A 230,686-nucleotide genomic window follows, 5' to 3' on the forward strand; every position below is an offset into this window, starting at 1 on the left:
GAGCGTAGCGAGGTGGGCACATGAGCGAGCGAAGCGAGTTCATCAATCAGAAGGCGGCGCTGGACGAAGGCCCCGCCGAGCGTAGCGAGGTGGGCACATGAGCGAGCGAAGCGAGTTCATCAATCAGAAGGCGGCGCTGGACGAAGGCCCCGCCGAGCGTAGCGAGGTGGGCGCATGAGTCCGGTATTCGCACACGGTCGCCTTCGTCTTTACCTGCTCAAGCTGTTGGACGAGGCGCCGCGACACGGCTACGAGGTGATCCGCCTGCTGGAGGAGCGCTTCAACGGGCTCTACGCCCCCTCGGCCGGCACGGTCTACCCGCGCCTCGCCAAACTGGAGCAGGAGGGCCTGGTCGCCCACACCGTCGAGGGCGGCCGCAAGGTCTACCGCATCACCGACGCCGGCCGGACCGAGCTCGCGTCCCGCGCTCCGGAGATCGACGCCCTGGAGGCCGAGATCCGCGACTCCGTCGCCCAGCTCGCGGACCAGATCCGCGAGGACGTCCGCGACTCCGCGCACGACCTGCGTGAGGAGATGCGGCTGGCTGCGAAGGAGTCCCGGCGCCAGAGCAAGGGCACCGCGAAGGGCTGGGGTCCCGACCCGGTGTGGGGCGGCGACGGCCCGTGGCCCGGCATGGACAAGGAGACCTGGCAGCGCACCAAGGAGGAGTGGCGGCAGGCCAAGGAGCAGGCGCGAGAGCAGGCCCGGCTGGCCAAGGAGCAGGCCCGCACCGCACGCGAGGAGGCCCGCGCCACCCGCGAGCAGACCAAGGCCGTGCGCGACCAGGTCCGTGCCGAGGCGCACCGCGTGGGCGAGCAGATTCGCGCCCACGCCAAGAACGGCGACTGGCCGACCGGCCTGGCCGAGGGACTCTCCGAGCTGACCCGCACCCTCACCGGCCTCGCCGACCCCTCGCGCTGGGGCGCCCCGCCCGCGGGCACCGCGACCCGGCCGGCCGGCGAGCGGGTGGACCTCGACAAGGACGCCGGCGAACCGGTCGAGGACTCCGCCCCGACCGACTCCGCCCCGACCGACCTGCCCCCGTGGACGGTCACCGACCCGGACGGCGAGCCCGTGCCGGAGTTCACCCACCTGCTCGACCGGTTCCGCGACGAGGTCCGCGACGCGGCCAGGGACGGCGGCTTCGACGCCGGCGACCTCGCCCGCGCCCGCGCCGTCCTCGCCGAGGCGGCCCGCCGCCTGCGGGGCTGACGCCCACTCACGCCCAGCGCCCTCCCAGTCCCCGTACCCCTGCCGGGGTGGCGGGGACCGCGGCGTGTGCGGGGGATACGACGGCGTGCGGCGCAGGCTACGGCGTCAGCACGACCTTGCCGAAGAGGTCGCCCTTGGCCATCCTGGCGAAGCCCTCTCGGGCGTCGGCCAGCGGCAGGACGGTGTCGATGACCGGTCGGACTCCGCTGGTCGCACACAGCGAGAGCAGCCCGGCCAGTTCCTCCTTGGTCCCCATCGTCGAACCGACGACCTTGAGCTCCAGGAAGAAGATGCGGGTGAGCTCGGCCGGTGGGTTGGGGCCGCTGGTAGCGCCGGAGATGACGATCGTCCCACCCGGACGCAGCGACTTGACCGAGTGTGACCAGGTGGCCGCGCCGACCGTCTCCATCACCGCGTCCACCCGCTGCGGCAGCCGCGCGCCGCTCGCGAACACCGCGTCCGCGCCCAGCTCGAGCGCCCGCGCGCCCTTGGACTCATCCCGGCTGGTGGCCCACATCCGCAGGCCCGCCGCCTTGCCGAGGACGATCAGCGCCGTGGCCACGCCGCCGCCCGCGCCCTGGACCAGGACGGTGTCGCCGGGCTTGACGCCCGCGTTGGTGAACAGCATTCGATAGGCCGTCAGCCACGCCGTGGGCAGGCAGGCCGCCTCCTCGAAGGACAGCTCGGCCGGCTTGGGCAACAGGTTCCAGGTCGGAACGGCGACCTGCTGGGCGAAGGCGCCCTGGTAGCGCTCCGTCAGGATCGAGCGCGGCTCGTCGGCTCCGACGCCGTGACCGCTCTGGCCGATGACGGAGTGCAGGACGACCTCGTTGCCGTGCTCGTCGACGCCGGCCGCGTCACAGCCGAGGATCATCGGCAGCTTCTCGGCCGGCAGGCCGACGCCGCGCAGCGACCAGAGGTCGTGGTGGTTGAGGCTGGCGGCTTTCACCGTGACGACGCTCCAGCCGGGGCGTGCCTCCGGCTCGGGGCGCTCGCCCAGTTCCAGCCCGCTCAGCGGGTCGTCGGCGTCGATTCGGGCAGCGTAGGCAGCGAACATGACACGACCCTAGGACGGTCGCGCGGTCCCGGGGAACCACGGCGCGGTGTGACATACGTCCGCTGGCGTCATGTCATCTGCGGGTGCTGCGGCTTGCGTCGGTGCTTCGGATGCCGGTGCCGGGGTCCAGGGCGTACCGCCTGGACCCCGGCATCCGCTCGCCATCGCGGCTAGAGCCGGGCGACGCCCTCCGCGCGGGCGGCGGCGGCGACGGCCTTGGTGACCGCCGGGGCCACCCGCGGGTCGAACGGGCTCGGGATGACCTGAGCCGCGGTCAGGTCGTCGCCGACCAGACCGGCCAGCGCGTCCGCCGCCGCGATCTTCATGCCCTCGGTGATCCTGGAGGCCCGGACCTGCAGCGCGCCGGCGAAGATCCCGGGGAAGGCCAGCACGTTGTTGATCTGGTTGGGGAAGTCGCTGCGCCCGGTGGCGACCACGGCCGCGTACTTGTGCGCGACGTCCGGGTGCACCTCGGGCGTGGGGTTGGCCATGGCGAAGATGAAGCAGTCCTTCGCCATGCGCGAGACCGCCTCCTCGGGAACGGTGCCGCCGGAGACTCCGATGAACACGTCCGCGCCAGCGAGCACGTCCGCCAGCGAACCCGACAGGCCGCCCCGGTTGGTCAGCTCGGCGATCTCGCGCTTCACGTCGGTCAGGTCGGTGCGTCCCACGTGGACCGCGCCCTGGCGGTCGCACAGCACGACGTCGCCGATGCCCGCACCGACCAGGATCTTGGCGATGGCGATGCCCGCCGCGCCCGCTCCGGAGATGACCGCGCGCAGGTCGGCCAGCGTACGGTTGGTCAGCCGGGCGGCGTTGCGCAGCGCGGCGAGGGTCACCACGGCGGTGCCGTGCTGGTCGTCGTGGAAGATCGGGATGTCCAACGCGTCCTGCAGCCGCCGCTCGATCTCGAAGCAGCGCGGCGCGGAGATGTCCTCCAGGTTGACGCCGCCGAAGGACGGCGCGAGGCGGATGACCGTCTCGATGATCTCCTCGGTGTCCTTGGTGGCCAGCGCGATCGGCACCGCGTCCACGCCGCCGAACTGCTTGAACAGGATCGCCTTGCCCTCCATCACCGGCAGCGACGCCTCGGGGCCGATGTCGCCCAGGCCCAGCACGGCCGTGCCGTCGGTGACCACCGCGACGACGTTGGACTTCCAGGTGTAGTCGTACACCAGCTCGGGCTGCTGGGCGATGGCGGTGCAGACCCGGGCCACGCCGGGGGTGTAGGCGAGGGACAGGTCGTCCGCGTCACGCACCGGCACAGTCGCAGTGATCTCCATCTTGCCGCCGCGATGCAGCGCGAAAGCGGGGTCGATGGGATCCTGCTCGTCCAGCGAGCGGGGGCTGATGATCTCGGCTGCCACGATGACCTCTTCGTCGTCGTTTCGGAGGGCGGTCGCCGCCAAGGAGCGACCCCGGCCTCCTGTTGAGGGGTGGTTGAGCTGCGGTGCGTCCGGTCGGTGCCGATCTCGACACTAGCCGGGGCGCCGCTGCGGCACCTTCGTCTTTTCGTCCGCGTAACGGCGACTTCATACGCCTCGACGTCGTTCGATCCGCCCGCACAGACGGTGTATAGGTGTACTCGAACGAGGGATGGCAAGGGTGTGGACAAGGGTGCTGCTGGCCCAGCAGAACTGGAGCGGGCCGTGCCGACGAGGCGCTTCGGCTCCGGAGCCTGCGTCGTCGGCTTCCGGTCCTGCACACCTCCCGAATCGGTCCCGATCCGGTGGCCTACTCATGCGACGGGGGTCACCCGTTATGGGATTTTGACACAGATAGACGCGGCATTGGGAGCCGGGGGTGGCAAGATTCGATCTCATTCACCGGTCGTGCCGCCGCATAAAGGTGTGCAGCACGCTGTGACAACTGCTCAGCCTGCCCCCACAGGAGGAACCCCCCATGGCACGTTCCATCGCCCAGCGCATCATCGCGACCGGCGCAGCCGTCGCAGCAGGGTCTTTGCTGCTCACTGCGTGTGGCAGTTCCAGCACCTCTGGTAGCTCGAGTGCTCCCAACGCTTCGCAGTCGGTCAACGCGGTGGGTGCGGACGCGGCGCTGGTGGCGCTGGTGCCGGCCGCACTGAAGAGCGCGGGTACGGCCAACATCGCCACGGACGCCTCCTACGCCCCGATGGAGTTCAAGGACGCCAGCGGGAACATCGTCGGCATGGACGTCGAGCTCGGCACCGCCATCATGAAGAAGCTCGGCCTGAAGGCGAACTTCGCGAACGCGAGCTTCGACAGCATCCTGGGCGGCATCGCGGCCAAGAAGTACGACCTGAGCCTGTCCTCCTTCACCGCCACCCAGAAGCGCGAGCAGGCCGTGGACATGGTCACCTACTTCAACGCGGGCGAGGCCGTCGCGGTCCTGGCCGGCAACCCGGACAAGATCGACCAGAAGAACCTGTGCGGCGTCAAGATCGCCGTGCAGAGCGGGACCACCGAGGCCGACGAGATCAAGAACACCATCAACCCGGCCTGCACCAAGGCCGGCAAGCCGGTCGCCACCGCCAGCGAGTTCACCCTGCAGACCGACGCCACCAGCGCCCTGGTCGCCAAGCGCGACCAGGCCATGATGGCCGACTCCCCGGTCGTGGACTACGCCGTCCAGCAGAGCGGCGGCACACTGCAGAAGATCGGCCAGGACTACAACACCGCCCCCTACGGCATCGTCCTGCCCAAGGGCGACGGCCAGCTGGCCCAGGCCGTCCAGGGCGCCATCAAGGACCTGATCAAGGACGGCACCTACAACCAGATCCTCACCAAGTGGGGCGTGCAGTCCGGCGCGCTCCCCGACACGCAGGTCGTCGTCAACGGCGCCACCAGCTGATCCGGGAAGTAACCAGTCGTGAACGCTCCCCAAGACCAGGCACCACCGACCCGGGCACGGCCCGAAGAGATCCGGGCCATCCCGGTGCGCCACCCCGGACGCTGGGTCGGCATCGCCGTCATCGCGGTACTCGCGGCCATGTTCGCCCACGCCATGCTGACGAACAAGCAACTGCACTGGAACACCGTCGGCCAGATCCTGCACGACCCCACCATCCTGCGCGGGCTCGGCACCACCCTGGAACTCACCGCCCTGTCGATGGTCATCGGCATCGCCGGCGGCATCGTCCTGGCGGTGCTGCGCCTGTCCCACAACCCCGTGCTCTCCTCGGTGGCCTGGCTCTACATCTGGGTCTTCCGTGGCACCCCGGTGCTGGTCCAGCTGCTGGTGTGGAACTTCCTGGGCGCGATCTTCCCCAAGGTCTCCATCGGAATCCCGTTCGGACCCACCTTCCACTCCTGGAACTACAACGACCTGGTCCCGCTGTTCACCGCCGCACTGCTCGGCCTGGGACTCAACGAGGCCGCCTATATGGCCGAGATCGTGCGCGCCGGCATCCAGTCGGTCGACGAGGGTCAGGCCGAAGCAGCCTCTTCGCTGGGACTGACCCACACTCAGACCCTGCGCAGAATCGTGCTCCCGCAGGCGATGCGCGTGATCATCCCACCGGCCGGCAACGAGACCATCTCGATGCTCAAGACCACGTCACTGGTCGTGGTGATCGCGCTCACCGATCTGACCAAAGCAGGCCAGGACATCGGCTCGCGCACGTTCCAGAACATCCCTGAACTCATCGCCGTCAGCATCTGGTACCTGTTCGTCACTTCCGTGCTGACCGTCGGCCAGTACTACGTGGAACGCCACTACTCCCGCGGCAGCAACCGGCAACTGCCCCCCACACCCTGGCAGCGGCTGCGGACCACACTGTTCTCCCTGCGGCGCCAGCCCGCACCGGCCACCGGAGGTGCCCAGTGACCGTGGTACCCATGGTTCGTGCCGAGCAGGTGCACAAGTCGTTCGGCCCGGTCGAGGTTCTGCGCGGCATCGACCTGGAGGTCAAGGCCCGCGAGGTGTTCTGCATCGTGGGCCCCTCCGGCTCCGGCAAGTCCACCTTCCTGCGCTGCATCAACCACCTGGAGAAGATCAACGCCGGACGCCTCTCGGTCGACGGCGAACTGGTCGGCTATCGCGAGAAGAGCGGAAAGCTCTACGAGCTCAAGGACCGCGAGGTCGCCCTCAAGCGCCGCGACATCGGCATGGTCTTCCAGCGCTTCAATCTCTTCCCCCACCTGACCGCGCTGGAGAACGTCATGGAGGCGCCGGTCCAGGTCAAGGGCCAGTCCAAAGCCGAAGCCCGCGAACGCGCCCAGGCCCTGCTGGCCCGCGTCGGCCTGGGCGACAAGGCCCGCAACTACCCCTCCCAACTCTCCGGCGGCCAGCAGCAACGCGTGGCCATCGCCCGCGCCCTGGCGATGGACCCCAAGCTCATGCTCTTCGACGAGCCCACCTCCGCGCTTGACCCCGAACTGGTCGGCGACGTCCTGGACGTCATGCGCGGCCTCGCCGACGACGGCATGACCATGATCGTGGTCACCCACGAAATGGGCTTCGCCCGCGAAGTCGGCGATGCCCTGGTCTTCATGGACGAAGGGGTCGTCGTCGAGTCCGGCCACCCCCGCGAGGTCCTCACCAACCCCCAGCACGAACGTACCCGCGCCTTCCTCTCCAAAGTCCTCTAGCCTCTCCACAATCCTCTGCCCCCAGCGGAACCCGTCGTGGCCCGGGCCTCTCCACAGTGGAGGCCGGGGCCACGACGTTCTGTCCTGATGACGTAACAGCGTCAACCGGACGGACTGTCAGTGCCGTCCGGTCGGATGAGGGTGCACCGTCGTGCCCTCTTCGACCAGGGGGGCCACCTTCCATGCAGAACCACCGTCACACCGTCCTCGCCACGTTGGCGGGCGTCGCCCTCGCCGGGCTCGCCGTCGGCTGCGATCCCACCCACACCGGTGCTTCCGCCGCCGCGACGCCGAGCGCCTCGGCCCCGCAGTCGGACAGCGCCTCGCCGTCCGCGGCACCGTCCGCGACGCAGCTCAGCTCGGCCCCGATCGCGGTCACCCACACCACCGCGCCCGCGGGCGGGCACTCGTCCGGGCCCTCGGCCACGTCCTCCCCCAAGACGACGTTCGCCCCCTGCTACATCCAGCCCGGCTTCCAGAAGTTCGCCCACCTGGACTCGGCCAGGGCCCACCTGGACTCGGCCGGCAGCGGCGCCACCACGGTCACCCTCACCTTCGAAACCTGCCGCTACAACACCGCCTTCGAGGAGGAGGTCCGCTACACCCCCACCGGTCCGGCCGCCACCCTCACCCTCGCACCCGGCGCGGTCGTCGAGGTCGTCAACGACAGCGCCAGTCCCGTACCGATACCGGTGCACCAGCTCCCCGGCTACAAGGACGTCAACAGCGGCTACTTCTACGTCCACCTCGACGCACAGGGGCAGGTAGCCGCCCTCACCGAGATCTTCCACCCCTGAGAGCTACGACGTAATACCCTTGTCTCCAGGTCGTCTGTTACCGCTGACGGGCATCGCCCAGCAACGAGGAGCAATCGTGGAGCTCACCACCTACGCGGACCTGGCCGTGCGGCTGGTGAACACGGAGGAGCCCGGTCGCGGCAAGGACGGGCTCACCACCGTGGAGGCCGTGCGCAAGCTGTTCAGCAGCGGCAGCCGGGGCATACGGCTCGCCGACGAGTCCGACCTGCCGCGGCTGCGGTCGGTCCGGGTACGGCTGCGCGCGGTCTTCGAGTCGGCCGACGAGGGGGACGAGAGCCGCGCCGTGAATCTGCTGAACGAGTTGCTGACCGAGTACCCGGTGAGTCCGGTCGTGTCCGGGCACGGCTTCCTCGGCGACAACGGCCGCCCGCAGTGGCACATGCACCTGGCCGAGAACGCGAGTACGGCCACCGCCCTCTACGCGGCGGGCGCGAGCATGGGCCTCGCCGTGCACCTCACCCAGCACGGCGTGGACCGGCTCGGCATCTGCCAGGCCGCCCCCTGCCGCAACGCCTACCTGGACACCTCGACCAACCGCTCCCGCCGCTACTGCTCCGACCGGTGCGCCACCCGGGCGAACGTCGCCGCGTACCGTGCCCGCAAGCGCGAGGAGAACCGCGTCACAGCTCCGGGCTGAACCTGCGGAACGCCCCGAGCCGGCGTGCGAAACCGTACGGCGCCCGGCTCAACAACCGCTCCAGCCAACCGGTCGGGGCCAGCCAGGCCGGCCGGGGCCGGATCCGGCAGAGCACCCGGCCGAGCACCAGCTCGTCCGGGACCGCACCGTAGTCGCGGCTGTCGCTCTCGACCTGGCTGTTGTCGGACAGCAGCCACCAGCCCCCGGCGCGGCGCTCGACCGCGCGCTTGACCACGAACAGTTCCTGCCGCAGCGGATGGCGGGCGACCACGATCGCACCGGGTCGCACCCTCGCCCCGTACTGGCAGAGCACGACGTCACCGTGGGTGAGCATGGGGACCATCGACGGCCCCTCAACGTTGAGCAACCCGAAGCGCCCGGGGGTGAGTCCACCCTCCGGCGGCTCCTGCGGCAGGTCGCCAGCGCCTGGATCGTGTGTCTGCTCCGCCATGCCGTTCATCCTCGCCTGCCGTGCCTGCTGTACCTGCCGCCGTGCGTATCACACCCTCGCCTCCATCTTGACCCACGCCGCCGGGAAGTCCACGGTCCGTACAGCTTTTGCCCTAGGACCGCGGGCTGGACGCGATTCGGCAGCGGATCCGGAGTAATCTCGTGCCGGGAAGACGATCACAGGAAAGGGACTTTCATGTTCTCTCGGCTGTTTGCACCGCGGATCACTGTCCACGCCCACTGCGACCTGCCCTGCGGTGTCTACGACCCCGCGCAGGCCCGGATCGAGGCGGAGTCGGTCAAGGCCACCCAGGAGAAGTACCAGGCCAACGACGACCCGCACTTCCGCGCGCGGGCCATCGTCATCAAGGAGGAGCGCGCCGAGCTGGCGAAGCACCACGTGTCGGTGCTCTGGTCCGACTACTTCAAGGCCCCGCACTTCGAGAAGTACCCGCAGCTGCACCAGCTGGTCAACGACACCCTGAAGGCGCTCAGTGCCGCCAAGGCGTCGACCGACCCGGCGACCGGCCAGAAGGCCCTCGACCTGATCGCCGAGATCGACAAGATCTTCTGGGAGACCAAGCAGGCCTGATCCAGCTCGCGCCCGTCAGCACAGACGGGCCGAACGCGAAGAACCACCAGCGGTGTCGACCGACAGCCTCGATCAGTCTCGGTCCGAGGAGTCGTCGCTGGTGGTTCTTCGCGTTCGGCTGAGATGCCAGTCCGGTGTGGACGCCAGTCCGGTGTGGACGCCAGTCCGGTGTGGACGCCAGTCCGGTGTGGACGCCAGTCCGGCGTGACAGTGGCGCGACGTAGGCTGCAGGCATGATTCGTCCAGCCGTCGCCACTGACATTCCCAGCATCCACGCCATGGTCCGCGAGCTCGGCGACTTCGAGAAGTCCCTGCACGAGGTGAAGTCCACCGAGGAGCAGCTGCACGCCGCCCTCTTCGGCCCGCACCCGGCGGCCTTCGCCCACGTCGCCCTGGACGAGGTCACCGGTGAGACCGTGGGCTTCGCGCTGTGGTTCCTGAATTTCTCGACCTGGACCGGCCTCCACGGCCTCTATCTGGAGGACCTCTACGTGCGCCCCTCGGCGCGTGGCGGCGGCCACGGCAGGGCGCTGCTGGCGGCACTGGCCCGAATCTGCGTGGAGAGCGGCTACGGCCGGTTCGAATGGTCGGTGCTGGACTGGAACGAGCCCGCGATCGGTTTCTACAAGGCCCTGGGCGCGGTGCCCATGGACGAGTGGACGGTGTTCCGGATGAGCGGCGAGCCGCTGACCGCTCTCGGAGCGGCTCCCGAAGCCGGTTGAGCGCCGTCTCGGCGGCCCCGCGGGAGATATCCTCACCTCCATTGCCACGCTCAGCTCCTGACGACTTACCATGGGTCACCCGCAAGGCATGCGGGCGGCACCCTGACGCCAGTCGGGCGACATCGCGTCGTGGATCGCGATAGCGTCACCTCCCAGGCAGACCCGACCCCCAGCAGAGGCGGGCCTCGTCCGGCAGGGCCTGACAGCACTGCGCCCCAGAGCACTGTGAGAGAACCGCTGCACGGGCATCGTCCCTCCGCAGCGGCGCAACACCAACGGAGGTGAGGGTGTCCCAGATCGACGGCGAGCCCGACGCGAAGGACTTCGTCGAAGTCCGGCTGCCCGCGGCGGGTGCCTACCTCTCGGTCCTGCGAACCGCGACAGCGGGCCTCGCAGCCCGACTCGACTTCACCCTGGACGAGATCGAGGACCTGCGGATCGCGGTCGACGAAGCCTGCGCCATCCTGCTCCAGCAGGCGGTTCCGGGCAGCGTCCTCACCTGCGTGTTCCGCCTGGTCGGCGACTCGCTGCGGGTGACCGTGTCAGCTCCGACCACGGACGGTCGCGCCCCCGAGCGCGACACCTTCGCCTGGACGGTGCTCTCGGCGCTGGCCGGCGAGGTCGAGTCCACGGTGGCCGAGGACCGAACGGTCACCATCAGCCTGCACAAGAAGCGCGGCGCCGGACCAGGGCAGCCGTGAGCAGGCAGCGTCAACGGTGACGGTGCAAACAAGTTGATCCCGGAACGGAACGGAACGGGGGATCGCCGTGAGTGATCACGACCGCACAAACGGTGCCGGGCTGCAGGCCGCCGCACCCAGGTCCGGCGCGGAGAAACCCGTCCTGCCCGCGCAGTCGGGTGTGGCAGGCGTTGCCGGCAAGGCGTCATCCCCGGAGTCCGTGCACACCGGGGCCGAACAGGCGGAGGACAGGGTGTTCGCAGACGATCCCGACCGTCCCGACCAGGCGGTGCCGATGGCGGTCGGGGAGACGGACGGACTCGACAAGGTCGAGGACGCCCCACCGGACGGCGCGGCGCAGAGCGTCGCCGAGGACGTCACGGACGCCGAGCCCGACGTCGACCCCGACCTCGTGCCTGGCGCCGCGGCCGGGCAGGACCCCGAGCACGCCCCCGCGCCCGAGCCGCACGTCTGGGGCGGCGGCCGGCCCGCTCCGCAGCGCCACGGCGCCCCCGACCGGGAGGCCGCCCGCGCCCTGTTCGTCCAGCTCGCCGCGCTGCCCAGGGAGGCCCCGGAGCGGGTCGAGCTGCGCAACCAGCTGGTCCGGATGCACATCCCGCTGGTCGAACACCTGGCCCGGCGCTTCCGCAACCGCGGCGAGCCGTTGGACGACCTGACCCAGGTCGCCACGATCGGCCTGATCAAGTCCGTGGACCGGTTCGACGTCGACCGCGGGGTGGAGTTCTCCACCTACGCCACCCCCACCATCGTCGGGGAGATCAAGCGGCACTTCCGCGACAAGGGCTGGGCCGTCCGCGTCCCGCGCCGTCTCCAGGAGCTGCGGCTGTCGCTCACCACCGCCACCGGTGAGCTCTCCCAGCAGCACGGCCGCTCCCCCACGGTTCACGAGCTGGCCGAGCGCCTCGGCATCTCCGAAGAGGAGGTGCTGGAGGGACTGGAGTCCGCGAACGCCTACAGCACGCTCTCGCTGGACGTCCCCGACACCGACGACGAGTCGCCGGCGGTCGCGGACACCCTGGGGGCGGAGGACGACGCCTTGGAGGGCGTGGAGTACCGCGAGTCGCTGAAGCCGCTGCTGGCCCAACTGCCGCAGCGCGAACAGCGGATCCTGGTGCTTCGCTTCTTCCGGAACATGACCCAGTCCCAGATCGCCGCCGAGGTCGGCATCTCCCAGATGCACGTCTCCCGGCTGCTCGCCCGAACCCTCGCCCAACTCCGCGACAAGCTGCTGCTGGAGGAGTAGCGCGCTCCGTCGTGCTACCCCGTGTCGTGCTAGTTCGTCGTGTCCGCGCCCGTGGGCCACAGCGCGGCTGTCGTCCTCGGGTGCAGCAGCAGCACGGCCCCGGCGATGCCGGCGATGCCGACCACGACGCCGACCGCGATCTGCGCGCCGCCGTTCTGGAAGGTGAAGTAGGTGACAGCCAGGCACAGCGTGTCGACCATCACCGCCGGGCTGCGCCCCCAACGCTTCAGCCGCAGCAGGCCCCGCCCGGCGAGCAGCGGCAGCAGGCCGAGCAGCAGCACGATGAACCCGCCGAACTCGGTGAGCCCGAGGCCGGTCCTGGTGTGCGAGACCAGACCGGCGACGAGCATGTAGACGCCGTAGGCGGCGATGAGGCCGCCCTGGAGCACGGCGATGGCCGCCCCGGCGGTCAGCGTCCAGGGACGGCCCGTCCCGGCGGCAGGGGCAGCGGCGGCGGAGGAAGGCAGCGAGGCGTCAGCAGTCACGCACCCAGGCTAGCCGCCGTCTCCGGCTCCGTTCCCATGCCCTGCCCCTCCCGGGCCGCATACCTGCCGGTAGGTAAGCTGACCGTATGCGTGCCCTCCTGGTCGTCAATCCGAAGGCGACCACCACCAGCGGCAGGACCAAGGACGTTCTCGCCCATGCGCTGGCCAGCGACCTGAAGTTGGAGGTCGTCGGGACCGAGTACCGGGGCCACGCGCGCGATCTGGCCCGCGAGGCCGCGGCCTCGGGCAGTGTCGACCTCGTGGTCGCCCTCGGCGGCGACGGCACCGTGAACGAGGTCGTCAACGGGCTGCTCGCGGAGGGCCCTTCCGAACACCTGCCCCGGCTGGCCGTGGTCCCCGGCGGTAGCACCAATGTCTTCGCGCGCGCCCTCGGCCTCCCCAACGACCCGGTCGAGGCGACCGGCGCGCTGCTCGACGCGCTGGCGGCGGGCCGGGAGCGGACCGTCGGTCTGGGCCGGGCCGCCACCGAGGGACTGCCGGAACGCTGGTTCACGTTCACCGCCGGATTCGGATTCGACGCCGGAGTCGTCGGCCGGGTCGAGCAGCACCGCCGCAGCGGCCGTCGCTCCACCCACGCTCTGTACCTGAACCAGGCGGTGCGCCACTACTTCGGCGAGCGGGAACACCGCAGGGCGGGTCCGATCACGCTGCGTCTCCCCGGCGCCGATCCGGTCGAGGGCCTCGTCGTCTCGATAGTCGCCAACACCTCGCCGTGGACCTTCCTGGGCAACCGCCCGGTCTACGCCTCGCCCGAGGCGACCTTCGACACGGACCTGGACCTGTTCGGGCTCACCCGGATGTCACTCATTCAGACGCTGCGTACCATTCCGCAGCTCCTGGACGCCTCAGGAGCAGGTCCGAGGGGCAAACACGTGGTCGCTTACCACGATCTCCAGGAATTCACCTTGCATTCCCAGGAAACGTTGCCATTTCAGGTCGATGGAGACCACCTTGGAGAGCGGAACCAAGTCAGCTTCTCAGGCGTTCGCCGCGCACTGCGTGTGATTGTGTGATCAGAAGGGTCGAAAGTCCTTCTTCTCGAACGCGCGAACCCCTTCACTCCATAGAAGTACAGGGTGTGACCTAGGCGACACCAAGGAATCAAAATTTCCTCCTCGAAGGGGGTTGTATCCGGAGTCGAGGTTTGCGAACCTTTACGTGGCGATCGGGACAGTCCGTTACCGGGCACCCGCCTGAGTCGCCCGAATCCACACTGCAATGCCGCAGGCATCCTCGCGTCGACCCACCCGTCGGCCCCGCGCCTGCCCCAGGGTTCGTGAAAGCGTTCACATTCACAAGCTACCGATGCGCCTGCGGGACAACCCCGTTGGCGGGAGGAGTTGGATCACCATGGACTGGCGCCACCGCGCTGTCTGCCGGGAAGAAGACCCCGAGCTGTTCTTCCCCATCGGCAACACGGGGCCCGCCCTGCTGCAGATCGAGGAAGCGAAGGCCGTCTGCCGTCGCTGCCCGGTCATGGAGAGCTGCCTGCAGTGGGCCCTGGAGACCGGTCAGGACGCCGGCGTCTGGGGCGGGATGAGCGAGGACGAGCGTCGTGCGATGAAGCGCCGCGCCGCCCGCAACCGCGCGCGCACCGCCTGACACGTCGCCACCCGGGGGACCGGGGGTCGAACCCCGGTACCAGCACGACCGCACCACTTCTGATCAGCCCTTGATCGAGTGCCCCGATCCGTTCCGCGCCCTTTCCGGGCCTCCGGGCGGAGCACCCGAGGCACTTCCCGAGGCAACGCACACCACTCGCGATGCCCACGGAGCCGACAGTTTGGTACCGTCGGAACCGAGGGCAACCGCCCGTGCGATGCACGTGGGCGCAGCCCGCACCCAGAGCCCCTGCTCCGGCCGACTCCCCCCGACGGCCGGAGCAGGTTTGAGAGGCCCTGTCGACCCTCCCCCCCGGTCGACAGGGCCTCGTTCTGTTCCCGGTCAGTCCCCGCCCGCACTCGCCGTCCCGCTCACGGCGCGGGGCCTCAACTCCAGTCCGCCACCGGGTTTCCCAGCCAGCGGGTACCGGCCGGCAACGCCTCGCCGCGCATCACCAGCGACGCCGGGCCGACCACGGCCCCGTCCCCCACCACCGCCCCGAGCAGCACGATGGAGTGCGGCCCCACGGTCGCCCCGGCCCCCACCTCGATGCCGTCCATCCGCATCAGCCGGTCGTGGAACAGGTGCGTCTGCACCACCACGCCCCGGTTGACGGAGCTTCCCTCCCCCAGCCGGACCAGGTCCGTCTCCGGCAGCCAGTGGGTCTCGCACCACACCCCGCGCCCGATCGTCGCCCCCAGGCTGCGCAGCCAGACATTGAGGAAGGGCGTGCCCAGCAGGCTGTTCCCCAGCCAGGGCATGGCCAGCTCCTCGACAAAGGTGTCGAAGAGTTCGTTACGCCAGACGAAGGAACTCCACAGCGGCTGCTGCCCCGGCCGGAACCGCCCGAGGAGGAGCCATTTGGCCGCAGTCGTGAGCAGGCAGGCCGCGATGCCGCAGAGCAGCAGCAACACCCCGGCCGCGAGCACACACACCGTCAGCCCGCAGCGGTCCAGCAGTTCCTGGAGCCCGGCGACGGCGAGGTCCCCGAGCAGCACCGTCAGGACCACCGGGCCGAACCGGCACAGCTCGACCGCCGCCCTGGCCCACACCAGCCGCCGGGGCGGGTGGTAGGTGCGGGCGGTGTCGCCGCTCTCGGCGACACGCTGCAGGGCGAAGCCGGGGCGGCCCAGCCAGGAGCTTCCCCGCCGGGCCTGCGGCGGGGCGTCGGACAGTACGCCCACCAGGGAGTCGGCGGGCAGGGTCCGGCCGGGACCGACGATCCCGGAGTTGCCGACGAACGAGCGGCGTCCGATCCGGGCCCGCCCGAGCCTGAGCCAGCCGTCGCACACCTCGAAGGGGGCGATGAGCGTGTCGTCGGCGAGGAAGGCGTAGTCGTCCACGCTCATCAGCCCGGGGAGCGCCAGCACGGTGGACGCCTCCACCCGCCGACCGACCCTGGCACCGAGCAGCCGCAGCCAGACCGGCGTGAACAGCGAGGCGTAGAACGGGAAGAGCACGGACCTGGCGCCCGCCATCAGCTGGTGGACCACCCAGACGCTCCAGCCGACCCGTCCGTGTGCGGGGTGCAGACCGGGCCTGACGGATCGTGAGAGCAATCGGACCAGCACGGTCAGCAGGACGGCGTAGACGACGATGGTGAGCAGTGCCAGCGGCAGCGAGGACGCGAGCAGCCGGTCGAACACACCGCCGTAGGAGGGATCGTGTCCGGCCAGGCCGTAGAGCACCAGCATGGCCGGGACCAGCGCGAGCGGCGGCAGGGCCTGCAGCAGGGGCAGCGCCAGCGCGTACGCGACGTCCCAGGCGCGCTCGTTGGCGCGGGAGGAGGCGGGGCGGAACGTCGGCCAGCGGGTGTCGGCCGCCCGGTCCTGGCGCGCGGGTGAACCGTGCCAGTGCTGGCGGGCGGGGACGGAGCCGGTGACGCAGCTGCCGGGCGCGATCTCGGCGCCGGCGCCGATCCTGGCGCCCGGCATGAGCACGGCCCTGGTGCCGATCCGGGCGCCGGGGCCGATGTGCACGCCGCCGAGGTGCAGCAGGTCGCCGTCGAGCCACCAGCCTGCCGCGTCGACGTCGGGTTCGAGCGAGCAGCCCTCACCGAACACGGCCAGTCCGGTGATCGGCGGCATGGTGTGCAGGTGCACGTCGCGACCCACCCGGCAGCCCAGCAGGCGGGCGTAGCGGCGGGCCAGCGGGGTGCCGATGACCGAGCTCACGTTGAACGCCGCGACCACCCGCTCCGCCGTCCACAGTCTCAGATGGGCCGGACCGCCTCTGGGGTAGGTGCCGGGGCGCAGCCCTCTGGTGAGCAGCCGGGCGGCCGTCGCCCCGACCAGTGCGCGGCCCAGCGCGCTGGAGAGCAGCAGCCAGCCGCCGCCGATGAGCCACCAGGAAGTGGGGGGAGTCCAGGGCAGCGGCCGGAGCAGGTTGTCCAGGGCGGCGACGGCGAGGAGCCAGCGCAGCCCGGTCACGGTGTGCAGCAGCAGGAGCACGGCAGCCTGGTAGACGCCGGCCCGGCGCGGCGTGGGGCGCACGGTGCGACCGGCCGGCCGGGTGGCTGCTGCCGGTTCGGCGGGGCGCGCCGAGGCGGGCTTGTCGAGGTGGGCCTTCGGGCGGGGGCCGAGGTCCAGGTGGGCGGCGAGGTCCCCGAGCCGGGGCTGCTGGTAGAGGTCGACGACGGAGAGTCCGGGGTGACGCTCGCGCAGCAGGGAGACCAGCCGGGCGGCGGCCAGGCTGGTGCCGCCCAGGGCGAAGAAGTCGCTGTCGGCGTCGGCGGTGACGCCCAGCAGGTCGCGCCACTGCTCGGCGAGCCAGGCGGCCGTCCCGTGCAGCTCGGCACCCGGCCCGCGCCGGGTACTCCGGCCCGCCTCGGCCGCCGGAAGCGGCCAGGGCAGCGCCTTGCGGTCCACCTTTCCCGAGGTACGGGTCGGCAATTCGGCCACTACGGCCAGCGACGGCACCAGCGCGGCCGGCAGCCGCTCCAGCAGCTGCACCCGCAGCGCGGGCAGGTCCAGGCCGGCCGCAGTCGGCGCTCCGGCCGCCGTCCGCTCGGGGACGAGGTAGCCGACCAGCACCTGGCCGCCCGCCGCCGTCTCCCGCACCGCCGCCGCGGCGGCCCGGACGCCCGGCAGGGCGGCGAGGGCGGCGTCGACCTCTCCGAGTTCGACCCGCCGCCCGCCGAGCTTGACCTGCTCGTCGGCGCGGCCGACGAAGACCAGCCCCTCGGGGTCGGCCCGGACCAGGTCTCCGCTGCGGTAGACCCGGTCGACCGGCAGAGCGGGATGGGCCCGGAACTTCGCCCGGTCCGTGGCCGGGTCAAGGTAGCGCGCGGTGCCCACTCCCCCGATCAGAAGTTCGCCCGTCTCGCCCCAGCCGACGGGCTTCCCCTCCTCGTCCACAACGGCGAGTCGCCAGCCGTCGAGCGGTTCGCCGACGCGCACGGGCCGCCCGGCGCGCATCAGCGCGGCGCAGGCGACCACGGTGGTCTCGGTCGGCCCGTAGGTGTTCCAGAACTCCCGCCCGGGTACGTCGAGCCGCTGGACCAGCTCGGCCGGGCACGCCTCGCCGCCGACGATCAGCAGACGGACCGCGTCCAGCGCCTCGGCCGGCCACAGCGCCGCCAGGGTGGGCACCGTGGAGACCACGGTGATGCCGCGCCGCACCAGCCAGGGCCCCAGGTCGGCGCCGGCCCGGACGAGCGAGCGGGGTGCGGGAACCAGGCACGCGCCGTGCCGCCAGGCGAGCCACATCTCCTCGCAGGAGGCGTCGAAGCCCACCGAGAGGCCGGCGAGAACCCGGTCGCCGCGGCCGAGGGGCGCGTCGCGCAGGAAGAGCCGGGCCTCGGCGTCGACGAAGGCCGCCGCCGAGCGGTGGGTGACGGCGACGCCCTTCGGGCGTCCCGTGGTGCCCGAGGTGAAGATGACCCAGGCGTCGTCCCGCAGGTCCGGCCGACCGCCGCAGCGGCCACCGGAGCGACCGCCGGGCCGCGCGGACAGCGAACAGCCCTCACCGAGGACCCCGCACACCCCCGCGTCCTGCCAGATCAGCTCCGCGCGCTCGTCGGGGTCGTCCACGTCGACCGGGACGTAGGCGGCCCCGGCGCAGAGCACCCCTAGGATCGCCACATACAGGTCGGCCGTGCCGGAGGGAACCCGCACACCCACCCGGTCGCCCGGCCCGATCCCCAGCCCGGCCAGCCTCGCGGCGAGGGCCGTGGCCGCAGCACGCAGGCCCCGGTAGTCGAGGACCACGCCGTCCGCGTCCAGCGCGGGAGCCCCCGGGGAGAGCCGCACCGCGGCGTCGAGGATGTCCACCAGTGTGCGGGCGGGTGCGGCCGGCCGGCCGGGCCACACCGCCCCGGCGGACGACCAGCCCGGGAGGTCCTGCGGGGGCGGCAGCGTCGCCGCGAGGTAGGTCTCAGGTTTCACGTGCCGCGCTCTCGTCAGGTGCCGGGCTCATAGGGACTGACGAGTGAACAGGGCTCAGGGTAAGGAAGAATCACGCAAAAAGACGGTAAATCCTGAGTAACCATCATCTGTGCGAATTTCCGGACAAACTGAGTAGATCAGCGGTTGCTCTCCACCGGAATCTCCAGCACCACCCTGGTCCCTCCGGCCGGACCGGCCGCGACCATGTCGAAGCTGCCGCCGAGCTCGCCGACCACCAGCGTCCTGACGATCTGCAGCCCGAGGTTGCCCGCCTTCTGCGGGTCGAAGCCCTCCGGCAGCCCGCGCCCGTCGTCGGTGATGGTGATCAGGAGCTGCTCGTCGCCGCGACTGGCGCCGTTCCCCCAGCCTGACGGCCAGCCGGCGGCACTGTCGGGAACCCGCGCCCGCACGGCGGAGACCACGACCGCGCCCCCGGCCTTCGGGCCGTACGCGTGCTCGAGCGCGTTCTGCAGGACCTCCGTGAGCACCATCGCCAGCGGAGTGGCCACATCCGCGGAGAGGATGCCGAAGCTGCCGCTGCGCCGCGCGGTGACCAGGCCGTCCTGCGACAGCTCCATCACCATCGCCAGGACGCGGTCGGCGATCTCGTCGAAGGCGACGTGCTCGTCCAGGTTCTGCGACAGCGTCTCGTGCACGATCGCGATGGAGCCGACCCGGCGCACGGCCTCGTCCAGCGCGCAGCGCGCAGCGTCGTTCTCCATCCGGCGGGACTGGAGCCGCAGCAGCGCGGCGACGGTCTGCAGGTTGTTCTTCACCCGGTGGTGGATCTCCCGGATGGTGGCGTCCTTGGTCATCAGCTCGCGCTCGCGCCGCCGCAGCTCGGTGACGTCGCGCAGCAGCACCAGTGAGCCGATGTGGACGCCCTTGGGTTTCAGCGGGATCGCGCGCAGCTGCACCACCCCGTCGCCGGACTCGACCTCGGTCTGGCGCGGGGCCCAGCCGCTGGCGAGCTTCACCAGCGCCTCGTCCACCGGGCCGCGCGACGGCGGTGCCAGCTCGGCGGTGGTCTTGCCGAGGTGCAGCCCGACCATGTCGGTGGCCAGACCGAGGCGGTGGTAGGCGGAGAGGGCGTTGGGACTGGCGTAGGTGACCACGCCGTCCGCGTCCAGGCGGATCAGACCGTCCCCCGCACGCGGCGAGGCGTCCATGTCGACCTGCTCGCCGGGGAAGGGGAAGGTTCCCGCGGCGATCATCTGCGCCAGGTCGGAGGCGCTCTGCAGATAGGTCAGCTCCAGCCGGCTCGGCGTGCGCACCGTCAGCAGGTTGGTGTTCCGGGCGATCACCCCCAGCACCCGACCCTCGCGCCGCACCGGGATCGACTCGACCCGCACCGGCACGTCCTCGCGCCACTCCGGGTCGCCCTCGCGGACGATCCGCCCCTCGTCCAGCGCCACGTCCAGCATGGGGCGGCGGCCCCTGGGCACCAGGTGGCCGACCATGTCGTCCTGGTAGGAGGTCGGCCCGGTGTTCGGCCGCATCTGCGCCAGCGAGACGTAGCGGCTGCCGTCCCGGGTGGGCACCCACAGCACCAGGTCGGCGAAGGAGAGGTCGGAGAGCAGCTGCCACTCGGACACCAGCAGGTGGATCCACTCCACGTCGGCGCTGTCCAGGTTGGTGTGGTGGCGCACCAGCTCATTGAGGGAAGGCATCTGTCGAGCGTATCCGGCGGCGGGCCCGGGCTCACTCCCGACAGCGGTCGTCGGACGGAAGGGCTCGTCGGACGGAAGGGCTCGTCGGACGGCGTCCAAAGACATCCCGTAGTGGTCTGGACAATGGCAATTGGTCTAGTCCACAATGGGAACTGCACCAAGGGAAGCCCCACCGCGCTATCTGCCCTGACCGCGCGGCGGACCTTCCCGCTTGATGGAGTCGGCCTGACCGTCTCGCGCCTTCCGGGCCCGCACACCCGCCGCGCGTACGCCGGACGCCGACCATGCCTCGGGCCGCGGTGCCGGACAGGTTGAGGGTCCTGTCCCGGCGCCACGGCCCGTTGTGCATTCCACGCTGCGCGTGGGGGGTGCCGCGCAGGTGGGAGCCGGGGCTGCGCCCCGAGCCCCACTCCTCAGGCTCGGCCTCGTCGACGACGCCGCGGGTCCGGGGCACAGCCTCCGAGCGCGCAGCGGGCCGGTGGTACCCCGCGGAAATCGGTGCCGCGCGGGTGGGAGCCGGGGCTGCGCCCCGGGGCCCACGCCTCAGGCTCGGCCTCGCCGACGACACCGGGGGTCCGGGGCGCAGCCCCCGAGCGCGCCGGGGGCTAGTGCGTCTCGGTGACCTTGGCCAGCGCCCTCGGGGCGTCCGGGTCCTGACCGCGGGCGACGGTGACCTCGTAGGCCAGCCGCTGCAGCGGCAGGATCTCCAGGATCGGCTGCACCTCCTCGGCGACCCCGCCCGGCAGCGCGAATCCTGTGGACGCCGCATCCACCTGCTCCTGCCGCCCGATCACGACCAGGTCCGCGCCGCGCCCGCGCAGGCGGTCCAGCACCGGCTGCAGCGCCTCGCCACCGCGCCCGTCCGGGACGATGGCGATGACCGGCGAGACGTTGTCCACCATCGCCAGCGGGCCGTGCAGCAGGTCCGCGCCGGAGAACGGCGAGGCCGGGATGTAGGTGGTCTCCATCAGCTTCAGCGCCGCCTCCCGGGCGGTCGGGTAGCCGTAGCCGCGCGAGGTGATGACCAGCCGCTGCGCGAAGCGGTAGCGCTCGGCGAGCTGCTTCACCTCCGCCTGCCGCTCCAGGATCGACTGCGCCAGTCCCGGCAGCGCCTTCGCCGCCGCTCCGTCGCCCCCGCGCAGACCTTCGACGAAGAGGTACAGGGCGAGCAGCTCGGCCGTGTAGGTCTTGGTCGCCGGCAGCGCCTTCTCCGGCCCGGCCAGCACGTCGACGTGGAACTCGGAGACCTCGGCGAGCGGCGATGCCGCGTTGTTGCTGACCGCCAGGGTCACCGCCCCGGCCTCGCGCGCGGCTCTGGTGGAGGCGACCAGGTCCGGCGAGCCGCCGGACTGGCTCACCGTGACCACCAGACAGTCCGTCAGGTCCGGCTTCGCGTTGTAGGCCGTCGTGGTGGACATCGAGGTGAGCCCGGCCGGCTTGCCGAGCAGCACCTCGATCAGGTACTTGGCGTAGAGCGCCGCGTTGTCGCTGGTGCCACGGGCGGTCAGCAGGACGAAGCGTGGATTGCGGGCCGCGATCTCCGCGGCGATCTCGCGGATCACCGGGGCGCCTTCGTCGAGGATGCGCTGCAGAACGGCCGGCTGCTGGGCCATCTCCCCGGCCATGATGTGGCCCGGCGCGCGGAGCCCGGTAGCGGGAAATCCCGAGGAGGCCGAGGGAGAGGGGGACGGCGTTGCGGACATCGGTGAAGCCTCCAGAGAGAGTCGGCACACCCCGGACACGGCCTGCTGCCCGCCGGGGCCCGCTATTCCTCCCCGCTCGACGTGATCAGCGTCCGGGCAGGCAGCGCGGCGACAGCCGGTCCGCACCCGGGCCGCCGAGACCGATCGTACGGTCCGCGGCGGCCCCGGGCACCTCCGTCCCGAGCGCTGATGCTCCCCAGGTCGTCAGGCTCACTGCTCGTTCAGGCGACTGGTCAGCTTGTCGTCCGCCGCCTGGGCCGCCGCCGCCGGGTCCGCGCCCTGGAGGATCGGGGTGAGGAACAGGCTGACGATCGGGTTGGGCGGGTTCTCCACGTTCCCCCACCGGGCGACGGAGGGGGTGAACCCGGCATTGGCGGCCGCCAGCTGCGCCGCCGCGGCATAGGCGTTACCGGCGAGGGCCGGATAGAGGGCGGCCTTGTTCGGCAGGAAGCCGGACTCCTTGGCGAAGGCGGTCTCGTTGGCGTCGTTCAGCGCGATCTGCAGGAAGCCGAGGGCAAGCTCGCGGTTCGCGGAGTTCTGCGACACGGCCAGGTTGGAGCCGCCCAGGAAGGTCCGCGCCGGAGACTTGGGCTTCGCCCCGGGGATGGGGAACCAGCCGATGTCCTTCGCCATCGCCGGGTTGGCCTGCAGGACCGCCGCCTGCTCATATCCCATGGCGATCATCGACGCGACGTCGCCCTTGGCGAACACGGTGGCCTGGGCGGGATGCGACTCGTCCTTGTCCTTCGGCGCGTCTCCGTAGGACTGCAGCTTCTTGAACAGCGCGGCCGCCTGGAGCGCCGCGGGGGCGTCGAGATTGCCCACCCACTGGTTGTTCCGCTGGGTGAGGATGTTCGCACCCGCGTCCAGCAGGAAGCCGTCGAAGGCGTACCAGTTCTGGCCCGGCAGGTAGAGCGCGGAGGAGACGCCAGGGGTGTTCTTGAGTACGTCCAGGTCGGACTGCCACTCGGCCATGGTGCTGGGCGGGCTGAGCTTGGCCCTGTCCCAGAGCCGCTTGTTGTACATGACCACCCGGCTTCCTGCGAACCAGGGCGCCGCGTACTGCTTGCCGCCGACGATCGCCGAACTGTTCATGGAGGGCGTCCAGTTCGCGCCGCCGAGCCGCCCGCGGTAGGGGTCGAGGTCCAGCAGGCCGCCGGTCGCGACGTAGTACGAGGTCTGGGTGTTGCCGATGTCGATGACGTCGGGCGGCGTCAGGTCCGCGAGCGCCGCGGTCACCTTCTGCTGGATGCCGGTCCAGTCCTGCTGCTTGAAGACCACCTTGGCACCGGGGTAGGTCAACTCGAACTGAGCCTTCACCGCCGCCGACCAGTCGACCGGGTCGTCGCCCGCCATCAGCCAGACGGTGAGGGTCTTCCCCTCGAACGAGGTGGGCGAGCTGGTCGTGCTCGGCCCCCCTGAACTGCACGCGGCGACTCCGGCCAAAAGCGCAGCCGTGCCCACCGCGGCGACATGTCGCCAACGGTCCACAACATCCTCCCCGGATGACCCCTCTGGCACTGGCTCAAACCCTTTGGTTCAGACCAGTTGCCGGAGTGTGGTCGCCTGCCGCGGGTCCAGTCAAGGAATGGAAACCCCGCCCCGAAAGCTGTTACCGGACCGACACCTGGGCGGCGACTCGCCCCAACTGTCCATAATTGCGCGGTATCTGGCAGCCTGGTTGGTCCAGTCCTGGACTTCCGGCGCATCCGGGAGGTCTCCGCTTGTCAAGCGTTGGTAACGGCTTGGCACAGCCCGCCGAGAACCCTTGACGCTCCACATTGGTCCATGCCAATCTCCGTTCACTGGTCTACACCAATCAGGTAGCTGCGTCGGAGCGACTGCCGCGGAATCACAGATTCCGTGCGGGCTCGGTACCGGTGCGGAAGCCACAGCCCCATCTGCCCCACCGGTACCACCAGTACCAAGAAGACTGCAAGGCCCTCATTGAGCACCCCCTTCCAGGCACGGTCAAGCTCAGGAACTCCTCCGAGACCCAACCGGTGCCGTACCACGCTCATCCTCAGGAGGATGTTTTGAAGCGCAAGATCGCAGCTGCCGCGGCACTCGCCACCGTACTCACGGCCGCCGCCTGTTCCTCCTCGGCCACGACGACGAACACCGGTAGCCAGGGCGCCCTCAGCATTGACGGCAAGGGCAAGACCGTCACCGTGTGGATCATGCAGGACGCGCAGAAGGGCTGGCCGGACGTCGTCGCCGCGGCCAAGGCCCAGTTCGAGAAGGAGACCGGCGCCACCCTCAAGATCGAGTGGCAGAACTGGACCAACTACAGCACCAAGCTCGACACCGCGCTGCTCTCCGGCAACGCCCCCGACGCGCTGGAGCTGGGCAACACCCAGACCGCCAAGTACATCGCGGCGAACTCCTTCGTCGACCTGACCAGCGTCAAGACCAAGTTCGACAACTCGTCGACCTGGCTGGACTCGCTGGCCGCCTCCGGCCAGAGCGCCGACCACTCCAAGACCTACGCCGTTCCGTACTACGCCGGCGCCCGCGTCCTGATCTACCGCAAGGACCTGTTCGCCGCGGCCGGCGTCACCGCCGCGCCGACCACCCTGGACGAGCTGACCGCCGACCTGGACAAGGTCAAGGCCAAGAACGCCAGCGTCCCGAACTTCTCGGCCCTCTACCTCCCGGGCAAGAACTGGTACACCGCCGTCTCCTTCGGCGCGGGCAGCTTCGGCGTCGACGGCGTCATCGCCAAGAGCGACGGCACCAAGTTCACCGGCACGCTGACCGACCCGAACTTCATCAAGGGCATCCAGACCTGGGCCGACCTGCAGAAGAAGTACTCCGTGGGCGGCACCACCGTCGACGAGTCCAACCAGGACGCGCTGATGGCCAAGGGCAACATCGCCGGCATCGTCGGCAACGGCTGGGAGGTCGGCTCGGTCACCGACCCGAAGACCGGCGACCCGTCGCTCGCGCCCAAGCTCGCCACCATCGCCCTCCCGGGCGCCACGGCCGGCGCGCCGACCCCTGCCTTCCTCGGCGGCTCCGACCTGGCCGTCCCGACCCACGCCGCCAACCCCGGCCTGGGCGCGGAGTTCCTGCGCATCTTCACCAACACCGCGCAGCAGACCACACTGACCAAGTACGCCATCCCGAACAACAAGACCCTGGTCCCGGCCTTCCAGGCCGCCTCGCCGGCCAACAAGGCCGCCGGTGACGCCGCCAACGGCAAGACCTGGTTCATCCCGAACTCGCCGTTCTGGAGCCAGACGTCGGACGAGGTCGCCCTGCAGACCGCGTTCAGCAACATCGCCACCGGCAAGGACGCCACCACCGAGCTCACCACTGCGCAGACCGCCATCCTGGCGGACCTGAACGGCGGCTGACCCACCTGATCGAGTGTCCGGCCCGCCGGTGGACGGCGGGCCGGACCTTCGGCCACTGAGCGCATCTCGGGCAGCCGGTGGGAGCGTCTACCGGCTGCCCGCCCCATGTGTCCTCATGTGGTGTCCTCAGGTGGCCAGACTCTCCACCAGTTCCGCAGGCTTCGGGGAAGGACCCTGATGAGTGTGATCGATTCCGACCGCCCCAAGGCGAGCGCAGGTCGGCAGGGGACGCCCCCGAACCCGTCCAGGCGCCGTTTCGGCGGGATATCCGGCAACTACATCCCATTTGTGCTGATCATCCCCGCGGCCGCGGTGATGCTGGGCGTGCTCGGCTATCCACTGGTGCGGCTGTTCCAGCTGGCCTTCCAGAACGTCAACGACTACCTGCACCTGTCCGCGCCCGCGCTGGACAAGTACATCGGTCTGGACGGCTTCACCAAGGTCCTCTCGGACCCGGTGTTCTGGCAGGTCGTCCGGCGCAGCATCCTGCTGACGGTCGAGGTCGTGGTCCTCTCCGTGGTCCTGGGCCTCGGCTTCGCGGTACTGCTCAACCGGGTCTCCAACTGGGCCAAGGTCACCGTCGTGACGGTGCTGATGTTCGTCTGGGCCATCCCCGCGATCGTCACCGGCACGGTCTTCCGCTGGCTGTTCGCCGGCACCGGCGGCGTCGTGGACTACATCTGCTACCTCCTCGGCGGCAAGGGGATGCTGAACCACGACTGGTTCGCCAACCCCACCCAGGGCCTCTACCTGGTGGTCGCCGCGGCGATCGTCTGGGGCGCGCTGCCCTTCCTGGTCATCGGCTTCAACGCGGCGATGACCCAGGTGCCGAAGGAACTGGTCGAAGCCTCCAAGATCGACGGCGCCGGCCCCTGGCAGAGCTTCCGGCATGTGGTGCTGCCGGTGATCCGCCCGTTCCTGATCCTGGCGACCTCGCTCAGCTTCATCTGGGACTTCCAGGTCTTCGCCCAGATCTGGTCGCTGCGGCAGAACTCCCCTGAACCGGGCTACCAGACCATCGGCATCTACCTCTACGTGCGGGGCATCGGCAGCTCCCACTACAGCCAGAGCGCGGTGATCTCCATCGCGATGATCGTCCTGATGCTCGCGGTGCTGGTCTTCTACATCCGCCAGGTCGTCAAGATCGGAGAGCAGGACTGATGGCTGTCGACGTCCCCAAGGCGAACCCGGTCCGGCTCCCCCGGAGGAAGTCCTCCGCGGACCGCCCCGCGCACCAGAACCCCTGGATGACCCGGGTCTGGAACACCGTGGCGATCGGCTTCGCCGTCGTCATGGGCTTCCCGATCTACTGGATGATCCTGACCACGATCAAGTCCAACAAGGACCTGCTCTCGCAGGACCCGACCTTCTGGCCATCGCACTTCGACTTCGCCAGCTACACCACGATCTTCGCCGACCCCAACTTCCTGCCGGACCTGGGGAACACCGCCCTGATCACGCTGGGCGCGGTGGCCGCCGGCCTGGTGGTCGGCCTCCTGGCCGCCATCGGCGTCGCCCGCTTCCGCTTCCGCGGGCGCAACTTCTTCATCGTCTCCATGCTGGTCGTGCAGATGGTGCCGCTGCTGGCGCTGGTCATCCCGATGTACCTGATCCTCAACGCCGCCGGACTGTACAACCAGCTCTTCGGCGTGATCCTGGCCTACCTGGTGTTCACCATCCCCTACGTGGTGTGGACGCTGCGCTCCTTCATCGTCAACATCCCGATGGAGCTGGACGAGGCGGCGATGGTGGACGGCTGCACCCGCTGGGGCGCGTTCTTCCGGGTCGTGCTGCCGCTGACCGTGCCGGGTCTGATCACCACCGGCGTGTACTGCTGGATCCAGGCGTGGAACGAATTCATCATCGCCAACACCATGCTGTCCAGCAACAACAAGCAGACCTCGATGGTGTGGCTGACCTCGTACGCCGCCTCTCCCACCCACGGCGCCGACTACGGCTCGCAGATGGCCGGCGCGCTGCTGGTCTCGCTGCCCGTGATCATCCTCTTCGTCATCTTCCAGAAGCGCGTGGCCTCCGGCCTGACCGCCGGCGCGGTCAAGGGCTGACCCGCCGTCAGCCCACGCTCCTGTACGCACCTGAGACACGCAAGGAAGGAACCATGACGAATCCCGGCCAGGACACCGTCCAACTCCTCGCAGACGCCGGAGCGGTGCTCCAGCCGGGCTTCACCGGCCTCACTCCCCCGGACTGGGTGCGTCGTCGCCTGGACTCGGGCGAGCTCGGCGGCGTCGCCCTGTACGGACGCAACATCGCGAGCCGCGACCAGGTCGCCGCGCTCACCTCGGCGATGTACGCGCTCAACCCGGACCTGCTGATCGCCACCGACGAGGAGGGCGGCGACGTCACCCGGCTCGAAGTGATGACCGGCTCCTCGTACCCCGGCAACCTCGCCCTGGGCGCGGTCGACGACACGGCGCTCACCGAGGACGTCGCCCGGTCCATCGGCATCGACCTGGCCGCAGCGGGGATCAACCTCAACTACGCGCCGGACGCGGACGTCAACTCCAACCCGGACAACCCGGTCATCGGCGTCCGCTCCTTCGGCGGCGACGGCGAGCTGGCGGCCCGGCACACCGCCGCGTACGTCCGGGGGCTCCAGTCGGCGGGCGTCGCGGCCTGCGCCAAGCACTTCCCCGGCCACGGCGACACCGCCGCGGACTCCCATCTGGGCCTGCCCCGGATCGATCTGCCGCTGGACGTGTTCGGGGCGCATCTCGCGCCGTTCCGGGCCGCCGTCGCCGCGGGCGCCAAGTCGATCATGACCGCGCACATCCTCTTTCCCGCCTACGACCCCGACATGCCCGCCACCATGTCCCGGGCCATTCTCAGCGACCTGCTGCGCAAGGACCTCGGTTACGACGGCCTGATCGTCACCGACGGCATCGAGATGGGCGCCATCTCGGGCACCCACGGCATCGCCGAGGGCACGGTCAAGGCCATCGCGGTGGGCGCGGACACGATCTGCGTCGGCGGTGGCCTCGAGGACGAAGCCACCTTCCTCTACCTGCGCGACGCCCTGCTCTGGGCCGTGCGCGAGGGGCGGATCACCGAGCACAGGCTGCACGAGGCCGCCGAGCGCAACCGGTCCGTGGCCCGCTGGTCCGCGGAGATCCGGGCCCAGGCCGCGGCGACGGTCGAGCCGGGCATCGGCCTCACCGCCGCCCGCCGGGCGCTGCGGGTCCAGGGCGAGCTGCGCCCGCTGCGCGGCATCCCCCATGTGGTGGAATTCTCCCCGGCCGCCAACTTCGCGGTCGGCGACGAGACCGCCTGGGGCCTGTCCGGGCCGCTGGCCGAGCTCGTCCCCGGCACCACCCTCACTCGCGTCGGCGCGCCCAGTCGCCAGACCCAGAGCATGGGTCTGCTCAGCACCGCCGTGGACGACGGCGGCGGCCATGTCGACACCACACCGCTGCTGGGCGCCGCGGTGGGCCGCCCGCTCGTGATCGTCGTCCGTGACCTGCACCGTTTCGCCTGGATGAAGCGTGCGGCACTGGAACTCACGGCCGCCCGTCCCGACGCGGTGGTGGTCGAGATCGGCACCGCCTACGGCGTGGAGGAGACCTTCGCCGGACGCGGAGTGACGGTACTGACGACCTACGGCGGTGCCCGCGTCTGCGGCATCGCCGCCGCCGAGGCCCTCGCGGGAGCGGCCGCGGGTGCGGTCCGGGTCGCCTGAGAATCGTCGGAAGCAGCCCTCTGCAGGGATCATGAAGAGAGACACCAGGTGGGTCCGGTAGTGGTGGCCGGTGGCGCTCGGCGGCTGTCGCAGCCGCCGTCGCCGGATCGACACCTCGCCGAGGGCTCACCCGGGACAGACCCGGCGTGCCACCATGAGTGCCGCAGGAGTACGGAGATGCCGGTGAGGGCCACGGAACAGGGAGTAGGAGCGGCGATGACGACCGAAGGGGGTCCAGGCGTGGAGCCGTCCGTTGAGGGCGCCGTCACCGCACGCGTGCCCAAGTACTACCGGCTCAAGCGGCACCTGCTGCAGATCACGCAAACCCAGGCGCCCGGCACGCCGGTGCCGCCCGAGCGCACCCTCGCGCTGGAGTTCGAGACCTCGCGCACCACCGTGCGCCAGGCGCTGCAGGAACTCGTCGTCGAGGGCCGGCTGGAGCGGATCCAGGGCAAGGGCACCTTCGTCGCCAAACCCAAGGTCTCCCAGGCGCTCCAACTCACCTCGTACACCGAGGATATGCGGGCCCAGGGCCTGGAGCCCACCTCGCGGCTGCTGGAGGTCGGCTACGTCACCGCCGACGACCGGCTCGCCGGGCTGCTCGACATCCGTCCCGGCGGCCGGGTGCTCCGGGTGGAGCGGCTCCGGCTGGCCAACGGCGATCCGATGGCGATCGAGGCGGCGCACCTCTCCGCGAAGCGCTTCCCGGCACTGCGGCGCAACCTGGTGAAGTACAACTCCCTCTACTCGGCCCTCAACGAGGTGTACGGCGTCCACGTCGCCGAGGCCGAGGAGACCATCGAGACCTCGCTGGCCACCCCGGCCGAGGCCGGACAGCTGGGCACGGACGTCGGCCTGCCCATGCTGCTGCTCTCCCGCCACTCCTTCGACGCGGACGGCGAACCGGTCGAGTGGGTGCGCTCGGTCTACCGGGGCGACCGGTACAAGTTCACCGCGCGACTGCGGCGACCGGACTGACTCCGCGTCGGCCGCGGCTGTGCGCCGAGAGGGCACTGCCCCGCTCGCCGGCCCGTTCGTGCCCCGCCCGCTGCCCGCGGTCGGGGCACGTCCGTTTGGATGCGATGCGTCCCTGCGCACGCCCCGCGCCCGCTCCCGGATGCCGAGATTTCCTGTATCCACCCGTGACGTGAGCCCGTCATTGGCCTAGATTCCGGGAGTCACCTGTCCTTCGCCGGTGGCGTCCCCGGGGAGGGCCGTCCCGCGCGCGCCGTCGGCCAGCCTTCGGAGCCGCATCCATGGCCGAGTCAGCGCCGCCCCCAGGACCCTCGTCGACCCCTCTGCCCGTGATCACCCCCACCAGGATCGTCTGCGCGATCCTGCTGGCGGCCCCGTTCGTTGCCCTGCTCTGGGTCAACTCCTACGCCGCCCTGACCCCGGCATTCATCGGCATCCCCTTCTTCTACTGGTACCAGCTGATGTGGGTGGTCCTCTCCGCCGTCCTCACCGGAATCAGCTACCTGCTGATCCGGCGCGAGGAAGCCGCGCGCAAGGCACAGTCCGCCGAGCTGACGGGAGACGCGCGATGATCCAGGCAGCAGGCACGCACACCGACGCCGTCTCGCTGACGGTCTTCGTCGTCTTCTTCCTCGCCGTCACCGTGATCGGCTTCTTCGCCGCCCGGTGGCGCCGCGCCGACGACGCCCTGCACCTGGACGAGTGGGGCCTGGGCGGACGCGGCTTCGGCACGGTCGTCAGCTGGTTCCTGCTCGGCGGCGACCTCTACACCGCGTACACCTTCATCGCCGTCCCCGCGCTGGTGTACGGCGTCGGCGCGGCCGGCTTCTACGCCGTGCCGTACACGATCATCGCCTGGCCACTGGTGTTCCTGTTCCTGCCCCGGCTGTGGTCGGTGGCACGCAGCAAGGGCTATGTGACGCTGGCCGACTTCGCCCGGGGCCGCTACGGGTCGCGCTACCTGGCCCTGGCCGTGGCGCTGACCGGCATCCTCGCCACCATGCCGTACATCGCGCTGCAACTCGTCGGCATCCAGGCGGTGCTGGACACCATGGGCGTCGGCGGCTCCAGCGGCTTCGCCAAGGACCTGCCGCTGCTGATCGCCTTCGCCGTGCTGGCCGCGTACACCTACTCGTCGGGGCTGCGCGCCCCCGCGTTGATCGCCTTCGTCAAGGACACGCTGGTCTACATCGTCGTCATCGTCGCGGTCATCTACATCCCGATCCGGCTGGGCGGCTACGGCCACATCTTCCACGACGCGGCGACCGCGCTGGCGCAGAAGAACCCGGCGACCGGCAAGGCGCGCGGCTCACTGGTCTCCGGGCCGAAGGCGCAGTGGGCCTACGCGACCCTGGCGCTGGGGTCGGCGATGGCGCTGTTCATGTACCCGCACTCGGCGACGGGTGTGCTGGCGTCCAAGGACCGGAACACGGTGCGCCGCAACCTGGCGATCATGCCCGCCTACTCGCTGATGCTGGGACTGCTGTCGCTGCTCGGCTTCATGGCGCTGTCCGCGGGCATCGGCAAGGGCGTGAAGGGCTACAACGCGCAGCTCGCCGTGCCCCAGCTGTTCCAGCAGATGTTCCCCTCCTGGTTCGCGGGGGTGGCCTTCGCGGCCATCGGCATCGGGGCGCTGGTCCCCGCCGCCATCATGTCCATCGCGGCGGCGAACCTGTTCACCCGCAACGTGTACCGGGAGTTCGTCAGGCCCGCCGCGACCCCGGCGCAGGAGACCAGGGTCGCCAAGATCGTGTCGCTGGTGGTGAAGCTCGGCGCGCTCGGCTTCGTCCTCGGCATCGACAAGCAGTTCTCGATCAACCTCCAACTGCTGGGCGGGATCTGGATCCTGCAGACCTTCCCCGCCATCGTGGGGGGTCTGTTCGGTTGGGGCAAGCACAGTAGCAGGTGGTTCCACCGCTGGGCGCTGCTCGCGGGCTGGGCGGCCGGCATGGCGTACGGCACGTACATGGCCTACGGGGTGACCGCCGCAGGCAAGCCGCACTCGCACTTCGGCGGCAGCGCGGCGAACATCCCGGTCATCGGCCAGATCGGCTACATCGGGGTGACCGCCTTCGTGTTGAACCTGGCCGTCGCGGTCGTCCTCACCCTGGTGCTCCGCCTGGCGAAGACCCCGGACACGCCGGACGAGACCACCCCGGCCGACTACCTGCTCGAGGACACGCCACTCGCGGCCCCGCGCACCCCCGAGGTCGCCGCACTGCCCTGACGACCCCACTCCCCCCGAAACTCCGCCCCCCGAGCCACGCAAGCCCCCTACGCACCCCTTTTGCGCCCCCCGCCCGGGCCGCCGCTCCCGCACACTGGGACCGGCGGCCCGTTCGCATCCCCGCGCCCGGGCTCGGTCGACCCGCAGGGGGAATCCGTGGAGCTCACCGACCACCACCACCGCAGCCAACCCGAAGCCGCGCTCGAACCGCCCGCCGTCCCGGCCCTCCCACGCCCGCTCTCGCTGACCGTGACCCGCCACGGCCAGAGCACCGCCAACGCGGCCTTCGCCGCCGCCGAGGCCGTCGGCGCGCTGGACACCGGCATCACTTGCCGCGACGCGGACCTGTCGCTGACGACCCTGGGCCGGACCCAGGCGACCGCCCTGGGACGCTGGCTGGCCTCCCGCGCCGACGGCCCGCTGCCGCACAGCCTGTACGTGTCCCCGTACCTGCGGACCCAGGAGACGGCGGAGCTGGTCCTCGCCGAGATCGACCGCGCCGGGCTGCCGCTGCCCGACGTCCGAATCGACGAGCGGCTCCGCGACCGCGAGCTGGGCATCCTGGAGATGGTCACCAAGGCCGCGATCGAGCTGCACCACCCGGCCGAGGCCGCCCGCCGCCGCCTGCTCGGCGAGCTGCGCTGGCGACCCCCGGGGGGAGAGTCGCTGGCGGACGTGGCGCTGCGGCTGCGCAGCCTGCTCCGCGACCTGTACGAGACCGAGGCGTCGCGCCGGGTGCTGCTGGTCGGGCACGACGCGGTGGTGCTGATGCTCCGCCACATCATCGACGAGCTGGACGAGGCGTCACTGATCGCCGTCGACCGCGAGGGCGCGGTCGCCAACGCCTCGATCACCCGCTGGTCCCGTACCTCGTCCGGCCAGCTCAAACTCGACTGCTACAACACCACGGCGCATCTGCGGTGAGCGCTGGACCGACCGGTCCTACAGCCTGGGGGCGATAGGGCTCGGGTCAGCGCACGCCGTCGCAGTGACAATGTGCGGCTCCGTCGGGTAGCGACAATGTGCGGCTCCGCCGCGTGGCTTCGATGGCAGGGCGCCCGGGGCGCCCTTGTAGCGGAGCTACTGGGGCCCCGCCGCGCCGGCCGCTGATGTCAGAGCGGCAACGCGGCAAGCGCAGGTGCCGGGCGGCGGGCGCCCGAGCCCTGTCGCTCCCCCGGCCGTTACTTCTCGTGCATCGGGGGGCGGCGGCGCGCGCAGGCGACCAGCGCCACGCCGCCGCCCAGGGCCAGCGCCGACCCGCCCGCGGCCAGCGGGACCAGCCCGGAACCGCCGGTCTCCGCGAGCTGGGGGGCGTCGTGCCGTCGCTCCGTGGCCCGCACCACGCGGAAGTAGTGCGGGTCGGAGATCCCGACCGGCAGCGGCACGGTCTGGCCGGCCAGCGTGACCGGCTCGAAGCCCACCGCCATGGTCAGCCACTGCCCCGGCGGCGCGCCCGGCGCCAGGCGCATCCGCAACGGCAGGGCGGTCCTGCTCCGCGCCGGCAGGGTCAGCCCCTGCCCCGGCCCGACCTGGCCCACCAGCGAGCCCTGAGCCGCGACCATCGACACCCTGTGCCAGCCGGATCCCTGCCGCCACTGGAGCCGGACGTCACCGCGGCGCAGGGTCCGGTTCCTCGCGCCGAAGACGACGACCGGACGGACTCCCGCACAGCTCTGCCCGGCACGGGTCCGCACCGTGAGCCGGAACCGGGACCACTGGCCCCCGGCCCGGTAGACGCCGTGCAGCCCCTTGAACCTCAGCGTCAGCGGCGTCTGGCTCAGTGCGTCGAAGTCCACACCGCAGACCGCCGTCCCCGCCGTCCCCGCTGTCCCCGCTGACACGGGCGTCGCCGCGGAGGCCGCCGACGCGGTCCCGGCCGTCCCCAGCAGCAGCGCCGGCCCGGCGACCAACCCGGCCGCGCCGAGACCTATCCCGAGACCTATCCCGCGGCCGAACCCGTGCCGCACCGTCCGACGCAGCCTCATGGTGACCCTCGCTCCCGCTGACGCGCGAAGGCCCGACGCCACCGCGAACACCCTCCGAATCTGACACAGCACCAGGGGTCATGCCCGGTGGCAGCGGCCGCCCTGCCGCCATCCCGGTGACGCCCCTCCCCCGCACATCTCCTGCCTGCTCAGGCAGACTTTCCCCATGGACCTCATCATCCGCCCCGCCCTCGACTCCGAGCTCGACGACGCAGGCCACCTCACCGCCGAGTCCTTCATCGCCGACGGCCACACGCCTCGCGGCGGCGACTACGAGCCCCGGCTGCGCGACGGGCGCGACCGGGCGCGGCACGCGGAACTGCTGGTCGCGGCCGATCCGGAGACGGGCGCGCTGCTGGGCTCAGTGACCTTCGCCCCACCCGGCTCGCCCTACGCGGACCTGGCCCGGGGCCAGGAGGGCGAGTTCCGGATGCTCGCCGTCAGGCCCGAGGCCCGGGGCCGCGGCGCGGGCGAGGCGCTGGTGCGGGCCTGCCTGGACCGGGCCCGGGAACTTGGGCTCACCCGCGTGGTGATGTCCACTCAGGAGTCCATGGTGCACGCGCACCGGATCTACGAGCGGCTGGGCTTCGTCCGCACGCCCGAACGCGACTGGTCACCCGTGCCGGGCATCGATCTGCTGACCTACGCGATCGAACTGCAGGTCGAGGCGGGGAGTGACTCCGCTCACTGAAGACACTACATGTAGGGGTGCATTTCTGATGCACCCCTACATGTATGCTCACTCTCGCTGTCGACGCAGGGGAACCCGGTGCGATTCCGGGACTGCCCCGCAGCGGTGAGCGGCTGTGCCCCTGTGCCTGCCCGCGAGTCCGAGTACCTGCCGACGGTGCGTCCCGCTGACCCGGGACGTCGTACGTCCGGGCCTCGCGGGTGGGCCGGGGACGCGCCCCGTGCTGCCCTCGCGCGCACCGACGCGCTCCTCGACCTGCCGCTGCGGCCCACCGCCGACCGGCCGCCGACGAGGAGCGCACCGCAGTGAACAGAGCATCAGCCACCCTGCCGCAGCAGCAAGCCGCAAGCCCCGACGCCCCCGGCACCGCCCTGCTGCGCTCCCTCACCGAGCGCTCCGCCGACCTTCCCGAGGTGGATCCCGGCCGGGTCGCCGCCGCAGCCCTGCGCGGACGCAGCACCGGCGCCGGCTACGCCGAGCTCCGCAGCCTCGCCATCGAGGGCGCGGCCTCCCTCATCGCCGAGGACCCGCAGTACTCCCGGCTCGCCGCCCGGCTGCTCGCCGAGGAGATCCGCGAGGAGGCCGGCGGCCAGGGCGCGACCTGCTTCGCCGCCTCCATCGCCGTGGGCCATCGCGAGGGCCTGATCGGCCACCCGACGGCGGACTTCGTCGCCGCCCACGCCGAAGCGCTGGACGCGGTGGTCGACCCGACCGCCGACGACCGCTTCGAGTACTTCGGGCTGCGCACGGTCTACTCCCGCTACCTGCTGCGCCACCCGATCACCCGTCAGGTCATCGAGACCCCGCAGCACTTCCTGCTGCGCGTCGCCTGCGGGCTGCAATCGGGAGGTGTGGCGCGAAGCACCTCGGACAAGGGTGGCGGCGGGCGACGGGAGGGCGGAGACACTGGGCCGGTCGCCGAGGTCGCGGAGCTGTACCGGCTGATGAGCCGCCTGGAGTACCTGCCCTCCTCGCCGACGCTGTTCAACTCGGGTACCCGCCACCCGCAGATGTCCTCCTGCTACCTGCTCGACTCCCCCCTCGACGAGCTGGACTCGATCTACTCCCGCTACGCCCAGATCGCCCGGCTCAGCAAGCACGCCGGCGGCATCGGCCTCTCCTACAGCCGGATCCGCTCGCGCGGCAGCCTGATCCGGGGCACCAACGGCCAGTCCAACGGAATCGTCCCGTTCCTGCGCACGCTGGACTCCTCCGTGGCGGCGGTCAACCAGGGCGGCCGCCGCAAGGGCGCGGCCTGCGTCTACCTGGAGACCTGGCACGCGGACATCGAGGAGTTCCTCGAACTGCGCGACAGCACCGGCGAGGAGGCTCGCCGCACCCACAACCTCAACCTGGCGCACTGGATCCCCGACGAGTTCATGCGCCGCGTCGACGCCGACACCGAGTGGTCGCTGTTCTCCCCCGGCGACGTGCCGGAGCTGGTGGACCTCTGGGGCGCCGAGTTCGACGCCGCCTACGCAAAGGCCGAAGCGGCCGGTCTCGCGGTCCGCAGCCTGCCGGCGCGGGCGCTGTACGCGCGGATGATGCGCACCCTCGCGCAGACCGGCAACGGCTGGATGACGTTCAAGGACGCCTCCAACCGCGCCGCCAACCAGACCGCGCTGCCCGGTCGCACGGTGCACTCCTCGAATCTCTGCACCGAGATCCTCGAGGTCACCGACGACGGCGAGACCGCCGTCTGCAACCTCGGCTCGATCAACCTCGGGGCGCATCTGCTGCCGTCCGGCGAGATGGACTGGACCCGGCTCGACAGCACCGTCCGCACCGCCGTGACCTTCCTCGACCGGGTGGTGGACATCAACTTCTACCCGACGCCCGAGGCCGCCGCCTCCAACTCCCGCTGGCGGCCGGTCGGTCTGGGCGTGATGGGCCTGCAGGACGTCTTCTTCAAGCTCCGCCTGGAGTTCGACTCCGCCGAGGCCGAGCGCCTGTCCACGCGGATCGCCGAGCGGATCATGCTCGTCGCCTACGAGACCAGCTGCGACCTGGCCGAGCGCCTCGGCCGGCATGTCGCGTACGAGGAGACCCGCGCCGCCCGCGGCCAACTGCACATCGACCACTTCGAGGTGCGGACGGAGTGGGCCGACCGCTGGACGGCGCTGCGCGAGCGCGTCGCGGTGACGGGTCTGCGCAACTCGCTGCTGCTCGCCATCGCGCCCACGGCCACCATCGCGTCCATCGCCGGCGTCTACGAGTGCATCGAGCCGCAGGTGTCCAACCTCTTCAAGCGGGAGACGCTCAGCGGTGAGTTCCTGCAGGTCAACCCGTACCTGGTGGCGGACCTCAAGGCCCGCGGCCTGTGGAACGCGGCGACCCGGGAGTCGCTGCGCGAGTCCAACGGCTCGGCACTCGACATCCCCGGCCTGCCCGCCGACCTGGCCTCCCTCTACCGCACCGCCTGGGAACTGCCCCAGCGCGCGCTGATCGACCTGGCGGCGGCCCGGATGCCGTACCTCGACCAGAGCCAGTCGCTGAACCTGTTCCTGGCCTCGCCCACCATCGGCAAGCTCAGCTCGATGTACGCGTACGCCTGGAAGGTCGGTCTGAAGACCACCTACTACCTGCGCTCCCGCCCGGCCACCCGGATCGCCCGCGCGGCGGCCGCCGCCCCGGCCGCCCCTGTCGTCCCCGTCGTCCCCGTCGTCGAGGAAGAGGCGATCATCGCCTGCTCCCTCGAGAACCCCGAGTCCTGCGAGGCCTGCCAGTAATGTCCGACACTCCGGCCGCTGAGAAGAACCTGCTCGACCCGGGCTTCGAACTGACCCTCCGTCCGATGCGCTACCCGGACTTCTACGAGCACTACCGCAACGCCATCAAGAACACCTGGACCGTGGAGGAGGTGGACCTGCACTCGGACGTGGCCGATCTCGCCAAGCTCAGCGCGGAGGAGCGCCACCTGCTGGGCCGCCTGGTCGCCTTCTTCGCGACCGGCGACTCCATCGTGTCCAACAACCTGGTGCTCACCCTCTACAAGCACATCAACTCACCGGAGGCGCGGCTCTACCTCTCCCGCCAGCTGTTCGAGGAGGCGGTGCACGTCCAGTTCTATCTGACCCTGCTGGATACGTACCTCCCCGACCCGGAGGACCGCAACGCGGCCTTCGCCGCCGTGGAGAGCATCCCCTCCATCCGCGAGAAGGCCCAGTTCTGCTTCCGCTGGATGGACCAGGTAGAAAAGCTGGACTCGCTGCAGACCAAGGCCGACCGGCGCCGCTTCCTGCTCAACCTGATCTGCTTCGCGGCCTGCATCGAGGGCCTGTTCTTCTACGGCGCCTTCGCCTACGTCTACTGGTTCCGCTCGCGCGGCCTGCTGCACGGACTCGCCACCGGCACCAACTGGGTGTTCCGCGACGAGTCCATGCACATGGACTTCGCGTTCCAGGTCGTCGACACCGTCCGGGCCGAGGAGCCCGACCTCTGGGACGACGAACTCGGCGCGCAGGTCACCGCGATGCTGGAGGAGGCCGTCGAGGCCGAGCTCCAGTTCGCCCGCGACCTCTGCGGCGAGGGGCTGCCGGGCATGAACACCGAGTCCATGCGCGAGTACCTGCAGTGCGTCGCCGACCAGCGCCTCGCCCGGCTGGGACTCCCGGTCCGCTACGGCTCGGAGAACCCGTTCGGCTTCATGGAGCTCCAGGGCGTCCAGGAGCTCACCAACTTCTTCGAACGCCGGGTCTCCGCCTACCAGGTCGCGGTCGAGGGCTCCGTGTCCTTCGACGACGACTTCTAGAGCGACGACTGGAGCGACCACCACTGGAGCGACGACCCTAGAGCAGGGTCCGCCAGTAGTCCCAGAAGCGGATCAGGACCATGCCGCCGACCACCAGGTACCAGAGGAGGGGACCGAACCAGTGCAGGGCGACGACGGTGTCCAGACCGTCGCGCCCGCGCTCGGGGAAGGGGATCACCCGGCGCCGGAGGTTGTGCAGGGTGACGTACCAGAACATCGGGAAGATGATCACCCAGACGACCATGCAGTAGGGGCAGAGCGCCCCGATGCCGTAGAGCGACTGGGTGATCAGCCAGCAGATCAGGACCAGCCCGAGCGTCACCCCCGTCTGGAGGCCGAGCCAGAACCAGCGGCGGTAGCGCGCGCCGGCGAGCAGCCCCGCCGCCAGGGTCAGCACCACGGCGAAACCGGCGATGCCGATCAGCGGGTTGGGGAAGCCGAAGACGGCCGCCTGCCACCGGGTCATCACATTGCCGCAGCTGATGATCGGGTTGATGCTGCAGCTCGGGGTGTAGCCCGGAGTGGTGAACAGCTTGAAGCGCTCATAGGTGAGCGTGAACGAGGCCGCGAAGCCCAGTGCCGACGTGATCACCAGGAACCAGGTCATCGCCCGGCCTGCGCCGGTACCCCCGTGGTCGAGATCCTGGTCGGCAGCGTCCATGCCTTCCAGGATCACCCACCTCCGTGCCGCCTGCAGGTGAGGCGGGCAGCGGCTCAGACCGACCGGTCTCAGTCGTTGGGGACGACCTCGTAGCGCGGGGTCAGCTCGGCCATCTGCCGCAGCGCGTCCTTGCGGTCCCGCTTGGACAGCCGGTCGATGTAGAGGTAGCCGTTGAGGTGGTCGGTCTCGTGCTGCAGGCAGCGGGCGAAGAACCCGCTGCCCTCGACCACGACGTCCTTGCCGTGCCGGTCCTGCCCGCGGACGACCGCGAAGTCGGGGCGGGCGAGGTCCGCGTACGCGCCGGGGACGGAGAGACAGCCCTCGGCGGACTCGTCCAGGACGCGCTGGGCCGGGTCGAGCTCGTCCAGTACCGGGTTCACCACGACGCCGATGTGGCGCACGCCGTCGTCGTCCGGGCAGTCGTAGACGAAGACCCGCTGGTCCACACCGATCTGGTTCGCGGCCAGGCCCACGCCCTCGGCCGCGTACATGGTCACGAACATGTCGTCGACCAGCGCCGACAGTTCCTCGCCGAACTCGGTGACCGCCACGCACGGGTGCTGCAGCACCGGGTTGCCGACGACCGTGATCGGACGGAAGGAGCCCCTGGACGTGTCCGGCTCCTCGCCGACCACGCGCATCGGAGCCCGCTCCGCGACCTGCTCCTCGACCTGCTGTTCCGACATGCCGCTGCCACTCGCCTTCAGTCCGTACCGGGGTAAGCCACCAGGGTACGGGGCCCAAGGGGTGTGGCGCGCAGCGCTTGGATCGAGGTGGTGGTCGGCTGCGGGGCCGGGGCGCAGAGGGCCGGGCCGCAGAGACTCAGCAGACCTCTTCCAGGTCCCGGTAGGCCCGCTCGGCGGGATTCCCGACGACCCAGCGGTCCAGCAGCAGCCGCACCAGGTCGGCCGGTGCGGCCAGGCCGCACTCCCGTTCGGGGATCCACAGCGCGCCCGCGCTGCGGTGGCTCAGGTGGCCGAGCTGACCGTCGTCGTGGGGGTCGTGGTGCTCACTGTGGCCGTCGTCGGCGGGCATCCGGCTCTCCGAGCAGTCACGGCACAGCAGCCGTACCGACGAGGTCCAGTCCTCGGCCGCGTATCCGGCCTCGGAGACCAGCCGCTCCAGCGCGTCCCGGTCGCCCTCCGTGTCCGCCTGCAGCAGCACCACGAAGGTCGGCACCGGCGACGGGGCCCACAGCTCGATCTCGTCGAACACCGGGTACGGCACACCGTCCGCGACCCGCTCGCCGTGCGGGCTGCCGTCGTGCAGCACCACCTCGCCCCAGCGGCGGCCCGAGGACGGCAGCGGGATCGACAGCACCTCCACCCGCGCCGGGTCCAGTCTGCGACCCCAGACGACCTCGGACTCGCCCTCCGGGGAGAGCCGGACCGGCGTCGTGCCGAAGTCCAGGCTGACCGGGCCCGCGCCGGGTGCCAGCCGCAGCCCGTACGCCTGCCAGGAGCGCCGGGCCAGGGCCCAGTCCTGCAGCGCGGTCGCGGCGATGCCCAGGTTCCACCAGTCGGGCGCGCCCGGGTTGCGGTCGAGCAGCGCGACGGCACGCAGTCCGGCCGCGCGCGCCTGCTCCCAGTCCCGACGGAACTTGTGCAGCAGCGCGAGGTTGAACCACGAGTCGGACAGCCAGGGCTCCAGATCGGCGGCCCGAACCAGCAACGCGCCGGCGTCGTCGAACCGCCCGTTCCCGATGAGCGTGAAGGCCCGGTCGGTCGTCTGCCGCCAGCTGGCGGACGGCCTCTGCCGTGCCCGATTGAAGATCTTCACCTCGGCCTGCCACTCGTCCGATTCCACCCGGCGGTCCGGGCTGGTTCCTCCGGTGCTGTGTGCGGTGCTGTCTGCGGTGCTGCTGTGCGCGGTGCGCGCGTGGTTCACGGTGTGCTGCCCCCGGGTGCACGCTACGTCCCCGCGCGCCCCGACGCCATGCGCAGCCGCGTCCCCGCCCCAGTTCCCGTCACTGTCCGTCCCGGTCGCTTTCCGGGGCCGGACCCGCTTCCGACTCATGCCCGCTGAGCCGCCCACCACACGCCCCGCGCCTGCCCCTTCTCCTGCATCCAACCATGACCGGGCGTCCGACCATGCCCTACCTGTCGGTTCACCTCTGCTGCAACCGCTCGCACACCCGGGTGAGGGCCGCGACCGCGGCGGGCTCGTACTGCTCGGCGGAGTCCCTCCGCAGCTGGTCCAGCGCTTCCATCCGCCGGGCCAGACCATTGTCGTCGCAGGCCAGGTCGTCGAAGGCGTTGGCGACCCGGATGATCGAGGAGGCCCGGGGCAGGCTCGGATCACGGCTGCCGTCCTCGCGCCGGTAGGGCTCGGCGATCCGCGCCACGATGTCGGCGACCTGCGGCGGGACCCCGGTCTGCCGGATGACCTCGCTGCCGAGCCGCCCGATCCGGCGCTGCTCGGCGACCGGCAGCAGCGCGGTCGCCCCGCCCGGCACCGGGTCGACCAGCGAGAGCTGGCCGATGTCGTGCATCAGCGCCGCATACTCCAGCAGCTCCAGTTCCTGGCCAGGGAGCGCGAGTTCGGCTCCGATCCGGAGCGAGAGGTCGGCGACCCGGCGGGCGTGGCCGGGGAGGGTGTAGCCGGCGACTTCGGTGGCCCGGGACAGCGAGGCCACGGTCTGCCGCTGGGTGGCGCGGATCGCCCGGTAGCGGCGGAAGGCCACCTGGCTGAGCAGCAGCGGCACCGAGAACAGCGGCAGCGCCCACGGTCCCACCTCGGCCACGGCAAGGCCGACGCAGAGCACCGCGGCTGCGGCGTGGACCAGCCGGACGGCCCTCAGCCCCACCGGGCGGCGGCGCGCCCACCGGCTGGTGCTCACCGGGACTCCGGTCGGCCCGGAGGCCCGGACCCGGCGGTCGAGCGCGCTGCGCTGGGCGCCGGCACCCGCCGGAGCGGTTCGCGTACGCCGAGCGGGATGTCCGGGGCGTGCTCGTCGTCCCGCCCGACCGGGACCGGCTGCCACCCGTACCGGTCCAGCGCGCGGGCCAGCGCCGCGACCATGGCCGGGTCGAACTGGCTGCCCGCGCAGCGCTCCAGCTCGGCGACGGCCTCGGGCAGCGGGCGTCCGCGCCGGTAGGACCGGGTCGAGGTCATCGAGTCGAAGGCGTCCGCAACAGCGATCACCCGGGCGAACTCGGGGATGGCCTCCCCGGCGAGGCCGTGCGGGTAGCCGCGCCCGTCCATCCGCTCGTGGTGGTGCAGGATCCCGGCGCGGGCCTCCCCGAGGAAGCCGATGCCGCGGACCAGTTCGTGGCCGTACTCGGGGTGCAACACGACCAGCCGGTACTCCTCGTCGGTGAGCGGGCCGTTCTTCCGCAGCAGCCTCGTGGGGACGCCCAGTTTGCCGACGTCGTGCAGGGTTCCGGCGACCCGCAGCGAGGCCACCCGGTGCTCTGCCATCCGGAGCTCACGAGCCATCAGCACGGCGGCCCGGCCCACCCTTTCGCTGTGGCCCCTGGTGTACTCGTCCTTGATCTCGACGGCTTGGACCAGGGCCCGCACGGTCGCCTGGTGCGCCGCCTGCTCGCGCTGGTACTGGGCGGACACCCAGCTGGACACTCCCAGCGGCAGCAGCGCGGGTACGGCGGCGAACACGCCGTAGGGCCCGTCCCAGAGGATCGCCATCATCAGCCCGATCAGCCCGTGGCCGAACGCGGGCGCCGGGCAGCGCCACAGGACGCCGCGCCAGATCCTGCCGCCGGTGGCGGGCTCGGCGGTGGCCAGCATCCCGCCCACCAGCAGGGCGTTGACCACGCAGAAGGTCAGCGCGGCGAGGCCGGAGGGGAGCAGCACGGCGGGCAGGCGGCCCTCGGCGAGCAGCCGGGTGCCCGCGAGCAGCCGGAAGACGCAGCCCGCGGCGAAGGCGGCGAGGCCGAGCTGCGCGGCGTTCCAGGCCCTGCGGATCGCCCGGGGCGCGGCCGCCGGGGCCAGCAGCGCGCCGGGCAAGGGGATGAGGGCGGCTGCGGCCGGGGGGAGCAGCACGACGCCCGCGAGCAGCACCGGGAAGTGGACGGCCCACGGCGCCCGGGACTGGTCGCCGGCTCCCGCGCCCACGCCCGCGCCCGTCCCAGAGCCTGGGCCTGAGCCAGCGCCCGTTCCAGAGCCCGAGCCCGCCGACCAGCCCCGCGCCAGCAGGTCGCAGCCGACGTACAGCACGGCGAGAACGCCGACCCGGGACCACTCGCCGAAGCCGTGCCGAGGCCCCGCGCCCAGCAGCGCGCCGCCGGGCACCGCCGCGCGTACGGCGGGGAACAGGGGCAGCAGGCAGGCGAGCGCGACGGCGAGGACGGTCGCGGCGTAGACGCGGGCGGCGAGGGGGAGCGCGCGGCGGGGCGCATCCGCTGCTGCTGTAGAGATCTCGGCCTCCGCGCTCGTCCTGTACCCGTCACGGAGGATATGTCGCCGAATCCGCCCAAACCCGCTGATCACGACGTTGCCGCGGCCGGCGGTAGCGGAGTCCCACGATCAGGTGACAGATCTGTGATTCGTCCCCCAACACCCCTCAATACCCGTGGCCCCGGGGCTTGATGCCCCGGGGCCACGACTTCCTTCAGGATTACTCGGAGTGACGGAACGTCAGTCCTTGGCGGTTGCCTCCGCCGCGACCGGCAGCTCGCCCTCGACCGGCAGTCCGGCGCGGATCCGGTCGATCCGGGCCAGCACCTTGCCGCGCAGGTCGGACGGCGCGGTGTCGCAGCCGCAGGACCGCTTCACCAGAGCCTTGATGGCCTGCTCCAGGCCGTACTTCTCCAGGCAGGGCGAGCACTCGTCGAAGTGCTCACGCAGCTTGGCGCAGTCGCCCTCGCCCATCTCGTTGTCGAGGTACTCGTAGAGATGGTCGAGCACCTCGCTGCACTCGGTGTCGTGGTGGTTGCCGCAGCTCATGAGCCCGAGCCTTTCGCCTGGTCCTGCGAGACACCGGTCCCGGCACCGCTGCCGGCCGGAACCAGCCCACGGTCGCGGGCGTAGTCCTCCAGCAGCTCGCGCAGCTGGCGCCGACCGCGGTGGAGGCGGGACATCACCGTACCGATGGGTGTCCCCATGATGTCGGCAATCTCCTTGTAGGCGAAGCCCTCGACGTCGGCGAGATACACCGCGATCCGGAACTCCTCCGGGATCGACTGCAGTGCGTCCTTGACGTCGCTGTCCGGGAGATGGTCGAGCGCCACCGCCTCGGCGGAGCGCAGCCCGGTCGACATGTGCGACTCGGCCCGCGCGAGCTGCCAGTCCTCGATCTCCTCCGCGCCGGTGCGCTGCGGCTCGCGCTGCTTCTTCCGGTACGAGTTGATGAACGTGTTGGTGAGGATGCGGTACAGCCAGGCCTTGAGGTTGGTGCCCTCGCGGAACTGGTGGAAGGAAGCGAACGCCTTGGCGAAGGTCTCCTGCAGCAGATCCTCGGCGTCGGCCGGGTTGCGGGTCATCCGCAGCGCGGCGGAGTACATCTGGTCCAGGTAGCCCAAGGCGTCACGCTCGAAGCGCGCCGAACGCTCGGACTCGGACTCCTCGGCGGCTGCCCTGAAGGTGTCGCCATCGAAGTCCTCGTCGCGCAGCTTCTCGCTCGCGGCGCCCGTTTCGTCCTCGGTCCCGGCGACCGGACCCACCTCCTCAGCGATTCCCTGCTCAATGAAGAGCTCGCGGCCCGCGGTGGCGGACCGGCTCGCAAGGGAGACTATCGGGCCTGCGCCCGAATCGCCCGCGACAGGCCACTCGGGCCAGGACAGGACTGAGCTCGCGACGCCCTCGGGACGTGCGGGGCATGCGGCTGCAACCATGAGCGCTGCCTTCCACTGACGCAGTGATTCCGACAGTGGGGGAACCACGGGAGGGCACTGGTCATTCCCGATTCTGTGCACATGCATCAAAAAAGTGTGCAGCGCTCGCCGATCTCGACCGCACCTGCCCACCACCTTGCCAGCCACCGCTGACAGCTGCGGGTCGAACCGGAACTACCGCTGCGGCGTCCTCCCGTGCGAGGCTTCCCCCTTCTCCGCACCACCCCGATCGAGGTGAGACGCACCCCATGCAGCCGCAGAGCATCAGCCAGGTCTGGAACCAGGTCACCGGCGTCCAGGCCGCGCCGTCCACAGCCATCGTGTGGGCCACCGCGGCGGCAGCCCTGCTCGCCGTGGCCCCGCACTTCGTCTGGCACTACACCCGCAACGTGGTCACCATCGCCCACGAGGGCGGCCACGGCCTCGCCGCCGTGCTCACCCGGCGGCGGCTGCACGGGATCCGGCTGCACTCGGACACCTCGGGGCTCACCGTCTCCTCCGGCAAGCCGCACGGTCCCGGCATGGTGCTCACGGCCGCGGCCGGCTACTCGGCGCCGCCGCTGCTCGGTCTCGGCGGGGCGTGGCTGATCTCGGCCGGACACATCACCGCACTGCTGTGGGCGGTGGTCGCGCTGCTGGTCGCCGTCCTGATCATGATCCGCAACGCCTACGGGGCGCTCACCGTGATCGTCACCGGCGGCGTCTGCTTCGCCGTGTCCTGGTTCGGCAGCGCGCAGCTCCAGGGCGCGTTCGCCTACCTGAGCGTGTGGTTCCTGCTGCTCGCGGGAGTGCGCCCGGTGGTGGAGCTCCAGAGCAAGCGCCGTCACGGCGGAGCCCCCGACTCCGACGCGGACCAGCTCGGCCGGCTCACCGGCGTACCGGCGCTGCTCTGGGTCACCCTGTTCCTGGTCCTCGCGCTCGCCTCGCTCGCCACGGGCGGTCGCTGGCTGCTCACCCGCTGACACAGCCGATAGGCTCGGTGTCTATGACCGGCTCTCTGGACTCCCTGTGGCCCGCTCCGACCGCGACAGACCCCGTCGACGCGGTGGTCACCATTCCCGGATCCAAGTCGGCGACCAACCGGGCCCTGGTCCTGGCCGCGCTCGCCGCCGAGCCCGGTTTCGTCCGCCGCCCGCTGCGCAGCCGTGACAGCCTGCTGATGGCCGACGGGCTGCGCGCCCTGGGCATCGGCATCGAGGACACCCTCAACAGCAGCAGCGGCGTCAGCGGCGGCGGTGACGCCTGGCGGGTCCTGCCCGACCAGCTCAACGGCCCCGCCCTGGTGGACGTGGGCAACGCCGGCACGGTCATGCGTTTCCTGCCGCCGGTCGCCGCTCTCGCCGACGGCACCGTGCAGTTCGACGGCGACCCCCGCTCCTACGAGCGCCCGATCGGCGCCGTGATCGACGCGCTGCGCTCCCTCGGCGCACGGATCGAGGACGAGGGACGCGGCACCCTCCCGCTCACCGTCCACGGAACCGGCGGCCTGGTCGGCGGCACGGTCACCGTCGACGCCTCCTCCTCGTCCCAGTTCGTCAGCGCGCTGCTGCTGTCCGGACCGCGGTTCCAGCAGGGGGTCGAGGTCCGCCACGTCGGCGGGCCGGTGCCGTCGCTGCCGCACATCCGGATGACCGTGGAGATGCTGCGTGCCGCCGGCGCGCAGGTGGACGCGCCCGAGGACGGCGGCGAACCCGACGTGTGGCGAGTCGCGCCCGGCGCCCTGCTCGGCCGCGACATCGTGGTCGAGCCGGACCTGTCCAACGCCGCCCCCTTCCTCGCCGCCGCCCTGGTCACCGGCGGAACCGTCGTAGTCAGGGACTGGCCGGAGCGCACCAGCCAGCCCGGCGACCAGCTGCGGGACCTCTTCACCCGGATGGGCGGTTCCTGCGAGCTCACCCACGAGGGCCTCCGCTTCACCGGCTCCGGCCGGATCCACGGCCTGGAGGCCGACCTGCACGAGGTCGGTGAGCTCACCCCGGTGATCGCCGCCGTGGCCGCGCTGGCGGACTCCCCCTCCCACCTCAGCGGTATCGCCCACCTGCGGGTGCACGAGACCGACCGGCTCGCGGCCCTCGCCGCCGAGATCAACGCGCTCGGCGGCGACGTCACCGAGACCGCCGACGGGCTGCGGATCAACCCGCGCCCGCTGCACGGCGGCGTCTTCCACACCTACGAGGACCACCGTCTGGCCACCGCCGCCGCGGTGATCGGTCTCGCGGTCAAGGGCGTGCAGGTCGAGAACGTGGCCACCACCGCGAAGACCCTCCCCGACTTCCCCGGACTGTGGTCGGCCCTGCTCGACTCCACCACCACCGTGAAGGGCTGACGCACCGCCATGCGCCGCTACGGCGAGGACGCCGACGAGGACGACATCCGGACCCGTCCCTCCCGCAAGGGCTCCCGCCCCCGCACCCGGACCCGGCCCACTCACGAGGACGCCGCCGAGGGCATGGTGCTGACGGTCGACCGCGGCCGCTTCACCTGCCTGGTCGAGGTCGGCACCAAGCGGGAACGTGAGATCGCCGCCATGAAGGCCCGCGAGCTGGGCCGGAAGGGCGTCGTCGTCGGCGACCGGGTCGGCCTGGTCGGCGACCTCTCGGGCGAGCCCGGAGTGCTCGCCCGCATCGTCCGGGTCGAGGAACGCGCCTCGGTGCTGCGCCGCACCGCCGACGACGACGACCCCTACGAGCGCATCGTCGTCGCCAACGCGGACCAGCTCGCCATCGTCATCGCCCTGGCCGACCCCGAGCCGCACGCCCGGCTGATCGACCGCTGCCTGGTCGCGGCCTACGACGCCGGTCTCAAGCCGCTGCTGGTGCTCACCAAGGCCGACCTGGCCCCGCCGGAGCCGCTGCTCGACATCTACGCACCGCTGGGCGTCCACCATGTCGTCACCCGCCGCGACGACCTCGCCGCCGAGGGAGCAGAACGGGTACGCGAGCATCTGCGCGCCCTCTCCACCGTGTTCATCGGCCACTCCGGGGTGGGCAAGACCACACTGGTCAACGCTCTCGTCCCGGAGCACCAGCGCTCCACCGGGATCGTCAACGCCGTGACCGGGCGCGGACGGCACACCACCACCTCCGCGCTGGCCCTGCGACTGCCCCCGGCTCCCTCCGCGACCAAGGGGGCAGCGCCCGGCTGGGTCATCGACACCCCCGGTTTCCGATCGTTCGGGCTCTCCCACATCGAGCCCGCCCGGGTCGTCCTGGCCTTCCCCGACCTGGTGCCCGGCACTGAGGGCTGCCCGCGCGCGTGCAGCCACGACGAACCCGACTGCGCCCTCGACGCCTGGGTCGCCGACGGCCACGCCGAGCCGGCCCGGCTCTACTCGCTGCGCCGCCTGCTGTCGACCCGCGAGACCCGCGAGGGCGACTAGGCCCGGCGGGCCGGGGCCGGGGCTGGGGGCCGAGGGCCGGGGCCGGTTGGGGATGCCGATCACCCTGCGCTGGCCCACGATGGTGATCACCTGACCGACCGCCCGTGGGAGGATCTGTGGCCTGGCTGCTGGTGATCATCGCCGGATTCCTGGAGACCGGCTTCGCCGTCTGCCTCAAGCTCAGCGAGGGCTTCACCAGGCTCTGGCCCACCATCGGCTTCGCGCTCTTCGCCATCGGCAGCTTCGGCCTGCTCACCACGGGCCTCAAGAGCCTGGACGTCGGCCCCGCCTACGCCGTGTGGACCGGCATCGGCGCGGCCGGAACCGCGATCTACGGCATGGTCTGGCTCGGCGACCTGGTCTCCGTCCTGAAGATCCTCTCCATCGTGTTCGTGCTGATCGGCGTCGTCGGCCTCCAGCTCAGCGGCTCGTCCCACTAGGAGGGTGCTGGAGATCCGGGCCGGGCTGCACGTGATGGCAGGCCACCATACGGTCACCCGCCGGCGTGGGCTGCGGCTCCTGGCTCGCGCAGCGCTGTGCGGGTGCCGAATCCGGGTCGAGTGCCGCGTACAGCGGGCAGCGCGGGCGGAAGCGGCAGCCGGTGTGCCGCTCGGTCGGACTCGGCGGGTCGCCCGCGAGCATGATCCGCTCGCGGGCCCGCTCGCGCACCGGGTCCGGTAGCGGGACGGCCGAGAGCAGCGCCTGGGTGTAGGGGTGCAGGGGCCGCTCGAAGAGCTCGTCCGCCGGACCCGACTCCAGGGTCCGGCCGAGGTACAGCACGCTGACCCGGTCCGCGATCTGGCGCACCACCGACAGGTCGTGCGAGACGAACAGGTAGGCGAGGCCCAGCTCGGCCTTGAGCCGTTGCAGCAGGTTGAGCACCCCCGCCTGCACCGAGACGTCCAGCGCGGAGACCGGCTCGTCCAGCACCAGCAGCCGGGGCTCGGTCGCCAACGCGCGGGCGATGCCGATGCGCTGGCGCTGTCCGCCGGAGAACTGGTGCGGAAAGCGGGTGGCGTCGGCCGGGTCCAGGCCGACCTGGCGCAGCACCTCCGGGACCCGCGCGGCGATCCGGGACCGCGCCGCGCCCTGGGCCCGCAGCGGCTCGGCGACGATCTCGCCGATCGGCATGCGCGGGTCCAGCGCGGACATGGGGTCCTGGAAGACGATCTGGACCTCGCCGCGCACCCGCTGCGCCCGCGCGCGGCCGAACGTCCCGCTGTCCTGGCCGAACAACTCGATCCGGCCGCCCTCGGGACGGCCCATCCGGAGGATCTCGAACAGTGCCGTGGACTTGCCGGAGCCGGACTCGCCGACCAGGGCGAGCGTCTCGCCGGTGCGGATGTCCAGGTCCAGTCCGTCGACGGCATAGACGCTCCCCACCCTGCGGGCGAAAACCCCGCCCTTGAGCAGTGGGAAGGTCTTCACCAGCCGCTCCACCGCCAGCACCGGATCGCGTTCGGACCGGGGCGCGGGAGCCTGCGCGGGCAGCGGGAGTCCGGACACCGGGAAGACCTCCGCGGGGGCCCGCCCCACCACCAGAGCGGTGCGGTGACAGGCGGCCAGATGCCCTTCCCGGCCCAGCAGTTCGGGCTCGGTCGTACGGCACTCGTCGGCGGCGAGCGGGCAGCGCGGCGCGAAGGGGCAGCCCGGCCCGAGGGCGGCCATCGCCGGGGGCGTCCCGGGTACGGGGACCAGCGGGGCGCGGACGCAGTCCGCCTCCAGCCGGGGGACGGCGCCCAGCAGGCCGAGGGTGTAGGGCATCCGGGGGCGGGCGTAGAGCTCGTCGACGGGCGCGGTCTCGACCACCCGTCCGGCATACATGACCGCGACCCGGTCGGCCATCCCGGCGATCACCCCCAGGTCGTGGCTGACCAGCACGAGCGCGGCGCCGGTCTCCCGCTGCGCGGTCCGCAGTACCTCCAGGACCTGGGCCTGCACCGTGACGTCCAGCGCCGTGGTGGGTTCGTCGGCGAGGATCACCTCCGGGTTGTTGGCGATGGCCATGGCGATGACCGCGCGCTGCCGCATGCCCCCGGAGTACTCGTGCGGGAAGGCGTCCGCGCGGGTGCGCGGATCCGGAATGCCGACCAGGTCGAGCAGTTCGACGGCGCGGTCGCGGGCGGCGGCACGCCCGATGTCCTGGTGGACCAGCAGGGCCTCGGCGATCTGGTCGCCGATACGGTAGACCGGCGTGAGCGCGGACAGCGGGTCCTGGAACACCATCGCGATCCGCCTGCCACGGATCTTGGCGAGCTCCGCCCGTGGCCTGCCCAGCAGTTCGGTGCCGCCGAGCCGGACCGAGCCCCGCGCGCGGGCGGTGGCGGGCAGCAGTCCCAGCACGGCCATCGCGGTGACGGACTTCCCCGATCCCGACTCGCCGACCACTCCCAGCACTTCGCCCCGGCGCACGTCCAGGTCGACGCCCCGGACGGCCGGCACGCCGGTGAAGTCCACGTGCAGGCCCCGGACCTGCAGCAGGGTCTGCTCGGCCGGGTCCTGAGTGGACGACGGTTCGACGGCGGTGCCGGTGCGGCTCATGCTGCGCTCCTGCGGCGGCTGTTGCGGTTGGACCGGCTCTGGCTCCGGCTCCGGCTCTGGCTCCGGCCCGTGCTCCGGCTCGTGCGGAAGGGGAGGCGGAGGCGGCGGGGCTGCTTGGCCCGGTCGGACGTCGGGTCGAGGGCGTCCCGCAGCCCGTCGCCGACCAGGTTCACAGCCAGGACGAAGAGCACCAGCAGGCCGGCCGCGAAGTAGAACATCCAGGGGAAGGTCGGCGCCTCCTCGGTGCCGGCCGCGATCAGCGTGCCCAGCGAGACGTCCGGCGGCTGCACGCCGAAGCCGAAGTAGGAGAGGCTGGTCTCGCTCATCACCGCGCCGCCCACCGCGATGGTGGCGTCGATGATCAGGAACGAGGCGACGTTGGGCAGGATGTGCCGAAGGATGATCCGGTACGGCTTCACTCCCATGAACCGGGCGGCGCGCACGAACTCGTGCTCCTTCAGCGACAGCGTCATCGACCGCACCACCCGCGCGGTGATCATCCAGCCGAACACCGCGAGCAGCAGCACGAAACCGATCCACCCCGAGGAGTGCAGCCGGGGCGAGACGATGGCGATGATCAGGAAGCTGGGGAAGACCAGCATCAGGTCCACCAGGAACATCAGCAGCCGGTCGGTCCAACCGCCGAAGTAGCCCGCGCTCGCGCCGACGAAGGCCGCCATGACGGTGGAGAACAGCGCCACCAGCAGGCCGATCAGCAGCGACTTCTGCAGCCCGCGCAGGGTCTGCGCGTACACGTCCTGGCCGATGTCGTTGGTGCCCCACCAGTGGCTCGCCCCCGGTGGTTCGCGCAGCGCGGTGTAGTCGATGTCGGAGTACTGCCAGTGCGTCAGATACGGGCCGGCGAAGGCCAGGACGAAGAGCAGCAGGATCACCACTCCCCCGGCCAGGGCGAAGCGGTTGGCGGCGAAGCGGCGGAGCACCACCCGGGCTCTGCCGGGCACGGCCAGGTCGACCTGCTCGGCGGCGGCGAGTTCCACGGCGAGGGTCATCGTGCGCTCCGAACGCGGGGGTCGAGGGCGGCGTGCAGCAGGTCGGCGAGGAAGCCGGAGAACAGCACCACCACGGCGGCGAACAGGTTGACCAGGACCACCGAGTTGATGTCCTCGCGGGCGACGGCGCTGATGAACCACTCCCCCATGCCGTGCCATCCGAAGATGGCCTCGGTGAAGGTCGCCCCGGTGAACAGGCCGAGGAAGCCGTAGGCGAAGAAGGTCGACATGGGGATCAGGGCGGTGCGCAGCCCGTGTTTGAGCAGCGCCCTGCGCCGCGACAGCCCCTTGGCCTCGGCGGTGCGCAGGTAGTCGGCGCCCAGCACGTCCAGCATGGTGTTGCGCTGGTAGCGGCTGTAGGAGGCGATGGCGCCGAGCGCGATGGACAGCGTGGGCAGTAGCAGGTGGACGGCCCGGTCCCAGAGTTGGGGCCCCAGCCCGCCGGCCAGTCCCGGGGTGTTCTCCCCGGTGAAACGGATCAGCTGGGTTCCCGCCGCCTGGTTGACCGCGATGGCCCCGTTCTTCAGCAGCAGTGCCACCAGGAACACCGGCGCCGACAGCAGCAGGAAGGAGAACAGAGTCATCACCCGGTCCGAGAACCGGTACTGCCGCACCGCCCCCCAGGCCCCGGCGAGAACGCCGAGCAGGGTTCCCAGCAGGGTGCCGATCAGCAGCAGTCGCAGCGAGACCCCGATCCGGCGTCCGAACTCGGCGTTGACCGAGGTGTCGTCGATGGTGCGACCGAAGTCGCCGTGCAGGAAGGCCCGGTCGGCCCAGTGCCCGAAGCGGTCCAGCAGCGGCTGGTGGTCGTTGATGCCCAGCATGTCGAGCTGGCGCTCGACGGAGGCCGCCGGAGGGCGCGGCTGCTTCCCGTCGAAGTAGGCCCGGGGGTCCAGCGCGGCGGAGGTGAGCCCGTAGGAGAGGAACACCGCGGCGAGCAGCAGGGCCACGTAGTAGCCCAGGCGCTTCGCCAGGTAGCCGAGCATGGTTCCTCCGGTCGTGGCCTGGGTGGGATCCAGTCGAACGTACGGCGTGATCGTCACAGCGGTATGGCGGGAAGACACGCCATCGTGAAGATCGTGTTGCGTACACGTCAGGAGCCTAGCCGTCACTCCTGACGATCCGTAAGGTGCATACCCGAATCACCCTTGACTGCCACCCCGCCGCAGGGTGGCCAGCCCGGCAAACCCTCAACTACCAGCCCGAACCGAGGTTATGACATGAATAGGACAATACGCGTGCTCGCCCTGGGCCTATCCGCGGCCGCACTCCTGCCGGCGGTCACCGGCTGCGGCTCCGGGTCGGGGACGCACGCCGCGCAGTCCGCCGCGCCACCCGTCGGCGCCCAGGGGATCAACCCGCAGCCGGTGTCCGCGCTCAAACAGGGCGGCAGCCTCAGACTCTCCATCACCCAGTGGATCAGCCAGTACAACTACTACGAGACCGACGGCACCAACAGCGACGGCGCCGCGATCCTCTCGCAGGTCGAGCCCGACCTGTTCCTGCTGGACCACCAGGGCGTACCGCACGCCGACCCCAACTTCCTGGTCTCCGCCGCAGTCACCTCCACCAGCCCCCAGGTGGTGACCTACCGGCTCAACCCCAAGGCCAGGTGGTCCGACGGAAAGCCGCTCAGCTACCTGGACTTCAAGCAGCTCTGGCAGGACGACAACGGCTCCAACCCGGCCTACCTGCTGTCGCAGACCACCGGCTACGACCAGATCGGCTCGGTCACCCAGGGCGCGGACGCCACCGAGGTCAAGGTCACCTTCAACAAGCCCTACGCGGACTGGCAGAACCTCTTCACCCCGCTGCTCCCGGCGGACCAGATCGACACCCCCGACAAGTTCAACAAGGGCTGGATCGAGAAGGTCCCGGTCACCAGCGCCGCCTTCAAGATCGGCAGCCAGGACAAGACCACCCAGACCATCACCGTGGTGCCCGACCCCAACTGGTGGGGCCCCAAGCCGAAACTCGACTCGGTGATCTACCGGGTGCTGGACGCCGGCGCGCTCACCGACGCCTTCCTCAACAACGAGATCGACGAGACCTCCGCCCAGAATCCGGCCGACTACCAGCGCCTGGTGAAGTCCTCGGCCACCTCCATCCGTACCGGCTCGCGCTGGGACGAGGTCCACATCACCCTCAACGGCGCCCGCGGCCCGCTGCAGGACCTGGCGGTCCGCCACGCCGTGGAGAAGGCGGTCAACCGTCCCGCCCTGGTCGCCGCCTACGGCAAGGACCTCCCCACCAAGCTCTCGGTGCTCGACAACCACTTCTACATGCCCAACCAGAAGGGCTACCAGGACAACGCCGGCTCCTGGGGCGTGTTCGACCCGGCCGCCGCCAAGCAGCTGCTGGACCAGGCCGGCTGGAAGGACAACGGCGCGGGGCAGCCACGCACCAGGAACGGCCGGACGCTGGAGCTGTCCTACGTGGTCAACGCCGGAGGCTCACAGCAGCTGGTCAACCAGGCCATCCTGGTGCAGTCGATGCTGGGGCAGGTCGGCATCAAGGTGACCATCCAGCAAGTCCCGCAGAACGACTACTTCGAGAAGTACATCAACGTCGGCAACTTCGACCTGACCGCCTTCCGCTTCACCGACGCGATCTTCACCTCCCAGCAGACCCCCAACTTCCAGCAGCCGCAGGGCGCCAACGTCTTCGGCAACTACGGCCGGATCGGCTCCCCGGAGATCGACCGGCTGCTGCTCCAGGCCGGCCAGGCCACCGACCCGCAGCAGGCCGTGTCCCTCTACAACCAGGCGGACGCCAAGATCTGGGAGCTGGGCCACTCCATCGAGCTGTTCCAGCGCCCGCAGATCATCGCCGACCGGGTCGGCCTCGCCAACTGGGGTGCCAGCGGGCTCGCTTCGGTGAACTGGCCTGCAGTCGGCTGGCAGAAGTAGTCAGTTCGGTTCCGGGTCTGAGTCCGGGTCTGAGGATGTCAGGGCTGCGGCGGCGTGTTGGCGTCCCGCAGGGCGCGCATCAGCTCTGCGAGCCGGTGCGCGCGCTCCTCCCCCAGCGGAGCGAGGAAGTGCTCGCGCAGCGCCGCCGTGTGACGGCGCTGCCCCTCCTCGGCGATCCGCCGGCCTTCGGCGGTGAGCGCCACGAAGGTCACCCGGCGGTCGGTGTCGGAGGACTGCCGCTGTACCAGGCCGGCCTGCGCCATCCGGTCCGCCAGCTTGGTGAAGCCGCCGCTGGTGAGCGTCACCTCGTGGGCGAGCTGCGTCATCCGAAGCCGGTGCCCGGGGGTGCGCAGCAGCCTGAGCAGCACCTCGAACCACGGGCCGGGCAGGTCGACCCCGTCCACCGGGCCGACCTGGACCAGCCGTCCGGTCCTGGCGTACGCCTCCACCACCAGACCCCACCAGGTGACCAGCTCCGAGTCCGCCACCCCGCCGTCGCCGCCTTCAGCCATGCCCGCAGCCTATGCCGCGGGCGACCCGCAGCCCGGCGCTCGCCGCCTCCCGCGCCGCCCGGGACCCGGACGGTGCTGGCTCCGCCCCCTCCTGATCGTTACTGTGCAGGGCATGCCCGACTACCACGACGATCTCCGCCTCGCCCACGTCCTCGCCGACCACGCGGACTCGGTCACACTGGACCGCTTCAAGGCGCTCGATCTGAAGATCGACACCAAGCCGGACCTCACCCCGGTCAGCGACGCGGACAAGGCCGTGGAGGACCTGCTGCGCGGCGACCTCCAGCGGGCCAGGCCCCGCGACGCGGTGATGGGCGAGGAGTACGGCAGCACCGGCAACGGACCCCGCCGCTGGGTGATCGACCCCATCGACGGCACCAAGAACTACATCAGGGGCGTCCCGGTCTGGGCCACCCTGATCGCGCTGATGGAACTCGGCCCCGGCGGTGAGCAGCCCGTGGTCGGCCTGGTCTCCGCGCCGGCGCTCAACCGCCGCTGGTGGGCGGCGAAGGGCACCGGCGCCTTCAGCGGCCGCAGCCTCACCAAGGCCGGCCGGATTCACGTCTCGGACGTGGCCCGGATCGAGGACGCCTCCTTCGCCTACTCCTCGCTGACCGGATGGGAGGAGCGGGGACGCCTCGACGCCTTCCTCGACCTCTCCCGCTCCTGCTGGCGCACCCGCGCATACGGCGACTTCTGGCCGTACATGATGGTCGCCGAGGGCTCGGTGGACATCTGCGCCGAACCGGAACTGAGCATCTGGGACATGGCCGCGACCTGCGTGATCGTCGAGGAGGCGGGCGGCCGCTTCACCGGTCTGGACGGCGTCCCCGGCGTCCGCAGCGGCAACGCGGCGGCCTCGAACGGCCTGCTGCACGGGGAACTGCTGGAACGTCTGGGGTAGGGGGGAGGAACCTTCGGCGAGCGGACGGGCGTTCTCCGGGTACGGTTTGAACAGCCCTTTGCCTGCCGCCCGGAGGATTCTCGGTGTCCTGGATCAGCGACCACCTGCTGGCGCTCAACGGCACCCTGGTGCTGCTCGCGGTTTTCCTACTGCCCGCGCTGGAGTCCTCGGTCTTCCTCGGCTTCCTGATCCCCGGCGAGACCGCCGTGGTGATCGGCGGGGTGACCGCCTACAACGGCCGGAACGCCCTGTGGGCGGTCATCGTGGTCGCCATCGCGGGCGCGGTCATCGGCGACAGCATCGGATACGCGGTGGGGCAGCGCTGGGGCGACAGCCTGCTGAAGCGCATCCCGGCGCGGCTGATCAAGCCCGCACAGGTGCGGCAGAGCAAGGACCTGATCGCGCGTCTGGGCGGCCGCGCGGTCTTCGCCGGACGCTTCGCGGCGGCGCTGCGAGCGCTGGTGCCCGGACTGTGCGGCGTCTCCGACATGCGCTACCGCACCTTCGCGGTGTGGAACGTGCTCGGCGGCGTGTTCTGGGCCACCGGCTTCGTGCTGCTCGGGTACTTCGCCGGGGCGGGCTGGCACCAGGTCGAGCACTACGCCAGCCTCGCCAGTTGGATCCTGGTTGGCGTCATCGTCGTGGCGATCGGCGGTCTGCTGTATCTCAAGCACCGCTCGGAGAAGCGCGCCACGGCGCGGTTCGAGGAGGCCGACGCCACCGAGTCCGTCGACGTGTGAGGCGACGCCACATTAGACAGAGTCCAAGTCAATATGTGAACTAATATCGAACTTACTCTGACCTCCTGTTATCCTCGCGGCTATGAATGACCTGCTGGAACGACTCCGGGACCGAGGCTGGCGGCTGACCGCGCAGCGGCGTGTCGTGGCGCAGGTACTGGACGGGGATCATGTCCATTTCACGGCGGACGAGATCCACGCGCGCGCCGTGGAGCTGCTGCCGGAGATCAGCCGGGCAACCGTGTACAACACGCTGGGCGAGCTGGTGAGCCTCGGCGAGGTGCTGGAGGTCAGCACGGACGGGCGCGCCAAGCGCTACGACCCCAACGCGCACCACGCCCACCAGCACCTGGTCTGCTCGTCCTGCGGCGCGATCCGCGACGTCCACCCCGCGGACGACCCGATCGCCGCGCTGCCTGCCGCCGAGCGGTTCGGGTTCACCATCGCTGCGGTCGAGATCACCTACCGCGGCCTCTGCCCGGACTGCGCCGCCGCTCAGCACTGAGGCGCGGAGCCCGGCCTGGATCTTCAGCACCCTGCCAGGTCTAGGCGCTGAGGTCGGCGCGCAGGGCTTCCAGCAGGCGTACGGCACGGTCGGTGACCCCGGCCGGCCCGTACTCACCCGCGAGCTCGCACCACTTCCGCGCCTGCGCGAGGTCCCCACGCCGGGCCGCGACCAGGCCGAGCCGAAGCGCCGCACGCCCGTGTCCGGCGTCCGCCGCACGGGTGTACCAGAGCATCGCCTCCGACTCGCTGCCCTCCCGGGCCAGCAGCAGCCCGAGATTGAACGCCGCGCTGCGGCTGCCGCCCTCCGCCGCCCGGCGGTACCAGTGCTCGGCCGTACCGGTGTCACCGCGCTCGGCGGCGCGAACGCCGACGCGTACCTGGGCGCGGTTGTGGCCGGCCTCGGCCGCCGCCGCGTACCAGCGTTCGACCTCGTCCGCGAAGCGCTCCTCGGCGCCCCGCTCCAGCAGCACGGCCAGGCGGAACGCGCCCTCGGACGAGCCGCGTTCGGCGGCCTGCCGGTAGCGGACCGCGGCCGAGGCGAGGTCGCCGCGGCGCTCCTTGGCGACGGCGAGTTGGAGGGCGGCCTCGGCATGACCCTGGCCGGCCGCACGGGTGTACCACTCCTGGGCGTGGTGCTGCTCGCCGCGTCCCGCGTGCAGGATGCCCAGGTTGAAGGCGGCGTCGACGCTGCCCGCCTCGGCGGCCTTGGAGAACCAGGGCTCGGCACCCGGCGTGTCGCCGCGCTGCAGCAGCATCACCGCAAGGGCGTTGCTCGCATCGCGATGCCCGGCGTAGGCGGCCCGCCGGTACCACTGCTCCGCCTGGGCCTCGCGGCCGTCGGCGGCGCAGAGCAGCCCGAGGTTGAAGGCGCCGTTGTGGTCCCCGGCATCCAACGCGGTGCGGTACCACTGCTCGGCCATCTCGGTCTCGCCCCAGGAGGCGTGCAGCGCGCCGAGCGCGTTGGCGGCGTTCCCGTCGCCCGCGTCCGCGGCCTCGCGCCACCAGTCGGCGGCGCCGACATCGTCGCCGCCGTCGCGCAGCAGGAAGCCCAGGGCGCAGGCCGCGCGGGGCTCGCCCGCCTGCGCGGACTGCCGGTACCAGCGGGCGGCCTCGTCGCGCTCGCCGCGCCGCTCCAACTGGACGCCGAGGCGCAACGCGGCCCGGGCGTGGCCGCGCGCGGCGGCCTGGTGGTACCAGGGCTCCGCACCCTCGCCGTCGCTCGCCGCCTCCCGCAGCCGGCCGAGCCGGTAGGCGGCCTCGCGGTGCCCCGCCTCGGCGGCGGTGCGGAACCAGCGCTCGGCGCGAGCGTCGCGGCGGTGCTCCAGCAGGTCGGCGAGGGCGTAGGCGCCGCCGGTGTGGCCCTGTTCGGCGGCCTGGTGCAGCCAGTACTCGGACCCCGGCTCGTCGCCGTGGTCGCGCAGGTGCAGACCGAGAGCGTGGGCGGCCGGGGCGCTCCCGGCGACCGCCGCGGCGCGCCACCAGCCGGCCGCCTCGTCGCGGTGGCCGCGCTGGTGCAGCAGGACGCCGAGGTTGTTGGCCGCGGCGCGCAGCCCGGAGGCGGCGGCGCGGCGGAGGTAGGGCTCCGCGTCGTCCAGGTCACCACGGCGGAGCAGCAGCGCACCGAGCAGGCTGCCGGCGGCCGGGTCCTCCTCGGCGGCGAGGCGGTAGCGCGCTTCGAGGGCGGCCTGCTCCTGGGCCTCCAGCGCGGATTCGAAGGTACGGAAGGGCGACTCCTCGCCCTCTCCCTCGACGACCTCGTCGTCCTCGACGGCCTCGTCATTCCCGACGACGTCAGCATTCCCGACGACTTCATCGTCCGGTTCCAGGTCGGGTCCGCGCTCGGGTCGCTGCTCGGAGACGCGTTGCAGCGGCAGACGTCCCAACTGCGGGTCGTCCCGATCGACGCCCGCCCCTCCTCCAGCGACTACCGACATGTCGACTCCTGCGTCCGCCGGATATCTGGGCATCCCAGGCACGCATCGGAGCTCACGGCCGTTATCCGGCCTCGCACCGTCCCCCATGGGGTTCATCGTCGCACCACCCGCAACCCGCGTACACCTGGTATACCCCAGCTGGCGAGGTTACTTCAGCGCTTTGTCGATTTCGCGACACATCAACCTCGCAAAGCGGCTGCCGGGGCTCGTTGCTGACGCCGCCACAGCGGTATCTCCCTCTCCTTGAGCCCCAGTCTCCCCGTCCCGGGCGTTGTTAGACACAGCGTCAGATTCCGCACCGGAACGGACGATTGAAGCGAAAAGCCGATCACCCTACCAGTCGCCCGGCCGGGGGCGGACCCACGAAGAGCACCGTATGCCCTTGTTTCGCCACAGCCGATCACCCACACGAGTGAGACCGACGTCACACCTGAGCGTCACACCCGGCGCGTCGCACCCCGCGCTACCGCCGCAGGCAACGCGAAGGGCCCGGTGCCAGTGCACCGGGCCCTTCGACCTGAAGTAGCGGGGACAGGATTTGAACCTGCGACCTCTGGGTTATGAGCCCAGCGAGCTACCGAGCTGCTCCACCCCGCGTCGTTGTGTCCTCACCATAGATCACCTGCGATGACCAGCGCAAATCGGCCGAGAGGGCCCGAGCAACGCAGGCTGGGGAAACACAGGCAGGGGAATCGCAGAAGGCCCGATGCTGATGCACCGGGCCTTCCGACAATGAGTAGCGGGGACAGGATTTGAACCTGCGACCTCTGGGTTATGAGCCCAGCGAGCTACCGAGCTGCTCCACCCCGCGTCGTTGTGTCTCCACGATAGCACGGGCTGACCAGGGCAAATACCGGCAGCTCAGGGACCCTTCGCGGCCGCCTTCTCGGCGGCGACGGCCGCGTTGAGCGCCGCCCCGAGCCGGGCCTGGGCCTGGCCGTACGCCGCGAAGTCGCCCTTCCTGAGCGCCGCCTGGCTGTCCTGGTACGCCTGCTGGGCGTCCTGGAGGTCCTTCGCCACCGTGGCGTTGGCCGGAGGCGGCGCGGCCCCGGCCGTCGGCGGGGTGGTCGGCGGCGCCGCGACCGGAGACGTCGCCGGCGCGGTGCCCAGCACCGAGGCGAGTGCCGTCGGCAGGTCCGGCGCCAACACGGTCTTGTTGCCGTACACCGCGAGCACCTTCTGCAGCAGCGGGTAGTTCACCCCGGCTCCACGCACGTACACCGGTTCGACGTACAGCAGGCCGCCGCCGACCGGGAGCGTCAGCAGGTTGCCGTACTCGACCGTCGAGTCGCCGCTCTTCTGCAGTAGGGAGATCTGCGGCGCGACCGTGGGGTCGGAGTTGAACTTCGCCTGCACCTGCACCGGGCCGAGCGTGTTGGTGGAGGTCGGCACCTTGAGGATGCGGATCGTGCCGTACCCGGGCCCCGGATCCGAGTCCACCGCCATGAACGCGGCCAGGTTGTCGCGCTGGTTCGGGACGAAGGTCGTGGTCAGCGAGAAGGCGGCGGCCTTCTGGTCCGGCATCCGCAGGGAGAGGTAGTACGGGGGCTGCGACTTGCCGGTCCTGCTGGTCGGGTCGGTGGGGATCTGCCAGACGTCGCTCCCGTTGTAGAAGATCGCCGGGTCGGTGACGTGATACCGCGTCAGCAGCTCCCGCTGGACCTTGAAGAGGTCCTGCGGATACCGCAGATGGGACTTCAGATCGGCGCTGATCCCCGCGTAGGGCTGGACCGTCCCGGGGAACGCCTTCATCCAGGTCCTCAGCACCGGGTCCTTGGTGTCCCACTGGTACAGGGTGACCGCTCCGCTGTAGGCGTCGACGGTGGCCTTCACCGAGTTGCGGACGTAGTTGACCTCGTTGGCCGGGGCGACCGTGGAGCGGCTGTCGCTGGTCAGCGAGTCGGTGGTGGCGTCGCCCAGGGTGGTCCGGGAGGCGTAGGGGTACCCGTCGCTGGTCGTGTAGCCGTCGAGCACCCACTCCACGTGCCCGCCCACCACGACCGGATAGGGATCCCCGTCGATGCTGAGCCACGGCGCCACCGCCTGCACCCGCTGCTGCGGGGTCCGGTCGTAGAGGATCCGCGAGCCGGTGGAGATCGCCCCGGAGTAGAGCAGCTGCGGCTCGCCGAACTTCACCGCGTACGCGAGCCGGGTCAGCGGATCGCCCAGGCTCACCCCGCTGTTGCCCTGGTAGGTGTAGGTCTTGTCCTTTCCCGCCGACTCGTCGCTGTAGTCGATCTCCTGGTTGGTCCCGCCGACCACCGAGTAGGTCGTGGTGCCCTCGCCGTAGTAGATCCGCGGCTGGTAGGGCTGCAGCGCGCCCTGCGGCGGCAGGTTGTACTCGGTGAAGACGGGCTTGCCGGTCGGGTCGACGGCGTTGCCCTGCGCGGCGACCACACCGTAGCCGTGGGTGTACTGGAAGTGGTCGTTGATCCAGTTGTTCTGCGGCACCCCGGCGAGATTCAGCTCGCGCAGGGCGAGCACCGTGTCCTGGGTACCGCCCGCGGTCCCGGCGGCCGGGTAGCGGTCGACGTCAAGCGTGGTCGGGAAGCTGTAGTAGCCGCGCTGCTGCTGCAACTGCTCGAACGTCGGTGAGACGACGTTGGGGTCGAGCAGCCGGATGTCGGCCAGGGTCGTCGAGTCCTGGGCCAGCACGGCGCTGTCGGGCGTCGAGTTGGACGCGTAGTCGGCCGCCTGCGTCCCGGCGATGCCGTACGCGGCGCGGGTGGCGCTGATGTTCCGCTGGATGTACGGCTCCTCCTTCGCCTTCTCGTTCGGCTTGACCTCGAACTGCTGCACTATCGCCGGGTAGACCGCGCCGATCAGGATCGACGACAGGGCCATCAGGCCGAGGCCGATCATCGGCAGGGCCCAGGTCCGGCGCAGCGGCGTGACCAGGAAAAGCAGCGCGCAGATCGCCGCCACGCAGAACAGGATGGTCTTCGCGGGCAGCACCGCGTTGGCGTCGACATACCGCAGCCCGGTCCAGCCGTCCGCCGCCTTGAAGCTGCTGGACTTCATCGCCAGCGCGTAGCGGTCCAGCCAGTAGGCCACCGCCTTCAGGGCGACGAACAGCCCGAGCAGGACCGCGAGGTGGCCCTGGGCGGCGTACGAGAAGCGCCGTCCGGTGCCCTGCGTCCGGATGCCGCCGTAGAGGTAGTGCACCAGTGCCGAGGCGGCCAGGGCGGCGACCACGGCGATGAAGCCGAAGTCGACCAGGAAGCGGTACCAGGGCAGGTCGAAGGCGTAGAAGGAGACGTCGAGGTGGAACTGCGGGTCGACGGTGCCGAAGCTGGTGCCGTTGATCCAGGCGAGCCAGGTCTGCCAGGCGCTGCTGGCCGTGGCCCCGGCGACCAGGCCGGGGATCAGGGCGACCGCGGCGAGCGTGCGGCCTCGGTGCCGGGCGACGGCGTCCCGGTAGCGCTCGAGGCTCTGCTGCTCCTCGGACATGGCGCTGAGCGGGGAGCGGAGCCGGTGGGCGAGCCAGGCGTTGAAGCCGACCACCAGGGTCATCAGCAGCCCGAAGACGGCGAACAGGGTGACCCGGGTCCACAGCCGGGTGCTGTAGACGCTGGAGTAGCCGACCGAGCGGTACCAGAGCCACCCGGTCCAGAGGCCGGAGCAGAACACCAGGAGGACGATCAGCACCACGAGTACGGCTGCGGCCCGGAGCAGCGTCCGCCGTCGCCCACGGCCGGGCAGGCCCACGCGTCGCCGCGGGCGGGACGGTCTGGAGCCGCCACGATCCGGCATCTGGAATACCAACGCGCGCACCTCGAGAGACTGGATTCCTCCGGCGGGGCGCCGAGAGCGACGTCCCCCCGGTGCAACTTAATCCGCCCTTATCTGAGTTCCCGGCGCGCGCTCCCACTGCGTGCCGGTCGGTGCGCGGTCGTCGGTGCGCGGTCGTCGTGGTACGTCGTCGTCGGTACGTCGTCGTCGGTACGTTGTCGTCGGTACGGCGTCACGTCGTCGGGGCGCGACATGTGAGGATGGATGCCATGTCCGAACCGCTCCAGGAGGCCCTTCCTCCCGCCGCCCGCCCGATCACCCGTGCCGTACTCGAGATCGACGAGTACGCCGCCGGCCTCGGCTGGGACCAGCCCGCACGACTGTTCGCCCTGGTGGACACGGCAGCGCTGCTGAAGAACGAGCCCGCCATGGCCCGCCAGCTGGGCCTCACCGCGCCCGATCCGAGCAGCGGCCCAGACGTCCAGCTCACACCGATCGAGCAGGACGAGATCCCCAAGGGCACCCCCTTGGACACCTTCCTCGGGACCATCGCCTGGCCTGACGCGGTCACCGGCTGCGCGCTCGTCGTCGAGCGGCTGATCCTGCCGCCGACCGCCGAGAGCAGGGTCCCCGAGGGCGCCTCGGAGAAGGAGCTCGCCGCCTGGGTGGCCAGGCACCCGGAGCGGCAGGAGGTGCGGATGACGGTGGCCGTGCTGCGGGACGGCACCCGGGAGACGGCGCTGCGGCTGCGCGAGAAGGACTCCCCCCGCGAGGTACTGACCGGCCCGGCGCTGGTGCCGGGCCTGGCCGAGGCGCTGCTCACCACCTTCGCCTGACGCAGCCGCGTCCGCTCCGGCGCTGCTCCGCCGCAGCTCGCCCGCTGCAGCAGCTCACCTGCTGCGGTGGCTCACCCGCTGCGGTGGCTCACCTACTGCGGTGGCTTACGGCCTGGGGAGCGACAGCGCTCAGGCGCCCACCGCCCGGCACCTCCGCTTGCCGCGTTGCCAGCCCTGACATCAGTGGCTGGCGCCGCGGGCCCAGTAGCTCCGCTACCGGGGCGCCACGGCGCCTTGCCGTCCAAGGCCACGCGGCGGAGCCGCACAGTGTCACTGCGACGGCGCGCTGACCTGAGCCCTATCGCCCCCGGATCGTTACCTGCTGCAGGCGGGCAGCGCCGACGTGTCGCCCGAGCGGATGTCGCCGAGCGCGGCCAGCGCTCCGGCTATCGTCTTCACCTGGATCAGCCGCAGGCCCGCCGGAGTGTTGGCGGCGGCCTCGGAGCAGTTGTCGGACGGGGTGAAGAAGTACTGCGCCCCCGCCTTGCGCGCCGCGATGATCTTCATGGAGATGCCGCCGATCGGGCCGACGTTGCCGCTGTCGTCGATGGTGCCGGTGCCGGCGACGAACTTTCCACCCGTCAGGTTCGTGGACTGCAGCATGTCGACGATGCCCAGCGAGAACATCAGCCCGGCGCTGGGTCCACCCACATCACCCAGGTTGATGTCGATTCCGAACGGGAAGGTGTGCTCGGTTCCGGGCTGGATGCCGACCATGGCCTTGCCGGTGTCGGGGTTCTTGACCGTGGCGATGGTGACCTGGTGCTGGTCGCTCGCGGCCTTGCCCTGCGGGACGACCGTGAACACCACGTTCTGCCCGGGCTGGTGCTTGGTCACCAGCGCCCCCACCTGAGCCGGTTCGCTGACCTTGGTGCCGTCCACCGCCACGACCACGTCACCGGCGTGGACCTTGCCCACCGAAGGGCCGCCCTCGACCACCGCGGCCACGATGACCTCGCTGCCCACCGGAATGCCGAGCTGCTTCAGCGCAGCCGCCTTTGCACTGTCCTGGGAGGCCGAGAACTCCTCGGCGTTCTGCTGCTCGGCCTGCTTCTCGGTCTGGTTGTCCGGATAGAGGTTGCTGTGCGGGATCACCGCGACGTCGCTCTTCAGCCAGCCGGTCACCGCCTCGATCAGGTTCAGCCGGTAGTCGGCGCTGGTGACCTCGACCGTGGTCATGTTGAGGTTCCCGGTCACCTGGTAGGTCCGATGGCCGCTGATGCTGATCACCGGCTTGCCGTTCTGGCTGCCCAGGGTGTTGTACGTGGGTCCCGGACTCATCTCCGAGTAGGGAACCTTGATCAGCAGGGCGGCGCAGAACAGCGCTATGAGCAGCAGCGTGGAGGCGAGCATCGTCGCGGAGCGGCGTGGCATGGCACGACAGTACGGGACGGGATCCGTCACGCGCCCGCCGGGCCGTCAGGGCTTGGGCGGCTCGCTGCTGCGCTCCATCGCCTCGCGGAAGCGTCTGTGTCCGGCCAGTGAGTCGCTGTCACCGGTCGTGCGGGTCCGCGCGGACCAGGTCGCCCAGCAGGCGGCGAGGATCCCGGCGACCAGCGGGATGATCCACCAGGCGAGCACCGCCATGTCGTACTCCCAGCTCATCGTGCCTAAGAGCAGACTATCCGCTCATCATGACAACGATCACAGAGCTGTTCGGGTCACGCTCGGGCGGGGACCGGAACCAGCGGGGTCCGCGACTGGGCCGAGCAGGTGACGGCCACTCAGCCGGCAGCGCTGCCGAAGGCTCGGGCGAGCGGCTCCGACGGAGGGCTCCGGCGGGCGGCTCAGCAGGCGGCGACCCACTCCTCGGTACCGTCGGCGAAGCGCTGGTGCTTCCAGATCGGCACGGTGTGCTTGAGGTCGTCGATGAGCCGGCGGCAGGCCGCGAAGGCCTCACCCCGGTGCGCGCAGGAGACGGCGACGATCACTGCCTTGTCGCTGACCTGGAGCTCGCCTATACGGTGCACCGCGGCCAGCGCGACGACCGGGAAGTCCGCGGCGACCTTCTCGGCCACGCGGCGCAGCTCCTGCTCGGCGCTCGGGTGGGCGCTGTACTCCAGGGCGGTGACGCCCTTGCCGCCGTCGTGGTCCCGCACGGTGCCGACGAAGACGACCGTCCCTCCCGCGTAGGTGTCGCCGACAGCGGCGTACACCTCGTCCAGCGAGAGCGGGGTCTCGCGCAGGGCGAGCAGGCGGATCGGGTCGGCGGCATCCTTCATGAGGACCATCATGACCGACTCCTCCGCCCCTCCGGCAAGAGGTTCCGTATCGCGGACGTCACATTCCGTCCCTCACCGGATCCCGCTGTCCAACACCCGATCCCGCACCACTAGATCCGCCGTCGCTTGCGGGCCCGGCGCACCAGCGCCGCGGTGCCGACCAGCGCGACGGTCGCGCCGGCCGCGCCGAGAGTGGTCGCGGCGTCCTTGCCACCGAGTCGGCGACCGGCCACGGCGTGATTGCCCGAGACCTGCGCGAGCAGCTCGCCCAGCACCTCCTCGTTGGTGTGGCCGGGACGCCAGCCGGCCTCGTGCAGCCGGCTGCCGGACACCACCCACGGGTACATGGTGTACGCCAGGTCGCCGGCGGGAGCCGGGGTCAGCCCCAGCCGGTGCAGCCGGGCGGCGGTGCCGAGGGCGAGCGAGGCGGGCAGCTCCATCCGGCGGATGCCGGTGATCTCCTCGACCTCCTCCTGCTCCAGCCACCCGTCGCAGCCGACCGTGACCTCGCCCTCGACCAGGCCGAGCGCCGCGTACTCCAGCGCTGCGGCCAGGTCGTCGACGTGGCAGAACTGCCAGCAGGGACGGGAGCCCGCCACCACCAGCAGCCGGGGCGCCTCGAAGTGGCGGGTGAGCACGGTGTCCACACCGGGGCCCACCACGACCGCGGGGCGCAGCACGGTGACCGAGAGCCCGGGGTGCACGTGCGGCGCGCGCCGTCCGAGCCGCTCGATCTCCAGGAGGTCGCCCACCAGGGACGCCTCCTCGATCGCCCGCAGCGGAGCGTCCTCGGCCAGCGGCACCTCGTTGTCGTCGAGCGCGCCGTAGACCATCGCGGAGGTGCACAGCACCACTCGGTGCACCCCGGCCGCCGCGGCGGCGGTGAGCACGGTCTGCGTCCCGCGCACGTTGTAGGCGCTGCGGATCCTCGGGTCGGTGGCCATGCCCAGGTCCAGGGCCAGGTGGACGACCACGTCGACCCCGGCCAGGCGCTCGGCCACGGCCGGGTCGCGCACGTCGAGAACCCGCCACTGCACGCCGGGCACGTCACCCCGGCGCTCGTCGATCGCGAGCACCCGGCGCACGTGCGGCGACACCGCCAGCCGCGCGGCGAGCCGCTCGCCGACCCCGGAGGCGGCCCCGGTGACGGCGACGACCAGCGGCGGTCCGGAGTACTCCGGACCGGCCTGCTCGGAGTCCTCGGAGCCGGGGACGGCCTCCTCCGCGCCCTCCGGACCGCACAGCTCGGCGGTCAGCCCAGAGCGAACGTGCGAAGGTGGGGAACTCACCGGCTCTCCTTCACGGTTAATTTTGATGCGTACGTTTGATGCGTACGTACGTGTCACGTATCGACCATCCTGCCCGAGGCGAAGGTGTGGCGGTGCACCCGGCACGGGCGGTGCCCGGCGGCAGCCGGAAACCACTCGTCCTGTTGTACCGGCTGCGGCCTCTGGCGCACCCTCCCCCGCCGCTCGGAGCGACGGCCGACGAGATATCGAGGCAACTCGTGAGCGACATCCCCTTCGGCTTCGGTAAGCCGGCTGAGGAACCCGAGGACGGCAAGGAGGGCGGCGAGGCCGGGGCGGGCAAGAGCGGGTCCGGTTCGGGCGAGGGCGGCTCGGGCGGCGGCGGTCCTGCCAATCCCTTCGGCTTCGGTTTCGGTGGCCTGCCCGGCGGCCCCGGCGGCTCCGGCAATCCATTGGAGAGTCTCTTCGGAGCGATGAACCCGGGCGACCTGGGAGCGGCCTTCCAGCAGCTCGGCCAGATGCTGTCGTTCGACGGCGGCCCGGTGAACTGGGACCTGGCCAAGGACCTGGCCCGGCAGGCCGTGGTCCAGGGGGCCGAGGACGGCTCGAAGGACCGTTCGGTAGGTGAGTCGGAGCGGAGCGCGGTCGCCGAGGCGATCCGGCTCGCGGACCTCTGGCTGGATTCCGCCACCTCGCTGGCGGTCGGCGCCGGCACTGCCGTCGCCTGGAGCCGCGCCGAGTGGATCGAGGCCACGCTGCCCGCGTGGAAGGAACTGGTCGACCCGGTCGCCGAGCGGGTGGCCAACGCGATGGGCGGGGTCGTCCCCGAGGAGATGCAGGCCATGGCCGGCCCGCTGCTCGGGGTGATGCGCAGCATGGGCGGCGCGATGTTCGGCTCCCAGATCGGGCAGGCGCTCGGCGCGCTGGCCGCCGAGGTGGTCGGCTCGACCGACGTCGGTCTGCCGCTCGGCCCCGCGGGCAAGGCGGCGCTGCTGCCGCAGAACATCGAGGCCTTCGGCGAGGGCCTGTCCGTTCCCTCCGACGAGGTCCGGCTCTACCTCGCCCTGCGTGAGGCGGCCCACCAGCGGCTGTTCGCCCATGTGCCGTGGCTTCGGCAGCACCTCTTCGGCGCGGTCGAGGCGTACGCCCGGGGCATCAACGTCGACGCGAGCCGGCTGGAGGACCTGGTCGGGCAGATCGACCCGAGCAACCCCGAGGCCATCCAGGAGGCGATGGCCGGCGGGCTGTTCCAGCCCGAGGACACTCCCGAGCAGAAGGCGGCACTGGCCCGGCTGGAAACCGCGCTGGCACTGGTCGAGGGCTGGGTGGACGCGGTGGTGCACGCCGCCGCGGCCCCGCACCTGCCGCACGCCGCCGCGCTGCGCGAGACCCTGCGGCGGCGCCGCGCGACCGGCGGGCCCGCCGAGCAGACCTTCGCCACGCTGGTGGGGCTGGAGCTGCGCCCGCGCCGCCTGCGCGACGCCTCGCGGCTGTGGGCGCTGCTGGGCGACGCGCGCGGCGCGGACGGCCGGGACGCCCTGTGGGAGCACCCCGACATGCTCCCCACCGCCAAGGACCTGGACGACCCGGACGGCTTTGTCCACCGCGAGGAGCCGACCGGCGAGAACGTGATCGACTTCGCCAAGCTGGACGAGATGCTCGGCAAGGCGGCCGAGGCCGACACTCCCAAGCCCGCGGAGGGCACGGACGGCACGGACGGCACGACCGAGGGCGAGGGCAAGGCGTGACCGACCGGCTCCACAAGGACGCCGTCCGCGCGCTCAGGTCCTGGAATGCGCCGGATCTGGATCAGGACCTGCTGCGCCGCGACTACCTGGACCACCTGCGGACGCGCGAGGACGGCGTGTGGCGCTCCTGTCGCCCGGCGCACATCACCGCCAGCGCGCTGGTGGTGGACGTCGAGCGCGGGCGGGTGCTGCTGACGCTGCATCCCAAAGTGGGCCGCTGGCTGCAGCTCGGCGGCCACTGTGAGCCGGAGGACTCGACGCTCGCCGCGGCCGCGCTGCGCGAGGCGGTCGAGGAGTCCGGCATCGAGGCCGGTCTCGCCCTCTTCCCCGCGGACGACCCGGCCCCGGTGAGGCTCGACCGGCACGCCGTCCGCTGCGCCGGCAAGGACCAGCCAGAGAACACGCATCTGGACGTCCAGTACCTGGTGGTGGCCCCGGCCGGTGCGCGGGAGCAGATCAGCGAGGAGTCACTCGACCTGCGCTGGTTTGGCTTCGATGCGCTTCCGGAGCTCACTGACGGCTCCGTCCGCGAGCTCGTCGCCCGAGCCCAGAAGCTGCTGGGCTAGGCGTCGCCGGACTGGTCGCCGGGCGCGTCGCCGCAGCTTCCGCAGCTGCCGCAGCCCTCCAGGCTGTCGGGCCGCGCCTCGCCGCGCGGCCCCGGAAGGTGCGGCAGCCGGGCCGCCGCGACGACCCCCTCGAGGTACCCGCGCGCGCGCTCGGTGCGCGGGTACGCCTCGAGCAGTGCCCAGAAACGTGGCCCGTGGTCAGCCACCAGGAGATGGGCCAGCTCGTGCAGCAGTACGTAGTCGACGACGTACTCGGGCATGCCCTGGAGCCGGTGGGACAGCCGGATGGTGCCCTCCATCGGAGTGCAGGAGCCCCAGCGGGTGTTCTGGTTGGTGACCCAGCGGACGCTGACCGGGACCGCCCGGCCCGCCAGGTAGCGGGTGGAGAGGTCCGCTGCCCGGGCCACCAGGGCGTCGTCGCCGAGGACCTGGCGACTCTCCTGGGCCGCGAGCCGGTCGAGCATCTGCGCGACCCAGCGCTTCTCCTCGGCGGCGGACATCTTGGCCGGGATCAGCACCACCGTCCGGTCCCCCTCGCGGTACGCGGAGACGGTACGGCTGCGCCGGGCACTGCGGCGCACTTCGACGGCCTGCGCCGCGGAGTCGTCCTCGGAACCAGCCGGAACGCGCCGACGCGGCACAGGTGGACGTGAATCCTGTCCGGCTGCCACGCGCCAGACGTTACCTGCTGGCAGTGACAGAAGTCCTGTCTCCTGGCCGAATTGAAGTGCCCGGGTCGGCAGGGTCACAGCATGAAATCCGGCCATGTGTTGGCAAACCAGACAGAGCGGAAGAACATCTGTCAGATCATCATCCCGAGCCTGTGGACAACTTTCCGCACCGGTTGCGTCGAGCGGGCATCCTCGGTCCGGACGACGGAATCTCCGCCGTCCGGGAGGAGAACCATGCGCCCCTGTCTCAAACCCGCCCTGCGGCGGGCCTGGCGTGACCGTCACACGCTGCAGTTTGGCGTCGGTCGTGCGCACGCGGCCGTGCTCGAGTCGGCGGCGCCGGACGACATCGCCCTCCTCGAACTCCTCGACGGCACCAGGGAGCTGCCCGCGCTCGCCGCGGAGGCGGCCAGGCTCGGCATCGACCCGGCCCAGGTCGACAGCCTGCTCGATCGCCTGAGCGCCGCGAAGGTGCTCGACGACGGCACGGCTCAGCGCCCGCTGCTGGAACTGCACCCGGCCGAGCTCGCCCGCCTCGGGCCCGACCTCGCCGGCCTCTCCCTCGCCCATCCCGAGCCCGGCAGCGCGCCGGCGCTGCTGCTCGCCCGACGCCGGGCGCGCGTCCAGGTGCGGGGCGCGGGGCGGATCGGCGCCGCGGTCGCCGCCGTCCTGGCCGCCTCCGGCGTGGGTCAGGTCGAGGTGGTCGACGGCGGCCGGGTCCTGGAACAGGACGCCTCGCCGTGCGGGCTGCTCGTCGCGGACACCGGCCGCCCCAGGGCCGCGGCCGCCCGCGCCGCCGTGCGCCGGGCGGCGCCGGGCCGCCCCGACGACCACCCGGGGCAGCGACGCCGCCCCGACCTGGTCGTGCTGGCCCCGCGCGGCGACTCCGCCGGGCTGCTGCCTGATCCGGAGCTGAGCCGCGAACTCCTGAGCGCCGGTACCACGCACCTGTACGCCGGAGTGCTGGAAACCCTGGGCACGGTCGGCCCGTTCGTGGTCCCCGGCTCCTCTCCCTGCGGCCGTTGCCTGTCGCTTCACCGCAGCGACGAGGACCCGGCCTGGCCCCGGTTGCTGGCACAGCACTGCTCCGGGCGCGGCAGCGGCGGCACCGCCGCCTGCGACTCGGCACTGGCGAAGATGAGATTTAGGCAGATTTAGCCCCAGCCCGCGCGAGGCGGAACGCTCAGTGCCGAAAGCCAGAGGTCAATGCTGTCCTTGTCTACGTTCAAGCACAGGTCCAGATCGATCATCACACTCAGCGCGGCGTTCCGTGTGCCCCCCTTGGGAGGTGATGGTGGGGTGTCGGCTCTCTGCTGACCAGCGTTGTCAGACAGAAAGAAGGCTTCACACAGCCGCAGGAACTGTTCGACTGTGATTTCGCGTCGGCGCGCACCCCTGCAACAGCACACCGCGCATGACTCATGTTCCGCCGTCGTACCGGTCATGATCGCCTCCAAGCCGGTTAACGGGCCAACCTGCCCGTCTTTCCAGGACGCACCCGGAGCCACTCACCCCGCAACCCCGGCATGGCGACTCCTTGCGGACTACACAACGGGTGTGTATCGTCATGTGTGTAAGCGATACACAACGCCCAGCGCTACCCGAAGGAGTGCGCCGTGAGGATGAACATCTCCGTCCCCGACGACCTCGCCGAACGGGTCCGCGCCCGCGACCTGCCGATCAGTTCGATCTGCCAGGACGCACTGCGCAAGGCCGTCCGACAAGCAGAACAGACGGAAAAGATCATGATCGACATCGAAGTCGTCATCGAGCGCCTGCGTGGCACCCAGGACGAGGAACGGAACCGGACCGTGGAGCAGGGCCGACGGCTCGGCATCCGCTGGGCGAAGGAGCGCGCAACCGCCGCCGAACTGGAGCAGGTCGCCACGGACCGGTGGCACGGACTGCGCGGATTCGGGGATGCCGACCTTAGCATCACGGAGTTCTACAACGAGATGCAGGAGAAGGGATTCGCGACGTTCAATGCGGAGTACGCCGACGAGAACACCGAGAGCTTCTTCGAGGGTGCACGTGAGATCTGGGATGCCGTCGCAGACAAGCTGTGACCACCCCTCACGCCACCGCACCGGCCTCGGCCCGCATGCCCACGACGGGGACATCAGGCCATCCCGCCGCTCGGCACCCAACAGTCATCCGTAGATCATCATCTGACTGGAGGTCAGGGTGTGGTATTTTCTACTGGGCGACAGAAGCCGGAAGGAAGTATTTCTCCGGATCTCGCGCTCCCCTCGGGTTCCCCGAGGATGCGGACTGCAGATTGACCGAGACACACCGACGAGTGCCTCCCAAGTCAATCGATATAGTCCCCCGCACACCAGAACGACTGTGGTGTGCCCATGGTTCACATACATCGCTTTGCGAGACCCTAGCTCGTCGGGGCACAGCGTCTCGGTTTCAACCACATCAGGTGTGGTTGGGCCGAGCCTGCCCCTGCTCGGTCTGACCCGAAGGGAAAGGGCGTCAGACCGAACATGGCAACCGTAGGATGGGCCGCCTTTGTCGTCGGGTTCCTCGGCGGCGTCTTCTGGATCTTGGGCTACCTTTTTGATCAGATACCTGCCTTGTGTACAAAGGCGATCAAAGCGGTGCAGTCGATGCGCGAGCTCCATACCGCTTTCAAGTCGGACGTCGCAGTCATTCTTCCCGGGGATGAAGATCCCAGTCGTGTCGAATAGCTCATAGCAGATCCATCGTGAGGCCGCCCGTTCGGTGCTTGAATCCGGGCGGTCGGCCTCGCCCCCGTATTCGCCGTATCGACGGAGATCCAGATCATCACTCTCAAGATCGCCGCACACAAGAACCTATAGGGAGTTAAACCGGCGACGTGGGTCAATCGCGCCCTCGCGCGACCGACCATGTTCGACCCACCCCCCATCTTCCTTTGGTGGCACGGGAGTTGACGATGCCGGTCGGTCGTCGGTCGATCCGGGCTCTCAAGATCGCTGGTGACAACCAAGCTCGCTGAGGATGGTTGTCAAGAACGGCCAGCCAGCGGGGGGTGGGTGGGGCTGCCTTGGATTGCAAGGCCAAAGGGACTCCCTGGGAGGGTCTCAGCCATGGGGGGGATTCCTGGAATTTCAAAATCCTAGAATCCTAAATCCTAGAATCGAATTTTGGATATTTTTGAATTCAATTCTGAAAGAAATCGGGGTGTGGTAACCCCTTGCTAGGCATGGGGGTAGGGGGTGGGGTAGTAGGCGGCAGGCATGGGGCCTGCCTGTGCCTGCCTGTGCCCTGCCGATGGAGGGGGGTGGCGTTTTTTACGGGTACCGGCACCCTGCCAGACGCACCGCCACAGCGCGTGCAGGCAGCGTCCTGCCCCTGCTGTGTGTAGACCTGGGCACTGTGGTGGCGCATGACATGCCCCCAAGATCGGCATGGGGGGGAGTGCCCGTATCCGCCGTACCAATGTCGCGGTCCGGCGGGTCGGCCCGCCAGTCGAGGAACAAGATCGTCGCACATGCGATGATCTTCAAGGTCCAAGATCATGGAGATCGTCCGAGTTCGTGGACTCCTGGCCATGCCTGCCTGGTCCTGCCAGGGTGCGGGGTCCTGGCAGGGTGCCGGGTGTTCCTGCATGCCACCCAATGTCTTTGCCACCCACGCGTGTTGACTGGCGCGGGTGCACAAATCCCATGGGCGGCACGTGAGTTGGGACCGGGGCGTACACATGGATGGTCCCCGACCAACTGCAACCACGCGGTGACAAGACGCGCGGCAGGATGTGCAGTCGGCCGAGGACCCGTCGGCCCGGTGCCAGTCGGTGCGCTGCAAGAGGGACGCGCCGCGATGCCACGGGCCTGCCGGAATCGCCAGGGAAGGCGTGCCCGCAATTCCGGCAGTCTTATGCAGTTGTCGCCACGTCGAGCAGGACAGCAGCGCCGGGAATAACGAGACCGGCCCCGACACGTGCCCAAAGCAGCAGGCCACGCTCTCCAGTCGGACGCTGGTTAGCACCCAAGATATGCGGCACCAGTTCTATCCGCTGAGTCGCGAAATCGACGATGGTATAGGCGGCTTTCCAATCGCCGTACATGGCGACGTAGTGGTCGGCGGTCGCTGTGGTCACGATTGCCGAAACGCCATCCATATCGCTGGCTTCGCCGACAGCGCGACGCAGCAGTGTAGGCGGATCTTCCTGGAGACTCGGGAACTTGAGAGCACCGTTCGTCGTTTCCATCTGCATCAAAGCGTTGATTGTGGAGAGCTGGAACAGCCATGATGCATTCGGCTGGAAGCGCGGACCCAGAGCGTTCTGCATTTTGAACACATCGGCTGCGGCAAAAGTTTCAGGAGTTGTCGGCGCGATTTCCTGACCCGTATCAGCCAGAGCCGTCACCAAGCCCTGCGGCTGGGTGGTGCCGTTACCGTTGACGAATGCTTTCGCCGTGAGCTGGTCGTATCCGTCCGTCAGCAGCCGCGATAGGTCAGCAAGAGCGCCACCATATGCAGCCGTTTCATACTCGAAGCTGAACGGCACAAAGCTGGATGCCTTGAAACCCTTGATGCTGGGAGATGCGAGGGTCGGCGAGCCGTCGTCAACCTCGCCACCCTCAGCGAGCCAGGCATTTGTGACAGCAGCAGATGTCACCGGCCGGAATTCGGTGCCGATCTCGACCCTGGTCTGAGCGAGGTTGCGAATAGGCGAAATCGACCCGGCATCGGACAGCCGCAGCGTCGGATCGATCACAGTCGGAATCTGGAAGCCCCCGGATGTGGTGGTGCTGGCGACCATTGCGCGCATTTCCGATGCGACGGCTTCGGCGCGACGATAGGCGGCAGCTTCCTCGCCATCCCACAGCAAATGGCCACGCTCACCACTGAGACCCTTGGTGAATGCTCGCACGTACGCGGGATCGGAGAGCGCGGCGGTCAATCGCATGGCGATCGGCGAGGAGTCGGCCAATGCAGCCGCACGCTCGGCAGCGCTGGCAGGCATCTCATTGCGCGACACGTAGCCATCGAGCTGGCGGCTGAGCGCATCGCGCGGGGAGGCATTGTTGGCGTCGTCTCGCCGCTGGCCGCCCGGCCCGGAATCGGAGCCGTTCTCCAGGCAGCCGGGTCGCGCGGCTGCGGCGTGGAGACGGGCATAGGAGTCGGCGCGCTTACGCAGCACGTCCAAAGCGTTTTCGATGTCGTTGAATTCGCGTTCGGAGTCGCCGTCCAATGCGTCGCCGTCTTGCCGGTCGAGGATCTGCCTGGCTTCGGCTGCGAGTTCTTCACGTCGGCGGCTGATATCCGCTTCCGGTGTGTATTTGATATCGGAAAGGTCCATTGCTATCACCATTTGAGAACAATTTCGAGTCGACGCCGAGCGGTGTCGACTGTGAGAGTTTGGGGGGCACTACTGCGGACACCGTGAATAGTTGCACTGGCATAGGCGGGGAATGGCGTCAGAGAGACTTCATGCAATGAGGCTTCGTGCCTGATGGTCACATGGCCCTCGCGGCTACTGCGAATCGGCCTGAAACCTACGCTGAAGGAATCGAGGGTGCCGTCTTTGACCAGTGCCAGCGCCTCATCTGCGGCGGGCGTCTGCGCGAGATGGAAAGCAGCCATCAAACCATCCGGCGATTCCTGCGCATCCGTCATCCGGCCAAGGGGCATGCGCATACGGTCGTGCAAACCCATCAGTTTGACTTTCGATACGCCACGCTCACGCATACTACGGGCGAATGCACCGGGCATGAATTTCTCTTTGTAACTGCCGCGACCATCGCTGACTTCAGCCGTCTGGTTGTAGGGCATCACCATGCCGTGAACGGTGCGACCGTCACCGGCCATGTCAGCGGCAACAGGGAAGGTTCGGAATAGCAGCGTAGTCATCTCAGGTCACCAATTCGAGCGCGCGAAATACTGGCAGCGCTATCGGCGACGACCGGGTGTCCGGGTCGGCCCCAACGGGTCTTCGGTGCGGTCAGATGCTTTGTTAGCTGCTGCCAGCATACAGCTAATTCTCCGTCAGATTCAGATCCAGCCGCCGGGTGGTGCGTCCGGCCCGTCCATGGTCGGCGGCTTGAACACCCCTTCGGTGATCTCCCCGATCACAACCGCATTCTCGACCAGCAAGAAGCCATAGCGGCCATTCACGAACCCTTCCAGCAACAGGGGGGCATCGGGTCGCTGCCATACCTGCTCCATGCGGCGGACAATCGAAGCGGTGACGCCTTCCATCATCGCGGCCCGCATGTCATCGGGCGTCGGCTCCGCATCACTGTGCGAAGCGGCGAAGTCATCGAATTCGTTGTTTTTAGCGTTCTCGTCGTCGTTAGTGGCCATTGCTCTCATACATCCTTTCCGCTGCCGTGACAATATCGATCCGTTGGCTGGTTATCCGTATCTGCAATCTGCCGGCCGTGTAGTCGTCGGCTATAGTGCGGGCATTCTGAGTGCTGAAAAGGTCCGTCAGCAATGCCATGATTTGCAGCATCGCCTGATGGATGGCCTTGTCGTCGCCGTTGCGGCGCAGAAACTCGGCCTGCTGTGCGCTGATGTCAGGAAATCGAGTTTCCTTGTCTACATCCTGAGATCCCAATGTAATCAACTCTCTTGGCCGTTGGGATATGCGAGCGGAACGGGGGGTCTGTTTGCTCTGTTACCTTCCATGGATAAGCTCTTTCCAAGATCGCCGCCGCCCTCGCGGCCCTCGCCGTTGATCTTCCGGCGAATGGGCGGATGCATCCGCCGCCGTGCGCGCCTCTTTAGGGCGCGCGGCGCGCGCGGCCTCGGCGAGCTGTTCGGCCTGGTGGGCAAACGGCGGCGATCATGGAGCGACTCCTAGGGTCATTTGGTCGGCCGTTTGGTCGGCCGAATGGTCGGTGATGAAGTGATGTATCGCTTGGTCGCGGCCGGTGCCCCTGCGCTGTTCCACGACGTTCCAGCGGACGAGAGTGTCTCGGGCTGCGCGGACTGTGCTACGCGGCCCTTGCACATTCGTCTCGATCTCATGAGCGGTCACACCGGGGTTCTCTTGAATGTAGTCGCGGACTGCATCACGGATTGCGTCGTGTTCGACGCTGCGGCGTTCCGCTGCCGACAGTAGTCCGTCCGCCCATCCCTCCTCGGAGATGAGACAAATGGATGGTCCGCGTGGTTCCGGGGTAAAGACGATTTCGAGATCCTCCGGGCCGTCTTTCTGCTTGTAGACGCTGAGTGTCGCGCGGTGATCCTTCTTTCTCATGTGCAGAATCGTGTCGGCGGCCCCCTCTACGGCTTGCCCGCCACGTCCTGATGGGTCGCCGGATTTACCGTCGTGGTGGACGAGCAGAACTGTTGCACCGGTGGTGGTTTGGAAATCATGGAGCACCGTGATGATGATATCGAGTTCGGTATTGCTGTTCTCGTCGATGCCAGGCGCGCATCTCGCCCTTGTGTCGAATACGATGAAAACGATGCCTCTTTTGATGGCCCATTGGGTGACGATAGCCATTTCGGCGGGGTTCGCGATGTTGACTCGCTTGGGATAGAACGCGATGCCTGTCATTTGGCCGTGCTCCATGACCCATGCTCGGTTACGGTATTTCTGCCCTGCCTGTCCTTCGGCGACGACATAGCCGGTGTTGCCTTGCTTGGTGGCGTGGTCGTGCCAGGGGATTCCGCTGCCGATGCTCGCGGCTATGTCCAGTGCGGCGAACGATTTGTACGATCCGGGAGCGCCGACGATTTGCGTCAACGTGCCTTGCCCGATCAGATCGGCAATGAGCCACACGGGGTCGGGCAGTTTGTCAACCTGCTCCGGTGTCAGAACCTCTGACTCGAATTCATGCAGCGTCAGTGCGTTCTGGGAGTTCTCGATAGCGTCGGCTCGGCGTTTCACATCTCGTCGCTGCAATTCACGCCTGGTCAGATTCTCGACGGTCTCACGGTCGAGAGCCTCCGCCTTCATCCATGCGTCGACAAGCGCCGGGCGGAGCTGGCCATCGGGAATCAGGGCCGCGTGGGCGATGCATTGCTGCTCCCGCGTGGGTTGCGGCGTAAGATTGGCCCCAGAACCAGCCGCAACGTCAGCCGCTTTGGTTTCTGTGGGGCCGTCTTCCGGGCGGCCCCCAACCGTGGGCTCAGTCATCCGGAATCGACCCCCGAATTGCCATGCTCACGCATGTCGGGATTGGCGAGCAGGACCGCCAGTTTCGCGCGCTGCTCCGGTGTCAACGCTGGCCAGGTTTCGACCGTCGCCCGTATGTGCTCCTCAAGGCGGGCGGCTCGTAGATCGCGCTCAAGCCCGCTGTGATCGGCCTCGGGGTGGTGCCGCTTCAGCGCGGCGGTGCGTGCGGATAGCACACGGTGTTCGGGGGTCTTGGCGGCCACGGGCCACACTCCGTCACGAACCAGGCCAGGGGCGCGAGGCTCCTGGCGTGTGGTTCGCGAGTGGTGGCCTGCCCAACCCTGGGGTCGGGGGTCCGTGGTGAGGGGCTCCGGCGCGCGAAGCGACAGGAAACCTGCCGCACATCGATCGTACTCCGAGGTGCGGGTCAGGCGGCGGGCCGCTTCGGCTCGATCACAACCGTCTCGGTGTCAAAGTACGGCTCACCCTTGCGCCAGCCTGTCGGTCGGCCGCGCCGCGCGGGCTGGACCGTGATCGTCATGAGCGCGTCCACGACGCCACGCTTCCGCGATAGGTCCAGCTTCTTCCAACGGTCCCGCACATCCGCCACACCGACCAGTCCGGCCAGTACCGGCACCCGCGCCGACTCGGCCAATTCCCGCTGCACCATGTCGAGTTGGGCATGGAGCTTCCGCGAGCCAGCTGCCAGCTGGGCGGTGTCCAGGACCCCGGCCGCGTGCAGCTCGGCCTGTTCGGCGAGACGCTGACGCAGTGCCTCGGCCTTGGTCGCCAACTCTGCTGTGTTCGGGGCCGGTTGAAGCAGCAGGTCCGTGGCGTCGTCGCGCTCCAGGCGTGCGATCACATGCCGTTCGATATAGTCGTCCAACCCGGCCGCGCCACGGGACACGTGCCGTTCACTGCGGCACCGGTAGGAGGCGGCGCGGCAACTCGCGTGGCCACCGTTCGTCGCCGCCCGCAGCGGCAGGCCGCACCAGCAGCGTGCGATGCCGGACAGCAGATGGCTCCGGGCGTTGCCGGGCGAGGTGCGCCGGGCCGGGTCGCTGAGCAGCGCCCGCACTCCCCGGCACGTGGCCTCGGAGATGATGGCGGGCCACTCGCCCGCGCCGACAATCTCGCCGCCATGCTCGACCAGACCGGCCAGACTGGCCCTGCTCAGGGTCCGGCGCACCGTGGTACTGACCCAGGGGCGTCCCTCCGGCCGTGAGGCGACCGCAGGCGTGCGAAGACCGACGGCATTCCAGTCCCGAGCAACGGCCGACAACGACTGTCCGGCCAGCAGTGCGGCGCAGCCGGTCCGGATCGCCTTAGCCTCGACCTCGCGGATCACGGGCGCGGCTTCCGCCGTCGCGATCTGCTCGTAGCCGAAAGCCCTTGGTCCGCCGGGCCACTTCCCGTCTTCCTGGCGCTGTTTCTTGGCTCTGCGGACCCGGGCGCGGTGGTGCTCGGTCTCGTGCCGGGCCGTGGCACCGAGCAGCCGGGCGACCAGGCGACCGGTCGGCGTGCTGAGGTCCACGGCACCGGCCGTCGCGGTGACGACCGGCACGCCCAGCTTCTCGATCAGCCCTATGAACGTCTCCAGCTCGGCCGGTCGGCGGTGCAGCCGGTCGGTGTGCCAGGCCAGCACCCCGTCCACGGTCCCGCTCTCCAGGTCGGCGAGCAGACGCAGGTACGCGGGTCGGGGCTTGCCGGTGCTCGCGCTCAGGTCGTTGTCCATGTAGACCCCGGCCACGGTCCAGCCAAGCCGTTCGGCCAGTTCCTCGCAGTCGGCGCGCTGGCGGTCCACGCCCAGCTCGGAGCCGTCGCGGTCCTTCGAGATACGGACATAGATCGCCGCGCAGGTCGGGGTGCTCACGACTCTCGCTCCTTGGTGTCGGCGGCGTCGTCAAAGCCGTACTCCGCCCAACCGCCGTGCGGCTCCATCTCAACCGGCGTGACGCCCTCCTCGGAGAGCAGCACCGGCCCCGTGCTGCCGGTACCAACCTCGACCCGCGTGCGCGGCTGCGCGGCCAGCCAGTGGATGTACCTGTCGGTGCGGGCGATCAGGTCCGGGTCCAGCCACCAGGACGGATGGGCCGCCGCGCCGCTGTGCTCCTCCTCCTCGGCCTCAAGGCCCCCGCAGACGTGGCAGACCGGGATGCAGCGGCAGGGGGTGACGCGGGAGCCGGACGGGATCTCACCCTCACGCGGTGCAAGATCGCCACCGCAGCGCGGGCACTCGGCGTTCTCGATCATGCCGGTGATGTCGGCGACCCTCTCGACGGCGGTGTCGTCACTGTCGGGATCGTCGGGGTCGAGCAGCAGGGCGAGCAGGCACTGCGGCCGGTACGGGTGCGTTCCACTGAACGTGGTGATCGTCATGACGCGACCCTCCAACCGGCGGGCAGCTCGATTTCGATGGTCTCGCGGGTGACGTGCACCTCACGGCCCTCACGCGGCACGCCCTGCGCGTCGAGCTGGGCGTGGATGGACCTCTCGATGACCTCACTGCCGGACGCGCCGACCAGCCGCGCCGCGTCGACGTCCTCTTGCGTGACCTCAAACTCGATCTTGGCTGTCTTCATGGTGTTCGCCTTCTTTGCTCCCTATTACACCCAGCATCTACCCACAAAGTGTGCCTTTCTACACATTTCGCCCTGGCCACCACCGTGGCCGGGTTGGCCGCCCTGCACTGCCTGATCTTCCTGGACGGGGGATCACCCCCTAGCCTGGGCGCGTGGGCCGAGGTCTCGATGGTCGACGGCTCCATGCGGCGGCGCCCGCTCGATCCTCACCCCGACTGCGGCTGCTGCTGGAGCGGCGGGGCGGAAGGACCGGGCCCGACGGACCGGCCCCGGGCGGACCGCCGTGCTGGGGGACAATCGCTCGGGGGGACAATGATGGCAACCCTTGACCCGGCAACTGGGAGGCAGGCGTGAGCGATCTTCCGCGCAAAGCCGTGACCCGCACGGCCAAGCTCGCTGCCCTCCCGCTGGGGATGGCCGGGCGGGCGACCTTGGGCCTCGGCAGGCGGATCGGCGGTCGCCCCGCCGACGTCGTCGCCGCCGAACTCCAGCAGCGCACCGCCGACCAGCTGTTCCGGATCCTCGGGGAGTTGAAGGGCGGGGCCATGAAGTTCGGCCAGGCCCTGTCGGTCTTCGAGGCCGCGCTGCCGGAGGAAGTCGCCGGGCCCTACCGCGCCGCGCTGACGAAACTCCAGGAGGCCGCGCCACCGATGCCGGCCGCCTCCGTGCACGCCGCCCTGGCCGAGCGGCTCGGCTCGGACTGGCGCGACCTCTTCCTGGAGTTCGAGGACAAGCCCGCCGCGGCCGCCTCGATCGGCCAGGTGCACCGGGCGATCTGGCACGACGGCCGCGAGGTCGCGGTCAAGGTCCAGTACCCGGGGGCCGGCGACGCGCTCCTGTCCGACCTGACCCAACTGGGCCGGGTCGCCCGGTTGATCGGCCCGCTGATCCCCGGACTCGATGTGAAGCCGCTGATCAGCGAGCTGCGCAACCGGGTCACCGAGGAGCTGGACTACGCACTGGAGGCACAGTCCCAGCGGGTCCACGCGGCGGAGTTCGCCGATGACTGGGACATCTCCGTCCCCGGCGTGGTCGCCCAGGGCGACCAGGTGCTGGTCACCGAGTGGATGGAGGGCCTGCCGCTGTCCGAGGTGATCAGCAAGGGCACCCAGGAGCAGCGCGACCGCGCCGCGCACCTGCTCGCCCGCTTCCTGTTCGCGGGGCCGGCCCGGACCGGGCTGCTGCACGCCGACCCGCACCCCGGGAACTTCCGGCTGCTGGTCGACGACGGACCGGCCGAGGGCTGGCGGCTCGGCGTCCTGGACTTCGGCACGGTGGACCGGCTGCCCGAGGGGCTTCCGCTGCCGATCGGCGCGGCCCTGCGGATGGCCCTGGCCGGCGACGCCGAGGGCGTGCTGGAGATGCTCCGGCAGGAGGGCTTCGTCAAGCCGTCGATCGACCTCGACGCGGCGGCGGTGCTCGACTACGTGCTGCCCATCATCGAGCCCGCGGCGGCGGAGGACTTCCACTTCACCCGCAGTTGGATGCGGTCCCAGGCGGCCCGCGTCGGCGACCCCCGCTCTCCCGCCTACTCGCTGGGCCGACAACTGAACCTTCCTCCGGCGTATCTGTTGATACACCGGGTGACGCTGAGCACCATCGGGGTGCTCTGCCAGCTGGACGCGACCGCGCCGCTGCGGGCGGAACTGCTGGAGTGGCTGCCGGGCTTCGCCGAATCGGTGGAGTGGGCCGAGGCGTAGACAGCCCGCAGGCCCGGAGCGGGCACTGTGTGCCTGTTCCGGGCCTGCTCGGTGTGGTGTGGTTCGGTCTGTGGTGTGGTTCGGTCTGTGCTGCGGTTCGGTCGGTGCTGCGGTTCGGTCTGCTGCGGTTCGGTCTGCTGCGGTTCGGTCCGCCTGACGGTGTGTGTGTCCGTAGCGCGGTGGAACTACTGCATGACGACGCCGGCGAGCGCCCTGCGGGCGCGCAGCGTGGCGCGTTCGGCGCGGCGCCTGAGCCGCATGGCGTGCAGCAGGCGTTCGTGCTCCGCCTCCTGCAGGCGTTCCTGCATATGGACACGGGCCAGGGCTTCGGGCATGAGTTGCATGTGGAGGAGGCTCCTACTCGGGGTGGTCGCGGGGGCGGCGGTGCCGCGTGCGTCGGGGTTGCCGGTGGTGAGAGGGGACATCAGGGCCTGCTTGTCGGACGTCGGATCGATGGACGGGTGGGTGGTCGGCACTGCTGTGTCGGTCTTCGCGGTGGCTTCCCGCACCGACCTGCGCAGCGCGTTCGCAGGGGTGTGACGGGCGGTCATGCGACGACCTCGTTCTTGCGCGGACGGCCACGGGGCCGCTTCCGGGCGACGACGACACCCTGGACAAAGAGCTCGCCACCCCAGACACCCCAGGGCTCCCGGCGCTCCAGCGCACCCTGCAGGCACGCCTCCTTGACCGGGCAGGTCCCACAGAGGGACTTGGCGTACTCGACGTCGGCGGGGGTCTCCGCGAAGAAGACCTCGGGGTCGAGGGAACGGCACGGGATGGGCGCGCCGAGGGCCTCAGCCTCGTCGAACGCGGTGATCTGCATCAGTGATACCTCCGGGGGGTGGGCCTGCTCGGTCTGCGCAACGGCTGGAGCGAATGGGGCGGGCGGGGCGGGCGGGCTGGTCACCGGTGACACGTTGTCCTCAGTCATCTCTGTTGTGTGCTGCTGTTGGGTGCTGCTGTTGTGTGCTGCTCTGTCTGGTGCTGCGTGTGGACTTGTTCCGCAAAAAACAGAAGGGCCGCGGATCCCGAACGGGATTCCGCGGCCCTGGAAGGCGCCCTGATGAAGGATCAGGTTCGTTCTTTCCAGGGTTCAGGCCCGCGGATGGACCTCACTGCGTGGTGCTGCGGAGACTGCTTGGCATTCGGCTGGTTGTTTCCGGCACTCGCTGCGTAGGCGTAGCCGTAATCGGCTGCGACTGCTGCTACGGGTGCCGACATCGGTCGCTCGTCGCGCATGATCGTCCACGTCGCCAGAACGCCCTCGACACGGATCGCGTCGACACCGGTACCGGTGGAGGACAGATCGCTGCCTTCGACTCCGGAGCCGAAGCCACCAAAGCCACCAAGGACCGGGGCGAAGACGGGCAGGGCTGCGGCGGGCATGCCGAGGCAGGCGGCGGTCATGGGCCGACCAGTCGTTTTGATCAGGTTTGTGGTCACAATGTCCGCCTCCTTCCGGCGTGCTCGGAGCCCGGCGAGCCGGGCCCTTCGATGGTCAGTTGTCTTGGTCGTGCAGGCGGTGCGGGTGTTGCAGCTGGTGCAGAACATGAGGCCTGCGTCGGATGTGGTCCGACTAGGCCGACAGTCTCGTTCCCTTGACCGTCTCCGGCACGCTAGTGCGCTCCGAGCTGCGGATGCAAACTATTTTTCCGGCGAGTTCTCTGCGGTGTCGCTCTCGTCCCAGACGTCCTGAATGTCACCCGATTCCTCATGAGGTTCGGGCGGCGTGTCCGTCAAGGACTCCCCACGACACAACGACAGCACGGCGTCGCCGTACTTGTCCAGCTTCGCCTGGCCGACTCCTGCGATTCCGGACAGTTCGGCGACCGAGGCGGGCGCGTCCTCGGCGATCGCGATCAGCGTGGCGTCGGTGAAGACGCAGTAGGCCGGAAGGCTCTGCGTCCGGGCCTGCTCGCCGCGCCACTCGCGGAGCCGCTCGTACAGGCCCTCGTCCAGATTGGAGGGGCAGCCCTCGCAGCGGCGCAGCTTGCGCTCGACCGCCTCGGTGAGCACCCGGCCGCAGACCCGGCACTTCAGCGGCGCCTTGGCCCGGCGCGCGCTGCCGCCCCCGGCCGCCGCCGCAGCGCCCGCGCCCGCGCCGCGGGACCCGCGCGCGCCCGTCCCCCCGGGACGCAGTCCGTCCAGGAAGCGGGACGGCTGGCGGCCACCCCGGCCCCCGGGGGAGCGGGACAGCGCCCAGGAGAGTGTGAGATGGGCCCGCGCGCGGGTCACCCCGACGTAGAGCAGCCGGCGCTCCTCCTCGACCTGCTCGTCGGTCTTGGCATAGGTGATCGGCATCATGCCCTCGGTCAGGCCGACCAGGAACACGGCGTCCCATTCCAGGCCCTTGGCGGAGTGCAGCGAGGCGAGGGTGACCCCCTCGACGGCCGGGGCGTGCTGTGCCGCCGCGCGGGCGTCCAGCTCGGTGACGTAGACGGCGAGGTCGGCGGGGAGGTTCGCGGCGTGCCGCGCCGCCTCGAACTCCTCGGCGAGACGGACCAGCGCCGCCAGCGACTCCCAGCGCTCGCGCACCGCGCCCGACCCGGCCGGGGGCTGCGCGGCGAACCCGCGGGTCGAGAGCACCGCGCGTACCTGCCCCGCGAGGGTCTCCGGCGCGCCGTCGAGCAGCGGGTCGCTGCTGCCCCGCGCCGCCCCGCGCAGCAGCATCCCGGCCTCGCGGACCTCGGGACGCTCGAAGAAGCGCTCGGCCCCCCGGAGTTGGTAGGCGATACCGAGGTCGGCGAGGGCCTGCTCGTAGACCGCCGACTGGCCGTTGGTGCGGAACAGTACGGCGATCTCACTCGCGCGCACGCCGGAGGCCAGCAGCGCCTGGATGCGCTTGGCGGTGCCCTCCGCCTCCGCGGGCTCGTCCGGGTACTCGGTGTATGCGGGGTCCGGCCCCGGCTCGCGCTGGGAGACCAGCTCCAGCCGGTGCCGGGCGGCCTGGCCGCGCGCCTGGCTGAGCAGCCCGTTGGCGAGGTGCACCACCTGGGGGGTGGAGCGGTAGTCGCGGACCAGCTTCACCACGGTGGCGTCCGGGTGCTTCGTCCGGAAGTCCAGCAGGTACGAGGGGGTCGCACCGGTGAACGAGTAGATGGTCTGGCTGGCGTCGCCGACCACGCACAGACTGGAGCGCGGGCCGAGCCAGAGGTCGAGCAGGCGCTGCTGGAGCGGCGAGACGTCCTGGTACTCGTCCACGACGAAGTGCTGGTACTGGGCCCGTACCTGGTCGGCGACCTCGGCCCGGTCCTCCAGCACTCCCACCGCGAGCAGCAGCACGTCCTCGAAGTCGATGACACCGCGGTCGCGCTTGATCTCCTCGTAGACCTTGTAGACCTGACGGATCTCCGCCGGATCGCGCGGGGCCTCGCGGCCGGCCTTGCGGGCGGCGGCGGGGTAGTCCTCGGGAACGGTCTGGGTGACCTTGGCCCACTCGATCTCGCTGGTCAGGTCCCGCAGCTCGGTGCGCTCCAGGCGCAGACGGCAGCGTCCGGCGGCCTCCGCGACGAGCTGGACCTTGCGCTCCAGCAGGCGAGGAAGCTCTCCGCCGACCACCCGCGGCCAGAAGTACTGGAGCTGGCGCAGCGCGGCGGAGTGGAAGGTCCGGGCCTGGACACCGTCGGCGCCGAGCTCCCGCAGCCGTCCACGCATCTCCCCCGCGGCGCGCGCGGTGAACGTCACGGCGAGGACGCGCTGGGGCTGCATCACGCCGCTGCGGACGCCGTAGGCGATCCGGTGGGTGATCGCGCGGGTCTTCCCCGTCCCGGCGCCCGCCAGGACGCAGACGGGGCCGCTGAGGGCGGTGGCGACGGCGCGCTGCTCCGGGTCGAGCCCGGCGAGCACGGCGTCGGCGTCGGCGTCGCGCGACAGAGGGCCGCGCGGGGCGTGAAGGACGTCGCTGGGGCGGGGCCGCGCGCCCGGGAGCTCAACCTGGCTGTCTTGCATGGGCCCATCCTCTCAAGCCCTTGGGACGCTCCGCCCCGAGTTGTCCACAGCCCCGGTAGTCCAATACGCCTTATCGACCTTGTTCGGCCCTTGTTCGGCCGCTTGCTCGGCCCCTTGCTCGGCCGGCTGTTCGGGCACCGTCCCGCGAACGGAATGTTCCGTAGAAGCCGCGCGTTGCACCAGTGCTCGCCGACCGAACAGAGACAAGGAGCGACCTGGATGTCCGCCACGATCACGATGTACAGCACCACCTGGTGCGGCTACTGCCGTCGGCTGAAGACCCAGCTCGACCGCGAGGGCATCGGTTACACCGAGGTCAACATCGAGGAGGACGCCACGTCTGCCGCCTTCGTCGAGAAGGTCAACGGCGGCAACCAGACCGTGCCGACCGTGCTCTTCCCGGACGGCTCCGCGCTGACCAACCCGTCGCTCGCACAGGTGAAGGCCAAGCTGGCCGCCTGAGCCTGCGACCAGGCAAGACCCCCAGCCGAGCGCATCGCCACGGGCGCCCCTCCGCAGCAGCGAACCGCGGAGGGGCGCCCGTCCGCGTCGGCGCGGCTGCTCACTCGCCCGCGCCCTCCCCCGCACGCTCGCCGAGCGCGTAGACGAGTCGGTTGCGGTCGGCGCAGTAGCGGGTCTCGGTGACCCGGATCGGACCGGCCTCAGTGAAGCCGGTGCGCAGCTGGACCAGCAGCGGCACCCCGGGCCCTGCCTGGAACCACTGGGCCTCCTCGGGGTTGGGCATCCGGGCGGCGAGTTCGTCCACGCAGCCGATCTCGACGTGGCCCGCCGCGCCGAGCGCGACCTCGTCGCCGCCCTCGACCGGATCGGGATCCATCAGCGCGGTGCTGGCCGCGAGCGCGACCGGATAGTGGCTCTCCTCGATGGACCAGGGCTCGCCGTCCATGTGCCGCAGCACCCGGCGCAGGACCACGGCCTCGCCGGCGTTGATACGCAGCCGATCGGTGATGTCAGTGGTCGCTCGTACGATCAGCATCTGGAAATCCGCCGTCAGTTTCCGCCCCGCCTGCTCCGCCTCCCGCGCGTATGAGAGAGAAGGGGGCGTGAGCGGCGTTCCCGGGGCGGGTTCCGAGGGTGCCCGATATGCATGGTGATCCAGGACCGGATGGTCCTTCAGATAGGTTCCTTTTCCCTGAACCCGAACCAGAAGCCCCTCATTGACCAGCACATCAACTGCTAGTCGGACAGTATTACGAGCGACCCCATATTGGTTTTCCAGCTCGCTTTCCACGGGCAGCGACTCCCCGCCCTGCCACTCGTTGGTCATGATCCGGCGGCGCAGATCCGCGGCCAGTCGCTGGTATTTGGGGGCCTGTCCCGGGCCACGAGAAATGTTCATTCAGCGAATGTAGCCATTCGGCTTGCGGAACATCGGAGAAACCAGCCAACATAAGTCAAGATTGGCGCAATCCCAACTATTCCAACCACTTGCGTACCCATCACAACCATGCCCCAAATGCAGCAACGCCGTCCGCAAGCGGTGACGGCCGCACCGGGGTAAGTCCGTATTCAGCCATCTCGCACGGCCGGAGCAGCCACGATGAACAACCGGAGAGCCTGGGCCGCGATCGCCTCCTTCCCTCCGCACCCGCAGAACGTCCGCCATGCCCGGCGGATCACCAGGACCGCGCTGGCCGCCTGGGGTGCGCCCGACCTCATCGACAGCGCGGAGATGCTGGTCTCCGAACTGGTCACCAACGCCCTGCAGTACGGCCGGGGCCCGGTCGACCTGACCCTCGCCCTGACCGGGCAGAGCCTGCGGATCGCCGTCACCGACGAGGGCACCTCGCTGCCGGTGCCCCGCACGGCCGACGCGGACGCCCAGAGCGGTCGCGGCCTGTCGATCGTCGACACGCTCGCCGACAGCTGGGAGGTGGTGGTTCGGCTCACCGGAAAGACGGTGACCTGTGTGCTGGCGGTCAAGCCGGCAGCGGTGTCGGCGGGGGCAGCGACGTCAGCGGACGCGCAGCGGCCCCGTGTCCGCTCTTCGGGTGAACACGGGGCCTGAGGCGAACAGGGGGCGCACGGCCCACTCATTCGCTACCTCATTCGCTACCAGCGAGCGGACTCGGGGAGCGGTCCGCCGTACCAGAGCTCCACCAGCCGGCGAGCGATGGAGATCCCGGAGGGCGGCAGCACCTCGCCGCTCTCCATACCCGCCTTCAGCTCCTCCCGGCTGAACCAGCGGGCCTCCGAGAGCTCCTCGCCGTCGACGGTGATGTCCGTGCCGCCGTCGCGCTCGTCGGCACGCGCGAGGAAGCCCAGCATCAGGCTGGACGGGAAGGGCCAGGGCTGGCTGGCGACATAGGTCACCGAGGGGAGGTCGACCCTGACGCCGGCCTCCTCGGCCACCTCGCGGGCCACCGCCTGCTCCAGCGACTCGCCCGGCTCCACGAAGCCGGCCAGGGTCGAGTAGCGCCCCTCCGGCCACAGCGCCTGGCGCCCCAGCAGCGCGCGGTCCTCCCCGTCGGTGACCAGCATGATCACAGCCGGGTCGGTGCGCGGGTAGTGCTCGCGCGCGCAGGAGGTGCAGCGCCTGACGTGCCCCGCCGCGGCAGGCACCGTGGCATGCCCGCAGCGCGAGCAGAAACGATGCGACCGGTGCCAGTTCTCCAGCGCCACGGCGTTCACCAGCAGCCCCGCGTCCCGGTCGTTCAGCAGCGCGCCGACTTCGCGCAGACCGGCCGGGCGGGCGTCGCCGTCCAGCCGGCCCGGCAGCGAGCCGCCGGTGAGCGCGACCGCGAAGTAGGCGGTGCCGTCGTCCTCTTTCCCGAGGAAGTAGCGCTCGCCGCCGTCCGGCGCCTCGAAGGAGGGCAACAGCACCAGCCGGGTGCCCAGGTCGCCGTCGCCGTCGACCACGAAGGCCTGGCCTTCGGCGACCACGAGCACCCGGGTGCCGGGATGGCTCCATGCGGCGGCGAGCCAGGGCTCGTCCTGCCGGTGCTCCGACGCGCGGTCCACGCCGGCCCGGGCCAGCGCGAGCGGCAACCCCACGACATCCACCCCGGTGTTCTCTCCCTGCGACTCCACGCTCACGCCGTACCCATCTCCCCGATCATCACTACCTCGACCCACATGCCAACCCCGGCGACTGGAACCGTTTCCAGGACTAGTCAGGACTAGTCGGCGGCGTTCCAGTGCTCGGCGAGGTCCCCCCAGAGGTACGCGGAGGTCTCCACGCCCTTCGCCAGCAGGTCGAGCTCCACCTTCTCGTTGACGGAGTGCCAGCCGTCCGAGGGGACCGAGATCCCGAGGAAGAGCACCGGCGCACCCAGCACGTCCTGCAAATCGGCCGCAGGTCCGGACCCGCCCTCACGGGTGAATCTGATCTTCTGTTCGAATGCACGCCCCATGGCGCGGACGACAGACTGCAGCGCCGGGTGGTCCAGCGGCGTCAGGCACGGCCGGGTCGCACCGGGGAAGACGATCTCGTGCCGGATACCGGCCGGGAGCTGGGCGGTCACCCACGCCGCGACGGCCTGCCGGACCTTCTCCACATCCTGACCGGCCACCAGCCGGAAGGACAGCTTGAGGTGCGCCTCGGCCGGGATGATGGTCTTGCCGCCGGGGCCGGTGTAGCCGCCCCAGATCCCGTTGACCTCCGCGGTCGGCCGGGCCCAGATCCGCTCCAGCGTGCTGAAGCCCTGCTCGCCCAGCGTGGCCCGGGACTTGGCGACGGACAGCCACTCGGTGTCGTCGAACGGCAACTCGGCGAACAGCTCCCGTTCCTGCTCGGTGAGCTCGACGACCCCGTCGTAGAAGCCCGGGATCGCCACCCGCCGGTCGGCGTCGTGCAGCGCGGCTACCAGCCGGGCCGCCTCGGTCGCCGGGTTGGGCACAGCGCCGCCGAAGGAACCGGAGTGGATGTCCTGCGAGGGACCGAACAGGTCGATCTGGCAGTCCGCGAGGCCCCGCATCCCGGTGCAGACCGTCGGGGTGTCCGCCGACCACATGCCGGTGTCCGAGATGATCACGACATCCGCGGCCAGGCGGTCGGCGTGCTTGCGGATCAGCGCGGCGAAGTTCGGCGACCCGGACTCCTCCTCACCCTCGACCAGCAGCTTCAGATTGACCGCGGGCGCGGTGCGGCCGGTCGCCGCCAGGTGCGCCCGCAGGCCCAGGGTGTGGAAGAAGACCTGGCCCTTGTCGTCCGCCGCGCCGCGCGCGAACATCCGGCCGTCGGTGACGACGGGCTCGAAGGGGTCGGTGTCCCAGCCGTCCTCACGGGCGGCGGGCTGCACGTCGTGGTGCCCGTAGACGAGGACGGTCGGCGCTGACGCGTCCCCCGAGGGCCACTCCGCGAAGACGGCGGGCAGGCCGCCGTTCTCGGTCTCCCACACCTCGGCGACCGGGAACCCGGTCGACCGCAGCTTGTCCGCGAGCCACTCCGCCGATCGGCGAACCTCGCCGGCCCGGCCCGGATCGGCCGAGACGGAAGGAATGCGGAGCCAGTCCGCAAGGTCGTCAAGAAAGGCGGGGCGGTGCTCGGCGATGAACTCGCGGACCGCGCTGTCCGAGGTAGTCGTCATGGTGACGACTCTAGTTCGAAGCTCAGCGCGGCCTCGCATCCCCTCCCACCGCTACGGGCGGGAGGGGATGCAGGTCGTGGTGGCTACGACCTGGGGAGCTAGCCCGTGCGGCGGGTCAGCACCATCCGCGAGCGGGTGAACCCGGCCGCGAGCAGCCAGGCCAGCAACGGCAGTCCGAAGACCACGACGGCCAGGTACGCCCAGGGCACCACGAGCGGGTGCGTCCCCATGTCGATGCCACCGAACTGGTCGAGGCTGGGCCTGATGCCGAGGTTTTGGACCCGCTCCACAGCAGCCGCGGGCACGAATCCCGCCGCCGTACCGAGCAGGGCGCCCATCCCGGCAATGACGGCGCACTGGAAGCCCGAGAGCCTGCGCCGGATTCCGGGCGTCGCGCCCACCGCCGCCAGCGTCGCGAGGTCCCCCTGGGAGTCCGCCGCGGCGAGCCCTGTGGCGATCCCCGCGGCCGCGACCGCGACCACGGAGGCCGCGATGGCGAGCCCCAGCACGACCACGTCGCTGGACGTGCCCTGGTAGCCGCGCTCGACGGACATGTCACCGTGACCGCCGGTTCTGGCGATCGCGGCCGAGGCCCGCTGTTCCGCGGCCGAGGAGGGGGCCTGCGCGGGCAGCCAGACCGAGTCGGGCGAGCCGAGCGTCAGACCCGCCGCCTTGGCCGTCACCGAGGACAGCACCGCGCGGACCACCGGGACCTTCGACCGGACCACCACCGCCGGGAGGGTGACGGTACTGCTGGTGTCAGGTGCCACGGTCCCGTTCTGGCTCGCGGCGCCGTACCGGGTGAGCGTCAGCGTCACCTTCCCGTTCTTCACGAAGCGCGGGTCGAAGACCACGACCCGCCCCTGGGCGAGGGCCCGTCCCGCGGCGGGGTCGTCCACGCCGAGCAGGTTGTGCAGCACGGTCGTGTCCCCGGTGATCAGGTCGGTCAGCTCGTAGGACATCGGGACGCTCGGCCTGCACCGCGGATCGGCGGCGAGCAACCGTTTCGCCTCCTCGACCGTGATGCCGGCGCCCAGGTTCGAGGACGCGCCGGGCATGGCGGCGGGCGGGCACATGTTCTCCGCGGGCATGCTCAGCCTGGCCATGCCGCAGAAGCTGCCCTGCCGCGAGGTGCAGCTTCCGTAGGTGACCTCCTGCAGGTCCGCCCGCTGTCCCAGGCCGGGAATGGACTGCTCCACCGCCGAACGCAGCGCGCCGGCACGGTTCGCATCGGTGTCACCACCGAAGATGCGCAGGGTCACCGCCCCGCTCGGCGCGGACGCCGCGTACTGGGACCGCGCGGCGGCGTCGCTGCTGGTCTGGGACGTGAGCACCGCGACCGCGCCGGCGACCGCCGCCATGACCGCCGCGACCGCCGGTGCGGTGCGCCCGCGGTGGCGGGTCGCGTCGCGCAGCGCCAGCCGCGGGGCCAGCGGCAGGAACGGGCTGAGCCGGCCGAACAGGCCGACCAGGTAAGGAGTGCAGGCGACCACGCCGAGTTCCGCGACCATCGAGCCGACCATGACGACCCGCGACCGCGACCCGTCGACCGCTCCGAACAGCGCGAGGGAGGCGCCACCGAGCACCGCGGCCAGCCCGAGCAGGGTGAACCACCTCGCGGGCGGACGGGTGGTGCCGCGTCCGGTCAGCGCGGCGACCACGTTCTGCCGCGCCGCCTGGTACGCCGGTACCACCGCCGCCAGCAGTCCGGTCACGACGCCGATCGCCACGATCCCGAGCAGGTCACCGGGCGCCAGCGCGAAGTGCCCGAAGCGGGCGCCGGACTTCGCCTCCAACCAGGGCCGTCCGAGCGCCACGGCGAGACCGCCCAGCACCATGCCGACCACCGCGCCCAGGCCACCCAGGACGACCCCTCCGCCGAGGACCACCCGGCGGATGTGCGCGCGGCTGCCGCCGCCCGCCGCGATCAGGCCGAGCTGCCGCCGGGAGCGACGGGCGCCGACCGCGAAGGCCGGGCCGGCCAGTAGCACGATCTCCAGCAGGGCCATGCCGACCACGATGCCGAGGATCGTCGCCGACCTGCTGCCGATCACGCCGGAGGCGCTCAGCAGGATCGGGTTGTCGCGGTAGAGCGGCACGTCGCTCTTGGACGGCGGGTCGGCGAGAACCGCTCGGGAGGCCACCGTGAAGCCGTAGTCGTTGGCCCGTCGCACCTGGTCCCAGCTGAAGGCCGCGTGGTCGGGGAGTGACACCAGCCAGCCTGCGGCGCCGGGATCGCCAGGTCCCGCTGTCTGGCCGATCTGGCCGTCCTGGCCTCCCTGGCCGCCCTGCTTGCTCGCCGATGCCGCCAGCAGCCCGGCCAGTTCCCCCGGCCGGCCGACCAGGCGTTCCGCGCTCAGGTCACCGGGGAACTCGATGGCGGCGGTGATCCTCAACGGCCGGCCGGTGCCCACGAGCGTGGTGTCCTGGCCGACGTGGAGTCCGGCCACGGCAAGGAACGCGGTGGTCGCCGCGACCTCGTACGGCGCGCTCGGCCAGCCCCCCTGACGCAGCGTCACGAGCCCGTGCGCGGCGGGGTCCGTCAGATCCATCCCCTGGGGCTGCACCGGCTCCTGACCGTAGGCCGTGCTGGTGTCGACGTACTGGTTCGGGGTCTCGACGGGCAGCAGCCGGGCGCCGGGCGGAAGCGCCTGCCTGAGCAGCTGGTCCAGCGGCTCCTTGGCGCGGGCCACCTCCTGCGCGGTCGGCTTCGGCGCCGGGCCGCGCTGCGAGGGGACGTCGAAGCCGTCCTGCGGGTTCGGGGCCTGTTCCAGTCGCCAGCCGGGCTGCTCGGAGCGGACGTACGCGTCGGCCGCACCCATCAGGCGGGTCGCGCTCTCCTGCGGGGTCAACTGCGCGCTGCGGGCGGTGACGTCGGCGGCGGTGACGCCCAGGACGGGCAGCGCGATCATCGCGACGACCAGGGCGCTACGACCCTTGGCGCGCAGCGCGTCACGGCGGGCGATGCGCAGGGTGGCCCGCCAGGCGGAGGTACTCAGCACGCGTCGGCCGTCCCGTCGTTGCCCCGGGTCACGCCGCTGAGCAGGGCCTCGGCCCGCACCGGCGCCGACTCGTCCACGAGCCTGCCGTCGCGCAGGAAGACCACGCGGTCGGCCCAGGCGGCGTGGCGGGCCTCGTGGGTGACCATGACGGCGGCAGCCCCCGCGTCACAGCGGGCCCGCAGCACGGCGAGGACGGCCTCGCCGGTGGTGGAGTCGAGGGCCCCGGTGGGTTCGTCGGCGAGGACCAGCCGCCGTTCGCCGATGAGCGCCCGAGCGATGGCCACGCGCTGCTGCTGGCCGCCCGACATCTCGTCGGGGAAGCGGTCGGCGAGGTCGGCTATGCCGATCTCGGTCAGCGCGGCGAGGGCCTCGACCCGGGCCCTGCGCCCGGACAGCCCGTCCAACTCGCGCGGCAGCGAGACGTTCTCGGCCGCCGTCAGCGCGGGTACCAGGTTGAAGTCCTGGAACACATAACCGATCGCGCGACGGCGGACGGCGGCGAGGGCCTTGCCCGAGAGCGCCCCCAACTCCTGCCCCTCGACCAGGACCTGGCCCGAGCTCGCACTGTCGAGCCCGCCGGCGATGGTCAGCAGCGTCGACTTGCCCGAACCGCTGGGGCCCATCACCGCGACGAACTCGCCCGGCAGCACAGCCAGGTCGATCCTGCGCAGCGCGTGCACCTCGGCGGCGCCCTGGCCGTGCACCCGGGACACGTCCTGCAGCTGCAGGATCGCCTGCATCCCGCCTGTTTCCCACCCCTGTGCGCTCATTGCTCCCCTGTTCCTTTTCGTGCGGCGGTCCGTGCCACCGGCTTTCGACGCCCCGACGCCGCGGGCGGCGGCGCTGCGGCAACCCTCTCGGCAGCCCTCTCGGCAGCTCTCTCGACGTGGCGGACGAGCCGGGTCTCGCAGTGGTCCAGCCAGCGGATCTCGGCCTCAGCCTGGAAGATCAGCTGGTCCAGGACCAGCAGCCAGGCCAGGTCGCGATCCTCGGCCGCGGGTTCCTCCGCCGCCTGAAGGGCCTGCCCCTTGAGCCGGGTGTAGTCCTGAAGGGCCCGCATGGTGTGGACCCGCTGGTGCTGGACGACCGCGCCGACATCCACCCCCGGCACGGTCACGGCCATCGCCAGCTTGATGGCGAGCTCGTCGCGCGGCGGGTTGTCCCGGCGCACCGGGGTGCCGAACCAATTGCGCAGTTCCTCGCGTCCGGTACCGGTGATGGCGTAGAAGACATGGCCCTCGTCGTCCTCGCCGGAGGGCTGGACCAGGCCGTCGCGCTCCAGGCGGCCCAGCGTGGTGTACACCTGGCCGACGTTCAGCGGCCAGGTGGCGCCCGTGCGGGCCTCGAACTCGGTTCTGAGCTGGTAGCCGTAGCGCGGCCCCTGGTCGAGCAGCGCGAGCAGCCCGTGACGGATAGACATACCGAGTATGTATACCCGGTATGCATGCCGCCTTCAAGCACCTCCCCCCGCCCGGCGTGCCCGGCGGACGCTCTATGTTCGACAGGTGAGCCATCTCCGTATCGCGACCTTCAACCTGTTGCACGGGCAGCCACTGGGCCCTGACGGCAGCCCTCTCCCCCTCCCGGCGGACCCCGCTGCACCGCTGGCCGAGGCGGTCGCCGCACTCGACGCGGACGTCCTCGCCCTGCAGGAGGTCGACCGCTACCAGGAGCGATCCGGCCTGGTGGACCAGGCCGCCGCAGCCGCCAAGGCCCTGGGCGCCGGCGACTGGCGCTTCGCCGCCGCGCTGCACGGCCGCCCGGCACCGGGCGCGGGATGGATCCTCGACCCCGACGCACCCGGCCTGCAGACCTACGGACCCGACGAACTCGGCTACGACGCCGAACTGCCCTGCTACGGAACCGCCCTGATCACCCGGCTGCCCGTACACCACTGGCGGGCCCGGCGGTTTCCGCCCGCGCCGTTCGGGCTGCCGCTGCGGGTGGCGGGCCACCGCGGGCTCACTCCCGTGCCGGACGAGCCGAGGGCCGCGCTGGCCGCCGTGCTGGAGGGCGGCGAGGGCCCGTTCACGGTCGTGGCAGCGCATCTGTCGTTTGTGCCGGGCTGGAACATGGGCCAGCTCGCGGGCATCCGCCGCTGGATCGCCGACCTGCCCGCGCCGTACCTGCTGCTCGGGGACTTCAACCTGATCGGCCCGGTGCCGCGGACGGTTCTCGGCGGCGCCGCGCTCGTGGACGGGCTCGGGCCCGAGCGCTGGCGCGGAAGGCAGCACGGCCCGGAGGCGCGCGAGATCCGGCGGGCCCAACGCAGGCTGCGCGCACGCCGGGGCGTCCACCTGCGCACGCGCCCTGCGCCGCCGCTGCCGCGGCGGGCGCTGCTCCAGGGCTGGCGGGACCTGGCCCGGACGCCGACCTATCCCTCGCACCGCCCCTCGGTGCAGTTTGACCACGTGCTGGCGGTCGGCGTGCCGCGCAGCGCGGTCCTCAGCACCAGTGCCCCGGCGCTGGGCGTCTCGGACCACCGGCCACTGCTGGTGGAGGTGGACCTCTAGGACAGGCCTGTCCGGCCCTGGGAGCGCCGCTCCTAGCGGACCTCGTCGGCGGCGCTGCCACGCGGGCGGCCGATCGAGCCGAACACCCCGTCGGCAGCAGCCAGCGGAATGCTGGGGGCGTACTCGAGCAGCAGCATCGCGGCGTCGTCGCCGAGCTGGCGGCCGACATGGCGGCGGATGTCCTCGTGCAGGTGTTCCAGCAGGTCGGACGGATTGTCGCTGGTCGCGCAGTCCGGCAGGCGCTCGGTGAGGGGGTAGAAAGCGCCCCAGCGGTCGCGGGCCTCGATCACGCCGTCGGTGAAGAGCAGTAGCCGGTCACGGTCCTCCAGCAACAGTTCGAGAATCGGCGGATGGACCTCCTCGGGTTCGAGCACGCCCAGCGGCGGGACCGTCACGGCGGGGTCCAGCGCCCGTACCGGCGCCCCGGTGCGGAGCAGCAGCGGCGAGGGGTGGCCGCAGTTGACGATCTCGACGACGCGGTCGTTGCGCACGCTGACCAGGACCAGCGTGACGAACTCCTCCTCGGTGCCCTCGTGGTCGTTCTCGTGCAGGGCCCGGTGCAGGCTGTCGGCGAGCCAGGAGGCGACCCGGTCCAGCGCCGGCTCCTGGTGCGCCGCCTCGCGGAACGCGCCGAGGATCGCGGCGGCGGTCTCGACGGCGCCCAGCCCCTTGCCGCGCACGTCCCCGATCACCGCGCGGACGCCGTAGCGGGTCTGCACGACCTCGTAGAGGTCACCGCCGATGCGGGCGTGGGCGGCGGCGGCGGCGTAGTGGACCGCCGTCCGGACCGGGCCGATCCGATCCGGGATGGAACGCAGCAGCACCCGCTGGGCGACCTCGGAGACCAGCCGGGCATCGGCGAGGGCCTTCTCCTGCCGGTTGCGGAGCAGCACGCTGGTCGAGCCGATCACCGCGATCAGGACGATGGCGAAGACGCTGGCGCCGTGGACGGACTGGCCCAGGCTGTGGTCGGCGGCGGCGAGGACGAAGGCGGCCCCGACGGTGACCACGCCCACCCCGAGGGGGTACCAGGTGCGGTTGCTGACCACGGCGGCGAGGGCCGGCCCTGCGGTGAGGGCGGGCTCGAAGGTCACGTTGGGATTGCCGCTGGTGCGGTCGAGCATGATCACGAGCGCGATGCCTATGAAGGGCAGCACCAGTATGGTGCGGCTCCAACTGGTCAGGTGGCGGAACCTTCCGGCGACACTCAACGTCGTTTCTCCTGCGGGCGCTGTGCTGGGGGCCTGACGGCGGTGGGGTCGAAGGGGTGGCTCGAGGCGGGAGCCGAGCGAACCCTTGATCGGGCCTTGATCGGGCCCTGAGTGGGCCCCGAGCGGGCGTGGAGCGGGCGGGGAGCGGGCGTGAAAGCCAGAGCGGCCGAGCGCGACCGGCTTTGTTCTTTCGTTCGACTGAAGTTGACTGGTTAGTCACACCACATTAGGCACGAAATGGACATGCTGCACAGTCCTTTCACAAAGCTTCCGTGGCTTCGTCACCTATGAACGGCCCATTCGGAGTAATTCCGCTCATCAGATCTTCAAGCTCCCGCCGACCGGGCAGCGGCGTCGGCCGGACCACGCTGCCGCTGCGGACGTACAGGAATGCCGCGGAGACCTGCTCCGGCTCGACACCGGTCAGCTCGGCCCAGGCCAAGCGGTACACGGCGAGCTGAAGCGGGTCCGCGGTCTCCCGCTGGTTGGTCTTCCAGTCGACCACTTCGAAGGTGTCCGCCCCGGTCCGGTAGACCGCGTCGATCCGGCCACGCACCACCCGCCCCGCGAGCAGCAACTGGAACGGCGCCTCCACCCGAAACGGCGTCAGCGAGGCATAGGGGGTACGCAGAAAGGCCTCCTTGAGGCGGGCGAGATCCCGCTCGTCCTCGATCCCTTCGTCGTCGAATCCCGGCAGCGCGTCCTCTCCCAGCAGCATCAGCGGCTCGAATCGGGCCTCCACCCAGGCGTGGAAGCGGGTGCCGCGCCTGGCCGCGGGCTGCGGCGGCCGTGGCATCGGGCGGGCCAGCTCGCGGGCGAAGCCCTCCGGATCCTCGGCCATCCGCAGCAGTTGCGAGGCGGTCAGCGCGCCGGGCAGGGGCACGTCGCGTACGGTGCGGCGGCCCCGCAGCAGCTCGCCGGACAGCGCCTCCAGATCGCGGTCCCAGGAGGCGACCAGACGCTGCTCCTCCGGGGGGAGATCCTGCACTGGGTCCGGCGCCCCGCTCTCGTCCACCTCGCTCGCGTCGGCCTCACCCTCGGGCGGGTGCATGGACCGCAGCCCGGCCAGGACGCGCAGCCCGGCGTCCCTTCGGGCCGCCTGGGCGTCGGCGTCCAGCGGCAGCGGCCACGGGTGGTCGACGGTTCGGACGAGCGACGGGTTCTCCGCCCCCTCCTCCGGCGGCTCGGCCCATGCCTCGATTTCGCCGCCGACGCCGCGTTCGCAGTAGTCACGAAGTTCGTACAGGAACGGAGACGGCCCCCGAGGTTTCTTCTGGGTCGGCCCCCACCAGTGGCCGGAGGCGAGCAGCAGATTGCGGGGCCGGGTGAACGCGACGTAGCCGAGCCGCAGTTCCTCCGTCGCGGCGTGCTCCTTCATCTCGGCGGTGAACGCCTTCATTCCGGCGCTGGTCCACGGTGGCGTGCCGGGCAGGGTGGCTCCGTCGCCGCGCAGGTCGTGCGGCAGCGCCTCGGCGCGGCTGGTCCAGCGCTCGCGGCCCCTCTCGCCCGGGAACACGCCCTTGACCAGCCCGGGCACGGCGACGACGTCCCACTCCAGCCCCTTGGCCTTGTGCGCGGTGAGGACCTTCACGGTGTCGTCGCCGCCGGGGAGCGTGTTGTCGAGGCCGCGGTCGTACTCCTGGGCGGCGCGCAGGAACCCGAGGAAGGCGGCGAGCGAGGGGTCCCCGTCGAGGTCGGCGAAGCCCGCGGCGACGTCCAGGAATGCGTGCAGGGTCTCCTTGCGCCGGGCGGCGAGCGCGTGCGGCGAGGCGGAGAGCTCGACCTCCAGGCCGGTGACGGCGAGGACCCGGTGCAGGACGTCCATCAGCGGCTCGGCCAGCGCCCTGCGCAGCTCGCGGATCTCGGCGGCGAGCCGGGCGAAGCGGGCCCTCGCCTCGGCGGAGAAGGGCAGGTCGGGCCCGCCCGCGGAGTCCGGATGGAGAAAGGTCTCCAGGGCGTCGGCGAGCGAGACGACCTCGGTCGGGTCGGTGCCGGCGACCGCTCCGGCCAGCCGGTCCGCCTCGGCCGGGTCGCCGTGCACCCGGACCAGGTCGGCGGCCCGCCGGCCGAGCAGCGCCAGGTCGCGGGGGCCGATCCGCCAGCGCGGACCGACCAGCAGCCGGACCAGGGCCGCGTTCGCGGTCGGGTCCTGCAGGACCTCGCAGGTGGCGACGAGGTCCGCGACCTCGGGCAGGTGCAGCAGCCCGGACAGCCCGACGACCTCCACCGGCACGTCCCGGGCGACCAGCGCGGCGTGGATGTCGGGGAACAGCTCGCGTCCGGCCCGGCACAGCACGGCGATCCGGCCCGGCGGCGTCCCGGTGCGGACCAGGTGGGCGATCGAGTCGGCGAGCCAGCGGACCTCCTCGTCGTAGGTGTCGAGCAGGGCACAGCGCAGGAAGCCGTCGCGCTCGGCACCAGGGGCAGGGCGCAGCGCCTCGACGCCCTCGTGCATCTCGCGGAGCGGGGCAGCCAGCTCGTTGGCGAACTCCAGCAGCCGACCGCCGCTGCGGCGGTTCTCGCTGAGCGAGTAGCGGGCGGCGGGAGCGCCGTCGGCGGCCGGGAAGTGCTGCGGGAACTCGTCGAGGTTGGCGACGGACGCGCCGCGCCAGCCGTAGATGGCCTGGCAGGGGTCACCGACAGCGGTGACCGGATGGCCGCCCGGGTGGTGCTCGCTCGCCCCGAACAGACCTGCGAGCAGCAACCGCTGGGCGACGGAGGTGTCCTGGTACTCGTCCAGCAGCACGACCCGGAACTGCTCGCGCAGCAGCCGTCCGACCTCGGGGCTGCCCTGGGCGAGGCGGGCGCAGGCGGCGATCTGGTCGCCGAAGTCCATCAGTCCCGCCTCCTGCTTGCGGCGGCGGTAGCGCCGGACCAGGTCGGCGAGCTCCAGACGGGCGGCGGCGGCCTTGGGGACCTTGCGCAGATCCTCGTTGCCGAGCTTGGCGTCGGCGAGTTCGGCGAGCAGCGCGATGTCGTAGGCCTGGAGCTGTTCGGGCTCGACCAGATGCTCGGCGAGCTCTCCGTCCAGGGTCAGCAGCTCGGCGATGAGCGTGGAGAAGCCGCTGGTCAGCGCCGGATAGGGGCCGGGGGCCTGGCGCAGGACCCGGGCGGCGAGCTGGTACCGGGTGGCGTCGGCGAGCAGCCGGACGTCGGGCTCCAGGCCGATGCGCAGGCCGTGGTCCTTCAGCAGCCGCCCGGCGAAGGCGTGGTAGGTGGAGATCTCCGGTTCGCCCAGCACGTCGTCGGCGCCGGCCGGGCCCCCGGGCTCGGCCGCTTCACCGCCGACCACTCCGGCCTGGACCAGGGCCCGGCGCACCCGCTCGGCGAGCTCACCGGCCGCCTTGTTGGTGAAGGTCAGCCCCAGTACCTGCTCGGGACGGACCTGTCCGGTACCGACCAGCCACACCACACGCGCGGCCATGACCGTGGTCTTCCCCGAGCCCGCGCCGGCGACGATCACCGCGGGGGCCGGCGGCGCGACGATCGCGCGCGTCTGCTCCGCGGTGAAGGGGATGCCGAGGAGCTGCTTGAGCTGCTCGGGGCTGGTGATGGCTGGGAGCACCCTTGGAACGCTAGCGGTCGGGTCCGACAACCGGCGCCACAAGGGGTTACTCCACTCCTACTGCACCACCACTACTCCACGCACTACTCCACGCACTACTCCACGACCTGGCGACCCTCCGGGTGCCCGGAGCAGCTGCGGCGGAAGGAGCAGTTGGCGCAGGCAGGACCGACGCTCGGGGTAAAGCGTTCGTTGACGACACGGTCGGCCGCCTCCGCGAGCAGGTCCTCGATCCAGGCCGGGTCGTCCGCGAGGGAGGGCTGCGGCTGGACCTTCGGCCGGTCCTCCTTGCCCTTCCCGGCGGGCTGCCGCAACTGCACCAGTTCCGCGCCGCCGGCCTCGGGCGGTCCGTCGGCGAACGCCTCCACTCCGTCCAGCGCGCCCTCGCGGACGGCCAGCTGGTACACCCCGAGCTGCGGATGGGTCGGCAGCTCGGGTCCCGGGACGACGTGCTTCCCGGTCTTGAAGTCCACGACGAAGGCCGCACCGGTCGCGGTGTCGCGTTCGACCCGGTCCATGCTGCCGCGGATCCGGACCAGGTGACCGCCGACCTTCAGGTCCACCTCGAAGGGATGCTCGGTGGCCACCGGTACCCGCCCGCGTTCGCTCGCATGCCAGGTCAGGAAGCGCTCCAGGGCGGCCCGCGCCTCACCCTTCTCCTGCTCGGACTTCCACGGGGCGTCGAAGGCCAGCGCGTCCCAGACCGTGTCCAGGCGCTCCATCAGCACCCCGAGATCGGCCGGCGTCCGTCCCGAACCGACCTCCTCGGCCAGCACGTGCACCACGTTGCCGAAGCCCTGCGCGCCGCTGGACGCCTGCTCGGCGTGCACCTCACGGCCGAGGAACCACTGCAGCCCGCACGAGTTCACCTGCTCCAGCGCACTCCCCGACAGCCGCAGCGCCTCCTCCGGATCGCGCACCGGGACGGCGTTCTCGGTCGGGTCCGCCATCCCCCACCAGCGCTGCGGATGCGCCGCGGGGACCAGCGGCAGGCCGTCCTCGTCGGCGAGCGCCGCCAGCCGGGTCAGCCGCTCGGCCGCCGCCTCCCGCAGCTCGGGCGACGCGGCGGCGTCGACACTGGTGGCCCGCAGCTCGGCGACGAGCGCCGCGACCGCGAGCGGGCGGCGCGGGCGGTGGGTGACGTCCTCGACCCGGACGTCGGGGACGCGGCTGCCGTCGGGGCGCTCCCGGTACAGCTCCCGCAGGAAGCGCGAGGGCTCGTCGCCGTCCTCGGCGGGGGCCTTCACGGCGGTGACGATCAGCCGCTCCCTGGCCCGGGTCACCGCGACGTAGAACAGCCGGCGCTCCTCGCTCAGCAGCGCGCCGGGGCTGAGCGGCTCGGCGAGCCCGGTCCGGCCGATCCGGTCCGCTTCCAGCAGCGAGCCACGGCGCCGCAGGTCGGGCCACAGACCCTCCTGCACTCCGGCAACCACGACCAGCCGCCACTCCAGCCCCTTCGCCCGGTGGGCGGTGAGCAGGCGCACCGCGTCGGGTCGGACCGTGCGGCCGGAAAGGGTGTCCGCGGCGATGTCCTGCTGTTCGAGTTCGGCGAGGAAGTTGAGCGCGCCGCGCGGGCCCTTGACCCGCTCCTCGGCGCGGGTGGCGGTCTCGAACAGGGCGCAGATCGCGTCCAGGTCGCGGTCCGCGTTGCGGCCCCCCGTCCCGGGACGCGACGCGGCGGACTCCAGGCGGCGGCGCCAGCGTTCGGAGCCGTCCCACAGCGCCCACAGCGCCTCCTCGGCCGTCGCGCCGCCGGCCAGCATCTCCCGCACCTTGCGCAGCAGCTGGCCGAGGTGCAGGGCGCGTCCCGCGAAGGAACGGTCCAGGGTGACCAGGCGCTCGGGCTCGGCCAGGGCCTCGCGGACCAGCACATCGGCGGGGCGGACGACGCGGGGCGCCTCCCCCGGGCGGACCGCCGCGCGCTCCTCCTCGCGCAGCGCCCGTCCGAGCCGGCGCAGGTCCGCGCCGTCGAGCCCGCCCAACGGGCCGGTGAGCAGGGTGTGCGCGATCTCCGTGGTGAGCGGGTCCTCGCCGTACGGCTCGGCCGACTCCGCCTCGGCTCGATCGCCCGCGGCGGCGCTGGTGCGGCGGCGGTCGCGTACCGCGCCGACCGCGCACACCCGCAGCGCGCCGAGCAGCGGGGCGACCGCGGGTTCCGCGTGCAGCGGCAGGTCGTCGCCGTCGATCTCCAGCGGCACCCCGGCGGAACTGAGCGCCCGTCGGAACCCGGGGATGGAGCGGCCACCGGCACGGACCAGCACCGCCATGTCACTCCACGGGACGCCCTCCTCGAGGTGGGCCCGGCGCAGCAGATCGGCGATGTTGTCGATCTCCGAGCCCGGCGTCGGATACGTGTAGACCTCCACGGCGCCGCCCTCGCGCGCCGGGATCAGCCGCCGGTGCTGCTCCAGCGCCGCCGCGGGGAGCCGTCCCATCGGCATTCGCTCGGTCAGCGTGCGGGTGGCCGCGAGCAGGGTCGCCCCGGACCGGCGCGACACCCGGAGCACTCTGATCGCGGCGGGGCTGCCGTCCGCCTGCGGGAAGTCCTTCGGGAAGTCGAGGATGCCGTTGATGTCGGCACCGCGGAACGCGTAGATCGACTGGTCCGGGTCGCCGACCGCGACCAGCTCCCGCCCGCCTCCCGCCAGCGCGTGCAGCAGCCTGACCTGGGCGGGGTCGGTGTCCTGGTATTCGTCGACGAAGACCACCCGGTACTGGCGGCGCAGCTGCTCGCTGACCTCGGGCCGCTCGGCGAGCAGCACGGCGCGGTGCACCAGCTCGGAGTAGTCCAGCACGCCCTGGGCGTCGAGGACGTCCAGGTACTGGGCCAGGAAGTCGGCGGCGGCCTGCCAGTCGGGGCGGCCGACCTCGGCGGCGAAGCGGCGGAGCGCATCCTCGCCGAGGCCCAGCTCGCGCGCGCGGGCGATCACCGAGCGCACCTCGTCGGCGAAGCCGCGGGTGGTCAGGCAGGCGCGCAGCTCGTCCGGCCAGCGGATGCCCCAGCCCGGGTCGCTGCCGGAGCCGGCGCCCGAGCCGGCGCGGGTGTCCTCGGCGCCGCCGGCCAGCAGGTCGCGGACCATCACGTCCTGCTCGGGGCCCGACAGCAGGCGGATGGGCTCGGAGAAGAGGTCGGCGTCCTGGTGCGCGCGGACCAGGGCGTAGCAGAACGAATGGAAGGTGGTGGCCTGCGGCGTGCCCCGTCCGGTGGTCGTACCGATCCGCGCGGTCATCCGGTCCCGCAGCTCCACCGCCGCTTTGCGGCTGAAGGTCAGCACCAGGATCTCCTCGGGGGCCACCCCCTCGCCGATCCTGCGGGTCACTGCCTCGACCAGAGTGGTGGTCTTGCCCGTGCCAGGACCCGCGAGCACCAGCAGCGGGCCGCCTCGGTGGTCGACGACGGCCTGCTGGTAGGCGTCGAGGACAGGGGGCTCGGGTGCCGCGAGCGGGTCGCGCACCAGGCGGTACGCGCCCCCGCGAAGGGTGGTGGCGGGCTGGGAGGTCATGGGCATGGTCCAGGGGAAGTGCATGGCGGGGTACTGCGGACTCACGAGGGACTGCGGACTCACGAGGGGCTGGGTGCTGCGCAGGTGCGGTGCCGGGTGGGAAACGCCTCGATCGGAAGGTGTGGGCGAGCGAGCGCAGGACGCCTCAGGCGTCCCGCGCTGTCGCGAGCCTACGATCCTCCACCGTCAATCACCCTGCTGTCCCGGGTTCCCCTGAATCCCGGGGAGATGTCACACCCCCGTGCTACCGCCCGTCCCAGCGGGCCCGGGCCAGGTCCACCCGCGGCAGGTCCTCGGCCGCCGCCGAGCCCCGTGCCGGGCCCCGGCCTCGCACGCTCCGCAGCGGCGTCCCCTCCGCCCGGTACTGCTCGAGCGCCCGCAGCTCATGACCCGGCAACAGCGCGCCGTCCGCGCGCACCACCCGCCACCAGGGCACCGCGCCGCCGTACAACGCCATCACCCGGCCAACCTGGCGCGGGCCCCCCTCGCCGAGGAACTCCGCGACGTCGCCGTAGGTCATCACCAGCCCGGCCGGGATTCGCTCGGTCAGGTCGAGCACCCGCTCCGCGAAGGGCGGCAGCGCGTCCGACTCCTCGTCCATACTCACGCGCCGCATTCTGTCGCATCGCACCGACACGTCCGGGTGGTGCTGGCCCGGAACCTCCTCGCTCACCCGGGCGGAGGAATGTAGCATCCGCCGGGGGTCCGCTCCGCCGGCACCTCGCCCCGACGCTCACCCCGCACCCATGCCACCCTTGAAGGGTCGGTGACAGGCGACCAGAAGGCATACACAAGATGACCGGACCAAGCGCGAGCGCCGACCAGGCCGCGGACGCGTCCGGAGTCATGCCCGAGGACAGCCTGAGCCTGACGGACGACGAGAGCGACGAGAGAGCCGGCGGCGACATCGTCCCGGAGCAGGTGGAGCAGATCGAGCCGCCCGCGCAGATCGCGCCGCCCGCGCAGGCCGGACCGCGCGCGCCGGCCGAGCCGGTCGACCTGGTCAAGCCCGCCGCGTGCGACCTCCCCGCCGAGACCCGCGCGAGTTCCCACGTCTCCGTGGACGAGCCCCTGCTCGCCGCCCGGGTCCACCGGCCCGCGGACCTGATCCGCTTCCTGCTCGGCGTGCTCGGCATCGCCACCGTCTTCGTCCTCGCCAGCGTCGCCCAGTCCACCACCACCGGGCTGCAGACCGACATCTCCAACGGGGTCACCAAGGTCCCCAGCCTGCTGACCACCATCACCGGCGTCGTCTCCACCGCCGCAGTACTCATCGTGCCGCTCGCCTTCGCCGTGGAACGGCTGATCAAACGGGACGGCCTGCGGGTGGCGGACGGCGTGCTCGCGGCAGTGCTCGCCCACGGCATCTCCCTCGCCGTCGACCTCTGGGTCGTCAAGGCCGCACCCCTGTCCATCACCCAGGCGCTGACCCAGCAGGTCCAGGGGACGACCACGCTCACCGACCCGGTGCATGGCTACCTCACCCCGGTCATCGCCTATATGACCGCCGTCGGCATGGCGAGCCGGCCGCGCTGGCGGGTGGCCCTGTGGGCGGTGGTCCTGCTCGACGGCCTCTCGGAACTCATCGGCGGCAACACCACGCCGCTGTCCATTGCAGTAACCATCCTGCTGGGTCTGACCGTCGCGTACGGCACCCTCTACGCGGTGGGCACGCCGAACGTCCGACCCACCGGCGAGCACCTGCTCGCCGGACTGCGCAAGGTCGGCTTCGCCCCGGTCAGCGCCCACCGCTCCCCCGACGGTCCCGAGGGCACCCGCCGCTACCTGGTCATCCAGGAGGCGGCCTCGCCCCTGGACGTCCACGTCATCGACCGGGAGCAGCAGGCGTCCGGCTTCTTCTACCGGCTCTGGCGCCGACTGCAACTGCGTACCGTCGCCGTACGCTCCAGCCCCCAGTCGCTGCGCCAGGCGCTGGAGCAGGAAGCCCTGATCGCCTACGCCGCCAACGCCGCGGGCGCGCACTCCCCCCGGCTGATCGCGACCTCCGAACTGGGCCCCGATGCGGTGATCCTGGTCTACGAGCGGATCGAGGGCCGCTCGCTGGACAGCACCGACGAGGACGAGATCACCGACAAGGTCCTCGCCGACGCCTGGACCTCGGTGAAGTCCCTGCACGACCGGCGGATCGCCCACCGCCGGCTGACCGGCGAGTCCCTGCTGGTCACCCAGGACGGTGGCGTCTGCCTGACGAACCTGGCCGGCGGCGACATCGCCGCCGGCGATCTCACCCTGCGCATGGACCTGGCGCAGCTGCTCACCACCCTGGCCCTGCGGGTCGGCCCCGAGCGCGCCGTGACCTCCGCCAACGCCGTCCTCGGCTCGTACCGGACGGCAGCCGCGCTGCCGCTGCTGCAGCCGGTCGGACTGAGCCGCTCCACCCGCATAGCGCTGAAGCACTTCAACCGCTCCCGCAAGGCCGAGGTGGCGGCCATCCACGCGGAGCAGATCAAGGCCGGCGTCAAGATCGAGGACGCCCTGACGGCGACCCCCGAACCGGCCGATTTCCTGTCGCAGATCCGCGAGCAGATCCTCGAGGTCGTGCCGCAGGCCCCGGTGGAACCGGCAAGGCTGCAGCGGCTCAAGCCGAAGACGCTGATCACCGTGATCGCCGGGGCCTTCGCCGCCTACCTGCTGCTGGGACAGATCGCCGCCAACAACCCGGTCACCGCGCTCTCCCACGCGAAGTGGAGCTGGTTGCTGGCCGCCCTGGCGGCCTCGGTGATCAGTTACGTCGGCGCGGCGATGAGCCTGGCCGGCTTCGTCCCCGAGCAGTTGCCCTTCGGACGTACCCTCCTGGCCCAGGTGGCCGGGTCCTTCGTCAAGCTGGTCGCCCCCGCCGCGGTCGGGGGTGTGGCGCTGAACGCGCGCTTCCTCCAGCGAGCGGGCATCAGGCCGGGCCAGGCGGTGGCCAGCGTGGGAGCCTCGCAGCTGGTCGGCCTCGGCATGCACATCCTGCTGCTGCTCGGGTTCGGCTTCGTGGCCGGGACCGCGAAGAGCTCCGACATCCCCTCCTCCCGCACGGTGATCGCCGGGCTGCTGGTGGCGGCGGTACTGGTGCTGGTCGCGGCCGCGATCCCACCACTGCGCCGCTGGCTGACCGCACAGGTGCGCTCGCTGTTCCTGGGGGTCATCCCGCGGATGCTGGACCTGTTGCGCTCACCCACCAAGCTGGCCACCGGATTCGGCGGGATCATCCTGGTCTCGCTGGCCTTCGTCGCCTGCCTGGACGCCAGCATCCACGCCTTCGGCGGGTCGCTGCCCTTCGCCACCATCGCGGTGGTCTACCTCGCCGGCAACGCCGCCGGATCCGCCATCCCGGTGCCTGGGGGGATCGGCCCGATCGAGCTCGCCCTGACCGGTCTGCTCACCGGAGCCGGGCTGCCGCTGGCCGTGGCCACCCCCGCTGTGCTGGTGTTCCGCGTGATGACCTTCTGGCTGCCGGTGCTGCCCGGCTGGATCTCCTTCACCTACCTGCAGCGCAAGAACGCCCTCTGAGAACGGCCTCCGAACTCCGAAGAACTCCGAAGGACGTGCCGGCCGAACGACCGCGCCCTCCCGTACCGGCGTCGGTACGGGAGGGCGCGACTTCTGTCCTTGCACGGCACCGTGCTGCACGGAACCTTGCTGCACGGATCCTTGCGCGGAGCGTCTAGTACACCGGCTTCTGCGGCTCGATCTGGTTGACCCAGCCGATGACGCCGCCACCGACGTGCACCGCGTCGGCGAAGCCCGCCGAGTGGAGCACGGCCAGCACCTCGGCCGAGCGGACGCCGGTCTTGCAGTGCAGCACGATCTTCTTGTCCTGCGGCATCCGCTCCAGGGCGTTGCCCATCAGGAAGTCGCCCTTGGGGATCAGCGTGGCGCCGGGGATGTTGACGATCTCGTACTCGCCGGGCTCGCGGACGTCGATCAGGAAGATGTCCTCGCCGTCGTCCTGCCACTCCTTGAGCTGCTTGGGCGTGATGGTCGAACCGATCGCCGCCGCCTGCGCCTCCTCGCTGACGACTCCGCAGAAGGCGTCGTAGTCGATGAGGTCGGTGACCGTCGGGTTCTCGCCGCAGAGCGCGCAGTCCGGATCCTTGCGGACCTTGACCTGGCGGTACTGCATCTCCAGCGCGTCGTAGATCATCAGTCGGCCGACCAGCGGCTCGCCGATGCCGGCCAGCAGCTTGATGGCCTCGGTGACCTGGATCGAGCCGATGGACGCGCACAGCACTCCGAGCACGCCGCCCTCGGCGCAGGAGGGGACCATGCCGGGCGGCGGAGCCTCCGGGTACAGGCAGCGGTAGCAGGGGCCGTGTTCGGCCCAGAACACGCTGGCCTGGCCGTCGAAGCGGTAGATCGAGCCCCACACGTAGGGCTTGCCCAGCAGCACCGCCGCGTCGTTCACCAGGTAGCGGGTGGCGAAGTTGTCGGTGCCGTCGACGATCAGGTCGTACTGCGCGAAGATCTCCTTGACGTTGTCCACGTCGAGGCGCGTCTCGTGCAGGATGACGTTGACGTAAGGGTTGATCTCCTTGACCGAGTCGCGGGCGGACTCGGCCTTGGACCGGCCGATGTCGGCCTGGCCGTGGATGATCTGGCGCTGGAGGTTGGACTCGTCGACGGTGTCGAACTCGACGATGCCGAGCGTGCCGACGCCCGCCGCGGCGAGGTACATCAACGCGGGCGAGCCCAGGCCGCCTGCGCCCACACAGAGCACCTTGGCGTTCTTCAACCGCTTCTGCCCGTCCATCCCGACATCCGGGATGATCAGGTGGCGGGAGTACCTGCGGACCTCGTCCACGGTGAGCTCAGCGGCCGGCTCGACCAGGGGTGGCAGCGACACGGGGTGACTCCGGTGGTCGTCAGTACGGGTTTCTCACGCCAACAGTGCCACGCCGTGCGCTATTCCAGGGCCCCTCGTCCGAGGTGCGAGACAGTCGCTGAGACGGACATCCGCCGCGAACCAGGTCGCTCACGGCCCGCTCAGACCCGGCAGGCGGTCTCCATCCAGATGTCCGCGAGCGACTCCTCCAGCGGGACCCGGGGGCGCCAGCCGAGGCGCTCCCTGGCCGTGCGGATGTCGGCCTGGCGCCAGAGCACCTCGCCGGGGCGGTCGGCGCCGTCCGCGCCGGGGATCGGACTGCGGCTCTCCTCCATCAGCCGCCCCTCGAACCCGGAGGCCCGGACCAGCAGGTGCGCCGCGTCGCGCATGCGAACGCCACTGCCGCCACCGATGTTGATCACACCGGTGGCAGCCGAGACCGCCGCGGCCTGAACCGCGCGGGCCACGTCGCGGACGTCCACGAAGTCGCGGAAGGCGGACAGGTCCGCGGCGCGGACCTGCGGCTCGCCGCGCTCCAGCGCGCGCCGCAGTCCCTCGGACAGTCGGCCGAACAACGAACCGGCCGGCACTCCGGGACCCACCGCGTCGAAGATCCGCAGCACCACCGCGTCCAGCCCGGACGACAGCGCCAGTTCCGTCCCCGCCAGCTTGGTCACGCCGTACGGCCCCAGCGGGCGCGGCTCGGAGGTCTCGGCGGTGGCGGTTCCGATCGGCACCGGGCCGTACTCGGCGGCGGACCCCACGTGGACCAGTCTCGCCGGGTCGTGGCTGCGCCGGATCGCCTCGCAGACCGTGGCGACCGCCTGGGTGTTGGCCCGCACCAGGTCCCGCGGCGTGCCGTAGGTCGCCCCCGCGCAGTTCACCACCACGCGGGGCATCACCGCGTCCAGGAACCTGGCCAGCGCGCCGGGGCTGCCGGCGGCGAGGTCGAAGCGGATGTCGGCGGTGTCCCGGCGGCCCAGCACGGTCACCTGCAACTCCGGGTCGGCGAAGAGTCGGTCGGCGACGCGGCGGCCGATGAATCCATCGGCGCCCAGCAGCAGCACCCTCATGAGCGCGGTCCTTCCTTGAGCGAGGCCCGAGCGGGCCCGCGATGTGCAGAGGTGGGAGTCGGTTAGGGGCGAGTCCGGGCAGGACTCAGTCGACCTCGTCGGCGGGTGCCGCCCGGTGGGACTCGGGACGTAGCAGCACGACCCAGGCGTACGGGAGCAGCAGCGCCGCCGTCACGCCGAAGCCCCAGAGCGCAGCGGTGGTGAACGCCGGTATCGCCGGGCTCCGCACACCCGCCGCGAACTGCCAGGGCGGTGCCGCGCGGACGGCGGCCGCCGCCACTCCCACCGCCGCGAGACCGGCCAACAGCCCGGCCATGGCTGCCTGGTGACGTCCGCAGTGCCAGAGCAGCAGCACCAGCAGCAGGACGACGCCGGTGCACTCCTGTGCGGCCCAGACCGAGCCGTCCGCTCCGACGACGACTGCGGCGACGCCGCCGGCAGCGGCCCGTCGGCGATCCAGCGCCAGCGCGGCGAAGGTCAGCGCCGACAGTGCGGTCAGGAACAGGGCGACCGTCACCGGAAGCACCGGACGCATCCGAGCTTGGAACTCGGCCCGCGAGCGCGCGGCACCCAGGTGACCCCAGCCGATGTGCCGAAACCAGCGCGCGCACCAGTCGGCGGCGCCCAGCCCGCAGGCCAGTGCGGCGGCCACCGGCAGGCCGGCCCCGCCGCTGACGCCGACGCCGAGCAGCCCCGCCATCCCCAGGGCGTAGCCGAATCTGGCGAGGAAGGGATGGCCGCGGCCCGAGGTCGCCGCCGCGGCCAGGGCCAGCAGTCCGACGACGGTGAGGCTCACCCCGAGGCCGCGTTCCGCTCCCCCGGTCCGGCGTGCCAGCAACAGGGCTGCGCAGGGCATCAGGCAGAGCAGGGCCGCGAGCAGTGACGGCACAGCGCGTCGCCGCCACGGACTGTCCGGCGGCGGCACGCGGTGCGCCGCCGGACGGCGCGGCACCCGAGCGAAGAGCTCTTCGGCCAGGGAGAACACGTCCGCATGCCGGTACCGGCCCGCGGTGCCCGGCCCGATTCCGGCCCGCTCCAGTTCGGCGGCGATCTCCAGCGGGTGGACCGCTGTCTCGCACAGTGGAAGATGGCGTTCCAACAGGTCATGGACGGGATCGGCCGAGGACGTGCCGCCCCGGGGCTGCGCTCCGCCGCGACGTTCGCTCATCCGGCACCTGCCTCCTCGGAAGCCGCTCCGGCAGCGCCCACGGCCACCGGGCGCGGGGCGGCCGGGCGGGGCGGCATCCGGTCCGCCGTGGTGGGCTGCCCGCCCGTGCGGGATTCGGCGGCGACCCAGGCCTCCGCCGTACGGCTGAAGGGTCTGCAGGCGACCCGTAGGCCGGACTCGGCCGCCCGCTGTCCGGGCCAGTGCGATACCAGCTCCAGGTACAGCTCGCGGAAAGCGGCGGCGGCGGGCTCCACCGCGTAGAGCTCCTGGGCCCGCAGTCGGCCGGCGTTGCCGAGGCGGAGCCGCCGTTCCTGGTCCGCCAACAGCGCCGAGCACGCCGTCGCCAGAGCCCGCGGGTCGTCCGCCGGCACCAGCAGTCCGGCCGGGCCGACCACCTCCCGCGCCGCGCCGACGTCCGTCGCGACGACCGGGCGGCCGCTCAGCATCGCCTCGGCGAGCAGCGTCGGCGGAGGTCCCTCGGTGCCGCTGAAGACGACGACGGTGCCGCCCTCGTGGACTGTGCGCAGCCGGGCCGGGCGGCCTTCGAAGCACACGGCCGCCGGCGCCCCCGGCTCGGCCGGGAACAACTCGCGGGCGAGCCGCCGGCAGTGGTCCTGGTACTCCTCGGCCGGCCCGGTCCGGTCCACGGCGGAGGTCTCGCCGTGGACCCGCAGCCGCACCTCCGCGTGCTCGGGCTCGGCCCGCAGTTCGGCGAAGGCGCGCAGCATGGTGTCCAGGCCGCCGTGCGGCTCCATCGGCCCCGACCAGGCGAGCGCCGGGATCTCGGGCTCCGCGCCGACCGGGGGGTGGTCCGCGTTCTCGGTCCCCTCGTAGACCACCCTGATGGCGGCCGGATCCGCACCACAGTGGATCTGCCAGCGCTGGTCGTAGGAGCTCCCCGGGGTGATCAGCCCGGCCTGCTGGTAACCCTCGCGGGCGAGCAGGCGGAAGAAGGTGAGCAGCAGCGCCCGCACGGGTCGGCGGTAGGGCGCGCTGCGATAGCCGCGGGCGCGTTCGCGCAGGTGGAGGCTGTGCTCGGTGATGATCAGCGGTATCCCGTAGAAGTGCTTGGCCAGCAGTCCCGGCAGCACCGCCAGCCCGCCGTCCACGGCGTGGCAGAGGTCCACCGCAGCCAGCCCGCCCGACCGCCCGCCGGACCGACCGCCCGCCGGTCCACCCGCCGACGGCGCGCCCTGGGCCCACGGCCACCGGAGTCGGCGGGGATACCCGTCCGCGGGCTCGTACCAGGACGCGGACAGCGGGCGCAGGCACCGCTCCAGCAGGTCCGCCGCGACCAGGGCGTCCCGGACCAGGGGCTCCGCGGCCGAGCCCGAGCCGCGGGCCGCGACCGCCCCCGGTTCCTGCCAGGCAGCCTCGAGCAGGCGCAAGGCGGCCCCCGAGCGCAGCAGCGCGGGCAGGCCGCCGCCACGACCGGCCTCCGCCAGGGCGTAGAGCGCGGGCCCGAACTCCGCCGCCGCCCCGGGCTCCACCAGCGAGCGGACCAATGCCTGATAGGCCGTCAGCGCACGCCGCCGACCCCGTCCCTGCAGCATCCCGGCGGACGGGGCGCCGTGCCGGAGCGCGAACAACCGGTCCGGGAGCGGCTCGGGGAGGGGATCGCGCCGGGTGGCCCCCAGCGCGTACATCTCGAACTCGTGCTCCGGAAGTCCTCGGGTCAGCCGGTCGCACCAGCCGCCTTCGGCACTCTTCGCACGAGGGAAGGCACTCTCGGTGAGCAGGGCGATGCGCATGGAGACCTCCAGGAGCCGTAGTTGGGTGGACCGCGTGACCGGGCGGGTGATCCGAACCGTCAACGGGGGCGGATAGCAGGCGAAAGGCGGACGACTGGTCCTGAGGACCGGAGGCCGGGTACGGCCGGGGCGATCCCCCGGCACCCGATCCCGGCACCCGATCCCGGCCACCCGATCTCGGGCACCCGATCCCCAGCACCCGGGCCCCGCCGCTCGCCTGCCGGACGCCCCCGACGTCTGTTCGGCCCGACGGGACGAAACTACGACCGGGTGCTGACAGTCACTCGGCCATCCGGTCGGCTACCACCCGAAGGAGTGAAACGCCGAAACCCCCGGCGTACTGGGGCGTTGTGAATCCTGGCGCGCGCGCCCCACCAGTCCGACGTGCGGTAACCCGGTCGACCTTCACTCGTTGCCCGGGCAGGACGCGCAGGGCCCCAGACGCTCGCAGAGCGGTCCGCCACCGCACCGCACCCGGAGGTTCCCGCATGGCCCGCACTCCTGCCCGCGCGCTGCGGCAACCCCTGCGGACTCGACTCGCGCTGGTCGCGCTGCTCGGCGCCGGGGCGCTCACCGCCGGGTGCTCCGCGAGCGGCCGCCCGGCGGGAACGCCGCCACCGCCGTCTCCGCGGCACGTCTTCGCCGCCCCGACCGAGGGGGCCCCGCTGTGGACGCTCGCCGTCGCGGACCCCGTCCCGCCCGCTCCGATCCCGCTGACCCGGGTCAGCCCGACCACCGGCTCCGACGACGTGCCCGCGGCCGGACGCACGGCCGGGCTCGTGGCCGGGGACCCGCCGAGCGCGCACTCCAGGTACGCGCGGCCCCGGCACGCCGTCCCGGACCCCGCTCCCCAGCGGCCGCCCGGCCACCCGCCGGGCGTCTGCGACCTCGCCGAGCAGTACGGGAAGTGGCCCAGAGGCAGCAGCCAGGCTGCCGCCTGCCACGCCGTCTACGGCTGACCGGCTACTGCGCGGAAGCCGCGACCGCCCCCCGCGCCGTCTCCGCGAGCAGCTCCCGGAACTGCTGAGCGACCAGCTCGGGGTACTCCATCATCGCCACATGCCCCGCCTCGGGCAGCACCAGCAGCCGCGAGTTCCAGAACGCCTGCCCCGCCCGCCGGGCCATCCGGTACGACACCAGCTTGTCCTTCAGCCCGTAGACCAGCAGCACCGGAACGGAGACCAGCTCCGCCTGCCGCCACAGCGCCTGCGACCCACGCTCGGTGTACGCCCTGACGATCCCGCGCGCCGTCCTGGCCAGCACGTCCATCGTGTAGGGCAGCGCCATCCGGCGCCGGTACTCGGCGACCATCTCCTGCCGCCGCTCCGCGTCGATCAGCCCGGGATCGCCGTAGCAGAGGTCGAGCAGCGCCTCGGTCTGCTGCTCCACCGGCTGCCCCCGGACGAGCCTGCCGAACAGGCCCGGCACGCCAGGCATCGCCAGCAGGGCGGTGGGCAGCGCCGTCGGCTGCGGCGGTAGCTCCGGCAGCGCGGGAGAGATCAGGGTGAGGGTCCGCACCAGGTCCGGGCGGAGCGCGGCGAGCCTGGTCGCCACGGCCCCGCCCAGCGAGTTCCCGAACAGATGGACCGGGCCGCGAGCGGAGAGTTCCAGGTAGTCGACGACCGCGCGCATATGGGCGGACACGGACAGGTCCGCGTCGTCCGGGGGCGGCGACTGCCCGAAACCGGGCAGGTCGACGGCGTGGCCGTCGACGTCCCCGGCCAGCTGGTCCATCAGCAAGGCCCAGTTCTGCGTCGATCCGCCGAGCCCGTGGACGAAGACGGCCGGCGGCAGGTCCGCGCGCTCGGGCTCCATCGCCGCCACGGTCAGCCTGCAGCCGGGCACCGAGAGCTCCGTCAACGCCCGCGGTGTCCTCGTCGGAGCGGCCGTGCCCGCCCCCTCCACCTCGGCATCCGCGGCGACGACCGCCCCGGCGGTCACGGTTTCCGACACCTCGCGCAGTCCACTCATGCCGTCGATGCTACGAGCGGAGTCGGCCGGGACGAGGACTACCCCGAATTACCGGTGTGCCGGGGCGCGCTCCCGGGCAGGCCCTTCTACGCTCGAAGCCAGACCACCACCCCGTCCGGGAGGCAGCATGTCCGACCCCGCGAACCCCGAAACACTCGAGGAAGCCCCCGACGAGGAGGCCGACGACCAGACCGACGAGGCGATGGAGCAGGAGGATCTCGATCTGGAGGCGCCGGTGGCCGATGCCGTCGACCAGCACCGGGTCGTCGAGATCGACGAGGACGAGTACCGCTGACCGCCGCTCCCGGATGAATTGCCTGATCCGCACCACTAACGCATGGTCTACGCCGTCCTGTGTTGTCGACTTCTCACAACAGTTGACCAAGACTTTCTTCCGGCGACCTGCGGCGCACAGGATTACCGACAAGTAGGATGGCTGCTTGCAAGGACCACCCGCACGGCCTCGGCCGACAACCGTGAGTGAGGAGCGCCGTGACGGCCATTCAGGGCACGGACGAGCGCCCGCGCGCAGGCAAAGCGACCACCGGCCGCCTGCCGCGGAGTGCACGACGCAACCAACTGCTCGGTGCGGCCGAGGAGGTGTTCGTCGCCCAGGGCTACCACGCCGCCGCCATGGACGACATCGCCGAGCGCGCCGGAGTCAGCAAGCCGGTGCTCTACCAGCACTTCCCGGGAAAGCTGGAGCTCTACCTCGCGCTCCTGGACAAACACTGCGACGCCCTGGTCGAGGCCATCCGCACCGCCCTGGAAGCCACCACGGACAACAAGCTCCGCGTGCTGGCCACCACCGAGGCGTACTTCGCGTACGTCGCCGCCGAGTCCGGTGCCTTCCGGCTGGTCTTCGAGTCCGATCTGACCAACGAGGACGCCGTGCGCGAGCGCGTCGAGCGGGTGACCCGCGCGACCGCGACCCTGGTCAGCAAGGTGATCGCGGAGGACACCGACCTGCCGGAGGAGGAGGCCATGCTGCTCGCCGTGGGCGTCTGCGGCCTGTGCCAGATCACCGCCAGGTTCTGGCTCGCCCAGGGCGGCAGCATCCCCAAGGACGAGGCGGTCCGGCTGGTGTCCAGCCTGTCCTGGCGCGGCCTCAAGGGCTTCCCCATGCACGGCGGCGACCCGGCCGCGCACTGACACCGGTCCGCACTGCCCTCGGGCCCGGTCCGGAGCTTGGAATAGCCCCGCTCGGACTATGGTTGGGCGGGTACGGCGCGATCAGCCGCGCGTGGAACAACAAGCAACGCCTTGAGGGGCCGGAGGGACGAAGCCGTGGAGGTCAAGATCGGCGTGCAGAACGCGGCTCGGGAGATCGTTCTCGAGAGCTCGCAGACTGCAGAAGAGGTCGAGAGCGCGGTTGCCGCTGCGCTCGAAGGCAGCTCCAAGCTGCTGAAGCTCACGGACGAGCACGGCCGCAGGGTCCTGGTTCCGGCCGAGCGGCTCGCCTATGTGGAGATCGGCGAGCAGGCCGCACGCAAGGTGGGTTTCGGCGCGATCTGAGGTCGGCGTCACCGCTCTTCACAGCTGCCCCGTCCCCGCCCAGGCGGCGACGGGGCAGCTGCTTGTCGGACATCCCCCTTATCGGACATTCAGCCGAGTCGCACGAGCTGACCACCCCGCCGGGTGATTCCCGCCGCGAAGGGGCGCAGATCCGCGCGTCCCGCATGTCCTGACCGCTGCCTGGGTAGTTCCTGAGTGGCCGGCCGTACCGGCGGGTCCGAGCACGTCCGAGGCTGGGAGGAGGCAGCATCCATGCTGCTGGAGCTGCTTGCGTTCACCCTGGTGGGTCTGGCCGTAGGAGGTGCGGCCGCGCTGCTGCTACCGGAGTTGTTCCCCGCCCCGCGAGCGGTGACCGTGCTGACCGGGCCGGCCGCTGCGCTGCTGACCGGCGGCCTCGGCCACGCCATCCTCGGCAGCGGCCACATCCTGGCGACCGTACCGCTCTCGGCCGTCGGCGCCTGCGTGCTGGTGTCGCTGCTCGCCCGCCCCGACCAGCGATCACGCCCGAGCCACCGCCGTCCGCACCACGCCTGACCGGCTCGGAGCGGTCGGTCGCCCAGGCGCCGATACACCCAGACCGGGCCACCCAGCCCACCCGGGACCCGCTTCGCTCAGGAAGCGAGGCCCAGCGCCGCCATCCGCCTGGTGTGCGCCTCCGTGATCCGGTTGAACATCTTGCCGACCTCGACCAGGTCGAAGCCCCGTACCTCGACCCCGCCGATCAGCAGGTTCGACAGCGCGTCCCGCTCGGCGACGACGCGCTGGGCCTGGCTCAACGCCTCGCCCATCAGCCGCCGCCCCCACAGCGCGAGCCGGCCGCCGATCCGGGGGTCGGCGGCGATGGCCTCGCGGACCTTCTCCACGGCGAACTCGGCGTGCCCGGTGTCGGCCATGACCCGCAGCACCAGGTCCCTGGTGTCGTCGTCGAGGCGAACCGCGACCTCGCGGTAGAAGTCGGAGGCGATTGAGTCGCCGACGTACGCCTTGACCAGGCCCTCGGGCCAGTCGGCGGGGGCGGTCATCCGGTGGAAGGAGTCGAGCGGCTCGGCGAAGGGCTGCATCGCCTCGGTCGGGTCGGCCCCGACCTCGTCGAGCCGGTCGTGCAACTGCCGGTAATGGTGGAACTCCGCGGCTGCCATTCCTGCCAGCGCGGCCTTGTCCTCCAGCGTCGGCGCCAGCTTGGCGTCCTCGGCGAGCCGCTCGAAGGCGCTGAGCTCTCCGTACGCGAGTGCGCCGAGCAGGTCGAGGACGGCGGCCCGGTACTGCGGGTCCGCCGCGCAGGTCGCCCAGTCGCCGATGGAGGGGTGCGCCTCGTTGGCGCGGAGGTCGTCGGTGCGGTCCTGAGGAGTCTCCATACGCGGCACCCTAGCCTCCCGGACAGGGGGCGGGCGGCAGGGGCCTTTCGGGCCCGTTGCCGCCCACTGTCGTCCGCGTCACATGTTCGATCATTCCCTTGACGGTATGGTGGTAGTGAGGACCGGCGTATGCGCCGTCACGGCACGCGCCCCGGTCCTCACGAATGCGGATGCCCGGTCGGTGGAACGATCGGCTCCGACCGACCCAGCCCTTCCGATCCGGGGACGGACCACGAAGGGCCCGCAGTGGCTGAGCGAGGGCCGCCGCAGACCGCACTCTCAGCGGTCCCGCGCCGTACCTCCCACACAGGCCCCCTGCAGTGCCGCCCGCCCGTACGCGACAGCTGTGTCCGTACGAACGACGGAGCCGGCGCGCGAGGTGGCCGCGAGGAAGCCGGTTGCGGTCAGCGCGCACGTACGCGAGGCGTACATGTGCCCGGCCGCCCCCCGCCATCGGCCGCACACACCGGAAGAGGCATCGCCCTGACTACGTTCCGAGACCTCGGGATTCTTTCCGAGACCGCAGAGGCCCTAGAGGCCGTCGGCATCATCACTCCTTTCCCGATCCAGGAGATGACCCTCCCCGTGGCCCTCAGCGGCCACGACGTCATCGGCCAGGCCAAGACCGGCACTGGCAAGACCCTCGGTTTCGGCCTCCCCATCATCGACCGCGTGCGGGTCTCCGCCGACGTCGACGCCGGCCGCTGCACCGCAGCGGACCTGCCCTCGACGCCGCAGGCGCTGGTCGTCGTCCCGACCCGCGAGCTCTGCACCCAGGTCACCAACGACCTGCAGACCGCCGGCAAGGTCCGCAACGTGCGGGTCCTGGCCATCTACGGCGGGCGCGCCTACGAACCGCAGGTCGAGGCGCTGCAGAAGGGCGTCGACGTCGTCGTCGGCACCCCCGGCCGCCTGCTCGACCTGGCCCGCCAGAAGAAGCTCGACCTCTCCGCCGTCCGCATCCTGGTGCTGGACGAGGCGGACGAGATGCTCGACCTCGGCTTCCTGCCCGACGTCGAGAAGATCATGACCATGCTGCCCACGAAGCGGCAGGCCATGCTGTTCTCGGCGACCATGCCCGGCCAGGTCATCAGCCTCGCCCGTCGCTACATGACCCAGCCCACGCACATCCGGGCCACCGCACCGGACGACACCGGCGCGACCGTCGCCTCGGTCAAGCAGCACGTCTTCCGCGCGCACTCGCTCGACAAGGTCGAGCTGGTCTCGCGGATCCTGCAGTCGGAGGGTCGCGGCCTGGCCATGATCTTCTGCCGGACCAAGCGCACCGCCGCCGACGTCGCCGACCAGCTCACCCAGCGCGGCTTCGCCGCCGGAGCGGTGCACGGCGACCTCGGCCAGGGCGCACGCGAGCAGGCGCTGCGCGCCTTCCGCAACGGCAAGGTGGACGTGCTGGTCTGCACGGACGTCGCCGCCCGTGGCATCGACGTCGAGGGCGTCACCCACGTCATGAACTACCAGTGCCCCGAGGACGAGAAGACCTACCTGCACCGCATCGGCCGCACCGGCCGGGCGGGCGCGTCCGGCACGGCCGTGACGCTGGTCGACTGGGACGACATTCCGCGCTGGGCGCTCATCAACAAGGCGCTCGACCTGGGCCTCACCGAGCCCGAGGAGACCTACTCGACCTCGCCGCACCTCTACGAGCTGCTGAACATCGCCCCCGGCACCAAGGGCGTGCTGCCGCGCGCCGACCGCACCCGTGCGGGCCTCGGCGCGGAGGACATCGAGGACCTGGGCGAGCCGGGTGCACGCGGCCGCAGCGGCGGCCGCGACAGCAAGCCCGCCGAGCGCGGCTCCGGCTCCGGCCGTTCGCGCGGCGCGGGTTCGGGCGACGGTCGTCGTCCGGCCGGCACGTCCGGCCCTGTGACGGAGGCTCCGAGCGAGGAGCGTCCGCGCCGCGAGCGCCAGCGTCGCCGCACCCGCAACGGTGACGGCGGAGCGCCGCTGGTCGAGGTGGACGCGGAGACCCTGGCAGCCGCCACGGCCCCCGCCGCTGGGCTCGCTCCGGTCACCGAGGCCGAGGATGCGGCTCCGCGCCGTCGCCGCCGCCGTGGCGGCGCGGCTTCGGAGCTCGCCGCGCCGTTCGTCGAGGCGGCTCCGGTGGAGGAGGCCGCCCCGGCTGTCGAGGCGTCCGAGCCGATTCAGCCGACCGAGGCTCCGGCCCGCCGCCGTCGGACCCGCACCACTGCCAAGCCCCTCGACACCGTTGCCGAGGCTGTCGAGGTCGTCGAGGCCGCCGCCGTCGCGGACATCGCGGAGGTAGCCGAGACCGCCGAGACCGCTGCTCCGCGCCGTCGTCGTCGCAGCGGTGTCGCTGCCGAGGCTCCCGTTGCGGCCGAGGTGGCAGAGGCAATGGAGGACGAGGCCCCCGCGCCCCGCCGCCGGACCCGCAGCACCAAGGCTGTCGACGCGACGCCTCTGACCGAGGCTCCGTCCGAGGCCACCACGGCCGAGGCCGCCGCGCCTCGCCGCCGTCGCGGAAGCAGGTCGGCGGCGACCGTGGAAACCACGGAGACGGTGGAGACCCTGGTGGCCCCCACGGTCACCGCCCCGGAGGCGACCGAGGCCCCCGCGCCTCGCCAGCGCAGACGGGCCGCCAGGCCGGAGGGCGCCGCCGCGAGCGTGCCCACCCCGGCCGAGGTCCCGGCGCCCCGCCAGCGGCGTGCCCCGGCTGCGGCAGCCGCCGCGACCGAGGCCGTTGCCGAGGTGCCGCGCCGCCGTCGCCGCAGTGAGCGTCTCGCCGACGCAGCCGCGGCCACGGCCGCCGCCGAAGCGCGCGGCACGCGCTAGTCGGGCGGAAGCGCAGGTAGCGCAGGTAGCGCAGGCAGTACCGCGGGCGCGGGCGGGACGACGGTGACACGTCGTCCCGCCCGCGCCCGTCTCCGGTCCAGGACCCCGTGTCCGATCCAGTGGCGGACCCTGTGCCGGATCCTGTGCCGGATCCAGTCCCGCTGCCGGTCCTGCTACGGCTTCTGACGCTGGTACGCCCCCGAGTCGCCACGCCGCTGTCATGTCCGACGGCTAGGGTCTGATCATCACGCCCCGCAGGACGGAGACCACCTTGAGCACGCCCCCCTTCCTCACTCTGCCCGCGTCGGCCCGCAGCGTGCGGCTGGCGACGGCGCGTGGAGAGTTCGCGGCCCTGCACAGCCGTCCGCAGCGCGGTACCGCACGCGGCACAGCCCTCCTGGTCCCCGGCTTCACCGGGAGCAAGGAGGACTTCATCGCCCTGCTTGACCCGCTCGCCCAGGCCGGGTTCGAGGTCGTCGCAGTGGACCAGCGCGGACAGTTCGAGACGGGCGGCCCCGCCGACGAGTCCGCGTACGGCCTGGAGGCGCTCGCGCTGGACCTGCTCGCACTGACCGAGGCGGTCTCAGGGCCGGCCGCCGGCGGCCCGGTGCACCTGCTCGGTCACTCGTTCGGGGGCTACGTCGTCCGCGAGGCCGTGCTTCGCAGCGCCGGCGGCACCGCTGCGCTCCCCTGGGACTCGCTCACCCTGCTCAGCACCGGCCCCGGCGCGGTCGGTGCCGCCGAGGCGGAACGCGCCGCGCTGCTGGTCTCGGTCCTTCCGGTGATGGACCTGGAGGCCATCTGGCAGGCGATGCAGGACATGGACCAGAAGGAGGAGACCGGCGGCGGCGACCCGCAGCTCGATCCCGAGATCGCGGACTTCCTGCACCGCCGCTGGCTGGCCAACGTCCCGGCGGCGCTGTCGGTCATGGGGCGGCAGCTCACCGTGGAGCCGGACCGGGTGGACGCGCTGGCCAAAGCGGGACTGCGGACGTTGGTGCTCTCCGGGGAGGAGGACTACGCCTGGCCGGTGGAGGAGCAGGCGCAGATGGCATCGCGGCTCGGCGCGCGCCATGTGGCGGTGGACGGCGCGGGGCATTCCCCGAACGCGGAGCAACCGGAGGCAACCGCTGCCACGCTGGTCGAATTCTGGCTGAGCGACAATCGAGGCGGCCTTGCCTGACCCATCGTCAGAAGCGGTCCGGTCGGGACCGGTCGGCAATACGATCCGAAACCTCATCGATTCCCGCGAGGATCTGGCAGGTGGACGAAACCGCCGCGACAAAAGTCGTTAGCTTGGGTAAAGTTCCCCGAGCCGGAATACCTCTGCCCGGCATTCTCGTTCACCACACTGCACGTCCCGCACCTCCCGCACGCCCGATACTTCCCTCCGCCCCGCCGATACGCGGGATTTACGGCGGGGCAATCGCCACGACGCAGCCCGGCTGCAGAGTTGGCTGTGGAGTCGAGTGGGGTGCGGGCCTGATGCCATGCACCGCCCGTTCCACGCAAGAGGTCAGGAAGGGAGACGCCCATGCGCTTTGAGATCATGCGTCTGAACGACAGCGAAGGCAGCACCGAGGAGCCCCTCATCGCCGACGAGGAAACCGTGCGCGCCATGGTCGAGGATGCCGCCGAGACCGGGCAGAAGCTGTACATCCGGCCGTACCAGCCGTCCTGATAGTCGACCGGAACAACCACGACCCGCCAGGCGGGTGATCGTCCTTGACGACGCGGGCGGGAGGGAGGACCGTGGTCGACTATGAGGGGCGAGCCCAGTTGCCCGAGGTGCGGGGGCCGTGTCCGCGCCCCCGGACTGTTCACCGATAGCTGGCAGTGTGACGTGCACGGCACCGTGCACCCGCTGCAACCGGTCGTCCCTCCCAGTGTGGAGGCGCTCACCGTCGCCGTGGCCCGCGCCGAGGTACCGGTCTGGATGCCGTGGCCGCTCCCGGTCGGCTGGCTGTTCACCGGCATCGCCCACGCGGGTGATGACCTGTCCGGAGCTCGCGCCACCGCCGTCGCCTGCTCGGGTCCGGGGCCGCTCGGCGGCCCCGGAGAGCTGCTCCTCATCGCCGAGGAACTCGGCGTCGGACTCGGCGCACGCTTCGCCGGACTGCCAGGACCCGACCCCGGCGACGCGATCACCGCCAACAAGCCTCCGCACGCCAAGGTCCTCGCCGCCGGACGCCCCACTCCGCTGTGGCACGTGTCCGACGCCCCGGACGACCGCGCCGTCTTCGTCGGCGAGGCGCTCGGCCTCTGGATCTGGGCCGTCGTCTGGCCCGAGCGCTCCGGTCTGCTGATGTACGACGAGCTGGTGCTCACCGACCTGCGCGACGCGGGTGCGGAGCTGGAACTGCTCCCCTGCGGCGCGCTGTCCCCCCGCCTGCTCGGCTGACCGCAACGCAGCCGAGCGCGGCCTAGATCTTCAGCACCCTACTAGGCTCAGGGCCATCACCTCCTGACGCCCTGGAGTCACGCCCGTGCGCATCGACCTGCACACCCACAGCTCTGCCTCGGACGGCACGGACAGCCCCGCCGAGCTGGTGCGGAACGCCGCCGCCGGCCTGGACGTGGTCGCGCTCACCGACCACGACACCGTCGCCGGCTACGCCGAGGCCACCGCCGCACTGGCGGGCACCGAGCTGACGCTGGTCACCGGCGCCGAGCTGTCCTGCCGGGTCGAGGGCATCTCCATGCACCTGCTCGGCTATCTCTTCGACCCGGCGGAGCCCGAGTTCGCCCGCGAGCGCGAACTGGTGTATACCGACCGCTTCCGCCGAGCCGAGGCCATGGTCGAGCGCTGCCGCGAGCTGGGCGCGCCGATCAGCTGGGAGCAGGTCCAGCGGATCGCCGGCAGCGGCGCGGTGGGCCGTCCGCATGTGGCGAGCGCGCTGGTGGAGGCCGGGGTCGTGCCCAGCGTCGACGCCGCCTTCACAGCCGAGTGGCTCGCCAACGGCGGGCGCGCGGACGTCCGCAAGCACGAGCTCGACCCGTTCGAGGCGGTGCGCCTGGTCCGCGCGGCCGGTGGCGTCCCAGTCTTCGCGCATCCCGGCGCGGTCAAGCGCGGCCGAACGGTGTCCGACCAGGTCATCGCCGATCTCGCGGCGGCAGGGCTGGCCGGGGTCGAGGTCGACCACATCGACCAGGACGAGCCGACCCGGATCCACCTGCGCGCGCTCGCGGCCGAGCTCGGTCTGCTCACCACCGGGTCCAGCGACTACCACGGCACCCGCAAGTCCGTCCGGCTCGGTGCGAACACCACCGCTCCCGAGGTGTACGAGGCGCTGGTCGCCCAGGCCACCGGCGCGAAGCCGCTCACGGCCTGACGCCCCGCCACGGGCGAGCGCGGTAACCGGCCCGTGGCCGAATCCCGAAGCTGCTAACCTCTGCCGACTTCACCGCATCGAACGCGGTGTCAAAAACAAGACAGAGGGATGGATTCATGGCGATTCGCCGGGCCAAGCAGAAGGCTCAGGTCATCGAAAAGCTCTCCCAGGTCGCGCCTGCAGGAGAGACCTTCATCGCCTGCGTGCACGCCGAGAGCGGCCCGAGCCCCTGGCTCAACGCGATATTCGACGACATTCCCGTGGTCGGGCTGGTCGTCGCGCTCACCCGCAAGTTCTACTTCCTGACGCTCACCAACACCTCGATCGTGGTGAACTCCGCGAACCGCTTCACCAACCGTCCCGGCGAGGTCGTCGCGGTCTTCCCGCGCGAGGCGTTCCCGGTGAGCCGGATCAAGCGGGCGACCGTGTGGAGCTCGATGTACGTGCAGCTCCCCGGGCAGTCCAAGCCCGGCCGTCTCAACGTGCACCGCTACTGGCGCACCGAGCTCGACCAGCTCATCGAGGCGTTCCCGCACGCGGCGGTCTTCCAGGGGACGATTCCGGCCCAGGCCACCGCCCAGACCGCGGACAAGGTCTGACCGCAGCAGCCTCGCACCACCGGCGGCAGTACCCCTGACCGCACCGCGACCCGCAGCGCCGCCCGCGTTCCCGCTACCCCAGCGGGACGCCGCGGCGCTGCGGGTCGCGCAGGTCCGTGCCGTGGCGCAGCCAGCGCTCCTGGAGCTCCGCCGCGCCGTGGACGCGTTTGTGGGCGGCCTCGTTCGGCGTCATCGGCAGCAGCGGCAGGAAACGCACCGGATCGGCGGGCTCCGGCAGCTCCAGGTCCTCGACCAGTCCGCCGGGCTCGGCGACCAGGAAAGCGCTGAACGACGCGCCGTTCCACAGCGGCGCGCCCAGGTCCAGCGACGCGCCCGGCGCCACGATCAGGCCCTCGACCTGCGGGGACGCCGCCAGGGTCGCCAGCGGGCGGAGTACCTCGTCCCGACCGCCGCGTACCGTCAGCAGCAGCTCGGCGCGAGGACCGACCACCGGGTCGGCGACCACGCTGGTGGGGTCGGCCATGGGGGCGGCGGACATGCCGAGGGTCGCGTAGCGGACCAGGCCGTCGGCCGTGGGGAAGCGCAGCACCTCGATCCGGTCCGCGCCGAGGAAGGTGACCGCGGCCCGGGCGTCCGGCTCCCCGAACGTGCTGATCAGGCGGGCCTCGACGGCGGAGAGAACGGCATCCTGGGACATGGTTCAGAAGCCTACGTCCTGCACCCTACGTCCGGCGCTCGCCCCTGATCACGACGACCAGGCCGGCCAGCACCATGAGCACCGCCGGATACACCGCGACCGGCGGCATCTGCCCCAGCCAGACGGCGGCGATCAGGGCCGCCCCCGGGGTCTCCAACAGGATCGCCGTGGACACCAGCGACGGCCCGAGGGTCGAGACCACCCGGTTGCTGAGCGAGTGCCCGAGGAACTGCGCGCAACCCGTGAGCAGCGCGATCTGCACCCAGGCCGTGGCGTTGTATCCGCTCAGCGCCTGCCCGGAGGTCAGGCAAGCGACCAGCAGCAGCACGGCCGTGGTGGTGTAGCAGACAAAGGTGTACGCAGTGGTGCTGACGGTCCGTCGGATCTCGCTCCCGAGCAGGAAGTACGCCGAGGCGGCGATCCCGGCCCCGAGCGCGAGCGCGTCGCCGGCGAGGGCGCGCGGCGAGAGCGTGAAGTCGACTCCGGTGAGGACGAGCACCCCGAGGAAGGCGACGCCGGTGCCGATCCACACGGTCCTGGGGGCGTGCTGTCCGCGCAGCCGCAGGATCAGCGTGGTCCACAGCGGCGTGGTGGTGCACAGCGCGGTCGAGGACGCGATCGAGGTCATCCGCAGGCTGGGCAGCCACATCGCGAAGTGGAGGGCCAGGAACGCACCCGCGGCGAGGCAGAGCAGCAGGGTGCGGCGGCTGAGAGCGCGGAGCTCGGCACGGTGGCGCAGCAGCGCGATCGGCGAGAGCAGCCCGCCGGCGATGCAGTTGCGCCAGAACGCGATGGCCAGCGCGGGTGCGGCGGTCGCGCTGATCAGCGGTGCGGAGAAGGCGACGCCGCCGACCGCGACCGCCAGCAGCAAGAAGTCGATCCGGGGCACGGTGCCGAGGTCGGGGTGCGCAGCCGCCGGGGCCCTCGCGGGAACCGGCGCGTCAGTGGTGGCGGATGGCTGCACGGTGCTCCTCGACTCAGGACCCGGTAAGGGGTGTCCTGATGGTACGAGACTGACGGCGCCAGGTGCGAGCTGGTATCGAGGCGCGGACGCCGTACGCTTCGGCCCATGACCGATGCGCGTGTGGAGCTGCTGGACCGGGCCCTGGTGGAGGAGGCGGCGAAGAAGTCGGGGCTGCTCTGGGTACGGATCGCCGACGCCTCGGACCGGGCGCTGTGGCAGGTGTGGCACGACGGTGCGGTGCTGGTGGTCGGGGAGGGCGCGGAGCAACCGCTGCACGGGCTGGCCGACGGGCAGACGACGGTGCTGACCGCCCGCAGCAAGGACAAGTGGGGACGCCTGGTCGCCTGGCCGGTCCGGGTGGAGGAGTTGGCGCCCGGCAGCGAGGCGTGGACCGCCGCGGTGGCGGAGCTGAAGGCGAAGCGGCTGAACTCGCCCGACCACGAGACGGTGACCGAGCGCTGGGCCCGGGAGTCGCGGGTGCTGCGGCTGGTCCCGACAGGTGGGAGCGTGCAGAACCCGGACGCGATGCCCGACGCCTCGCACGCCGCCGCACCGCTGCCGACCGTTGCGACGACCCGCCGGCCGGCCCCGGCCGCGCTGCCGCGGCTGCTGTTCGGCCGCCGGAGGCGCCGGAGCTGACCCGTTCCGGGACCGCGTAGCCTGGGCGCAGCCGGTCGTGACCTCGCGCGATCCGGAGCAGCGTCGACAGGAAGGTCCCATGACCGGAGCGTCCTCCCGCGTGTTCGTCTCCCATCTCGCCGGGGTGGCGGTCTTTGACCCCAACGGTGACCAGGTGGGCCGGGTTCGCGATCTCCTGGTGAGCCTGCGGCTCGGCGGAAAGCCGCCCCGGGTGCTGGGCTTCGTGGTCGAGGTGGTCAGCAAGCGCCGGGTCTTCGTCCCGATGAACCGGGTCACCAGTCTGGAGTCGGGCCAGGTCATCACGACCGGCGTGATCAACATGCGCCGCTTCGAGCAACGCCCCACCGAGACCCTGGTGCTGGCCGAACTGCTGGACCGCCGGGTCGCCCTGAGCAGCAGCGGGCCGAACGGCGAGGAGGGCGAGACCGTCACCGTCCTGGACGTGGCGATGGTGCAGACCCGCAACCGCGAGTGGGAGATCGACAAGGTCTTCGTGGAGAAGGGGAAGGGCGGCCGGCTCCGCCGCAAGGGCGAGACCCTGACCGTGGACTGGTCCGCGGTCACCGGCTTCGCGCTGCGCGAGGAGGACCAGGGCGCCGCCAACCTGCTCGCCACCTTCGAGCAACTGCGCCCGGCCGACCTGGCGAACGTGCTGCACCACCTCTCCCCCAAGCGCCGTTCCGAGGTCGCCGCGGCGCTCGACGACGAGCGGCTCGCCGACGTCATGGAGGAGCTGCCCGAGGACGACCAGGTCGCGATCCTCGGCGGGCTGCACCAGGAGCGCGCCGCCGACGTGCTGGAGGCGATGGACCCCGACGACGCCGCCGACCTGCTGTCGGAGCTGCCCCCCGACGACGCCGAGCGGCTGCTGCAGCTGATGGAGCCGGAGGAGGCCGCACCGGTACGCCGGCTGCTCAGTTACGAGGAGCACACGGCCGGCGGGCTGATGACGACCGAGCCGATCGTGCTGGAGCCGGACGCGACCGTCGCCGAGGCGCTGGCCCGGGTGCGGGTCGCCGACCTCAAGCCGGCCCAGGCCGCCCAGGTGTACGTGTGCCGTCCGCCGACGGAGACGCCGACCGGGATCTACCTGGGCCTGGTCCACTTCCAGCGGCTGCTGCGGGAGCCCCCGTACACGCTGCTGGGCGCCATCGTCGACGGCGACCTGGACCCGCTGGCGCCGGACACCGAACTCCCGTGGATCACCAGCTACCTGGCGACCTACAACGTGGTCGCCGCGCCGGTCGTGGACGAGGACGACCACCTGCTCGGCGCGGTGACGGTAGACGACGTCCTCGACCACATCCTGCCGGAGGACTGGCGCGAGTCCGCGCTGCACGGCGGCGACGCCCACGACGAGGCTTCCGGGGCGGTGACCGCTGATGGCCGGTGACCGTCGCGATCTGCGGGACCGTCGCGATCTGCGGGAACTGCGCGACCGCCGCGATCAGCGGCTGCGCGAGGTGACGGGTCCGCGCCCGCCCGAACGCGAGGACCGCCGCCGCAACCGCCTGGACCAGCCGCAGCGCCGGCGTAGCCGGGTGACCCTGCCGAACCCCGACTCGGAGGCGTTCGGACGGCTGTCCGAGCGGATCGCCCGCTTCCTGGGCACCGGACGGTTCCTGGTCTGGATGACCGTGCTCATCCTGCTGTGGGTGACCTGGAACATCCTGGCCCCGGCGGGCTGGCGGTTCGACGAGTACCCCTTCATCTTCCTGACCCTGGTGCTCTCGCTGCAGGCGTCCTACGCCGCCCCGCTGATCCTGCTCGCGCAGAACAGGCAGGACGACCGGGACAAGGTCAACATGGAGCAGGACCGCTCCAGGGGCGAGCGCAACATCGCTGACACCGAGTACCTGACCCGCGAAGTGGCGGCGCTGCGGCACGGGCTCGGCGAGGTCGCCACCCGCGACTTCCTCCGCTCGGAGCTGCAGACGCTGCTCAAGGAGCTGGAGAACCGTTCTCCCGGCGACCGTGCCGAGGTGGACGAGCATTCGGCCTGACCCCGCTGTGACCTGCCGCACGCGGCCGCCGGGTCCGGGCGGCGCGCGGCGCGCCGTACCATCAGTGCATGGCTTCTGACACGCAGGCAACCGCCCTTGAGGAGTCCGTGCGCGCGGCCCTCGGGACGGTGCAGGACCCGGAGATCCACCGGCCCATCACCGAGCTGGGCATGGTCAAGTCGATCGAGATCGACGCCGACGGCTCGGCCCGGGTCGCCGTCTATCTCACCGTCTCCGGCTGCCCGATGCGGGAGACCATCACCTCCAGGGTCACCGACGCGGTCGCCTCCGTTCCCGGCATCACCTCGGTCGCGGTCGAGCTCGACGTGATGAGCACCGAGCAGCGCCAGGAGCTGGCGTCGATGCTCCGCGGCGGCAAAGCTGAGCGGGAGATCCCGTTCGCCCAGCCCGGCTCGCTCACCCGCGTGTACGCGGTCGCCTCCGGCAAGGGCGGCGTCGGCAAGTCCTCGGTGACCGTCAACCTCGCCGCCGCGCTCGCTGCGGACGGGCTGAAGGTCGCCGTCGTCGACGCCGACATCTACGGCCACAGCGTGCCCCGGATGCTGGGGGTGGACGGCCGTCCCACCCAGGTCGAGAACATGATCATGCCGCCGTCGGCGCACGGCGTGAAGGTCATCTCCATCGGCATGTTCACCCCGGGCAACGCCCCGGTGGTGTGGCGTGGCCCGATGCTGCACCGGGCGCTGCAGCAGTTCCTCGGCGACGTCTACTGGGGCGACCTGGACGTGCTGCTGCTGGACCTGCCGCCCGGCACCGGTGACATCGCCATCTCGGTGGCGCAGCTGGTCCCCAACGCCGAGATCCTGATCGTCACCACCCCGCAGCAGGCGGCGGCCGAGGTCGCCGAGCGCGCCGGGACGATCGCACTGCAGACGCACCAGACCATCGTCGGCGTCATCGAGAACATGTCCGGGATGCCCTGCCCGCACTGCGGCGAGATGGTCGACGTCTTCGGCACCGGCGGCGGGCAGACCGTGTCCGACGCGCTGACCAAGGCGACCGGCGCCAAGGTGCCCGTGCTCGGGAGCATCCCCATCGACCTGGGACTGCGCCAGGGCGGGGACGAGGGCAAGCCGGTCGTGCTGTCCGACCCCGACTCCCCCGCCGGGGCCGCTCTGCGCGCCATCGCCGGCAAGCTGAGCAACCGTCAGCGGGGCCTGTCCGGGCTGTCGCTGGGCATCACTCCCCGCAACAAGTTCTAGGAGGGTGCTGGGAAGGGGCGATTCCCGAAGGAATCGCCCCAGGCTGCTCGGCGCTACTCGGCGTAGACCGCCAGGTCGGTCACCGTGGTGAAGCCGATCCCGTAGGCGCTGACGCCCCGCCCGTACGCGCCCAGGTGGACGCCGGGCGCGTTGCCCGCGAGCACCCAGCCGTACTCGGACTCCCGGTAGCGGAACGGCTGCGGGGTCCCGTTGATCGGCAGTGTCAGCGAAGACCAGCCGGGTCCGTCCAGGTCGTCGGCCAGGTCCCAGGCCAGCGCGGTCTGCTGGTCCAGCCAGTTCTGCCGCAGCTCGCGCGCCAGCGGGGACTGCTCGGTCGCGGCCAGCAGGCCGGCCCCGGCCAGCCAGGCCGCCGAGGACACCGAGGTGGCCTCCAGTATCCCCGTGCCGTCACCCAGTCGGCGGCCGGGACGGCGGGCCACGGTGACCACGACCGCGTAGCGGCGGCCCTCGGCCGGCTCCGGCGTGGCGTAGGAGCGCACCGGCTCGTCGCCGTGGCCGATGGAGCCGTAGTCCACGGTGCCGTCGGGCGCGGTGCCCACCGGCGCCAACCAACGGCGTCCGGTCCACCCGTCGTCCAGGCTGTACCAGGGGAAGTCCGCGCGCATGTATCCGTCGATGGTCGCATCGGCTGCTGACGCGCGACGCGCGGCTCTGTCCGGCGGGGTCCCCGGCCCGGCCTCGGCGGTGGCCGCCCCCGTGTGGCTCGTGGTGTCCATCTCGGCCCTCCTGCTTCTCGTCGGCCCAGTCTGGGCGCACCAGAACAATAGCGGGGGGCGGCCTCGGGCCCTCTGAGGTGAGGTCAGGTGGCGTCGAGGTCGTACGGGGGGCGCTCGCCCGCCTGCAGCGGCGGCGACTGGGCCGGCTTCTCCATGTCGATCCGGCCCAGCGGATCGGCCTTGACGGCCCGGACCGCCGCCGTGGCGTCCGCCGCGTCCTTGCTGAAGCCGTTCTTGATCTCCTGGATCTCCTTGAGCCCGAAGTCCTCACCATGGGTCGCGAGCTGCTTGCGCACGAAGGTCTTCGGGTTGAGGTCCTCGAACTCGAAGTCCTTGAACTCCGGGCCGAGCTCCTTGCGGATGTCCTCCTTGGCGGTGTCGGAGAACTCCCGGACCTTGCGGATGAAGCCCATCACCTCGGCGACCAGCTTGGGGAGCTTGTCCGGGCCGAAGATGACCACGGCAAGGACCACGAGCGCGATCAGCTTGATCGGGCCTATGTCGAAGAACACCGTGCAGCTCCCCTGGAAGGTGAAGACAACCGCTCATGGACAGAGAGCGGTGTACCGGCACCAGCGTAGTCGCCGGATCGCCGCAGGCGGCCATACCCGACGTGATCATCCGGGCGTACCGCCGGGTCAGGCGCTGTCGGCGGAACCGGCTCGGGGCGTCGAGTGCAGCAGCGCCGGTACTTCGAGGGTCGTCCCGTCGCGCTGCACCGTCAGCACCGTCGTGTCGCCCGGGCGCCGCCCGCGGACCAGGGCGACCAGGTCGTCCCCGCTGGTCACCGGGGTGCCGTCGACCGCCGTCACGATGTCCCCCGCCCTCAGCGCGGCGGTGTCGCCGCCGGGCGCGCCGAGGAGCCTGGCGCCGCCCTGGTAGGTCAGGTCCAGGGTCGTGCCGATCACCGTGTGCGCGGCCCGGCCGGTGTTGATCAGCTGCTCGGCAACCCGCAGTGCCTGGTCCACCGGGATGGCGAAGCCGAGGCCGATGCTGCCGGCCCCGTCCTGCGCCCCGAACGGGTCGCTGCTGTCGGAGTCGGCGGAGCGGATCGCGGTGTTGATGCCGACGACGGTGCCGGCCGCGTCGAGCAGCGGGCCGCCGGAGTTCCCGGGGTTGATCGGGGCGTCGGTCTGCAGGGCGTCGAGGTAGGCCAGCCCCGCGCCCGCGTTGGTGCCGCCGGAGGTGAGCGGACGGTCGCGGGCGCTGACGATGCCCGAGGTGACGGTCCCGCGCAGTCCGAAGGGCGCGCCGATCGCCACCACCGGGTCCCCGACCTGCAGCCGGTCGGCGGAGCCCAGGGCCAGCGGGTGCAGCCCGGCGACGCCCTTGACCTGGATCACGGCCAGGTCCGAGTCGACATCCCTGCCGACCAGCGTGGCCGGGTGCTCCTGTCCGGTGCTGAAGGTGACGGTGATCCGCCCCGGCTGCCCCTGCGGGGCCACCACGTGGTTGTTGGTGAGGATGTGTCCGGCGCCGTCCAGGACGATGCCGGTGCCGGTGCTGTCGCTTCCCGCGACGCCGACGCGCAGGTAGACCACGCCGGGGAGGACCGCGCGGACGACCGCGGCGGTACTGCCGGGGTCACGTCGCAAGCCCACGTCGTTCACCGGGTGCAGCGTGATCCGGCCGCCCTGGCGGGTGCCCTGCACCACCGCGCCGACGCCACCCCCGAGCAGCCCGGCGCAGAGCACGACCAGAACCGCGCAGACGGCGATCCGCACGGCGGGACGGGACCGGCGGACGCAGGGGGGCGCGGAGCCGGGCTCCGCGCCGGGCAACTGGTCGACCGGGGCAGCCGGCTGTCGCCCGGGTGGCAGGCGCCCGGGCGGCAGCCGGAAGCCCGGACCGTGGCCGGTCGCCCCGTCCGGATGGCTCCACCAGCTGGCCTCGACCGCCATTTCACGCACCGCCCTCCGCGTGCCGCCTGAGAGGGCTCGATTCAACCAGGTCCGCTGCGCTCGCGCCGCTATCTCAGCAGGGAATGCCCCGCCGCCGGATAGGGCGCCGCGGGCAGCGACGTCGCGGTGGCCGAACTACCCGGAGCAGCGGGCCCGACCGGGCTGCGCAGCAACGGCCCGGCCCCGTACGGGGAGACGGCCCCCGGCACGTTCGCCGGCACGCCGAAGGCGAGCTGGCCGTTGCTGCGGCTGCCCGCGCTCCCCGCGCCTCCCGTCGCGGAGGTGCTGGTGGCGTCGGCGACCGGTGCCACATTGCCGTAGGGCTCGTCCACGGACGGCTCCGCCGCGGTCACCCCGGTGATGGCACTGCCCAGGGCGACCGCCGCGACCGAGAAGGCGCCGGCCGCCGCGAAGGCGAAGCGCCGCCCCCTGGCCGCCGAGGGACGGTTGACGATCTGCTGCTCGACCCGCTGTCCCCGCTCCGCCTCCGGGAAGCCCTGCGGACGGCCGTCGGAAGGACCGATCCCGGCCCAGAGCCGTGCCGCGATGGGGCGCAACTCGCCCTGGAACGGCATCCCACGCTCGGCCCGCGGGTCCACACCCGGCACCGGGTGGTCCGCGCCCAGCGCGCCGCTGCCGAAGCGGGCGTTGCCGAAGCCACCCGAGCCGAAGCCGGTGCCGGCGCTGCCGAAGGCCGCGCCGGCGAAGCCGCGACGAGCCGGCGGGCCGGCGGGCGGCTGCTCGTCCCTGTCGGCGGCGATCGACACGAGTCTGGACAGGAACACGGCGCTCGGGTCCGGCGGCGCCGCCGCCGCGAGACGGCTCTTGACCCGTCGCTCGTCCTCGGCCCGGGTCAGGCAGGCGGAGCAGGTCGCGAGATGGGACTGCACCCTCTCCCGAGCGTCGTGGTCGAGCTCGCCGTCCACGAAGGCGGCCAGCCTGTCTCCCAGATGGTGATCCTCCGCTGCCGGGGCAACGGGGGCGACGGCGGAACGGGCCACCCGCAGCTCCACGACGACCTCCTGCGGTCGGGCGCGGCGCGACTGCTCCGTCACAGCGCTCGCCTCCGCTCCGAGAGCTCGTCTGCGGACTCGGCGGACCCGGCGACGGACGCGCTGCCCGCCCCGGCCAGCGCGCTCTCTCCGGCACGACGCTCGCGCCCCTCGGCGGCGCCCGGAGCGCGGTGCTGCAGCGCGGCGCGGAGGTGCGCACGCCCCCGGTGGATACGGCTGCGGACGGTCCCGAGCTTCACGCCCAGGGTCGCCGCGATCTCCTCGTAGGAGAGGCCTTCGATGTCGCAGAGCACCACCGCCGCGCGGAACTCCGGCGCCAGGGTGTCCAGGGCCTGCTGCACGTCGGCGTCGAAGTGGGTGTCGTGGAAGTGCTGCGCCGGGGAGGGCTCACGGCTGGGCAGCCGCTCGGCGGCGTCCTCGGCGAGGGCGTCGAAGCGGATCCGCTGCTTGCGGCGGACCATGTCGAGGAAGAGGTTGGTAGTGATCCGGTGCAGCCAGCCCTCGAACGTGCCGGGCGTGTACGTGGACAGCGAACGGAACACCCGGACGAAGACCTCCTGGGTGAGGTCCTCGGCGTCGTGCTGATTGCCCGTCAGTCGGTAGGCGAGTCGGTACACCCGGGCGCTGTGCGTCTGGACGATCTCCTCCCAACTGGGCGGGGTCCAGGCGGGAATCGCGCTTCCCGCGTCGAAGGAGGCGGTCTGCGTGCTCTGCGGGTGCTCGGGCTTCGACTCACTCATCACGGGCTTCGGCGTCGGGCCAGGCGCATGGCCGCGAAACTGCCGCGAACGGGCGCCCCCCTCGGCCACACCTCCTCGATCGGCTCTTCTGCCAAGCAGGGCCACCACCATATCCGCCTCACCCGTTAGCACCGGATAAAAGCCAATCACCATACGACCCACCTGCGGCGATTCGCCGGGTCGGCGCGACGTCCCGGACTTCGGAGCTGCTCGCTCCGCCGGACCGTCCGCCTACCCACCAGTCCCAACGGGCCGCGTCCCGCTCGGGTTCCTCCATGACCCACTAACCTGTGGCCTGAAATATCGACTCATGGCAGCATCGGCGCACCGCCGACAACACGGAGGGACCAGCCATCACCGGCTACGGGCAGTCGGACGCGCGCCTCGCCGACGCCTACGCCGTCGAGGACGAGGTGCTGCTGCACGCCCGCAGGCAGTCGGAGCTGGCCACCGTACGACCGGTGTCACCCGCCAGCGGCGCGGCCCTGAGCCTGCTGGCCGCCGCCCTGGGCGCCCGATCCGTCGCCGAGATCGGCACCGGCGCCGGGGTGTCCGGGATCTGCCTGCTGCGCGGAATGCGCCCGGACGGCGTGCTGACCACCGTCGACATCCAGCCCGGACTGCAACGCCAGGCCCGGGAGGTCTTCGCGGACGCCGGCTTCGCCTCCAGCCGGGCCCGGTGTATCCCCGGCGCGGCCCTGGACGTACTGCCGCGGCTCGCCGACGGCCAGTACGACCTGGTGTTCTGCGACGGCGATCCGGCCGAGTCGCCGGACTATCTCGCTGAATCGTTGCGCCTGCTGCGACCTGGGGGAATGGTCTGCTTCGAGGGCGCGGTCAGCGCTCTGGACGCGGCCGCGTTCGAGGCACAGAGCCATGCCGCCCGCGAGCTGGTGCGCACCGTGCGCGAGCACCCCGCGCTGCTCAGCGCGCTGCTCCCGGTCGGCGACGGCCTGCTCTGCGCCGTGCGGCGCTGACGCCGCGACCCTGCTGGGAGCATGGCTGTGGCCCTGGCCCCACGCCCGATCCGGGCATGAGGCCAGAGCCACAGTCGTCTTCGTCGCGACGAGGCGACAAGGAGGTCGTCAGCCGCAGGCCTTCTTCAGGGCCTCACCGAGAGCGTCGGCCTCGTCCGGCGTCAGTTCGACCACCAGCCGCCCGCCGCCTTCGAGCGGTACTCGCATGACGATGCCCCGCCCCTCCTTGGTCACCTCGAGCGGGCCGTCGCCCGTCCGCGGCTTCATGGCCGCCATGCTCGTTCCCCTTCCTGCGAACCTGCTCACCGACGCACCCACGGCCCGTCCACCGCAGGTATCGAACGCATTGATCGGAGCCCAGTATCCCGCATCGGAGTGCCCGATGACCAACGTCACTGTTCTCCCCCGCCTCGATGACCCCTGAGTCGCTCTCCGAACGCGTTGCCGATCGCAACTCAGTTCCCTTTGCTCCTGCGGCCCGCCCGGCCCCCGGCCCGCCGCCCGCGCGGCGATGGTTCGTGCAGCGATAGTGACCCACGTCACATCCACCTGGGGTCGGCGAATCCGTCATGCTGGCCTGGGACTACTGGTAAGTAATGAGGAGATCCGCATGGCAGACACCGTGCTGTACGAGCTCAACGACGGACTCGCGACCGTCACCATCAACCGGCCCGAGGCGATGAACGCCCTCGACACGCCGACCAAGGTCGCGCTCCGGGACGCGATGATCACCGCGAAGGACGATCCGGCCGTACGTGCGGTGCTGCTCACCGGCGCGGGCGACCGGGCCTTCTGCGTCGGGCAGGACCTCAAGGAGCACCTGGGCAAGCTGCAGGTCGCGCGGCAGGGCGGGGAGGCACCGCTGAGCACCGTCCGGGAGCACTACAACCCGCTCACCACCGCCATCGCCACCATGCGCAAGCCGGTCGTAGCCGCCGTCAACGGCGTCGCCGCGGGTGCGGGCGCCAGCCTCGCCTGGGCCTGCGACTTCCGGATCCTGGCCGACCACGGCGGATTCAACACCTCCTTCGCCGGTGTCGCGCTGACCGCCGACTCGGGCGCGTCCTGGACCCTGCCCCGCCTGGTCGGCCAGGCCAAGGCCGTCGAGCTGCTGATGTTCCCGCAGACCGTCCGCGCCGCCGAGGCGCTGGCGCTCGGTCTGGCCCACCGGGTCGTCCCCGCCGCCGAGTTGGCCGAGACCGCGCTCGCCTTCGCCCGGACCCTCGCCGCCGGGCCGACCGTCGCCTACGGCGCGATCAAGGAGTCGGTGGCCTTCGGGGCGTCCCACTCCCTGGTGGACACGCTGGCGAAGGAGGACGAACTGCAGACCGAGGCAGGCGCCGCGGAGGACCACTGGATCGCCGTGCAGGCGTTCATCGCGAAGGAGAAGCCCCGCTACGTCGGGAAGTAGCCGTGCTCTTCCCGCGCGCACAGCAGTCGGCCAGGTGGTCGTCCACCAGGCCGCATGCCTGCATCAGCGCGTAGGCGGTGGTCGGGCCGACGAAGCGGAGGCCGCGGCGCTTGAGCTCCTTGGCGAGCGCCGTGGACTCCGGGGTGACCGCGGGGACGTCCGCGAGGGTGCGCGGCGGGTCGCCGGGCTCCGGGGCGTACGACCAGATCAGCGCGTCGAGACCGCCGTCGAGGGCCAGCACCGCGTGGGCGTTGGCGATCGTGGCGAGGATCTTGGAGCGGTTACGGATGATCCCGGGGTCGGCGAGCAGGCGCTCGACGTCCGCGTCGCCGAACCCGGCCACGACGGCGGGATCGAAGCCGGCGAAGGCCTTACGGAAGGTCTCGCGCCGCCGCAGGATCGTGATCCAGGACAGGCCCGACTGGAACGCCTCCAGGCAGAGCCGCTCGTAGAGCACCTGCTCGCCGTGAACCGGACGGCCCCACTCCTCGTCGTGGTAGGCGAGGTACTCGGGCGCGGACAGGCCCCAGGGGCAGCGGAGCAGCCCGTCGGGCCCGACGACGGCGCCGCTCACGGCGTGGTGTCCGCGTCGACGTCCACGCCCGGCAGGGTGTCCTGCGGCGGCTGCGGCGTGGTTCCCGACACTGACTCGGATCCGGCGCCGGGTTCGGCACCGAGCCCGGCACCGGACTCCGCCGACCGCGCGCCAGGAGTGGCGAAGCGCATCCGCAGCGCCTCGAACTCGGCCGTCCCGGGCTCGCCGGCCTGGGGATGGCCGGTCGCGAGGGCGGCCCCCAGGGCCGCCTCCAGCTCCGCGACCCGGACGTCACGGTGCGTCAGCTCGGCGCCGAGCCGGTCCAGCACGTCGTCGACCTCGTCCATCCGGTATCCGCGCAGGGCCATCGGGAAGCGCAGCGCGTCGACGTCGGCACGGCCCAGCGGCCGGTCCAGGGGCAGCCGCGCGGCGAGACGGTCCCGCTCGGCCTCCGGCAGCGAGCCACCACCGCCCAGCGCGACCAGCGCCGCAGCGCCCACCACCAGCACCATGACGGCGACGATCAACCAGAACACAAGCCCACGACTCCCGGCTCCCGGTGGGGGATCATGTGTACGCCCCACAGCACAACGCCCATCATGGCCTACGGATCTCGGAGGACGCATGGCTCTCGCGCTCGGACCGCGAATTTTCGGTGACGACGAGCCGGTCATCATGGCCATCGTCAACCGCACCCCGGACTCCTTCTTCGACCGGGGCGCGACCTTCGCCGACGAGGCGGCCTTCGCCGCGGCCGAGCGCGCGATCGCCGAGGGCGCGGCGATCCTCGACATCGGCGGGGTCAAGGCAGGTCCCGGCGAGGAGGTGACGACGGAGGAGGAGCTGCGGCGGATCGTGCCGTTCGTCGCCGAGCTGCGGCGCCGGTACCCGGACACCGTGATCAGCGTGGACACCTGGCGGCACGAGGTCGGCGAGGCGGTCTGCGAGGTGGGCGCCGACCTGCTCAACGACGCCTGGGGCGGGGTCGACCCGGAGCTGGCGGTGGTGGCGGGCCGCTACGGCGTCGGCATCGTCTGCACGCACGCGGGCGGTGCGGAGCCGCGCACGCGTCCGCACCGGGTGGCCTACCAGGACGTGATGGCGGACATCCTGGAGCGGACGGTCGCGCTGGCGGAGCGGGCGGTGGCGCTGGGGGTGCCCCGCTCGGGCGTCCTGATCGACCCTGGGCACGACTTCGGCAAGAACACCCGGCACTCGCTGGAGGCCACCCGGCGGCTGCCGGAGATGACGGCGACGGGCTGGCCGGTGCTGGTGTCGCTGTCCAACAAGGACTTCGTCGGCGAGACGCTGGACAAGCCGGTGGGCGAACGGCTGCTGGGCACGCTGGCGACCACCGCGGTCTCGGCGTGGCTGGGCGCGCAGGTCTACCGCGTGCACCAGGTCGCCGAGACCAGGCAGGTGCTGGACATGGTCGCCTCGATCCGGGGCACCCGTCCCCCTGCGGTGGCCCGCCGCGGACTGGCCTGACCGGCCGGCCTACTCCGGGTTGTGGGCCGGGTTCTGGACGCCGTTGCGGCGGGCGGCCTCGTCGAGGATCTTCATCGCCTCGTCCACGGAGTCGGTGAGCTGGATCAGGTCCAGGTCGGCCGCGGACGCCTTGCCCTCCGCGATGACGGTCTTCCTGACCCACTCGACCAGCCCGGACCAGTAGTCCACCCCGAAGAGGATCACCGGGAAGCGGGTGACCTTGTGGGTCTGGACCAGCGTGAGCGCCTCGAAGAGCTCGTCCAGCGTGCCGAACCCGCCGGGGAGGACCACGAAGCCCTGGCTGTACTTCACGAACATGGTCTTGCGCACGAAGAAGTAGCGGAAGTTCAGGCCCAGGTCGACGTACTGGTTCAGGCCCTGCTCGAAGGGCAGCTCGATGCCGAGGCCCACCGAGGTGCCGCCGGCCTCGTGCGCACCGCGGTTCGCGGACTCCATCGCGCCGGGGCCGCCGCCGGTGATCACCGCGTAGCCCGCTTCGACCAGGGCGCGGCCGATGCTCATCCCGGCCGCGTACTCGACCGAGTCCACCGGCGTCCGCGCGGAGCCGAAGACGCTGACGGCGGGGCCGAGTTCGGCCAGCGCGCCGAAGCCCTCGACGAACTCGGACTGGATGCGCATGACCCGCCAGGGGTCGGTGTGCAGCCAGTCCGCGTTCTGGGCCGAGTCCAGCAGTCGCTGGTCGGTGGTGCTGCTGTCCACCTGCTCGCCGCGCAGCAGCACCGGGCCGCGCCGCTTCTCCGCCACCTTCTTCAGACCCGGGCGGACCTGGTCCGGGCCGTGGCTGTTCTGCTTCTCGTTGGTCATACCTACGCAGGGTACGACGGCGGGCCGTGGTCGGGTGGGATCTTTCCGGTCTGTTCAGCTCCGCAGCTCAGACCGGCAACCAGGCCCGGGCGAGTCATTCCTGCAGCCAGGCGCGGATGCGCTTCTCGCACTCGGTGACCGCCGCCAGCGAGCAGTGCTCCTCGCGGGTGTGGGCCAGGTTCGGGTCGCCCGGGCCGTAGTTGACCGCCGGGACGCCGAGTGCCGAGAAGCGGGCGACGTCGGTCCAGCCGAACTTGGCCTGCGGGGTGGTCCCGGTGGCGGCGATGAACGCGGCCGCGGCCGGGTGGCCCAGGCCCGGCAGCGCGCCGGGGGCGGAGTCGGTGATGGTGACGTCGTAGCCCGCGAAGACCTCGCGGACGTGCGCCTCGGCCTGGGCCTCGGTGCGGTCGGGGGCGAAGCGGAAGTTGACGGTGACGGTGCAGCTGTCGGGGATCACGTTCCCGGCGACGCCGCCCTCGATCCGAACCGCGTTCAGGCCCTCGTGGTATTCGAGGCCGTCGATGGACACCAGCCGCGGCTGGTAGGCGGCGAGGCGCTCCAGCACCGGCGCGGCCTTGTGGATGGCGTTGTCGCCGAGCCAGCTCCGGGCCGAGTGCGCCCGGTGGCCGCCGGTGCTGACGGTGGCCCGCATGGTGCCCTGGCAGCCGCCCTCGACCTGGGCGTTGCTGGGCTCCATGAGGACCGCGAAGTCGGCGGCGAGCCAGTCCGGGTGGTTGCGGGCCAGCCGGCCGAGGCCGTTGCGGGTCGCCTCGACCTCCTCGCAGTCGTAGAACACGAAGGTCAGGTCGCGGTTGGGGTCGGGCACCGTCGCGGCGATCCGCAGTTGCACGGCGACCCCGGCCTTCATGTCCGAGGTACCGCAGCCGTAGAGCAGGTCGCCCTCCACCCGGGAGGGCAGGTTGTCGGCGATCGGTACGGTGTCGAGGTGCCCGGCGATGAGCACCCGCTCGGCCCGGCCCAGGTCGGTGCGGGCCACGACGGCGTCGCCGTCGCGGGTCACGGTGAGGTGCGGCAGGGCGCGCAGGGCGGCCTCCACGGCGTCGGCGAGGACCCGCTCGTCGCCGCTCACGGAGGGGATGTCCACCAGCAGCGCGGTGAGCTCCCCACCGGTCAGGGAGAGGTCGAGGACGGGCGTGGAGACGGGCGTGGAAGCCGTGCCGGGGGCACCGGCGGCGGCGAGGCTGCGAGTCATGAAAAGCCAGGTTACGGCCTCGGGCCGGACCGCCGCCTGAGCGGGTGGGGCGAGGACCGGACTGACCACGCGGCCGTCGGAGTCGGTAGGGTGCATCGAACATGCGAGGAGGAACCGGCCGGTGAGCCTGAAGTCGATGATGGACTCCGCCGAGAGCGCACCCGTCCGGCGGCGTCGGCGCGGCTGGCTTGGCTGCCTGCCGCTGGTGCTGGCACTGGGACTCGTCGTCGCTGTCGGGTTGTACCTGAACCAGCACCGCGACCTGCTGCCCATCCCGGTGGTCGAGGGCTGCCAGGTGGACAGCCAGGACGGCGTGGTCTCGCTCTCGGTCCAGCAGATGGACAACGCGGGAACGATCGCCGCCGTGGCCCTCTCCAGAAACCTGCCCGAGCGGGCCGTGACGATCTCGCTGGCCACGGCGATGCAGGAGTCGCGGCTGCAGAACCTGGCCCAGGGAGACCGCGACTCGATCGGCCTGTTCCAGCAGCGCCCGTCGCAGGGCTGGGGCACCCCGGCGCAGATCGGCGACCCGGTGTACTCCACGAACAAGTTCCTCGACAAGCTGGTGCGGATCGACGGCTACGCGCAGCTGCCGCTGACCGTGGCGGCGCAGGACGTCCAGCACAGCGGCTTCCCGGACGCCTACGCGGCGCACGAGGCGGACGCCAAGACCCTGTCCGGGGCGCTGACGGGCCGCGTACCCGCAGCGCTGACCTGCACCGTCAACGGGGTCGGTGCGGCCACGGCCGGTGCGGTGAGCTCGGACGGGCTGCAGCCCGGGGCCGACGCCGTGGCGCAGCGGCTGACCAAGGAGTTCGGGCGCACGGCGACGCCGCAGGCCGTCCCGGCAGCGGCCTCGTCCTCCGGGTCGTCGTCGGACTCGTCTTCGTCGTCTTCGTCGTCTTCGTCGGCCTCTGCCTCGCCGACGGCGGGCCTGCACCTGGAGGTGACCCCGAGCGCCGGCTCGGGTGCGCTGCAGCAGGGCTGGGCGGTCGCCCAGTGGGCCGTGGCGCACTGCCAGGACCTGCACATCTCAGCCGTGCAGTACGGCGGCAAGGCCTGGCGCAGCTCGGCCTCGACCCAGGGCTGGCAGTCCGCCGGCACGTCGGCGCAGAGCGGTGTGGTGCAGATCACGGTGGCCGCACGGTAGACCCCGAGCGGGTTAACCCTGGCGTGGCGTGTTGACGTCACGGCTGCTCGGACGGCCCAGTCCGGCGGTCCGATGCGAAGACCCTGTGTGCGTCTTGCCAGCCTTGGGAAAAGCGCGAGGAAACATTCCTGCAATACGCCGATCTATGTCCAGAATATCCGCATATGTCGGGGAAAAGATTATGCGATGTTTAGGAATTCTTTACCCGGGCGAACCGCAACCTTCTTGCTCCTGGCGCGGTAATCACCACGTCCGCCTGGCGGACGGGTCTTGTCCCCATCTCCACTAGGAGCACCATGTCTCTCCCCCTCTCGCGCCGGATCGTCCAGGCCGCGTTCCTCGTCGCCGCCGGCGCCGTCCCCGCCGTCACGGCGGGCGTGGCCTCCGCGGCGCCGGCGCTGCCCAACATCCCGGACCTGGGTGGGCTCAGCCAGCTCGACACCGCAAGCCTCGGCAACCACGTCCAGGACGCCGCGCACCAGGCCGGCCGACTCACCGGCAGCAGCGCGGGCAGCACTGTCGCGGGTGCCATCCCCACGGTCGCCGACGCCACCGGCGGAGCGGCGGGCAAGGCCATTCCCGAGGCGAACCGGGTACTCGGGTCCACCGCGGGACAACTGGCCCAGGCGGCGGGCTCCACCACCTCCGCCACCGGCGCCCTGTCCGGTGCCACCCGGGCCATGCCGGCCGGCGCGGCCATGCAGCAGGCCGGCACCACCCAGTCGGGCACCGACTCGGCGCCGGTGCAGGCAAACGTCAACCCGGGCAACGCCGCACCCAGCAGCCCGCTGTCCTCGCTGCCGATCAACAGCCTTCCGGTGCAGTCGCTGCCGCTCGGTGCGGCACAGTCCGCCCTCGGCCACGTCTCCGAGCTCGGCGGCGCCACCGGTTCGCAGCGCCTCGGCGGCCTGCCGGGCCTGGGCAGCGGCTCGCCGCTGGGCACCCTGACCGGCCTGCTCGGTGGCGCGGGCGGCCTGACCGGCGGCGGTCTCCCGATCGGATGACCGGACGCGGCTGAAGAAACATGACGGCGGGGCCGGGAAGCTCTCCAGCTTCCGGGCCCCGCCGTCTGTCCGCTCTGCGGAGCTGCGCCGCTCAGCCGCCGAGGCGCTGGACCGCCGCGCGCACGCGCTCGTCGGTGGCCGTGAACGCGACCCGGACGAACTGCGCACCGGCCTCGCCGTAGAACTCGCCGGGCGCGACCAGGACGCCATGCTTGGCCAGGTCCGCGACCGTGTCCCAGCAGGGCTCGTCCCGGGTGGCCCACAGGTACAGGCTCGCCTCGGAGTGCTCGATCCGGAAGCCGTACGCCTCCAGCGCTCCGCGCAGGGCCGACCTGCGGCGGGCGTAGCGCTCGCGCTGCTCGGCGACGTGCGCGGTGTCGGCGAGCGCGGCCACGGTGGCGGCCTGCACCGGCGCGGGGACCATCAGGCCGCTGTGCTTGCGGATCTCCAGCAGCTCGCCCAGCACCGCCGGGTCGCCCGCCAGGAAGGCCGCGCGGTACCCGGCGAGGTTGGAGCGCTTGGACAGCGAGTGGACGGCCACCAGGCCGTCGTACGAGCCGCCGCAGACATCCGGGTGCAGCACCGAGACCGGCTCCGCGTCCCAGCCCAGCTCCAGGTAGCACTCGTCGCTGACGACCAGGACACCGTGCTCCCGCGCCCAGGCGACGGTACGGCGCAGCTCGGCAGCAGTCAGCACCCGCCCGGTCGGGTTGGACGGGGAGTTCAGCCACAGCAGCTTCAGCCCGGCGGGGTCGAGCTCCCAGGGGTCGTCATAGACGACGTAGTCAGCTCGGGCCAGGCGTGCGCCGACCTCGTAGGTCGGGTAGGCCAGGCGCGGGTAGGCCACCCGGTCGCCAGGGCCCAGACCGAGCTGGGTCGGCAGCGAGGCCACCAGCTCCTTGGAGCCCACCAGCGGCAGCACATGGTGGTGCGTCAGGCCGCTTGCACCCAACCGGCGCTCGGTCCAGCCGACAAGGGCGTCCCGCAGCGCGGGGGTGCCCCAGACGGTGGGGTAGCCCGGACTGTCGGCGGCGGCGCTCAGCGCGGCCTGGACCAGCTCGGGCACCGAGTCGACCGGGGTGCCGACGGAGAGGTCCACGATGCCGTCAGGGTGGGCGGACGCGGTCGCCTTGTACGGCTCCAGTCGGTCCCAGGGGAAGGTCGGAAGGAGGTCCGAGACGCGGCGCGCCGCCCCTCGGGAGAGGGACGGCGCGGCGGTGCTGTCGTGCACGTTGCTCACAGGATCACTGGTTCTGCGGCGGGAGCGCCGCGATGAACGGGTGGTCCTTCTCGATCAGGCCGAGCTTGGAGGCACCGCCGGGCGAGCCGAGGTCGTCGAAGAAGTCGACGTTCGCCTTGTAGTAGTCCTTCCACTCGTCCGGAGTGTCGTCCTCGTAGAAGATGGCCTCGACGGGGCAGACCGGCTCACAGGCACCGCAGTCCACGCACTCGTCGGGGTGGATGTACAAGGACCGCTTGCCCTCGTAGATACAGTCGACGGGGCATTCTTCGATGCAAGCCTTGTCCTTGACGTCGACACAAGGCTGCGCGATGACGTAGGTCACGCTGACGTTCCTCCTCGTAGGGGCTGGCATTCGCGCAGGGGAGCGCGGCGTCGTCGATGCCCGCCTCTAGTATCGCCGTTTCAGGACGGCGGTTGCACCGGAGGTGGCGGGTATGGCGGACAACACTATCGGACATGGCCGGGCAGAGATCCACATTACCCACGCTGACCTGGGACGACGGGTGTCCGCCCGGCGGATTCTGGAGATCGCGGAGGGCCGTCCGGTGTTCGGCGATGTGGTCGGTGTGCTCACATCGTGGGACGGCGGGGTGCTCACCGTCGTCGACCGGACCGGCGCGGCGGTCCAGATCAGGGAGAACGCGCTGGTCGCGGCCAAGGCCGTGCCCCCGGCGCCGGTCCGCAGGGGCCGCGGAGCGGTGGCCGCGCACCGCGCCGTGGGCGCGCCCGAACTGCAGCGGATCGCGGGACGCGGCTGGCCCGCGACCACCACCGAGCCGCTGGGCGCGTGGACGCTGCGGGCCGCCGCCGGGTTCACCCGACGCGCCAACTCGGTGCTGGTCAGCGGGGACCCCGGGCTCCCGCTGGACCAGGCCCTCGAACGGGCCGTCGACTGGTACCGGGAGCGCGGCCTGCCGGTGTACCTGCAGATCACCACGAGCGAGGCCCGCGAGGACACCGACGACGCGCTGGACGCTGAGCTGGCGGCACGCGGCTGGACGGTCGAGCAGGCGGCCCTGCTGCTGACCGCACCACTGGCCCCGGTGGTGGACTGCGTTCCCACCGTTCCCACCGTTCCCACCGCCGCCTCCACCGCCACCCCCCACCACGTGCTGCTCAGCCGCGAGCCGGGCGACGCCTGGCTCTCCCGCTACCACCACGTCGCCGACCCGGCCCGGGCGCGGGTGGCGCGAGCCGTCCTCGGCGGCGGCCCGTCGGTGTGGTTCGCCACCGTCCCCGGCCCGGAGGGCGAACCTGCCACCGCGATCGGGCGCTGCGTGGTGGACGGCCGCTGGGCGGGCTTTGGTGCCGTCGAGGTCGGCTCCGACCAGCGCCGACGCGGCCTGGCCGGCGCGGTGATGGCCACCCTTGCCCGCGCCGCCGCGGACGAGGGCGCCGACCTGGCGTACCTGCAGGTGGAGCCGGACAACGACGGAGCGCTCGCCCTCTACGACCGCCTCGGCTTCTCCACGCACCACCGCTACCACTACCGCCGCTCGCCCTCCTAGAAGGGCGCTGAAGGTCTGGGCCGGGCTCGCAGCGGGCGCGTCCGGGCCTGATGCGGCCTCAGCCCGGCTGAGGCCGCATAGAATCCCCCGCGATGACCGAGCAGAGCAGAGAGCGGTTCGCCGCCGAGGCACGAGGCGATTCGCCCGACCTCGCTCTGCTGTGCCTGCTCATGGGCTTCGAGACGGACCTCGACGACGCCGAGGGCGGCATCGACGCCTGCCTCGTGCCCGCGCGCCGCGCCCTGGACCGGCTCGCCGCGCTGACGGCGACGGCCTTCCGCAACACCCGGTGCCCCTCACCGGCCGAGACCGCCGCCCTGCTGGCGGGTGCCCTGGCCGGTTCGGCGGACCTCCGCGGCGGCCCCGGCGCGTACCGGCGGCTGGAGTCCTCGCTGCTGCACCAGGTGCTGCGGCGCGGCCGCGGCCTGCCGATCACCGTCTCCGTGGTCTGGATCACCGTCGGCCGGATGCTGGACCTGCCGGTGTACGGGGTGGCCCTGCCTGGCCACTTCGTCGTCGGCGTGGGCGACCCGGACGGCGAGTACGTGCTCGCGGACCCCTTCCACGGCGGGCAGGTGCTGTCCCACGAGGAGGCCCAGGGCATCGCCGCCGAGGCCGGCCACCCGCTCGATCCCGGCCTGCTGCGGCCCGCCGAACCACTGGACACGGTGCTGCGGGTGCTCGGCAACATCCGCGCCTGGGCCGCCGCCCGTCCCGAGCAGGCCCGCACCCAGCTGTGGGCCACCGAACTGTCCCTGCTGCTGCCCCGCCACCCCGCGCAGCTGCGGCTGGAACGCGCGGAACTGCTGGTGAAGACCGCGCGCTTCGTGGAGGGCGCGAAGGAGATGGACTCCTACGCGGAGATCCTCGACGCCTTCGACCCGGAGTCGGCGGCCAGGGTCCGGCTGGAGGCCAAGGCGGCCAGGCACCGCCTCAACTGACGACCGGCCACGGCACCTGACGAGAGGCCACAACACCCTGCCTCCGCTCGGATCGCGGACGGCTGCTAGCGTCGCACCGGTGTTGCACCCCCCGCAGTCCGTCGTCGCGCCCGCGCCTGCCCGGAGCGCGCCAGTCGTGCGCGCCTGGTGGCAGCGGGTCCGGGTGCAGGCGTGGGGGCTCGCGGGAGTCTTCTTCGCCCTGTACTGCGTGCTGTCGGTGCGTCGGCACCAGCGGATGCAGTCTGCCGGTTTCGACCTGGGGATATTCGAGCAGGGCATCCGCGCATACGCGCACGGCCATGCGCCGGTCACTCTGCTCAAGGGCCCCGGATTCAATCTGCTGGGCGACCACTTCCACCCGCTGCTGGTCGTCTTCGCCCCGTTCTACCGGCTCTTCCCCTCCCCGCTGACGCTGCTCGTCGGCCAGGCCGCGCTCGCCGCGGTGGCGATCGTGCCGCTGGTCGGCTGGGCGCACCGGGTGCGCGGGCCGAAGGTGTCGGCCTGGATCGGGCTGGCCTTCGGCGCCTCCTGGGGCATGGCCGAGCTCAACCACTTCGACTTCCACGAGGTCTGCCTCGCCGTCCCGCTGCTCGCCTTCGCGCTCGCCGCGGCCGGTCAGCAGCGCTGGAAGGCCGCCGCCGGGTGGGGACTTCCGCTGCTGCTGGTCAAGGAGGACCTGGGGCTGACCCTGGCTCTGCTCGGCGGCTACATCGCCTGGAAGGGCGTCGGCAGGGGGCCGAAGCGGCTCGGCTGGGCGCTGGTCGCGGTGGGCGTGCTGGGCTCGGCGCTGGAGATGCTGGTCATCCTGCCGTCGATGAACGCCCATGGCAGCTTCGACTACTGGAACGAGATAGCCAGCGGCAGCACCCAGGCGTCGGTCCACGCGAACACGCCACTGCAGACGGTCCTGCACACCTTCTGGCCGCCGGAGAAGTACGGCACGGTCCTGATGCTGCTCGCGCCGACGGCGTTCGTCGCGTTGCGCTCACCGCTGGTGCTGCTGCTCCTGCCGACGCTCGGCTGGCGCTTCGTCTCCGCGAACCCGCACTACTGGGGGACGCTGTACCACTACAACGCCACCCTGATGGTGATCGTCTTCGCCGCCGCGATCCACGCGCTGGACCGTGACCGCGCCGTGCTGCGCGGACGGTTGCTGCGCTGGCTGTGCGCGGCCAGCGCGGTGTTCACGGCGGTGACCGTGCCGATATACCCGCTGCACGAGGCGTTCCTGCCACGCACCTGGACCACGCCCGCGCAGGTGGGTACCGCCGCCGCGATCATGGCCCGGATCCCGGACGGCGCGGGCGTCGCCACGTCCAACCGGCTCGCCGCGCAGCTCGCGGGACGCACCCAGGTCAGCCTGATCTGCAGCGAGGCACCGCCGGCCGCACCGCCCGAGTGGGTGCTCCTGGACGCCACCGACCCCACCGAGTGGCCCTGCCCGATGCCGAGGATGGCCGCCGAGGTCGCGGCCGACCAGTCGTCGGGGCGCTACCACCTGATCACCCGTCAGGACGGGATCACGCTGCTGCGGCGCAGCGACCGGTAGCCCCAGCAGGGTGCTGAAGAGCTAGGCCGGGCAGAGGCCGACCGGGCTCAGAGCCAGCCCTTCTCCCGCGCTATCCGGACCGCCTCGGCGCGGTTGCGGGCTCCGGTCTTCTGGATCGCGGCCGAGAGGTAGTTGCGGACCGTGCCTTCGGACAGGTGCAACTGCCGCGCGACCTCCGCGTTGGCCGAGCCGTCCGCGGCAGCCGCGAGGATGTCCCGCTCGCGGGAGGTCAGCGGGTTGGCGCCGTCCGCCAGCGCGGCGGCGGCCAGTGTCGGGTCGATGACCCGCTCGCCCCGCAGCACCCGGCGCACGGCCTCGGCGAGCTGCGCGGCCGGGGCGTCCTTCACCAGGAAGGCGTCCGCGCCGGCCTCCATCGCGCGGCGGAGGTAGCCGGGGCGCCCGAAGGTGGTCAGGATCACGATCTTCGTCTGCGGGCTCTCCCGGTGCAGCAGCGCCGCAGCCTCGATGCCGGTCATGCCGGGCATCTCGATATCCAGCAGCGCCACCTCCACCTCGTGCGCGAGCGCCGCCGCGACCACCTCGTCACCGCGGGCCACCTGCGCGACCACGTCGATGTCCCCCTCGAGCCCGAGCAGCGCGGCGAGCGCCTCCCGGACCATCCCCTGATCCTCCGCGAGCAGCACTTTGATCACGGGAGCACGGTACCGGCCACCGAATCGTCCGCACGCACGACCGGCGCGCGCAGCGGCACCGACGCGCGGACCCGGAAGCCGCGGCCGCGCTCTCCGGGGCCGGCCTCCAACCGGCCCTCGGCGATCTCCAACCGCTCGGCCAGGCCGGTGAGGCCGTTGCCGTGGCCACGCCCGTGGCCCGCGTGCCTGGCGCCCACACCGTCGTCGGCGACCTCCAGGCGCAGCGACCGGCTGCCGTCGTTCTCCATGAACTCGGCGAGACGCACGGTGCAGTGCTTGGCACCGCTGTGACGGACGACGTTGGTGACCGCCTCGCGCAACGCCCAGCCCAGCGCGCCCTCCTCGTCCGGGCCGAGCCCGGGCTGCTTGTCCGCGATGGCGGGGTCGGTGTCCACCTCGATGTCGGCGGCGGTCAGCGCCGTACGGGCGGCCGCGATCTCGACCGCGAGCTTGGGACGGCGGTATCCGCCGATGGCCTCGCGCACGTCCACCAGGGACTGGCGGCTGACCTTCTCGATGTCGGCGACCTGGGCGCGGGCCTCCTGGTAGCGCTCCTGGTCCAGGAAGCGCGAGGTCAGCTCGGTCTTGAGGGTGATCAGCGAGAGCGAGTGGCCGAGCAGGTCGTGCAGGTCACGGGCCATCCGCAGGCGTTCGTCGGAGGCGGCGAGCGCCGCCACGGCCTGCCGGGCCTCGCGCAGCTCCTGCATGGTGCGGACGAGTCGCTGCAGGCCGGTCATGCCGGCGCCGCCGAGGAAGGCGGAGATGGTGATCGGGATCAGCGCGGCCCGGTCGGTGTGCAGCAGCTCCCCGGTGCCGACGACCAGGGCGGCGATCAGGCCGACTCCGTAGATCGCGAAGCGCGACGGGAGGATCACCCCGGCGGACACGGCGGTGTAGCTGTACAGGGCGAGCCAGCTGTCGCCGAGGGTGAAGCAGCTGACCACGGAGATGACCAGCATCGTCGCCAGGGCGACCCCGGCCCCCGGGTTCCACCGGGCGGCCTGGCCCAGCGCCTGGCGGTGCAGCACCAGGACCCCGTAGCAGCCGAGGAACACGGCCAGCAGGATCCAGCCGACTGCGGTGGCGGCCGATGAGTGCACACCCGACGTCAGATTGGTGACCGGATAGGCGAGATACACCATCCACAGCGTCATCCAGCACAGCTTGACGAACATCTGACGGCGGTTCTCCGGTGCCATGCCGATGTGCACCGCCCCGGGCTCTCTCATCCCGATCCTCCTTCACGCTGCGGTGACCGTGCCGGGCGGAGCTTGCGCTCCGCCCGGCAGGGTGGTGCCGACGACCGGTCAGGCCTCCTTGCGGTCCCGCTGGTAAAGCCAGGCGGCGAGGCCGACGAAGACGGCCAGGTAGGCCGCGGCCGCGACCAGCTGCTTCATGTCGACCGAGGCCCCGGCCTGGGCGATCCGGCCGAGCTGGTTGTAGATCGCGACCGGGGTCCACTTGGCGAAGTCCCCGAACGATCCGCTCAGCGGGAACCAGGTTCCGCCGAGCAGCACCATGCCCATGTAGCAGATCATGACGATCGGCTGGACCGAGTCGGGCCCGGCGGCGTAGCCGATGGCAACACCCAGGGCGGCGAAGACGAAGCCGCCCACCCACAGCGTCAGGCCGAGGGCGATCCACTCCACCGCGGAGAGCTTGACGCCCTCCAGAAAGCCGAAGAGGAAGACCGCGAGGATCGCCGGCAGCGTGGCGGCGGCGACGGCGGCTATCTTCGCCACCACGTAGCCCCAGCTGGGCAGCGCGGTCAGCCGCAACTGGCGGGTCCAGCCCGACTTCCGCTCCAGCGAGATCCGCTGCGCGTTGCCGGTCAGCGCCGCGCCGACGGTGCCCAGGGTCGCCATGGAGACCATGAAGTACGCCTTGACCGAGACCCCGCTCAGGTCGCTGGTCTTGCCGTAGGCGGTGAGCATCAGCGCGTACAGGGCCACCGGGTAGATCACGGTGAAGAACAGGTAGCGCCGGTTGCGGAGGACCCGCATGATCTCCAGCTTGATCAACGTGGTCATCGCGCGGTCTCCTTGTCGAGCGAGGCGGACTCGTCGGCGGCGTCCTGCTCGCCGGTGATGGCGATGAACGCCTGCTCCAGGCCCACGCTGGTGACCTCCAGGCCGCGCGGATAGAACCCGGCGCGGTAGATCGCGGCGACGGTGGCGTCGGAGTCGTTGCTGCGGATGCGGACGGTGTGGCCGCTGATGTCCAGCCCGGACAGCTCCGGCAGGTTGTTCAGCAGCGCCAGGTCCGGGGTGCCGTCGTCGGGGTGCAGATCGAAGGCGATCTTGCGCAGCCCGGCCCTGGCCTTGATCTCGGCGGCGGTGCCGTCGGCGATCAGGCGGCCCTTGTGGACCACCAGCACCCGGTCGGCGATGGAGTCCGCCTCCTCCAGGTAGTGGGTGGCGAACAGGACCGTGCGGCCCTCGTCGGCCTGCGCCCGCATCACGGACCAGAAGGCCTGACGAGCCGTGACATCCATACCGGTGGTGGGCTCGTCCAGGACGATCAGGTCGCTGTCGCCGGCCACCGCGAGAGCGAAGCGGACCCGCTGCTCCTGGCCGCCGGACAGCTTGTCGACCTTGCGGTCGGCGATGTCGGTGATGCCCGCGGACTTGAGGACGTCGTCCACGGAACGACCGCGCGGGTGGATGCCGCAGGCGAAGCTGACGAGCTCGCGCACCTTCACGTCCGGCATCAGGCCGCCGCTCTGCAGCATCACGCCGACCCGGCCGTCGACGATGGCCTGGCGCGGGGTGCCGCCGAAGAGGGTGACGCTGCCCGAAGTCGGCTCGCGCAGGCCCAGCAGCATGTCGATGCTGGTGGACTTGCCCGCGCCGTTGGGGCCGAGGAAGGCCACGGTCTCGCCCGGATGCAGCACCAGGCTGATGTCGTTGACGGCCTTCACCGTGCCGAAGGTCTTGCTGACGTTGCGGAAGGCCGCGACCTCCCCGGAGCCCGGACCTGTCCGGTCCGCCCCCGTGATCTGCTCTACGGAAGTACTCATCGCTTCGGCCGCTCCCTCGTGGTTCTGCTCGAACTGTCGTCCTGCTGACAGTTCCAAGGTTCGCCGACCGGGACCTGCCGCAGGCAGTGCCACAGCTCCAGAGCCCCGCATGACAGATGTCATGCGGGGCTCGTGCGGTGCTCATCCCGGGCTCATCCCGGGCTCATCCCGGAGCCGTCACCGGGAGGTGACCTCCAGCAGGCCCAACGACCGCTTGAGAAAAGCCACTTGGAGCAGCAGCAGATTCTCCGCCACCTCCTCCTGCGGTGTCATGTGGGTGACCCCGGACAGCGGCAGCAGCTCGTGCGCCCGACCGGCCGCGAGCAGCGCCGAGGACAGCCGGAGGGTGTGCGCGACCACGACGTTGTCGTCCGCGAGGCCGTGGATCAGCTGCAGCGGCCGGCGCAGCTTCGGTGCGTCGGCGAGCAGCGAGTTGGCCGCGTACACCTCGGGCCGCTCGGCGGGGTGGCCGAGGTAGCGCTCGGTGTAGTGGGTGTCGTACAGCAGCCAGTCCGTCACCGGGGCACCGGCGACGGCGGCGTGGAACACGTCCGGGCGGCGCAGCACGGCCAGCGCGGCCAGGTAGCCGCCGTAGGACCAGCCGCGGATGCCGACCCGGGTCAGGTCGAGCGGGTGCTCGTCGGCCAGCGCCTGCAGGGCCTCGACCTGGTCGTCCAGAGTGGTCCCGGCGAAGTCGAAGGCGATGGCCTTCTCCCAGGCGGGGCTGCGTCCCGGGGTGCCGCGCCCGTCCGCGACCACGACGGCGAAGCCCTGGTCGGCGAACCACTGCGAGGTGAGGTGGGCGTTCTGCGCCGCCAGCACCATCTGGCCGTGCGGACCGCCGTAGGGGTTCATCAGCACCGGCAGCAGGCCGTCGCGCTCGCGGTCGTAGCCGGTCGGCAGCAGCACGGCCGCGGGGATGCGGCTCTTGCCGGCCAGGGTCAGCACCGGACGGGCGGTGAGCACCGGGGTCTCGGCGTAGGAGGCGATCCGGGCGACCTCCTCGCCGTCCCGCAGCACCCGCACAGCGGCGCCGAACCGGTCGAGTGCGGCGGACGCCAGCACGGTCACCGCGCCGGAGCGGACGCCGGAGTGGTAGCCGGCCTCCTCGCTGACCCGCACGATGCCGCCGTCCGCCACGCGGTACAGGTGCACCTCGCCGAGTTCGGGATCCGCGTCCTCCCCGGCGGACGCAGCGATCAGCACATCCTCGTCCCCGACGTCCAGCACGGCCCGTACGTGCAGCGCCGACGTCGTGAGCACCCGGTCACCGACGGCGAGCACCCGTGCTCCGCCCTCGTCGGCGATCCGCACCAGCCGCCCCTCCGCGGTCCAGGCGGGAACGCCGTCGTACGGCTCCACCCACATGTGGTCCTCTTCTGCATGGACCGGGGTGGTCGCGCCCGTGTCCGGGTCCACCGCCAGCGTCAGCTGGGCGCGCTGGTCCCGGGTCTGCACCAGCAGCAGCGGCGGGCCGCCCGCCGACCAGTGCACCCGGGCCAGGTACGGGTACGCCGCCCGGTCCCAGTCGACCTCCACCCGGTCACCGTCCAGGCTCAGCACCGCGACCGTCACCTCGGCGTTGGCGGTGCCCGCCTTCGGGTAGGCGACCTCGGCGGCGGGGCGCTCCGGGTTGGCCGGGTCGGCGATCCACCAGCGCTGCACCGGAGTGCTGTCGACCCGGGCCGCCAGCAGCCGGTCGCCGTCCGGGGACCACCAGAAGCCGCGGCTGCGGTCCATCTCCTCCTGCGCGATGAACTCGGCCTGCCCCCAGGTCACCTCGCCGTCCTCCGCACCCGAGGGCCCAGCCAGCGCATGGTCGCCGCTCCCGTCCGCCGCGATCACCCGCAGCTCGCCGCCGGTGTTGGCGTACGCGATGTGGCGTCCGTCCGGGGACGGCCGGGGATCGAGCACGGGCCCGCGCGCGGGAAGTTCCCTGGCGCCGTCCCCTGCCCCCGGCATCAGCCCGGTGGCGAACAGCCGACCGGAGAGTACGAAGGCGGCCAGCGTCACCTCGGCGTCGGTCGCGTAGGCGACGACCCCGGCCGAGCCCTCGCGACTGCGCTCCCGGCGGGCCCGCTCCTCGGCCGACAGCTGTTCCTCCCCCGCGCCGAGCAGCGCGGCCGGATCGGCGGCGACTCGCTCGGATGGAGCACTGCCCTTCGGAAGATCCAGAACCTGGAGCAGGTTCGCCCGTTCGGCCCCTCCGGCCGAGCGCAGGAAGACGACCCTTCGCCCGTCCGGGGAAACGCTGAAGGACCTGGGCGCGCCAAGGGTGAAGCGCAGTGTCCGCGAGTACTGGCGAGGGAAGGAGATCTGCGTGGTCATGCCCCGACCCTATGGCGACACCGACGGCCGCGGAGCCTGGCAAACGTCAACCCGGCTTCGCTCGCCCGTTCGGGCCCCTGGCTGGGACGACGCCACGACGCCACGTGCGCCCCGGTCGTGCGCCGATGCCCCGGCATATGCATGATGACGGAAAGTGACACCAACGTCACTCTCTGGGTATCAACGAACTGTAGGGCGCACCGCGCCCAGGAGCCGGGCGTCCCCGGCGCCGATACCCGCCCCATCCTCCGGTGCGGAAGTCCCCGCCGCACCGCCGCTGAGAGGTGAGTCGCGATGGTTCTGCCGATTTCCGCCGCCGTCCTGATGCTGATCATCGTCATCCTGCTGATCCGGCGCTCCGGACTGAAACTGTGGCACGCCTTTGCCTGCACCCTGCTGGGGTTCTATCTCGCGTCCACCTCGATCGCCCAGCCGATCCACACGCTCACGACCAACGTCGCCGGGATGATCTCCGGCATCAGGATCTGAGCGACAGCCGGTCGGCCCCTGCCCGTACGCTGACCCCATGACAGCCCAGCCTGACGCCCCCTCGGCGGCACGCCGCCTGCTCCTCGTCCACGCCCACCCCGACGACGAGTCGATCGGCAACGGCGCCACCATGGCCCGTTACGCCGCCGAGGGTGCCCACGTCACCCTGGTCACCTGCACCCTGGGCGAGGAGGGCGAGGTGATCGGCGAGGAACTGGCCCATCTCGCCGCCGACCGGGACGACACCCTCGGCGTCCACCGCATCGACGAGCTCGCCGCTGCGATGCGCGAACTGGGCGTGAGCGACCATCGCTTCCTGGGCGGCCCAGGCCGCTACCGCGACTCGGGAATGATGGGCGTGGACAGCAACAAGCGCCCGGACTCCTTCTGGCAGGCCGACCTGGACGAGACCGCGAGCCACCTGGTCGCGGTGACCCGTGAGACCCGCCCGCAGGTCCTGGTCACCTACGACGAGAACGGCGGCTACGGCCACCCCGACCACATCCAGGCCCACCGCGTAGCGATGCGGGCGTTCGAGCTGGCCGCCGACCCGGAGTACCGCTCGGACCTCGGCCCGGCTCACGCCATCGCCAAGGTGTACTGGAACTGCATGCCGTTCTCGGTGCTCGAGGCGGGCTTCGCGGCCCTGCGCGCGGCCGGGCGGGAGTCCCCCTTCCCCGGCATCGCCGGCCCCGAGGACGTGCCCGGCGTAGTAGCGGACGAACTGGTCACCGCGGCGGTGGACGGTACCGCCTTCACCGCGCTCAAGGGCGCGGCGATGCGGGCGCACGCCACCCAGATCGCGGTGGACGGCCCCTTCTTCTCCCTCTCCAACGACCTGGGCCAGCCGATGCCCGCGACCGAGTACTACCGGCTGGTGCACGGCGAGGCCGGGCAGCGCGGGACGAACGGCTGGGAGACCGACCTGTTCGCGGGCCTCCCGCTGCCGGAGCGGGCCGGCGCGGCCGCCCCTGCCGCTCAGGAAGGAGCGTGACGCGATGAGGCACCCTCAGGACCGGCTCGGCCGGGCGACCGTGCCCGCGCCGCGCTCCTCCTCGCCCGGTCCGGTCCAGGGCCGGACCGCGCTCGGCCACGGGGCCAGGGGCATCGCCTACGTACTGCTCATCCTGCTCGGCCTGATCGTGGGTCTCGCCGGGTGCTTTGTCCAGGCGCTCTGGTTCCCCGGCGGCCTGCTCCTGTCGCTGGGCGGCGCGTTCGCGCTCTTCCACGGCGGCCGGGTGCTGACCGGCACCCGCCTGGGCGCCGCCCTGCCCGCCGCCGGCTGGTTCGCCATGCTGCTGGTCGCGAACTCCCCCCGCCCCGAAGGGGACTTCCTGCTGACGGCCGGACTCGGCTCGTACGTCTACCTGCTGGGCGGAATGGCTCTGGGCGTGATGTGCGCCACGCTGCCCTCGCCGCTGCCGACGCACTCCCGGCGGGACGACTCACGGCGTTGACCGGGATCGTTCTCCCCCTGGCAGTACCGCCCAGATCAGGACAAAAGGGACCAATCCGTGTCCTCGGTAGGCATGCCAGAGCACCTGCGGCACCAGTAAGGTGGTGCCTCGACAAACGGGGGCGGTATCGACGGGGCGAGCCAGTCCCCCGAGATACGGCCCGCACCAGACGGCCCGCAACACGGCCCAGATGCCGGACCCCAAAGGCGGCGGAGGCTGCTGTCCTTCCGAGGAGCTGCCCGCCCACCGCGCACACTGCGCGGGACCGACGATCCACAACCGCACCCTCGTCCCACAGACGATGGAGCGAACCGGAGCAGACGCAGTGAGCCGAGAATCTGACAATACGTCGCCGATGCCGCCCCGCCCCGGTGGGGACGCGTACCCATCAGGCACTCCGCCGTACGGCGCTCCCAGCGACCCAGCCTTCTCCCGAGCCGGGCAGAACGGCACGTCGCAGGAGCCTCCGGCGGAGGAGCCGCGCACCGAGCAGACGCTCACGACCCGGATCCGCATCAACATCCCGGGTTCCCGGCCCATCCCGCCCGTCGTCGTCCGCAGCCCCATGCCGACGGCGGGCAGCGGCAACGGGCCGGAGCGCGCGGACGATCCCGCCGTTCCGGGGAACCCCAGGCACCGCTCCGACACCGGCAGCTCGCCCGTGCTGGGCGTGATGGACTCCAGCAACGGGTCGGCGACCATGCCCGAGCTGCCGATGGAGTGGCGCACCCAGAGTGCCGCCGCCACCCCGGCGGCGCCCGGCGCGGCTTCCGGCCCGGCCGGCGAGGCCGAGGCCCCCAGCACCTGGTTCGCGCCGCGCAAGAAGGGCTCGACGGCGTCGCCGTCGGCACCCGAGCCGGCCGCCGAACCCGCACCGGAGCCCTTCCGCTTCGAGCCCCCGGCCTTCGAGCGCCCCCCGTACGACCCCGCCACCGCGCAGGCGCCGTTCCAACCCGTCTACCAGCAGCAGCCCTACGGCACGCCGCAGCCGCCGATCGCGCCCCAGGCCGCCACGCAGGCTCCGCCCATGGCGCCCGCACCGCCCCCCGCACCCGCCGCACCGTCAGGTCGCCGGCAGCCCCTCGCGCCCCGTCCCACCCCGGCTCCCGGTACGGGCATGGACGCGGGCTTCGGCAGCGGCATTGGGCGCCCGCCCGGCATGAACGGCGGCCTCAGCGTCGGCGCCGCCGACGCGCTGGAGTCCACCGCGGCGATGCCGATGTTCCGCGATCCGGCACCCACCTCGGCACCGACCTCCGCCCCCGCAGCTGCCCCTGCCCTTGTCCCCGACGGCTTCGCGGGCGGCACCGGCGGCGCCGGCGCCCCGCCGCGCAAGCCCGGCGACGCGGCGGCGGCCGCACCGGCGACGACGCCGGCCGCCGCGGCCCGCAAGCCCGCACGCGGCGGCCGCAGCCGCAAACTCCTGGTGACCGGCATAGGCGTGCTGGTCCTGGCCTCGGGCGTGGTCTACGGCGCCGGCCTGATGCTCAATCAGGCCGATGTACCCAAGGGCACGACCGTCCTCGGACAGAACATCGGCGGCGACACCCGCGACGCGGCCGTGCACACTCTGGACGGCTCCGTCGGCGTGCTCGCCACCCAGCCGCTGCAGCTCGTCGTGGGCGGCAAGAACGTCCAGCTCAACCCCTCCGTGGCCGGGTTGACCATCGACACCACGGCCACCGTGCAGGGTGTCGCCCACCACAGCTACAACCCGGTCGCGGTGGTCGACTCCCTCTTCGGCGGCAACCACGCGGTGGCCCCCGTGGTCAGGATCGACCAGGACAAGCTGCGCTCCGCACTCCAGCAGCTCGCGGGCAGCGCCTCCGGCGGAGCGCGCGAGGGCAGCGTCCACTTCGACGCGGACGGCACGATCGTGCCGGTCCTGCCGCAGACCGGCCAGACCCTGGACGTGAACGCCTCGATGGCGCTGGTCCAGCAGGCCTACCAGGACCGTGCCGCGGGCCTGCCGGGCAAGCCGGTGAGCCTGCCGGCGACCACCCTGCAACCGAAGGTCACCGCCGCCGCCGTGCAGGCCGCCGCCGACTCCCTCGGCAAGTGGGCCATGGGCGCCAAGTTCAAGGTGGTCGTGCACGGTGTCACGGTGCTGTTCGGACCGAAGACCTTCAGCAAGTCGCTGACCCTGCAGGCGGACGCCGGCGGCAAGCTGGTGCCGTCCTTCGACCTGACCAAGCTCCAGGACGCCTACGCGGGCCAGTTCGACGGACTGAAGATCAACCACAACGGGGTGCCCGGCCCGGTCACCCCCCAGGACGTCGCCACCGCCCTCACCCAACTTCTCAGCAAACCGGGCGGCTCCCACAGCATCACCCTTTAGCGCACTATCCCGCGCTTTGTCGATCCGCCGATGGGCCATTCTTGAGGCCGGTACCTCTTACAGGTACCGGCCTCAATGCGTGGTATGCCGTGCGCTAATCGTTTGTGACGGCTGGGTTACGCGACCCGCCCGCGGTGGAAGAGTTCTGGCGACCGAGTCCGCCAATTGTCGGAGCCGAAGAAATCCGACGTTCAACCAACGCACCTATGTGTCTCCTATGTCCGAAATAATAGTGTACGCAGTACTAGCGTCCTGATTAGGTGTGATGACCCATCAAGAGGCTTTCACTGTCCGGATTCCGGACGTCTCTGACGCAAACTGTTTCGCTCAGCAAAACTGCATGTCACCAACCCAAGTGGTGGCAGCCGTAACGGACATCCGCTAGGTTGAGTCATTACCTGCCTTTAGAGCGTTACCAATCTTTGATCCGCATCCTGTCGACACAACCTGCTCGTCGCATCAAGATGCTCTCAAGCCGTACCAGCAAATAATTCGTCAGATCAGCCGACAGACCGGAGAAGTCACCGGCGCCACAACCCCCGGGGGGTGATGCGCAGGGGAACAACGCCGGACAACCTGTCACTTTCGGGAGTGGGGAACAGATGACCAGAAGGAGCCTTCGGGCCGTCCAGGGCGCAGCCCTCGTCGCGGCCGGCGCCATGGCGCTCAGTGCCTGTGGAAGCAGTGGCACCAAGCCCGCCACCAAGGTGGCCGCCGACTACGCGTACGGCTCCATCCCCGCTCCCTCGTCCACGGTCAAGCCCGGCGGGGTTCTGCACATCGCCGAGGACACTGGCGCCGGCCCCACCTGGATCTTCCCGATCACCCCGGGCGCGCAGTCCTCTGTCTACGACATCAACCAGTTCCAGTACCTGAGTTGGCGGACGCTCTACTGGTCCCCCAAGGGCGCCACCCCGGACTGGGACTACTCCCGCTCGATGACCGACGGCAAGCCCACCGTGTCGGCCGACGGCAAGACCTTCACCATCAAGCTCAACGGCAAGTACACCTGGTCGGACGGCTCCAAGGTCTCCGCCAACGACGTGCTGCTGGACTTCTACCTGTACAGGGCCGGTGTGAAGGAGAGCGCCGCCAACGCGGGCAACTACACCCCGGGGCAGTTCCCGGACAACGTCACGGCCGCGACCGCCGTGGACGACCAGACGGTGACCTTCACCTTCGACAAGGTCTACAACCCGGACTGGGTTCTCGGCACCGAATTCGCACAGCTCATTCCGCTTCCTGCGAAGGCCTGGGCGAAGTCCTCCGCCACCGGCGCGACGCTGGACTTCACCAAGCCGGCCAATGCGAAGGCGATCTACGACTTCCTGGCCGCCCAGTCGAAGAACCTGGCGACCTACGCCACCAACCCGCTGTGGCAGGTGGTGGACGGCCCGTACAAGATCAGCACGTACAACTCGTCGACCAACGCGACCAACTTCGTCGCCAACACCGCGTACACCGGCGAGGGCAAGCCGAACATCTCCGAGCTCGACTTCCTGGCGTACACCTCGCCCACCGCCGAGTTCAACGACCTGCAGACCGGCAAGCTCGACTTCGGCTACGTGAAGTCGGACAACTGGCCGCAGCTCGACAAGCTGAAGGCCAACAACTACAACGTCTACGGCCTGCCGGACTTCGGCTTCGGCTACATGTACTTCAACTTCAAGAACACCACCAACGGCTGGGACAAGGCGATCAACCAGCTGTACGTCCGTCAGGCCTTCGCGCACCTGCAGGACGAGGACGCGGAGATCAAGGGCATCTACAAGGGCCTGGCAGCGCCCGCGTACGGTCCGCTGGGCGTGGCGCCCAAGTCGCCGTATACCCCGGCCAGCGCGCTGACCAACCCGTTCCCCTACTCGGCGGACGCCGCCAAGAAGCTGCTGACCGACCACGGCTGGACGGTCGTGCCGAACGGCACCACCACCTGCACCAGCCCCGGCACCGCTGACAACCAGTGCGGCGCGGGCATCACCAAGGGCCAGAACCTGGACTTCACCTTCTACTACACCAGCACCCCGAAGTCCGAGGGCCAGATGGTCACCGCGTTCGCCGGGAACCTGAAGCAGATCGGTGTCAACGTCACGCTGAAGACGGACACCTTCAACAACATCATCCAGAACCAGAGCGTGGTGAGCTCCCCGAAGCTCGACAACACCTGGGGCATGGCGGCCTTCGGTGGCTTCACCGAGAACATCTACCCCTCGACCATCAACCTGTTCAACACCGGTGGCTCGTACAACCAGGGTGGCTTCTCGGACAAGAACATCGACACCCTTATCAACAACTCGATGCTCTCCACCGACTCCAGCGCGCTGGGCAAGGAGATCACCGCAGTCGACGCCGCCCTGCCGGGCATCTTCCAGCCGAACGAGGACCGCGTCTACGCCTGGAGCCCCAAGCTCTCCGGCTCCACTGACTCCTTCGCGGCGAGCACGCAGTTCATGCTGAACCCCGAGGACTGGTACTTCACCAAGTAGTCAGGGAGGCCGGGGGCGGCGGCCACACGGTCCGCCGCCCCCGGCCTCCGGTTCCGTTCCTGGCCCACTCGGTTCCCCTGGAGCCGAGTGGGCTGCGCAGCACCCGGGCACGGATGTGCCGGTGCTGCCCTTCCTCCCCAACGAAACACTACAGAGGAGGAGATTCCGGACATGGCCGGCTATCTCATCCGACGCCTGGGCACAGCACTCATCGTTGTCCTCGGCATCGTCCTGGTGACGTTCCTGATGCTGCACATCATCGCGCCGTCACCTGCCCTGACCATCCTGGGCGCCAAAGCCACACCCGCGGCGATCAAGTCCTGGAATCACGAGCACGGCTTCGACCGGTCGGTGTACGCGCAGTTCGGCACGTACCTCAGCAACCTGCTGCACGGCAATCTGGGCTGGTCGTTCAAGCTCAACCAGCCCGTGACGAACCTGTTCCTGGAGAAGGCCCCGCTCAGCGGCTTCCTCTCCGGTGCGTCTCTCATTGTGGCAGTAGCAGTGGCCCTCCCGCTCGGCATTTATCAGGCCGTGAAGCGCAACAGCCTCGGCGACGTCTCCGCCACCGCGCTGGCCATGATCTTCTACTCGATGCCGACCTTCCTGGTCGCACTGCTGCTGATCCAGGTCTTCGCGCTCAGCCTCGGCTGGGTCGACGCCAACGTGCCCCAGGACCAGTCCCTCAGCGGCGCGCTGGGCCAGTGGTGGCAGCTGATCCTGCCGATCGTCGCCCTCGCGACCACCGCCGTGGCCTCGTACTCGCGCTACCAGCGCTCGGCCTCCCTGGACGTGCTGGCCCAGGACTACATCAAGGTCGCCCGCGCCAAGGGCCTTTCGGACCGCCTGGTGTACTCCCGGCACCTCGTCCGCAACGCCTCGCTGCCGATGATCACGCTGATCGGGCTCTCGCTCCCGGTGCTGATCGGCGGCAACATCCTGATCGAGTACGCGTTCAACATCAACGGCCTCGGCCTGCTGTTCGTGAACTCGCTGTCCGGTGACGACTACAACGTGCTGCTGGCCTACACCCTGATCACGGCCATCCTCACCGTCGTCGGCAACCTGGTGGCGGACATTTGCCTCACCCTCTCCGACCCGCGCATCAAGCTGGTATGACGATGAAGCAGATGACGACCCATCAGATGATGCCCCTCCCCCTGTCGGGCCCGACCGAGGAGTCGAAGTGACCGCAGCCATCGAGTCTCCACTCCCGGCGACCCCGGGTCCCACCTCCTCGGACGCCGGCGACATCACCGCCGCCGCCTCGAGCGGATGGAAGCTCACCCTGCGCGAGTTCACCAAGAACAAGCTCGCGGTGACCGGGGTGGGGATCCTGCTCTTCTTTGTCCTCTTCTCGTTCGTCGGCCCGCTGGTGTACCACTCCGACCAGCTGAACACCAACCTGCTGAGCACCTACCAGGCTCCCGGCGGCGGCTACCCGCTGGGCACCGACAGCAACGGCTTCGACGTGCTCGGCCGGATCATGCTCGGCGGCCAGACCTCGCTGGAGATCGGCTTCATCGCCGCCCTCATCGCGACCGTCATCGGCACCCTCTGGGGCGCGGTGGCGGGTCTGCTCGGCGGCATGGTCGACGCGGTGATGATGCGCGTCGTCGACATCCTGCTGGCCATCCCGTTCCTGCTGGTCGTGCTGATCATCGCGCACCGCTACGGATCCAACACCTGGAACCTCAGCCTGATCCTCGGGGTGTTCTCCTGGCTGGTCCCCGCCCGCCTGATCCGCGGCGAGGTGCTCACCCTGCGGGTGCGCGACTTCGTCTCCGCCGCGCGGGTGATGGGCGGCTCCAAGACGCATCTGATCTTCCGCCACCTCATCCCCAACGCGATGGGCACGGTGATCGTCAACATCACCTTCCAGATCGCCGACGCCATCCTCGCCCTCGCCGCGCTCAGCTACCTCAACTTCGGTGTGCACTACCCCAACACCGACTGGGGCTCGCAGATCTCCGACGCCCAGGACGCCCTCTCCAACGGCTACTGGTGGCTAGTCTTCCCGGTCGGCGCCGCCCTGGTGCTCGTCGTGATGGCGTTCAACCTCATCGGTGACGGCCTTCGTGACGCCGTCGACGTCCGACTGCGCAAGCGCTGACGGCGCCCGCAACCGAGACGACAGCGACGGAATCGAGGAACCACATGTCCCCCTTGCTCGAGGTCAACAACCTCTCCACCCACATCCAGATCAGCAACGGCGTCGTCCAGGCCGTCGACGACGTGTCCTTCCAGTTGGAGGCCGGCGAGACGCTGGGCCTGGTCGGCGAGTCCGGCTGCGGAAAGTCGATGACCGGCCTGTCCCTGATGGGCCTGCTCCCGCCCGGTGGCGCGCTGGTCGGCAACTCCTCCGTCAAGCTCGCCGGGCGCGAGCTGGTCGGCCTGCCCGAGGGCGAGCTGCGCAAGATCCGCGGCAACGAGATCGCCATGGTCTTCCAGGACCCGATGAGCTCGCTGGACCCGACCAAGACCATCGGGTACCAAGTCGCCGAACCGGTGCTGCTGCACCGCGGCTGCACCAAGGCCGAGGCGATGGACCGTGCCGCCGAGGTACTGGGCCTGGTCGGCCTGCCGCACCCCAAGGAGCGGCTGAAGGACTACCCGCACCAGCTCTCCGGCGGCCTGCGCCAGCGCGTGATGATCGCCATGGCCCTGGCCAACGAGCCCAAGGTGCTGATCGCGGACGAGCCCACCACCGCCCTGGACGTGACCATCCAGGCACAGATCCTCACCCTGCTCGCGGACCTCAAGGACCGCCTCGGCATGGCGATGATCCTGATCACCCACGACATGGGTGTGGTGGCCGGCCACGCGGACCGCATCAACGTCATGTACGCGGGCCGCATCGCGGAGACCACCCGGACCGACACCCTGTTCTCCGCCATGCGCCACCCCTACACCCAGGGGCTGCTCGCCTCCATCCCGCGTCTGGCGCAGGACAACACCCAGCGGTTGTACACCGTCCCCGGCCTGCCGCCGGACCTCTCCGACCCGCCGGCCGGCTGCCGTTTCGCCGCCCGCTGCGCGTACGCCACGAGCCAGTGCCGTGACGAGGACCCGGTGCTGACCGGTCCCGAGGGGCACAAGTTCGCCTGCTGGCACCCGGTCAACGGTCCGCTGGACCTGACCGCGTCCACCGTCGCCAAGCCCCGGGACGAGAACGCGCCGGAGAAGGCCGCTCCCCGGCCGCTGCTCGAAGTGACGGACCTGGTCAAGGAGTTCCCGATCGGCGGCGGGCTGTTCGGCCGCGGCCGGCACGTCGTGCACGCCGTCTCGGGGGTGTCGCTCTCCCTCGGCTACGGCGAGACCTTCGGCCTGGTCGGCGAGTCCGGCTGCGGAAAGACCACCCTGGGCCGCATGATCGTCGGCTTGGACAAGCCGGACGTCGGCCGGGTCACCCTGGAGGGGCAGCAGGTCGGTTCGCTGCGCGGGCGCGAACTGCGCCGGCACCGCCGCGACCTGCAGATGATGTTCCAGGACCCGTACGCCTCGCTGGACCCCCGGATGCGTGTGGGCGCGATCCTGCGCGAGCCGCTGCAGGTCCAGGGCATCGGCTCGGCCCGGGAGCAGCTGGACCGGGCCGCGGAGCTCCTCGCCGAGGTCGGCCTGCCCAAGTCGGCGCTGGAGCGCTTCCCGCACGAGTTCTCCGGCGGTCAGCGCCAGCGCATCGGGCTCGCCCGCGCGCTCACCCTGAACCCCAAGGTGATCGTCGCCGACGAGCCGGTCTCCGCCCTGGACGTGTCCATCCGCGCCCAGGTGCTGAACCTGATGAAGCGTCTGCAGGCGTCCCACGAGCTGTCCTACGTGGTGATCTCGCACGATCTCGCCGTGGTCAAGTACCTCGCCGACCGGATCGGCGTGATGTACCTCGGCAAGATGGTCGAGGTCGGCAGCGGCGACGACATCTACCAGCGCGCGGCGCACCCCTACACCGCGGGTCTGCTGGAGGCCATCCCGGTCCCCGAGCCGGAGGCGGAGCGGTCCAAGCGCGGTGGCGGCATCAAGGGCGAGCTGCCCAGCCCGGTGGCTCCGCCGTCGGGCTGCCGCTTCCGCACACGCTGCCCGCTGGCGCAGGAGAGGTGCGCGGAGGAGGAGCCCGCGCTCCGCCTCTTCGGCACCGGCCACGCCGCCGCCTGCCACTTCCCGCTGCAGACCCCGCTCTCGGACGCTCCGGTCACCGTGGTGACCTCGAGCACCGAGACGGCGCCCGAGACGGCGCCCGAGGGCGCGGCCGGCGACGAGCCCGCCGCCGTCTGACCGGGCGACAGAACACCGCCGGGCCGGTCTCCCTCCTCGTGAGGGGGGACACCGGCCCGGCGGCATGAGCGGGTGGTGCGGAGGCGTCAGCTCGCGCCGACGATGTCCACGTCCTCGGCGAAGTGGCAGGCCGAGTCGTGCGCCGCCGGGGTGTCACTGCCCCGGAACACCTCGGGAACCGCCAGCAGCGGCTCTTCCACCGCGCACTTCTGCTGCGCCTTCCAGCAGCGGGTGCGGAAGCGGCAGCCGGACGGCGGGTTGGCCGGGGAGGGGATGTCGCCGGAGAGCAGGATCCGCTCGCGACCCTCGCGCCCGGACGGGTCCGGGACCGGCACCGCGGAGAGCAGCGCCTGGGTGTAGGGGTGCGTGGGGTGCTCGTAGATCTCTTCGTCCGAGCCGATCTCGACCATCTTGCCGAGGTACATCACGCCCACCCGGTCGGAGATGTGCCGGACGATGGAGAGGTCGTGCGCGATGAACATGTAGGAGAGGTTGAACTCGTCCTGCAGCTTCTCCAGCAGGTTGATCACCTGCGCCTGGACCGAGACGTCCAGGGCCGACACCGGCTCGTCGCAGATGATGATCTCGGGCTTGAGCGCGAGGCCGCGGGCGATGCCGATGCGCTGCCGCTGCCCGCCGGAGAACTGGTGCGGGTACCTGTTGATGTACTCCGGGTTGAGCCCCACCACGTCCAGCAGGTCCTGCACCGCCTTGCGGCGGTCGCCCTTGGGCGCCACCTCCGAGTGGATCTCGTACGGTTCGCCGATGATGTCGCCCACCGTCATCCGGGGGTTCAGCGAGGTGTACGGGTCCTGGAAGACCATCTGGATGTTGCGGCGGATGTCCCTGAGCGCCCGGCCCGAGGCCCCGGAGATGTCCTCGCCCTTGTACAGCACCTGCCCGGCCGTGGCCCGCTCCAGGTTCATCAGCACCTTGGCGAGCGTCGACTTGCCGCAGCCGGACTCGCCGACGATGCCCAGGGTCTCGCCCTGGTAGAGGTCGAAGGAGACCCCGTCGACGGCCTTGACCGCGCCCACCACCTTCTTGACCACGATGCCCCGGGTCAGCGGAAAGTGCTTCTTCAGGTCGCGGACCTGCAGGATGGGCTCGCCCCGCTCGACCGGCCGGCTCAGCGCCGCTTCGATCCGGGCCTCCTCGGGCGTGAATGCGGTGTCCTCAGCCATGGAGGGTCTCCTTCCAGAAGTGGCACGCGCTGCCGCGGCCGGGCAGCTCGCGCCCGTCCTCCTCGGTCACCGCGTGCAGCGGCGGGACCTCGACCCGGCAGATCTCCTGGGCCCTCGGGCAGCGCGGGTTGAAGGCGCAGCCTGGCGGGATCCGCAGCAGGTTGGGCGGCAGGCCCTTGATCGCGTAGAGCTCCTGCCCCTTCTGGTCCAGCCGCGGGATGGAGTCCAGCAGGCCGCGGGTGTACGGATGGGCCGGCCGCGCGTAGATGTCGTGCACCGGCGCGGTCTCGATGATCCGTCCTGCGTACATCACCGCGATCTTGTCGGCGACGTCGGCGACCACGCCGAGGTCGTGGGTGATCAGGATGAGGCCCATGTTGTACTCGCGCTGGAGGTCCGCCAGCAGCTCCATCACCTGGGCCTGGACGGTGACGTCCAGAGCCGTGGTGGGCTCGTCGGCGATGATCAGGTCGGGCTCCAGGGCGAGCGCCATCGCGATCATGACGCGCTGGCGCATGCCGCCGGAGAACTGGTGCGGGTACTGGTTGACCCGCTCCCGGGCGCCCGGGATGCCGACCGTCTCCATCAGCTCGATGGCCTTGACCTTGGCGTCCTTCTTGGAGGTGCCCTTGTGCACCCGGTACATCTCGGCGAGCTGGGTGCCCACGGTGTGCACCGGGTTCAGCGAGGACAGGGCGTCCTGGAAGACCATGGCCATCTGCGCGCCACGGACCTTCCGCCGCTCCTCGTTGCCGAGCTTGAGCAGGTCGCGGCCCTTGAAGATGATCTCGCCGCCGGTGACGAACCCGGGCGGGCTGTCCAGGATGCCCATGACGGCCTGCGAGGAGACCGACTTGCCGGATCCCGACTCGCCCAGGATGGCGAGGGTCTCGCCGGCCCGGACGCTGTAGTTGACTCCGTTGACGGCCTTGGCCACGCCGTCCCGGGTACGGAACTCCACATGCAGGTCGCGGACCTGCAGCAGCGGCGCGTCCACGGAGTCGGCGGTCGCCGAGCGGGGCGACCTGTCCGTTGCAGAGGTTGCAGTACTCACGCTTTCCGCCTCTCTCAGCGCAGCTTGGGGTCGAGAGCGTCGCGGACCGCGTCGCCGAGCATGATGAACGCCAGAATGGTGATGCACAGCGCACCGGCCGGGAACAGCAGCATGTGCGGCGCGTTGCGGAAGGTGTCCGCGGCGCCGGAGATGTCGATGCCCCAGGACACGGTCGGCGGCTTCAGACCGACGCCCAGGTAGGAGAGGGTCGCTTCCAGCGAGATGTAGGTGCCCAGTGCAATGGTCGCGACGACGATGATCGGCGCCAGGGCGTTGGGCAGGATGTGCCGCAGCATGAGCCGGCTGTTGCCGGCGCCCAGCGCGCGCGCCGCGGTGACGTAGTCCTGCTGCTTAGCGGTGATCACCGCGCCTCGGGCGATACGCGCGATCTGCGGCCAGCCGAGCACCACGATGAAACCGACCACCACCCAGATCGACTGGCTCGGGATCACGGACAGGAAGACCAGGCCACCGAGCAGGATCGGGATACCGAAGAAGATGTCCGCGATCCGGGAGATGACCGCGTCGAACCAGCCGCCGAAGAACCCGGCCAGACCGCCCATCAGGGTTCCCAGCAGCGCGGCGCCGGCCGTGGCGAAGACGCCTACGGTGATCGAGGCGCGGGCGCCGTAGATCGTCCGGGCGTAGACGTCGCAACCCTGGGTGTCGTAGCCGAACGGGTGGCCCGACGTCGGGCCCAGCTGGGACTTGGACAGGTCGCAGCTCAGCGGGTCGACCGAGGTGAACAGGCTCGGGAAGATGGCCACCAGCACCAGGAAGACGATCAGCACCCCGGAGATCAGGAAGACCGGGTTGCGACGCAGCTCGCGCCAGGCGTCCTGCCACAGGCTGCGCGGGACCTCACGGTCCGTCACGGCGACGGACTCGGCCGACTCGTGCGCCGCGTGGCTGAGGTCTTCCTCGTCGAGCAGCGACTGCGCTCCCATGGCCCCGAGGGTCGGAGTCTCCGCGAAGGCGCTGGAGAGCTCCGTGTTGCTGTCGTCGGGGACGCCGACGGGCTTGTTCGGCTGGTGGTCAGGCATACCGGATCCTCGGGTCCAGGACCGCGTAGAGCAGGTCGACGAACAGGTTGGCGAGCAGGTAGACGACGACCAGAACGGTCACGAAGCCCACCACGGTCGGGGAGTTCTGCCGCACGATGCCCTGGTAGAGCCAGTAGCCGACACCCTGGATGTTGAAGATGCGCTCGGTGACCAGCGCCCCGCCCATCAGGGCGCCGAGGTCGGTGCCGAGGAAGGTGATCACCGGGATCAGCGAGTTGCGCAGCAGGTGGTGGGTGATCACCCGGCGCCGGGGCAGGCCCTTCGCGGTCGCTGTGCGCACATAGTCGGCCTTGCTGTTCTCCGCGACGGTGGTGCGGGTCAGCCGAGCGACGTAGGCCAGCGACACCGACGCCAGCACGAACCCGGGCAGGATCAGGTCGCTGATCGGCGCGCCGTAGCCCACCGTGGCGTTCACGATCCCCCACTTCACGCCGAACAGGTACTGCAGCACGTAGCCGATGACGAAGACCGGGATGGCGATGACCACCAGGGTCAGCACCATCACCCCGGTGTCCGCGGACTTCCCACGGCGCAGACCGCTGAGAACCCCGAGGCCGATGCCCGCCACCACCTCGATGGTGAAGGCGACGGCGGCGAGCTTCAGCGTGGTCGGGTAGGCGGACTTCAGCAGCGCGGTCACCTCCTCTCCGCTGAAGGTCTTGCCGAGGTCCCCGGTGAAGATCCCTTTCATGTACTCGAGGTACTGCCGCCACAGCGGGTCGTTCAGGTGCAGCGACGCGCGGATCTGCGCCGCGACCGCCGGGTCCGGCGCCTTGTCGCCGAACAGCGCGTTCACGGGGTCTCCGAGCGCGTGCACCATGGCGAAGATAATGAACGTGGTCCCGATGAAGACCGGGATCATCTGGAGCAGTCGTCTGATGACGTAGCGCCCCATGGAACCTCCAGGGAGTCGGCGAGGCGGCAGCCGGGAGCCTACGGGCTCCCGGCTGTCGCCGTGCGTCGTCTAGCAGCCAGCGTGCGGGGCGACTACTTGTTGACGGTGATGTTGGTGTAGACCGGGACGCTGAACGGGTCCAGGGTCACGTTACTGACCTTCGAGGACCAGCCGGCGGTGCCGTTCTGGTACCACAGCGGGATCGCCGGCAAGTCGGTGGCCAGCAGCTTCTCGGCGGACTGGAAGTCCCCGATCGCCTTGGTGGTGTCGCCCTGGGCGTTCGCCTGGTCCACCAGGCCGTCGAACTGCGGGTTGCTGTAGTGCGAGTCGTTCGAGGCCGCGTTGGTGTAGTACAGCGGCTGCAGGAAGTCCTGGATCAGCGGGTAGTCCATCTGCCAGCCGGTGCGGAAGGCGCTGGTCTCGGTCTTGTTGGTGACCTGGTTGCGGAAGTCCGCGAAGGTACCGACCGGCTTGCCGACGCAGGCCGTGGTGTTGCCCATGGCGTTGTTGATGCTGTTGCAGACCGCGTCCACCCACTCCTTGTGCGGACCGTCGGCGTTGTAGCTGATGGTCAGCTGGCCGCCGGGGAGGCCGCCGCCCTGGGTGATCAGCTGCTTGGCCTTGGTGGGGTTGTAGGTGCAGGCGTCGCCGCAGATGCCGGACTGGTAGCCGCCGGCCGCCCCGAGCACCGGGGAAGTCCAGTCGGAGGCCGGGGTACGGGAGTTGTTGAAGATCTGCTTGGTGATCGTGGGCCGGTCGATCGCCATGGAGATGCCCTGGCGGACCAGCTTCGCGTTCGCGGTGTTCCAGGCCGCCTGGTACATCGGGAACGAGATCGTCTGGATGATGCCGGCGGGCTGGTTGATGTAGCGGCCGTTCAGGTCGCTGCTGACGGTCTTCAGCGCGCTGTTGGGCAGGCCGTTGTCGACGTCCAGGTTGCCCGACTGCAGGTCGGCGTAGGCGGCGTTGGGGTCGGTGTAGACCTTGAGGTTGATCCCGCCGTTCTGCGCCTTGTTGGTGCCCGCGTAGGTCGGGTTGGGGCGCAGCTGCATCTGCTGGCTCTTGGTCCAGGAGTTGATCACGTAGGGACCGTTGCCGACCGGCTTGGCCAACCACGCGGTCGGGTTGGAGAAGAACGCCTGGGGAAGCGGGTAGAACGCCGAGTAGCCCAGGGTGTCCGGCCAGGTGGAGAACTTGTGGGTGAGCGCGACGGTGAAGGTGGTCGCGTTGACGACCTTCAGGCCGGACATCGTCTTCACCTTCGGCGTGCCGGAGGCCGGGTGCACGTCGGTGTAGCCCTGGATGGAGGTGAAGAAGGGGTCCGTGTTGTTCTGCTTGTTCGGCAGGTAGCTGCCGTAGTTCCAGGCGTCCACGTAGGAGCTGGCGGTCACCGGGGTGCCGTCGCTGAAGGTCCAGCCGGACTTCAGCGTGATGGTGAAGTTCTGCTGGTCCGTGGTCGTGATGGAGCTGGCCATCGCGTTGAACGGCTGGCCCGTCTTCGGGTCGTAGCCCTTGAGGCCGGTGAAGATCATGTTGAGCACCGCGCCGCCGTTCACCTCGTTGGTGTCGGTCGGGATGAGCGGGTTCTGCGGGTCACCCCACCATGCGCTGACCACACCGCTGGTGTTCGAGCCCGAGCTGCCGGAGCTGCTGCTCCCGCTGCTGCTGCAGGCTGTGGCTGCGAGGGCGATGACGATCGCCCCGGCAGCGAACTTGGCTCGCGTGGCTCCACGCATGGACGTGCCTCCTCAGACGTGCAGTGCAGTTCGTTCCGTGCGCCCGGCGCCCACCCCTGGGCGCCCTGCGCTGTGTCGCTCGCGGGCCTGCGCCAAGGGGCGGCGGACCCGGTGACCCGAGCGGCGTCATTCCTACTATCTGTCACTGTCGGCGATGCCTATGACCAAATCACATTTCGTTTTGATCACACGCCCGTGACCCATATCTCGCAACCCGAGCATGACCAGGTTGGTGCAAGAGAGACCCAATCGGACAGGATTCACCGCCTCTGAGCATCCTGTCACCGATATCCGTACCACCCGGCACTGACACACGGCCGGAGCGACACTACGTTCCGTCACTGCCAGGGGGCATGAAAAAGCCGCTGTGCGGCACCCTCGAAGGGGCGCCGCACAGCGGCCTGGAGTCCGGGGTCAGCCCTTGGCGCGACCGCGCTGGCGGCCACGGGTCTGGGCGTCCAGGATCACCTTGCGGATGCGCACGGTCTCCGGGGTGACCTCGATGCACTCGTCCTCGCGGCAGAACTCGAGCGACTGCTCCAGCGACAGCTTGCGCGGCGGCACCAGGTTCTCGGTGGTGTCGGAGGAGGCGGCTCGCATGTTGGTGAGCTTCTTCTCCTTGGTGATGTTGACGTCCATGTCGTCGGCGCGGGAGTTCTCGCCGATGATCATGCCCTCGTACACCTCGGTGGTCGGCTCGACGAAGATCACGCCGCGCTCCTGGAGACCCATCATCGCGAACGGCGTCACGACGCCCGGGCGGTCGGCGACCAGCGAACCGTTGTTGCGCATCCGCAGCTCGCCGAACCACGGCTCGTGGCCCTCGAAGATGCTGTGCGCGATGCCGGTGCCGCGGGTGTCCGTGAGGAACTGGGTGCGGAAGCCGATCAGGCCACGTGCCGGGACGATGAACTCCATCCGGACCCAGCCGGAGCCGTGGTTCGTCATGGTCTCCATACGGCCCTTGCGGACCGCCATGAGCTGCGTGATCGCGCCCAGGTACTCCTCGGGCGAGTCGATCGTCATGCGCTCGACCGGCTCGTGCAGCTTGCCGTTGATCTCCTTGGTGACGACCTGCGGCTTGCCGACGGTCAGCTCGAACATCTCCCGGCGCATGGTCTCCACCAGGATGGCGAGCGCCAGCTCACCACGGCCCTGGACCTCCCAGGCGTCCGGACGCTCGGTCGGCAGCACGCGGAGCGAGACGTTGCCGATCAGCTCCCGGTCCAGGCGGTCCTTCACCATGCGGGCGGTGAGCTTGTGGCCCTTGCCGCCCTTGCCGACGATCGGCGAGGTGTTGGTGCCGATGGTCATCGAGATGGCCGGCTCGTCCACCGTGATCAGCGGCAGCGCGACCGGGTTCTCCAGGTCGGCCAGGGTCTCGCCGATCATGATGTCCGGGATGCCGGCGATCGCGCAGATGTCACCGGGGCCCGCCCACTCGGCCGGCTTGCGGGTGAGCGCCTCGGTCATCAGCAGCTCGGTGATCTTGACCTGCTTGATGGTGCCGTCCCGCTGGATCCACGCGACCTGCTGGCCCTTGCGCAGCTCGCCCTCCTCGACCCGGCAGAGCGCGATGCGGCCGAGGAAGTTGTCGGCGTCCAGGTTGGTGACGTGGGCCTGGAGCGGAGCGCCCTCGGTGTAGGTCGGGGCCGGGACGGCCGACAGGATGGTGGAGAAGAACGGCTCCAGCGAGTCGCTGTCCTGCGGGACGGTGCCGTTCTCCGGCTTCGTCATCGAGGCCACGCCGTCGCGCGCACAGGCGTAGACGATGGGGAACTCGATCTGCTCCTCGGTCGCGTCCAGATCCAGGAACAGGTCGTAGGTCTCGTTGATGACCTCGTCGATCCGGGAGTCCGGGCGGTCCGTCTTGTTGATGCACAGGATGACCGGCAGGTTCGCGGTCAGCGCCTTGCGCAGCACGAAGCGGGTCTGCGGCAGCGGACCCTCGGAGGCGTCGACCAGCAGCACGACCGCATCGACCATGGACAGACCGCGCTCGACCTCGCCACCGAAGTCGGCGTGGCCGGGGGTGTCGATGATGTTGATGGTGATCACGTCGCCGCCACCCTTGGGGTGGTACTTGACGGCCGTGTTCTTGGCGAGAATGGTGATGCCCTTCTCGCGCTCCAGATCGTTCGAGTCCATCATGCGGTCGTCGAGGTGCTGGTGAGCGGCGAAGGCACCCGCCTGCTTCAGCATGGCGTCGACCAGGGTGGTCTTGCCGTGGTCGACGTGAGCGACGATGGCGACGTTGCGGATGTCATTTCGCGTGGGCATACGGGGGTGAATCTCCCGGGTCGTGGGGCGTGGTCGGCGTCTTCTGGGAGTGGGCCGCCTCGGTCCGCCGACTCTCCCGAGTCATCCGCGCCACCTGCCGCCGGTCCACCTGCCGGGCACCACACGCCACGGCTTACCCCCATGGTACGGGGCGGCGTGCACCAGCGCCGCCCGCGCCGGTGCCGCGGGCGGTGCGACCCGGGTCACATCCGGGCCGTTCCGGGCCGGACGGGCCGGTCAGGCGTGGGTGAAACCGAGGTCCTGGAAGCGCGGGGTGGCGAAGCCGAAGGCTCCCGCGTTGCCGACGTCGTCGCGTACCGCGACCAGCTCGGGCTGCTGGAAGAGGGGAAGTGAGGGTGCCTCCTGCCAGATTCGGGTGTCCGCCTCGGAGATGAGCCGGGCCGCGTCCTTGGGGTTGAGCGCGGTGGACGCGTCGGCCAGCAGTCGGTCCACCTCGTCGGTGCCGGTGTCGGCCAGGTTCTGACCGTTGATCAGCGAACCGTCCGGGCCGACCTGTGGCTTGGCGAACAGCGGGCGCTCGTCGGCGACGGGGTAGCGGGAGGCCGGCCAGGAGAACAGGGCGAGATCGAAGTCGCCGGTGCTGACGTGGTCGGCGAAGTAGGAGTCGCCGGGGACCGCGCGGGTGCGGAGAGGCACCCCGACCCGGTCCAGCTGGGCTGTGAGCAGGTCGGCGACCTGGGCGTCCAGGCTGGAGCCCGCGCGGGTGAGCAGGGTCAGGCCGAGCGGTCGACCGTCCTTGGTCCGAACGGTGGTGGCCGAGCCGGCACCGGGGGCCGGCGAGCCGCTGGCGCCGCCCACGGCGCTGCCGCTGGCCCGGGCGGCGTCGGCGGCAGCGCCCGCGGCGCCCGCACCGCCGACTCCGGCTGTGCCGGTCGAGGCCGGCAGTGCCTTCCCGAGCCGCCAGCCGGCGGCGTCCAGGTGCCGGGTGGCGTTGTCGGCGCTCGCGGCCAGGGCGGAACTGTCGTCCTGGTAGCCGTTCTGGTCGGCCATCACCAGGTGGTTGCCGAGCGGCACCGCGGGCAGTCCGAGCGGCTTGAGCACGGCGTCGGCGATCCGCACCCGGTCGACGGCCTGGGCGACCGCGCGGCGCAGGTCGGGGTCGGCGAGCGGGCCGCTGCCGCCGTTGAAGGTGAGCTGGAGGTAGCCGGGCGCGGAGGCACGGTGCAGGGTTACCCCGGGGACGGACCCGGCCTGGGACCGGGCGGCGGAGCCGCCGTCCTCGACCGCCGTACTGAGGTCGGCGATGTCGAGCTGTCCCGCGCGCAGCGCGGCCGTACGGGCTGCGGGGGCGACCGGGGTGAAGGCGATCGCGTCCAGCTTGGCCGGGGTGCCCCACCAGTGCGGGTTGCGGACCACGGTGACCGTGCCGCCGTTGAGGGTCTTGAGGGTGAACGGACCGGAGTCGGCGGCCAGCCGGGTCCGCGAGCCGTCGTTGAACGCCCCGGCGTCGCCCATCGCCGCGGCGGGGTAGAGGGGCGAGAAGAGTCGCTTCCAGGACGCGTAGGGCTTGCTGAAGGTCACCTGGACGTCGAGCGCCGTCGATCCCTGGCGGACGTCGGCGATGCTGTCGTAGCCGTCGGTTCGGGCCGTCCAGTACGCCGAGTCACGACCGCTGAGCGCCTTCCACTGGGCCGAGAAGTCGGCTGCGGACAGCGGCCTGCCGTCGCTCCAGAGCGCTTTGGGATTGAGGTGGTAGACAACGGTCTGCGGCTGCTGCGAGGTCTGCTGGACACCCGTGAGGTAGTCCGCGTCCGGGGTGGCGACGGCATGCTCGTCCAGGGTGAAGAGGGTCGGCAGCACGGCTTCGGTGACCAGGGTGCTGCCCTCGGTCGCGTCGGTCTGGAACACGTTGAAGGTGGTGGGTGCGGCGTCGACGGCCCAGCGCAGGGTTCCGCCCTGGACCAGCCCGGACCGGGCGACGTGGGCCACGTCCGCGGCCGTCGGGGTCGGACCGCCGCCGGAGCAGGCGGCGAGGGTCACCCCGAGGGCGGCGCAGGCGACGAGGCCGAACGTCCCGTAGGGGCGGGAGCGGCGGATCGGCATCCCGGTCTCGCTGTCGAGGGGACTGCAGGGCACAGGTACCTCCGCGCATGCGCATATAGGCACATCTCATGGTTTTCACGGCGTAACGCCCCTCCACTGAAGTGCAAACGCCGAACGGGAACCGTCCGACACGGCTACGGGGATACGAAGGGTCACCCGTTCAGGGCAGCGGTCGCAGTGCGGACAGGGCGCGCACGCACGCGCGCAGATCAGGAAATCCCGCCAATCCTGTTCAAGGTCTTCCCAGAGGCCTGTGATCAGGGCCACACTCGCTTCCGCGCAACTGCCTGACGGCATATCAGAATTGTTGATCAGTACCACGTGCGGAGGTGAGCATCGCCATGCCCTCGGACACCGCCCCGGCCACGGCCGAGCCCCAGGCAGAGACGCCGGCCCAGACTCCGGCCGAGACAACGGCCCAGACATCGGCACCGACATCGGCCGAGCCCCGGCCCGGCCCGCTGGCCGAGGCCAGACGTTGCCTGGACGAGCTCGATCGCGCCCTCCGCGCCACCCAGGCCCGACTGGGCGGCGGCCTCGACGTCCGCCGGGTCCGCACCGACCTGGTCCACCTGCGGGAGAGCCTCGCCCTGTTGTCCGCCTCCGCCGAGGAATCCCGAGCCGGTCAGGCCCCCGCCTCGGCCCCTGCCCCGCAGGCGATGGTCGAGGTTCCCGACACCCCGTACGACCCGGCGATGTGGCGTGACGCGGACGACGAAGGCATCGGCTGCCGTCACAGCTAGCCGCCAGCAGTTACCAGCCATCAGCAGAAGGAAGCAGCGAGCGTGACCACCGAGATCCGGCCCCCGGAGATCCCCGCAGCACCGTCCGCCGGGGGGATCCACTCCCCCGGGCGTGCCACCATTCCCGGCCGCCACCTCCGCACCGACCGCTGGTGGGTGCCGCAACTCGCCACGGCACTGGGCCTGCTGGCCTTCATCGCCTACTCGACCTGGCGTGCCTTCTGGGGCCTGCACACCTCCTACGCCGCCCCGTACGTCTCGCCGTTCTACTCGCCCTGCCTGGCCGCCAACTGCCCGACCATGCGCGGCGGGGCCGACTGGGCGCTGTTCGGCAGCTGGTGGCAGCTCTCGCCGGCGCTGATCGTGCTGATCTTCCCGCTCGGTTTCCGGATGACCTGCTACTACTACCGCAAGGCCTACTACCGGGCGTTCTGGTCCTCGCCCCCGGCCTGCGCCGTCGCCGAACCGCACGCGAAGTACAGCGGCGAGACCCGCTTCCCGCTGATCCTGCAGAACATCCACCGGTACTTCTTCTACTTCGCCATCGTCGTGGCGGGCATCCTCAGCTACGACGCGGTGCTGGGCTTCCGCAACCCCGCCGGGCAGTGGGGCCACGCCGGGCTCGGCACCCTGGTGCTCCTCGTCAACATCGTCCTGATCTGGGCGTACACCATCTCCTGTCACTCCTGCAGGCACATCGTCGGCGGCCGGCTGAGGCACTTCTCCAAGCACCCCGTCCGCTACCGCATGTGGAACTTCGTGGGGAAGCTGAACGCCCGTCACATGCAGCTCGCCTGGGCGTCGTTGATCAGCGTCGGCGTCGCCGACCTGTACGTCTACCTGCTTGCCAGCGGTGCCTTCACCGACCCCAGCTTCTTCTAGTTAGGACAGTTGCATGACCGAGGTGGAGCGCCACTCGTACGACGTGGTCGTTGTCGGCGCCGGAGGCGCCGGGCTGCGGGCCGCGATCGAGGCCCGCGAGCAGGGAATGCGCACGGCGATCATCTGCAAGTCGCTGTTCGGCAAGGCCCACACCGTGATGGCCGAGGGCGGCATCGCCGCCAGCATGGGCAACGTCAACTCCGACGACAACTGGCAGACGCACTTCCGCGACACCATGCGCGGCGGCAAGTTCCTCAACCACTGGCGGATGGCCGAACTGCACGCCCAGGAGGCCCCCGACCGGGTCTGGGAGCTGGAGACCTGGGGCGCGCTGTTCGACCGCACCAAGGACGGCCGGATCTCGCAGCGCAACTTCGGCGGGCACGAGTACCCGCGTCTCGCCCACGTAGGCGACCGCACCGGCCTGGAGCTGATCCGCACCCTGCAGCAGAAGGTGGTCAGCCTCCAGCAGGAGGACTTCAAGGAGTACGACGACTACGAGGCCCGGATCAGGGTCTTCCAGGAGTACACCGTCACCAGGGTGCTCAAGGCCGGCGAGCGGGTCAGCGGGGTCTTCGGCTACCAGCGCGAGTCGGGCCGCTTCTTCACCATCGAGGCCCCGGCCGTGATCCTGGCCACCGGCGGCATCGGCAAGTCCTTCAAGGTCACGTCCAACTCCTGGGAGTACACCGGCGACGGCCACGCCCTCGCCCTGCTCGCCGGGGCGAACCTGCTCAACATGGAGTTCGTGCAGTTCCACCCGACCGGCATGGTCTGGCCGCCCTCGGTGAAGGGCATCCTGGTCACCGAGTCCGTCCGGGGCGACGGCGGGGTGCTGCGCAACAGCGAGGGCAAGCGCTTCATGTTCGACTACATCCCGGACGTGTTCCGGGAGAAGTACGCCGAGACCGAGGCCGAGGGCGACCGCTGGTACGCCGACCAGGCCAACAACCGCCGCCCGCCCGAGCTGCTGCCCCGCGACGAGGTGGCCCGCGCCATCAACTCCGAGGTCAAGGCCGGACGCGGCACCCCGCACGGCGGGGTCTACCTGGACGTGTCCACGCGCCTGCCCGCCGAGGAGATCCGCCGCCGACTGCCCTCCATGCACCACCAGTTCAAGGAGCTGGCGGACGTCGACATCACCGCCGAGCCGATGGAGGTCGGTCCGACCTGCCACTACGTGATGGGCGGGGTCGAGGTCGACCCGGACACCGCCGCCGCCTCCGTCCCCGGCCTCTACGCGGCCGGCGAGGTGGCCGGCGGCATGCACGGCTCCAACCGCCTCGGCGGCAACTCCCTCTCCGACCTGCTGGTCTTTGGCCGCCGTGCCGGCCTGCACGCGTCCCTCTACGCCGCCGCGCTGGCGGAGCGACCGCAGCTGGACCAGGAGCAGATCACCGCCGCCGCGGCGGAGGCGCTGACGCCGTTCGAGGGCGGCGCGGCCGGAGGATCCGAGGAGGGATCCGAGCCGGGACCGGTGGAGAACCCGTACACCCTGCACCAGGAGCTCCAGCAGACCATGAACGACCTCGTCGGCATCATCCGCCGCGAGGGCGAGATGGCCGAGGCGCTGCACCGCCTGGCGGCGCTGCGCGAGCGGGCCGAACGGGCCGTGGTCGAGGGCCACCGGCAGTTCAACCCCGGCTGGCACCTGGCCCTGGACCTGCGGAACATGCTGCTGGTCTCGGAGTGCGTCGCCCGCGCCGCACTGGAGCGGACCGAGAGCCGGGGCGGCCACACCCGCGAGGACCACCCCGAGATGGACAGCGCCTGGCGGCGCGTCAACCTGATCTGCTCGCTGGCCGACAAGCCCTCCGCCGAGGCCCAGATCAGCCTCCAGCACAAGGACAATCCGCCGATCCGCCCCGACCTGCTCGCCCTGTTCGGGACGGACGAGCTGAAGAAGTACCTCACCGAGGCCGAGCTCACCGCTCCGGACTCGGACGTCCCCAACCAGCGCGACCTCTCCACCGATGCCCCGACGGGAGCCGACCAGTGAGCTATCAGGCCAACTTCCGCGTGTGGCGCGGCGATTCCTCGGGCGGCACGCTGGAGCCGTACCAGGTCGAGGTCAACGAGGGCGAGGTGGTCCTCGACATCGTGCACCGCCTGCAGGCCACCCAGGCTCCGGACCTGGCCGTCCGCTGGAACTGCAAGGCCGGCAAGTGCGGCTCCTGCAGCGCCGAGATCAACGGCCGGCCGCGGCTGATGTGCATGACCCGGATGTCCACCCTCCCGGCGGACGAGCCGGTCACCATCACCCCCATGCGCACCTTCCCGGTGCTGCGCGACCTGGTCACCGACGTGTCGTTCAACTACACCAAGGCCCGCGAGGTCCCCTCCTTCATCCCGCCGCAGGGCCTCAAGCCCGGCGAGTACCGGATGCAGCAGGAGGACGTGAACCGCTCGCAGGAGTTCCGGAAGTGCATCGAGTGCTTCCTCTGCCAGAACACCTGCCATGTGGTCCGCGACCACGAGGAGAACAAGTCCGCCTTCTCCGGCCCGCGCTTCCTGATGCGCGTGGCCGAGTTGGACATGCACCCCCTGGATGCGGCGGAGGACAGCGGCCTGGACCGCAAGCGCACCGCGCAGGAGGAACACGGCCTCGGCATGTGCAACATCACCAAGTGCTGCACCGAGGTCTGCCCCGAGCACATCAAGATCACGGACAATGCCCTGATTCCGCTCAAGGAGCGGGCGGTGGACCGCAAGTACGACCCGCTGGTCTGGCTCGGATCGAAGATCGGGCGCAGGAAGTAGCGGGGGACGCTGTGCCCCGATGATGGGAGGGCGGTGTGGGGCGGAGCGCCCCACACCGCCCGATTCCGTTCAGCGCCCGACCGGGAGTCCCAGCTCGAACCACACCGTCTTGCCGGTGGGCGTACGGCGGCTGCCCCAGCGGTCCGCCAGTAGGCTGACCAGCTGCAGTCCGCGCCCGCCCTCGTCGGTGTCCCTGGCGCGGCGCTGTCGCGGCTGGGCGTAGCCGTTGTCCCACACCTCGCAGACCAGCACCGTGTCCCGGAGCAGTCGCAGCCGGATGTCACCGCGGCCGTGCCGCAGGGCGTTCGTCGCCAGCTCGCTGACGAGCAGTTCGGTGGTGTCGATCAGGTCGTCGAGACCCCGTGACAGCAGCCAGGCGCACGCGAGTTCGCGGGCACGGGCCACCGACGTCGGCTCCGAGGGGAGCGTCCAGTCGCCGACCGAGTCCTCCGGCAGCGCGTGCACCCGCGCCATCAGCAGCGCGATGTCGTCCTCGCCGTGATGCGGGTCGAGTGCGGTGAGCAGGTGGTCGCAGAGGTTCTCCAGCGGGCGCGAGGGCCCGGAGAGGGTGGCCCTGAGGGCGGAGAGGCCCTCCTCCAACTGGTGCTTGCGGGACTCGACCAGGCCGTCGGTGTAGAGGCCGAGCAGGGCGCCGTCCGGGATCTCGACGGTGACCTCCTCGAAGGGCTCGCCGCCGACGCCCAGCGGCAGGCCGGGCGGGACGTCCAGCATCAGCGCCTCTTCGCCCGGGTTGACCAGGACCGGCGGGAGGTGGCCCGCGTTGGCGAAGGTGCAGCGGCGGGTGACCGCGTCGTAGACGGCGTAGACGCAGGTGGCCAGGTAGAGCTCGACCCGGTCGGAGTCGTCGGGCTCCGGGTCGTTGCCGTCGCCCAGCCCACGCGCGATCTCGTCGAGAGCCGTCAACACCTCGGCGGGGTCGAGGTCGAGCATGGCCAGAGTGCGGACGGCGGTGCGGAGTTGGCCCATGGCGACGGCGGCGCGCAGGCCGCGTCCCATGACGTCGCCGATGACCAGGGCGGTGCGGTTGCCGGGTAGCTGGATCACGTCGAACCAGTCGCCACCGACTTCGGTGCCGCTGCTGCCGGGGCGGTAGCGGCAGGCGATCTCCAGGCCCGATGCGGCCGGGCTGCCGGGAGGCAGCAGGCTGCGCTGGAGGATCAACGCCCGCTCGTGCTCCCGGCGGTAGAGCCGGGCGTTGTCGATGCAGACGGCGGCGCGCGCGACCAGCTCGGTGGCGATGGCCACGTCCCGGGCGTCGAAGGGCTCGCTGCCCTTGGCGCGGGAGAGCTGGACCAGCCCGAGGACCGTGTCCCGGGCGACCATGGGCACGATCACCGTGCTCTGGATCATCGGGTCGGGGTCGGGGTTGGCCGGACCGTTCAGGGTGACGCTGCGTCCGGTGCGCAGGGCCTTCGCGTACGGGGAGCGGGGCGGGTAGCAGAAGGTGCCGCCGATCTCGGCGCGGGGGCCCTGGTGTTCCGGCAGCGGGTGCACCACGGCGATGTGGGAGACGGTGCTCGCGGAGGCGACGCGGCGCAACTCGCCTGCCCCGTCCGCCCGGCCGAGCTGAAGTCCGAGCCCCGGGTCGGTGTCCGCGGCCAGGACGCCCTGGTACAGGTCGACGGCGGCGACGTCGCAGAAGCCAGGGACGGTGACGTCGAGGAGCTCCCTGGCGGTGGTCTCCAGGTCCAGGGTGGAGCCGATGTGCGCCCCGGCCTCGTTGAGCAGGGCGAGGCTGCGGCGGGCGCTTGCCGCCTCGCGTTCCGCGCGCTGACGGCCCGTTACATCGACCACCTGCCCCGCCACTCCCATCGGGCGGTTGTTCGCGCTGAGCAGGCGGTAGAGCGAGATGGACCAGCGGCGGCGGCCGGGCCTGGACGGGACGCTGCCGTTGAAGCGCAGGTCGACGACGGGTTCGCCGGTCTCCATGACCGAGTGCAGGGCCTGGTGCAGCCGGTCCGCCTCGGGACGCGGCAGCAGGTCCTGGATGGTCAGGCCGGTCAGGTCGGCGGGGACCGCGCCGAGGCCGTCGGCGAAGCTCTCGTTGACCCGCTGGACGGTGAAGTCCTGGTCGAACAGCACGAAGCCGGTGGGGGCCTGGCCGAAGACCGCCTCGGAGGCGGCCAGGTCGGTCTCGATCCGGCGGAGCTTGCGCAGGTCCACGGCCATGCAGACGACGCCGCTGCGGCCGTCCTCGCCCCTGGCGGGCATCAGGTAGAGCTCGGCGACGCTCTCCTGGCCGTCGCTGTCGCGGTAGGGGGCGGTGCCGACCCATTCCTGGCCGGCCAGGATTTCGGCCATGCGCTCCCGCCCGCGCCGCCACAGCTCGCGGGGGGCGAAGGTGGTCACCGGGTCGTAGCCGACGGCCTCCTCGGCCGGGATGCCGAAGAACTCGGCGGCGCGGTCACTCCACTGGCTGATCAGGCCGTCGGGGCCGATGGAGAAGGCGGCGACCCGTATGTAGTCGTAGATGGAGCCCGGCTCGCCGTGGCCCCAGTGCTCCACCGACTCGGGGTCGTGGACCGCTTCGCGGACGGCGGTGTGGACGGCTTCGCGGACCGCCTCGTGTGCGGGCAGTCTGACCTCGCCTGCTGGGTGGGGAAAGGTGGACTCGCCGGCCGGCTCGGGGCGCGGCGGCTGCTCCCGGTCATGCCGGGAGGGCCCTGGGCCCGCCCCGCTGCCCAGAGACGCCCCGCGTGTCGGCATCTCGCTCAACTGCCCGACTCCTCCAGCCATCGGCACCTGGATGTCGCTTGTCCGAGTATTCATCATGCCGGTGCGGCGGCACACGTCCCAGGAGTACACAACATCAAATCGAGGTAAGGAATTGCCATATCCGTCTCACCGGAACCCCTGGCCGTGCTTCTGCGCCGCCTCCTCCCCCCCGTGGTCACGCACGCGTCGGAAACGGAACCCTACGCCTCGGGCGGGGTGAACGGGAGGGTCGGCGGGCGATCCACCGGCCTACCGGCGGTAGGTTCGTCCGGAGGTTCGTCAGCAGGCCGGTCGGGAGGCTCACCGGGGAGCGCCTGTTTGAACCAGACGACCTTGCCGGCCCCGTCGGCCCGGGTGCCCCAGCTGTCCGCCAGCCTGTGCACGAGTTGCAGCCCCCGGCCGCCCTCGTCGGTCCCCGCCGAGGTCCGCTCCAGCGGCGGGTCCGGCAACGGATCGGACACCTCCACCAGCAGGCTCGGTCCCTTGGTCAGCCGCAGCCCGATCGGCGCCGACGCATAGCGGACGGAGTTCGTGACCAGCTCGCTGACCAGCAGTTCTGCCGTGTCGAGCAGAGACAGCAGGTCCCACTCGGTGAGCGTGGCCCGCACCAGCCGCCGGGCCCGGGAGGCTGCGGTGGGTTCGGCAGCCAGCGTCCAGGCCAGGGTCGGCGCGGAATCCGCCCGGGAGTCGGCCGGACCCGTGCTGCCGAGGCGCGCCAGCAGCAGTGCCACGTCGTCGGGCTCCTGGCCGCGCTCCAGGGTGCCGATCACCCGCTCGCACGCCTCCTCCACTGAGGCGTACGGCTGTTCGAGCACGGCGGACAGGCGCCGGGTTCCCACGTCGATGTCCTCCGTGCGCGACTCGACCAGGCCGTCGGTGTAGAGGACCAGCAGGGTGCCCTCGGACACGGTCAGCTCCACCGACTCGAACGCCACCCCGCCCACCCCGAGCGGCGCACCGGAGGGCAGGTCCAGGATCCGCGCAGGCTCGCCCGGGACGATCAGCAGCGGCGGGGTGTGCCCGGCCTTGGCCAGCACGAGCCGGCGCGTCCTGGGGTCGTACACGGCGTAGACACAGGTCGCGATGAGCGCCTCGTCCGGGCCCTGCGCCAGGTCGTCGGCCAGGTCGTGGACGTGCTGCAGCAGGACGGCAGGGGGCAGGTCGAGCCCGGCCAGGGTGCGCACGGCGGTGCGCAGCCGGCCCATGGTCGCCGCGGCGCGCAGGCCGTGGCCCATCACATCGCCGACCACGAGCGCCACCCGGTCCTCCGGCAACGGGATCACGTCGAACCAGTCGCCGCCGACCTCCGTGCCGCTGCTGCCCGGAACGTAGCGGTAGCCGATCTCGACGCCCGCCAGCTTCGGCACGCTCTGCGGCAGCAGGCTGCGCTGCAGCATCAGCGCCGCGGCGCGCTCGCGGGCGTACAGGCGCGCGTTGTCGACGGACGCCCCGGCCCGGTCCGCGAGCTCCCCCGCGAAGGCCAGATCGTCCCGGTCGAAGCCCTCCCGCCGCCCGGCCCGGCTCAGCACCATCAGGCCGAGCACGATGCCCCGCGCCCGCAGCGGCACCACCAGCATGGAGTGCACGCCCAGCTCGTAGGCGGCCCGGAGCCGGGGATCGCCGGGGGCGGTGGTCTCCTCCAGCACGTCGGGGGACTCCACCTGCTCCGCGAAGCCGCTGCGCAGCACCCGGGCGAACAGCGAGCCCTCGTTCATGGTGATCGGCGCGCCGGGGGTGAGCAGGGCGTCGGCGGCAGGCCCCGGATGGGCCGCTGCGGTGCCGGTCATGACGAGCGGAGTCAGCCGGGTGTGCGGGTGGCGCGGCAGGTCGTCGCCGTCCGCGACGGCCTGCAGCAGCACCACCCCGGCGAAGTCGGCGAGCGCGGGCACCAGCGCGACGGCGAGCTCCTGGGCGATCCGACCGGCGTCCAGGAGGTCCCCGATGCGGGTGCCGAGCTCGTTGAGCAGGGCGAGGCGCTGCCGGGCGTTTTCGACCTTGGCGACGGCCCGGTAGCGGTCCGTCACGTCCATGATCATGCCGGTGACGCCGAGGATCCGTCCGGCGCGGTCGTGCAGTCGGGAGTAGGAGATGGAGCGGAACCCCGGCTTGCGCGGATTGGGTCCGGTCACGGTCAGGTCGACGACCGGTTCTCCCGAGGCGAGCACCTGCCGCTGGATCGTGCTGACCTCGTCGGCGGCCTGCTCGGGCAGGGTCTCGCCGACCGTTAGGCCGAGGTGGTCTGCCACGGCGAGGCCGTTCATCCGGGCGAGCGTCTCGTTGAGCCGGACGTAGCGCAGCTGGCGGTCAAAGACGGCGATGCCCAGCGGTGACTGCTCGAACAGGGCGTCCTGGACGGCGAGGTCGTGTTCGACCGCGCTGAGCTTGTTGGCGTCGGCGAGCCGCAGCAGCAGGTAGGGCACGCCGTCGCCGTCGACCAGCAGCGACACCCGCGCGTCGAGCACGATCCTGGCGTCCTCGCGGTCGCGCATCACGACGGGGCCGCGCCAGCCGCCCTCGCGGAGGACCAGGGCGATCACCTCCTGCCCGCGCTTGAGCAGTTCGGGGTCGTCGCCGACGAGGGCTTCCAGGCCGCGGCCGACCAGGGTCTCACTGGGCCAGCCGAGCAGTTCCTCGGCGGCAGGGCTCCACAGCACGACCCGTCCCGAGGTGTCCAGCATGGCGATGGCGACCCGGACCACGTCCAGGAGACTGCCAGGGAGCGAATCCCCCTGGGCGAAGTCGTCCGGCTCGCCGGTGGGGAAGGGTTCCGGCCTACGGCCGCGCAGCAAGGTGCCGGGTACGACCGGAGCCTCGGCGGGGTTCTCGGCGGGGTCCTCGACCGGGTTCTCGATGGAGCGGGGTGGGGCGGGGTCCGCGGTCCGGCGGGAGACAGCACGGCGGCGCAGGCGTGCGCGGGCGGCTGCGATGCTCGGCCTGCGGCGTGGCTGCGTCACGTACTCCCCGTCCGGGTCGGGTCGCGGGTCGCCGCTCGGAGGCGACCAAATACTGACATACCCCCTTAAACATTGGGCTACCCCGCCGTGCGGGTCAAGTTGCGCAGAGCAGAAGAGCTAGGAGAGCAGAAGAGCTACCCGTGGCAGCGCGAAGCGGTCCTGGTCGAGCCAGTCGACGGTGTGCAGCTCCGCGGCGGCCAGCCAGCGCAGTTCCGAGTGGTCCTGCAGCGGCGCGGGCGTGCCGGAGACCAGCTCGGCCGTCCAGATGTGGAGTTCGAGATCCGCGCGCACCGGCCAGGCCCCGGGCACCCGTTCCAGCGCCCGCGCCTCGACGCCCAGTTCCTCGCGCAACTCCCGTACCAGCGCCTCGGGCGGGGTCTCCCCGGGCTCGGCCTTGCCGCCGGGGAACTCCCAGCGGCCCGCCACCTCTGCGGGGGCGCTGCGCCGCGCGGCCAGCACCCGCCCGTGGTGCAGCAGGGCCCCACCGACCACGATCCGCTTCTCGCCACTCACCGTCACAGCAGCCGAGCCTATGCCGAGACGGCCCGCGGGCCGGGCCGGGCCCGCCTCCGTGGGGGTTTGAGGCGGGCCCGGCTCGCCCCACGCTAGGCAGCGCATGTGAAGGGCGGTGTACGTGCCGCGTTTCGTTCGGATGACCGCGCTGCGGGATTGCGCTGCCGGATTGCGCTGAGGGACTCAGCTGAGGGATTGAGCTGTGCGCGGACAACTGGACGACGCCGGTGCGGATCTGCGGGAATGGAGCCATCGAGGACCGCTCGCGGACAGGAGCCAGCAATGCCCCTACCCAGGCCCGTGCCCATGCCCGGACCCGACCAGGTCGACCTGCGGCCGCCGGACCACGCCGAGACAGTAGTGATCATGCGCGGCTGGAAGGGCGCGCTGTCAGGTTCCACCGGCCTGACCGAGCTTCAGAAGCTGCTGATGCGCGCGATCTCCCGGTCGATGACCGGCTTCGAGGTCGACCCCGACGGGATCGAGCCGCTCGGCGCCGAGGGATTGGCCCGAGCCCTGGCGCGGCGCAACGAGATCTTCCGGACCAGGATCCTGCAGCTGATCCTGCTCGGCGAGCTGGTCCTCGCGCCGCCGCCGGCGGACGTGTACGAGGCCGTGGGCGAGTACGCGGCCGCGCTGGGCGTGGACGACGACATGCGCGAGGTGGCCAAGCACTACGCCGAGGGCTCGCTGGGACTGGCCCTCACCGACTTCGAGCGCAACGGCTACACCGCGGACTGGGACAGCGCCCGCTCCGCGCAGCTGCACGCCAAGGTGGCGCTCACCGAGCCGTGGCAGCAGGTGGTGGACGACCCCGCGCTGGCCGCCCGCTGGGCCGATCTGGCCCACTGCCCGGAGGGCTCGCTCGGGCTGGGCGTCCATCGCTTCTACCGGGCCCGGGGGTTTGTCCACCCCGGGTTGCCGGGCAGCGCGCCGCCGTATCTCGCCCAGCACGACTGGGTCCATGTGCTGGCCGACTACGGCACGACACTGGAGTCGGAACTCGAGGTCTTCGGCCTGATCGGGCGGGGCATCCCCGATCCGCGCGGCTTCTCGCTGCTGGCCATGGTGCTCGGGCTGTTCGAGACCGGGCAACTGCAGCGCGCTGCGGGCCTGTTCGAAGCCGACGCCGGGCACCTGTCCGGGGAGGGCGTGGCGCTGCGGCTCGGCGATGCGATGCGCCGTGGCGCGAGGGCGGGCGTCGACCTCCTCGGCGTCGACTGGTTCAGCCTGGCGGAGCTGCCCGTCACCCAGGCGCGACGCGACCTGGGCCTCCCCGACAAGGACCAACTGGCGGTCAGCGCGGGCTCGGTGGGCCCGTGGAGCCAGGGCGGCATCTCGCCGTTCCAGCGGGGCTCCGGCATGAAACTCGCCGCGGCCGAGGGCCGGCCCTACCAGTCCTACGGCGCGGAGCTGTAACCACCGCCCGCGAACAGTCGTCAGGGCCCTGCCGGTTCCCCGGCAGAGCACTGACGACAGCTCACCCGTCGCACCTCCGGCCCGAGCGGCCCTCCGGCCCATTCCCCTGCATCCCTCCGTGGGCGTACTCGGAGCGGACCCTGAGCTTCGTTCCTGCGGCCGGGCTTCATCCCGGACATCGAGGCGGAACATTCGTGGCGCTCATCGGGCGCGCACCCTTTTCAGTGATCTTCTAGATTTGCTCACCAGGGGATGTCGAAAGGCGCCGGACGGCTCCGACTCCCTGTCGAGCCGCCCCGGGGCGGAACCCGACGCAAGGAGCAAGGACATGAAGTACCTCCTGATCATGCAGGTCAACCCGGAGATTCTGGACGCCCTCTCGGAGGACGAGCGGAAGCTCGTCATGGACGGCCACGGCGAGTTCATGAAGACCGTCCAGGACTCGGGGGAATTCATCCTCACCCAGGCGCTCGCCGACCCGGCGAACTCGACCGTCGTCACCGGCACCGGCGGCACGCCCGCCGTCACCGACGGGCCGTTCATCGAGGCCAAGGAACACATGGGCGGTTTCTACCTGATCGACTGCGAGAACAAGGAGCGCGCGATCGAGATCGCCAAGCTCATCCCGGACACCCGGGTCAAGGGCCTGTCGATCGAGATCCGCCCGGTGATGTTCTCCTACGGCGCCGATCTGTGAGCGGTCGTCCGTGAGCGGTGAGATCAGCGGTGAGATCGAGGACCTGCTGCGCGCCCTGGCGCCGCAGGTCCTCGGCACGCTCGTCCGCAGCCACGGGCAGTTCGAAGCCTGCGAGGACGCGGTTCAGGAGGCGCTGCTCGCAGCGTCGGTCCAGTGGCCGGAGCAGGGCGTGCCGAGCAGGCCCGCAGGCTGGCTGGTCACGGTTGCCGGCCGCAGGCTGACCGACCACTGGCGCAGCGAGGCAGCCCGCCGGGAGCGCGAACTGACCGTCAGCATGGAGCCGCTGCCGGACGACGACCCGTCCCGGCACCTCGACGACACGCTGCGCCTGCTGTTCCTGTGCTGCCACCCGAAGCTGTCGGCGCCCTCGCAGGTGGCGCTGACGCTCCGGGCGGTCGGCGGCCTCACCACCCACCAGATCGCGCACGCGTTCCTGGTGCCGGAGGCCACCATGGCGCAGCGGATCAGCCGGGCGAAGCAGACGATCAAGGGCACGGGCTTCCCGGACGGCCCCGAGCGGCTCCCGGCGGTGCTACAGGTGCTGTATCTGATCTTCAACGAGGGCTACACCGCCACCTCCGGGCCCGAGCTGCAACGGGTCGAACTGGCCGCGGAGGCGATCCGCCTCGCCCGCGAGGTGCACCGGCTGCTGCCGGACGACGGCGAGGTCGCCGGTCTGCTCGCGCTGATGCTGCTCACCGATGCCCGGCGGGCGACACGCAGCGCTGACGGCGTGCTGGTGCCGCTCGCCGAGCAGGACCGCAGCCTCTGGGACCGCGCCCGGATCGAGGAGGGCGTCGCGCTGGTCTCCGGCACTCTGCCCAAGGCGCCGGCCGGGCCGTACCTGTTGCAGGCCACCATCGCCGCGATCCACGACGAGGCGCCGTCCACCGAGGAGACGGACTGGGCCGAGGTACTGGTCCTCTACAAGATCCTGGATCGGACCGCGCCGAACCCGATGGTCACCCTGAACCGCGCGATCGCGACCGCGATGGTGCACGGCCCGGTCGAGGGGCTGGCCCTGCTCGCCACGCTCGACGGCGACAAGCGGGTCGCCGGCCACTACCGGCTGGACGCGGTGCGCGGGCACCTGCTCGACCTGGCCGGTGAGCACGAGCAGGCCCGCGAGCACTACCGGCGCGCCGCGAGGCTCACGTTGAGCCTGCCGGAGCGGGAGTACCTGCTGCGCAGGGCCTCGCGATGACCATCGGGCCGCGGCCCCGCCGCATCCTCGAAGGCGGGGCCGTTCGGGTTCAGGGGAAGGGCCGCCATGCCCTCTGCCTGGCCCTGACCGTCCTCGCCACAGCAGCAACAGCACGGCAAGCGAGGTGAGCCTGGCCGCAGCCGTTGCGGTCCAGGCCACCTCGCGCTGGGGGACGTCAGCGGGCGAGCACTCAGGCTCGCTGCCGCGATTGGACCTGGCGGTTGATGACCCGGTCCAGAACCCTGACAGAGGGGCCATCAGGGGATCCTGGAGCCTGCCGGGTATCAGTACGTCAGAAGTGGGCTCCGAACCCGTGACCGCAGGACTGGCAGGTCTGCACGCCGTTGCCGCGGTATCCCTGGCACCCGCAGAGATTCCAGTTGCGGCAGATGCCGTAGCCGTACGTAGGTGCGAGCGGCGGGGCACCAATGGGAGTGGAGCCGTCCTTCGGCGAGGTTGGACCGAACCGGGTGAAGAGCGGGATCACCGCGGGCATGGATATGGGCAAGGCTGTCACCTTTGTGTGGGGGGACCGGCGAGCCGCAGGCCAGACCGGCGGACACGTGCGTGTCGCGGAGGTCTCGATTCACCTTTCCAAGGCCGCGTCGGTCTGTCGATTCCCTGTTCTGGCGTACCGTGTGCGATCGGTCTTGAAGGCGCACGTGGGGGGCGCGACGGCGCACATCCAGCCGGGCCCGTGCAACGCGACAGCGCCATGGCCGCCGGGACCCTCCACCGCTGCCCGGAATAGTCAACAGGCCGTGCGGTCCGTTCCACAGGGCCGACGGATTCTGAGTGCGGAGCCGTTCAGGCCTGGAAAGGACTATGTCCGGTTCCTACGGTGAAGCCAGACGGTGAAGTCGCGGAGCTCCGTCGGTTCCATGGCCCTGGTACCGGTGCGATCGTGGAAGACCAAGGGCGCGCCATGCCCGCTCCGCACGGCCGCCAAGGGAGCGGTGGGCCGCCGTGCCCGGACTCGGACGTAGGTGTAGTCCCGAGGCACCCGCAGCCCGGGGCTCGGCTCGGGAAAATCCCATACGGTTGAGAGGTTGCCCGGCGACTTCTCAACCTCCTCGTCCTCGATGGGCCGATGCTCGCGAACGAGGCGATCGCGCTGCCCTTGGGCTTCAACACAGATACCAGCCAGCCGAACTCGGCGATCACGGGCATAGTCCTCAACACCACTGTGCCCAGACCAAGGGAGGCGGCTACCTTTCGGCCACCCCGTACAACGATGAGGGCACGATCAGCACTCCGGCGACGTCGCTATGGCGGGCACTAGACGTCGCAGCGGAATGCCCCGTGCAGCGCAGTCACCTGCGGAAACGTCGGATTCGGCCGAAATATCCAGCACCGTCGACGGCCGCAGCGCCGACTTCAGTCGCTGTAGTGGTAGCGAGCCTTGAGGATCTTCACTTCCTTGTCGTCAGCCCGATATACGAGCCGGTGTTCATCGTCGATTCGGCGCGACCAGTAGCCGGACAAATCCCCCTTGAGCGGTTCAGGCTTGCCCGCGCCCGTGAACGGATCCCGCTGGATCTCCCCGATCAGGCGCGTGACCCTCTTGGCCTTCTTCCTGTCCGCGCCGAGCCAGAAGAGGAAGTCCTCCCACGCACCCGGGTCGAAATGGACACTGCTCACACGTCACCGGCCAGGGCTTCCAACTCAGCCATCGTCTTGGCGACGACTGTGTACCCCGCCTTGTCGCGGGCGACGGCCTCCATGAGGCGCCGGGCATTGGCCGGCGAACGCAGGAGATAGATCGTCTCCTGCCACGAATCGAAATCCTCGGCAGACATGAGTACGACGTCGCCCGCCTTGGATGCAATCCGCACCGGCGCATGGTCGTCATTGACCTGCTGTATGAGGGGGAACAGCCGAGAACGGGCCTCGCTGGCACTGATTGTCATGCCCGCCACCTCCTATGTTGCACTTCCCCACTGGCACCTCTCTACGGTACCACTCCCGTACCCAAATGTCGTACCACCAGTCAGCCTTGGATTGCGCCCTGCAACATGCCCGCTCCCCCGCATGCCATGGGACTCAAGCACACGAACCACAACCAGCGCTGAGCAGCTGTGGCCTGTGGACTTCAGTGGCGCCGGGCTGCTGGCCAGTCGGTTCGGGGTGTCTGCGCCCATCTTCCGTGATCTTGTCCACGGTGCATGCCGTCACTCGCCGTCTCCTGTCGCAGCCCGCCACAGGCCCATGGCAAGAAGTCCGTGGCCGCTAGCACCACCAGTGGTGCGTTCGGGGTGGGCTGCGGTGATGTCCGGATCCTCTACGGGGCCCGCGAAACTTACTGGCCGCCTACACCTGATGCGCCGGTTCGGCATCAGCGACGCACCGCCATGCGCTTCCTGTGGACCTGCTGCATCGTCAAGCCGACTGCGGCGAAGGCGTCCTTCAGGCTTGAGGTGGTGACGCAGGGGTGGTGGGTGCGCATCGCGGTCTGCCCTTTCATCAGCAGGTGGGGGTTGCTGGTTCCAGGCCAGTGGCGGTGGCGCTCGGTGGGCCAGTCGGAAGGCGCATGGTGTTCGAGGTGCTCATGCGCGGAGTACCACACCGGGCCGTCGCTCGCTCAGTCCTCGTCGTCGTTCCCGCGCAGACGCAGCGCCCAGCCAGTGATCTCGTCGGAGAGCTTACCTGTCGCCGCTCTGGCCCGGTCGAAGGTCTCGTTGCCGATGCGCTGGGCGGCATCGACCTGCGCCGCTCCGATCTCGAGCGCCTTGTCCTTCGCCTCCGTGGCCGCGTCCATCCATCGCCTGGCTTCCAAGGACTGCCGACCACTCTCGATCCCGAGCCGCCCGTGGAAGTCGACGACGGAGGCCTCGACGTGGTTGCGCGCATGCACGACCTCGTGGGACGCCGTCGGGTGGAACAACACCTTCTCGTTGGCCACGCCGGCGGCCCCGTGCATGCGGGCCAGGAGGCCCTCGGTGCTCCTGGATATGAGTTCCAGCCGGTTCTGTCGGGCCGTCCGAAGGCCGAGCCGATGCCGGTCCAGTTCGTCCGGAGCCGCGTCCAGTACCCGATCGAGTTCGATCACGGCTACGGCGTCCTGGAGTTGGAAGCAACGGGCCAGGACTGCGAGCCACTCCCGGGCCTTGGCCTGGGCCTCCTTAGACGCCGTGGCGAGATCGCCGATCGTGGACTTGCTCTCGACCTTCTCGGCGAGTGCGTCGAGCCGCCGTAGGGCGTATCCCTGGGTGGCCGCGATGGTGATCGGTGCGGTCTGCACCTTCGACCACGTCACCTCGGAGACCCGGCCCACTTCCGCACGGATGGTCATGGCCTCCTCGATCACGAGGTCCACTCCGATCATCGCCGCCAGCGCGAGGTCGTTCTGGGCGCGGATCACGTCGCCGATCTTCTCGTCGATCACGGCGAGATAGTCGGTGATCTCGTCCATTGCCTGCCGCATCGCCAGCTGCGCCATGATCCCCGCGGCGCCGGCCAGGAGCGCAGGGTTGGTCAGGAACGATCTGGGATTACGCGCGAACTGGACGAACCCTCTGATCTGGCCGTGCTTTCCCTTGACCACACCCGTACTGAGACCGGTCTGGGAGCTCTGCCTCAGGCCGTACTGGTCGACGAGCTGCGCGGACTCCTTGGTCAGCTTCACCCAGCGACCGGAGTTGGCGGCGATCTCGGAGCCTGTCTGCGCGACTCCGGCAGCCTTGCCGAGGGCGGGGCCGAGCCGGTGCAGTTCGAGGTCCTTCGACGGCAGCCCTTCGGAGACGAGGAAGCGTTCGACGGCCGTGGAGTTCCCGAAGACAGCCAGGCCGTCGCCGTCGTAGATCATCTCGAGGTCGCCGTCCATGGTCGGCTGCTCCTTCAGTGGCTGTCCGATGCGGGGCGGTGCGGGACGCGCACGTCGCGCCCCGGCTCCTTCACGATGGCGCGGAGACGCCGGGGCGCGGTAGCCGGGCTGCTTCCTATGCCTGGCCAGACCATCCGAGAGAGTGCGCACCCCGGTTGATCAGCTTGTCGGTCTCCGGGTCAATGAGCGGGACCTGGCGTGGGCCGCCCGATGCGCAGTAATGGGCATCGTCATCACCTCTCCTCGGTCATGGCACCCAAAAACCTCAGGCCATGCAGGCCGATCATGCCATCCCAACGGAGCGAAGGATCCGCAACCCAGGATCCGCCCCGGCGTGGATGGATGCACAGAGCGCCCCGCCGGGGATGCGAACCTACGCAGAAACCAGAGCGTCTTTCGCACCCCCGATCCGGCGCGCCTCGCGGCCCTGATCGGCAGTCAGATCGGGTCTCGGTGGCGGCTTCAAGATCGCCGATATCCAGCACATATCCAGCACCGTAGTGATGAAGAGGAGTGATGACGTGGGACGAAACCGCTGACGGGGCGTCATTTTATCCAGCACATATCCAGCACGGGTGGTGAAACGGGGCAGGTTGGCATATGCGCAAACTACCTCTCACCTGCAGATTTGGTGAATTGTCACCACCCGTGCCATGGCGGGCACTAGACGTTGAAGCGGAATGCCCCGTGCAGCGCAGTCACCTGCGGAAACGTCGGATTCGGCCGAAATATCCAGCACGGATCCAGCACCGTCGACGGCCGCAGCGCCGACTTCAGTCGCTGTAGTGGTAGCGAGCCTTGAGGATCTTCACTTCCTTGTCGTCAGTCCGATAGACGAGCCGGTGTTCATCGTCGATTCGGCGCGACCAGTAGCCGGACAGATCCCCCTTGAGCGGTTCAGGCTTACCCGCGCCCGTGAACGGATCCCGCCGGATCTCCCCGATCAGGCGCGTGACCCTCTTGGCCTTCTTCCTGTCCGCGCCGAGCCAGAAGAGGAAGTCCTCCCACCCACCCGGTCCCGGCAACCAGCCCTACGGACACGAAGCGTCATCACCTACCGAGCCTCCAGATACCTCCCCGCCGCTGAACTTCGTTGCCCCGCGCATCGGCTATGAACGTCCGCTGCCCACGAGACACTTGAGCAGCAGGTCCGTCGCCCCCAGCAGGAGCGTCAGCAGCCACCGCGCCACTGGGGCCAGGAGAATCTGGGCACGCTGCCAGGCCATCGGTACGGTCCTCCTCTCCGGTAGCGTGGTCACGCGTCAACGCGGTGGACCATCAAACAACCTCGGCCTTGGTCGCATAGGCGTGGATCCAGGTCAAGTCCCGGTAGCCGGGACCGAAGCGCTCGAACTCGTTCGAGCGCTCCACCGACGCCACCTCGAAGCCTGCTTCCCGAAGCATCGCGGCGACCTGCGGGACCGTCTGGTAACTGTAGAAGCGGGCGCTGTCGCTGCTGAACCGCTCAACAATCTGCTCCTCGCCTATACCTTCCTTGAAGCTGACGAAGAGACCACCCCCGGGAGCGAGAACGCGGAAGAACTCGGCGAACGCAGTGGCGACATCCCCATCCCTGAGGTGGAGCAGTGTGGCCTGGCACCAGACACCAGCGAAGGTCCGGTCGGGGAACTCCAGCTTGCGGGCGTCCATCCGACCAAAGGTGAGAGTGGGGTGGAGCTGGCGGGCGCGCTCGACGAAGCCAGCCGACAGGTCGACACCCTCGGCCCGCAGGCCCCGCTCGGCCAGCAGTGCGGTGTCCCGCCCGAATGCGCAGCCCACGTCCAACACGCGTCCGGACGGGTCGGCGACGAGGGCCATGAAGGCGTCCAGTTCGGCTGCTGGGTCATCCCTTGGGTCGCCGCTTCGTAACGTGCAGGGTTCTGGTCGTACGCCCTGATAGTGCTGCTGAGGTAGTCCTCCACGGATGCGCTCCTCTGGATCAACCGACGGCGGGAACGATCTCGACGCTGTCCTGGAACCAGGTGCTCAGACCGGCGATCCGTTCGGCGACCTCCTGTGTATCCGCACCACTGAGGACGGCTTGGCCCGCGCGCATGTGGCTGGCCGAGTGGAAGTCCGGCGTGACGCCGCCCGGGGCCACATAGATGTCGACCTCGACTACGCCCGGCAGCGCCAGGGTCTCCTCCGTGGTCGGGACCGAGACCACCAGGCCCTGCTGGCACTGCAGGTTGAGACCGCCGTACGACTCAGTCGACCGCAGCGGCTCGTCCTGGATGCCTGACGGCAGGCCCAGCGCCGCCAGCGCCCACTCGTCGTGCAGGTTCACCTCGAAGGTGAGCTCGAATACCCGGTCCGCACGCCCGCCGCCGACGCGGGCCGCGCACTCGCCGAACACCGCCTCGACCCCGTCCCAGAAGACCTCCAGGTGGAAGACGCCATCCTGGAACTGAAGCGCTTTGAACGCGGCCTCAGTCAGCGCGCGGGATTCCGTGTATAGGGCGGGGGCTTCGTGCTCTGGCAGCGTCTGATAGGCAACAACGCCGCCTCCATGACACTCGATCATGTTCTGGAAGTACCGGGAGAGCGAGAAGGCGAGCACCTCGCCGCCGCGGACGACGCCGTCGATGAAATACTCCTGGCCGGGGACGTACTCCTCCAGCAGCCAAGGGCCGTCACAGACCTGACGGGCCGCCTCGATTGCCTGCCGGAGCCCTTCCTCGTCGCGCACAACCACCGTGTGTAGGGCCCCCGCGCCATGCAGCGGCTTGAGCACCTGGGGAAAGCCGACCGTCGTGACGTCCAGTCGCTCCAAGCTCTCGACCAGTGTGTGGCCCGCGGTCCGTACACCCGCCCGGCGCAGCATGTCCTTCTGGACGAACTTGTCCCGCATGGCCAAGGTGGGCAGCGATCCGGCGCCGAGCGCCCCGCCGACCTCGGCGACAGCGGCCGCCTGTACGAGGTAGAACTCGTTGGCGCTGCAAATCGCGCCGAAATCCGAAGGGCTGAGGGCGCTTCGGGCCAGACCACCGAGGATGTCCTCGACGCTGCCCGGATCCGCCACCACGATGGCAGCGGCGCCTGCCGCGCGAACAGCCGGCGCGTCCTTGGCCGGCACGATGCAGGTCACTTCTGCGCCGGCCCGGTGCAGCGCACCGATGGGCCGCGGATCCCAGCCAATATGCAGGACCGGGTTGGGTATTTCCATGTCAGATCCTTTATCTGCGGCCGGAGTTGCTGTCTGCAGCGCGGAGAATGCCGTCAGGCCTGCGGCTGGGTGGCGGAGTTCCAGCCCACGTCGGCCTGATGGGTGGTCGCCGGCCGGTCGGCCGCGCTGGTCGCTGCGATCGCCAGACCGACGCCGATAGCTGCAGCAACAACCGCCACAACGCCCTTACGCACAAAGTTCCTGGCGTTGTCAACAGCAGCCATTGCCTGCTCCATGTTCTTACGTCAGGGCAATAGCCAGGGCCCCGGAGAAGTAGGGGAATGTCCGATTTGATCATGGGATGCCCTGGAGTCTGAGGGCCTGGGCTGGCGCTGTGTGGGCACGTCGCACGCTGGCGGTGTTGTCGTAGCCGGCGAGTCGGAGGGTGCCTCGGACGATGTCGCGCAGGACCGCCATCACGGTGGGGGTGTTGCGGGTGCGGACCTGGCTGGCGTCCTCGCCGAACGTCACGTCTCTGATCCAGTGGACGCTGTTCTCGATGGTCCAGTGGCCGCGGGCCCAGGTCGCGATTTCCTGGGCGCTGGCCTGGTGGGCGGCGAGGTCGGTGACGGCGAAGAGCGTCTCGCTGGTCCATTTCCTCGTGCCGAGGCGGCGGCGCCTGCGGCGGATCCGGACGACCTGCTTGGCATGGGGGAAGAGCAGGCCGTCCACGGAGGCGACCTGGACCTCGCGGACCTCTTCGCGGCCGTGGCCGCGACTGGTGGAGCGGTCCAGGACGGGCACGTCCTTCCAGGGCAGCCGCTGGAGTTGGCGGGCCGGGGTCGGCTGGTTGTTCTTGACGGTGAGCAGGTAGTGGGCGCCGCGCTGGTTCACCAGGTAGGTGGCGTGGGCGCGTTGGGCGTGGAGGGCGTCCACCGTGACGACCGCGCCTGCCGGGTCGGCATCGTCGACCTGGTCCAGTTGCGGGGCGAACTCGGGAATCTCGTTGGTCTTGGCGCCTATCTCGCGGGCCGCGAGGGTGACGGCGTCGCTGTGGCGCAGGGCGGACAGGATGAAGATCTGGCTGCCGTCGGGGCGCTTGGCGCCGCGCAGGCACTTGCCGTCCACGGCCACGGCGGTCCGACGCGGCTTGGGTAACGGGCTGGCGGTAGCGGTGCGGTGGGCGCGGCGCTGTTCGCGCTCCGGTACGCCGTCCGGGGTGAGCCGAGCGGGTTCGGGGCGGGTAAGCGCGGCCAGGCCGGCGAAGCCGGCCGCGGCGAGTTCGCCTGGGTCGACCTTGCCGTAGGCGTCGCGCAGGGTGCGCTCGTCCGGGACGCGGTGGCGGCCGGTGAACGGGTCGAAGGGGCACCCGAGCCGCCGCAGCTCCTCCTGGCCGCAGCGGCGCCCCCACTCCGCCATCGCAGCAAGGGAGTTGTGGCCTGCCGCGCTCATCGCGCACACCCCGATCGCCAGCAGCGTCGCCAATCGGTAGCGCACCCCGCGCGGATCCCGCGGGTCAGGCACCCGGACTAGGTGGTCGAGCAGGCCTTCCGGAACTGCCGACGTCGCGCGGAGCGGCAACACGGCCGACGCGAGGAAGGGCGCGACGTCCGGCGTCGGGGACATGAGCGATGATGGGGCAACGAGCACGGCAGCCTTGCGGATCTTGAAGCGTAGAGAACTCCATGATCCACGGGACCGTGCTCGCCTCACGTCGGGGCACTCGCCTTCCGCGACCAGGTTAAACGCGACATTCCCCTACTTCTCCGGGGCCCTGGGTGACCCGCATCTTCGATCGCCGTTTAAGTTCGGGCGTGTCGGATATCGCGCCCGCAGTTCCGTGCCGGTTCGTGCTGTAGTACTTGGCACCTGATGGCGACGTGTATTCAGACGCGAACTTCGTACCGTAAACCTCACGCTGTGAATCAGCATAGGTCTGCAGCGGATCGCAGCCATTGGTGTTGTGCACCAAGATCGGCGTCGTCCCGGCCAGTACAGAGTACGTGTCCGGTGCCCTTAGTCATTCTCGCAGGCCCAATCCATGCCTACGCAACGACTGAGGCCCTCTCGGATCACTCCGAGAGAGCCTCTGAACTGTACCCAGATCCCATGGGAACGAACGTTCCCTATCCGAGCTGCGAGAGCCAGTGCGTTGCAACCTCTGCTGTCAGCGGATCGAATATCTCTGGTGTTGCCGACTCGAGCAGAAACTCCTTGAGAAGATCAGCATGTCCGCCCTCGAATGCGAGGTCGTCGCGACCTTCCAGCGTCTCGGCCCATAGCCTCCATTCTTCCGGCCGCAGTTCACCGCTCAGGACTGCCTCCAGGACTCGAATTGCGTCCGATCTGGTGAGTTCAATCAGCTCGTGACTTGAATCCCAACCGAAAGCCGCCAAATCAGCGCATGCAGTTCTAAGATCACCCCTGATGCCTACCACCGATCGAAGCGCATCAGCGCGGGCTCGATGCGATTCATCTAGTGTCATATCGAGCTCCTCCAGCGAAATCTGTCAGCACGGCGGGTGAGATGGATTGAACTTGTCTTTGACGTGAGCAACCGAGCCATCGGGAACCACGGTTGTTTTATTGTAGGCAGTAGTGTCTCCGGCCGCATTTACGATTTTAGCGTAAAGGGCATAGGAGCCCGGAACCCGACCCGGGACACGCGTCTCAAACTGCACTGCACCGTCGCCTGCCGACGTAATTTCGGTATCGAGAGCAGCGGCAGGAAGCTTCTTTATGTACCGCTTGTAGTTGGACTGCTGCGCTGATGTCAGATCATCAACCGAAACAGAGTTGCCACTGTCATTGTGAACCAATACCGGCGTGGTGCCTGCCAGTACATAGTACGTGTGGAGTTCGGTGACGGTGAGGTCGTAGGTGGTGGCGGTGGCGTGGTAATTGCGGACGACTGTGACGTTGGGGGTGGTGGCGTCGGGCTGGCGGAGCTGGGTGCCCGCAGTGAGTTGGCTTGCGTTGGTCCACTGGTGGGTGGTGGCGTTCCAGAAGGGGTGGTGCCAGGTCGTCGTGATGACGGCCGTCTTGGGGTGTGTCGCCTGGTTGGTCTTGCTGTTGCTGTCCTTGGCCGGGGGGGCGTGGGCTCCGTGTCCGGTGGTGGCGAGGGTGAGTTGGGTGAAGTCGTGGTCGGTGGTGGTGGTGATCAGTTGGACGACGGTCTCGGGCCTGGAGAGGCCGGTCTGCGGGTCGGTGGCCAGGACTAGGTCCCCGGCATGGATGTCTTGGATCTTCTTGGTCGAACCATCTGCCATTGCGACCTGGGTGCCGGCGATGAAGCTGTGCGCACCGGCGGGGCAGCCGGCGGCTGCGTCTTGCTTGGCTGCGGCGACCTCCGCGTTGGCGGCTTCGGCTTCAGCTCTCGCTCCGTCTTCGGCGGCGACGGCGGCGTGTTCGATGTCTTCGGCGCCCTTGATTGCTTCTTCGGCGTGCTCGATGGCGTGCCAGACCTTGAAGGCTTCAACGCCGACCTTCATGGCTTTGAAGATCTTGCCCCAGGGGACGAAGTTGAGGGCGGTGCTGATACAGCCCATGACGTCGCCCTTGGTGAAGCAGTTGACCGCATCGGTGACGCCGATCAGGTCGCCCACCAGACTGATGATCTTGTGGAGCAGGCCTTCCTTGTTGGCCTTCGCAGCCGCTGCTACGGCGCTGGCGGTGGCGGCAGCGCGGGCTTGGGCTGCGGCTTCGGCTTGGGCAGCCTGCTGGTCCGCGGTGGCTTGCGCGACTGTGGTCTTGCCTGATCCGTCGCCTTGCCCGAGATCCCGACCGCCCCAGCTCTGGTTGTCCTGGGCGGAGTTGCGTGCTCCGGTGACGATCCACTGCGGGTTGCCGTCGCCGTCGGTGATCCTCGTGACTAGGCCCTCGGGATCAGTCTTGGAGACGGGGCTGTTGTTGGCGTAGGCGTAGGCGTTCCACTGCTGCGGGTCCCCGGAGGCGATCAAGGGATCGGGGGAGAGGAATTTGCCGGTGGAGGGGTCGTATTCGCGGGCGCCGAGGTTGGTCAGGCCGGTGGTGTCGTCGCGTTGTCCGCCGACGAAGCCCTTGTCGCCCATCCAGCTGAAGGTGGGGCTGGTGCGGTCCTGGCCGAAGGGGGTGTAGGAGCGGCGGTTGACCGAGGCGGTGTTGGAGGCGCTGATTTCCAGCTGGTTGGTGCCCTGCTGGTTGGGGATGGTGTAGAAGACCTGGCCGGTGGCGTCGTGGACGGCGACGGTCATGCCGGCCACGGCGATGTAGCGCACCGCGGAGGCCTGGGTTGCGCCCTGGTTGAGGGTGATTTCCTCGTCGCCGACGAACAGGGTGGTGGCCTGGTTGTCCTGACGGATCAGCAGGTTGCCTGAGGCGTCGTAGCGGTAGTTGGTGGTCTCGGTTGTTGAGCCGGTGGTGGCCAGGGAGAAGAGTTTGCCCTCAGTGTCGTAGGTGAGGGTGTCGGTGCCGGCCTGGCTGGTGCGGCTGGTGGTGTTGCCCGAGGCGTCGTAGGTGTAGTTGATGGTGGATCCGGCGATGGCTCCGGCGGCGTTGCTACCGGAGGCCTTGACCAGGCCGTGGGCCGGGGATCCGGGGTTGGTGCCGGTGGCGGTGTTGCCGGTGCCGCCGACGGGGGTGTTGGTGGTGGTGACGTCGTTGGCGGTGACGCCGGCTATGTCGTGGTTGACCTGGGTGAGCCGGTTGCCCTGCTGGTCGTAGGTCCAGGACCGCCAGTAGGGGTTGGGGCCGCCCACGCTGGGCGAGTTCCCGACCGCGGGGGTGGCGGCGCAGGCGTCGGTGCCGGTCCACGCCGAGGTGAGGCGCTGCAGGTAGTCGTAGCCGTAGCACTGGGTGTCGGTGGCGGCGCCGGTGCCGCCGGGGTTCTGCTGATCGGTGATCGAGGTGATCAGTCCCGATCCGGCGGAGACCTGGCTGTTGGCGTACGCGTAGCTCGTGTTGTCGACGGTAGTCGACCCAGAGCCGGTGACCACGGTGGAGTTGGTCAGGCGTGCGGTCTGGTCATCCCAACCCAGCGTCTGTTGGGCGAAGTTGGTCGAGGGCCCGTAGGTCAGGCGCAGGGGTTGGCCGAGTTCGTTGTAGGCGACCTTGTCGAGGTAGTCCCACGAGGCGGAGGAGGCGCTGGTCTGCTGTCCGTATTGGTCGTAGCCGTAGCCGATGGTCTCGGACGCGAGGTTGCCGGCTGCGCTGTCGGTGTAGGAGGTGACTTGGCCGGTGTAGCTGTAGGTGTAGGAGGTGCTGTAGGTGCCGGCCAGGGCGCCCTCGGAAGTGGGGACGGTGGTGTAGGTGCCCTGGGTCCAGCCGTGCGTGTCGTAGCCGGAGACCGCGGTGGTGTAGGCGTTGCCGTTGTAGTAGCTGCTCGAGGAGGTGGGCTGGCCCTTGGCCAGGGAGTCGTAAACGTAGGACTGAAGCTTGTTGGCGCTGCTCTTGATGGATGTGGTGGTGGTGTCGAAGGCTGCGGTTTTGCGTCCCATCTCGTCGTAGTTGTACGAGATCTTGCGTCCGCGAGCGTCGGTGGTCGACGTCACCAGTCCGGCGTTGTCATACACGGTCGTGGTGGTACCCGTGTCGGGGTCGGTGCTGGAGATTTTGCGCCCGAGCAGGTCATAGCTGGAGGTCCAGGTGTGCGCGGGGATGGTCGCGGTGGCCTGGTCGGTCTGCGATATCTGGTTGCCCGAGGGATCGTAACCGTAGGTGACGGTGTCCGGGGTAGTGCTGCCGGGCTGGTACTGCAGGAGCTGGGTGGTGTGACCGCGGGCGTCGGTGATCGTGGAGGTCTTGGTGGCGCCCTGCGGCGGGGTGACGTCGGTGCGGTCCGAGCCCGCATAGGTGGTCTGTGTGTCCCAGGTCTGGGTGGCCAGGTGGTAGGCGATCTGGTCGGTCGGACGCCCGATCCCGTCATACACGGTGCCTGAGGAGGAGGGGACCTGGTTGTCGGGCGCCTGGACCAGAGTGGTGGAGGGGGCGCCGCTGTTGTAGTAGGCGTTGTCGGTCTTCTGGACCCAGCCGTGGGAGTCGTAGAACGTATCGGTGATGTTCCGGCCGCCGTCCACGGTGCCGGTCTGGGTCTCCACCGGGCGCAGCATCGCGTCGTACAGCGAGATCTGGCTGCGGTAGGTGCCGTCGTTATTCAGCACCTGGGTGGTGACGGTGGAGGGTGCGGCGTTGGTCAGGTTGTAGCTGTAGCGGGTGTTGGGCTGGTTGGGGTTGGCCGTCTGGCTGAACCCGGGGGCCCAAACCCCGGTCAGCCGGCCCAGCGGGTCGTACGTGGAGGTGGTGACCAGACCGGAGGCGTCCACGGTCTTGGTGGTCTCACCGCGGGTGGGGTCGTAGAACGTGGAGCTCTTGAACCCGGCGGTCTGACCCGAGACCAGCGGCAAGGTGACGTCGACCTCGGTCGGTGAGGCACCGGTAGCCGGAAGGTAGGCGGTGGTGGTGACGCGGTTGTCGCCGTTGGTCGAAGAGATCTCGCGCCCGTACTGGTCAAAGCTGCTGCGGTCGACCGTCGTCCAGGTGGGGGTGCCGTCGGCGGCGACCACGCTGGCCTTGTCGACGCGGGTGACGTCGCCCGCTGTGGGGGCGGTGCCGGCAGTGGTGGAGCCGTCGTAGAACACCTGCTCGTCACTGACCAGGTTCTGCGGATACACCGGGGTGGCGCCACATGACACCGACAGGGTGGTGATGCGGACCGGGTCGGGCAGCAGGTTGCCGCTGGCGTCCTTGGCGTAGGTGGTGCGCACGCACTTGTCGTCGCTGCTGGTGGAGGTGTCGCCCTTGTCGTCGACCTGGGTGGGCAGCCCGGAGCCGGCGTCGAAGGTGGTGTCGGTCTCGGTGGTGCGCGGTTTGCCGTCGGCCTTGGTGGTCGTGGTGCGTACCCGGGTGGTGTTGACCTGGCGTGCGGTCAGCGGGCCCAGGCCCGCCGCGGTGCGGTCCTGGGTGGCGGTGACCGGGCCCAGCCAGGGGTCGGTCACGGTGTCGCCCAGCAGCGCTCCGCCGTCGCCGTTGTACGACAGCGTCTCGAAGGTCTGGCCGGCGTACTCGTTGTGGTCGGCCTGGGGGTCGTCGGCGGCGTGGTCGTTTAGGGTGACGCTGCGCGTGCCGGTCTTGGTCTTGTCGCCGTCCATGCCGCGGAAAAACAGGGCCGACTTCAGGGTCGATCCCGTGCCGGGGGCGCCGGTGCGGGTGTCGACCTGGGCGAAGCCGCGCCACTGGTCCCAGGTGCGGTACTGGGCCTGGGTGCCGGGGCTGTCGTCGAAGTGCCAGGCACCGCCGCCGGCGTAGTTGTAGTCGGTCTCGGTGGTGGCGCCGCCGCCGGTGGGGTCGGTCTGGGTGACCGTGGTGACCACGTACTTGTTGAACCAGTCCAGGATCGGGACGGTCAGGCCCGGCGGGGTCCAGTACGCCGGGTAGCACAGCCAGGTGTTGGTGTCCTCGCCCGGAAGCACCACGCTGGTGCCCACCCGGTTGTCACAGGCCGGGATGGCGGGGTTGGTGCCATAGGCGGCCTGGTAGTTGGCGTAGTTGACCTGGATGACGCTGCCGGTCTCGGTGGTGACCTTGTACAGGCGTCCGCGGGTGATCGGCTGGTAGCCGGTCAGCGAGGAAACCCGGTTGGCGATCATCCGCGGGGTGAAAATCACCGGCTTCAGCTGGGCGGTGCCTCCGACCTGGCCGGTGCGCTGGATCTGGGTGAGCCACAGCGATGGTGGGGTCGCGTCGCCGGTCGGCGGGAAGGAGTAGCTGAGCGCCCAGGAGTCCACCGGGGTCTGCGTGGTGCCCACTAGGGCGGTGGTGCGGATCCCGGTCAGTTCCTTGGTGGTCCAGAACGAGGCGCCGTGGTTGTTGCACGTCCCCGTTGAGGGGCAGTTCTGGTCGTAGGGCACGTCGGGCCAGTGCGGGGCACTCGAGGAGTTCAGGACCGCAGTGCTGCAGTCGAAGCCGCCGCTGGTGTCGCAGCGCTCGGAGACGTCGAAGTGCAGTTGCGCGGCCGGCGGCTGGGCGCTGTCGTAGACGTGTCCGGCCCGCTGGCCGTAGCTGACGTGGTCCAGCCAGCTGTCGCGGATGTAGGAGACCGGGGTGGTGCCGTTGTCGGCGCCGTAGTAGTTGGTGGCCTGCTGGTACCAGTAGCTGACCGCGTCCTGGTGCGAGTCGACCACGTAGTCCAGGTGCCACTTGTAGGCCTGGTTGCACGAGGAGGCTGCGAAGGTGGCCGCGTGGCAGGGCTCGGTTGGGTCGTTGCCGTAGACCGGGACGGTGTCCACCGAGTTGGTGGTCGCCGCCCCCGTGGTCCAGCCCGGGAGCCGGTTCAGGCCGAAGTAGTAGGAGGTGCCGCCGGTGGTGACGACCCAGTACTGGTTGCTGTTGTCGCCGTTGACGGTGTCGGTTTTGACCTGGATCTGTTCGCCGTTGTCGCTCTGCGGGCGCCAGCCGCCGGACGCGTCGTGCACCAGGGTGGTGGAGGAGCCGTTCAGCGACAGGGTGAGCGTGTCGGCCGCGTCCGACCAGCACATGTCCCCGGTCTTGGGGGTGTTGTTGGTGGAGTTGGAGTCCTGCGAGCAGGGCGTGAAGTCCCGTTCGACGTAGTTCTGGGAGTCTGACCATCCGTCACCGGCCCAGCCTGCCTGCGGCGAGGTGGCAGAGGTGCGGCCGTCCACGGCCTGCGAGTTGTAGCCCAGTCCCGCCGTGGGCTGCAGGCCGCCGGGCACGGTGGGAATGCTGATCGGGTAGGACCACGAGAAGCCGCCGGCCCCCGAGCCGCCGGACCACTGCCCGTCGGGGGTCAACTGACTGGCACCGGTGAAGGATCCACCGTCGCCTGAGCCGGTGGCCTGCGCCGCCAGCACCATCGTCCCGGAGGTGGACGCCGAACCGGCCACAGCCGCACTACGGACAGAGCCCGTGTTGGTCGGACTTGCCGCGGCGAGCGGAACCACCGCTGAGACCTGGTTGCTCTTAGCGGTGTTCGTGGTGACCAGCGGCGTCTGGGTGCGGCATGCAGCCACCTGCGGTGTGGTCAGCGCGCATGCGGGCATGGCGTACAGCTTCAGGCGCGATCCCCAGCCCGCCCCGTACGCGTCGGCGAAGGCGCGGTAGTCCAGCGCTACCTTGGCCGATTGGGCGGCGGTCCCGGTATCGGTGCGGGACACCGAGAGCACGACACCCCGCACTCCCAGCCGGCTGCTGGTGGCCTGGTCCGCGACCTGCACATGCGCCTTCACCGAGGCAGGAGCGGCAGCGGCGGTCGGTGCGAGACCGCGGGACTGCGGGACTGCGGGACCCGCAGGGAGCGCGCTCAGCGTCACCGGCAGCCGGCCGACCTGGACCGGTACCGTGCCCGGCGCCGCGGCCGCGTTGGCGGGAGTACCTGGCGCGGTGGAGGCGGGCACCGCCACCGTGACGTCAAAGGCGCCGCTAGCGGGCAGGGTTGTATGGCGCGGAGCTGATGGCAGATGCCCGGATGCCTTGGGCGACGCATGTCCTGCGACGGGGGTCACGGGTATCGACCGGGTCTGTGCTGGAGCGGCCCCGTAGCCCTGGCGGGGCTTGGCCGCGGCAGCGACCGCCGGGCCGCCGTCCACCATGGGCACCAGGACCGCAGCCACCGTCAATGCGGCGGTCGACCACCGCACACGCCGGGGGATGGCACCGCGCCGGAAAAGGCTGGACCTGGACCGGCCGCCATTCACCTGGAATCTCCCCGCAGTCGTGCAGACAGTGAAAACCAGGGAAATCTAGCAGCAATCGCTCTCCATACGGAATACCGCCAGATGAATTCCCCAGAGACGCCAGACGATCAACGGACACAGGCCCCCATAAGGGGGCGAGATGATCTTAAGTGATCCATATCTCTACAGGAAGAACACTTGGGATACACCTGTACATGACATGACATTCGGCCACACGAACTGTGCGCGGAATTCCCAGCTCTGAGGGTACGGATTCGAGGAGATACTCGAACTCCATGACGTCCTGCTTTGATATCGCTTGCCGGAAAACAGGTCGCACAGATAGCTTCGGCAGGTCCTCTGCCGTCATATTCGGCTGCGGTGTCTCTCAACGATTAGGGGTCCGGTATGCGTCAGCATCCTCCGATACGTTCTCGGGGATCCTCCCGCCGGCGCAGATCAGTCACGGCGGCCTTCACCGCCGCGGTACTGCTCGGTACGGCAGTGCCCGCGCTGACCCTGGCCGCGGCCACCAGCGCGCAGGCCGACGCCAGCCAGGGCCTGGTCGCGCAGAACAGGCCGATGGGCACCCAGACCCCGCCAGGCACCGACACGCTGCCGCTGCCCGCCGACACCCAACTGACCCGCGCCCAGCAGAGCGCCCTCAACTCGGCTCGCACGACAGCCATATCGAGCGGCCGGACCGTGGTGGTAGACGCGCTGTCCACGCAGACCTCGAGCGTGAGCGTCCTGGCCTCGGGCCGACTCATCTACAACGCGAGTGTGCTGCCGACGAGAGTCAAGCACGGCAAGTCCTGGGTCCCGATCGACACCACGTTGAAGGCCGTGCCCGGCGGCGGGTTCGCCCCCGCCGCATCGCCCGGCCAAGTGGCCTTCTCCGGCGGCGGCGCCCAGCCGCTGGTGACGATGACCGCGCCCGGGGGCGTCTCGCTCGCCCTGACCTGGCCGACCCGCCTGCCCACCCCCACCGCCAACGGTTCCACACTGACCTTCCCCTCGGTGCTGCCCTCGGTGGACCTCCAGGTCACCGCGACCACAGTCGGCGGCTTCACCGAAACGCTCGTGGTCAAGTCCGCTGCAGCAGCAACCAACCCGGCCCTGGCCAGTCTCACGCTCGGCACCCAAGCCCACGGGGTGAAGGTCACCTCCGACGGGCACGGCAACCTCAACGCCACCACCCCCATCGGACAGGTCATCTTCCACGCCCCCGCCCCCGCCATGTGGGACAGCAGCACCACCCCCACCGCGCCCGCGACCAAGACCGCAGGCACCATGCGCACAGCGGCGACCCCCGTCAACCCCGCTCCAGCGATCGCCTCCACCCCCACCACCCCCGGCAGCGCAGCGAAGGTCGCAGCCGTGGCCGACCGGGTGCACGGAAGCACCATCACCCTGGTCCCGGACAAGTCCCTGCTGACCAACAAGGCCACCAAGTATCCACTTTTCGTGGACCCCACCTGGACCGCGCTGTGGACCACCGGCTACAAGCAGCACTTCGCCGAAGTCCAGGAAGGCTGCTCCACCGCACAGAACTTCGACTCCACCACCTACGGCAACCCCGGCGTGGGTGACAACACCTTCACCGGCTGCATCGGCATCGAACGCGCCTACTACCAGCTCGGCATCCCCAGCACGATCTACGGTGCGACCGTCCACAAGGCCACGTTCAACCTCCAGGAGACCTACAGCGCCAGCTGCAGCGTCTCCGACAGCATCAACCTGCGCTGGGCCGGCGCCATCGGCACCACCACCAGCTGGCGGAACCAGCCCGGCTCCAGCTACCTGACCTCCGCCAACATCGGCCCCGCCTGCACCAGCCAGCCCTCCACCGGCTTCGACATCACCTCCACCATCGGCAGCGCCGCCACCAACCGCTGGCCGGACCTGACGTTCGGAGTGTTCAACTCCACCGAGTCCGACAGCACATACTTCAAACGCTTCGTGACCAACCCCACCCTCAGCATCGAATACGACCACGCGCCCGGCCAGCCCTGGAGCTGGAACGCCAGCGTCACCGGCAACGACCTGGGCTGCGCCACCAGCGCCCCCTACCCCCCGCTCGGAAAGTTCGACTCGACATCGTCGATCACCCTGTCCAACCGGGTCTACGACGCTGACGGCGACAGCACCCAAACCGCCTACCACTGGTGGGTCGACGGCAGCAGCACCCAACAGACCGGCCTCTCCGTCAACGGGGTCGCCAACTGGGGCACCGCCACCACCGGCATCCCGCACAGCTTCATCGCCAACCTCCCCGAGGGCACAGTCGTCGACTGGCGAGTGGCCTGGACCAGCGACGGCGACCTGTACACCTATCCGCCCAGCAGCACCATCTGCCACTTCGCCGTGTACCAGACCTCCCCGTCCATCAAGGTCGCGCCCGGCACCATCGGTACCGAGAACACCCCCAGTACCTTCACCGCCTCCAGCACCCTCTCCACCGACCCTGCGGCCAAGTTCGTCTACTCCCTGGACGTCCCACCCCCCAGCAGCAACGCCCCCGCCAACGAGACCGTCACCGCCAGCGGCGGCAGCGCCACCATCACCACCGTCCCCATGGGCGCGGGCTCCCACACCCTGTACGTGATCGGCTACGACGCGGCAGGCAACGCAACCCCGACCTACCCTCTCCAGTTCAACGTCCAGGCCACCGCCGGCCACACCTACGCCACACTGAAGGACGCGTTCAACAACACCGGCGTGTCCGACCAGGCCAACACCGCAGGCGCGAACCTGGACGGATCCGGCTACAGCCTCTCCCTGCAGGCCCTCCAAGCGGCCGGCTGGGCCTCCACCACCAAGGGCCAGAGCGTCCCAGTCACCATCGACGGCGCCACCTTCACCAACCTGGCCCCCTATGGAAACGGCCTACACGACAACGTCCTGGCAGACAACCAGACCATCAACTTCCCGTCAGGATCCCAGGGCGAAGCTGTGGTGGTCCTGGCCACCGGAACCTTTGCCGGGGCCCCCTACCAAGGCACCGACGCAGCCTCGCTCGTCTCGCCCTACACACCCCCTGGCAGCGGGATCTCGGGCACCGACTGCACGCACAGCCTGGTCACCTGCAACGGCGCGACCGGAACGATCAACTACGCCAACGGCACAACCGGCAACTACAGCCTGGCCGTGCCCGACTGGGGCAGTGTCGGGAACACCGGCCTGGCCGCACTGACCATGGGCCAGGAGAACACCACCACGACCGCGAACATCTCCCGCCCCACCAACCTGTACGCCTTCGCGATCCACCTCAAGTCCAGCCTGCAACTCAGTTCGATCACCCTGCCGGATGTCTCCGGACCCGCCAACCCCGGCACCACCAGTGCCACCGACCCCACCAACATCACAGGCAACCCCCTCGGTGCTCCGATAAGCGGAATCCCCAGCCTGCACATCCTGGGGATAGCGGTGCGCAACGCCACCACCGACACCGCGGGCAACACCTGGACCGGGGCCTGGTCCGCACCGGCGGAGAACCAGTACGCCTACACCGGCGGCACCCACTTCACCAACCAGACCTGGCGCACCGCCCTGACCCCCAGCGTCAGCGGCACCGGCGTGCGGATCCACCTGTCCAACCAGCAGAGCAAGACACCGCTGACGATCACTCACCTCACGGTCGCCACCCAGAGCGCCGTCGCATCCTCAGCAACCACGGTGGCGGGCGGCAACACCATCACCACCCCCGGCTTCAGCCCGGTGGCCGCCGCAGCACCGGCGACCGCCACGTTCGGCACCACCAACGCCACCTCGGTCACCATCCCCGCAGGCGGTGACCTCTACAGCAACCCCGTCACAGGACAAACCGTCACCGCCAACACCCCGCTGCTCGTGAGCGCAGCGGTCGCCGACGCCACCACCGTGGAAGGACACCAGTGGGCCACCGGCGCCCACACCTGGATCACCGCCGCCGGCGCCGGCGACCAGACCACGGCCACCACCGGCAGCGCCTTCACCGCCACCGGGTCGCTCAGCAGTGACAGCGTCAACATCATCTCCGGCCTGGACACCATCACCACCGGCAACCAGAAGACCGTCGCGGTCCTGGGCGACGGCCTGGTCGGCCCCTACACCTCAGGCAACAAGGCCGCGACCACCGCCTCCGGGCCACGGCTGTCCGAAGCCCTCGCGAACGCGCTCGCCGGCCAGAGCACCGTGCCCGCCTACGGCATAGTCAATACAGGCATCGAGAACAACAGCCTGAACATCGACTCCGGCGGCAACAGCGGACTGGCTGCCCTGTCCCGGCTGGACCGCGACATCCTGTCGGAACCAGGCCTGCAGACCGTCGTCATCGACCAGGGACTCGTCGACGCCACCACCATCACGGGATCCTCGCCGCAGAGCGTGGACACGATGGCCACCGCCTACCTGAACCTGCAGTACCAGCTCACCGCCTGGGGCATCAAGGTCGTCTACGCCGCCATGACGCCCTGCGGCGCCTACAACACCTGCGCCACCACCGCCGAGGCAGCCCGCAGAACCCTCAACGGCGAGATGACCAAAAACTGGCCCAGCAAAACCCCAGGACAGCTTGTAACCGTCGTCGGCGAGGACACCGACGCCGCGGTCAGCAACGACACCACCACCATCCCCGAGGTCCTGAAGACCAGCGACCCCGGCGGGACCTTCGACAGCGGCGACCACATCAACCTCACCCCCTACGCCAGCGCCACCATGGCCCAAGCCGGCAACTTCACCCTCTCCGATCTCACCCCCAGCCTCGTCCCCGCACCCGCCGCCTCGCTCACGTTGGTCTACGACTGGGCCATGAACGACGGAACCGGCACTACCGCCACCGACGGCACCACCGATTTGAACCTCGCCCTGACCGGCACCACCTGGCCCACCGACCCGTCGATTCTCACGGCCGACCCCTCCCAGGCGAACAGCAACCCCACCGGGACCGTCCTGGGCTTCAACGGGACCACCTCGGTCGCCACCCCGAGCGCGGGCAACGCGCCTGAGATGCAGACAGACAAGAGCTACGAGATCGACGCCTGGGTCAAACTGACCGCTTTGACCAGCACCGATCAATGGGTCCTCAGCCAGAGCTCGAGTACCAACAACAACCAGGTGCTCTCCCTGGGCTACAGCGGCACCAGCAAGGACTGGACCCTCACCACCAGGACCTCCGCCAACACCCTGGTCACCACGACCGGCACCGCCGCCGTCGCCGGTTCCTGGACCCGCTTGCGGGTCACCTACAACCAGCCCACGGGCGGCCTGACCCTGTACGTCAACGGCGTCGCCGTGGGCGTCAGCACCAACACCGCCCCGGCCTTCGACTCCGCCGGAACTTTCAGCCTCGGCGCCGCCACCACGACCGGCTCCACCACCCTGACCGGTCCCTTCCAGGGCTCCCTCTCCCACATCCAAATCTCCGCCTGACCACGCACAGGGGTGGGTGCCAACCGGCTCTGCATCGGCCAGCACCCACCCCTGAGCTCAACCGCCACCTCAACCTCAACCCCACCGGACCCAAGGAGCACCACCGTGGAGCGCCTGCGAAACACCACCCGGATCCTCACGCTCCTGGCCGGCTTCCACATCGCCGCCCTGGCGGTGATCGCGGTCCTCATCGGCCTGGACCTCACCGTTGCCCTCAACCGCTCCACCTGGGTCCCCGACATCGGCCTCATCAGGATCGACATCTTCCTCGCGCTCCTCAGTACCGCCCTCCTCCAAGCCGCACCCCGCACACCCCCGCACAGCCCGGCACCCGGCCACGCCGTGGACCCCGAGCAACAGCCGCACCTCTGGCAGCGCGTCACCAGCCTGTGCACCCGCACCGGCATCCCCAAGCCCGACTTCCTGCACCTCACCGACGAGGAAACCGTCCACGTCCACCAGGACTCCCGCTGGCTGTGGCTACGACCAGGAACCCGCACCCTCACCATCGGCACACCCCTGTTGGCCACCCTCCCCGAAGCCGAACTCGATGCCCTGATCGTCCGCGCGCTCTACCCCACCGGACGCGACCCGCACATCCCCCTCGCAGCCCTCCTCACCCGCAGCCGCGAAGGCATCACCGAGCAACGCCAGCCCCAACTCCCGGCCCCCAAGGGCATCGCCCGCCAGAGCGCTTCCGCCCTGCGCAACTGGCACGCCAGCCACTACCTGAGCGCCACCCGCCAGCTCGCAGACCAACTCGACCGGGCCGCCGAAACCAGGACCCGGGCGGACTCCTCCAGCAAACCGGAACTCCCGTCTCCCGCGCAGCCATCTCAGGGCGCTGCGTGCGGTTGACAGGGTCGTGGTCGGCCTGCAGCAGGGCGGGGAGCTTGCCGGGTCACTGGGCCAGTGGCCCTGGCTGATCACGCTGCCCGTATGGTTTGTTTTCATGTCCACAACCTCATACGCCGGTCACAGTGAGCCATCCGATCTGGCTCCACTGGTGCAGGGATCCGCGTCCAGTGACAGCAGGTCCTCCCTCATCCAGCGACTTCTGTGCTCGGTGTGGCTGTGGCCGATGGTGCTGACCCTCGCACTGGGGCTTTACAAGATCAGCAAGCCGGAACTGTGGCGCGACGAACTCGCCTCCTGGAGTGCGGCCTCGCGCAGCGTTCCTCAGCTGTTCCGGTTGTTGGGCCATGTGGACACATCCAGCGGTGCGTACTACCTCTTCTTGCACTTCTGGATCAAAATCTTCGGCGACTCCATAGTGGCCCTGCGCCTGCCCTCCGTACTGGCGATGGCCGGGGCAGCGGGTTGCGTGGCGCTGCTAGGCCGGCGGATGTTCTCGACGTCCGCGGGCGTCCTTGCCGGACTGGCGTTCGCGGTCATGCCGGCAGTCTCCCGGTACGCCCAGGAGGCTCGGTCCTATGCCTTCACCATCCTGGGCGTGACGGTGGCCACAATGCTGTTGCTCCGGGCCCTGGAGAAACCGCAGGCACGACGTTGGACGGCGTACGCCGTATGCGTGGCCGCGACCGGAGCAATGAGCCTGGTCTCGCTGGTACTGCTACCTGTGCACGCGTTGGTGGTGTTCCTGGAGTGGCGTTCACGGCGTGATCAGCGAGCACTCTGGGGATTCCCACTCGCGTGTGGCGTCGCCCTGCTTCCCTTGCTCCCTCTGGCTCTGGCCGCCTCGAAGCAGGCAAGCGAGCAGATTTCCTGGGTCTCGGCGCCCACCGTGAAGGACCTGCGCGCCATCTGGCCACTGCTCATGGACTCCTATGTGGTGGCCTACGCCCTGGCGGCCACACTGGTGGCGCTGATCGGTGCCGCGCTCGTCCGCCGGGTCGACCGCAGGCAAGCGGCGATCGCCGGGGCGCTCGCCGTCCTGCCGGTCCTCCTGGTCTGGCTGGTCTCCCAGGGCGGCCAGTCCTACTGGTTGGCCCGCTACCTGCTCATCGTCCTGCCCGCCTGGGCAATCATCGTCGGTGCCACACTCGCCGCCCTGGGTCGGACGGCAGGGGTGTGCGGCCTGGTCGCCCTCGCCCTCCTGGCCCTACCTGACCAGGCCGGCGTCCGCACACCCGGATCCCACGACCGCTGGGACTACCCCCACGTTCCCGCGACGCCATGGCTCGACTACTCCGGCACCGCGGACATCATCCAAGCAAACTACGAGCCCGGGGACGGCCTCGCCCCACTGCCCTCAATCCACTTTCCGCTCATGTGGGACCTGGGCCTGCGCTATCACCTCCCGCCCGGCGAGCTGGGCATGCGTACAGTCCTGAAGCAACAAACCCCCATCAAGGCCGCCCAGCTCAGCGAGACCGACACCGCGCACCCTGCGGGTGGGATCGGCAAAGAACCGCGGCTGTGGCTGGAGACCCTGACCAATCCGGCGGGAATCTACTTCTACTTCCCGCCGGACATGGCGGCAGCACTGCAAGCCCACTACCGCCTCGAAAGGACCTGGCACCCCGCGAACGGCACAACCGTCGCACTTCTGGTGCGGACCTCCCCCTCGCAGTGACGCAGCCTCTGCGCACCGGCCATGCCCGGGCTAGCCAGCTGGACCCGAGTTTGGCAGTCTTGCCCCACGTAGCCGGGTGGTGCGGGATTGGGTCCCCGGACACGCAATTCCACAGTCTTGTACCACGTACCAGCCATATGTGAGGTTCCGCCGATATGCCCGAGATCAAGTCCGCACCGGCGTCCCTGGCGGACGCCGCCCCACCCACTGCGGGGGCGGACTACACCGAACGCCTGGTCACCCTGGAGAAGGCGGGGCTGAAGCGGTTCGTGCCAACGCAGGCCCCATACCGCTGGAACCTGCGGAGACTCAAGCTGGGCCGGGTGCTGGAGGTCGGCTGCGGGGTCGGGCGCAACCTCCACACGTGTTCTCCCGACAGTGTGGGCGTGGACCACAACGAGCACTCCGTGCTCACCGCCCGCGCGAGGGGCCTGAACGCGTACACCGGCGACGAGTTCCTCGCCTCGTCCAAGTTCACGCCGAAGAGCTTCGACAGCCTGCTGGTTGCGCACGTGCTGGAGCACGTTTCGGTCGAAGACGGCCGCGCCCTGCTAGAGATGTACCTGCCCTACATCCGCACCGGCGGCAGCGTCGTCTTCATCTGCCCACAGGAGGCCGGCTATGCCAGCGATGCCACCCACATCCGCTTCCTGGACTTCCCCGACCTGCGCCGCCAAGCCGAGGAGTGCGGGCTGAACGTCGAGCGTGCGTATTCGTTCCCACTGCCCCGCAACGCCGGCAAGTCCTTTCGCTACAACGAGTTCGTCCAGGTCGCAAAGCGATCCTGACTTCAGGAGCGATAGCCCACGGCAGGGAAGTCAAGGCAGATTGGTGCACTGCTGAGCACAGCGGGGATGCTCTGATCTGGGGATGAATGCGGAAGGGGACCACTGATAGATCTTGGGACGTCACCGCAAAACAGTCCCAGATCGACACCAAGAGGTCCCGTTGCCGGGCCAGAGTGCCACCATCGCCCGTACTATCGGCGCGGGACTCTACCCTCAGGGGCATCTGGGCGAGTTGACAAGTCCTCCCCTTCAAACTGGTCGACGCGGTGCTCGAGGGGACAGGGCCGGTCATGGGACGGGTCTGCTCTCGGACGGGGCTGCCCCGGGCTGGGCGCGCGGCGGCTGCGGCACTTCGTGGCCACCGCGACCCTGCGGTCCGGTGCCGGCCTGATCGAGGTCACCAGATCCTGCGGCACCGCAGTCAGTTGAGCACCTGCGTCTACGCCAAGGTCAACCACACCACTTTGTGGACCCTGGCCCGGCCCTGGCCACAGGCAGGTGCGCGACGACCCCCACGACAATCAGCGATCACGCCCAGGAGTACCTGGCGATGCGCTGCCGCCTGGGGTTCCAGCTAACCGCCTTCGGGGCGAAACTGATGAGCTTCGTGAACTACCTCGAGTGCACCGGCGCCACGGTCAGCACGGATGATCCCGGGGAGGTGCCACTGCAGTCGAGCACCCTCGGCCTGGGGACTATCGTGTGGCCATCGCCGACCGGGCCGACCACCCGCACATCCCTTGAGCACTCGTCACAGATCCCGGATGACATGCCGCAGACACCGCAGATCCTCGCCGAGAATCCCGGCATGCCCGCAGCGTTGACACGCTTCGCGGTGCGCTGGGGCAGCCCGGGCACGCCCGTCCTGGCTCCACACCTGGGCCGGGCGCTCGGCTCACGCCGCTGCCCAGACGCGATCGCCCACGCATTCGACGCCGAGCCCACCGGGCGCTGGGCGCAGCTGCGCTGGCCCACGGACCCGGTGCGGCGAGAGGACGGGCATGGACTACTGGACTGGTGCGGCCCGCTGGTGCAGGACCTGCCGCTGCTGGATCTGCGGTTCGACACCCGGGAGGGTAGGCGGCTGCTCACCGTCATCCTGTCCCCCCAGGTGGAGCAGCACCTGGTGATCGCCGACTCGGCGCGACTGCTGTTGGAAGGTCTCGACGACCCTGGCGAGTTGTGGCGGGCGACCTTGGGTTCAACGCTGGCGCGCCGGATCCTGCACGCCGGCCTGGCACAGGTATTGGAGTTGTCCTTCGCGCTGAACACGGCACTGGCCCTGCTCGCGGATCTGCAGGAACCCAGGCCGGCCGGCCTGGTGGCAGGGCTGTGCGCGGTGGCCGGGCGGCGGCCCGCCCAGCACGGGGTCCGGGTTCCAGCCCCGCGCGTCCAGGCCACGACTCCGGAGCCGCCGGCGGTGGTGCCGTTGCCTGGACCGGTACCGCTGTGGGCGACGCGTTTGCGGGTCGACGACGTGCGCTTTGCCGACCTCGTGCCGTCGGCTGCGGTCGTACTGCCTGCGGGATCGGTCTTCGCCACCGCCTACAGCGACCCGCTGGCGGCCGTGGTACTCGCACCCAGCATCGAACCCGTAGCAGCGCGCGCCGCGCGGCTGCGCGGGCTGGGGCTGGAATTGCAGGTCACCGATCTGCTGCTGGCCGTGCTGGGGATGGACGCGGCAGTGCGCGCGCGGGTGCTCGCCTCGACGCGCCACGGCTGGGGCGGGGCGCTGGCCCAGCGGATGGGACTGCTCGGCCCCGGCCCAGGCGACGGGCTGGATGGGCGGTCGCGGTCGGATTACGGCGGGGAGCACGGCCGTCGGACCGAGCGGCAAGTCCGCGCCCGTCTGGCGGCCGGAGGCTCGTGGTGGCTGCCAGGGCTGGAAGAAGCCCTTGGCCTGCTGGCCGGGCGGCTGCCGTTGACCGACCGGCAGGCCGGGGCGTTGCTCGCCCGGCACCGGCTGGCCGGGGAGGGCATGACCGGCGGTGCGCTGCTGCGCATCGCGGCCCTGGTCGGCACGGACCCGGGTGCGGTGGCGGCGCGCGCGGGGGTGCTATTTGACCCCGCCCACCCGCAACTGGCCCGGCTCGGCGAGCTGGTGCGCCAGCACAGCGCCGGCTGGGGCATGACGCAGGTGGCCCGCGTCGAGGCGCACCTGCGCACGGCCGGGGTACCGCCGGTACCCGAAGCGGCCCTGAGGCATCTGCTCGGCGCCGACTCCACCATCCGGCAGGCACCAGGCGGCTGGCTGTGGCCGGCCACACCGCACCCGGGTGATCCACTGGAGCGGGTGCTGCGCCAGCTACTTTCCGTGCACGCCCCGCAATCCATCGCCTCTCTGCACGGCGGCTTGGTGCGAGCCTGGGGCCAGCAGCGTCACGCCCTGGTCCCCGAGCCGCGCGCACTGCGCGCCTACCTACGCGAGCATCCCGGGTTCCAGCTCAGCCGGGACGGCCTGACCCGCCCCACCCAGGAACTTGACTACCGAGCGGAGTTGGGGCCGCAGGCGGCCGCGCTGGTGGACGTGCTGCGCACCGCCCCGCGCCCCGCCGTGGACCTGGACATGCTGCTCACACTCGCACAACCCGCCGGACTCAACAGACCGGCGGTGGTCCGTCTGCTGCCTGGCGCCGCGTTCCTGGAAGCGGTCGGCGACCATGCCTGGACGCTGCGCGGCACACTGGGACCAAATGCGCACGCCCGCCTCAACGGGAAGCGCACACCGCGCGCACCGGTGCCTGCCCGAAACGGCCGGACCGCCACCGGCTGGGAGCGCACCGGCCCCTCCCGGCTGCAGATCACCACCACCCTGAGCGGCGCCGCCTGGACGGACGGGGTGGTCTACCTGCCCCAAGCCCTCGCCGCAGAACTTGACCAGACCACCTTCACCCTCACCTCGGGGGTCACCCGAAGGCTGTCTGTCTCCGGAGCGCCAGGCTCACGACGCCTGTACGGCTGGCGCAGCACCGCCCGCGCTTTGGGCGTGCGAGCCGGCGACACCCTCCTGATCGACCTCGACCTGAACACCCGCACCGCCACCGTGACCCACCAACTCGCCATCGGCGCGGGTTCCCTGGTGGCCCCCGGGCTGGAGCGCATCCCGCCGGGTGTCCAGCCGGAGGCCGACGGCCGCCTGCAGTGCCTGGAATGCGGACGCTGGTACCGCCAACTGGGCCAGCACCTGACCGCCACACACGACCTGCACCCCGACGACTACCGTCGATCCCACCAACTACCGCGCTCACGTGGCCTGCACGCCGCCGACATCCTTCAGCGCCGCTCCCAACGCGGCAAACAGCACTACACCAACGACCCCGATGCGCTGCTCCGCCAACTCACCCCCACCCAAACCACCTTGGAACAACGCGTCGCCTTGTCCCGCGCGGCACGCAGCGAGAGCGCCAAGCGCGCCGGCAGCCGCACCACCGCCCGCCAAAACGGCGCCCGCGTCCACCAGGCCTGGCTGGCCAGCATCGACGAACGCTTCACCGAGCACGCCCGCCGCCTCGGCCACCCGGACATCACCGCCCTGCTGGAGACAACGCGCGCACTGTCGGATCCGGCCTTCGGGCGCCTGGTCGGGGTCACCACCAAGCAGGCCGCCAACTTCCGCCGCCGCCACGCCATACCGGCCCCCGGACGCTGGCCCGCCGACCGCGTCCCCAAGCACCTACATCTGCGCCCACCGATGGACCCCAACGAGCTCGCCGCGATCGCCCCCGGGCGCCAACCCGCCTGGGCCGGACACCTGCTGTGCCGCGAATGCGGACGCTGGTACCGCAGCCTTCCCCAGCACCTCACCGCCGCCCACCACCTCACCAGCGACGCCTACCGCACCCGCCACCACCTGGCCCCCACCGTCCGCCTGCGCGGCATCGGCCCCCAAGACACCGACGGCGCCGACCCCACCGCCCAGCAGCGCGCCGAAGACCAGCAGCGCCAGCGCGAGGCACGCCAGCACGCCCAAGCCGAACAGCGCGCCAGCCCCACCACCCCCACGGTGCCGCTGGACCTGCCCCCCGGCATCCAGCCCGAACGAGACGACGCCCTGCAGTGCCGCGAATGCGGCCACTGGTTCAAAGGCCTCGGCGCGCACCTCGCCCACAAACACCACCTGTCCGCCGCCGACTACCGCACCCGCTACGGCCTGCCGATCCGCCGCTCCCTGGACGCCGCCACCTACACCGCCGCACGCCGCGCCGCCGGCCAACGCCGCTACGCCCAGGACCCCGAGGCCCTGCGCACCATGCTCACCCCCACCCGCAGCACCCCCCAAGAACGTCTCACCCGCTCCATCGCGGCACGCAAAGAGAGCGCCCAGCGCCCCGGCACCCGACACATCGCCCAAGAAGCCGGGCGCCGCGGCGGCGCCCAAGCGCACGCCAAATCTCGCGAGGCCGACAACGCCCGCGCCCGCGCAGCCGGGTACCCTGACGTCACCGCACTACTTGAAGCCACCGCGCACCTCAACGGCCACGATTTCGCCACCCTCCTCGACATCTCCTACTACACCGGCAGCCAGCTCCGCCGACGCCACGGCTACCACGCCCCCGGCCAACGCCGCACCACCCAAACAGGCCTCACCACCCCGAAACCCGCCGCCCACACCCAGAGCGGCCCACCCGGCGACACCCACCCTGCCGACGCCCGGCGCCTTCACCCATGAGTGCCCCAACCGGGTGGCCGGCCTCGATGAGCTCTTGCAGCCAGCAGGTCCACGCTTTCGAGGTCTGCACGTGGGTTCTGCGAGCGGCTCACCATGATCCACAGCTGTCATGCCGGTTCATTGCCGCAGGTCAGACGAGTTCAGCTCGATGTCGAGGCCGTAGGCGGACCAGCGCGAACCGCGGCGGATGAGACTAGGACTCCGGCTTGAGCCGTCTCCTCGAACCCGTCGAAGAGAGCGGAGCCTCGGGCGAGTCCTCATCGTCCACCGATAGCGGGATGTCCTCGTACAAGATCACATCGAAGCCTTCTGCACCACCGGTGCTGCCAGCGTCAGGCTCCCTGCAGTTCCGGACCAAGAACCCGAAGCCCAGCGTGCGTCCAGCCTGCACGAACTCCAGAGCCTCCTCGAACGTCCCTGTGTAGAGCTCCTTCACGATCCGAGGGTTGCCCTCACGATCCAATCCCTCGTTGTCAGCCTGCATCGCTCCTCCTGGGGGTTCACCGTTCAGCTCTTCTCTTCGTCTGGCCAGACCGTTCCACCGCCCGTCTCTACGGTCCAGGTGGATGCCGTGCGCACGCAGTTCGACGGAGCCGCCGTCGGCGATGGCCTTGCGTAGCGCGACACAGACGAAGTCTTGGAAGACCCGGTCCACGTTGAAGCAGAAGCCCTCAATGCGGACGGCGCCCGCCAGATGCTCCACGGAGCTGCCGCAAAAGGTCCGTGCCTGCGATCTCCCAGGAGGGTCGGCGCCAGCGTTGGCACTGTCCGGATCACTGGCTCTTGAAGGGCCACGGGTAGTCGCAGGTGCCCCGAGAGCCGATGTACGGCTCAAGATTTTGCCGAGTGGGCCGCGGGTCGGGTGGCAGTGCCACTCCATTACGCACCGGATCGATGGAATCAGCGTGTGCTTCCGCCCAGCGAAGCCACTCGGCGGTCGCGTCGCTCAGGGTTCCGTCCGATTGCTGGCGCACTGCGGTGCTGAGGCTGCGGATCTCGCAGGCCGTGCGCCAGTCATCCAGCTGTTGCTCCAGTGCCTTGAGCCTGTGGTCGTGGATCAGCTTCTGGTGGGCCTGGTCGATGACCTCGTACCAGCGTTGCTTGCGGATCTCCTCAGCCTGTTCGGCTTTGAGGCGCTCCTCTTCGGCTTGGTCGGCCCACGCCTCGATGGCCGCCAGGAGGTGGCCGAGGCGCGATTCCAGGGTCCAACGCGCCCCGTCCGAGCAGTCGTATTGGCGGTGGCCGTAGGTGCTGTCGTGGCCGGGCGCATCGATCATCAGCCGTCCGTCGGGCACGTGGTCGTACTTCGGGATGCGGCTGCGCATCCAAGTCGGCTGCCGTTCCGCGTCGCGCAGCTCGCGGGGTGTCGGCTCGTGCGGTTGCTTGGAGGTGCGCTCGCAAATCTCTAAGGGGAAAGCGTGGCCCTTGACGGTGATCACGAGTTCGGCCACGGGCTCGTCTCGTGCCCGGAGGGCCGGCCTCATCCGGGCTTCCACGTCGTAGCCCCGCTGTTCGGCCGCAGTGAGTAGGCCCTGCATGATCCGCAGGGTCCGATCGACGAGCGGGCGGGAGACGTGGATCGGCACCATGCCTTGTTGTCCTCGAGTGTCGGCCATCCCTGTCCGCGCACGTCCTAGCGCCTTCCGAGTGGCCGAGATCAGCGGATGCGGCCGGGTGAGCTCGGTGGGCACTTCGATGACGGGAGGCGGAGGCGGTGAGGCTTCCAGCAGCAGATCGACCAGCCTCACCTTGAGGTCGCCACGCTCCCGCCCGGCCAGGCGCAGTTTGTGCCCAGCTGGCACCTCATTGCGGTTAACTGCCTCGTAAAACGCCTTTGTCCACCTACTTCGCGTCACGACCCCCGGGTCCTGGACGGTCAGTGTTCCGCCGGCAGCACAGAGCCGACGAATCAGATCGGCCCCATCGGTGGGAGCGGTCTTGGCCGTCTCGGGGTCACGGGCAGCACGTTGGGCCTCTCGCTCGACCTCTTCGGGGTGCCGGCCGTGCTTGAGGTAGTACCTGCCCTGGTCGGTGAGGACGGCAGTCAGGGCCTGGGTGCCGTTCTCCAAGATGGGCATCGAGCGTTTGATTAGCTTCCGCTGCTCCAGCGCCCACAGCGTGTTGGACTTTTGGGCTTCGATCTGAACGCCGGGGTTGGCGGCGACCCACTGAAGTAGATCGGCCTGGATCTGGGTGGGGGCCAGGGAGAACTTCACAAACCGCACCGTACTGGGGCAGTGTCAGCGACAGGCGACTTCAGCGAAGAAGACGGTGCCACGCCGATCCGCATGCTAAGGACACCCGCACACCTCGCTGCCGCACCCCCTACCCCCACCAGCGGCGTCCGGTGAAATCGGGGCGGTTGCGGTGTGATGGCCCGTGCGCTCTGCTGGTTGACCGATTCGAGAAGGCGGGTTCCCGACTGGAGCGTGCTGGCGTCAGCCTGATTGTTCGGGCACTGCCTTCGTCAGGGCAGACACCCCCGCCCCCTCCATGCTCGTGAGCATCCGTGGATCAAGCGTCATTGGCGCTAGTGGAGGCGGTGGAGCAGGGAACGGCGCCTTGGGAAGCTGGGACTTAGGAGCCGGATCCGGAATGGAGCTGGGGACTGACTGGTGTTGGCCATGGCGAGTGGCGGATCCGTTCGATAGATGGGCACCAAAGTGCGCACATCACGTTCCGTGATGGGCTTCGCGGAGACGTCGGTTTTCATCTTCGAGAGACGCAATCCGCTGTTCGAGTTCGGTGCGGGTCGGCGTCCTGGGCCTACGGGGCACCGCTGCAGGCAAGGTGGGAGGTGGTGCTACGAGCCCGATAGGCTCGTAGGCCACGATCGCTGACGGATCCTTCTCGCACTCGGGGCACCGCATCGAACTCGAGCCATGCTTGGTCGGGATGTCGTTCTCGGAGTGGCGTCGGGTTTCGACAATGTGCCCGCAGTAGAGGCGGACGCGCCAGCGCATGATCATGTAGTCCGGCGTTTCGAAAGACTCGAACACCTTCCATACGTGTTCAACGTGTTCGCGGTGGCGCTGGAGCCGCTCCGGGTCGGCACGCAATTCTGCGTGATGCCTCTCCACCTCAGCATGGGCGTGGCGGCGGATGTCCTCAATGGTCCTCTGCCAGGAGTGGTCGCGTCGGGTCAGCTCGTAGTCTTCGAGTGGGACGCCCTGGCTCTTGTATTCGACGTCACGCATGACAGTAGACCGTAGTTCGCGGGGCCGTCGGCAGGGTTCAATGTCAGATGCTGATCGGCTCAAGTCCCGAACGATGGGAATGGCGGGCGCGGGCGCACTTCTCTGACCGACTCTGACCAGAGCGACATGCTCTGAGCATGCTGAAGTCCCCGAAACTCGGGACAGCTCAGTAGCCGGTACAGCCAAGTCAGGCGGTGAGCCAGTGGGCGCTGGGGGCGACCGCCATGGGACAGCAGAAACGGGGTCTCCGAAGGTCAGGCCGCGTCACGGCCCGGCGGACGTCTGCGGGTTGGCGCGGAGAGGTGGAGGAGGTCGGGCAGTGGGGTACCTGTGGCCGCGGTATTCATGCAGGACCGCGGTGTCCTGCTGGAGAGCGGTGTCGAGCAGGCCGTCTTGGATCTCGATCTCGGTCAGGCCGGCGATCTCTCCGCTGATGCGATGGATAGCCACAGCCGTGTGCAGCTCACAGCCACGCGTGCGGGCGTCGGCCTCATGCTGCCGGACCCGCTCGACCGTCCACTCCGGCCACTCCAGACTTGACTCCCCAATCGGGGCGTCCTCGATCGCGGTCCGAGCTCGCGCGAAACCCGCAACCACCTCCTCCGGGGCAGTACCCATCCAGCGCATGACGTAGAAACCATCCGGTTCCCGGACCTGCCACAACTCCGGGCCGATGTCCGCGATCCGCAGGGTCTGGCGAACCCACTCGGCCACCTTGACAAAGCCCAGTGACCCCGCCCACGCCTCGCCGTCACCCCCAGCTTTGATATTCGAGGCGACGATCGTGGAGCGCCCTTCGGATTGCAGGTCGCAAGGGCCTCGCACAGCAACGCAGTTCCGATCCCGTGCCGACGCACGGTGGGCAGAACTCGAACCTGCGTGATCGCGGTATCCGAGCTCTCCGGCTCAGGAAGGTCCACGGTCACGCTTCCCACGATCTTCCCGTCCTGCCGCGCGAGCCAGAGCAGTCGCGGGCCCCAGGCCGTCATCCGGGTGCGCAGGAAGGTTTTGTAGAAATCGAAGGCGCCGATGACTACCTCACCCACCACGGGCGGGACGGCCGATCGGAGGGGAACCGAACACGCCTCGTTCTCTCCTCCTGCAACCGGGCCTGACGCCCCGCCAGCGCAGAAGCCCGGCTCCGTTCACCGCAACGCCCTTGGGGCTTGCTTGAGCCGAGGTGCGGGGAAACCCGCTCGCCCGGTTCTGAGGGGCCGGGACAAGGCAATGCGTCCCCGCTACCCTCCAGGGCCCGTGCATTACGGGCCGTCGGACCTGGCTGTTCTGCGCATGGCTGTCCTGGTCGCGCTTCCGGGTGGTGGTCCCGGTTTGGGACTGCACCCTGGCCACTCTGGTCGCCTGTCTGGACACCGCCTTGCGCCCCGCATCCTCGGCGGCGCTATCAAGGAATACCGATACGCGGCATGACGTGCAGCGATGACTTTCGGAGCCCCCACACCAGCGCCAGGCTTTCGGCACACACAGAGCCGGGAGCCCCGAACTGCTACCGAGCTCCTACCGACCTGCAACGCCAGCACGTCGCAGCGCCGGCCTCCGGTGCGGCGAGGTGGCGCTCGGCTCCCGCGGCGTCGACGACGCCGCCCGGGTTGGTCGACAACGCGGCTTCCCAGTGCCCCAAGGCCTTGCCCACGTCGCCGCGCAGGGATGCGACGTGGGCCAGCCCCTCGTGAGCGCGCGCCGCGTAGCGTGCGGAGTCGCGGGCCGAGGCCGCCTTCAGGGACTGCTGGAAGACCTGCTCGGCTGTGGCGAGTTCTCCGTCGCATGCGTAGACGTCGCCGAGCGCGTTGAGGGCTTGGGCTTCGGCGTCGTACGTGCTAGTGCGGCGCGCAAGATCGAGCGCCGCACGTCCGTACGCGATCGCCCTGTCGTACTCGCCCATGCCTCTGCGCACGATGCACAATCCCACCAACGCCAGCGCTTCGCTCAGCTCGACACCTGCGGCCCGGCTCAGCTCCAGCGACTGCTTGTAGATGACAGCCGCCCCTTCCCAGTCGCCGAGGACTACCGAGACGAAGCCGATGTTGTTCAAAGTCGCTGTTTCAGCGCCGGGACCTGCAGACTGCCCCCCAAGTGAGCGTGCCTCTAGGAAATACCGCAGGGCCTCCCCATTGCGACCTAGTTCTTGGCTGACGATCGCGAGGTTATTGGTGAGACTGGCTTGAAGTTGCCTGTCCCCGAGCTCACGCGCCACGCGCAATGCCTCGCCGTAACACTCGCGCGCCCGGTCCAGGTCGCGGGCCGTCCAGTGGCTGACCCCGAGATTTACCAGTTGCGCAACCTCGCCAACGCGGTCTTCAGCTTGACGGCTGAGTGCCAGCGCGCGCTCACCCAGCTTTAGGGCCTCAGCCACGGAACCGTGCGTGCGTTGGACGGAGGCCAATCCGGACAGGCAGGCGGCTTCGCCGACCAGACTCTCGGCGGCTCGCGCTGCAAGCCGACCCAGTTCGAACAGCGGCTCCGACTCCGCCGGGTAGTTCAATGCGCTGAAATACGGATGCAGAGTGCGCATCATCTGCCAGACCCGGCTGTGCAGCTCGAAGTCTGCGGCCAGCCGAAGCGTCGCGATGATGTTGCGGAACTCGGTCTCGAGCAGCCGCATGGCATCCTTGGCGTCTGCGGCGCTCCGCGCGGACTCCGGCCGACGCTCAACCTCCGGGGCGAACCTCAGCGAGGTCTTTGAGAGCAGGCCGCACCAACTGCCGGCCGACCAGAGGTAGTAGTCGGCCAGCCGCCCCGCCGCGTCGGCCACTTCGGCACGACTAACTGTCGCCTCTAGGAGCCTCCGTGAGCAGTCGCGCACTATGTCATGCAGGTGATAGCGGTCGGCGACGTGCTGCTTGAGCAGGTTCAGCTCGAACAATTTATCGAGGTCTTCCTCGACCTGGTGGCCCCGCAGATCCGACAGGGCAGCGGTCGCGCAGACGTCGAAGTCCGGCCCGGCATGCAGGCTTAGCAGACCCAACAGGCGCTGCTGCCGCTCGGTCAGGTGGTGGTAGGACCAGGCGACGATGTTCATCACGTCGCGGTCCCCCGCGGCGAGGATGCGCGCCCGCGCCTCGTAGTCGCGCAGCTGGTCGACCAGGAACGACACCCGCCAACTGCTTCGCTCGCGCAGCCTTGCCGCCGCGATTTGGATCGCCAGTGGCAGGTACCCGCACAGCTCGACCGCCGAGCGGACCGCCTCGGGCTCCTCCGCCACCCGCTCGGGTCCGGCGATCCGACAGAAGAGCGCGACGGCGTCCGGTTCGGTCATGATGTCGAGGGACAGGGCGGCGGCTCCCTCCAGCGCGACCATGCGCCGTCGGCTCGAGATCAGCACGAGGCTCTCCGCCGAACCGGGAAGCAGGGATCTGACTTGAGTCGGATCGGCGGCGTTGTCCAACAGGATCAGTATCCTGCGACCGGCCAGGCTCGAGCGCCATTGGGCGCTGCGCGCCTCCAGATCCGGCGCGATCAGCTCGGGAGCCATCCCGTCGAAGCGCAGCAGCAGGTTCAGCGCCTGCATCGGGCTCATCGGTTCGGCCTGCTCGCTGAAGCCGGCGAGGTCAACGAAGTACTGTCCGTCCGGGTAGTCCCCGGCGAGGAGATGGGCCAGGTGCACGGCGAGCGAGGTCTTGCCTACGCCGCCCATCCCGTCGATCACCGAAATGGAGGGCGCGTTCGGCTCGAATGGCCGGTCGCACAGTCGGCGCAGCTCGTCCTCACGGCCGGTGAACTCCGCGATGTCCCTGGGCAGGAAGGAGCGGGAGCCGGGGTCCTGCCCGCGCCGCCGTTCCGGTAGGCCCTCGGCCTGCGAATCACGCGGTTGCGCCGACGCCGCGGGCTCTGCGTGCAGAATCTGCCGGTGGGCTTCCCTCAGTTGTGGGCCCGGGTCGAGCCCGAGCTCCTCCGCCAGCAACCGCCGTCCGTCTTCGAACACGATCATCGCCTCGGACTGCCGACCGCACTGGTAGAGGGCGGTCATCAGCAGCGCGCGTAGCGGCTCTCGCAAGGGATGCTCGGCCAGCATCTCGTTCAGTCCGTCCACCGCCAGGGCCGCTCTCCCCAAGCGCAGTCGCAGTTCCGCCCACCGTTCGACCGCGGTAAGCCGTTGTGCATCAAGCAGGGTGGCCGCGTTCGTCAGCACCCGACCGTCAAGTCCGCGGAGGGCGCCACCGCGCCACAGGCCCAGGGCTTCGTCGAGCAGCCGGACGGCGTCGTCGAGCCGATCATGTTGCTCCGCGGTCTCCGCCGCCTCTACGGCGGAGCGGAACTGGAGCGCGTCCATCGCCTCGGCCGGCACCTTGAGCTGGTAGCCACTACTGTCGGTGAAGAGCTCCACGCCGACCGCCGGGATCAGGGTGCGACGCAGCGCCCCCACCACGTTGTGTATCTGCTGTCGCGCCGAGTTGGGCGGGCTCTCCCACAGGGCGTCCACGATCCGCTCGGTCGCCACGATCGAGTTGGCGTTGATCGCCAACAGCGCCAGCAACTTGCGTTCCCTGACTCCGCGCGGTGTCGCCTGTCTGCCGGCTATGGACAACTCGAGCGGCCCCAGCACCTTGATGAGGGGCACGGCACCGCTCTGTCCGACCGAGCCGGCGCGCGCGATGTTCTCACCCGGCTGCCTAGCAGCACTTACCACAGGCCTAGCCCCCGTGCTTCCAATCCTGGTCGCGTGCATCGCAGATCGCGCACCCCCGGCTTGAATGGTACATGTCCGGCCAGCGATCGGACTCGAAGTCGCCTCGGTAGCAGCTCAGTAGCCAGACGGTAGTCACGTCCACGATCATCCAGGTCTGGCCGTCCTCGACAACACAGTGCCCATGTAGCGGTACTTAACGAAGAACAAGGGAGAACAGCGTGAAGAGAGCGATCTTGGCTGGAATGCTGGCGGCTCTAGCCGTGCTCACGGTCGTGACCGTGTCCGGTGGTTCCCAGGCACAGAACCACCAGGTGGTTCCGCAAACCGGCTTCCTACACGAGCCGACCTTCTGATGGCGCACGCGCAATGCGCCCCAGCGGAGGAGAGTGGGTCGGCATCGGCCCGCCAGGGGTTCGCGCTGGCCCTCGCCGTGTTGGGCACGCTCTTCGCCGTGACGCTTTGCGCGCAGTTGCCCGCCCGCTGGACGCCGTCCTGGCTCGGTGAGCAGCGCACGACCTACTCCGAGGTCTGGCCGCAAGGTTGGGCCTTCTTCGCTGCTCAGCCGGGCTCGGCAGCGATCTCCGCCTACCGGGTCGGCCCTGAGGGTCAACCCTCAACCTCCATACTGGCGCTGCAGATGTCCGCGGTGAACCTGTGGGGTCTGGGGCGGACCAGCACTGTTCAGTTCAACGAGGCACTTACCTTGGCCGCCGAAGTCCCGGCGAAGGACTGGATCACCTGCGCCGACGTGCGATCTGCAGAGTGCGTGGCCCAGGCGCCGGTTGTGCTATTGCAGAACGGATTCACCCCAGGCATCGTCTGCGGCGAGTTCGTGTTCATCCGGACTCCGCCGGCCGCGAACGTCCCGAAGTCCGCATCAGTGGCCTTGGTCAGGGTAGCCTGCCTGTGAACCGTGTATGGCGGGCCGCCGAGTCCTTCGAACCGCGCGGCATCCCGCTCGCACTCGTGCGATCGATCCTGGCATTCGCGCAGTTGACGACCATTCTGTTGTCGCCCGATCGGCTTCTGTTCGCAAACCCTCTCGGGACGACACCTGAGACACGTTGCGCCGGGCTCAACGGCGTCTCGCTTTGGTGCGTCACCGGTGGCGACGCCCAAGCCGACACGCTCGGGCGCGTCCTCGCGATCGCCGCGCTGCTCGTCGTCGTCGTCGGCTATCGGCCGCGGTGGTCCTGTATCGCGCACTGGTACATCGCGTTCAGCATCGCCGTGGACGGGACGGCGACGAACGGCGGGGACCGCGTGGCCGAGATCCTCACCATGCTGCTCATACCCATCTGCCTCGACGACCGCCGAAGCTGGTCCTGGCGGATGCCGACCCGCCCGCTGCGACCAGCCTGGCGCGGAAGTGCCTTCGCCGCGCACGCCATGCTGCGTTGCCAGATCGCGATCATCTACCTGAACGCAGTGATCTCCAAACTCACCTTCCCCGCATGGCACCAGGGCACCGCGCTGGGCATCCTCGCCCACGACCCGGAGTACGGCGTCCCCAGCGTGCTGCGGCCGTTCGCACAACAACTGCTCTCCCACGCCTGGGCCACGGACCTGCTCACCTGGTCGGTCCTGGCAGTCGAGACCCTGATCGCCCTGTCCATGGCCTTCCGCCGCAGAACGCGGAGCTACGGCCTGCTCCTGGCGATCCTCCTGCACGGGGCCATCATCCTACTGATGGGGCTGTTCAGCTTCGGACTGATCATGATCACCCTTGTGCTGGCCGCCTGCGCCGACATGCCAGACGTCGGCTCAACTTGTGACCACAATCGGCAGGAAGCCCTGCCATCGAGGTCTAGAACTAGAATAGGAACGTCGCCATGAGCCTGGAAACAACACCGTTCGCACCGGATCTCGCATCGCCGGACGAGCTGCGCGCTTGGTACGAGGTTTTCGTCGCGGTATCCGTCGCGGACTTCCCGAGCAACCCGGCACCGCCGTACGACTACTACGTGCAGCAGCTGTGCACACCCACGTCATCTCCCGCCCTGCGGTGGGACGCACGCGACAACGGGCGGATCCTGGGCACAGTGAGCGCCTTCTTCCCGACGGACGAGAACAGCGAGGACGCCATCATCGCTGTGCGCGTGCTGGCCCAGGACCGCCGAGGCGGCGTCGGGACACAGCTGCTCCAGGCGGTGCTGCCGCAGATCCACGAGCGCGGCCGCCGGACGATCTCCGGTGAGGTCAAGGCTGGTTCGGACGGCGAGAGGTGGACGAGCGCCCTCGGCTTCCAGACGGTCCTGCGACTCTCCTCACACCACCTGGACATCAAGAGCGTGGACCCTGCGCGGTGGCAGGTGGAGCCGGCGTCCGGGTTCCGGCTCCACCAGTGGATGGACACCGCACCGGACGACCTGCTGCAGGGATTCGCCCGGGCGCG

General features: G+C 70.5%; 187 protein-coding genes, 2 tRNA genes, 2 pseudogenes and 1 riboswitch (1 of these 192 cut by a window edge). Of the genes and pseudogenes, 88 read left to right on the forward strand and 103 right to left on the reverse strand.

What is annotated here, in order from left to right; translation table 11 throughout:
• Positions 1-174 precede the first annotated feature (174 nt).
• Positions 175-1,212, forward strand: coding sequence for a helix-turn-helix transcriptional regulator (locus tag ABIA33_RS05740; RefSeq protein ID WP_370077791.1), 1,038 nt, complete (start codon positions 175-177; stop codon positions 1,210-1,212).
• A gap of 97 nt (positions 1,213-1,309) precedes the next feature.
• On the opposite strand, the gene ABIA33_RS05745 is transcribed toward ABIA33_RS05740, so the two are convergent.
• Positions 1,310-2,269: a zinc-binding dehydrogenase gene (locus ABIA33_RS05745; protein ID WP_370077793.1), complete on the reverse strand. Its 960-nt coding sequence runs from the start codon at positions 2,267-2,269 to the stop codon at positions 1,310-1,312.
• A gap of 170 nt (positions 2,270-2,439) precedes the next feature.
• Entirely contained in the window at positions 2,440-3,636 is a 1,197-nt protein-coding gene (locus tag ABIA33_RS05750; RefSeq protein ID WP_370077795.1) for an NADP-dependent malic enzyme, read from the reverse strand.
• Positions 3,637-4,171: 535 nt separating this feature from the next.
• Between ABIA33_RS05750 and ABIA33_RS05755 the strand changes: the two genes are divergently transcribed.
• The 5 genes from ABIA33_RS05755 (at position 4,172) to ABIA33_RS05775 (ending at position 8,295) form a co-directional block, all read left to right on the forward strand.
• On the forward strand, positions 4,172-5,101 hold the full coding sequence (locus ABIA33_RS05755) for an ABC transporter substrate-binding protein (protein ID WP_370077797.1): 930 nt from the start codon (positions 4,172-4,174) through the stop codon (positions 5,099-5,101).
• A gap of 18 nt (positions 5,102-5,119) precedes the next feature.
• On the forward strand, positions 5,120-6,076 hold the full coding sequence (locus ABIA33_RS05760) for an amino acid ABC transporter permease (protein ID WP_370077799.1): 957 nt from the start codon (positions 5,120-5,122) through the stop codon (positions 6,074-6,076).
• Positions 6,077-6,087: 11 nt separating this feature from the next.
• Positions 6,088-6,840: an amino acid ABC transporter ATP-binding protein gene (locus ABIA33_RS05765; protein ID WP_370077801.1), complete on the forward strand. Its 753-nt coding sequence runs from the start codon at positions 6,088-6,090 to the stop codon at positions 6,838-6,840.
• Between the two features lie 182 nt (positions 6,841-7,022).
• Entirely contained in the window at positions 7,023-7,637 is a 615-nt protein-coding gene (locus ABIA33_RS05770) for a hypothetical protein (protein WP_370077803.1), read from the forward strand.
• Positions 7,638-7,713: 76 nt separating this feature from the next.
• Positions 7,714-8,295 carry a CGNR zinc finger domain-containing protein gene (locus tag ABIA33_RS05775; protein WP_370077805.1) on the forward strand — a complete coding sequence of 194 codons (582 nt, stop codon included), beginning with the start codon at positions 7,714-7,716 and terminating at the stop codon, positions 8,293-8,295.
• Here ABIA33_RS05775 and sodX read toward each other — a convergent pair.
• Positions 8,279-8,746, reverse strand: coding sequence for a nickel-type superoxide dismutase maturation protease (gene sodX / locus ABIA33_RS05780; protein ID WP_370077807.1), 468 nt, complete (start codon positions 8,744-8,746; stop codon positions 8,279-8,281). The two genes, ABIA33_RS05775 and sodX, sit on opposite strands and share 17 nt — an antisense overlap.
• Positions 8,747-8,941: 195 nt before the next feature.
• On the opposite strand from sodX, the gene sodN reads away from it, so the two are divergent.
• The 4 genes from sodN to ABIA33_RS05800 all read left to right on the forward strand — a co-directional run bounded on the left by sodN (position 8,942) and on the right by ABIA33_RS05800 (position 12,003).
• Complete coding sequence (sodN, locus tag ABIA33_RS05785; protein WP_370077809.1) at positions 8,942-9,337, forward strand: superoxide dismutase, Ni; 396 nt, start codon at positions 8,942-8,944, stop codon at positions 9,335-9,337.
• A 233-nt stretch (positions 9,338-9,570) separates the two neighbouring features.
• A complete protein-coding gene (locus ABIA33_RS05790) occupies positions 9,571-10,059 on the forward strand; it encodes an N-acetyltransferase family protein (RefSeq protein ID WP_370077811.1) in 489 nt (162 codons plus the stop codon).
• Positions 10,060-10,346: 287 nt separating this feature from the next.
• Positions 10,347-10,760, forward strand: coding sequence for an anti-sigma regulatory factor (locus tag ABIA33_RS05795; RefSeq protein ID WP_370077813.1), 414 nt, complete (start codon positions 10,347-10,349; stop codon positions 10,758-10,760).
• A gap of 67 nt (positions 10,761-10,827) precedes the next feature.
• A complete protein-coding gene (locus tag ABIA33_RS05800; RefSeq protein WP_370077815.1) occupies positions 10,828-12,003 on the forward strand; it encodes a SigB/SigF/SigG family RNA polymerase sigma factor in 1,176 nt (391 codons plus the stop codon).
• Between the two features lie 29 nt (positions 12,004-12,032).
• Here ABIA33_RS05800 and ABIA33_RS05805 read toward each other — a convergent pair whose 3' ends face one another.
• A complete protein-coding gene (locus ABIA33_RS05805; RefSeq protein WP_370077817.1) occupies positions 12,033-12,488 on the reverse strand; it encodes a hypothetical protein in 456 nt (151 codons plus the stop codon).
• An 86-nt stretch (positions 12,489-12,574) separates the two neighbouring features.
• Here ABIA33_RS05805 and ABIA33_RS05810 point away from each other — a divergent pair, with 86 nt between their 5' ends.
• Positions 12,575-13,522, forward strand: a complete 948-nt coding sequence (locus ABIA33_RS05810) for a diacylglycerol kinase family protein (RefSeq protein WP_370077819.1) — start codon at positions 12,575-12,577, stop codon at positions 13,520-13,522.
• Positions 13,523-13,859: 337 nt separating this feature from the next.
• Positions 13,860-14,111 carry a WhiB family transcriptional regulator gene (locus ABIA33_RS05815; protein WP_030257455.1) on the forward strand — a complete coding sequence of 84 codons (252 nt, stop codon included), beginning with the start codon at positions 13,860-13,862 and terminating at the stop codon, positions 14,109-14,111.
• A 386-nt stretch (positions 14,112-14,497) separates the two neighbouring features.
• Here the strand turns inward: ABIA33_RS05815 and ABIA33_RS05820 are convergent, their stop codons facing one another.
• The 4 genes from ABIA33_RS05820 to ABIA33_RS05835 form a co-directional block, all read right to left on the reverse strand.
• The gene (locus tag ABIA33_RS05820; protein WP_370078368.1) at positions 14,498-18,421 is read right to left on the reverse strand and encodes a Pls/PosA family non-ribosomal peptide synthetase; all 3,924 of its coding nucleotides are present in this window, start codon (positions 18,419-18,421) and stop codon (positions 14,498-14,500) included.
• A 212-nt stretch (positions 18,422-18,633) separates the two neighbouring features.
• Positions 18,634-20,166, reverse strand: coding sequence for a PAS domain-containing sensor histidine kinase (locus tag ABIA33_RS05825; protein ID WP_370077821.1), 1,533 nt, complete (start codon positions 20,164-20,166; stop codon positions 18,634-18,636).
• Between the two features lie 605 nt (positions 20,167-20,771).
• Positions 20,772-21,869 carry an SIS domain-containing protein gene (locus ABIA33_RS05830; RefSeq protein WP_370077823.1) on the reverse strand — a complete coding sequence of 366 codons (1,098 nt, stop codon included), beginning with the start codon at positions 21,867-21,869 and terminating at the stop codon, positions 20,772-20,774.
• A 210-nt stretch (positions 21,870-22,079) separates the two neighbouring features.
• Positions 22,080-23,360 (reverse strand): extracellular solute-binding protein, encoded by a 1,281-nt coding sequence (locus ABIA33_RS05835; protein WP_370077825.1) that lies wholly within the window; start codon positions 23,358-23,360, stop codon positions 22,080-22,082.
• Positions 23,361-23,905: 545 nt separating this feature from the next.
• Here ABIA33_RS05835 and ABIA33_RS05840 point away from each other — a divergent pair.
• From ABIA33_RS05840 to ABIA33_RS05875, 8 genes are all read left to right on the forward strand, one after another.
• Positions 23,906-25,228, forward strand: a complete 1,323-nt coding sequence (locus ABIA33_RS05840) for an extracellular solute-binding protein (RefSeq protein ID WP_370077827.1) — start codon at positions 23,906-23,908, stop codon at positions 25,226-25,228.
• A 177-nt stretch (positions 25,229-25,405) separates the two neighbouring features.
• Positions 25,406-26,389, forward strand: coding sequence for a carbohydrate ABC transporter permease (locus ABIA33_RS05845; RefSeq protein ID WP_370077829.1), 984 nt, complete (start codon positions 25,406-25,408; stop codon positions 26,387-26,389).
• Complete coding sequence (locus tag ABIA33_RS05850) at positions 26,389-27,294, forward strand: carbohydrate ABC transporter permease (protein ID WP_370077831.1); 906 nt, start codon at positions 26,389-26,391, stop codon at positions 27,292-27,294. The genes ABIA33_RS05845 and ABIA33_RS05850 overlap by 1 nt, the downstream gene beginning before the upstream one ends.
• Before the next feature lie 53 nt (positions 27,295-27,347).
• Positions 27,348-28,925, forward strand: a complete 1,578-nt coding sequence (locus ABIA33_RS05855; RefSeq protein WP_370077834.1) for a glycoside hydrolase family 3 protein — start codon at positions 27,348-27,350, stop codon at positions 28,923-28,925.
• A 216-nt stretch (positions 28,926-29,141) separates the two neighbouring features.
• On the forward strand, positions 29,142-29,903 hold the full coding sequence (locus ABIA33_RS05860; RefSeq protein ID WP_370077836.1) for a GntR family transcriptional regulator: 762 nt from the start codon (positions 29,142-29,144) through the stop codon (positions 29,901-29,903).
• 278 nt (positions 29,904-30,181) lie between these two features.
• On the forward strand, positions 30,182-30,472 hold the full coding sequence (locus ABIA33_RS05865; protein ID WP_370077838.1) for a DUF3311 domain-containing protein: 291 nt from the start codon (positions 30,182-30,184) through the stop codon (positions 30,470-30,472).
• Positions 30,469-32,127, forward strand: a complete 1,659-nt coding sequence (gene mctP / locus ABIA33_RS05870; protein WP_370077840.1) for a monocarboxylate uptake permease MctP — start codon at positions 30,469-30,471, stop codon at positions 32,125-32,127. Before ABIA33_RS05865 ends, mctP begins: the two co-directional genes overlap by 4 nt.
• A gap of 156 nt (positions 32,128-32,283) precedes the next feature.
• Positions 32,284-33,051, forward strand: a complete 768-nt coding sequence (locus ABIA33_RS05875; RefSeq protein WP_370077842.1) for a histidine phosphatase family protein — start codon at positions 32,284-32,286, stop codon at positions 33,049-33,051.
• 257 nt (positions 33,052-33,308) lie between these two features.
• On the opposite strand, the gene ABIA33_RS05880 is transcribed toward ABIA33_RS05875, so the two are convergent.
• Positions 33,309-34,112 carry a hypothetical protein gene (locus ABIA33_RS05880; protein WP_370077844.1) on the reverse strand — a complete coding sequence of 268 codons (804 nt, stop codon included), beginning with the start codon at positions 34,110-34,112 and terminating at the stop codon, positions 33,309-33,311.
• A gap of 166 nt (positions 34,113-34,278) precedes the next feature.
• Between ABIA33_RS05880 and ABIA33_RS05885 the strand changes: the two genes are divergently transcribed.
• From ABIA33_RS05885 to ABIA33_RS05895, 3 genes are all read left to right on the forward strand, one after another.
• Positions 34,279-34,803, forward strand: a complete 525-nt coding sequence (locus tag ABIA33_RS05885) for a GNAT family N-acetyltransferase (protein ID WP_370077846.1) — start codon at positions 34,279-34,281, stop codon at positions 34,801-34,803.
• Positions 34,804-34,830: 27 nt separating this feature from the next.
• A riboswitch (cobalamin riboswitch) is annotated at positions 34,831-34,973 on the forward strand.
• A gap of 135 nt (positions 34,974-35,108) precedes the next feature.
• Positions 35,109-37,532, forward strand: a complete 2,424-nt coding sequence (locus ABIA33_RS05890; protein ID WP_370077848.1) for a ribonucleoside-diphosphate reductase subunit alpha — start codon at positions 35,109-35,111, stop codon at positions 37,530-37,532.
• The gene (locus ABIA33_RS05895; RefSeq protein WP_370077850.1) at positions 37,532-38,554 is read left to right on the forward strand and encodes a ribonucleotide-diphosphate reductase subunit beta; all 1,023 of its coding nucleotides are present in this window, start codon (positions 37,532-37,534) and stop codon (positions 38,552-38,554) included. The genes ABIA33_RS05890 and ABIA33_RS05895 overlap by 1 nt, the downstream gene beginning before the upstream one ends.
• Before the next feature lie 37 nt (positions 38,555-38,591).
• Here the strand turns inward: ABIA33_RS05895 and ABIA33_RS05900 are convergent, their stop codons facing one another.
• The 7 genes from ABIA33_RS05900 to ABIA33_RS05930 form a co-directional block, all read right to left on the reverse strand.
• Positions 38,592-39,215 (reverse strand): vitamin K epoxide reductase family protein, encoded by a 624-nt coding sequence (locus tag ABIA33_RS05900; RefSeq protein ID WP_370077852.1) that lies wholly within the window; start codon positions 39,213-39,215, stop codon positions 38,592-38,594.
• Positions 39,216-39,283: 68 nt separating this feature from the next.
• Positions 39,284-39,856 (reverse strand): peptide deformylase, encoded by a 573-nt coding sequence (gene def, locus ABIA33_RS05905; RefSeq protein WP_370078370.1) that lies wholly within the window; start codon positions 39,854-39,856, stop codon positions 39,284-39,286.
• A gap of 181 nt (positions 39,857-40,037) precedes the next feature.
• Positions 40,038-40,994, reverse strand: coding sequence for a tetratricopeptide repeat protein (locus tag ABIA33_RS05910; protein ID WP_370078372.1), 957 nt, complete (start codon positions 40,992-40,994; stop codon positions 40,038-40,040).
• Between the two features lie 328 nt (positions 40,995-41,322).
• The gene (locus ABIA33_RS05915; protein WP_370077854.1) at positions 41,323-42,054 is read right to left on the reverse strand and encodes an HD-GYP domain-containing protein; all 732 of its coding nucleotides are present in this window, start codon (positions 42,052-42,054) and stop codon (positions 41,323-41,325) included.
• Positions 42,051-43,592, reverse strand: a complete 1,542-nt coding sequence (locus ABIA33_RS05920) for an HD-GYP domain-containing protein (RefSeq protein ID WP_370078374.1) — start codon at positions 43,590-43,592, stop codon at positions 42,051-42,053. The genes ABIA33_RS05915 and ABIA33_RS05920 overlap by 4 nt, the downstream gene beginning before the upstream one ends.
• Before the next feature lie 219 nt (positions 43,593-43,811).
• Positions 43,812-44,120 (reverse strand): mycothiol system anti-sigma-R factor, encoded by a 309-nt coding sequence (gene rsrA / locus ABIA33_RS05925; protein ID WP_370077856.1) that lies wholly within the window; start codon positions 44,118-44,120, stop codon positions 43,812-43,814.
• Positions 44,117-44,785: a sigma-70 family RNA polymerase sigma factor gene (locus ABIA33_RS05930; RefSeq protein ID WP_370078376.1), complete on the reverse strand. Its 669-nt coding sequence runs from the start codon at positions 44,783-44,785 to the stop codon at positions 44,117-44,119. Before ABIA33_RS05930 ends, rsrA begins: the two co-directional genes overlap by 4 nt.
• Before the next feature lie 470 nt (positions 44,786-45,255).
• Here ABIA33_RS05930 and ABIA33_RS05935 point away from each other — a divergent pair, with 470 nt between their 5' ends.
• From ABIA33_RS05935 to ABIA33_RS05950, 4 genes are all read left to right on the forward strand, one after another.
• Positions 45,256-45,969, forward strand: coding sequence for a M50 family metallopeptidase (locus ABIA33_RS05935; RefSeq protein ID WP_370077858.1), 714 nt, complete (start codon positions 45,256-45,258; stop codon positions 45,967-45,969).
• A 23-nt stretch (positions 45,970-45,992) separates the two neighbouring features.
• Entirely contained in the window at positions 45,993-47,333 is a 1,341-nt protein-coding gene (gene aroA, locus ABIA33_RS05940) for a 3-phosphoshikimate 1-carboxyvinyltransferase (protein ID WP_370077860.1), read from the forward strand.
• Positions 47,334-47,342: 9 nt separating this feature from the next.
• Positions 47,343-48,386, forward strand: a complete 1,044-nt coding sequence (gene rsgA / locus ABIA33_RS05945; protein ID WP_370077862.1) for a ribosome small subunit-dependent GTPase A — start codon at positions 47,343-47,345, stop codon at positions 48,384-48,386.
• A gap of 116 nt (positions 48,387-48,502) precedes the next feature.
• Complete coding sequence (locus ABIA33_RS05950) at positions 48,503-48,826, forward strand: multidrug efflux SMR transporter (RefSeq protein WP_370078378.1); 324 nt, start codon at positions 48,503-48,505, stop codon at positions 48,824-48,826.
• Here ABIA33_RS05950 and ABIA33_RS05955 read toward each other — a convergent pair.
• Genes ABIA33_RS05955 through ABIA33_RS05965 form a run of 3 tightly spaced genes read right to left on the reverse strand, consistent with a single transcriptional unit; the run spans position 48,807 to position 52,923 of the window.
• Positions 48,807-50,927: a dipeptide ABC transporter ATP-binding protein gene (locus ABIA33_RS05955; protein WP_370077864.1), complete on the reverse strand. Its 2,121-nt coding sequence runs from the start codon at positions 50,925-50,927 to the stop codon at positions 48,807-48,809. The genes ABIA33_RS05950 and ABIA33_RS05955 overlap by 20 nt on opposite strands.
• Positions 50,924-51,937, reverse strand: coding sequence for an ABC transporter permease (locus tag ABIA33_RS05960; RefSeq protein WP_370077866.1), 1,014 nt, complete (start codon positions 51,935-51,937; stop codon positions 50,924-50,926). The genes ABIA33_RS05955 and ABIA33_RS05960 overlap by 4 nt, the downstream gene beginning before the upstream one ends.
• Positions 51,934-52,923 carry an ABC transporter permease gene (locus tag ABIA33_RS05965; protein WP_370078380.1) on the reverse strand — a complete coding sequence of 330 codons (990 nt, stop codon included), beginning with the start codon at positions 52,921-52,923 and terminating at the stop codon, positions 51,934-51,936. Before ABIA33_RS05965 ends, ABIA33_RS05960 begins: the two co-directional genes overlap by 4 nt.
• Positions 52,924-53,157: 234 nt before the next feature.
• On the opposite strand from ABIA33_RS05965, the gene ABIA33_RS05970 reads away from it, so the two are divergent.
• Positions 53,158-54,846, forward strand: coding sequence for an ABC transporter family substrate-binding protein (locus ABIA33_RS05970; protein WP_370077868.1), 1,689 nt, complete (start codon positions 53,158-53,160; stop codon positions 54,844-54,846).
• 38 nt (positions 54,847-54,884) lie between these two features.
• Here ABIA33_RS05970 and ABIA33_RS05975 read toward each other — a convergent pair whose 3' ends face one another.
• Positions 54,885-55,358, reverse strand: a complete 474-nt coding sequence (locus ABIA33_RS05975) for a MarR family winged helix-turn-helix transcriptional regulator (protein WP_370077870.1) — start codon at positions 55,356-55,358, stop codon at positions 54,885-54,887.
• 112 nt (positions 55,359-55,470) lie between these two features.
• Here ABIA33_RS05975 and hisN point away from each other — a divergent pair, with 112 nt between their 5' ends.
• The 3 genes from hisN (at position 55,471) to ABIA33_RS05990 (ending at position 57,507) form a co-directional block, all read left to right on the forward strand.
• Positions 55,471-56,262: a histidinol-phosphatase gene (gene hisN, locus ABIA33_RS05980; RefSeq protein WP_370077872.1), complete on the forward strand. Its 792-nt coding sequence runs from the start codon at positions 55,471-55,473 to the stop codon at positions 56,260-56,262.
• Positions 56,263-56,345: 83 nt separating this feature from the next.
• Positions 56,346-57,002 (forward strand): DedA family protein, encoded by a 657-nt coding sequence (locus tag ABIA33_RS05985; RefSeq protein ID WP_370077874.1) that lies wholly within the window; start codon positions 56,346-56,348, stop codon positions 57,000-57,002.
• Positions 57,003-57,084: 82 nt separating this feature from the next.
• Positions 57,085-57,507, forward strand: coding sequence for a Fur family transcriptional regulator (locus tag ABIA33_RS05990; RefSeq protein WP_370077876.1), 423 nt, complete (start codon positions 57,085-57,087; stop codon positions 57,505-57,507).
• A gap of 40 nt (positions 57,508-57,547) precedes the next feature.
• Here ABIA33_RS05990 and ABIA33_RS05995 read toward each other — a convergent pair whose 3' ends face one another.
• The 4 genes from ABIA33_RS05995 to ABIA33_RS06010 all read right to left on the reverse strand — a co-directional run bounded on the left by ABIA33_RS05995 (position 57,548) and on the right by ABIA33_RS06010 (position 63,196).
• On the reverse strand, positions 57,548-59,443 hold the full coding sequence (locus ABIA33_RS05995) for a tetratricopeptide repeat protein (protein ID WP_370077878.1): 1,896 nt from the start codon (positions 59,441-59,443) through the stop codon (positions 57,548-57,550).
• 523 nt (positions 59,444-59,966) lie between these two features.
• A tRNA-Met gene (locus ABIA33_RS06000) sits at positions 59,967-60,040 on the reverse strand.
• A 140-nt stretch (positions 60,041-60,180) separates the two neighbouring features.
• Positions 60,181-60,254: transfer RNA gene (locus tag ABIA33_RS06005), tRNA-Met, on the reverse strand.
• A gap of 50 nt (positions 60,255-60,304) precedes the next feature.
• Positions 60,305-63,196 carry a UPF0182 family protein gene (locus ABIA33_RS06010; RefSeq protein WP_370078383.1) on the reverse strand — a complete coding sequence of 964 codons (2,892 nt, stop codon included), beginning with the start codon at positions 63,194-63,196 and terminating at the stop codon, positions 60,305-60,307.
• Positions 63,197-63,444: 248 nt separating this feature from the next.
• Between ABIA33_RS06010 and ABIA33_RS06015 the strand changes: the two genes are divergently transcribed.
• Positions 63,445-64,011, forward strand: coding sequence for a PPA1309 family protein (locus tag ABIA33_RS06015; RefSeq protein ID WP_370077880.1), 567 nt, complete (start codon positions 63,445-63,447; stop codon positions 64,009-64,011).
• 315 nt (positions 64,012-64,326) lie between these two features.
• Here ABIA33_RS06015 and ABIA33_RS06020 read toward each other — a convergent pair whose 3' ends face one another.
• The 4 genes from ABIA33_RS06020 to ABIA33_RS06035 form a co-directional block, all read right to left on the reverse strand.
• On the reverse strand, positions 64,327-65,385 hold the full coding sequence (locus ABIA33_RS06020; protein ID WP_370077882.1) for a PDZ domain-containing protein: 1,059 nt from the start codon (positions 65,383-65,385) through the stop codon (positions 64,327-64,329).
• A 45-nt stretch (positions 65,386-65,430) separates the two neighbouring features.
• Positions 65,431-65,616, reverse strand: coding sequence for a hypothetical protein (locus ABIA33_RS06025; RefSeq protein ID WP_370077884.1), 186 nt, complete (start codon positions 65,614-65,616; stop codon positions 65,431-65,433).
• A gap of 182 nt (positions 65,617-65,798) precedes the next feature.
• Positions 65,799-66,245, reverse strand: a complete 447-nt coding sequence (locus ABIA33_RS06030) for a molybdenum cofactor biosynthesis protein MoaE (RefSeq protein WP_370077886.1) — start codon at positions 66,243-66,245, stop codon at positions 65,799-65,801.
• A 98-nt stretch (positions 66,246-66,343) separates the two neighbouring features.
• Positions 66,344-67,522, reverse strand: a complete 1,179-nt coding sequence (locus ABIA33_RS06035) for an NAD-dependent epimerase/dehydratase family protein (protein ID WP_370077888.1) — start codon at positions 67,520-67,522, stop codon at positions 66,344-66,346.
• A gap of 218 nt (positions 67,523-67,740) precedes the next feature.
• Here ABIA33_RS06035 and ABIA33_RS06040 point away from each other — a divergent pair, with 218 nt between their 5' ends.
• Entirely contained in the window at positions 67,741-69,228 is a 1,488-nt protein-coding gene (locus ABIA33_RS06040; RefSeq protein ID WP_370077890.1) for a zinc-dependent metalloprotease, read from the forward strand.
• Positions 69,225-69,794, forward strand: coding sequence for an NUDIX hydrolase (locus tag ABIA33_RS06045; protein WP_370077892.1), 570 nt, complete (start codon positions 69,225-69,227; stop codon positions 69,792-69,794). Before ABIA33_RS06040 ends, ABIA33_RS06045 begins: the two co-directional genes overlap by 4 nt.
• Here the strand turns inward: ABIA33_RS06045 and ABIA33_RS06050 are convergent.
• Positions 69,791-70,435, reverse strand: coding sequence for a SprT-like domain-containing protein (locus ABIA33_RS06050; protein ID WP_370077894.1), 645 nt, complete (start codon positions 70,433-70,435; stop codon positions 69,791-69,793). The genes ABIA33_RS06045 and ABIA33_RS06050 overlap by 4 nt on opposite strands.
• A gap of 264 nt (positions 70,436-70,699) precedes the next feature.
• On the opposite strand from ABIA33_RS06050, the gene ABIA33_RS06055 reads away from it, so the two are divergent.
• Together ABIA33_RS06055 and ABIA33_RS06060 are read left to right on the forward strand one after the other, a co-directional pair.
• The gene (locus ABIA33_RS06055; RefSeq protein ID WP_370077896.1) at positions 70,700-71,623 is read left to right on the forward strand and encodes a ThiF family adenylyltransferase; all 924 of its coding nucleotides are present in this window, start codon (positions 70,700-70,702) and stop codon (positions 71,621-71,623) included.
• 464 nt (positions 71,624-72,087) lie between these two features.
• The gene (locus ABIA33_RS06060; protein WP_370078385.1) at positions 72,088-72,531 is read left to right on the forward strand and encodes a type II toxin-antitoxin system CcdA family antitoxin; all 444 of its coding nucleotides are present in this window, start codon (positions 72,088-72,090) and stop codon (positions 72,529-72,531) included.
• Positions 72,532-74,330: 1,799 nt separating this feature from the next.
• Here the strand turns inward: ABIA33_RS06060 and ABIA33_RS06065 are convergent.
• From ABIA33_RS06065 to ABIA33_RS06075, 3 genes are all read right to left on the reverse strand, one after another.
• Entirely contained in the window at positions 74,331-75,761 is a 1,431-nt protein-coding gene (locus ABIA33_RS06065; protein ID WP_370077898.1) for a phage major capsid protein, read from the reverse strand.
• Positions 75,762-75,766: 5 nt separating this feature from the next.
• On the reverse strand, positions 75,767-76,312 hold the full coding sequence (locus tag ABIA33_RS06070) for an HK97 family phage prohead protease (RefSeq protein WP_370077900.1): 546 nt from the start codon (positions 76,310-76,312) through the stop codon (positions 75,767-75,769).
• A gap of 141 nt (positions 76,313-76,453) precedes the next feature.
• Entirely contained in the window at positions 76,454-76,765 is a 312-nt protein-coding gene (locus tag ABIA33_RS06075) for a hypothetical protein (RefSeq protein WP_370077902.1), read from the reverse strand.
• Here ABIA33_RS06075 and ABIA33_RS06080 point away from each other — a divergent pair.
• Positions 76,758-77,267 (forward strand): hypothetical protein, encoded by a 510-nt coding sequence (locus tag ABIA33_RS06080; RefSeq protein ID WP_370077904.1) that lies wholly within the window; start codon positions 76,758-76,760, stop codon positions 77,265-77,267. The genes ABIA33_RS06075 and ABIA33_RS06080 overlap by 8 nt on opposite strands.
• Here ABIA33_RS06080 and ABIA33_RS06085 read toward each other — a convergent pair.
• The 5 genes from ABIA33_RS06085 to ABIA33_RS06105 form a co-directional block, all read right to left on the reverse strand.
• Complete coding sequence (locus tag ABIA33_RS06085) at positions 77,250-78,551, reverse strand: AAA family ATPase (protein WP_370077906.1); 1,302 nt, start codon at positions 78,549-78,551, stop codon at positions 77,250-77,252. The genes ABIA33_RS06080 and ABIA33_RS06085 overlap by 18 nt on opposite strands.
• Positions 78,548-78,793 (reverse strand): hypothetical protein, encoded by a 246-nt coding sequence (locus ABIA33_RS06090; RefSeq protein WP_370077908.1) that lies wholly within the window; start codon positions 78,791-78,793, stop codon positions 78,548-78,550. The genes ABIA33_RS06085 and ABIA33_RS06090 overlap by 4 nt, the downstream gene beginning before the upstream one ends.
• A gap of 164 nt (positions 78,794-78,957) precedes the next feature.
• Positions 78,958-80,403: a recombinase family protein gene (locus tag ABIA33_RS06095; RefSeq protein ID WP_370077910.1), complete on the reverse strand. Its 1,446-nt coding sequence runs from the start codon at positions 80,401-80,403 to the stop codon at positions 78,958-78,960.
• Positions 80,400-80,909: a hypothetical protein gene (locus ABIA33_RS06100; protein ID WP_370077911.1), complete on the reverse strand. Its 510-nt coding sequence runs from the start codon at positions 80,907-80,909 to the stop codon at positions 80,400-80,402. Before ABIA33_RS06100 ends, ABIA33_RS06095 begins: the two co-directional genes overlap by 4 nt.
• The gene (locus tag ABIA33_RS06105; protein WP_370077913.1) at positions 80,906-81,112 is read right to left on the reverse strand and encodes a hypothetical protein; all 207 of its coding nucleotides are present in this window, start codon (positions 81,110-81,112) and stop codon (positions 80,906-80,908) included. Before ABIA33_RS06105 ends, ABIA33_RS06100 begins: the two co-directional genes overlap by 4 nt.
• A 350-nt stretch (positions 81,113-81,462) precedes the next feature.
• Here ABIA33_RS06105 and ABIA33_RS06110 point away from each other — a divergent pair, with 350 nt between their 5' ends.
• A complete protein-coding gene (locus tag ABIA33_RS06110) occupies positions 81,463-82,812 on the forward strand; it encodes an ABC1 kinase family protein (RefSeq protein ID WP_370077915.1) in 1,350 nt (449 codons plus the stop codon).
• 185 nt (positions 82,813-82,997) lie between these two features.
• On the opposite strand, the gene ABIA33_RS06115 is transcribed toward ABIA33_RS06110, so the two are convergent.
• From ABIA33_RS06115 to ABIA33_RS06130, 4 genes are all read right to left on the reverse strand, one after another.
• A complete protein-coding gene (locus ABIA33_RS06115; protein ID WP_370077917.1) occupies positions 82,998-83,363 on the reverse strand; it encodes a hypothetical protein in 366 nt (121 codons plus the stop codon).
• Positions 83,360-83,743: a WhiB family transcriptional regulator gene (locus ABIA33_RS06120; protein WP_370077919.1), complete on the reverse strand. Its 384-nt coding sequence runs from the start codon at positions 83,741-83,743 to the stop codon at positions 83,360-83,362. The genes ABIA33_RS06115 and ABIA33_RS06120 overlap by 4 nt, the downstream gene beginning before the upstream one ends.
• Positions 83,744-83,883: 140 nt before the next feature.
• Positions 83,884-84,219, reverse strand: coding sequence for a hypothetical protein (locus ABIA33_RS06125; protein ID WP_370077921.1), 336 nt, complete (start codon positions 84,217-84,219; stop codon positions 83,884-83,886).
• A gap of 237 nt (positions 84,220-84,456) precedes the next feature.
• Complete coding sequence (locus ABIA33_RS06130) at positions 84,457-86,658, reverse strand: ATP-dependent DNA helicase UvrD2 (protein ID WP_370078387.1); 2,202 nt, start codon at positions 86,656-86,658, stop codon at positions 84,457-84,459.
• A gap of 321 nt (positions 86,659-86,979) precedes the next feature.
• Between ABIA33_RS06130 and ABIA33_RS06135 the strand changes: the two genes are divergently transcribed.
• Complete coding sequence (locus ABIA33_RS06135; RefSeq protein ID WP_370077922.1) at positions 86,980-87,222, forward strand: mycoredoxin; 243 nt, start codon at positions 86,980-86,982, stop codon at positions 87,220-87,222.
• A gap of 100 nt (positions 87,223-87,322) precedes the next feature.
• Here the strand turns inward: ABIA33_RS06135 and ABIA33_RS06140 are convergent, their stop codons facing one another.
• Together ABIA33_RS06140 and ABIA33_RS06145 are read right to left on the reverse strand one after the other, a co-directional pair.
• Positions 87,323-87,757: a UTRA domain-containing protein gene (locus ABIA33_RS06140; protein ID WP_370078389.1), complete on the reverse strand. Its 435-nt coding sequence runs from the start codon at positions 87,755-87,757 to the stop codon at positions 87,323-87,325.
• Between the two features lie 153 nt (positions 87,758-87,910).
• Positions 87,911-88,120, reverse strand: a pseudogene (locus ABIA33_RS06145) (GntR family transcriptional regulator); the annotation flags it as partial.
• 201 nt (positions 88,121-88,321) lie between these two features.
• Between ABIA33_RS06145 and ABIA33_RS06150 the strand changes: the two are divergent.
• Complete coding sequence (locus tag ABIA33_RS06150; protein ID WP_370077924.1) at positions 88,322-88,789, forward strand: ATP-binding protein; 468 nt, start codon at positions 88,322-88,324, stop codon at positions 88,787-88,789.
• A 44-nt stretch (positions 88,790-88,833) separates the two neighbouring features.
• Here the strand turns inward: ABIA33_RS06150 and nudC are convergent, their stop codons facing one another.
• The 5 genes from nudC to ABIA33_RS06175 form a co-directional block, all read right to left on the reverse strand.
• Positions 88,834-89,811, reverse strand: a complete 978-nt coding sequence (nudC, locus tag ABIA33_RS06155; protein ID WP_370077926.1) for an NAD(+) diphosphatase — start codon at positions 89,809-89,811, stop codon at positions 88,834-88,836.
• Between the two features lie 89 nt (positions 89,812-89,900).
• A complete protein-coding gene (locus ABIA33_RS06160) occupies positions 89,901-91,310 on the reverse strand; it encodes a dipeptidase (RefSeq protein ID WP_370077928.1) in 1,410 nt (469 codons plus the stop codon).
• Positions 91,311-91,408: 98 nt separating this feature from the next.
• Positions 91,409-94,312: an FtsX-like permease family protein gene (locus ABIA33_RS06165; protein WP_370077930.1), complete on the reverse strand. Its 2,904-nt coding sequence runs from the start codon at positions 94,310-94,312 to the stop codon at positions 91,409-91,411.
• Positions 94,306-95,082, reverse strand: coding sequence for an ABC transporter ATP-binding protein (locus ABIA33_RS06170; protein WP_370077932.1), 777 nt, complete (start codon positions 95,080-95,082; stop codon positions 94,306-94,308). The genes ABIA33_RS06165 and ABIA33_RS06170 overlap by 7 nt, the downstream gene beginning before the upstream one ends.
• Positions 95,079-95,732 (reverse strand): PadR family transcriptional regulator, encoded by a 654-nt coding sequence (locus tag ABIA33_RS06175; RefSeq protein ID WP_370077934.1) that lies wholly within the window; start codon positions 95,730-95,732, stop codon positions 95,079-95,081. The genes ABIA33_RS06170 and ABIA33_RS06175 overlap by 4 nt, the downstream gene beginning before the upstream one ends.
• An 85-nt stretch (positions 95,733-95,817) precedes the next feature.
• On the opposite strand from ABIA33_RS06175, the gene ABIA33_RS06180 reads away from it, so the two are divergent.
• On the forward strand, positions 95,818-96,825 hold the full coding sequence (locus ABIA33_RS06180; RefSeq protein ID WP_370077936.1) for an endonuclease/exonuclease/phosphatase family protein: 1,008 nt from the start codon (positions 95,818-95,820) through the stop codon (positions 96,823-96,825).
• Between the two features lie 32 nt (positions 96,826-96,857).
• Here the strand turns inward: ABIA33_RS06180 and ABIA33_RS06185 are convergent, their stop codons facing one another.
• From ABIA33_RS06185 to ABIA33_RS06200, 4 genes are all read right to left on the reverse strand, one after another.
• Positions 96,858-98,036: a PP2C family protein-serine/threonine phosphatase gene (locus ABIA33_RS06185; protein ID WP_370077938.1), complete on the reverse strand. Its 1,179-nt coding sequence runs from the start codon at positions 98,034-98,036 to the stop codon at positions 96,858-96,860.
• A gap of 259 nt (positions 98,037-98,295) precedes the next feature.
• On the reverse strand, positions 98,296-101,601 hold the full coding sequence (locus ABIA33_RS06190) for a UvrD-helicase domain-containing protein (RefSeq protein ID WP_370077940.1): 3,306 nt from the start codon (positions 101,599-101,601) through the stop codon (positions 98,296-98,298).
• A 95-nt stretch (positions 101,602-101,696) separates the two neighbouring features.
• A complete protein-coding gene (locus ABIA33_RS06195; RefSeq protein ID WP_370078391.1) occupies positions 101,697-105,128 on the reverse strand; it encodes an ATP-dependent helicase in 3,432 nt (1,143 codons plus the stop codon).
• 220 nt (positions 105,129-105,348) lie between these two features.
• Complete coding sequence (locus tag ABIA33_RS06200) at positions 105,349-105,720, reverse strand: MGMT family protein (RefSeq protein ID WP_370077942.1); 372 nt, start codon at positions 105,718-105,720, stop codon at positions 105,349-105,351.
• A 179-nt stretch (positions 105,721-105,899) separates the two neighbouring features.
• Here ABIA33_RS06200 and ABIA33_RS06205 point away from each other — a divergent pair, with 179 nt between their 5' ends.
• Positions 105,900-108,620 carry a flippase-like domain-containing protein gene (locus ABIA33_RS06205; protein WP_370077944.1) on the forward strand — a complete coding sequence of 907 codons (2,721 nt, stop codon included), beginning with the start codon at positions 105,900-105,902 and terminating at the stop codon, positions 108,618-108,620.
• Between the two features lie 154 nt (positions 108,621-108,774).
• Here ABIA33_RS06205 and moeZ read toward each other — a convergent pair whose 3' ends face one another.
• The 4 genes from moeZ to ABIA33_RS06225 all read right to left on the reverse strand — a co-directional run bounded on the left by moeZ (position 108,775) and on the right by ABIA33_RS06225 (position 113,987).
• Positions 108,775-109,953 carry an adenylyltransferase/sulfurtransferase MoeZ gene (gene moeZ / locus ABIA33_RS06210; RefSeq protein WP_370077946.1) on the reverse strand — a complete coding sequence of 393 codons (1,179 nt, stop codon included), beginning with the start codon at positions 109,951-109,953 and terminating at the stop codon, positions 108,775-108,777.
• Between the two features lie 140 nt (positions 109,954-110,093).
• On the reverse strand, positions 110,094-111,005 hold the full coding sequence (locus ABIA33_RS06215) for an NAD-dependent epimerase/dehydratase family protein (RefSeq protein WP_370077948.1): 912 nt from the start codon (positions 111,003-111,005) through the stop codon (positions 110,094-110,096).
• 85 nt (positions 111,006-111,090) lie between these two features.
• Positions 111,091-112,173: a hypothetical protein gene (locus ABIA33_RS06220; RefSeq protein WP_370077950.1), complete on the reverse strand. Its 1,083-nt coding sequence runs from the start codon at positions 112,171-112,173 to the stop codon at positions 111,091-111,093.
• Entirely contained in the window at positions 112,170-113,987 is a 1,818-nt protein-coding gene (locus tag ABIA33_RS06225) for a DUF3492 domain-containing protein (RefSeq protein WP_370077952.1), read from the reverse strand. Before ABIA33_RS06225 ends, ABIA33_RS06220 begins: the two co-directional genes overlap by 4 nt.
• 425 nt (positions 113,988-114,412) lie before the next feature.
• On the opposite strand from ABIA33_RS06225, the gene ABIA33_RS06230 reads away from it, so the two are divergent.
• Positions 114,413-114,883, forward strand: coding sequence for a hypothetical protein (locus tag ABIA33_RS06230; RefSeq protein WP_370077954.1), 471 nt, complete (start codon positions 114,413-114,415; stop codon positions 114,881-114,883).
• Positions 114,884-114,887: 4 nt separating this feature from the next.
• Here the strand turns inward: ABIA33_RS06230 and ABIA33_RS06235 are convergent, their stop codons facing one another.
• Positions 114,888-115,895, reverse strand: a complete 1,008-nt coding sequence (locus ABIA33_RS06235) for an alpha/beta fold hydrolase (RefSeq protein ID WP_370077956.1) — start codon at positions 115,893-115,895, stop codon at positions 114,888-114,890.
• A gap of 127 nt (positions 115,896-116,022) precedes the next feature.
• On the opposite strand from ABIA33_RS06235, the gene ABIA33_RS06240 reads away from it, so the two are divergent.
• From ABIA33_RS06240 to ABIA33_RS06255, 4 genes are all read left to right on the forward strand, one after another.
• Positions 116,023-116,190: a hypothetical protein gene (locus tag ABIA33_RS06240; protein WP_370077958.1), complete on the forward strand. Its 168-nt coding sequence runs from the start codon at positions 116,023-116,025 to the stop codon at positions 116,188-116,190.
• A 197-nt stretch (positions 116,191-116,387) separates the two neighbouring features.
• Positions 116,388-117,047: a TetR/AcrR family transcriptional regulator gene (locus tag ABIA33_RS06245; protein WP_370077960.1), complete on the forward strand. Its 660-nt coding sequence runs from the start codon at positions 116,388-116,390 to the stop codon at positions 117,045-117,047.
• Positions 117,048-117,182: 135 nt separating this feature from the next.
• Positions 117,183-117,410: a DUF3107 domain-containing protein gene (locus ABIA33_RS06250; protein WP_370077962.1), complete on the forward strand. Its 228-nt coding sequence runs from the start codon at positions 117,183-117,185 to the stop codon at positions 117,408-117,410.
• A 252-nt stretch (positions 117,411-117,662) separates the two neighbouring features.
• Positions 117,663-117,944: a hypothetical protein gene (locus ABIA33_RS06255; RefSeq protein ID WP_370077964.1), complete on the forward strand. Its 282-nt coding sequence runs from the start codon at positions 117,663-117,665 to the stop codon at positions 117,942-117,944.
• 77 nt (positions 117,945-118,021) lie between these two features.
• Here the strand turns inward: ABIA33_RS06255 and ABIA33_RS06260 are convergent, their stop codons facing one another.
• Positions 118,022-118,765 (reverse strand): ferritin-like fold-containing protein, encoded by a 744-nt coding sequence (locus ABIA33_RS06260; RefSeq protein ID WP_370077966.1) that lies wholly within the window; start codon positions 118,763-118,765, stop codon positions 118,022-118,024.
• 573 nt (positions 118,766-119,338) lie between these two features.
• Between ABIA33_RS06260 and ABIA33_RS06265 the strand changes: the two genes are divergently transcribed.
• The 6 genes from ABIA33_RS06265 (at position 119,339) to ABIA33_RS06290 (ending at position 125,507) form a co-directional block, all read left to right on the forward strand.
• Positions 119,339-121,576: a DEAD/DEAH box helicase gene (locus tag ABIA33_RS06265; RefSeq protein ID WP_370077968.1), complete on the forward strand. Its 2,238-nt coding sequence runs from the start codon at positions 119,339-119,341 to the stop codon at positions 121,574-121,576.
• A 271-nt stretch (positions 121,577-121,847) separates the two neighbouring features.
• A complete protein-coding gene (locus tag ABIA33_RS06270; RefSeq protein WP_370077970.1) occupies positions 121,848-122,759 on the forward strand; it encodes an alpha/beta fold hydrolase in 912 nt (303 codons plus the stop codon).
• Between the two features lie 351 nt (positions 122,760-123,110).
• A complete protein-coding gene (locus ABIA33_RS06275; RefSeq protein WP_370077972.1) occupies positions 123,111-123,257 on the forward strand; it encodes a hypothetical protein in 147 nt (48 codons plus the stop codon).
• 81 nt (positions 123,258-123,338) lie between these two features.
• Positions 123,339-123,977, forward strand: coding sequence for a DUF6758 family protein (locus tag ABIA33_RS06280; protein WP_370077974.1), 639 nt, complete (start codon positions 123,339-123,341; stop codon positions 123,975-123,977).
• Positions 123,978-124,062: 85 nt separating this feature from the next.
• Complete coding sequence (locus ABIA33_RS06285; RefSeq protein WP_370077975.1) at positions 124,063-124,908, forward strand: PHP domain-containing protein; 846 nt, start codon at positions 124,063-124,065, stop codon at positions 124,906-124,908.
• Between the two features lie 116 nt (positions 124,909-125,024).
• The gene (locus ABIA33_RS06290; RefSeq protein WP_370077976.1) at positions 125,025-125,507 is read left to right on the forward strand and encodes a hypothetical protein; all 483 of its coding nucleotides are present in this window, start codon (positions 125,025-125,027) and stop codon (positions 125,505-125,507) included.
• Between the two features lie 73 nt (positions 125,508-125,580).
• Here the strand turns inward: ABIA33_RS06290 and ABIA33_RS06295 are convergent, their stop codons facing one another.
• Positions 125,581-126,165, reverse strand: coding sequence for a suppressor of fused domain protein (locus ABIA33_RS06295; RefSeq protein WP_370077978.1), 585 nt, complete (start codon positions 126,163-126,165; stop codon positions 125,581-125,583).
• Positions 126,166-126,190: 25 nt separating this feature from the next.
• On the reverse strand, positions 126,191-127,129 hold the full coding sequence (locus tag ABIA33_RS06300; protein WP_370077980.1) for a DMT family transporter: 939 nt from the start codon (positions 127,127-127,129) through the stop codon (positions 126,191-126,193).
• A gap of 105 nt (positions 127,130-127,234) precedes the next feature.
• Between ABIA33_RS06300 and ABIA33_RS06305 the strand changes: the two genes are divergently transcribed.
• The 4 genes from ABIA33_RS06305 to ABIA33_RS06320 all read left to right on the forward strand — a co-directional run bounded on the left by ABIA33_RS06305 (position 127,235) and on the right by ABIA33_RS06320 (position 130,994).
• Positions 127,235-127,768 (forward strand): hypothetical protein, encoded by a 534-nt coding sequence (locus ABIA33_RS06305; RefSeq protein ID WP_370077982.1) that lies wholly within the window; start codon positions 127,235-127,237, stop codon positions 127,766-127,768.
• Positions 127,769-127,847: 79 nt separating this feature from the next.
• Positions 127,848-129,161 (forward strand): magnesium transporter MgtE N-terminal domain-containing protein, encoded by a 1,314-nt coding sequence (locus ABIA33_RS06310; protein ID WP_370077984.1) that lies wholly within the window; start codon positions 127,848-127,850, stop codon positions 129,159-129,161.
• Positions 129,151-129,771 carry a DUF1003 domain-containing protein gene (locus tag ABIA33_RS06315; protein WP_370077986.1) on the forward strand — a complete coding sequence of 207 codons (621 nt, stop codon included), beginning with the start codon at positions 129,151-129,153 and terminating at the stop codon, positions 129,769-129,771. The genes ABIA33_RS06310 and ABIA33_RS06315 overlap by 11 nt, the downstream gene beginning before the upstream one ends.
• 68 nt (positions 129,772-129,839) lie before the next feature.
• The gene (locus ABIA33_RS06320) at positions 129,840-130,994 is read left to right on the forward strand and encodes an Mrp/NBP35 family ATP-binding protein (protein ID WP_370077988.1); all 1,155 of its coding nucleotides are present in this window, start codon (positions 129,840-129,842) and stop codon (positions 130,992-130,994) included.
• A 53-nt stretch (positions 130,995-131,047) separates the two neighbouring features.
• Here the strand turns inward: ABIA33_RS06320 and ABIA33_RS06325 are convergent, their stop codons facing one another.
• The 5 genes from ABIA33_RS06325 to sigE form a co-directional block, all read right to left on the reverse strand.
• A complete protein-coding gene (locus ABIA33_RS06325; protein ID WP_370077990.1) occupies positions 131,048-131,731 on the reverse strand; it encodes a hypothetical protein in 684 nt (227 codons plus the stop codon).
• 83 nt (positions 131,732-131,814) lie between these two features.
• A complete protein-coding gene (locus tag ABIA33_RS06330) occupies positions 131,815-132,243 on the reverse strand; it encodes a sec-independent translocase (protein ID WP_370077992.1) in 429 nt (142 codons plus the stop codon).
• Positions 132,244-132,369: 126 nt separating this feature from the next.
• The gene (locus ABIA33_RS06335) at positions 132,370-133,632 is read right to left on the reverse strand and encodes a S1C family serine protease (protein ID WP_370077994.1); all 1,263 of its coding nucleotides are present in this window, start codon (positions 133,630-133,632) and stop codon (positions 132,370-132,372) included.
• Positions 133,633-133,700: 68 nt separating this feature from the next.
• The gene (locus ABIA33_RS06340; protein ID WP_370077996.1) at positions 133,701-134,687 is read right to left on the reverse strand and encodes a zf-HC2 domain-containing protein; all 987 of its coding nucleotides are present in this window, start codon (positions 134,685-134,687) and stop codon (positions 133,701-133,703) included.
• A complete protein-coding gene (gene sigE, locus ABIA33_RS06345) occupies positions 134,684-135,496 on the reverse strand; it encodes an RNA polymerase sigma factor SigE (RefSeq protein ID WP_370078393.1) in 813 nt (270 codons plus the stop codon). Before sigE ends, ABIA33_RS06340 begins: the two co-directional genes overlap by 4 nt.
• A gap of 242 nt (positions 135,497-135,738) precedes the next feature.
• Here sigE and ABIA33_RS06350 point away from each other — a divergent pair, with 242 nt between their 5' ends.
• Entirely contained in the window at positions 135,739-136,362 is a 624-nt protein-coding gene (locus tag ABIA33_RS06350) for an O-methyltransferase (protein ID WP_370078395.1), read from the forward strand.
• Positions 136,363-136,470: 108 nt separating this feature from the next.
• Here ABIA33_RS06350 and ABIA33_RS06355 read toward each other — a convergent pair whose 3' ends face one another.
• On the reverse strand, positions 136,471-136,638 hold the full coding sequence (locus ABIA33_RS06355) for a DUF3117 domain-containing protein (protein ID WP_107101321.1): 168 nt from the start codon (positions 136,636-136,638) through the stop codon (positions 136,471-136,473).
• Between the two features lie 334 nt (positions 136,639-136,972).
• On the opposite strand from ABIA33_RS06355, the gene ABIA33_RS06360 reads away from it, so the two are divergent.
• Positions 136,973-137,773: an enoyl-CoA hydratase-related protein gene (locus ABIA33_RS06360; protein ID WP_370077998.1), complete on the forward strand. Its 801-nt coding sequence runs from the start codon at positions 136,973-136,975 to the stop codon at positions 137,771-137,773.
• On the opposite strand, the gene ABIA33_RS06365 is transcribed toward ABIA33_RS06360, so the two are convergent.
• Together ABIA33_RS06365 and ABIA33_RS06370 are read right to left on the reverse strand one after the other, a co-directional pair.
• Positions 137,736-138,347 (reverse strand): DNA-3-methyladenine glycosylase I, encoded by a 612-nt coding sequence (locus tag ABIA33_RS06365; protein WP_370078000.1) that lies wholly within the window; start codon positions 138,345-138,347, stop codon positions 137,736-137,738. The genes ABIA33_RS06360 and ABIA33_RS06365 overlap by 38 nt on opposite strands.
• Positions 138,344-138,844, reverse strand: a complete 501-nt coding sequence (locus tag ABIA33_RS06370; protein ID WP_370078001.1) for a DivIVA domain-containing protein — start codon at positions 138,842-138,844, stop codon at positions 138,344-138,346. The genes ABIA33_RS06365 and ABIA33_RS06370 overlap by 4 nt, the downstream gene beginning before the upstream one ends.
• Positions 138,845-138,932: 88 nt before the next feature.
• Here ABIA33_RS06370 and folP point away from each other — a divergent pair, with 88 nt between their 5' ends.
• On the forward strand, positions 138,933-139,796 hold the full coding sequence (gene folP / locus ABIA33_RS06375; RefSeq protein WP_370078003.1) for a dihydropteroate synthase: 864 nt from the start codon (positions 138,933-138,935) through the stop codon (positions 139,794-139,796).
• Positions 139,797-139,805: 9 nt separating this feature from the next.
• On the opposite strand, the gene ABIA33_RS06380 is transcribed toward folP, so the two are convergent.
• Positions 139,806-140,621 carry a TIGR00730 family Rossman fold protein gene (locus ABIA33_RS06380; RefSeq protein ID WP_370078005.1) on the reverse strand — a complete coding sequence of 272 codons (816 nt, stop codon included), beginning with the start codon at positions 140,619-140,621 and terminating at the stop codon, positions 139,806-139,808.
• 94 nt (positions 140,622-140,715) lie between these two features.
• Entirely contained in the window at positions 140,716-141,834 is a 1,119-nt protein-coding gene (gene dapE, locus ABIA33_RS06385; RefSeq protein ID WP_370078007.1) for a succinyl-diaminopimelate desuccinylase, read from the reverse strand.
• A gap of 121 nt (positions 141,835-141,955) precedes the next feature.
• On the opposite strand from dapE, the gene ABIA33_RS06390 reads away from it, so the two are divergent.
• Together ABIA33_RS06390 and ABIA33_RS06395 are read left to right on the forward strand one after the other, a co-directional pair.
• On the forward strand, positions 141,956-142,984 hold the full coding sequence (locus tag ABIA33_RS06390) for a hypothetical protein (protein WP_370078008.1): 1,029 nt from the start codon (positions 141,956-141,958) through the stop codon (positions 142,982-142,984).
• A 296-nt stretch (positions 142,985-143,280) separates the two neighbouring features.
• Positions 143,281-143,988, forward strand: a complete 708-nt coding sequence (locus tag ABIA33_RS06395) for a hypothetical protein (protein ID WP_370078010.1) — start codon at positions 143,281-143,283, stop codon at positions 143,986-143,988.
• Between the two features lie 91 nt (positions 143,989-144,079).
• Here ABIA33_RS06395 and dapC read toward each other — a convergent pair whose 3' ends face one another.
• Positions 144,080-145,219, reverse strand: a complete 1,140-nt coding sequence (dapC, locus tag ABIA33_RS06400) for a succinyldiaminopimelate transaminase (RefSeq protein ID WP_370078397.1) — start codon at positions 145,217-145,219, stop codon at positions 144,080-144,082.
• A gap of 13 nt (positions 145,220-145,232) precedes the next feature.
• On the reverse strand, positions 145,233-145,553 hold the full coding sequence (gene fdxA, locus ABIA33_RS06405) for a ferredoxin (RefSeq protein WP_030257703.1): 321 nt from the start codon (positions 145,551-145,553) through the stop codon (positions 145,233-145,235).
• Positions 145,554-145,665: 112 nt separating this feature from the next.
• On the opposite strand from fdxA, the gene ABIA33_RS06410 reads away from it, so the two are divergent.
• The 3 genes from ABIA33_RS06410 (at position 145,666) to ABIA33_RS06420 (ending at position 149,229) form a co-directional block, all read left to right on the forward strand.
• Positions 145,666-146,739, forward strand: coding sequence for a GNAT family N-acetyltransferase (locus ABIA33_RS06410; RefSeq protein WP_370078012.1), 1,074 nt, complete (start codon positions 145,666-145,668; stop codon positions 146,737-146,739).
• A 92-nt stretch (positions 146,740-146,831) separates the two neighbouring features.
• Positions 146,832-147,680: a transglutaminase family protein gene (locus ABIA33_RS06415; RefSeq protein WP_370078014.1), complete on the forward strand. Its 849-nt coding sequence runs from the start codon at positions 146,832-146,834 to the stop codon at positions 147,678-147,680.
• A gap of 79 nt (positions 147,681-147,759) precedes the next feature.
• Entirely contained in the window at positions 147,760-149,229 is a 1,470-nt protein-coding gene (locus tag ABIA33_RS06420) for a DUF2079 domain-containing protein (RefSeq protein WP_370078016.1), read from the forward strand.
• A gap of 47 nt (positions 149,230-149,276) precedes the next feature.
• Here ABIA33_RS06420 and ABIA33_RS06425 read toward each other — a convergent pair whose 3' ends face one another.
• From ABIA33_RS06425 to ABIA33_RS06445, 5 genes are all read right to left on the reverse strand, one after another.
• Positions 149,277-149,882, reverse strand: a complete 606-nt coding sequence (locus tag ABIA33_RS06425; RefSeq protein ID WP_370078018.1) for a response regulator — start codon at positions 149,880-149,882, stop codon at positions 149,277-149,279.
• Entirely contained in the window at positions 149,879-151,111 is a 1,233-nt protein-coding gene (locus ABIA33_RS06430; RefSeq protein ID WP_370078020.1) for a sensor histidine kinase, read from the reverse strand. Before ABIA33_RS06430 ends, ABIA33_RS06425 begins: the two co-directional genes overlap by 4 nt.
• A 78-nt stretch (positions 151,112-151,189) precedes the next feature.
• Positions 151,190-151,912 carry an ABC transporter permease gene (locus ABIA33_RS06435; RefSeq protein ID WP_370078022.1) on the reverse strand — a complete coding sequence of 241 codons (723 nt, stop codon included), beginning with the start codon at positions 151,910-151,912 and terminating at the stop codon, positions 151,190-151,192.
• Positions 151,909-152,901 (reverse strand): ABC transporter ATP-binding protein, encoded by a 993-nt coding sequence (locus tag ABIA33_RS06440; protein ID WP_370078024.1) that lies wholly within the window; start codon positions 152,899-152,901, stop codon positions 151,909-151,911. The genes ABIA33_RS06435 and ABIA33_RS06440 overlap by 4 nt, the downstream gene beginning before the upstream one ends.
• A 177-nt stretch (positions 152,902-153,078) precedes the next feature.
• Positions 153,079-155,229, reverse strand: coding sequence for an alpha/beta fold hydrolase (locus ABIA33_RS06445; protein WP_370078026.1), 2,151 nt, complete (start codon positions 155,227-155,229; stop codon positions 153,079-153,081).
• 294 nt (positions 155,230-155,523) lie between these two features.
• On the opposite strand from ABIA33_RS06445, the gene ABIA33_RS06450 reads away from it, so the two are divergent.
• From ABIA33_RS06450 to ABIA33_RS06485, 8 genes are all read left to right on the forward strand, one after another.
• Positions 155,524-155,718: a hypothetical protein gene (locus ABIA33_RS06450; RefSeq protein ID WP_370078028.1), complete on the forward strand. Its 195-nt coding sequence runs from the start codon at positions 155,524-155,526 to the stop codon at positions 155,716-155,718.
• 37 nt (positions 155,719-155,755) lie between these two features.
• Positions 155,756-156,712, forward strand: a complete 957-nt coding sequence (gene mshB / locus ABIA33_RS06455; protein WP_370078030.1) for an N-acetyl-1-D-myo-inositol-2-amino-2-deoxy-alpha-D-glucopyranoside deacetylase — start codon at positions 155,756-155,758, stop codon at positions 156,710-156,712.
• A gap of 4 nt (positions 156,713-156,716) precedes the next feature.
• On the forward strand, positions 156,717-157,175 hold the full coding sequence (locus tag ABIA33_RS06460; protein WP_370078032.1) for a DUF6113 family protein: 459 nt from the start codon (positions 156,717-156,719) through the stop codon (positions 157,173-157,175).
• Positions 157,176-157,530: 355 nt separating this feature from the next.
• Positions 157,531-159,513 (forward strand): hypothetical protein, encoded by a 1,983-nt coding sequence (locus ABIA33_RS06465; protein WP_370078034.1) that lies wholly within the window; start codon positions 157,531-157,533, stop codon positions 159,511-159,513.
• Between the two features lie 602 nt (positions 159,514-160,115).
• The gene (locus tag ABIA33_RS06470; protein ID WP_370078036.1) at positions 160,116-161,996 is read left to right on the forward strand and encodes an ABC transporter substrate-binding protein; all 1,881 of its coding nucleotides are present in this window, start codon (positions 160,116-160,118) and stop codon (positions 161,994-161,996) included.
• A 171-nt stretch (positions 161,997-162,167) separates the two neighbouring features.
• The gene (locus ABIA33_RS06475) at positions 162,168-163,115 is read left to right on the forward strand and encodes an ABC transporter permease (protein ID WP_370078038.1); all 948 of its coding nucleotides are present in this window, start codon (positions 162,168-162,170) and stop codon (positions 163,113-163,115) included.
• A gap of 67 nt (positions 163,116-163,182) precedes the next feature.
• Entirely contained in the window at positions 163,183-164,109 is a 927-nt protein-coding gene (locus tag ABIA33_RS06480; protein ID WP_370078040.1) for an ABC transporter permease, read from the forward strand.
• A complete protein-coding gene (locus ABIA33_RS06485; protein WP_370078399.1) occupies positions 164,106-166,265 on the forward strand; it encodes a dipeptide ABC transporter ATP-binding protein in 2,160 nt (719 codons plus the stop codon). Before ABIA33_RS06480 ends, ABIA33_RS06485 begins: the two co-directional genes overlap by 4 nt.
• An 86-nt stretch (positions 166,266-166,351) precedes the next feature.
• On the opposite strand, the gene ABIA33_RS06490 is transcribed toward ABIA33_RS06485, so the two are convergent.
• From ABIA33_RS06490 to ABIA33_RS06520, 7 genes are all read right to left on the reverse strand, one after another.
• Entirely contained in the window at positions 166,352-167,449 is a 1,098-nt protein-coding gene (locus tag ABIA33_RS06490; RefSeq protein WP_370078042.1) for an ABC transporter ATP-binding protein, read from the reverse strand.
• The gene (locus tag ABIA33_RS06495; RefSeq protein ID WP_370078401.1) at positions 167,442-168,446 is read right to left on the reverse strand and encodes an ABC transporter ATP-binding protein; all 1,005 of its coding nucleotides are present in this window, start codon (positions 168,444-168,446) and stop codon (positions 167,442-167,444) included. Before ABIA33_RS06495 ends, ABIA33_RS06490 begins: the two co-directional genes overlap by 8 nt.
• Positions 168,447-168,517: 71 nt before the next feature.
• Entirely contained in the window at positions 168,518-169,546 is a 1,029-nt protein-coding gene (locus tag ABIA33_RS06500; RefSeq protein ID WP_370078044.1) for an ABC transporter permease, read from the reverse strand.
• A complete protein-coding gene (locus ABIA33_RS06505) occupies positions 169,539-170,462 on the reverse strand; it encodes an ABC transporter permease (RefSeq protein WP_370078046.1) in 924 nt (307 codons plus the stop codon). The genes ABIA33_RS06500 and ABIA33_RS06505 overlap by 8 nt, the downstream gene beginning before the upstream one ends.
• Before the next feature lie 92 nt (positions 170,463-170,554).
• Positions 170,555-172,198, reverse strand: coding sequence for an ABC transporter substrate-binding protein (locus tag ABIA33_RS06510; protein ID WP_370078048.1), 1,644 nt, complete (start codon positions 172,196-172,198; stop codon positions 170,555-170,557).
• 414 nt (positions 172,199-172,612) lie between these two features.
• Positions 172,613-174,478 (reverse strand): translational GTPase TypA, encoded by a 1,866-nt coding sequence (gene typA / locus ABIA33_RS06515; RefSeq protein WP_370078050.1) that lies wholly within the window; start codon positions 174,476-174,478, stop codon positions 172,613-172,615.
• 237 nt (positions 174,479-174,715) lie between these two features.
• Positions 174,716-176,575 (reverse strand): ABC transporter family substrate-binding protein, encoded by a 1,860-nt coding sequence (locus ABIA33_RS06520; RefSeq protein ID WP_370078052.1) that lies wholly within the window; start codon positions 176,573-176,575, stop codon positions 174,716-174,718.
• A 296-nt stretch (positions 176,576-176,871) separates the two neighbouring features.
• Between ABIA33_RS06520 and ABIA33_RS06525 the strand changes: the two genes are divergently transcribed.
• From ABIA33_RS06525 to ABIA33_RS06540, 4 genes are read left to right on the forward strand one after another with little or no spacing between them, the layout of a single operon-like run.
• Entirely contained in the window at positions 176,872-177,285 is a 414-nt protein-coding gene (locus tag ABIA33_RS06525) for a hypothetical protein (protein WP_370078054.1), read from the forward strand.
• 42 nt (positions 177,286-177,327) lie between these two features.
• Positions 177,328-178,167: a hypothetical protein gene (locus tag ABIA33_RS06530; RefSeq protein ID WP_370078056.1), complete on the forward strand. Its 840-nt coding sequence runs from the start codon at positions 177,328-177,330 to the stop codon at positions 178,165-178,167.
• 13 nt (positions 178,168-178,180) lie between these two features.
• Positions 178,181-180,166 (forward strand): fumarate reductase/succinate dehydrogenase flavoprotein subunit, encoded by a 1,986-nt coding sequence (locus ABIA33_RS06535; protein ID WP_370078058.1) that lies wholly within the window; start codon positions 178,181-178,183, stop codon positions 180,164-180,166.
• A complete protein-coding gene (locus ABIA33_RS06540; protein ID WP_370078060.1) occupies positions 180,163-180,927 on the forward strand; it encodes a succinate dehydrogenase/fumarate reductase iron-sulfur subunit in 765 nt (254 codons plus the stop codon). Before ABIA33_RS06535 ends, ABIA33_RS06540 begins: the two co-directional genes overlap by 4 nt.
• Positions 180,928-180,996: 69 nt before the next feature.
• Here ABIA33_RS06540 and ABIA33_RS06545 read toward each other — a convergent pair whose 3' ends face one another.
• The 3 genes from ABIA33_RS06545 to ABIA33_RS06555 all read right to left on the reverse strand — a co-directional run bounded on the left by ABIA33_RS06545 (position 180,997) and on the right by ABIA33_RS06555 (position 187,136).
• Complete coding sequence (locus ABIA33_RS06545; RefSeq protein WP_370078062.1) at positions 180,997-183,663, reverse strand: SpoIIE family protein phosphatase; 2,667 nt, start codon at positions 183,661-183,663, stop codon at positions 180,997-180,999.
• A 200-nt stretch (positions 183,664-183,863) separates the two neighbouring features.
• On the reverse strand, positions 183,864-186,617 hold the full coding sequence (locus ABIA33_RS06550; protein ID WP_370078064.1) for a SpoIIE family protein phosphatase: 2,754 nt from the start codon (positions 186,615-186,617) through the stop codon (positions 183,864-183,866).
• Positions 186,618-186,734: 117 nt separating this feature from the next.
• Positions 186,735-187,136 (reverse strand): (deoxy)nucleoside triphosphate pyrophosphohydrolase, encoded by a 402-nt coding sequence (locus ABIA33_RS06555; protein ID WP_370078066.1) that lies wholly within the window; start codon positions 187,134-187,136, stop codon positions 186,735-186,737.
• A 276-nt stretch (positions 187,137-187,412) separates the two neighbouring features.
• Between ABIA33_RS06555 and ABIA33_RS06560 the strand changes: the two genes are divergently transcribed.
• The 3 genes from ABIA33_RS06560 (at position 187,413) to ABIA33_RS06570 (ending at position 190,450) form a co-directional block, all read left to right on the forward strand.
• Positions 187,413-188,549, forward strand: coding sequence for a hypothetical protein (locus ABIA33_RS06560; RefSeq protein ID WP_370078068.1), 1,137 nt, complete (start codon positions 187,413-187,415; stop codon positions 188,547-188,549).
• Between the two features lie 328 nt (positions 188,550-188,877).
• Positions 188,878-189,246 carry a YciI family protein gene (locus ABIA33_RS06565; RefSeq protein ID WP_370078070.1) on the forward strand — a complete coding sequence of 123 codons (369 nt, stop codon included), beginning with the start codon at positions 188,878-188,880 and terminating at the stop codon, positions 189,244-189,246.
• 10 nt (positions 189,247-189,256) lie between these two features.
• Positions 189,257-190,450 carry an RNA polymerase sigma factor gene (locus tag ABIA33_RS06570; RefSeq protein ID WP_370078072.1) on the forward strand — a complete coding sequence of 398 codons (1,194 nt, stop codon included), beginning with the start codon at positions 189,257-189,259 and terminating at the stop codon, positions 190,448-190,450.
• Positions 190,451-191,827: 1,377 nt separating this feature from the next.
• On the opposite strand, the gene ABIA33_RS06575 is transcribed toward ABIA33_RS06570, so the two are convergent.
• The 10 genes from ABIA33_RS06575 to ABIA33_RS06620 all read right to left on the reverse strand — a co-directional run bounded on the left by ABIA33_RS06575 (position 191,828) and on the right by ABIA33_RS06620 (position 207,008).
• Complete coding sequence (locus ABIA33_RS06575; protein WP_370078074.1) at positions 191,828-192,091, reverse strand: Txe/YoeB family addiction module toxin; 264 nt, start codon at positions 192,089-192,091, stop codon at positions 191,828-191,830.
• Positions 192,088-192,360, reverse strand: coding sequence for a type II toxin-antitoxin system Phd/YefM family antitoxin (locus ABIA33_RS06580; protein WP_370078076.1), 273 nt, complete (start codon positions 192,358-192,360; stop codon positions 192,088-192,090). The genes ABIA33_RS06575 and ABIA33_RS06580 overlap by 4 nt, the downstream gene beginning before the upstream one ends.
• Positions 192,361-193,031: 671 nt before the next feature.
• Entirely contained in the window at positions 193,032-194,273 is a 1,242-nt protein-coding gene (locus tag ABIA33_RS06585; protein WP_370078078.1) for a hypothetical protein, read from the reverse strand.
• A 773-nt stretch (positions 194,274-195,046) separates the two neighbouring features.
• Positions 195,047-195,298, reverse strand: a complete 252-nt coding sequence (locus tag ABIA33_RS06590) for a Txe/YoeB family addiction module toxin (protein WP_370078080.1) — start codon at positions 195,296-195,298, stop codon at positions 195,047-195,049.
• A gap of 253 nt (positions 195,299-195,551) precedes the next feature.
• The gene (locus ABIA33_RS06595; protein ID WP_370078082.1) at positions 195,552-196,091 is read right to left on the reverse strand and encodes a class I SAM-dependent methyltransferase; all 540 of its coding nucleotides are present in this window, start codon (positions 196,089-196,091) and stop codon (positions 195,552-195,554) included.
• A gap of 121 nt (positions 196,092-196,212) precedes the next feature.
• On the reverse strand, positions 196,213-197,439 hold the full coding sequence (locus ABIA33_RS06600; protein ID WP_370078084.1) for an ATP-grasp domain-containing protein: 1,227 nt from the start codon (positions 197,437-197,439) through the stop codon (positions 196,213-196,215).
• Positions 197,440-197,492: 53 nt separating this feature from the next.
• Positions 197,493-197,663: a hypothetical protein gene (locus ABIA33_RS06605; protein ID WP_370078086.1), complete on the reverse strand. Its 171-nt coding sequence runs from the start codon at positions 197,661-197,663 to the stop codon at positions 197,493-197,495.
• 70 nt (positions 197,664-197,733) lie between these two features.
• Positions 197,734-199,029 (reverse strand): ISAs1 family transposase, encoded by a 1,296-nt coding sequence (locus ABIA33_RS06610; protein WP_370078088.1) that lies wholly within the window; start codon positions 199,027-199,029, stop codon positions 197,734-197,736.
• Between the two features lie 476 nt (positions 199,030-199,505).
• Positions 199,506-199,865 (reverse strand): hypothetical protein, encoded by a 360-nt coding sequence (locus ABIA33_RS06615; protein WP_370078090.1) that lies wholly within the window; start codon positions 199,863-199,865, stop codon positions 199,506-199,508.
• A 24-nt stretch (positions 199,866-199,889) separates the two neighbouring features.
• Positions 199,890-207,008 (reverse strand): RHS repeat-associated core domain-containing protein, encoded by a 7,119-nt coding sequence (locus ABIA33_RS06620; RefSeq protein WP_370078092.1) that lies wholly within the window; start codon positions 207,006-207,008, stop codon positions 199,890-199,892.
• A 540-nt stretch (positions 207,009-207,548) separates the two neighbouring features.
• Here ABIA33_RS06620 and ABIA33_RS06625 point away from each other — a divergent pair.
• The 5 genes from ABIA33_RS06625 (at position 207,549) to ABIA33_RS06645 (ending at position 220,449) form a co-directional block, all read left to right on the forward strand.
• Positions 207,549-212,456: a hypothetical protein gene (locus ABIA33_RS06625; protein WP_370078094.1), complete on the forward strand. Its 4,908-nt coding sequence runs from the start codon at positions 207,549-207,551 to the stop codon at positions 212,454-212,456.
• A gap of 105 nt (positions 212,457-212,561) precedes the next feature.
• A complete protein-coding gene (locus ABIA33_RS06630; RefSeq protein ID WP_370078096.1) occupies positions 212,562-213,314 on the forward strand; it encodes a hypothetical protein in 753 nt (250 codons plus the stop codon).
• A gap of 94 nt (positions 213,315-213,408) precedes the next feature.
• Positions 213,409-214,992 (forward strand): glycosyltransferase family 39 protein, encoded by a 1,584-nt coding sequence (locus ABIA33_RS06635; protein WP_370078098.1) that lies wholly within the window; start codon positions 213,409-213,411, stop codon positions 214,990-214,992.
• A 155-nt stretch (positions 214,993-215,147) separates the two neighbouring features.
• The gene (locus ABIA33_RS06640; RefSeq protein WP_370078100.1) at positions 215,148-215,780 is read left to right on the forward strand and encodes a class I SAM-dependent methyltransferase; all 633 of its coding nucleotides are present in this window, start codon (positions 215,148-215,150) and stop codon (positions 215,778-215,780) included.
• A 769-nt stretch (positions 215,781-216,549) separates the two neighbouring features.
• Complete coding sequence (locus ABIA33_RS06645) at positions 216,550-220,449, forward strand: MucR family transcriptional regulator (protein WP_370078102.1); 3,900 nt, start codon at positions 216,550-216,552, stop codon at positions 220,447-220,449.
• Between the two features lie 193 nt (positions 220,450-220,642).
• Here the strand turns inward: ABIA33_RS06645 and ABIA33_RS06650 are convergent, their stop codons facing one another.
• The 6 genes and pseudogenes from ABIA33_RS06650 to ABIA33_RS06675 all read right to left on the reverse strand — a co-directional run bounded on the left by ABIA33_RS06650 (position 220,643) and on the right by ABIA33_RS06675 (position 228,222).
• The gene (locus ABIA33_RS06650) at positions 220,643-221,152 is read right to left on the reverse strand and encodes a hypothetical protein (protein ID WP_370078104.1); all 510 of its coding nucleotides are present in this window, start codon (positions 221,150-221,152) and stop codon (positions 220,643-220,645) included.
• A gap of 70 nt (positions 221,153-221,222) precedes the next feature.
• On the reverse strand, positions 221,223-222,665 hold the full coding sequence (locus ABIA33_RS06655) for a hypothetical protein (RefSeq protein ID WP_370078106.1): 1,443 nt from the start codon (positions 222,663-222,665) through the stop codon (positions 221,223-221,225).
• Between the two features lie 456 nt (positions 222,666-223,121).
• Positions 223,122-223,646, reverse strand: a complete 525-nt coding sequence (locus ABIA33_RS06660) for a hypothetical protein (RefSeq protein WP_370078108.1) — start codon at positions 223,644-223,646, stop codon at positions 223,122-223,124.
• A gap of 264 nt (positions 223,647-223,910) precedes the next feature.
• On the reverse strand, positions 223,911-224,360 hold the full coding sequence (locus tag ABIA33_RS06665; RefSeq protein WP_370078409.1) for a hypothetical protein: 450 nt from the start codon (positions 224,358-224,360) through the stop codon (positions 223,911-223,913).
• Between the two features lie 86 nt (positions 224,361-224,446).
• Positions 224,447-224,635: pseudogene (locus tag ABIA33_RS06670) on the reverse strand (GNAT family N-acetyltransferase); the annotation flags it as partial.
• 515 nt (positions 224,636-225,150) lie between these two features.
• On the reverse strand, positions 225,151-228,222 hold the full coding sequence (locus ABIA33_RS06675; RefSeq protein ID WP_370078110.1) for a BTAD domain-containing putative transcriptional regulator: 3,072 nt from the start codon (positions 228,220-228,222) through the stop codon (positions 225,151-225,153).
• 421 nt (positions 228,223-228,643) lie between these two features.
• Here ABIA33_RS06675 and ABIA33_RS06680 point away from each other — a divergent pair, with 421 nt between their 5' ends.
• The 3 genes in view from ABIA33_RS06680 to ABIA33_RS06690 are tightly spaced (each overlapping or abutting the next) and all read left to right on the forward strand, a layout consistent with a single transcriptional unit that may run on beyond the window.
• Positions 228,644-229,201, forward strand: a complete 558-nt coding sequence (locus ABIA33_RS06680) for an SdpA family antimicrobial peptide system protein (protein ID WP_370078112.1) — start codon at positions 228,644-228,646, stop codon at positions 229,199-229,201.
• Complete coding sequence (locus tag ABIA33_RS06685; RefSeq protein ID WP_370078114.1) at positions 229,198-230,127, forward strand: sporulation-delaying protein SdpB family protein; 930 nt, start codon at positions 229,198-229,200, stop codon at positions 230,125-230,127. Before ABIA33_RS06680 ends, ABIA33_RS06685 begins: the two co-directional genes overlap by 4 nt.
• Positions 230,124-230,686, forward strand: partial view of a GNAT family N-acetyltransferase gene (locus ABIA33_RS06690; protein WP_370078117.1) — the 5' portion only. It continues 529 nt past the right edge of the window; only the first 563 of its 1,092 coding nucleotides appear in the window; the start codon lies at positions 230,124-230,126; its stop codon lies beyond the right edge, outside the window. Before ABIA33_RS06685 ends, ABIA33_RS06690 begins: the two co-directional genes overlap by 4 nt.

It is taken from the genome of Streptacidiphilus sp. MAP12-16 (assembly GCF_041262165.1).
In the GTDB taxonomy this organism is placed as follows: Bacteria; Actinomycetota; Actinomycetes; order Streptomycetales; family Streptomycetaceae; genus Streptacidiphilus.

What these genes read in the sequence shown, in the direction of transcription:
- ABIA33_RS05740 (WP_370077791.1), top strand. Translation starts at nt 175, where the DNA reads ATGAGTCCGGTATTCGCACACGGTCGCCTTCGTCTTTACCTGCTCAAG.
- ABIA33_RS05745 (WP_370077793.1), bottom strand. Translation starts at nt 2,269, where the DNA reads ATGTTCGCTGCCTACGCTGCCCGAATCGACGCCGACGACCCGCTGAGC.
- ABIA33_RS05755 (WP_370077797.1), top strand. Translation starts at nt 4,172, where the DNA reads ATGGCACGTTCCATCGCCCAGCGCATCATCGCGACCGGCGCAGCCGTC.
- ABIA33_RS05765 (WP_370077801.1), top strand. Translation starts at nt 6,088, where the DNA reads ATGGTTCGTGCCGAGCAGGTGCACAAGTCGTTCGGCCCGGTCGAGGTT.
- ABIA33_RS05770 (WP_370077803.1), top strand. Translation starts at nt 7,023, where the DNA reads ATGCAGAACCACCGTCACACCGTCCTCGCCACGTTGGCGGGCGTCGCC.
- sodX (WP_370077807.1), bottom strand. Translation starts at nt 8,746, where the DNA reads ATGGCGGAGCAGACACACGATCCAGGCGCTGGCGACCTGCCGCAGGAG.
- sodN (WP_370077809.1), top strand. Translation starts at nt 8,942, where the DNA reads ATGTTCTCTCGGCTGTTTGCACCGCGGATCACTGTCCACGCCCACTGC.
- ABIA33_RS05790 (WP_370077811.1), top strand. Translation starts at nt 9,571, where the DNA reads ATGATTCGTCCAGCCGTCGCCACTGACATTCCCAGCATCCACGCCATG.
- ABIA33_RS05810 (WP_370077819.1), top strand. Translation starts at nt 12,575, where the DNA reads ATGCGTGCCCTCCTGGTCGTCAATCCGAAGGCGACCACCACCAGCGGC.
- ABIA33_RS05815 (WP_030257455.1), top strand. Translation starts at nt 13,860, where the DNA reads ATGGACTGGCGCCACCGCGCTGTCTGCCGGGAAGAAGACCCCGAGCTG.
- ABIA33_RS05825 (WP_370077821.1), bottom strand. Translation starts at nt 20,166, where the DNA reads ATGCCTTCCCTCAATGAGCTGGTGCGCCACCACACCAACCTGGACAGC.
- ABIA33_RS05830 (WP_370077823.1), bottom strand. Translation starts at nt 21,869, where the DNA reads ATGTCCGCAACGCCGTCCCCCTCTCCCTCGGCCTCCTCGGGATTTCCC.
- ABIA33_RS05845 (WP_370077829.1), top strand. Translation starts at nt 25,406, where the DNA reads ATGAGTGTGATCGATTCCGACCGCCCCAAGGCGAGCGCAGGTCGGCAG.
- ABIA33_RS05850 (WP_370077831.1), top strand. Translation starts at nt 26,389, where the DNA reads ATGGCTGTCGACGTCCCCAAGGCGAACCCGGTCCGGCTCCCCCGGAGG.
- ABIA33_RS05855 (WP_370077834.1), top strand. Translation starts at nt 27,348, where the DNA reads ATGACGAATCCCGGCCAGGACACCGTCCAACTCCTCGCAGACGCCGGA.
- ABIA33_RS05860 (WP_370077836.1), top strand. Translation starts at nt 29,142, where the DNA reads ATGACGACCGAAGGGGGTCCAGGCGTGGAGCCGTCCGTTGAGGGCGCC.
- ABIA33_RS05865 (WP_370077838.1), top strand. Translation starts at nt 30,182, where the DNA reads ATGGCCGAGTCAGCGCCGCCCCCAGGACCCTCGTCGACCCCTCTGCCC.
- mctP (WP_370077840.1), top strand. Translation starts at nt 30,469, where the DNA reads ATGATCCAGGCAGCAGGCACGCACACCGACGCCGTCTCGCTGACGGTC.
- ABIA33_RS05880 (WP_370077844.1), bottom strand. Translation starts at nt 34,112, where the DNA reads ATGAGGCTGCGTCGGACGGTGCGGCACGGGTTCGGCCGCGGGATAGGT.
- ABIA33_RS05885 (WP_370077846.1), top strand. Translation starts at nt 34,279, where the DNA reads ATGGACCTCATCATCCGCCCCGCCCTCGACTCCGAGCTCGACGACGCA.
- ABIA33_RS05895 (WP_370077850.1), top strand. Translation starts at nt 37,532, where the DNA reads ATGTCCGACACTCCGGCCGCTGAGAAGAACCTGCTCGACCCGGGCTTC.
- ABIA33_RS05900 (WP_370077852.1), bottom strand. Translation starts at nt 39,215, where the DNA reads ATGGACGCTGCCGACCAGGATCTCGACCACGGGGGTACCGGCGCAGGC.
- def (WP_370078370.1), bottom strand. Translation starts at nt 39,856, where the DNA reads ATGCGCGTGGTCGGCGAGGAGCCGGACACGTCCAGGGGCTCCTTCCGT.
- rsrA (WP_370077856.1), bottom strand. Translation starts at nt 44,120, where the DNA reads ATGAGCTGCGGCAACCACCACGACACCGAGTGCAGCGAGGTGCTCGAC.
- ABIA33_RS05935 (WP_370077858.1), top strand. Translation starts at nt 45,256, where the DNA reads ATGCAGCCGCAGAGCATCAGCCAGGTCTGGAACCAGGTCACCGGCGTC.
- aroA (WP_370077860.1), top strand. Translation starts at nt 45,993, where the DNA reads ATGACCGGCTCTCTGGACTCCCTGTGGCCCGCTCCGACCGCGACAGAC.
- rsgA (WP_370077862.1), top strand. Translation starts at nt 47,343, where the DNA reads ATGCGCCGCTACGGCGAGGACGCCGACGAGGACGACATCCGGACCCGT.
- ABIA33_RS05955 (WP_370077864.1), bottom strand. Translation starts at nt 50,927, where the DNA reads ATGAGCCGCACCGGCACCGCCGTCGAACCGTCGTCCACTCAGGACCCG.
- ABIA33_RS05960 (WP_370077866.1), bottom strand. Translation starts at nt 51,937, where the DNA reads ATGACCCTCGCCGTGGAACTCGCCGCCGCCGAGCAGGTCGACCTGGCC.
- ABIA33_RS05965 (WP_370078380.1), bottom strand. Translation starts at nt 52,923, where the DNA reads ATGCTCGGCTACCTGGCGAAGCGCCTGGGCTACTACGTGGCCCTGCTG.
- ABIA33_RS05970 (WP_370077868.1), top strand. Translation starts at nt 53,158, where the DNA reads ATGAATAGGACAATACGCGTGCTCGCCCTGGGCCTATCCGCGGCCGCA.
- ABIA33_RS05975 (WP_370077870.1), bottom strand. Translation starts at nt 55,358, where the DNA reads ATGGCTGAAGGCGGCGACGGCGGGGTGGCGGACTCGGAGCTGGTCACC.
- hisN (WP_370077872.1), top strand. Translation starts at nt 55,471, where the DNA reads ATGCCCGACTACCACGACGATCTCCGCCTCGCCCACGTCCTCGCCGAC.
- ABIA33_RS05990 (WP_370077876.1), top strand. Translation starts at nt 57,085, where the DNA reads ATGAATGACCTGCTGGAACGACTCCGGGACCGAGGCTGGCGGCTGACC.
- ABIA33_RS05995 (WP_370077878.1), bottom strand. Translation starts at nt 59,443, where the DNA reads ATGTCGGTAGTCGCTGGAGGAGGGGCGGGCGTCGATCGGGACGACCCG.
- ABIA33_RS06010 (WP_370078383.1), bottom strand. Translation starts at nt 63,196, where the DNA reads ATGCCGGATCGTGGCGGCTCCAGACCGTCCCGCCCGCGGCGACGCGTG.
- ABIA33_RS06015 (WP_370077880.1), top strand. Translation starts at nt 63,445, where the DNA reads ATGTCCGAACCGCTCCAGGAGGCCCTTCCTCCCGCCGCCCGCCCGATC.
- ABIA33_RS06020 (WP_370077882.1), bottom strand. Translation starts at nt 65,385, where the DNA reads ATGCCACGCCGCTCCGCGACGATGCTCGCCTCCACGCTGCTGCTCATA.
- ABIA33_RS06025 (WP_370077884.1), bottom strand. Translation starts at nt 65,616, where the DNA reads ATGAGCTGGGAGTACGACATGGCGGTGCTCGCCTGGTGGATCATCCCG.
- ABIA33_RS06030 (WP_370077886.1), bottom strand. Translation starts at nt 66,245, where the DNA reads ATGATGGTCCTCATGAAGGATGCCGCCGACCCGATCCGCCTGCTCGCC.
- ABIA33_RS06055 (WP_370077896.1), top strand. Translation starts at nt 70,700, where the DNA reads ATGCGCCCCTGTCTCAAACCCGCCCTGCGGCGGGCCTGGCGTGACCGT.
- ABIA33_RS06060 (WP_370078385.1), top strand. Translation starts at nt 72,088, where the DNA reads ATGAACATCTCCGTCCCCGACGACCTCGCCGAACGGGTCCGCGCCCGC.
- ABIA33_RS06065 (WP_370077898.1), bottom strand. Translation starts at nt 75,761, where the DNA reads ATGGACCTTTCCGATATCAAATACACACCGGAAGCGGATATCAGCCGC.
- ABIA33_RS06070 (WP_370077900.1), bottom strand. Translation starts at nt 76,312, where the DNA reads ATGACTACGCTGCTATTCCGAACCTTCCCTGTTGCCGCTGACATGGCC.
- ABIA33_RS06075 (WP_370077902.1), bottom strand. Translation starts at nt 76,765, where the DNA reads ATGGCCACTAACGACGACGAGAACGCTAAAAACAACGAATTCGATGAC.
- ABIA33_RS06085 (WP_370077906.1), bottom strand. Translation starts at nt 78,551, where the DNA reads ATGACTGAGCCCACGGTTGGGGGCCGCCCGGAAGACGGCCCCACAGAA.
- ABIA33_RS06100 (WP_370077911.1), bottom strand. Translation starts at nt 80,909, where the DNA reads ATGACGATCACCACGTTCAGTGGAACGCACCCGTACCGGCCGCAGTGC.
- ABIA33_RS06105 (WP_370077913.1), bottom strand. Translation starts at nt 81,112, where the DNA reads ATGAAGACAGCCAAGATCGAGTTTGAGGTCACGCAAGAGGACGTCGAC.
- ABIA33_RS06115 (WP_370077917.1), bottom strand. Translation starts at nt 83,363, where the DNA reads ATGACCGCCCGTCACACCCCTGCGAACGCGCTGCGCAGGTCGGTGCGG.
- ABIA33_RS06120 (WP_370077919.1), bottom strand. Translation starts at nt 83,743, where the DNA reads ATGACTGAGGACAACGTGTCACCGGTGACCAGCCCGCCCGCCCCGCCC.
- ABIA33_RS06125 (WP_370077921.1), bottom strand. Translation starts at nt 84,219, where the DNA reads ATGACCGCCGCCTGCCTCGGCATGCCCGCCGCAGCCCTGCCCGTCTTC.
- ABIA33_RS06135 (WP_370077922.1), top strand. Translation starts at nt 86,980, where the DNA reads ATGTCCGCCACGATCACGATGTACAGCACCACCTGGTGCGGCTACTGC.
- ABIA33_RS06140 (WP_370078389.1), bottom strand. Translation starts at nt 87,757, where the DNA reads ATGCTGATCGTACGAGCGACCACTGACATCACCGATCGGCTGCGTATC.
- ABIA33_RS06150 (WP_370077924.1), top strand. Translation starts at nt 88,322, where the DNA reads ATGAACAACCGGAGAGCCTGGGCCGCGATCGCCTCCTTCCCTCCGCAC.
- ABIA33_RS06160 (WP_370077928.1), bottom strand. Translation starts at nt 91,310, where the DNA reads ATGACGACTACCTCGGACAGCGCGGTCCGCGAGTTCATCGCCGAGCAC.
- ABIA33_RS06170 (WP_370077932.1), bottom strand. Translation starts at nt 95,082, where the DNA reads ATGAGCGCACAGGGGTGGGAAACAGGCGGGATGCAGGCGATCCTGCAG.
- ABIA33_RS06175 (WP_370077934.1), bottom strand. Translation starts at nt 95,732, where the DNA reads ATGTCTATCCGTCACGGGCTGCTCGCGCTGCTCGACCAGGGGCCGCGC.
- ABIA33_RS06195 (WP_370078391.1), bottom strand. Translation starts at nt 105,128, where the DNA reads ATGCACTTCCCCTGGACCATGCCCATGACCTCCCAGCCCGCCACCACC.
- ABIA33_RS06200 (WP_370077942.1), bottom strand. Translation starts at nt 105,720, where the DNA reads ATGCGGCGCGTGAGTATGGACGAGGAGTCGGACGCGCTGCCGCCCTTC.
- ABIA33_RS06205 (WP_370077944.1), top strand. Translation starts at nt 105,900, where the DNA reads ATGACCGGACCAAGCGCGAGCGCCGACCAGGCCGCGGACGCGTCCGGA.
- ABIA33_RS06215 (WP_370077948.1), bottom strand. Translation starts at nt 111,005, where the DNA reads ATGAGGGTGCTGCTGCTGGGCGCCGATGGATTCATCGGCCGCCGCGTC.
- ABIA33_RS06220 (WP_370077950.1), bottom strand. Translation starts at nt 112,173, where the DNA reads ATGAGCGAACGTCGCGGCGGAGCGCAGCCCCGGGGCGGCACGTCCTCG.
- ABIA33_RS06230 (WP_370077954.1), top strand. Translation starts at nt 114,413, where the DNA reads ATGGCCCGCACTCCTGCCCGCGCGCTGCGGCAACCCCTGCGGACTCGA.
- ABIA33_RS06235 (WP_370077956.1), bottom strand. Translation starts at nt 115,895, where the DNA reads ATGAGTGGACTGCGCGAGGTGTCGGAAACCGTGACCGCCGGGGCGGTC.
- ABIA33_RS06240 (WP_370077958.1), top strand. Translation starts at nt 116,023, where the DNA reads ATGTCCGACCCCGCGAACCCCGAAACACTCGAGGAAGCCCCCGACGAG.
- ABIA33_RS06255 (WP_370077964.1), top strand. Translation starts at nt 117,663, where the DNA reads ATGCTGCTGGAGCTGCTTGCGTTCACCCTGGTGGGTCTGGCCGTAGGA.
- ABIA33_RS06260 (WP_370077966.1), bottom strand. Translation starts at nt 118,765, where the DNA reads ATGGAGACTCCTCAGGACCGCACCGACGACCTCCGCGCCAACGAGGCG.
- ABIA33_RS06265 (WP_370077968.1), top strand. Translation starts at nt 119,339, where the DNA reads ATGACCCTCCCCGTGGCCCTCAGCGGCCACGACGTCATCGGCCAGGCC.
- ABIA33_RS06275 (WP_370077972.1), top strand. Translation starts at nt 123,111, where the DNA reads ATGCGCTTTGAGATCATGCGTCTGAACGACAGCGAAGGCAGCACCGAG.
- ABIA33_RS06280 (WP_370077974.1), top strand. Translation starts at nt 123,339, where the DNA reads ATGAGGGGCGAGCCCAGTTGCCCGAGGTGCGGGGGCCGTGTCCGCGCC.
- ABIA33_RS06290 (WP_370077976.1), top strand. Translation starts at nt 125,025, where the DNA reads ATGGCGATTCGCCGGGCCAAGCAGAAGGCTCAGGTCATCGAAAAGCTC.
- ABIA33_RS06295 (WP_370077978.1), bottom strand. Translation starts at nt 126,165, where the DNA reads ATGTCCCAGGATGCCGTTCTCTCCGCCGTCGAGGCCCGCCTGATCAGC.
- ABIA33_RS06305 (WP_370077982.1), top strand. Translation starts at nt 127,235, where the DNA reads ATGACCGATGCGCGTGTGGAGCTGCTGGACCGGGCCCTGGTGGAGGAG.
- ABIA33_RS06310 (WP_370077984.1), top strand. Translation starts at nt 127,848, where the DNA reads ATGACCGGAGCGTCCTCCCGCGTGTTCGTCTCCCATCTCGCCGGGGTG.
- ABIA33_RS06315 (WP_370077986.1), top strand. Translation starts at nt 129,151, where the DNA reads ATGGCCGGTGACCGTCGCGATCTGCGGGACCGTCGCGATCTGCGGGAA.
- ABIA33_RS06320 (WP_370077988.1), top strand. Translation starts at nt 129,840, where the DNA reads ATGGCTTCTGACACGCAGGCAACCGCCCTTGAGGAGTCCGTGCGCGCG.
- ABIA33_RS06325 (WP_370077990.1), bottom strand. Translation starts at nt 131,731, where the DNA reads ATGGACACCACGAGCCACACGGGGGCGGCCACCGCCGAGGCCGGGCCG.
- ABIA33_RS06335 (WP_370077994.1), bottom strand. Translation starts at nt 133,632, where the DNA reads ATGGCGGTCGAGGCCAGCTGGTGGAGCCATCCGGACGGGGCGACCGGC.
- sigE (WP_370078393.1), bottom strand. Translation starts at nt 135,496, where the DNA reads ATGGTGGTGGCCCTGCTTGGCAGAAGAGCCGATCGAGGAGGTGTGGCC.
- ABIA33_RS06355 (WP_107101321.1), bottom strand. Translation starts at nt 136,638, where the DNA reads ATGGCGGCCATGAAGCCGCGGACGGGCGACGGCCCGCTCGAGGTGACC.
- ABIA33_RS06360 (WP_370077998.1), top strand. Translation starts at nt 136,973, where the DNA reads ATGGCAGACACCGTGCTGTACGAGCTCAACGACGGACTCGCGACCGTC.
- folP (WP_370078003.1), top strand. Translation starts at nt 138,933, where the DNA reads ATGGCTCTCGCGCTCGGACCGCGAATTTTCGGTGACGACGAGCCGGTC.
- ABIA33_RS06380 (WP_370078005.1), bottom strand. Translation starts at nt 140,621, where the DNA reads ATGACCAACGAGAAGCAGAACAGCCACGGCCCGGACCAGGTCCGCCCG.
- dapE (WP_370078007.1), bottom strand. Translation starts at nt 141,834, where the DNA reads ATGACTCGCAGCCTCGCCGCCGCCGGTGCCCCCGGCACGGCTTCCACG.
- ABIA33_RS06395 (WP_370078010.1), top strand. Translation starts at nt 143,281, where the DNA reads ATGTCTCTCCCCCTCTCGCGCCGGATCGTCCAGGCCGCGTTCCTCGTC.
- ABIA33_RS06410 (WP_370078012.1), top strand. Translation starts at nt 145,666, where the DNA reads ATGGCGGACAACACTATCGGACATGGCCGGGCAGAGATCCACATTACC.
- ABIA33_RS06415 (WP_370078014.1), top strand. Translation starts at nt 146,832, where the DNA reads ATGACCGAGCAGAGCAGAGAGCGGTTCGCCGCCGAGGCACGAGGCGAT.
- ABIA33_RS06430 (WP_370078020.1), bottom strand. Translation starts at nt 151,111, where the DNA reads ATGAGAGAGCCCGGGGCGGTGCACATCGGCATGGCACCGGAGAACCGC.
- ABIA33_RS06435 (WP_370078022.1), bottom strand. Translation starts at nt 151,912, where the DNA reads ATGACCACGTTGATCAAGCTGGAGATCATGCGGGTCCTCCGCAACCGG.
- ABIA33_RS06440 (WP_370078024.1), bottom strand. Translation starts at nt 152,901, where the DNA reads ATGAGTACTTCCGTAGAGCAGATCACGGGGGCGGACCGGACAGGTCCG.
- ABIA33_RS06445 (WP_370078026.1), bottom strand. Translation starts at nt 155,229, where the DNA reads ATGACCACGCAGATCTCCTTCCCTCGCCAGTACTCGCGGACACTGCGC.
- ABIA33_RS06450 (WP_370078028.1), top strand. Translation starts at nt 155,524, where the DNA reads ATGGTTCTGCCGATTTCCGCCGCCGTCCTGATGCTGATCATCGTCATC.
- mshB (WP_370078030.1), top strand. Translation starts at nt 155,756, where the DNA reads ATGACAGCCCAGCCTGACGCCCCCTCGGCGGCACGCCGCCTGCTCCTC.
- ABIA33_RS06460 (WP_370078032.1), top strand. Translation starts at nt 156,717, where the DNA reads ATGAGGCACCCTCAGGACCGGCTCGGCCGGGCGACCGTGCCCGCGCCG.
- ABIA33_RS06465 (WP_370078034.1), top strand. Translation starts at nt 157,531, where the DNA reads ATGCCGCCCCGCCCCGGTGGGGACGCGTACCCATCAGGCACTCCGCCG.
- ABIA33_RS06470 (WP_370078036.1), top strand. Translation starts at nt 160,116, where the DNA reads ATGACCAGAAGGAGCCTTCGGGCCGTCCAGGGCGCAGCCCTCGTCGCG.
- ABIA33_RS06475 (WP_370078038.1), top strand. Translation starts at nt 162,168, where the DNA reads ATGGCCGGCTATCTCATCCGACGCCTGGGCACAGCACTCATCGTTGTC.
- ABIA33_RS06490 (WP_370078042.1), bottom strand. Translation starts at nt 167,449, where the DNA reads ATGGCTGAGGACACCGCATTCACGCCCGAGGAGGCCCGGATCGAAGCG.
- ABIA33_RS06500 (WP_370078044.1), bottom strand. Translation starts at nt 169,546, where the DNA reads ATGCCTGACCACCAGCCGAACAAGCCCGTCGGCGTCCCCGACGACAGC.
- ABIA33_RS06505 (WP_370078046.1), bottom strand. Translation starts at nt 170,462, where the DNA reads ATGGGGCGCTACGTCATCAGACGACTGCTCCAGATGATCCCGGTCTTC.
- ABIA33_RS06510 (WP_370078048.1), bottom strand. Translation starts at nt 172,198, where the DNA reads ATGCGTGGAGCCACGCGAGCCAAGTTCGCTGCCGGGGCGATCGTCATC.
- typA (WP_370078050.1), bottom strand. Translation starts at nt 174,478, where the DNA reads ATGCCCACGCGAAATGACATCCGCAACGTCGCCATCGTCGCTCACGTC.
- ABIA33_RS06535 (WP_370078058.1), top strand. Translation starts at nt 178,181, where the DNA reads ATGACCGAGGTGGAGCGCCACTCGTACGACGTGGTCGTTGTCGGCGCC.
- ABIA33_RS06560 (WP_370078068.1), top strand. Translation starts at nt 187,413, where the DNA reads ATGCCCCTACCCAGGCCCGTGCCCATGCCCGGACCCGACCAGGTCGAC.
- ABIA33_RS06565 (WP_370078070.1), top strand. Translation starts at nt 188,878, where the DNA reads ATGAAGTACCTCCTGATCATGCAGGTCAACCCGGAGATTCTGGACGCC.
- ABIA33_RS06580 (WP_370078076.1), bottom strand. Translation starts at nt 192,360, where the DNA reads ATGACAATCAGTGCCAGCGAGGCCCGTTCTCGGCTGTTCCCCCTCATA.
- ABIA33_RS06585 (WP_370078078.1), bottom strand. Translation starts at nt 194,273, where the DNA reads ATGGACGGCGACCTCGAGATGATCTACGACGGCGACGGCCTGGCTGTC.
- ABIA33_RS06595 (WP_370078082.1), bottom strand. Translation starts at nt 196,091, where the DNA reads ATGGCCCTCGTCGCCGACCCGTCCGGACGCGTGTTGGACGTGGGCTGC.
- ABIA33_RS06600 (WP_370078084.1), bottom strand. Translation starts at nt 197,439, where the DNA reads ATGGAAATACCCAACCCGGTCCTGCATATTGGCTGGGATCCGCGGCCC.
- ABIA33_RS06605 (WP_370078086.1), bottom strand. Translation starts at nt 197,663, where the DNA reads ATGGCTGCTGTTGACAACGCCAGGAACTTTGTGCGTAAGGGCGTTGTG.
- ABIA33_RS06615 (WP_370078090.1), bottom strand. Translation starts at nt 199,865, where the DNA reads ATGACACTAGATGAATCGCATCGAGCCCGCGCTGATGCGCTTCGATCG.
- ABIA33_RS06635 (WP_370078098.1), top strand. Translation starts at nt 213,409, where the DNA reads ATGTCCACAACCTCATACGCCGGTCACAGTGAGCCATCCGATCTGGCT.
- ABIA33_RS06640 (WP_370078100.1), top strand. Translation starts at nt 215,148, where the DNA reads ATGCCCGAGATCAAGTCCGCACCGGCGTCCCTGGCGGACGCCGCCCCA.
- ABIA33_RS06645 (WP_370078102.1), top strand. Translation starts at nt 216,550, where the DNA reads ATGCCGCAGACACCGCAGATCCTCGCCGAGAATCCCGGCATGCCCGCA.
- ABIA33_RS06660 (WP_370078108.1), bottom strand. Translation starts at nt 223,646, where the DNA reads ATGCGTGACGTCGAATACAAGAGCCAGGGCGTCCCACTCGAAGACTAC.
- ABIA33_RS06680 (WP_370078112.1), top strand. Translation starts at nt 228,644, where the DNA reads ATGGCGCACGCGCAATGCGCCCCAGCGGAGGAGAGTGGGTCGGCATCG.